This window comes from Sorangium sp. So ce1014 (genome assembly GCF_051521505.1).
Lineage (GTDB): Bacteria > Myxococcota_A > Polyangia > Polyangiales > Polyangiaceae > Sorangium.
The window spans coordinates 9,378,663-9,609,348 of the sequence record NZ_CP150356.1 but is presented as its reverse complement, the minus strand read 5'-3'; the positions used below and the strand labels follow the sequence as shown (position 1 = coordinate 9,609,348).

Genomic DNA, 230,686 nt, shown 5'->3' with positions numbered 1-230,686 from the left:
GTCGCGAGGTGCATCAGCTCGATCTGGGATACCCGGAGTCGTCGCTGGCCATGGAAAAGCCGAAGCGCAGCGGCGGCGTCCTCGCGGGCGACCGAGCGCCGGACGCGCCCGTCCGCGGCGTGGCGGGGATGCCGACACGGCTCTTCAAGCTCTTCCAGGGTCCGCACTGGACCTTGCTGGGTTACGGGCTGGACCGGCTCTCGGCCGTCGAGCCGCGCCCCGGACTTCACATCCACGCCGTCGGGCCGCACGGCGACATTGTCGATGAGGGCGGCCATCTCCGCGCTGCCTATGGCGTGTCGCTCGGCGACTGGGTGCTCGTGCGGCCGGACGGATACATCGGCGCCATCGTGTCGTCCGATCATGCACCGGCTCTGGAAGCCTACCTTGCCAGCGTCGGCCTCCCATCACGGGGATGACAAGGACGAGAGCGCGCTATCGCCACGGTCCCGAGCGACTCGCTCTCGAGGACGTCTCCGAGCCGCGGCCCGGTCCAGGTGAAAGTGCACGTCGAGCCTCAGGGCCGATTCGAACCTCGCCAGGGGGCGTCCCACGCCGAAAGATCAGGCCGCCTCGTCTCCGCGGACGCCGTACGCCGCCATCTTGCGCTTGAGCGTGTTCCTGTCGATGGCGAGCGCGCGCGCCGCGCGGGAGATGTTGCCCCGATGCACCCGGAGCGCGCGCCCGATCGCCGCGCGCTCGGCCGACGCCACCGCCTCCGCGAGCGGCGCGACGTCCTCGCCGCCGGCCTCCGCGCCCCGCGCGTCCGCGCCGCCGGCCGGTCGCCGCGCCGCCGGCTCCGCGATCTCCGGCGCGAGGTCGCCCACGTCGACCGCGTGATCGCAGAACACGCCCCACCTCAGCACCTCGGCGCGCAGCTCGCGCACGTTGCCCGGCCAGGGGTGCTGGTGGAGCCGCCGCAGGGCCTCGCGGGTCACCTCGAGCCCGCGCCCCTTGCGCCGTGCCCGCACCTCGTCGAGGAACACGTCGATGAGGATCTCGATATCTCCTCCTCGCGCCCGGAGCGGCGGAACCTCGATGATCGCGCCGCGGAGCCGGTAATAGAGATCCTCGCGGAACGTCCCTTGCTCGACCATGGCCCCGAGGTCGCGGTGCGTGGCCGCGAGGACGCGCACGTCGAGCTCGATCGTCGCCTCGCCGCCCACCCGGCGCAGCGTCCCGTCCTGGAGCACGCGCAGGAGCGAGGCCTGCACCCGCGGCGACAGCTCGCCGATCTCGTCGAGGAACAGCGTGCCGCCGTGCGCCTGCTCGAAGACGCCGCGCCGGCGCCCCGCGGCCCCGGTGAAGGCGCCCGCCTCGTGGCCGAACAGCTCGCTCGCGAGCACACCCTCGGCGAAGACGCCGCAGTTCTCCGCGATGAACGGGCCCCGCCCGCGCGGGCTGTGCTCGTGGATCGCCCTGGCCGCGAGCTCCTTGCCGGTCCCCGTCTCGCCGACGATCAGCACCGGCACGTCGGTCGCGGCGACCCGCGCGATCCGGGCGCGGAGGAGGCGCATCGGCTCGCTCTCGCCGACGAGGACCACGTCGCGGGTGCGCGCCTCGGCCCGCAGGCGCACGACCTCCTCGCGCAGCGCGCGGATCTCGGGGAAGCCCTCGATGTCCAGCCGCACCTCGCGCACCGGCCGCGGGTGCGGGTGCGGCACGAACGCCGCCGGGATGACCTGGAGCATGCGCGCCGGCAGGATCCCCGCCTGCACAAGGATGACCCAGAGCGTCTGCGCCTGCGGCGTGCCCGCCGAGAGCAGGACGTCGGTGGCCCACGCCGCCTGTGGAAAGGCGCGCTTGAGCTGCGCCGAGAGCTTGCCGAGCGCGCGGAAGAGCTTCGCGTGGTCCGACGGATCGTCGACGTCGACGACGCGGAGCTCGACGCGCGGCGCCCGCGCCCGCGCCCGCTCGACGAGCGCTTGCGACGGCGCCTCGCCCGCCGGGATGGTGAGGACCACGATGGCGTCGTAGCGGCTCTCCTCCTGGTCCAGGAGCCGCAGCACCGGCCCGCGATCGCCCTCCGGCCGGCGGCCCTGGTGCGCCGGCGCCGGCCCGAGCGTGCCCGCGTCCGACCAGGTGAGGAGAAGGCGATTCACTGATGCACCGTACACCAGATGTGATGCACTGTGCACCACTCAATCTGGTGCTCCATGCACCAGGTTGAAGCGTTTTGCCGGCGCCGCAGCGGGTCGCGCGCTGGCATGGGATCCGCAAGTCTCCGCCGCGTTCCCCTCGCCGCCCGCCAAGGGCTGGCCGCCCGCCACGGAGATCTCATGAAAGCGCCCGCCGATAGCGTCGTTCTTCCTGCCCACGCCCGCCTCGTCGCCCGCGACGACGTCTGGCTCGAGGGCAACGCCGTCCAGCAGCTCGCGCGCGTCGCCGCGCTGCCTGGCTGCGTCCGCGCCGTCGGCATGCCGGACCTGCACGCGGGGCGGGGCATCCCGATCGGCGCGGCGTTCGCCTTCGCGGACCGCGTCGTCCCGCAGCTCATCGGCGGCGACGCCGGGTGCGGCGTGCGGCTCGTCGCGACGTCGATCGGCCGCATGGCGCCGGACCTCCTCGAGCGGCGCGCCCGGCAGGCGATGGAGGACGACCCGCTCGACGGCTGCGACCCGGCGGCGGTGTTCGAGCAGGTCTGGCGGTACGGCGCGCGCGGCCTCGCCGGGATCGACGGCGTGCCCGAGGCCCTCGCGCGGCTCGCGGCGGCGGAGCCGGAGGACGGCCTGCGCCCGAGCGGCGACGCCTCGCCGTACCGCGCGGGGTACGAGACCGCGCTCGGCTCGGTCGGCGGGGGGAACCACTTCCTCGAGGTCGCCCGCGTCGGCGCGCTTCGGGATCCGGCGGCGGCGGAGGCCCTCGGCCTCTCCGCCGGGGATCTCGTCGTCCTGGCCCACTCCGGCTCGCGCGGGCTCGGCGGCGCGCTCGGGCAGCGCTGGGGGGCCGCGGTGCTCGAGGGCGACGCCGCCGAGCCGTACCTCGGCGAGCTGGCCGGCGCGTGCCGCTTCGCGCAGGCGAACCGGTTCCTGCTCGCCTACCGGATGCTGCGCGCGCTCGGCGCCTCGCGGGCGTCGAAGATCGCGGGCGGGCTCGACCTCATCCACAACGACGTCGCGCGCGAGACCGTGGGCGGCGAGCCGGCGTGGGTGCACCGGAAGGGGGCCGCGCCCGCCCGGGGCAGCGACTTCACCGTGGTGCTCGGGTCGCGCGGCGCGCCGTCGTGGGTGATGCGCTCGAGCGACGCGGAGGCCGGGCTGCGCTCGGTCGCGCACGGCGCCGGCCGCAAGATGGGGCGCAGCGAGGCGCGCGAGAAGATCGCGGCCAGGTACCGGCGTCGCGAGCTCACCCGCACGGAGCTCGGCGGCCGTGTTGTGTGCGACGACCCGGCGCTGCTGCTCGAGGAGCACCCGGACGCGTACAAGCCGATCCAGCCGGTGATCGAGAGCCTTGTGGACGCCGGCCTGGCGACCGCGGTCGCGCCGCTCGTGCCGGTGCTCACGGTGAAGCGATGAGCCGGGCCTGGGTGCAGATCAGCGCGGGGCGGGGGCCGGTCGAGGTGCGGCGGTTCGTGGCGCGGCTCGCCGAGCGGATGGAGGCGCTCTGCGAGGAGCGCGGGCTCGCGGTGGTCGACGTCACGGTGCACGGCGACGAGGACGCGCCGGCCTCGGTCGAGCTCCTTGTGGAGGGCGACGCGCGGGGCTGCCTTGAGGGGGAGGTCGGGACGCACGCGCTGGTCGAGAAGAGCGCGGAGCGGGGGCGGGCGGCGCGCAAGCGGTGGTTCGCGGGGGTGGCGGTCCACCCCGCGGGGGCGGACGCCGGCGCCGGGGCAGGGGCGGGGGGAGGCGCGGGCGTGGACCTCCGCGAGATCGAGATCTCCGCCTGCCGGGCGAGCGGGCCGGGAGGGCAGCACGTGAACAAGACCCTGTCGGCGGTCCGGGTGCACCACCGGCCGAGCGGGATCACCGTGCGGGTCGCCGACGAGCGCTCGCAGCGCGCGAACGTCCGCCGCGCGGTGGAGCGCATCGCCGAGCGGCTCGCCGAGCGCGCCGCCCGGCGCATCGCAGAGGGGGAGGCCGCGCGCTGGAGCGAGCACGACCGGATCGTCCGGGGGGAGCCGGTGAGGACGTACCGGGTGGGGCGGAGGAGTGAGCTCGAGGTGGTGAGGGTGCAGGCGGCGCGGTGAGGGGGGCCGCCTGCCTGCCGCATCGGCTCTCCGGGGCTGCTCGTCCGGCCGCATCGACGAGCGGTTGGCACGGGTCGGGCCTGTGCCGGGGTTCGACCGCCGTCCGCCATCAGCGCTCGGTCAAGACGTCGTCGACCGTGGGCGCGGTGAGGACGCGCTCGGTCCAGCTTTCGATCTGCCGGGCATCGACTGCGCGGACGCGCACCACGATCGGCTCCGGCAGCTCGCCGAAGCGCAGCCGGAGCAGCTTGAGCAACGTGCTTCGCTGCCCTTCGAGGCGGCCTCCCCGCTCGCCCGCCAGCCGGCCCTGCTCGCGAAGGTAGTCTGCGATGGTCACGATCTCCTCCTTGGCCTCCGGTCCCGCCGCGGCGAGCAGCCGCTGCAGCAGCTCCCTGGGCTGCGCCGGGTCGGCGATATTCAAGATATAACGCCACACGCGCGCAAGGCGGGGAGGCGGGGAGGCGGGGAGGCGGGGAGGCGGGGAGGCGGGGAGTAAAATCTCAGAAAAACTCCCCGCCTCCCCGCCTCCCTGTTCAATTTCCCGCTGTATACGGGCACAAAATGAGGGGATTCCCCAGATGTTCCACCCTTCCTGGATCTGGCGCGGTGTCGGCTGGGCCGTCAGCACCAGCGGCCGGTTGAGCGGCAATCGCACGCCGTGGACGGGACCGGCCTGGCGGATCACCGTTCCTCCCCGAGGCGGCCCCGGAGGTACGCGGAGCGCGAGCCGTCCCATCCGCAGCGTGAACAGCGGCCCTCGGCGAACGCGTGAACGCACTCTGGGTACCCATATAGGTGGTGAGCACACTCGGCGCAAAGGCCGGCCATCTGCGACGAATCGGTGAAGTAGGTGCTGCCGCATTCGTCGCAGAGAGCGCAGGCGCGCAGGCGTGGCGGCGTCGCGCTCACTCTTCATCCTCCGTGCAGAGGTAAATCGAGAGTTCGAGCCCGATGCCGGCGCGGCCGGCCGCACGAACGAGCTCGGGAGGAAAGTACTCGGACTGCGCCAGGACATCGCGCTTCTCAATCGGAAAATCGAGCCTCACGTCCTCGACTTCGGGCCAGGAGCTCAGCGTCGCGAGCTCCGCCTCGTGTACATCCAGGAATGCGCACGCGTCATGCGCTTGGTCCCGCAGCGTCCACTCCGCGTCACTCACCGTCACGACGAAGCCGGAGTGCGTGTGCTTGATCCCGTCCGGTCTCGTCATGAGGCGAGGCGTGCCCGCCACGAACACCATCGAAGGTCGGAGCTTCGACGTCCGAAGGTAGCCTTCGGGATCGAACCTCGACCCGCTTACACGGAGAACGCACATCGACGACCCTCTCTCCGCCCAACATCGCAATCCGCTGTGATGCACGACATGTCATGGTGCATGTGGGTGTAAATTATCATGGTCCGCAACTCTCATTGACCGCGGCCCTGTCGGCGTCATCAGCCCCGAGGGCCGCTGAGCACCGCCTCCGCGTGGAGCGCCGTGACCTCCGACCCCACCCCATCGTGCCGCCCCCACGCATCATGGAAAGGCAGCATATCCGACCGCTACCCCGCCCTGTCAAGGAGACCAAGGCAGGAGCGTGCGGGCCTCACGCCGGACGACGGCGCGACCCGACTCTCGAAGCCTGGTCCTCCGAGCCGAGGACGTCGCCTTGCATTGCAACGTCCCGGCCAGTCACCGGCCAAACCCTTCAGATTGTCGCGGCGTGTCGAGCGAGCCATGGATGCGCTCATCCCCCAGGTGATCGGCAATTTTACGCCGCCGAGAACGATTTTCACATGATTCACTCCACCTGCCGGTAAGTGCGTTTTGCTCAATGATAAATTACGGGAACGGCTCGCTATTCGCGGCGCTTTTTGCGGATCATTCAATTCGTCTCCCCGCGTCGCTCGATGGTGGCCCATGCTGCCAGGATGGATAAAGGTCGCACTCCGATGCACAATCGCTCCGACCAGTTCTCCAAGAACTTGCTGCGAGACGGGCTGAGCCTCGTCTCGGCGGCGGAGACCGAGGTAGAGGTCCTGGCCGCGACACAGAAGATCGATGTCTACAGCGTGCCTGATCCAGCACGGCAGGCCGAGCGCGCCGCCATGGGCCTGCTCGGCGAGCTCTCGGCGGAGCCGAGCCTGTTCGAGCCGTTTCATCGCACGCCGAGCCTTCGTCAGATCCGCCACTGTCTGCGCAAGCAGCTCACGTGGCACCACGAGCTCGAGCGCCGCGCCCGCTCTGCGGCCGGCTCCGTCGTGCCGGACGAGGACGCCGCCGCGCCGCCGCAGCCGGCGGTGCACTTCCCTGCGCTTGTCGTCATCGGGCCGGGGCGCCCTGAGACGGTGCTCGACGCTTACCGCTGCGAGCCGGTGCAACCAGGCGTTCACCAGGCGGTGCCGGGTCTGGCGATGCGGGTGGTGGTGCTCGCCGAGCTGCCGCGGACGCGAGCGACGCTGCTCCTGCGGCTGCTCGGCTCAGGCCGCCTCCTGCGCGAGGCGGTGGCAGATCTCGCGGCGCTGTCCGACGATGCCTGGGAGAAGAGCGTCGCCGCGCCGCTGCTGGTACACTTCCGGCTAGGAACCCAGGAGCCGACGATTGACGAGGAGGACGATGTGAGCGCAGAAATCCGTGCGTGGTTTGAAGAGTACAAGCAGCAGCTGCGGGCCGAGGCGCAGAAGGAAGGCCGCGCCGAGGAGGCGGCGCGTGCTGTGCTGACGGCGCTCCGGGTTCGCGGCATCGCCGTGCCGGACGTGGCGCGGGAGCGCATCCTGGCCGAGAAGAATACGGAAATTCTGGAACGGTGGCATGAGCGGGCCGTCGTCGCCGCATCGCTCGCCGAGGTGCTCGACGGCCCGAGCTGAGCGATGCCGGCCAGACAAGCGTCCCTCCGGAGACGCTGCCCGCTCTGGTGTTCCGGCGTTGCGACCGATCCGGCCCCCCCCCGCCAGCGCGACGTCACCCAGGGCGCGGAGGAACGGACTGTCCCCGCCGGGGCCGCCGGCGCGCGCGTCCGCAGGGCGTCCGCCTCTCGCCGCTCACCGCTTCGCGCCGCCCGTCGTCGCCGCCGGCGCCCCGCCCTGTGTCGCGTCCACCGCGCCCGGCCCGAGCAGCGTGCCGCACATCGTCTTGCACAGGATGTCGGTCGGCCTGCACTCGCACTTGCCCTGCTGCTTGAGCTCGAGCTTCCCGCGCATCTGCTCGACCGTGAACTGCGCCATCCGCTCGACCCGATCCATCGACCACCCCTCCTGGACCTGGCGCGGCGTCCGCGGCTCGGTGGCCTTGCCGTCGGGCTCGGCGCAGCAGCGGAAGCTCAGGAAGTAATAATAGAACCCCTCGTCGTGCGTGTAGATCTTCGGGCGGCACTGGTTGCGCACGCCCTTGTACCAGGGGCCGCCCGTGTGGACGCTGTCGAACTTGCCGCGCCAGCCGCCGCTCGTCTCGCTCGCCACGACCTCATCGGTGTTCGCGGGCAGGTCGGCGACTCCATAGTCGCTGATGCACTGCTCCTGCGACCCGCTCCGCACCCCTTTCCAGAGGCGGGCCAGCTCGCCCGGGTCGCGCTTCGCCACCTTCTTCATGTCGGGATCGTCCCAGAGATGGTCGCCGTTGCACTTCGTCGCGTCGCGCGAGTACCCATAAGGGAACGGCTTGATCGTGGGCCCCTCGCAGGCGAGCGTCCACTCCGACTCGGTGCAGAGGCGCTTGCCGGCCGCGGCGCACTTGACCTGCGCCTGGTGGAACCGATTCATCACCTCGGGCCGCTCCCCCTTCTTGTTCGGCCACTCGTACGTGTCGATGCAATAGCGCTTCTTCACCTTCTCGCCGGTGCAGCGGGCGGGGGTCGGCGCGAACTCCTCGCAGACGGTCTTCTTGTTCGACTTGTCGTACCAGCTGCGGAGACAGCTGTGCTCGACCTCGGTGCAGTACTCGCCTTCGACGAGCTTCATGTCCGCCGGGCACGCCTGCTCGTCCTCGGCGGCGGCGCTCGGCTCGCCGCCTGTCCCGGCCTCGGCGGCCGGCGCGCCCGCCTCGGCGGCCGGGGGCGCCGCGCCCGCGGTCCCGGCAGGGGACGGCGCGGCCGCGGGCGGGCGGTCCTCGTGCGCGCGCGGGGTCGCCGCCGTCTGAGCGGGCTCCGGAGGAGCGCCGGAGCAGGCGGCGGCCAGCGTCAGGGCGGGGAAGGGGAGCAGGAGGTGTCGCATGCGGGGCGTCGGTCGCATGCGGGGCGTCATAATCGAAATGGCGGCGAGGGGAACCCGGGCGTTACGACCTCGGCCCGCGCCCGCGTCCCGCGCGCCCGTCCCGCCGCGTCCCGCGCCCCGTTCGCCGGCGCGCCCTCGCTCAGCCTTGCTTCGGCGCCCTCATCCGCGCCGGATCCACCGTCCCGTCCCGCGCCACCTTGCCGAACGCGATGACGCTCCGGTCGCCGTTCTTCTCCTCGATGACCACCCGCCGCACCGACCACAGCTCCGGCCCCGACGTCATCTCCAGGCTCCGCACGTGCTTCGCGACCTCCTCGGCCCGCGGCCGCGCGACAAGCGTGATCCCGTCCGCGCGGCTCGGGATCGACAGATCGTAGCGCGCCCGCAGCCTCGCCAGATCGCCGCCGAGGAGCACGAGCAGATCCGAGAGCACCGAGCCGAAGCGCCCCGCCGCGCCCCGTCCCGCGCCCGACGCGCCCTTCGGGGTCGCGAAGCCGAACCCCTCGGGCGTGATCCAGTAGGTGATCGCGTCCGGCGGCTTGAGCTCCCAGCGGAGCCGGTCCGGCAGGACCAGCGTCATCTCCCCGTCGCTCTTCACCGCCGTCGCGAGCAGGCCGATGCTCCGCTCCTGCGTGAACGGCGCGACGAGCGTCTTCACCGACGCGCGCGCCCTCGTGATCTCGGCGAGCGCGTCGCCCACCTCGTCCGCGCGCGCGCGGCCGGCGAGCGAGAGCGCGCCGCCGGTCGCCGCGAGGCCCATCAGGAAAGATCGTCGCTGCATCCTCGTCCTCTTGCCTCAGACGGGCGGGCCGCGCTCAATCTGCAATGGGCTTCGGCGTGTTGGGCCCGCTCTCCGGCAGCTCCGGCTTCGCGATGTACTCCTTCGGGAGCTCGCCCGTCAGGGACTTGAGCCACACCACGATCTGATCGACCTGGGCATGGCTCAGGTCCTTGCCGAGCTGGTGCTTCCCCATGAGGCGCACGGCCTCCTGCAGCGAGGAGACCGACCCGTCATGGAAGTACGGCGCCGTCGCGGCCACGTTGCGGAGCGTCGGGACCCGGAAGACCATGAAATCAGCCTGCTTCTTCGTGATCTCGAAGACCCCGCGGTCCATCGTGTCGGGCCACGATCGCACGAGGCCGAGCTTCTGGAACATCGTCGCCCCGACGTGCGGGCCGAAGTGGCACGTCACGCAGCCGACCTCGACGAACGTGTTGAACCCCTCCTTCTCGGCGTTGGTCAGCGCGTCGGGCTCCCCGTCCAGGAACTGATCCCACCGCCCGCGCGTGAACAGCTTGCGCTCGAACGCGCCGATCGCCTTCGCGGCGTTGTTGACGGTCACCGGCCACGGGTCGTTCGGGAACGCCCTGCCGAACGCCTTCACGTAGTCCGGGATGGAGCGCAGCGTCGCCTCGAGCCGCACCGGCGTCATCGCCATCTCGCTCGGGTTCATCATCGGCCCGTTGGCCTGGTCCTCCACGCTGTCGAAGCGCCCGTCCCACATGAGCGAGAAGAACCCCGCCGAGTTGTAGACGCTCGGCGTGTTGCGGCGGCCGCTCTGGTGGGCGTGACCGACCGACACCTTCGTGCCGTCGGCGCCGTGGCGGTCGAGCGGGTGGCACGAGTTGCACGAGAGATCGTGGTTCTTCGAGAGCCGGTTGTCGTAGAAGAGCATCCGGCCGAGCTGGATCTTCTCGTCCGTGAGCGGGTTGTTCGAGGACGTGACGAGCGCCGGCAGCGGGTTGAAGCTCCCGAGCCGCTCCGGATCGATCTCCACGGCCGGCTCGGCCGGGGCCGCGGCGGGCGCGGCAGCGGCCGCGGCCGCGGGCGCAGCCGGCGCCGCGCCGGACGCCGTGGAGGGCGCGGCCGCCGTCGTCTTCTGCACGAGCCAGGCGCCCACGCCGGCGCCCGTCGCGGCGACGAGCGCCGCCGCCGCCATGAGCGGGGCCGTCCTGCTGCGGGGGCGCTCGGCGGTGGGCTGCTGCTCGCCCGCCACGATGATCGTCTTCTGGAAGGGCACCGAGGTGCCGTCGGCGGTCCTCGACGAGGGCGGCCCGTCCGGACGCCCGCGGATCAGGTGGCCGCTCTGGCTGTGCTGGCCGCTCTGGCTGTGGTGGCCGCTCTGGCCCAGGTGGCCAGGGCCGCTCTGCGAGAGCGCCGTGACGTGCTCGGGCCAGCTGCGGGACGTGTGCGCGGGCGTCGGCGGGCGGCGCGTCGGGTGATCGCCGTTGTCCTGCCAGCTGCGGGGCGTGTGCACGGGCGTCGGCGGGCGGCGCGACGGATCGCCGCCGTCCTGCCAGCTGCGGGGCGTGTGCGCGGGCGTCGGCGGGCGGCGCGTCGGCGCCTCGGGGTTCGCGCGCGAGGGCGGCGGCATGTCGGCCCCCAGCGACTCGGGGAGCGGCTGCAGCATGTCCTCGCGGATCGAGAAGCCGTGCGGCAGGAGGATCCGGCACTCGTTCAGCAGCTCCTCCGCGGACTGGAAGCGCAGGTTCCTGTCGATCTGGAGCGCGCGGTGGACGATCTCGGCGACCTCGTAGGTCACCCAGTGCGCCAGGCTCTGGATGGGCGGCGCCGGCACCGAGCAGATCGCGACGATGAGCTCGCCGAGCCCGCGCGAGTTCCGGTAGGGGGTGCGCCCGGCGAGCATCTTGAAGAGGACGATGCCGAGCGACCAGAGGTCGGTCCGGCCGTCGACGTCCTTCATGTTGCGCGCCTGCTCGGGCGACATGTAGATGGGCGAGCCGATCAGGTTGCTCGTGGCGGTGAGCTCCTGGTGGTGCTCGAAGCTGTCGTCGGCCTGCATCTTGGCGACGCCGAAGTCGAGGAGCTTGACCGAGAACTCCCCCCCGTCGCGCCGGGCCAGGAACAGGTTGGCGGGTTTGATGTCGCGGTGGAGCACGCGCGCGTCGTGCGCCTTGATGAGGCCCATGCACGCCTGGGCCACGATGCAGAGCGCGAGCTCGGGCGGCAGCGGGCCGAGCCGCCGGAGCAGCTGGTCGACGTCCTCGCCCGCGAGCAGCTCCATCACGAGGAAGGGCAGGCCCGTCGCCCGGTCCCTCCCGCTATCGAGCACGCTCGCGATGTGCTCGCTCTCGATCGCGCCGGCCGCCCTGGCCTCGCGCTCGAAGCGAGCCATCACCGCGTCGTCCTGCGCGAGCTTGCTCGTGATCACCTTGACGGCGACGCGGCGGCCGGTGCCCAGGTGCCGTGCCTCGTAGACTGCCCCCATCCCGCCCTCACCGAGCAGCCCGAGGATGAGGTAGCGTTGATCGAGGGTGGTGTTGATCAGGTTGATGTCCGTCATGGTCCGGTCGACCCGGTCGCCGCTCCGCTGCGGCGACGTTGCGCCCCGAATCGCATTGTCGGACGGAAGCTCGCGCTAGGCAATCTCGCGGTACGGGAGCGCCGGACGAGAGGTGCCCTGGCCCCGGTGTACGGGCGTGAACGACGCGGCCCTGTGTGAAACGAGGGCGAAACAGTTGCGCACCGGCCTCGGCTGTGAAGCGCGTCACGGCCGCGCCGCGGAGATTATTGAAGCGCGTCACGGCCGCGCCGCGGAGATTATTGAAGCGCGTCACGGCCGCGCCGCGGAGATTATCGAAGCGCGTCACGGCCGCGCCGCGGAGATTATCGAAGGACCCTCGCGGCCGCCGCGCCGCGGAGATTATTGAAGGACCCTCGCGGCCACCACCTCGGCGAGCGACGCGGTCGTGCTCTCAGGGAGCGTCGCGCCCGCGCTCGCCGTCCCCGGCGGAGGGGCCGGACGCGTTGCTGCCGAGCTCGCCCGCGTGAGGCGAGCCGGCGCGCTCCCAGGCGGCGTAGTCGCCGCTCGTGAGCAGCGGATCCTCGGGCAGCGCCTCCGGCTCGGCGGGGTCGAGCGCGGGGTCGAAGGTCGGGGCGAGCAGCCGCGCCAGGTCGAAGCGCAGGAAGCGGCCGGCGAGGTGGGGGCCCTCGCTGACCCAGAGGACGCGCGCCGTCGCATCCATGACGACCGCGTGCGTCGCGATGAGCGCGTCGATCGCGCGCCGGTCGCCGAGCGGCAGCGGCGCGCCGCCGGGCCCGCGCCTGTCGCGCAGGACGTCGACCGCCGCCTCGACGGTCGCGCCGTCGGGCAGGGCGGCGAGCCGCTCGTCGAGGCGGCGGCGCCGCGCGTGGGTCGAGGTCTCGGCCTCGACGCGCCGGTTGCGCGGGTCGCCGGCGAGCGGCCCCTCGAAGTGGTTTGTGAGCGGGACCTTGCCGCGGCCGCGGCGCGCGTGGAGCGGCGCGCCGGGCGCCCGCTCGGCGATCGCCACCTCGCCCGCCGCGTCGACGAGCATCACGAGGTGGGAGACCATGGGCGCGCGCGCCTCGAGGATCGCGAGCGCCTCGTCGACGCCCCGCGCGCGGCCGAGCACGTCGCGCATCGTGTGCACGACCGGCTCGCCCGCCGCGCGCGGCTCGCCGGCGCGCCCGCCGTGGACGACGAGCGCGAGGCCGGCGGCGTTCATCGCGGTCACCGCGCCGATGAGGCCGGGCCAGGACACCGAGGCGTACGGGATCTTCCCCTGCTCGTGCACGAGGAACACCGCCTTGCCCTCGTCGAAGAGGGGCCCGGCCTCGAAGTCGAAGTTGCGGGCCAGCACCGCGTGCCCGCCCGCCGACGCGGCCCCGGTGAGGGCGAAGCTCGTGCAGCCGATGAGCGGGGAGTGCTCGAACGAGAGCGCGATGTCGTAGAGCGACTGGAGGAAGATGAAGCGGTGGTACGTGGGGAGGACCCCGTCGAACGGGTCGGGCGAGAAGGCGCGGGCCTGCGCGGCGATCTCGCGCCGCACGCCGTCGCTCATGCCCTCGTCGACGCCGCGGAACTGGAGGCGCGAGAGGTCCATGAGGAGCCACCGGAGCGGGGCGACGGGCACGTAACGGCGGAACTGCTCGTGGAGGGTGCCTTCGTTCTGGACCATCTCCGGGTAGAAGAGCCGGCCGTGCTGGTGGCCGATCTCCTCCGGCGATCCGGCGAGGCGCGCCTCGAGGATCCGGCCGCGGCGGCGCGCGTAGGCGGGGCCGAGCACGCGCAGCCCCGCCGGCCCTGCCGCGGGCTCACCGGCGACGGCGCGGATCGGCGGCGGCTCGATCCGCGTCGCGGCGCCGATGCCGAGGTGCGCGAGGACCGGCGCGGCGAGCAGCGCCGCGGCCACGACGAGTTTGCGCCGGTGGCGGGCGAGGCGCGAGGGCCGCCGGAGCGCGCCTGCGGGGGGGACGGGCGCGGGGGGGACGGACGCGGGGCTGCCCGACGCCGCGCCCGCGCTGGATCCGGCCCTGGCCGTCACGCGTTCCAGAGCCTGCGCCCCGGATCAGGGGGGCGCCGCTGTCGGCTGCGACGGGTGGGGGTCGATCTCGGCGGCGAGCGCGCTCGCCACGGCGGAGCGGCGCGCGTCGGGGGACGGCACCGGCGCGGCGGGCACGTGGCGGAGCCCGCGCGTGAGCGCGAGCGTCGCCAGCACCCGGCCCACGATCCGCGCCGGATCGCGCACGCTGTCGAAGTGCGTGAGCCGCTCTTCCTCGGTCGGATAGATGACCCGGGTCGGCACCTCGACGATGCGGATCTCGGCGGCCACCGCGCGCAGGAGGATCTCCGCCTCGAAGGCGTAGCCGTCGTCGCGCGCGCCGAGCGAGAGCGTCGTCCGGAGCGGGTAGCGGCGCAGGCCGCACTGCGTGTCGGCGAAGGGCCGGCCCGCGAAGAGCGACAGGAAGAAGTTCGAGATCCGGTTCGAGATCTGGTTCGCGCGCGGCGCGCCCGCCGACACGAGATCCCGGATGCCGAGCACGAGCGCCTCGGGGTCGGCGTCGGCCTCGATGAGGCGCCGCGCCTCCTCCGGCGGGTGCTGGCCGTCCGCGTCGATCGTGACCGCGACGTCGAAGCCCGCGGCGAGGGCGAGCTCCATCCCGGTGCGCAGGGCGGCGCCCTTGCCCCGGTTCTCCGGGTGGATCAGCACCGTGGCGCCCGCCGCGCGCGCGCGCTCGGCCGTCCGGTCGCTCGACCCGTCGTCCACAACGAAGACCGCGCCGCCCAGGCCGTTGACCCGGAGCGCCTCTCGTGTGACGTCCTCCACGTTGCGCTCGGCCTGGTAGGCAGGAATGATGGCGCAGATCCGCATGAAGCAGAGCGCGATTACCACGGTGTGCCCTGGATGAACAGCGGCAGACACGATCTGTCCGGTACGTCCACGCCGCCTGCGGAGCGATCTGCGGAGCGACGTCCGGCCGGGCTCGGCGCGGGCGGGTACGCGGCGCATGGCGGGCGATCGCGGCCGTCCCGGGTCGGATAGCGCTCGCGCGACAAGGAGCCTCCACGTGCGTGTCCCTTTGACGCCGGCCGGCGCCCTTCGCCCGGAGCCCCGACCGAGCCTGCTCCGCCGCCGCCCCCATTTTCGTCGTGTCTGGCTGAGCGAGATCGTCTCGTTGCTGGGCGACTGGATGGGCTTCGTCGCCGTGAGCCTGCTCGCGCTGGGCGGCGAGGGGGGCGGGGTCGTGGCGCTCGCGCTTGTCATCGTCGGGCATCACCTCCCGAACGCGCTGTTCGCGCCGGTGGCGGGGGTGCTCGCGGACCGGCTCGATCGGCGGAGGCTGCTCATCGCGGCGAGCGTCGTGCAGGGCGCGCTCACGGTCGCGATGCTCGGCGCCGCGGTCCTGGGCAGCGTGGCGGCGGTGCAGGTGCTCGTCTTCGCCCGCGGGTCGGTGGGGGCGCTGCGCCTGCCGGCGCAGAGCGCGGTGCTGCGCCACGTCGTCGAGGCGGACGAGCTCCTCGAGGCGAACGCGATCGTATCGGCGACGTGGAGCGTCATGTTCGCGGTCGGGATGGCGGTCGGCGGCCTGATCGCGGCGCTCGGTCCTGCGACGGCGCTCGCCCTGGACGCGGCGTCGTTCGGCCTGTCGGCGCTGTTCCTCTGGGGGCTCCCGTCGATGGTGGCCGAGGGGCGTCCGGCGGAGGGCGGCCTGCTCGGGGCGCTCGCGTCGGTGCGGCGGGACATCGCGCTCGCCTGGACGCACGCGTGGGAGCGGCCGCCGCTGCTCGACGCGGTGCTCGCGAAGACGCCGGTCCACCTGGCGAACGGCGGGGCGCTGCTGTTGCTCAACGTGCTCGCGACGCAGCTCGCCTTCGCGGGCACGGGCGCGCTCACGCTGGGGGTGCTCCAGTGCGTGCGCGGCGCGGGCACGGGGATCGGCCCGCTGCTCGGCGTCGCGCTGGTCCGCCGCGGCCTGCGGGGCGAGCTCGCGGCGACGGGGGCTGCCTGGGTGACGTTCGCGGCGATCGCGGCGTTCGCGGTGACCCGGCATGCGGCGGCGCTGATCGCGGTCGCGCTCGTGTGGGGGCTCGGCAGCGGGGCGAACTGGGTGCTGTCGAGCGCGGAGATCCAGCGGCTGTCGCCGGACCGCTTCGTCGGGCGGCTCTCGGCCATCGACAACCTGGTCCTCACGGTCGGCCTGTGCGCCACGTCGCTCGGCGGGGCCGTGCTTGTCGAGCGGATCGGCGTCCCCGGGTCGGCCGCCTGGCTGGGCCTGGGCGCCGGCGTGCTCGCCTGGTTCGGGTCGCGGTGGATGCAGCGCCGGCGGGCGGCGGCGCTGCGCCGGGGGGCCGCGGCGGTGCCGGAGGCGGCTTCCTTGCCGCCGGAGACTGGGCGCGGGTAGCCTCCGGCCCCGATGATCCCGGACGTATGGGCGCCTCTGCGCGGCCTCGCCGTGCGCCGCTGCGACGACGAGGGCCTCATCAATGGAACGTGGGTGGCCGGCGGGGCTGGCGGGGCTGGTGAAGTCGGCGGGGCTGGCGGGGCTGGTGAGCCGCCGCGGTTCGTGGTGCAGCGGGTGAGCCCGATCTTCGCGCCGGAGGTCCACGACGACATCGAGGCGGTGACCGCCCACCTGGCCCGCCGCGGGCTCGGGACGCCGCGGCTGCTGCGCACCGGCGACGGCGCCCTCTGGGCGCGGGATGGCGCGGGCGCGGTGTGGCGGGTGATGGACTTCGTCCCTGGCCGCACGCACCACCGGGTCGGCTCGCCTGCGCTCGCGCGCGCGGCGGGGGCGCTTGTCGCGCGGTTCCACCGGGCGGTGGACGACCTCGAGCATGCGTACCGCCACGTCCGCGCCGGCGCGCACGACACGGCGCTCCACATGGAGCGGCTGGACGGCGCGGCCACGGGAGGGGAGGGGAGGCGGCTGGCGGATGCGATCCTCGACGCGTGGCGCACGTGGCAGGGGCGGCTCGATCTGCCGCTGCGGCACTGCCACGGCGATCTCAAGATCTCGAACCTGCGCTTCTCCGACGCGGGGGAGGGGATCTGCCTGCTCGATCTCGACACGCTGGCGCTGCAGTCGATCGACGTGGAGCTAGGCGACGCGTGGCGGTCGTGGTGCAACCCGGTCGGGGAGGACGCGACCGAGGCGCGCTTCGATCGGGAGGTCTTCGCCGCCGCGGTGGCGGGCTACCGCGAGGTGCGGCCGTTCGGCGCGGAGGAGCGGGAGGCGCTCGCGGACGCCGTGGAGCGGATCGCGCTGGAGCTCGCGGCGCGGTTCTGCCGGGACGCCTTCGAGGACCGGTATTTCGGCTGGGACGCGGCGCGGTTCCCGACGCGGGTCGCGCACAACCTGCAGCGGGCGGCGGGGCAGCTGTCGCTGGCGCGCTCGGCGCGGCGGCAGCGTGGGGAGATCGCGCGGCTGCTCGCGGGGGGGTGAGCGGATCGGCGCGGGGGCCTGGCCGAGCAGGCGGCGGGCATGTCGCGACATGGGCGGGTGCCTGGCCGGGCAGGCGGCGGGGATATCGGGATATAGGCGGGGGCCTGGTCGAGCAGGCGGCGGGGATGTCGCGACATGGTCGGGTGCCTGGCCGGGCAGGCGGCGGGGATGTCGCGACATGGTCGGGTGCCTGGCCGAGCAGGGGGCGGGCATGTCGGAACATGCCCAGGGGCCTGCCCCGCACGCCCCCGGGCATGTCGCCGCGCGTGACGCCGGCTACAGGCCGGGGTCGGTGAGCACCACCGACTCGGCCGGTTCCGGCGCCGTGGGCACAGCCGGCGGGCCGGGGGCCGCGGGGGCGCCCTGCTCCGGCGCCGCGCGCCCGCGCGCACCCCGCTCGCGATCGGCGTTCAGCTTGTCGATGTAGGCGAAGAGCCGCGCCTCGTGGTCCGCCGGCAGCGCGCTGCCCTCTTCCTGGATCTCGTCCCGGAGCGCATCCCGGAAGCGCCCGAGCAGCCCGACCGCGGCGCCCCGGAGCGGGCCGGTGGCCGCGGCGTTCTCGCCGGTGGCGAGGAGCGTGGCGCGCCTGCGCAGGAGCTTGTCGATGTCGTCGCCGGCGGCGACGAACGCCTTGACCCAGTCGTGCAGGCTGCCCCCGCCCGGGGTGGCGGCGGACTTCAGCTCTGCCTTGAGCCGCGCCAGCTCGGGCCGGTTGTCGAGCGCCGCCGACGCTTCGTCGGCGTAGGGGGCGCGGAGCACCTCGAGCTTCGGGACGAACGTCTGCTGCGCGGTCGCCGCCGCGTCCTTGAGCGCCGCCGGCAAGGCGGGGTGCGCCTCGATGGCCTTGCAGAGGAAGAAGACGGCCGCCCCGAGCCCGTCGTGCCGGACGTCGGCCTCGGAGAGCTCCCTGGCGAGCGGCGCCTGCGTGCCCGCGGCGTCGGGGATGGCGTCTATCTCCTTCTGCTTTGCCCTGAGTCGCCGCTCGTACAGCTTGCCTGTCGCCGACAGGCGCAGCTCGTCGGCCCTCTCGTCGAGCAGGTCGCGCAAGGCGAGCTTCAGATCTCCTATCGTGAGATTACGCAAGGTTACCTCCGTCATGACGTGGTTGGCCCGCCCCCGCGATGCACCGGCAGTCCAGACAGGCGAGCTCAGGGTGTTGCCGGAGCGTGGAACGCTAGCCGAGCTTCCGGCGGCTGAGTAGACCGAATTCGATGGCCCGAGGGAGGGACCATGGACGGAGGCGCCGGAATCGTGCTTTGGATCGAGGGACTGCGGCGCTTTTCATGGGCCTTTTCACGGGGAGGCCCCCCGGCTGTCTTCGTTTGTAATTGCTATTTCTTTCCGCAATTGCTCCCCTCGCCGCGGCGGAGGCAAGCAATGACATCCGGGTGGGTGAAATGGGTGGGGCGGTGGTGTGCGAGCTGCGTTCTCTTGCTCATGGTGATGAGCGCGCCGCTCCAGGCGTGGGCTCAAGCGTTGACGTTGCGTCGGATGGGCGAGCCCCTTCGCGCGCGGCTCACCTCAGCTCGCGGCGGCGCTGATCTCGCGGCGGCGCTCGCCGGAGACGCGGCTGCGCTCGTGAGCGCCGGCGGCGCTGCGGGCGCCCCGGAGGGGCTCGCCGTTGTGCCGCTCGCCGCCCTGCCGGCGGACGTCCGCGTGAGCGGCGCGGGCCGGGGTGCGGACGCATGGCGCCTGTTCGACGGTCGCGCCGACACGGGGCTTCACAGCGACACGGGCGAGGTGGTCCGGGTCCGGGTCACGTTGGCTCATCCCACGGCGCTCGAGGCGATGGCGCTGTACGGGCGCAGCGAGGGCACGCTCACCGTGCATGTGGAGGACGGCGCCGGGCTCCATGCGGTACCCGGGCTCGTCGACGTGCCTTTGCGCGACACGGGCGAGCGCTGGACACGCTTTCCCCTGGCCGTCACCGCGCAGCACGTCGTGCTCGAGTGGCACCCTTCGGGCGAGCGCGGGCCGCAGGAGATCGTGCTCTGGACCGCCGCCGCCCCCACGCGCGGCCTGGCGGAGGTGGAGCTCGCCGACCGCGTGCTCGCGGGGAAGCTCGCCGGCGCCTACCAGTTCCCGGCGATGTCCGAGCGGGCGGCGGTGACGCGCACGGGAGGCGAGCGGTCGCTGTCATTTCACGTGGACACCGATCCACGGGCGCTCGCACGCGCGTTCCTTGTCTATGAGCTCGAGGGGCGCGGGCACTGGTCGAGCGTGAGCCGGCAGCTGAACGGCGCAGCGCCGCGCGGCGGTTTCCGGGCGGAAGCGCCCTCCGACGGCGGATTGCAGGTCGAGGAGATCGCGCCCGCGTGGCTGAAGCGCGGCGACAACGTCGTGCGATTCCGCCCTCCGGCGGATCACGAGCGCGGGTACGCCGTGCGCGCGCTCCGGATGGTCGGGATCCCGCACGCCGGCGTGTTCGAGGCGCGCGCCGCGGCGCGATCGGCCGGCGGCGAGCGCGCGCGGCGCGATGGACCGCTGAGCATCGATTTCGGCGCGCGGGTGGCGCCGCACGCGCTCCTTTTCCAGCTGGCCGGCGCGGGCGCCGGCGAGATCGAGATAGCGCCCGGCGTGGGGGCAGGGGCGAAGGGGTTGCGCTTCGACCTGACAGACCTCTCGCCGGGCTGGCACCGCCTCGACCTGCCGGTTCAAGCGACCTGGCCCGAGACCGCCTCGGTGCAGGTCCGGCCGGCGAAGGGGAGCCGCGCCGAGGTGTCGGACGTCGCCGTGGCGGTGAGCCCCATCCCGTCCCGCTCGCGGCGGATCGCGCTGAGCGCGCCGCTGCACGGCGAGTGCGTCGATGGGAGAGCGTACGTGCGCGGGTTCCTCGATCTCCCCGGCGAGGGCGCGTCGCGAGCGCGGCTCTTCGCCGATGCAATGCCCGTGGAGCTGGGCGACGACGGCAGCTTCGAGCTCACCCTGTCGGAGCCTGAAGCCGCCCGTCTTCGGACGTGGAGGGCGCGCCTCGAGGCGCGGCTCGAGGACGGCACGCGGCTCGGTCGAGAGGTGGAGCTCGGCCCGTGCGTGGAAGGTGCCGCGGCGAGCGCGGCGCCGGGCGGGCTCGTCGTGGACGAGGGCGCCCCGTATGGTGTGGTGGTGAGCCCTGATGAGGGCGCTGTGCTCTCGTTCGCGGGCGCCACGCTCGAGATCCCGGCGGGAGCGCTGGCGCAGGCGACGCGCGTCACGATCCGGCCGCTGACGCCCGTCCAGCTGCAGCCGATGGGGCGCGCGATGCGCAACGTGACGCCGGAGGGGCGCGCGTTCCGCCTCGGTCCGCACGGCCTCAGGTTCAGGAAGCCGGTGAAGCTGACGCTCCCCATCGACGGCGAGCGCCTCCCGGACGGCGCCGGCGCAAACGAGGTCTTTGGCTTCTATTTCGACGAGTCGGCGAAGCAATGGATGAAGCTCGGGCGCGCCGGCGAAGGCCGCACCCGCGAGCTCACGAGCCTGACGGACCACTTCACCGACTTCGTCAACGCGACGGTCGCCATGCCGGACCAGCCGGGGGCGCAGTCGTTCGATCCCAACGCCATGAAGGGGATCGAGCTCGCGAGCCCCTCGGCCGGCGTGTCGTTCATCGAGCCGCCGGAGGCGAACAGCAGGGGCACCGCGCAGATCGCGTACCCGATCGAGGTGCCGCCGGGCCGGAACGGCATGGAGCCGGGGCTCGCCGTCACGTACGAGAGCGAGCTGGTGAGCGGCTGGCTCGGCGTGGGGTGGGATCTGCGCCTCTCCGCGATCGAGATCGATACGCGCTTCGGCGTCCCGCGCTACACGGGCGACGAGCTCTATGCGCTCGATGGGCAGATGCTCCGGGCCCTCCCCGATCAGCCGGGCCGCTATGAGCGGCGCGTCGAGGGGGCGTTCGATCGCATCGAGCGCCTCGGGGCCGACCCCTGGAGCTATCACTGGGTGGTCACGGACAAGAACGGCACCCGGTACACCTATGGTGAGAGCGCGGGCGCGCGCCTCTCGGACCCGTCGGGCGACGCCGGCGTCTTCCGCTGGAACCTCGAGCGGGTGGAGGACACCTTCGGCAACCGGATGCTCGTCTCGTACTTCGAGGACGCGCCCGAGGGCGCGGGCTGGGTGCAGCTCTATCCGCAGCGGATCGACTACACGGAGCACGAGAGCGGCTTCCCTGGAGCGCACTACCATGTGCACTTCCTCCTGGACGACGGCGCGCAGCGGAGAGACATCCTCAGCTCGGCGCGCGCGGGCTTCGAGGTGCGAACGACGCGGAGGCTCGAGCGCATCGACGTGACCCTGGGCGAGGCGCCCGGAGCCGAGGAGATCATCCGGAGCTACGACTTCGCCTACGACGAGCCCGACGCGCGGCACTACGCCAAGTCGCTCCTCAGGAGCATCGCTCTCCAAGGGAACGGCGACGCCGGGCAGCTCTACGAGCACACGTTCGAGTACTTCGGCCTGGAGCAGCAAGACGGCAGGCTTCAGGTCTTCGCGTCGCCGACCGAGTGGAGCCGTCCGGCGGAGGGGCGCGACGGCCTCGGGGCGACGAGCTCGATCGATGGGGGGCTCAGCGTGTTCGTCGGCGCGGGGCCGCCGATCTGCGATCCGCATGGCGGGCTGGGCGTCGGCGTCTCGTTCGGCGCGGACGAGGAGCAGGTCGCCTTCACCGACATCAACGGCGACGGGCTCCCGGATTTCGTGGGAAGCAACGGAGTCTGGCTGAACGCGCTGCCGGATCGGTCGAGCCCGAACGCGTTCTCGCCGGAGAGCGTCGGCAGCACGCACCAGATCACGGCCAGCCTTCAGGGGGCGATCCACTTTTTCCAGGAGCTCGGGGGCGCCGGGATCAACCGGGCCTGGAGCACGGCCACCGCGCAGAGTTTGCTGCTCGACATCAACGGAGATGGCTTTCCGGAGCTGCTCGATGGGAGCGGGGCGACGCTGAACCCGAACAACGCGCGGCTCGGGTCGGGCGCAAGGGGCGCCGGCTTCACGGTCGACGAGGATTTCAGCGACGGCGAGCAGGTCGCGGAGCTCGGCAAGGCGTTCTACCGGACCAGCGCGCTGGTGAAATGGTCGCCGCCGATCGACGGCATCGTCGTCATCGAGGGCGGCGTGTCGCTGGCCGGGGGCGGCGCGGGAGACGGGGTGACGGCGTCGATCACGAAGGCTGTCGCGAGTCCGCGACCGGGAGACCTGGGGAACAGCGACCCACTGCTGCTCTGGCAACGGGACATCGGGCCGAGCGGTGCTCCGTGTGTTCCCGAGGGCGAGGAAGGATGCGGGAGCGGTATCCGCGTCCGCGTCCGCCGGCTGGATGCGCTCTATTTCCGGGTGGATCCGAGGGAGGACATCGAGGGGGACAGCACGCGCTGGAGCCCGCGCATCCGCTACGTGGAGACCTGCGCGTCGGGGACCTGCGAGCCGATACACCCGCGCGAGATGGGGCGCGTCGACGCGCTCGGGCGTCCGCTGTACATCTACGACTTCGCGGACGACTTCTCGGTGCTCGACCGGAGCGTGCCGGGCTGGGCCGCGGGAGCGGACGGACAGGTCACGGTGCAGGCGAGCTTCGTCCGGACCGACACCGACGATGCGTTCGATGTGCGGCTCGTGCGCCAGGACGTCGATTCGGGGGAGCGGGCCGAGCTGCACCGGACGACGGTCTCGGGAGCGCAGCTCAGCACCGAGATCTCCTGGCCCGTCGCGGTGCTCCAGGGAGATATCCTGTTCCTGTACGCCGAGCTCAGCGAGAACAGGGTCGACCCGCTGCGCGTCCAGTACCAGGGGTTCGCCCGGTATACCGAGGTGTGCGGCCATGACGCGGAGCCGGGGAGGTGCCGAGAGGTCGAGGCGTGCGCGGAGAGGCCCGGCGCGCCCTCCGGCAGGCGGGTTTGCGGGCTCGAGGCGTTGCCGGGAGATGGTGGGCCGATCTCGGTGCCCGAGGCGTCGATCGTCATGCCCGTACAGCTCAGCGACAGTGGGCTCGGCGGCGCGCCGCTGGACCTGGCGCGGCTGAGCATGCCCGAGAGCGGGACGGTGCGCCTGATCGGCTCCGCGGCGAAGCTGGAGACGCAAGGGCCGGTGAGCCTGCGGGTGGATCGGGGGAGCGAGCGGCTGTTCCGGGAGCTGCTCGGAGGGGAGGCGATCTCGCCGGCGCGGAGCGTGCCTGGTCCGAGCGCTCCGGTGGTGTTCCCGGTGATGGAGGGCGAGGAGCTCGCCTTCACGAAGTTCTTCGAGCTCGAAGCGGACCTGGGCGCTGCGCCGCCGGAGCCCGGAGCGTCGGTGTCGTGGTGGCCGCGGCTCGTGTTCAACGAGACGGGGACGGTGCTCGACGTGCCTGTCGTGAACGCCCGAGCGATCCCGGACGGGCAGCTCGGGGCCCGCATGGTCGGCGGGTTCCGCGGCTTCAGCTACGGGGAGTGGACAACGGAGTACCCGTTCAACGCGAACCAGCTCAACAAGCGGCCCGAGGAGAACAAGCCGCCTTACTTCACGCGCGTCGAGCCGCACTGGGAGGGCTACCACGCGGGCTGGTCGCCGGAGGACGCCGGCTTCCCGCTGGTGGGCAGCATCAGCGGCCCTGTGTTCCGCGGCTCGGGCGCGGACATGTACATCACGGCCGGGGAGCTGAAGCCGTCGCGCGTCGGCGGGGTCAGGCCGGAGGATGTGGCCAACGTCCCGGGGCTGCGGAAGAGCCACAACGGCTCGGCGTCGGCGGATGTCGCGCTGATCGGGTCGTTCCAGGTGACGACCGGGACGACCGAGTCGAAGCTGGAGCTGATCGACGTCAACGGCGACGGGCGTCCGGATGTTGTCACGCGGGGCGGCGTGCGCCTCCAGACGTGCGATGGCGGCCGTTGCGACGGGCAGCAGCCGGGCGAGTATGGCGACCTGGCGCTCGATGGGCCGGGGGATTTCCGGGTCATCGAGAGCATGAGCGCGCGCTTCGGGTTCGGCTTCGGGTCGGCGGCGTCGGCGGTGGCGGAGAAGCTCGAGGCGAGCGGCACGACGGCGGCGGTGCTCAGCGTGCTGCCGTCGCTCGGCAAGAGCTGGGGCACGTCGCAGACGACGCGCGATCTGCTCGACGTCAACGGCGACGGGCTCCCGGACAAGGTGAGGAGCGCGGGCGGCGTGCTCCATGTACGGCTGAACCTGGGCTATCGCTTCGGGGACGAGCGCGCCTGGGCGGCGCTCGATCCGAGCGACGATCCGTTCGAGCCGCTGCCGGAGGTCGACGGGGACCCGCTGACGGCGATGAGCCGGCTCTGGTCGGCGGAGCAGCTCTCGTCGATGCGGGTGCAGGACAACACGACGAACAGCCTTCAGGTGGGGTATGCGGGGATCGGCGGCGGCATCGCGCACACGGTGAGCCGGACGCTGGCCGACTTCGTGGATCTGAACGGCGACGGGCTGCCCGACCGGGTGAGCAAGCAGCCCGGACAGGACTATTACCGGGTGCGGCTGAACCTCGGGGACGGCTTCGGACCGGAGGAGAAGTGGAGCGCGCCGGCGGTGAGCGGCGGGCTGCCGTGGGGCGTTCGGCTGGAGAAGGACTTCACGAAGGAGATCAACGGCAGCAACGATGCGCTGTCGTTCTCGGAGACGACGGCGTTCAACGCGGGTTACGGCGTGCCGATCAAGATCACGACGCCGTACGTGTGCATCGTCCTGGAGATCGCGGCGCAGCTCGGGTTGAACGACGGTCGGAGCGAGCTGGGGTGGAACGACCTGGACGGCGACGGGACGGTCGATCACGTGCTGAAGCTGAGCGACGGGATGCTGCGCGAGAGCGATGGAGCGCTGCGGGCGCGGCTGAACCTGACGGGCAAGACGAACCGGCTCCGGCGCGTGGTCCGGCCGCTTGGCGGCAGCTTCGAGCTGGACTATGCCCGCGAGGGCAACAGGGTGGCGTATGCGAGCAGCCCGGACGAGCTGAGCGTGGACATGCCCGGCAGCAAGTGGGTGCTGTCGCAGGTCGAGGTGGACGACGGCATGGGCACGCCGGCGTATGTCCACACGTTTGATTACCACCAGAGCGGGTTCTACGACCGGGCGGAGCGCGAGGACTACGGCTTCGCGCAGGTGACGGCGACGCGGGAGGACGGCTCGCAGCTGGTCACGCGGTACCACAACCAGGACTACTACCGTCGTGGGCTCGTGGCGGAGGTGATCGAGCAGGACGCGGAAGGGCGGCTGTTCAGCCGGCAGCAGGTGGCGTATCGCGCGCCCGGGGCGGAGCCGGCGCTGACGGGCTCGTTCTTCCCCGAGGAAGAGCTGCGGACGACGTCGTGGTACGAGGGGAAGACCACGGACCCGAGCGCGCCTGGCAAGCAGACGAGCGAGGAGCGCGACTGGGATGATCGCGGGAATTTGATCCGGCTGACCGAGCACGGTGAGCCGGGCACGCTCGACGATGACGTCACGACCACGATCCACCATGTGACGTATGACGGGCCGCACATCGTGCGGGCGGACAGCGTCGAGGCGCGCGACAGCGCGGGCACGCTGCTGCGCAGGCGCACGGCGGAGTACGACGAGCTGACCGGGGCGGTCGCGTGGATCACGAGCACGGTGATCGGCGGCAAGGAGCCGGCGACGGGGGCGCCGTACACGGGCGACGCATCGACGAACCCGAGCTGGCATTTTCTGCACGACGCGTACGGGAACCTGGAGCATGCGATCGACCCGCGGGGCGTCCTGCTCATCTACAGGTACGACGACGTCACGGAGACGCACCTGTCCGCGGTGGAGGATGCGTTCGGGCACATCTCGGAGACGTCGACGGATTACCGTTATGGCGCGGTGAGCGCGGTCCGGGACGTCAATGGCCACGAGGTGTACTATGGCTTTGACGGATTCGGCCGGCTGACCGAGGTGTTCGGACCGAACGACGCGCCCATGGCGGCGGCGGCGACGATCGCGTTCGAGTACGCGCTCCAGCCGGGGGCGAGCCCCGCTGTGCCGGCGTGGGCGCGCACGCGGCACAAGGACGTGCAGCACCCGGGGGATCCGATCGACACGGTGACGTTCATCGACGGGCTCGACCGGGTGATCCAGACGAAGAAGGACCTGGAGAAGGATCAGGGGCCGGGGGCGGAGCCGCTCGTGGGGATGACGGTGAGCGGTCGTGTGGTGCTCGACGAGCGGGGGCGCGTGGCCCTGCAGGGGCAGCCGGTGTTCGATACGGGCGAGGCGACGGTGTTCGTGGACGTGCCGCTGAAGCACCCGACGGTGTTCGAGCACGACGTGCTCTCGCGCGTCGTCGAGCAGCGGGAGCCGGACGACGGGGCCGAGGCCGGCGAGGCGGTGACGACGACGAGCTACGATATCGAGGAGCTCGATGGGGTGGCGAGGTTCGTGGCGACGGAGGTTGACCCGAGCGCGAAGGTGCGGAAGGCGTACCAGGACGTGGACAACGCGATCGTGGCGGTCGAGGAGCGCAATCGGCTGCACGGGTCGGAGACGTGGACGACGCTGGCGACGCGGTACCGGTACAACGCCGCGGGCGAGCTCGTGCGGGTGACCGACGCGCTGGGAAACGTGACGACGGCGGAGTACGACACGGTGGGGCGGATGGTGGCGCTGGCCAGCCCGGACATGGGTCGTACGGAGTGGCGCTACGATGCGTCGGGCAATGTCCGGACGCGGCAGACGGCGAAGCTGGCGGCGGAAGGCGCGAGCAAGCTGATACGGTACGAGTACGAGGACAACCGGCTCAGCGGGGTGGACTACCCCGATTCGACGGACGTGACGTATGAGTACGGCGCGCCGAGCGAGGCGGGGGACGAGCACGGCAACCGGGCCGGGCGGCTGAAGGAGGAGCGGAGCGAGGCGGGGAAGAGGACGTTCGCGTACGACCGGCTCGGGAACGTGGCGCAGCTGACGACCGAGTTCCCCCGGCTCCGCGAGCCGCACCGGGGGCCGTACGAGGCGACAATGGAGTATGCGTTCGACTCGTTCGGGCGCCTGTTGTCGATGAAATTCCCCGGCTCCGGCGCGGAGGTGGTGACGTACGGGTATGATCGAGGCGGCCTGGTCCGGTCGGCGGTCGGGATGAACACGCAGATCAATCCGCAGCACCCGGATGAGCCGGTGACGACGCAGTACCTGCTGCATATCGGGTACGACGAGTTCGAGCAACGGGTGAGGGTGGTGCACGGCAACGGGATCGCGACGGCGTACAGGTATTACGAGAAGTCGCGGCGGCTGGAGCAGGTCAACGCCGACCACCGCGACCGGTACCTCGTGGAGCGGGGCCGTCCGGCGAGGCCGTTCCAGCGGATGCGGTATGTGTACGACGCGGCGGGCAACCTGGAGCAGGTGCGGAACGAGGCGCCGTACGAGCAGGAGATGCCGGGGTCGGTGCGGGTCGGGCCGACGACGCAGGAGTACGGGTACGACGATCTGTACCAGCTTGTGTCGGCGAAAGGGACGTACCAGGACGCGAGAGACTGGCAGTACCGGTACGGGCTGTCGCTGGACTACGACGAGATTGGCAACATCCTGACGAAGGACCAGGCGAATTATCGCTACGTGCCGGATGGCGTGGCGGGTACGAGCGCCGACCTGTGCGAAGGGGACTGGTGCGAGAACAACCCGATCCGGGAGCAGACGTACCGGTCAGAGTACCGGTACACGGGCCCGCAGCCGCACGCGCCCAGGCTCATCGACGAGCACCTCGTGGCGGAGTCGGATCCATGGCCGCGGATGATCAGCTACGATGCGAGCGGCAACCAGACCGGGTGGGTGTACCGGAGCGGGGCGACGCGCACGACGGAGTGGAACGAGGAGAACCGCGTCAGCCGGGTGAGCCAGAACGGGCAGGAGCTGTCGCGCATGCTCTACGATGGAGACGGCGCGCGGCGGGTGCACCTGCACCGCGTGAGCGGCGAGGAGGAGACGGCCTACCACGACCAGCACCTGACGCTGCGGGACGGGCGGTTCGTGACGAAGCACATCTATGCGGGGCAGACGCGGATCGCGAGCAAGATGGATCCGGACTGGTTCCGGGACCCGCCGACGCTCTACTACCATCCGGATCACCTAGGGAGTACGAGCTTCGCGTCGAACAACGAGCAGACGCTGACGCAGCGGGACGAGTACTTCCCGACCGGGGAGCTGTGGATCGACGCGTCGGACTCGCGGTACGAGCTGCGGCGGGCGTACGTGTTCACCGGGAAGGAGCTCGACCAGGCGACGGGGCTGTACTACTTCGGGGCGCGGTACTACGACGCGCGGATCAATGTATGGCTGAGCCCGGATCCGATCCTGGACGAGTACATGGCGGGAGGGCCCGGTGCGGGCGTGTTCAACCCGGGGAATCTGGGGCTGTACAGCTATGCGCTGAACAATCCGGTCAATCTCGTCGACCCGGATGGGCGGCAGACGCAGGGCGGGCATCGGAACTTTCCGCCTGGCGGGGCGGGGATGGGGGGCTGCCGGACCCCGAGCTGCTGGACGGGGCCGGAGGGGGCGCGCTTCCATCGGCTGATCCAGACGCAGCGCATGGCGGAGCAGCAGGCGCAGGGCAAGGCGCCCGTCAGCCCGGCGGCGGCGCCGCCTCGGACGGTGCGCATGGGCGGCGTGAACCAGGAGCCGGTGCTGCCACCGCGGCCTGCTGGGCAGCCGCAAGCGGCGCCGCCGAAGCCCGCGGCAACCCCGGCGCAGGCGGGGCAGCCGGCGAAGCCGCCGCAGCCGGCGAAGCCTGCGCAGGCAGCACCGTCAGCGAAGCCGGCGCAGGGGGCGGCGAAGCAGCCGGCATCATCTACAGGAGCCGCAAGGGGGGCACCGAAGCTGCACATGGGCCAGCAGGGTAAGCACATTCCGGGACACAATAACTACACCCCCGGTCGCAGCCCCTTCACCCATCGAGATCCTCAGGGATTGCTAAATAGGTTCGCCGGGAAGGGCGATCCGGTTGGCAAGGTGCCGCGAGGTCAACCCGGTTTCAAGGAGCGTGTTGATTTTGGAGAAGTGATTGGTCAAGTAAATGGACAGGCTACTACCAAAGGAATCATCCACTACTCGAAGGATGGGGTCCACATAGTCCCAGCGAATCCATGAAAGAGAGCAACGATAGACGCTGCGCGGTTCTTGTCGCGGTGCAGCAGGCGCTTCTGGGGGAGGTGACGGCGAATCTCCGTGCTGTTGCAGTCACCTATGATAACAAAAGCATCCGGCTTGAGGCATACTTCGATGGAGAAATCAGCGATGAGGACGAGGAAGCGATGTCTCTCGTCGAAACGGAGCTCATCGCAGCGTTCCCCGAGGATCACGCCACCGATGTCAGCCTCATCAGAAGGCCAGCGCCAGAACCTATTCCCAAAAACCGTATTTGGGCCTTCCATCGAAAGGAGCCACTGTTGGATTAAACGCTCTCGGACCACTCCCGCTAGCCCGCTCCCGCTCCCACGACGCTGAAGTCGTTCCGGCGAGGTCGTCGTGCCCATTGTGGAACGTACTGAGCTCCGAGTCGGCCGCTGCCTCCGTATCTCCCGGCTCGACCAGAATCCATGCCTTCAGATGGACGAGGCCCACGCCTCCGTCGAGCGCCCGGGCTAGACCCTCGTGGACACGGGGTCTACGGCTCCGGGGAGACGAAGCTGCCCCAGCCAGCGCAGGCGGGGCAGGCGGTCGCGAAGCAGCCGACATCATCTTCAGAGGCTGCCAAGGGGGGACCGAGTGGGCCCCTGCCCGAGCTAGCAATGGCGACCTGAAATTGCACGACTTTCGGACCCCCGTCGCCGTCGCCGTCGCCGTCGCCGTCGGCTCAGGCGGCGGCGGCTACCAGACACAGGTCCTTGTGTCGATGGATGCAAAAGGACAGATCCATGGGCTATCCTGGGGTCGGGTGCACGAGGGGCCCTTGCCACAGTGAAGCCATGACAGAGCCAAGTCAGCTATTCCAAGTCATTGTAGACAAGTATAAATCCCTGGAGAGTCCGGATTTTCACTGGGTGATCAAGGAGCACGAGCGAAAGCCATATCGAGGGCTCGAACAGTGCCTGATGAGTCGCTTCTCGGTGGAGGATATTACGGACCTCAACAACGATGTTAGCTGCGTGCTCGCGATATCTCCTGAGGGATCTGGGGTTCAGTGGACTCTGAAGATCTCTCTTGTCGGACCCTATGCCGTCCTCCTCCGTGAAACCGGCGCAAGAGGCTGGGATGTTTACGTTCAAGCCGAATCGGATGCCAGGTCGGAGGACGAATACTGGATCCTGGAAGCATGCAGGCAGCATGCGATCGAAGTGCTTCGTCTCGATGTGTTGAAGACACCGATCGGGCTGCGTCTCTTCGACACAGATCCTGAGAGAGTGAGACTTTATCAGGCGCTCTTCTCAGATAATGACTATTTGCCGGGAGAGTACGACGCTGAGCATGGCGCTTGAACGGCTGGCACGGGGAGGCTGTGGATCGACGCGTCGGACTCGCGGTACGAGCTGCGGCGGGCGTACGTGTTCACCGGCAAGGAGCTCGACCAGGCGACGGGGCTGTACCACTTCGGGGCGCGGTACTGCGACCCGCCTATCTATCGCGGCCACGTGGCCGCACGCCGCGCCTCCGGCCAGGGGAGCGCCGCGGGCGCGGCGCCACGTTCACGCTCCGCCTGGCGAAGAGCCCGGCCCCTACGCCGCCTTCAGCGCCGACGTGCAGTGCCCGCAGCGCACGGCCTTGAGGGGGATGCTCATCGCGCACTCGGGGCAGTCCTTTGTCGTCACCGCCTCCTCTTGCTTCCTGTGGAGCTTCCCGATGAGCTGGATCAGCAGGAACACGCAGAAGGCGACGATGAAGAAGCTCACAAGGTTGTTGATGACCTGGCCATACCGGAGGAGGACCGCGCCGGCCTTCACCATCTCCTCGGCGCTCGCGTACGTACCAGGCGCGCCCGGCGCCTTCAGGACGATGTAGTGCTGGCTGAAGTCGATGCCGCCCGTCAGCAGGCCTATCGGCGGCATGATCAGGTTGTCGACGAGCGACTTGATGATGTTGCCGAACGCGGCGCCGATCACGACGCCGACCGCCATGTCGATGACATTGCCACGAATCGCAAACTTCTTGAAATCTTCCCAGAACATCGCTCTCTCCCGCCGCCGAGGGCCCCTGCTCGGGCAGCCACCCTGGCTCGCTCATCGCCTTATCGTCACCTTGGCGCTTCAAACATCCGCCCTGCCCACGCTGTCTACGCGGGCGAGGCCGTCAACACAAGCGGTGCCACCAGGCTCGTCCGTAAACTCACCTGGGCTCGCCGGTCGCCACCGCCCCCTGCCGCCCTCTGCCGCCCCGCTCGCCCCCCCCGAGCCGGCCTCAGCCTCAGCCCCCTCGGGAACCTCGGCCGCGCCCCACCCCCTGCAAAACCGCCACACCCGTGACCGCACGCGCCGCCGCGCGCCGATTTCTCACACGACGGTTCCCCGATCCCGGGCGGCCTCTCTAGGATGCGCGCCGGAGGAACCCCCGAGCATGGATCCCGATGCCGAGATCGCCCTGCGCTACCGCGCGAAAGCCGAGCTGCGGAAGCGCGCCCGGGCCGTCCGCAACTCCATCCCCCGCGACGCCCTCCTCGAGCGGTCGCGCCGCATCCAGCGCGCCCTCGCGGAGCTGCCGGCCGTCGCCGCGGCCCGGCGCGTCGCGCTCTTCTACCCGATCGAGGACCGCAACGAGGTCGACCTCCGCGAGCTCGACCCGCTCCTGCGCGCCCGCGGCGTCCAGGTGGCGTACCCCGCCATCGACCCCGAGTCGCGCGTCATGACCTTCCGCTTCGTCGCCGATCCCGAGGCCATGCAGGAGCGCGGCCTCGGCTTCCGCGAGCCCGACCCCGCCGACGAGGAGGCCGCGGCGCTCGACGTCATCGTCGTCCCCGCCCTCCAGATCGACCCGCGCGGGCACCGGATCGGCTACGGCGCCGGCTACTACGACAGCACGCTCCCGCGCTTCTGCCCCCCGGGGCACGCCGTCGGCGTCGCGTTCGACTTCCAGCTCGTCGCCGAGGTGCCCGCGACCGAGGGCGACGTCGCGCTCGGGACCCTCGTCACCGACGCCCGCGTGCTCACCGCCGAACCCGCCTAGGATGCCGCAGGAACAGGTGGAAGCGGCGAGCGGAAGCGGCAGGGCCGTCCTCATCGCCGCCATCGCGTCCGGCACGATGATCGCCCAGCAGGTCGCCGGCCGGGCCACCCGCGACGCCCTCTTCCTCGCCACCTTCGGCGCCGCCGACGTCCCCAAGGTCATGGCCGCCGGCGCGGTGCTCTCGTTCGCCGCCGTCCTCGTGCTCTCGCGCGCCCTCCTCCAGCTCTCCCCGGCGCGCGTCGTGCCCGCCACCTGCGCCGCGAGCTCCGTCCTCCTCGTCCTGGAGTGGGCCCTCGCCCTGCGCGCGCCCGGCGCGGCCGCCCTCGTCTTCTACCTGCACATCGCCGTCTTCGGCGCGACCCTCATCTCCGCCTTCTGGTCGCTCGTCAACGAGCGCTTCGACCCCCACACAGCGCGCCACTCCATGGGGCGCATCGCGGGCGGCGGGACGCTCGGCGGCGTGATCGGCGGCCTGTTCGCCTGGCGCGCCAGCCACGTCATGGACGCCCCGACCATGCTCCTCGCCCTCGCCGGTGTGAGCACGCTCACCGCCTGGGCGACCTACCTCCTCGGCGCGAGCCTGCCGGGCGGGGGCGCGGCCGGCGCCGCGGGCGAGGAGCCGCGCGCCGACGCCTCGGGGCTCCGCGCGCTGCGCGAGAGCAGCCACCTGCGCGACCTCGCCCTGCTCGTCGCGCTCGGCGCCGTGAGCGGCGCGCTGTTCGACGTGGCCCTCAGCGCCGAGGCCGCCGCCGCGATGCGCGACCGCAACGAGCTGCTCTCGTTCTTCGCGCTCTTCCACCTCTCGGTGAGCGTGCTCTCGTTCGTGGCGCAGTCGCTCGCCGCCACCTTCTCGCTCGACCGGCTCGGGCTCGCCGCCACCATCGGCATCCTCCCGGCCGCCGTCCTCACGAGCTCCCTCTCCGTCGTCGTCGCGCCGCGGCTCTGGTCGGCCGCCATCGTCCGCGGCACCGAGGCGGTGCTCCGGAACTCGCTGTTCCGGTCGGGCTACGAGCTGCTCTACACGCCCCTGCCGCCGGACCAGAAGCGGTCGATCAAGACGCTCATCGACGTCGGCTTCGACCGCATCGGGACCGCGGCGGGCAGCGGCGTCGCGATGGTCCTGCTCGTCGTCGCGCCGGGGGGTGGGTCGCTGCCGCTCCTCATCGGCCTCGGCACGGCGGCCCTGGGCGTCACGCTGCTCTTCACGCCGCGGCTGCACCGGGGCTACGTGGCCGCGCTCGAGAGCAGCCTGCGCTCCGGCGCCGTCTCGCTCGACCCGGCCAGCGTCGTCGACGCGACAACCCGCCGCACCCTGAGCGGCACCGTCGACGCGCTCAGCCGCGACAGGGTGCTCGCCGAGCTCGCCGCGCTCCGGAAGGGGGCGGCGGCGCGGTCCGACGGCGGGCGCGCGCCCGGGGACGGCGAGCGCACGTCGTACGCCGGCGCGCCGCTCTCCGGCCGCGCGCCGCTCTCCGGCCGCGCGCCCGACGACGGCCAGGGGCCTCCGGCGGGCGATCGCAAGGTCGCCGAAGGGCCGCTCTCGGCGCGCGCCGCGTCGGCCGCGATCGCGTCCGACCCGGTGCTCGCGGTGATCGCCGACCTCCGCTCGGGCGACCCCGAGCGCATCCGCCGGGGGCTCGTCCGGGAGCCGGACCCTGCGCTCGTCCCGCACCTCCTCCCGCTCCTCGAGCGCGAGGGGCTCATCTCGGAGGCGGTCCGCGCGCTCCGCGCCGTCGCCCCCCGCGCGACCGGCCAGCTCCTCGACGCGCTGCTCGATCCGGCCGGGAGCATCGCCGTCCGGCGCCGTATCCCGCGGGTGCTCCAGGCCTGCCCCACCCAGCGCGCCGCCGACGGGCTGAGGCTCGGCCTCGCCGACGAGCGCTTCGAGGTGCGCTACAACTGCGGCGTGGCGCTCGCGCGCCTGCTCCAGCATCGCGCGCCGATCCACCTGCCCCGCGAGGACGTGATCGCCGCGGCGACGCGGGAGATCGAGATCGACCGCCGGGTGTGGGACGCCCAGCCCGCGAACGCGTCCGCGCCGGCCGAGGCGCCCCTCGCCGAGCGCCTGCTCATCGAGCGGACGAGCCGCAGCCTGGAGCATGTCTTCCGGGTGCTCTCGCTCTGCCTGGAGCGCGAGCCCCTGGAGATCGCCTACCGGGCGCTCCACGCCGACGACGCGCGCCTCCGCGGCACCGCGCTCGAGTACCTGGAGAACGTGCTGCCGCCTCCCATCCGCGAGAGCCTCTGGCCGTACCTGGGCGCCCGCCCGACCGCCCCTGCCGAGCCGCCCGCCGGCGAGCCCCGCGTGCTGCGCCTGCCCGAGCAGGCCCTCGACGAGCTTCGGCGCTCTGCCGCCAGCATCCCGCGGGCGTCGATCGCCGCCGCGCGCCGGCGCAGGGAGCCGCGCACCTAGCGCGCGGCTCCCCCGCTCCGGGGAGGCTGTCCCGGCGCCGCGCGGGGGCCGCTATCGAGCGCCGGGCGGCGCGAACGGCCCGTCGAGCCGGCGAGCCGGCGAGCGACAAAAAGAAAAAGCGTCGCCGGGGCCCGGGGGGGGATAGGCCGCACCAGCAACGCTGCCCTCGGACTTAGCAGGTCACGTGCCACCGCGAGAAGATCAAGATTCCCTGCAAGTTCGCATAGATGTCCCGGGCGAATCCCCCGGGGGTTGCACTCCTGCGATTTCACCCTTGCAGGCGCGCATTGCGTCGAGGGCGGCCTCTCTAGTGGAGTGGCTCGCGGCGCCGGGCTCTGTCGTCGAGGTGCTCGGCGATCGTGAGCCGGTCGGCGTCGCTCATGACCACGAAGCGGACGGCGAGCAGGTTGTCGCGGTCCCAGACCGGGCGGGCGCGCAGCCGGATGGGGCGCCCGGCCCCGATGTCGAGCTCGAACGGGGTGAGGGCCGGCAGCGCCCGGCCCGCGAGCGCGGGCGCGCGCTCGACGATCATGCCCGTGGGGGAGAGATCGATCGCGCGGCACCGGTGCCTGTGGCCGTCGACGAGCGCCGAGACGGGGAAGTCGACCTGCGCACGCGCGCCCTGCCTACGATCCATGGGGTTCCTCCTTGGGGTCCTCGTGGGGGCGCCAAGCCTAGGCCGCGCGGCTCGACCGGGCCAAACATCGGGCGGGCGGGCCCCGCAGGCCGCTCGCAGCGCGGGTGCGCGATCCCGGCGCGGGTGCGATATGCTGGCGCGGCGAAAGGAAGGCCGGCGATGCCCACGTGCCGCGAGTGCAACAGCGAGGTCGACGAGCTCAAGACCATCAAGGTCGGAACCAAGAAGAAGAAGGTCTGTGAGGACTGCGCCGATCGCGCGGCCCAGGAGGGCGCGATCGCCGAGGAGAGCGAGGCGGTGGTGCAGCAGATGATGGGCTTCAAGGGCAGGCGCTGAGCGCGCCGCCCGGCGCCGCTCGGCGCGCCGGATCCCGTGGAACCCGGAGGAAGCCGGGAGTCCACGAAAGAAGGAGAAGCCTCTTCCCGGGTCGATTCGTCCTTCCCCGTATTCCCTTCCTGAGCGGCTCCTCGTCCCCCGGGGCCGCGACACCGCCGCAACAAGCTGCCGAATCGGACACGGGAGCGGCTCAGTCGCACGAGCGGCGGCGAGCGCGTGGGCGAGCGCTCGTCGCCGCGGAAGAGCGCCTCGCGCCCGTGGTACCGCGGCGCGCGCTCGGCGTTCCGCGGCAGCGGCTCGAAGCGTGAATGGTGCTGCTCCCCGCGCACACGCGGCGAGATCGCCGAGGCCGACCCGCTCCGCACAGCGCGGTTTCTTGTCCCTGAACACCGCGTCTCTCCGGGAAGAAACTCGCCTCGACGGGGCGTGGACGCCGCCTCGGAGCCCGAGAGCGCGGGGGCAAGGTAGGTGAAGGTCAGTGAATGGCGTGGAGATCCAGGTTGTATTGGGCGTTGCCCCACATTTCAGCGGGATTTCGCCCTTGATGAAGCGGGCGGGCGACCACTTCTTTATACATTCCTCACATCAGCGGACGAACTGCGCATTGCAGTTTTGAATCGAATTTTGCAACCTTGATGTCAAAAACGGCTCAGGTGTGCGACCTAATTGCTCGTTGGTTTTGTTTTCGGCAGGTTTTCGTCTTGACCCTCCGCGGCAATCCGGGAATAAGTGATCTTACGAGAGCGCCGGTATCCGCCCCTCTGGTGCTGAATGGTCTGCACCGATGGTTCGCGGCGCGAAGGTCGACAGTGGGAGGCTAGCTTACTGCCCCCTGTGGCCTTCGCCCGTTACGGTCCTGTTCACCACAGGGGTTCGACGACGCCGGGGGAGAAAAAGCCATGCATACGATTTCTCAGGGCTTTGGGTCGCGGTCGTTTGCTGCCGGTAAGTTCATCGCCTCGCTGTTGGCGATGTCGATCGTCGGCTTCGGCTGTGCGCCGCTCGACGAGGACGTGACCGCGGAGGAGCTGGACGCGGAGGAGCAGGCCGCCGGCACGACGTATCAAGTCGGTCCGACGCGGACCTACAAGACCCTCGCCGACGTCGCGGGCCGGCTGAAGCCGGGCGACGTGGTGGAGGTCGACGGCAACGCGACGTACTCGGGCAACATCAGGCTCACGAAGTGGGGCACGCCCACCGCGAAGATCACCCTCCGCGGCAAGCGCGTCTCCGGGAAGCGCCCCGTCCTCAAGGGCGGCACAAACACCATCGAGATCAATGCGAACCACATCGTGCTCGAGGGGTTCGACGTGACCGGTGGCACATCGAGGTGCATTTTTCACCATGGTCACGATATCACCATTCGTGACACCGTGGTCCACGATTGCCCCGCGCACGGCATCCTCGGCGCCGACAGCGACTCGGGCTCGCTGACCCTGGAGTACGTGGAGGTCTACAAGTGCGGGCAGGGGACGCAGAAGCACCCGATCTACATGGCCACGGACGAGACGGCTTATCCGGGCGCCGTGTTCCGGATGCAGCATAGCTATGTCCACGACGCAAACGGCGGCAATGCGGTGAAGTCCCGCGCGGAGCGGAACGAGATCTACCATAACTGGATCGAGGGCGGGCTCTACAAGGACCTCGAGCTCATCGGCCCTGACGGGCAGGATCCGGGGCTCGCGCGGGAGGACTCCGATGTTGTCGGCAACGTCTTCCGCAAGACGCACACGCAGTACGTGGTGCGCGTCGGCGGCGACGGCACGGGCGACACGAACGGGCGGTACCGGTTCGTGAACAACACCTTCCTGCTGATGGCGGGGTCGAGCGCGGCGATCCACCTGTTCGATGGCATCGAGAGCATCGAGCTGCACAACAATATCTTCCACCGCGTCGGAGGCGGGAGCGTCCAGGTCTTCCGCGACGACGCGAGCTGGAAGACCGGCAGCCCGCTCATCAAGGGCGTCAACAACGCCGTGTCCACGGGCACGACCGTGCCTTCCGGCTTCACGGGGACGCGGATCGTGAGCGATCCGGGCTTCACGAGCGTCGCCAACCGCGACGTGTCGCTGCTGGCGTCGAGCCCGCTCCGCAACGCCGGCGTGAGCCAGACGTCGGGGATCTCGGGGCGCGCGTTCCCGTCGCCGCTGGCGCTGCCGCTCTTCCACCCGCCGAAGGGGGCCATCGCGGCCTTCGGCGGCGCGCTGCGGCGGACCTCGGTGGGCGCGATCGACATCGGCGCCTTCGAGCACGGCTCGGGGACGACGACCCAGCCGACGCAGCCGACGCAGCCGACGGAGCCGACGCCGACGCCGACGCAGCCGACGACACCAGCGCCGGCGCCGTCGTGCCCGAGCGTGGACGCCGGAGAGTGGGTGAATACGCCGCTGACGACGCAGTGGGGCACCTTCACGGCGACCTGGGACGTGACGCCGAGCGCGTCGAACATCGACGGCGTGGTCGGGCTGTCGAGCGGCGCGGCGGACGCGTGGACCGAGCTCGCGGCGAGCGTGATCTTCGACGAGCAGGGCAACGTCCGGGTGCGGAACGGCTCGCGCTACCAGGCGACGAGGGTGTTCCCGTACGCGGCCGGGACGACGTACACGGTCCGGATGGTGGTCGAGACGGGGTCGAGGCGGTACTCGGTGTTCATCCGGCCGCGGAACGGCACCGAGGTGCAGCTCGCGAGCGGGTACGCGTTCAGGACCGAGCAGGCGCAGATCCGGTCGCTCAACAACTGGGCGATGACCCAGACCGTGGGGGCGGCGTCGCTGTCGGCTTGCAACTTCTCGATGAGGTGATTGCTTGGCGGGGGGGGCGGCCGGTGAATGAGCGGCTCCTCCGCTGAGAGGCAGTCCAGGAGCGCCCGGCCCGAGGAGACCGTGTTCTTCGCGCCGCGCGGGGGGCTGGGCGGGCCCGGGGGGGCCGCCCAGAGGCGGCTCAGGCGAGGCCGCTGCGCTGGAGCAGGGCGTCGAGGGTGGGCTCGCGGCCGCGGAAGCTCCTGTAGAGATCCATCGGGTCCTGCGTGTCGCCGAGCGCGAGGATCTGGCTGCGGAACGCGTCGCCCACCTTCCGGCTGAACAGGCCCTCCTCCTGGAAGCGGGAGAAGGCGTCGGCGTCCAGCACCTCGGCCCACTTGTAGGAGTAGTAGCCGGCGGCGTAGCCCACCGGGCTCGAGAAGAGGTGCGAGAAGCCGGCGATCATGGCGTAGCCCTCGGGCAGCGGGACGGGCGAGTAGCGCGCGAGGACCTCGCGCGCGAACTCGACGACGTCGCCGCGCTCGGGCGCCCAGTCCATGTGGAGCGCGAGGTCGATCTCGGCGAAGCCGAGCTGCCGCATCGTCGTGGCGCCGGCGCGGAACGTGCGGGCGGCGCGCATCCGCTGGAGCAGGTCGTCCGGGACCGGCGCGCCCGTCTCGTGGTGGCGCGCGAAGAGGTCGAGCGCCTCGCGCTCCCAGCACCAGTTCTCCATGATCTGCGAGGGGAGCTCGACGAAATCCCAGGCGACGTTGGTGCCGGCGAGGCTCCGGATCGGCACCCGGCTCGAGGCGTGGTGCATCATGTGCCCGAACTCGTGGAACAGCGTCTCGACCTCGCGGTGGTTGAGCAGCGCGGGGCGGCCGCCGACCGGCGGGGTGAAGCTGCCCGCCAGGACCTCGAGGTGCCGCGCGTCCTCGCCGGCCGCGCCCCCGCTCTCGCTCGGCGCGCCCGTGACGAGCCCGTGCATCCAGGCGCCGTCGCGCTTCTGCTCGCGCGGGGCGAAGTCGAGGTAGAAGGCGGCGCTCTGGGCGCCGTCCGCCTCGAGGAGCCTGTAGGCGCGGACGCTCGGGTGCCACGTGGGGGCGTCCTGCCAGGGCGTGATGCGCACGCCGTAGAGGCGGTGGGCGACCTCGAACAGGCCGGAGACGACGCGATCGAGCGGGAAATACGGGCGGAGCGCCTCGTCGTCGAAGTCGTAGCGGGCGCGGCGCAGCTTCTCGGCGTAGTAGGCGACGTCCCACGGCGAGAGCGGCGGCGCGCCAGGGCCCTCGATCTCGCGGCGGAAGGCGGCGATCTCCTCCTTCTCGCGGGCGAAGACCGGCTCGGTGCGCTCCCGCAGCGTCGCGACGAAGCGGCGCGCCTCGGCGCCCGTCTTGGCCATGCGATCCTCGAGCACGAGATCGGCGAAGGTCGCGTAGCCGAGCAGCGCCGCCTTCTCGCGGCGGAGCTCGAGGATGCGGCGGAGGAGCGGGCGGTTGTCGTGGTCGCCCTCGGTCGCCCGCGTGTTGAAGGCGCGGTAGAAGCGCTCGCGGATCGAGGCGTCGTCGAGGTGCGTGAGGACCGGGATGTAGCTCGGCGCCTGCAGCGTGAAGCGGTAGCCCTTGACGCCCTTGTCCAGGGCGCTCTGGCGGGCGGCCTCGACCGCGCTCGGCGGCAGGCCGGCGAGGCGGGCAGGGTCCTCGACAACGAACTCGAAGGCGTTCGTCGCGTCGAGCACGTTCTGCGAGAAGCGCAGGGTGAGCGTCGCGAGCTCGACGTCGATCTCGGACAGGCGCTTCTTGCCGAGGGGGTCGAGCTCGGCGCCGCTCCGGCGGAAATCGTCGAGGGTCTTCTTGAAGAAGCGGCGCCGCGGGCCGGTCAGCGCCTCGGCCTCGGGCGTGGCCGCGAACGCCTTGAGCGCGCCGTAGACGCCCTCGTTCAAGGCAATGCCGCTCAGGAACTCGCTGACCTCCGGCTGGACGGCGTTGTAGGCGGCGCGCAGCTCGGGCGTGGTGGACGTCGATTCGAGGTGCGAGACGACGTTCATGGCGCGATCGAGCCGATCGGTGACGGCCTCGAGCGCGGCGAGGGTGCTGTCGTAGGTGCGGGGGCCGGGCGTCGCGATGAGGGCCTCGAGCCGGACGCGGGCGTCCGCGAGCAGCGCGCGCACCGCGGGCTCGACGTGCTCGCTCCGGATGCGATCGAACGGGATCTCGAAGCCGAGAGAGAGCAGGGGATTGTCGGTCGCTTCGGTCATGATCGTTCCTGGTTGGGCGTGAGGGGCCGACGGACGGGGCGGGGCGCCGGCTACCCTCGGCCGGGCCGCGCAGCCCTCCCTTGGTAAAGGCGTCCTGGGGGGTTGGCTAGTGCCGGGCGCGCGAAGCCGCCGGAACGCGGCGCAGGGACCCGGCAGCTGGCGCCAAAATCCAGCGGGCGGCGCTAGGCGCCGAGCCACCGCGCGACGATCGTGGCGAGCACGTCGGACGTCCCCGAATGGATGCTGCCGCCCAGCGCGTCGTCCACGGCGGAGGGGAGGCCGCTCTCCTCGAGGTAGCCGGCGCCGCCGCGGAGCTGGAGATCGTCCAGCGCGAACTGCACGGCCGAGTCCGCCGTGTGCCACTTGGCCAGCGCGGCCTCGGCCTGGCCGCGGTGGCCCTGGTCGAGCTCCCAGGCGGCGCGGTAGACGAGCAGCCGCGAGGTCTCCAGCCGCAGCTTCATCTGCGCGAGGCGGTGCGCGACGGCCTGGTGGCGCGCGATCGCCTGGCCGCCGATCGCGCGCTCCCGGGCAAAGCGGACGGCCGCGCCGAGGGCGCGCTCCATGGCGCCGAGGCGGAAGGCGAGGATCAGCGCGCGCTCGTAGGTCATCGCGATCTGGAAGACGGCGAGGCCGGCGCCGGCGCGGCCGAGGAGCGCGTCGGGGCCGACCTCGCAGCCGGAGAACGAGACGGGCGCGAGCCGCGCGCCGCGGAGGCCCGCGGTCGCGAGCGGGGCGCCCGGGCGGATGCGCGCCGCGTCGGCCCCCTCCGCGCCGGCGCGAGCGCCCGCAGCGTCCGCCCCGCCCGCGCCGGCGCGAGCGCCCTCCGCGTCCGCCCCGCCCGCGCCGGCGCGGGGGACGAGCAGCGCCGTGAGGCCGCGCGCCGGCGCCCCCCCGGCGCGGCCCTCGCCGCCGTCGCGCGCGATCGCGAAGTACACGTCGGCCCGGTCGGCCCAGGTCACGTACCGCTTCTCGCCGGTGAGCCGGTAGCCGGAGGCGGCGCGGTCGGCCGTGGCCTGCACCGACGCGACGTCCGAGCCGGCGCCGGCCTCGGTGGCCGCGACCGTCGCCATGCAGTCGCCGGTCGCCATCCGCGGCAGCCAGGCGCGCTGCTGCGCGGGCGTGCCCACCCGGGCGAGCAGGAGCGCCACGCCGAAGAGGTGCGCCCCCGCGGCGAGCAGGACGCCGCCGTCGCGCAGCGCCGCGCCGAGGCCCTCGTAGGCGAGCGCCGTCGTGACGAGGTCGAGGCCCTCGCCGCCGAGATCGCGGGCGATCGGCAGGCCGAGGGCGCCCCCCCGGGCGAGGACGCGCATGCGGTCGTCCGGGGCCGCGGCGTCGGCCTCGGCGCCGAGGGCGCGCATGCGGTCGTGGACGGCGCGCTGAGCAGGGGTCCATCCGAAGTCCATCGCTGCTGCGATACCAGAGCGGGCGAGGGGCGGGGAGGACGCGAGGTGAGACGCGAGGACGGCGCGCGGCGCCCGCGCTCGGCTCAGTAGGGGGCCTGTTGGTTGAAATTCCCGGGAGGATCGTAGTTGCACACCCAGATCTGCCAGGACCCGCCGCCGAACGGCGAGCCGTCCGTGCAATCGGCGACCCCGCAGCCGAGCCGCAGGGAGTCGGCCCAGACCACCTGGGTATAATGGCCGCAGGTGGAGCTGCAGGCGTTGCTCGCAAGGTCGTAGTTGGCCGCCTCGTCGACCCACGCGGCGACGACGTCCTCCGGCGTGGTCGAGGAGCCGCTCGTGGCGTAGAGGTTCTCTCCGTAGTCGGTCTTGCTGTGGCCGAACACGCACCCATCGGCGTAGGCCTGGGCCGCCGCGGCGATCTCGGGCGACCACGTGAGCAGGGGGATCGGCGGGTCGGCGGGCGGGTCGACCGCGTCGCGCGCCCTGTTGTGGGCCGCCGTCATCCCGGCCACCGCGAACGGCTCGCCGCCGGCCTGGTTCGCCGTGCCCTCGTCGTCGGACGAGCCGCTGCAAGCGGCCGTCAGGGCGAGCACGAGAGAGAGCCGCGAGAGCCGAGGGAGCAGTGGGCCGAGCGTCATCACGGGGCCATTGTCCTACGGCACGGCCGAGCTCTGCAACCGCTATCCGATGATGGCTAGTTGAAACCACGACGTGCCGTGTCATGCCGCGTCGAGAGCCTCCCTGGACGGCCGCATCCGGGCATTACCCCCGCGCCGAGACGCACATCAACAGATCTCGTCATGCATTGCTGGCTTGCCGACGGGCTTCGCCCTAGGGGTACGTCGAGAGCGGCGACAATTCCGCAGGATGGACCTTGTCAGCCGGGTCGGTCTATGAACTATTGTCGCCCTGCTTCGGAGGCGGCTGCCGCCCGAGCACGAAGGTGGGCGGCCGCCCACCTGGGGTGGTTGCCGCTCTCGCGGCGATCGGGCACCGGACGCGTTCCCGATAAAGAACCAAGGAGTTTCCTGATGGATATCCGTGTGACGTGGCGAATCGCGACATTCCCTCTGGTGCTGGCGGGGCTCTCGCTCGTTCCGCTCATGGGGTGTGACAAGGCCGCGGAGCTGCAGAATGACCTCTGCTGTCGCGATTTCACGCCGGGCGCCGATCTCACCGCGGTGGAGTGGGGGCTCGATGCACAATTCGAGCTCGATTATGGTGCCTTCATGCAGTCCGTGTCCGACTTCACCGGGGCCGCGGGCGCCATCGTGACCGACGTCACCAGCGCCTGTCAGGCGATCGCGCTGGATCTCGGCGAGGACGCGGCGACGATCACGGCGACGAAGCCGAGCGAGCGGGCCACGCAGTGGTGTGAGCTCGCCATCGACGCGCTCGGGGACGCGACGGCCGATCTGTCGATCTCCTTCCAGCCGCCGAGCTGCACGGTCGACGCGAGCGTGCAGGCGAACTGCGAGGCGAAGTGCAGCGCCAACGTCGAGTGCCAGCTGACGCCGGCGGAGATCGTCGCGCGCTGCACTCCTACCGAGCTCTCGGGCCGGTGCGAGGGCTCGTGCACGGGCTCGTGCGAGGGCTCGGCCAACCTGGCCGTCAACTGCGAGGGCACGTGCGAGGGCACGTGCGAGGGCACGTGCGAGGGCGACTGCGCCGCGACGACCGCCGGCGGCGACTGCCGCGGGGAGTGCAAGGGCACCTGCACGGGCCAGTGCCGCGGCTCGTGCTCATTCGACGCCGGCGTGAACGTGCAGTGCAACGCCGATTGCTCGGGCACGTGCGACGTCGAGTTCAAGGCGCCGAAGTGCAAGGCCGAGCTCGATCCACCGGAGGCCGAGTGCAAGGGGAGCGCGAGCTGCGACGGCTCCTGCAAGGCGAGCGCGAGCGCGAAGGCGAGCTGCAAGGAGCCCGCGGTCAACATCGAGGGCGGGACCGACGCCGAGGCGGTGATCGCCACGCTCAAGACGAACCTGCCGCGGCTCCTGGTCGCCGCCCAGGCGCGTGGCCAGCTGCTCCTCGACAGCGCCGAGGCGGTGGTCACGCTCGCGCCCAACCTCGAGGGCGCGGCGACCGGCAGCGTGAAGGCGGGGGCGTGCATCATCCCGGCCACCAACGCGATCACGCAGGCGGTCGAGAACATCGAGGCGAGCCTGACGGCGAGCGCCAACGTGATGGGCAAGCTGGAGATCGCCCCCGCGAGCCCGTGAGCGCGCGCCCGGCGGCGGCGCGGGCCGCGGACGGGCGAGCATGACCTCCGGAAGCCGGCCGAGGCCGGGCGCCGCGCGCGCTCGCCTCGGCCGTCGCCGTTCGTGCGCCTCCGCGCGCAGGCCCTCGCGCCAGGCGGCTCGCGACGGCGCTCGGCTTGCTCCTCGGCACCTGTCACCGCGGCCCAGCGGCCCTGGCGCGGGCGCGGAACGCCTCCGGCGTCACGCCGGTCCAGCGCCGGAACGCCCGGTGGAACGCGCTCGGCTCCGAGTAGCCGAGCAGGTAGGCCACCTCGCCGATCGCCATGTCGGTCTCCAGGAGCGCCGCCGCGCGGCCGCGCCGGACCTCGTCGAGCAGGGCGTGGGTCGACGTGCCCTCGTCGCCGAGGCGGCGCTGGAGCGTGCGCGGGCTCATCCGCAGGCGCGCCGCGAGCGCGCCCAGGTCGGCCCCCTCGCGCAGCCGCTCGCCGAGGAGCGCCCGCACGCGGTCGGACAGCGCGGGCGGCGCCGCGCCGGGCAGGCTCGCCGCGATGACGCGCACCTGGCGCTCCAGGAAGGCGGCGAGCGCCTCGTTCGCGTGCGGCAGCGGCCGGTCCAGCGCCTCGACCGGCATGACCAGCTCGGTCTGCAGCGCCCCGAACAGCACCGGCGAGCCGAGCCGCCGCGCCTTCTCCTCCGGATCGCCGTCGGGCGCGTGGCGAAAGCGCACCGCGACCGCCTGGATCGGGTCGCCGCACATGCGCCCGGCGTTCACGAGCACGTCGAACGCGAACATCTCCGCCACCTGGCCGTGGGCCGGCCGATCGGGCCCGAACGGCGCGAAGGTGAGGTGCGCGCAGCGACCGCGGAGCTCCAGGGTGTAGCGCTCGCCCTCGTTCCAGAGCTGCTGGTAGCGGAGCATCCGGTGCAGCGCCTCGCCGAGGGTGGGGCTGCTCATGGCGAGGAAGCCGAGGGCGTCGAAGTGCTCCGGCTGGAAGCGCCCCGCGAAGTCGAGGCCGAGGTGCGGATCGGCGGCGGCCGCCACCGCCGCCTCGACGAGCGCGTAGAACGCCGCGAGCGGCACGCGGGCGTCGGGATCGGCGAGCGCGGCGGCCGGGAGCCCCGCGGCCTCGAGCAGCGCGGCGCGATCCACCCCGCGCTGCGCCGCGTGGTCCGCGAGCTGCGCGGCGGTGCGGGCCCAGATCGTCGGCGCGCGCGCCGGCCCCCGGGCGGCCTGGCGCCGCAGGTCAGCCCTTGTGGCGCGCGCGGTCACTGCCCCCTCGCCGAGGGAGCCTCAGGCTTCCGGGCAATCGGAGGAGCACTATGCGAAGGCACGGCATCGAGGAAGGGCGCGGCGGGTTCGTCGAGGGCGCCTGGTACATCATCGCGGACGCGGCCCGGGTGGGCAAGCGGCCGGTCACCGTCGAGCGGTTCGGGACGCGCCTCGTGCTGTTCCGGGACGAGCGCGGCGCCCTGGTCGCGGCGCGGGCGCGCTGCCCGCACCGCGGCGCGGACCTCGGCCTGGGGCGGGTCGTGGACGGGACGATCGAGTGCCCGTACCACGGCTTCCGGTTCGCCTCGGACGGGCGCTGCGTGGCGATCCCGTGCGAGGGGCGCGGGGCGATCGCGCGCGGCGCGGCCGACGCGCTCGCGCTGACCCGCTACGAGGTGCGCGAGCACCGGGGCTTCGTGTGGCTCTTCTGGGGCGAGCGGCCGGCAGAGCTGCCGCCGGTGCCCTGGTTCGAGGGCCTGCCAGCCGACGAGCGGCACGCCCACACGGCGTCGATGGAGTGGGATGTGCCGTTCGCGCGCGCGATGGAGGGGATGCTCGACATTCACCACCTGCCGTTCGCGCACCGGCCCTGGGTGCTTGGCGTCGGCGCGCTGCTCGATCCCTATGACGTCCGCGTGGAGGGCGACGTCATCCACGCCGTGGGGGTGCTCCGCCACGATGACGGGGAGCCGTGGGACGGCCGCCGGGGGTTGAAGTTCGAGCTGGAGGTGCGCTTCCCGGGCCTGCTGCGCCTGTCGTTCGGGAAGGTGGTGGGGGGCCTGGCGGGGTGCGCGCCGATCGACGCGGGGCGGACGGCGATCGTGGGGCGGTACTATCTGCCGATCCCGGTGATCGGGCGGCTCCTGGCGAGGCTCGGGATGCTGATGGAGTTCCGGCTGATCCAGCCGGGCGACGAGCGGATGCTCGCGTCGTCGGAGCCGCGCGACGCGGACCTGGACGCGTGCCGCTTCGTGCGTGCGGATGCGGGGATCCTCGCGTGGCACAAGATGCGTCGGGCGCGGCTGAAGGCGCCGCGCGAGGGGGAGCCGCGCCGGCTTCCGGTGGAGCCGGGGTGAGGCGTCGCGGCGCCGGTGGGGGGGCGACGGGAGCGCGAGGCGGCGCGCGCGGCCGCGCGGCGCGTCAGCCGCGGATCGAGGCGAGGGTGTGGACGACGATCCGCAGATCGTCGATGTCGAGCGGCTTGTCGAGCACCGCGTCGGCGCCCAGGCGGTAGGCCTCGGCGTGGGTCTCCGGGTCGCCGAACGCGGTGATGAGGACGACGGGCGTCGCCCAGTCGTCGCGGCGCAGCCCGGCGAGCAGCTCGAGGCCGCTCCTGCCCGGCATCCGGATGTCGCTCACCACGACGTCGACCGGGGTGCCGTTGCCGGAGACCAGCGCGGCGCCCATCAGCTCGAGGAGGTGGTTGGCGTCGCGCGCCTCCAGGACCTCGTAACCGTCGCGGCGGAGGGCGGTGGCGAGCAGCAGCCGCAGCTCCCTGTCGTCCTCCGCCAGGAGCACGCGGACGGGCGCGGCGACGAGGCGGACGCTCGGCTGGGGTTCGGGGGTCGCACTCGGGGACCAGGCATGTTCGCGGAGCTGCTGGGGGATCATCGGGTTCTCCTTATGACCGCTCCTCATTGCAGGCAGCGTGCCGCCGGCGGCCGCCCGAACCGACCCGGGTTGCCCGAACCGACCCGGGTTGAGGTGGCCTCGCCGGTCGCCTCTGGGGCGGGGCATCCCTCCCCGCCGGGGTATTCCTCCGCGCCTCAGCCGCCCTTCGCCGGCACGGCGGGCGGCTCCCACCGATCGAGCTTGCGGTGCAGCGTCTTCCGGTCGAGCCCGAGGATCCGCGCCGCCAGCGTCTTGTTCCCGCCCGCCGCCTCGAGCACCCGCAGGATGTACCGGCGCTCCACCTCCTCCAGCGGCACGAGCTCCGACGGATCGTCCCCCGCCACGAGGACGTGCGACGGCCGGTGCTCCCGGATCTTCGCCGGCAGATCGTCCACCGTGATCTCCTGGTATCGCGTGAGCGCCACCGCCCGCTCGATGCAGTTCTGGATCTCCCGCACGTTGCCCGGCCACGAGTACGCGAGCAGCCGCTCGGCCGCAGCCGGCGACAGGCCCACCACCTCCTTGCCCGCGCGCGCGGCGAAGTCCTCCAGGAAGCGCTGCGCGAGCAGCAGCACGTCGCTGCCCCGCGCCCGCACCGGCGGCAGCTCCACGTGGAGCACGTTGACCCGGTAGTACAGGTCCTCCCGGAACCGGCGCTCCTCGACGGCCGCGTCCAGATCGCGGTTCGTCGCCGCCACGATGCGCGCGTCGAAGGGCACCTCGGCGTTCCCGCCCACCGGCCGCACCCGGCGCTCCTGCAGGGCGCGGAGCAGCTTCGGCTGCACCGAGAGCGGCAGCTCCCCGATCTCGTCGAGGAGCAGCGTCCCGCCGTTCGCCTCCACGAACAGCCCCGGGCGCGACGCGCGCGCGTCGGTGAACGCGCCCCGCACGTGCCCGAAGAGCTCGCTCTCGATCAGCGACTCCGGCACCGCCGTGCAGTTGATCGCCACGAACGGCCCCCCCTTGCGGCGGCTCCGCTCGTGCAGCGCCCGCGCGACGACCTCCTTGCCCGTCCCGCTCTCGCCCGTGATGAGCACCGTCGCCTCCGCGTCGGCGATGCGCTCGATCAGGTCCTGCACCCCCCGCATCGCGGCGCTCCGGCCGACGAGGTCCGGCGACGCCCCGGGCGCGGCCACGGCGCGGCGCAGCCGCCGCACCTCGGCCTTGAGGGCGTGGTGCGCGATCGCCCGCTCCAGCGCCAGCGCCAGCGCCTCGATGTCGACCGGCTTGGTCACGTAGTCGTACGCGCCCGCGCGGATCGCCTCCACCGCGGTCTCGATGCTGCCGAAGGCGGTGATCACCACCACCGGCAGGTCCGGCCGGATCTCGGCCGCCCGGCGGCAGACAGCGATCCCGTCCATGCCGCGCATGTTCAGGTCGGTCAGGAGGACGTCGAAGCGCTCATCCTCCTCGATCAGCGAGAGCGCCTCCGCCGGTGAGGTCCGCGTGGTCGCCTCGACGCCCCGCGAGCGGAGGTCCGCCGCGAGCCACGCGCACATCGCCTCGTCGTCGTCGATGATCAGCGCTCGCCTTCCCATGTCGCCTCGATGAATCGCGTAGTACAGCGCCGCGCCTGCGGCCAGTCGCGGCTAGGCCGCCGCCCCGGCCAGCCCGCCCCGCCCCGGCGAGGGCGCGCCGTCGTCCCCGGCCGCCGGGCCCGCGCCTCCCCGGCCGCTCGGGGGGAGGTGCACCGTGAAGGTCGAGCCCTCGCCGAGCTCGCTCTCCACGTCGATCCAGCCCCCGTGCTCGCGCACGATGCCGTAGGAGACGCTCAGCCCGAGGCCGGTGCCCTCGCCGACGTCCTTCGTGGTGAAGAACGGCTCGAAGATGCGGGCGATGTGCTCGGGCGCGATCCCGTCGCCGCGGTCGATCACCCGGATGGCGATGTGCTCGCCCTCGGCGCCGCCGTGATCGGCCGGGGGGCGCGCGAGCGCGCGCTCGACGCGGACGGTGAGCTCGCCGCCCCGCTTCATCGATTGCATGCCGTTCATGACGAGGTTCGTGAGCACCTGCTGCATCTGCCCGGCGTCCACCTCGGCCTCGGCGCGCGCTGGGGCGAGATCCGCCTCGTCGAGGCGGAGCGTCACGCTCCGCTTGCGGGCGAGGGGCTCCAGGAGGGCCAGCGTCTGGCGCGCGATCTGCGCGAGATCGGCCGGCGCCTTGTGCGCCACCCGGCGGCGCGCGAAATCGAGCAGGTGCCGGATGATCTTCGTCATCCGGTCCGCCTGCTCGGCGATGATGCGGGCGCTGTCCGCCGCTTCCTCCGGCGGCAGGCCGCGGACGATCATCTTGGCGCGGCCTCCCACCACGTTGAGCGGCGTGCCGAGCTCGTGCGCGATGCCCGAGGCGAGCTTCCCCACGGTGGTGAGCCGATCGGCGTGCCGGAGCTGCTCCAGCGCGGCGATGCGCGCGGTCGTCTCCCGGGCGGCGCGCTCGCGCGCCTCGGCCAGGTGTTCGCACATCGCGTTGATCTCGCGGGCGATCTGCCCGAGCTCGTCGCGCTGCGGCAGGAGCAGCGGACCGCCGAGGTCGCCTTCCCCGATGCGCCGGGTCTTGTCGACGAGCCGTCGCGTCGGGCGCCCGACGAGGATCTGCCCGAAGGTCATCGCCAGGAGCCCGCTCAGCGCCGCGAGGGCGATGATGGTGGTCACCGTGTTGACCACGCTCGCCTGGACGTACGTCTCCTCCTCCTCGAGCGACTCCGAGATCTCGATGGCCCCGACGCGTGTCGGGTCCACGGCGACCGGCGCGTACGTGTAGATGCGCCCGGTCCTGTCGCCCTCGCGCTGCATCCGGAACACCTCGGCGCCCCCGGAGAGCTCGGCGATCTCCTCGGCGGGCAGCGCCGGCGCGAAGCGATCGCCGGCCGGCGCGTCGAGCCACACCCAGCGGAAGCGCACGCCATCCTCGCGCTCGCTCGCCTCGCGAAGCACACGGAGCGCCTCGTCGAGCCCGTCCCGGCGCCACGTCTCGGTCACCGCCGCGCGGAGCGCGATGCCGATGAGGTGCTCGTCGCGCCGCACGTCGGCCTCGAACAGCGCCCGTTCGCGCCGCACCGAGAGGTAGCCGTAGAGGCTCAGCACGGCGCACATGACGAGGACGAGGGCCAAGGTGAGCTTGCTGGCGAGCCGCATGATTGCTGGAGCAGAATGCAGGACGCGTGCGCATTCTCAAGGCCGCGCGTCGCTGCGCGGGCTGGCCTCGGGTCGCCCCGGATCTCCCCGGCGGGGCAAAACTCCCCTGAGCTGGCCCGCCGCCGCGCGGCGTCATGCGCGCTCCACGCCCTCCCACGAGCCGGTCGCCGCGAGCTGCGGCGCCGCCACCGGCGCCGACCAGCGCAGCGGCACCGCGTCCTCCCGAAAGACGCCCTCGGCCACGCGGAACCGCAGGAGCCGCTGGGCTCCGGCGAAGGCCGAGAGCTCCGGGCCGTCCCAGAGCACCTCGGCCTCTCCGGTCAGCGACAGCACCCCGCCCGACGCGAAATCCACGAAGAGCACCCCGGCGCGCGGGTTCAGCGCCAGGTTGCCGAACGTGTTGAACGCGAAATTGCCGGTGAAATCCGGCGAGGTCAGCACCGTGCGGCCGTCCTCCTCGGTCACGCGCACGAAGCCGGGCTTGCCGCCCCGGTGGGACACATCGGCCCCCTCGACCGCGCTGCCCCCGCCCGCGGCCGGCGCGGCGGTCGCGATGAAGAACGTGTCCGCGCGCCGGATCAGCGCCGCCGCGCCGGCGGACAGCGCCGGTCCTTCGGCCTGCGCCGCAGGAGGCGCCGCGGCCGCGTCCGGCGCTCTCACGAACATCGGCTCTCGCGCCTGGATGTACTGCGCGCAGTTGCCGAAGCTCTGCCCGACCTCGACGACGAAGCCCCCGTCGCCGGCCTCGGTGATCGTGCCGTTCATCCGGTTGCGACGGCGGGTCTCGAGCTGGATGCCGAGGAGGCCCACGGGCGCGCCCGCCACGAGGTGTGCGGCGAGCGGATCGCCGGACGGAGGACGCGCGTTCACCGCGAGCGTCAGGGGATCCGGAGATGCGATGAACCCCGGCCGCCCCACCAGGATGGAGGCCCATGGCCGTCTCTGCGCGTCGAGGCTCCCGACGAGCAGGAACGGCAGCTTCGTGAACAGCTCGCGGTGCTGGTCGGGCATGAAGTCCCGGATGATCCTGCGTCCGGCCCTCTCGGCCCGCTCGCGCGCGCCGGCCCGCGCCTGCATGGCCATCTCGCCCGGGTGATAGGGTGATCCCTCACCGGGCCAGCCGGACGGGGCGGTCACGGGAGCGTCCTTTGCATTGGCACGAAGCCGGGCAGCTCCTCCACGCGGGCGAGCCACGCGCGGATGTGGCCAACCGGGTCGAGCGGCACGCCGCCCTCCGGCGCGTGCGCTGTATACGTGTACATCGCGACGTCGGCGAGGGTCGGCGCATCGCCCGAGAGGAAGCGCCGCGCCGCGAGGTGCTGGTCGACCACCGTGAAGAGCTGGGCGGCGATCGTCCTGGCCCGCTCGTGATCCAGCCTGAAGCCGAACACGCTCACGAGGCGCGCCGCCGCGGGCCCGGCCGCGAGCTGCCCCGCGGCCACGGAGAGCCATTGCTGCACGCGCGCCGCCGCCACCGGATCGCGCGGGAGCCAGCGCCCCGACGGGTCGTACCGCGCGGCCAGATAAACGAGGATCGCGTTGCTGTCGGCCATCGTCACGTCGCCGTCCTCGATCACCGGCACCTGACCGAAGGGGCTCTTGCTCAGGAACTCGGGCGTCTTGTGGGCGCCGTTCTTCAGATCGACGTCGATGCGCTCGAACGGAAGCCCGAGCAGCGACAGGAACAGCTCCACACGGTGCGCGTGCCCCGAGAGCGGATGGCGATAAAGACGGAGTGGGCTGGCAGGGATCGTCATCGAGGTGTCCTTTCGACTGGATGGCAGCCGGAGGCGGCACAGCCCGCGTGTGCCTCTCTCCCGCTCGCCGACCGAGGATGCCCATTCCTGACGCCGGGGGTAATACCCGTCCTTGACAAGAGACCGTTCCAGGAAATGGAATAATCCGATGGATCGCCTGGACACCCTGCGCGTGTTCGTCGCCGTCGCCGAGGAGGAGGGCTTCGCGCCCGCGGCGCGGCGGCTGTCGATGTCGCCGCCGGCGGTGACGCGGGCCATTTCCGCGCTCGAGGAGCGGATCGGCACGCGGCTCTTGCACCGCACCACGCGCATCGTCCGCCTGACCGAGGCGGGCGCCCGGTTCCTCGCGGACTGCAAGCGGATCCTGGGCGAGCTCGAGGAGGCCGAGGCGTCGGCGGCCGGGTCCCACGCCGCGCTGCGCGGGCAGGTCGGGGTGACGGCGCCGGTCCTGTTCGGCCGGATGTTCGTCGCGCCGGTCGTCTTCGACTTCCTGGCGCGCCATCCGCGCGTGTCGGCGCGGACGCTGCTCGTCGATCGCATCGTCGACATGCTCGACGAGGGGCTCGACGTCGCCGTCCGGATAGCCCATCTGCCCGACTCGTCGCTGACCGCGATCCGCGTCGGCTCGGTGCGGCGGGTGGTCTGCGCGTCGCCGGGCTACCTGGCCGCGCGCGGCGCGCCCGCGGCGCCGGCCGACCTGGCGCAGCGCGACACCGTCTCTTTTTCGCAGACGGGCTCTCCCGAGGAGTGGTCGTTCGCGTCGGGCGCGCGGGTCGAGAAGGTCCTCCCGCCGTCGCAGCTCCTCGTCAACACCGCCGACGTCGCCATCGCGGCGGCCGTGGCCGGGCGGGGGCTCGCGCGGGTGCTCTCCTATCAGATCGGCCCGGAGCTGCGCGACGGCCGCCTTTCCATCGTGCTCCCGGCGTTCGAGCCCCCGCCGGTCCCGATCCACGTCGTCCACGCCGAGGGCCGGCGCGCGGCGGCGAGGGTGCGGGCGTTCGTCGATTTCCTTGTCGAGCGGCTCCGGGCCGAGACGTGGCTCAGGTGATCGCCGCCCGCGCCGGCCGCTCGCGCCGATGGATGCGCCTGCCCGCCGCCCGTCACCGCCCGCGCGCCGAGAGCGGCTCCCGCGCGCTCGGCGCGTCGTCCGCGTCCTCGCGCGCTGCCCTCCGTCTCCGCCGCCTCCGGACGGACACCCCGCTCGATTGCATGGCGAAGAGGAGCGCCTCCCTCAGGTTCGAGAGCGTCTTGATGTTCGACAGATCCAGCCCCAGCGACACCACCGTCTGCGCCACCTCGGGCCGGATGCCGACCACGATGCCCTGCGCGCCGAGCAGCGCGACGGCGTCGATCAGCCTCAGCACATGATCGGCCGTGCCCGCGTCCAGGGCGCTCACCCCGGTCAGATCGATGATCGCGTGACGGCACCGGGTCCGCGCCACGGCGTCGAGCAGCACCTCCATCATCTGCTGCGAGCGCTGCTCGTCCAGCACGCCGAGCACAGGCATCGTCAGGACACCCTTCCAGACCTCGATGATCGGCGTCGACAGCGCCCGGATCGCCTCCTGCTGCTGCTCGATGATCTCGAGCCGCTCCTTCAGCATGGCCTGATGGCGCTTCTGCTCGGTGACGTCCGTCGCGCCGCCCGCCATCTGGAACGGCACGCCGCGCTCGTCCCACTCGGCCATGCCGCGGATGAACATGTCGCGGTACTCCCCGTCCTCGTGCCGCATCCGGTACTCGATCTCGAACGGCCGCCGCTCCTCCAGGTGCGCCTTGAGCGCGGCCTGGACGGCGCTCCGGTCGTCGGGGTGCACGCGCTCGAAGAAGCTCATGAACGTCCCGCCCCACGCCTCGCGGCTGACGCCCATCAGCTCCAGCATGCGATCGCTCCACTCCGTCGTGTCCTCGCGGATGTTCCAGGACCAGATGCCCTCGTTCGACGCCTCCGCGAAGAGCCGGTAACGCGCCTCGCTCGTCCGCAGGGCGGCCACGGCCCGGCGCACGTCGGCCACGTCGGTGGTGCCGCCGATCCACAGGACGATGTTCCCCGCCGCGTCGCGCTGCGGCTGCGCGCTCACCACGTGCTCGCGGTAGGTCTGGTCTCTCGTCCGCCACAGGCGGAACTCCGTCTCGTACGGCTCCCCCGTCTGCAGGCTCCGGGTCCACCTCGCGACCGTCTTCTGGACGTCATCCGGGTGCACGACCCCGAGCCAGCCCTCGCCGAGCACCTGCTCTTCCGTGCGGTCGAAGTAGTCGAGGACGGCCCGGTTCACGAAGTTCAGGTGGCCGTCCGGGCGCGATGTCCACACCTGGATGGGCATGGCGTTCCCGATGATCCGGAGCTGCGCGACAAGCTCGTCGGTCGGAGCGTCCTGCTGGGCCGCGGCGGCTTCCTGGGGCGCGGCGCCGGCCCCGCGCAGCCGGCTCGGCGGCGGCGCCTCGCGGCCGCCCGGCTCAGCCCCGGCGAGCCCGAGCGCGCGCGCGAGCGGCTCCTCCAGATCGACGGTGCGCTCGGCGCCGGTCTCCGCGATCCGGGCGTTGACGAGGCGGAGGAGCTCCTTCCGCACCTCCTCCTCGATCCGGGCGTGCAGGTAGTCCCTCGAGCCGGCCTGCGACTCGGCGAACTGCACCGACTCCGCCCCCGGCTCCGCGATGTCGAGGTAGATCCCGAGCGGCGCGCACGGCCTCGGCGTGATGCGCAGCACGATCGTCGCGCCGAGCCGGTGCTCCGCGGCCTCGGCCTCCCCGGCCGTGTCGACCCGGACCGTCAGGGTCTGCGGGATCGAGACATCGAATGCGCCGCTCACGCCGCGCATCACCGTCGCGTCGCCGGCCTGGAAATCGACCGTGAGACGCGACATTTTCCCGAGGACCTTGAGCTCCCTCTCCTCGCGGCGCGCGAGCGAAAGGAGGGCTATCGCCCGCCGTCGAATCACGTCCTCGGTCATCGTGAGCTCGACGAGGCTCCGGCCAAACTCCTCGAGCGTCAGCCCTCCGTTCTTCACCATGTCTCCTTCCCGATGCCGCCGGCCCTCCTCACGCCCAGGGAGGCCAGCCCGTCAGCCTAGTGCCCCGCGCAGCGCGCCGGAAGCCCTCGCGACGCTCAGCTCGACGCCGATGTATACCGTCCTATCGCCCGTTTCCACACCGCGCGCGCCACGGCGCCGAAGGCGAGCGCACCGAGCGCTGCGGCGGCGGCCGTGCGCGGGGCGATGGTGCCGAGCATCGCCTCCGCCGGGTAGGTGGTCATCAGGGCGAGCGGGACGATGACCGTGAACGCGATGCGCCAGAATCCGTTGAAGATCGTGACCGGCCAGCGCGCGAAATCGAAGAGGGAGTTGAAGAGGTAAGCCAGGTTGTCGAGGCGCACGACCCAGAACGCGGCGGAGATGACCAGGATGCAGATGGAGTAGAGCACCAGGGTCGCCGTCACGAGCAGGCCGAGCGAGAGCGCCAGGTGGGCGGGCGCGGGGGCGCGGCCCATCTTCGTGAACGCATAGACGAAGATCGCCGCCGCGGCCGCGGCGTCCACGACCTTGCGGACCTCGAACCGGGCCGTGGAGACGAGGAACTGCGCGTCCGCCGGCTTGAGCAGCGTGAAGTCGAGCGTGCCTTTCCGGATCTGGTCGACCACGCTGATGAGCGACGGGTTCACGGCGCCCTCGAGGACGCCCTTGAGCAGCGTGAACCACCCGACCACCACGAGCGCGCGCTCGTAGGTCCAGCCATGGATCGGCGGTCGGCCGACGAGCGCGATGTGGAGCGGGACGAGCCCGACCAGCGTCCAGACCACGGTCATCACCGCGCCGAGGAGGAAATCCCACCGGTACTGCATGCCGAGCGCGAGCGACACCCGGAGCTGCGTCGCGAGCAACCGCAGATAACGCACGCCGCTCACCCGCCGAACGCCGAGAACCGCTGGACGCCCGCGCGCCACGCGACGAGCGCCGCGGCGGCGGTGCCGGCCGCGAAGGCCCACTGCACGGCGAGCTCGGTCAGCGCGCGGCCCGGGTCGAGCAGGCCGGTGATGAGCTCGACAGGGAACGCGAGGCTGTACCGGAACGGCAGGACCCGCGCGACGTCGCCGAGCCACGAGGGGAACAGCTCGAGCGGGACGAGGTAGCCCGCGAAGACCATGAAGGCCGCAAGGTAGATGTCGAACACCGCGGTCGAGCTCTCGATCACGAACGCGAGCGAGCCGATCAGCGCCATCGTGAAGAAGTTGATCATCCAGGCGCCGACGAGCGACGCCGCCCAGATCCCGAGATCGAGGGGCGTCGGGTGGAACCGCTCGCCCGAGGTCACGGCGAGGGCGATGACCGCGATGGGCAGGCAGAGCGCCGCCCGCAGCGGCAGCGCGGCGAGGTTGTCGGCGGCGTAGGCGACGAGCGGGTGGATCGGCCGGAGCAGGCGCTGCGAGAGGGCGCCGCTCTTGATCTCCATGTTCATCTCCCAGACGAGCCACGAGCCGGTCATCTGCCGGACGATGAGGATCGCCAGGAAATACGCGGTGAAGTCGCTCGCCCCGAAGCGGCCGACCGGGGCGCTCGCGGCCACCGCCGACCAGAGCGCGAGGCTCACGAGCGGCATCGTCGTCGTGAGCATCCAGATCAGCATCTCGGCCCGGTACGCCATCGCGGCCGCGAGCCCGACGCGGAGCAGCGTCGGGAACGCCCGCGCCGCCCTGGAGAGCGCGCTCACGCTCACGAGGCGGCCTCGCCCGCGGCGCCCGCCCGCTCGCCCGGCGGCTCCGCGCCTGCGAAGAGCTCGCGCATCACCTCCTCCAGGGGAGGATCCTCCACCGTGAGATCCGCGATGTCGGTCTGGCTGAGCAGCCAGGACATGGCCGGCCGCAGCTCCTCCTGCGACACCTGAAGCACCGCGCGGCCCGGCTCGAGCGAGAGGACGGCGCCGACCCGCTCGAGGAGCGCCCGGTCGACCGGACCGCCGAAGCGCAGCGCGATCCGCTTGTGAGGCCGCACGCTGCGGACGAGCGCCGCGAGGTCGCCGTCGTAACGCAGCCTCCCCTTGTCGATGACGATGACCCGAGGGCAGAGCGCCGCCACGTCGTCCATGTAATGGGACGTGAGCACGACCGTGGCCCGCCGCTGCTCGTTGTAGCGGCGGATGAACTCCCGGACGCCGAGCTGCATCGCGACGTCGAGCCCGATCGTCGGCTCGTCGAGGAACAGGATCTCCGGCCGGTGCAGCAGGGCGGCCGCGAGCTCGCATTTCATGCGCTCGCCGAGCGAGAGCTGCCGTGTCGGCTTCGTGGCGATCGCGGCGATCCCGAGCAGGTCTTCCAGCTCACCCAGGGTCTGTTTGAAATCCGCATCCCTGATCCCGTAGATGGCGCGGTTCAGGGCGAAGGTCTCGACGGGCGGGAGATCCCAGAGCAGCTGCTGCTTCTGGCCCATCACGAGGGTGATGCGCTTGAGAAAGCCGGCCTCGCGGTGCTGCGGGACGAAGCCCGCGACCCGGACCCGGCCGCCCGACGGGTGGAGCAGCCCGGCGAGGACCTTCAGCGTGGTTGTCTTACCGGCGCCATTCGGGCCCAGGAAGCCGACGCGCTCGCCCGGAGCGATCGAGAACGAGAGGTCGTCGACCGCGTGGACCAACCGGGTGCGGCGCCGGAAAACCGAGCGCACCATGGCGGAGAAGCCGGGGGCGCGCTCGTGGACCCGGTACGTCTTCGAGAGCGATTCCACCGCGATGGCGCTCGACGCCTCTACCATGGTCGGCGGACACTAGCACCTCCGCGCTCGATCTCTCGCGACGACCGGTGTCGACCCGCCCATCCTGGGCTAACCTCGGTGCGTGGGGGGCGACGGTCGCCCGGATTCCCCTATGCCGCAGAGCTTCAAGGACGACACGATCCACGACACCCCGCTCCCGGCGAGCGGCGCCCGGCAGGGGGCCGAGTCGGCGAGCGGCGCCCGGCAGGGGGCCGAGTCCGCGAGCGCCGCCGCGGCGACCGGCCCGCGGCAGGTCCTCGCCGGGCGGTACGAGCTCCTCGGGCTGGTCGGCATCGGCGGGATGGGGAGCGTGTACCGCGCCCGCGACCTGGAGCTCGCGGAGGTCGTCGCGGTCAAGGTGCTGCGCCGTGAGCTCAGCGGCGCGCCCGACGTGCTCGAACGGTTCCGCCGCGAGGTGCGGCTCTCGCGCAAGGTGACGCACCCGAACGTCGCGCGCGTCTTCGACATCGGCGAGCACGAGGGCGACCGGTTCCTGACGATGGAGTTCATCGACGGCGAGCCGCTCGCCGCGCTCGTCGCGCGCGAGCGGCGGCTCGCCGTGACCCGCGCCATGGACATCGTGGAGGGCGTGTGCGCGGGGCTCAAGGCCGCGCACCGGGCCGGCGTCATCCACCGCGATCTCAAGCCGGACAACGTGCTGCTCGGGCGCGACGGGCGCGTCGTCCTGACCGACTTCGGGATCGCGCGCGCGATCGTGCCGGACGGCGAGGCGGGCAAGACGCTGGGCGCGGTCCTGGGGACGCCGGCGTACATGGCGCCCGAGCAGGTGCAGGGCGCCACGGACATCGACGAGCGAGCCGACCTCTACGCGCTCGGCGCGATGCTCTACGAGATGCTCACGGGCGAGCGCGCGTGGCAGGGCGACGCGCCGCTCGCCGTCGCCGCGGCGCGCCTCATCGCCGACCCGCCCGACCCGCGGCACCGGCGCGCCGACCTGCCCGACGCGCTCTCGCGCGTGGTGCTCCGCTGCATGGCGCGCTCTCGTGACGACCGGTACGCGTCGGTCGAGAGCGTCGCGCAGGAGCTCGCGTCGCTCACGCGTCCGGCCACGGTCGCCTCGCCGGCGTTCACGCCGCCGCACGAGCGGACGGCGATCTCGGGGTCGGTCTCCGGGACGGGCGATCCGGGCGGCAAGAGCGTCGCGGTCCTGCCGTTCACGAACCAGGGCTCGGCGTCGGACGCGTACCTGGCCGAGGAGCTGACCGATGATCTCATCGACACGCTCTCGATGACCCCGGGCCTGCGGGTGAGGCCGCGCGGGGCGGCCTCGCGGCATCCGGGCGGCGAGGTCGATCCGCGCGAGCTCGGGCGCGAGCTCGGCGTGCAGATGGTCGTCGGCGGCTCGGTGCGGCGGCGCGACGGGACGGTGCGGATCAGCGCGCGGCTCGTCTCCGTCGCCGACGGCTTCCAGCTGTGGGCGAAGCGCTTCGACCGCCCCGAGACCGAGGTGCTGCGGATCAACGACGAGGTGGCCGAGGCGGTCGCGGCGGCGCTCACCCTCGACGGGGCCGCCCCGAGCCGCACGTCACCGAGCGATCCGGTCGCGCTCGACCTGTTCCTGCGCGGGCGCCACGAGTACCGCAGGTTCTGGCCGGAGCACCAGGCGCGCGCGATCGCGCTCTTCGAGCAGGCGCTCGAGCGCACGCCCGAGGATCCGATGATCCTGTCGGCCTACGCGCTCGCGCGCTCGCGCTTCTGGTTCTTCACGGATCAGGGCGGCGACCTGGCCACGCACGCGGCGACGCGCGCCGTCGCCGCGGCGCCCGAGCTGCCGGACGCGCGGCTCGCGATGGCGTCGGTGCGGTTCCAGCGCCTCGACGTGGTCGGGGCGATGCGGGAGCTCAAGGCGGCGCTCGCGTCCCGCTCCGGGAACGCCGAGGCGGAGGGCCTCATCGCCAGCATCCTGCTCGAGTGCGGCGCGTTCGAGGACGGCGCGCGGCGGGCGCGGTCCGCGCTGGCGCGCGATCCGGACGTGGTGCTCGCGGCCTACGCGCTGGCGCGCGCGCACGCGCTCCTGGACCAGTGGGCGGAGGGTGAAGCCGTGATCGCCGCGCTGCCGTCCGGGGCCAGCACCTCGGGCCACGCCATCCTGTGGATGCGCCGCGCGATGTGGCAGCGCGCCCCGGAGGTCGTCGAGGCGCTCTCGCAGAAGCGCGTGCGTGACGCCTTCCCGTACGCCCCCGATCCGTTCCTGTCGCTGATCGACGACGTCCTGGAGGACCGGCTGTCGGACGTCCGTTCGGCGCCTGCGCAGGGCGCGGGCCCGGGCGTCACGGCGCTGCGGCGCACGTCGTTCCTGCGGCAGCTCCAGGCGGAGATCGCGGCCTTCGTCGGCAAGTCGGAGCTCGCGCTGACCGCGCTCGATCTCTCGCTGGCCGACGGCCTGTTCGACCTGATCTGGATCGAGCGCTGCCCCGTCTTCGCGTCCCTGCGCGCGGAGCCGCGCTACGCGACCCTTCATGCCGAGGTGAAGCGGCGAGCGGCCGCCGTGGTCGCGGTGTACCGCGAGCGCTGACGCGCGCGGCGTCCGGGGAGCCGGCGTCCGGGGAGCCGGCGCTCAGCTCGGCGCGCGGAAGAGCGCGAGCACGCCGGTGTAGAGGGCGAGCCTCGCCTGGCCCGGCGCCCAGGGGGTGATCTCGAAGCTCGAGTGCATGCCGGCGATCGGGAGATCCGCGAAGCGCTGGCGCAGGATGCGCGCCTCCACGTCCGGCGCCCCGTACAGGCCCTGGCCGCGCCCGGCGCAGCTCAGGTAGAGCGCGAAGCGGGGGGCCGACCCGAGCGCGCTCCGGGACACCTGCCGGGCGATCCCCTCGAGCCCGGCGCGGGCGGCGGCGGCGTCGCGCACGGCGAAGGCGAGGCGCACGCCGGGCCTCGCGTCGTCGCCGAGCAGGAGCCCGCGCCGCGCCGGATCGACCCCGCGGATCGGCCGCAGCACGTAACGCTCGGAGCGGAGCGCCGCCGCGGGCTCCGCGGCCTCGCCGCGCGGCTCCGCGGTGCCGCCGCGCGGATCGAGCGGGTCGGCGAGCGCGGCGAGGACGAGCTGCTGGGGGCTGGGCGGCTCGCCGAGCGAGGCGGTCGCGGCGGACAGCAGGTCGAGCGCCGCCCGCCCGCCGGCGCGCAGCACGACCCCGCCGCTCACGTCCTCGATGGGGTGGAAGCCTTCGAGCAGCCTGGCGGCGGGCGAGGCGTCGACGATCGGCGGGGCGAACCCGGTGATGGCGAGGCCGATCGCCGCGCCTTCGAGCAGCTCGCCCTCGGACGTCACGCCGATGGCGGAGCCGGACGCGGTCCCGGCGCCGAACAGGCACGCGCCGGGCGCGCAGGAGGCGAACGCCTCGAGCATCTCGGGGGCGAACGCCCCGGGCCGGGCGAAGACGATGGCGGTCGCGGAGCGGTGGCCGATGGTGCGGGCGAGGGGCTCGCGCAGGCGGCGGCCCGGCTCCTCGGCGCGCTCGGGCAGCGCGAACGGGGTGACCCGACCGCCGGACCAGAGCACGCCGCTCGCGCCGGTGTCCCCCTCGATCTCGCCGCGCTCGCTGAGCACGCCCGCGGCCGGCACCACGCAGGCGGGGGTGCCGCGCCAGGTGCTACGGACGAGCTCGGCCACGCCCGAGGCGCGCTGGGCGAGCTGCCCGGACACGAAGACGACCCCGCCCGAGGCCGAAGGGACGGCGTTGCGCAGGTCGGCCAGGTGGTGGCGAAGGCCATCCGGCCCACAGGTCGCGGAGAAGCTTCGTGCCATGGCTGGCCCATCCATCCTAACCGAGCCCTCGCCCACTCGACAGGCCCCGCTGAAGAAGTTTATCGTGCGACAGTCGCGCCGACGCCTCGGGGCTTTCCCCACCGGGCGGCGCTCGAAGGACCGGGCAAGCTCGATGAGGATCGAATCATTTGGCCGCACCGACGTCGGGCGCCATCGACGCGCCAACGAGGATGCGTTCTTCCGGGACGACGAGCTCCGTCTCTACATCGTCGCGGACGGCATGGGCGGGCACGCGGCCGGCGAGGTCGCGAGCGCCGAGGCGGTCGAGACGATCTACGGCATGGTCAAGCGAGGCCTGCCGGCCATCGGCGACCCTGACGAGCCGCTGACGCAGCCCAAGGCGCGCGCCGTGCTGCGGATCCTCGAGGGCGCGATCCAGGCGGCGACGTACATGGTCTTCGCCATCGCCGAGCTCGACCGCGACAAGAGCGGCATGGGCACGACGATCAGCGCGGCGCTCATCGTCGGCGGCGCGCTCGTGACCGGCCAGGTGGGCGACAGCCGCATCTACCAGGTCCGCAACGGGACCGCGGTGCAGATGACCGAGGATCACACGCTGATCGCGTGGCAGATCAAGAACGGGCTCATCTCGGCGGACGAGGCGAAGAGCTCGCCTCACCGCAACGTGATCACGCGCGCGGTGGGCAACAGGGACTATGTCGAGGTCGACACCTCGATCGTGGCCGTGGAGCCGGGCGATCGATACCTCCTCTGCTCCGACGGGCTGCACGGCTATCTCCACGCCGAGGAGGAGATCGCGAGCATCGCCTCGAAGGGCGGCGACACGGCGGTCGACCTCTTCATCGAGCTCGCGAATCGGCGCGGGGGGCGGGACAACATCACCGCGGTGCTCGTCGAGGTGGGCTGACGCGCGGGCTGACGCGCCCGCTCGAAAGTCGGCTAGGCTGCGCGCATGGCGCTGAAGGACAAGCTGGTCTCCGAGGGGTTGAAGCTCGCCGCGAACCCGAACGTGGCGAAGCTGATGCAGGACGAGCGGTTCATGCGGCTGTTCATGACCGCGATGAGCGTGCCCGGCCGGGTCTCCTCGTTCACGGCGGAGCAGAGGGAGACGTTCGCCAAGGCGATGGGCCTGGCGACCGTCGAGGAGGTCCGCGACCTCAAGCGGACGGTGGCCTCCCTGGAGCGCGAGATCGCGAAGCTCAGGCGGGACGGCTGACCGCGGCGCGGCGCGGGCGAGGCGCCGCGCCCGGTCAGCCTCTACGCGCGCCGCCGGGTCACTTCGTGTCGCCGCGCGCGTAGATGCTGGCCACGTAGTCGAGCACGTCGCGTGCCGAGACCTCGTTGTACCCGAAGTACTTGATCATCCGGGTCTTGATGATGTCGATCTTCTCCTGCGTCTCCTTGTCGATGACGCTCGACACGAGGGTCTGGAGCTTGATCGCGTCCTTCTGGTCCTCGAACAGCTTGAGCTCGAGGGCGCGGCGCAGCCGGTCGTTCGTGTGCCACTCGAACTTCTTGCCGTCGACCGCGAGCGCGCCGATGTAGTTCATGATCTCGCGGCGGAAGTCGTCCTTGCGGTTCTCGGGGATGTCGATCTTCTCCTCGATCGAGCGCATGAGCCGCTCGTCCGGCTCGACGTCCTCGCGGGTGAAGCGGTCCTTCACCTTCTCCTTCAGGGTGTAGGACTTGATCGAGTCGATGTAGTTCGCGGCGAGCTTCTGGATCGCGTCCTCGTCGGCGCTGATCGCCCGCTGCACCTCGTTCTTGACGAGCTCCTCGTACTCGCGCTTCACCATCCCGATGCACTCGGTGAAGCGCTTGCGCTGCTCGTCGTTCGTGATGAGCGAGTGGTGGCGCAGGCCCTTCTCGAGCTCGCTCATGACCATGAAGGGGTTGATCGTCCCCTCGCCGAGGTCGTTCACGAGCGCGTTCGAGATCTTGTCCTGCACGTAGCGGGGGCTGATCCCTTCCATGCCCTCGCGCGACGCCTCCTTGCGGAGCTCCTTCACGGTGTCCTGCGTGTAGCCGGGCAGGACCTTGCCGTCGTAGAGCTTCATCTTCTGGACGAGCGACAGGTTGTGCTTCTTCGGGTCCTCGAGCCGGGTGAGCGCGGCCCACATCGCGGCGACCTCGAGCGTGTGAGGGGCGATGTGCTTGCCGCGGATCTTGTTCTTGTTGAAGTCCTTCTCGTAGATCCGGATCTCCTCCGACACCTTCGTGATGTAGGGGATATCGATCTTGATCGTGCGGTCGCGGAGCGCCTCCATGAACTCGTTGTTCAGGAGCTTCTTGTACTCGGCCTCGTTCGTGTGGCCGATGATGACCTCGTCGACGTCCGTCTGGGCGAACTTCTTCGGCTTGATCTTGTGCTCCTGCGACGCGCCGAGCAGGTCGTAGAGGAACGCGACGTCGAGCTTCAGCACCTCGATGAACTCGACGATGCCGCGGTTCGCGATGTTGAACTCGCCGTCGAAGTTGAAGGCGCGCGGGTCCGAGTCCGAGCCGTACTCGGCGATCTTGCGGTAGTTGATGTCGCCGGTGAGCTCGGTCGAGTCCTGGTTCTTCTCGTCCTTCGGCTGGAAGGTGCCGATGCCGATGCGGTCCTTCTCGCTGAGCACGAGGCGGCGCACGCGCACGTGCTGCATCACCTTCGACCAGTCGCCGCCGTACTTGTCCATCAGGCGGTTGAAGATGAAGCGGCACGCCGGGTCGAGGTCGCCCTCGGAGCGGACCTGGAACTGCGGGCTCGAGAGGCCGAGCTCGTGGAACGCGCGGTCGCGCCAGGACGGCGGGACGAGGCGCAGCGGCTCCTCGTGCATCGGGCACTTGAAGCGGGCGCTCTCCGTCCCCGCCATGCCGACGTCGTCGAGGTTCACCCAGTCGAACGTGTAGAGCGCGCCGTCGGGGGTCGTCGAGTAGTGCTCGATCCCCTTCTTGAGCAGCCGGGCGATCGTCGACTTGGACGAGCCGACCGGGCCGTGCAGCAGGATGACGCGCTTCTCCGGGCCGTACCCCTCGGAGGCGGCCCGGAGCACGTGGACGAGCCGCATCAGCGGGATGTCGAGCCCGTACACGGCGTCGGCGCCGCCGTGCATCTCATCCTTGAAGAAGTTGTACCGGATGAGCTTCTTCTTGTTGTCCGTGTACTCCTCGATGCCGTAGCGGATGATCATGTCGTACGCCCGCTGGAACGCGTTGCGCGTCACCTGCGGGTTCTGGCGCACGATCTGGAGGTACTCTTCGAACGAGCCCTCCCACGCGAGATCGCGGTAGAGCGCGAAGTCCTGCAGCGCCGCGATCTTCTCAACCATCCCTGTCCGCAACTCGCCCATTTCGCACCTTTTTCTCCGGGGCGACCGCGGGGCGGCCTTGGCCGCCGGAGGTGCGGGAGCGAAGCCCGGCTCTCCGAGCTCCGCCCTCGATCGTGCGCCGCGCGCCCAGGGGGAACCCAAGCTTAACACCGATCCCGGGGAGGCAAGCTCGCCGCGCCCTGGAGCTTTCTCCATCCGGAACGGGAATGGACTGCGGCGCTGCCCGATAGCGCAGGTGAAGCCCGGAGGAGGTGCGAGGGCGCCCGCGGGCAGGCGACGTCAGCGAGGCGCCGGCGCGCCGGAGCGCGCGCCCTGTGCTCCCCGGGAGAGCCCTCCGCTCTCGACGACGCCGGGCCAGGAATCGACGTACTCCGACGGCTGGCCGGGCCCGGAGGCGTCGATCCAGAAGAGGCGGCCGGTGCCGGGGCGGCGCACGTCGACGTGGACGAACTTGCTGTTCGGGTAGAACCCGCAGCCGACGTCGTCGAGCGTGCGACAGAACTGGAACAGCGCCGCGTTCGGGACGCCCATGACGAGGATGTCCATGGCGCGCCCCTCGGCGTGCTGGCTGTGGTGACCGCCGGAGGCCTTCCCCCGCGCCGGCCCGTCGCTGGCGGGGCGCGGCCGGTAGCCGCTGAAGATGTGGACCCCGCGGCGCGGGAAGGCGTCGGCGATCTGCTGGAGCGCCCAGAGCAGGCGCGGGTGGACGAGGCGGACCTGGGGCACCCACTCGAGCGCCCGTTGCCACGTGCCTTCGTCGGGCTCGTCGGGCAGCAGCTCGCCCGGGTCCGGCGCCTCGGGGGGGCGCGCCATGATCGACAGGCGATCGAGCGCGCCGGGCGCGACGGAGCCGTCGCAGCGCACGAGCTCGAAGGCGTCGTGCTGTCCGCCGTACCGGGCGAACTGGACCGGGCCCCGGCGGCAGCGCCAGTCAGGGGGCTGCTTCTTCGGCGGGTCCCAGAGCAGATCGAAGCCGTTCGACGAGAGGCTCGGCCCCGTGGTCGCGAGGAACGGCGGGCCGAGGATCGGATCGAGCTGGCGGAGCCACGCCGGCGCGGCCGGATCGAGGTGAAGGGATCCGGGCGGCTCGAACGGGGAGAGGGGCGAGTACGCGCTCGCGAACGCCGGGGCGCCGGGGGCGGCGGCGGCGAGGCTGCGCTCGCCGAGGTCGGCGGCGTCCGGGCGCGCGTTGCCCCAGGCGAGCTGCCACCACGGCTGCTGCTGCCATTTCCCGTACGCGCTGCTCATGTAGAGCCGGAGCGGGCCGGGGCGTTCGACGGCGGCGTTGCGGAAGGCGCGGAGGAGCGGCAGCTCCGGCGCGACCGTCTCGTTCAGGTTGAAGCTCGCGCGCTTCGGCGGCTCGTCGAGCAGGCTGGCGCCGGCGTCCGGCGGGGCGGCGACGAGCGCGGCGGCGAGGCCGACGGCGGCGAGGCTGGGGACGGCGGCGCGGGACGTTGCCGGCATGGGGTCGACGAGGAAGGGCGAGACGGGCGAGACGGGCGAGGGAAGGTAGCTCACCCGGCGGGTGGGCGACCCTGATTTGCCACAAACCGCCAGCGCGGGGGATGAAAACCCACCTGGGCGCGGCGGAGGCCCTCTTCCAGCGTTGTTCGCCCAGCGTTGTTCGCCGCTCGCGCGGCCGGCTCAGGGGGCTGCGGAGGCGCGCGTCAGCCTGTCCCGCACGGCGTCCCACGCCGGGTCCTCGGGGACGGCGGCGATGACGATCACGTCGCAGCCGGCGTCCTCGAGCCGGTGCAGCGCGGCGTAGAGCGCCGCCGCATAGCCGGCTGGATCCGCGGGGAGGAGCTCGGCGTGCGGCCCGGTCGCGGTGCGGCGGCCGTGCTCGATGGCGCCGGCGCGCGCGCCGGCCCGCGCGGCGCGCTCGATCTCGCCGCGGACGGCCTCCGCGGGGACGAGCGCCACCTGCGCGTGCGGGGCGTAGTGGCGCGCGTGCGTCCCCGGGGACGGGGCGCGCTCGGCCGGGGCGGTGATCAGCCCGGCGGTCGTCTGGAGCGGCACGAGGGCGGCGATCGTCTCGGCGGCCACGTGCCCTGGGCGAAGCAGCCGCGCCGGTGAGGTCGTGACGTCGACGATGGTGGACTCGATGCCGACGGCGGTCGGTCCGCCGTCGAGGATGGCGTCGATGCGCCCGCCGAGGCTCTTCTCGACGTGCTCGGCGGTGGTCGGCGAGATCTCGGTGGAGCGGTTGGCGCTCGGCGCGGCGATCGGCAGCGCGACGGCGTCGAGCAGGGCGCGCGCGACAGGGTGCACGGGCACGCGGATCGCCACGGTCGGCCCGCCGGCGGCCACGTCGTCGGCGACGCGGTCGGGCCGGCGCGCGACGACGAGGGTGAGGGGACCCGGCCACATCGCCTGCGCGAGGCGCTCGGCGTCCGCCGGCCAGGCGTCGGCGAGCGCGCGGGCGGCCGCGACATCCAAGACGTGGACGATCAGCGGGTTGCCGGGCGGCCGGCCCTTCGCCTCGAAGATGCCGCGCGCCGCGCGCGCGTCGTCGGCGCGCGCGCCGAGCCCGTAGACCGTCTCGGTGGGGAAGGCGACGAGCCCTCCGCGTCGGAGGATCTCGGCGGCCCGTGCGATGGATGCCGCGTCCGCGGCGAGCCGCTCGGTTCGCATGCGCCGCGGTCCATGTTGCCCGTGCGCGCGGGAGGCAAACGAAAACCGACGGGGGCGGTCCCGGGTCGGCCGCGCGGGCGGAGGAGCGGCTGTCGCGGTCGGCGTCGATCCAGGGGGGCGCGGTCGTGGCAAGGCGGACGCGCTGCTCGCGCGATCGGCCGGGGCGACGCCGCCGCGGGGTCTCGACCCCCCGGGCGCTCGCTCCGAACGGGCGCACCATCCCCAACGCGTCACCGACGGCGGAGGCGGACGGCGCCGTGATCGACTTGCGCTCGCGTTCGATCAGCACTTGCTTTCAGCCTCCTGGCGAGCTGAACGCCCCGCTCACGATGCACGGCGACCGTACATCGCGCCCGAGCAGACAGCGCGGCTGCGGCGTCGAGGTCCGCGAGCACGAGCTCGGGCGGTCGATGGTGACGTCATCCACCTGGCCGAACTCGCGAGCCGTGCGGGCGACGAGGAGCATGGGCGCGAGCTCGGCATGGCCCCCTCCGCCGCTGCAGCCGCAGCGGTCGCGGAGCACGCCGGCGCGCACGGTGTCGTCGCCGTGGCCAAGCGAAATCGTCGCGGTGCAGCGGATTTCTGGACGAGGACTGTTCGCCAACCACATGGTTGATGAACACCCGGACCACTGAACGGTCCCGCCAAACTGTGCCCCATACTGAACAACAGACGGACGCTCCAGCAGCTGATGGGTGTATGTCCTTCATGAACTGCACAGCGTAGCGCGGGAGCGAGCGGCTCAGGGGCGAACTCGGCGCCGTCCCGCCGCATGCTACTTACGACGTCGCGTTGGACAGCTGTAGGTTGATGATCGAAAGGTCCGCTTCGGAAAGAAACAGCTTTTCTGCAATCTTCGATAGCGGCAGATCTTGTTGAACCTCCTGAAGGGCGTTCGCAATCATGGTGGGTACTTCCGGTGGGGGCTCAAACATTTCTCGAAGCCGTTCGTTTCTAGCATTCAACTGCACGAAAGCGCGGCGATACGTTGCCTCCGAGATGCGTCCGAGGTCGTACGCGCGTCGCACTAGAGCCTGAACAGATACTCGCCAACGTTGCTTAAGCTCGTAGAAGTGGTCCCAGTTCAGCCAGCCAGGGCACTCTGGTAAAAAGGACTCGCGCGGAAGCAGGAACGCCGCTGCAAACCGATTCGCTTGACGCTCCAATTCAGGGCTTCCTGGGGTTACGTCTACATGCATTACGAGATGTCCGAGTTCGTGTGCTGCGTCATAGCGCACCCGACTGGGTTCAGTGTGATCGACTAAGAATATGATTGGCCGTCTCGTGTGCCAGGCAGAAAATGCGTCGATTTCTCTACAGGTTTTTGGGACTACCGTTACGATGATGCCTTTGCTCTCCAGTAGCTTGACAATGTTCGGGATCGGTCCGAGGCCAAGCCCCCAGTGTCGACGAACTGCCGCGGCACATTGTTCGATGTCCTCGGCCGTTGTTGCTGTGCAGGCCGCGGAGCTGACCTGTTCATGCGGAAATTCGATCTCTTCTTCTAGCTCAGTGACCAGGTCGCAAAGAAGCACTCCGGCAGCTAGAACACGACGCCTCTCCCGCTGGCTCGCCGCTCGAAGGCTGCGAAAGTGACATTCTTCTGCCGTCATCAGCGGTGTTGCACCTGGTCGATAAGCGAAGAATCCAACCGGAACTCCGAGGGCCAGAGCCATGGCGGCGACCGTCTTTGCCTCAGGCTTCGCTCGGCCTGCCTCGAACTGGCCGACCGCAGCGGGGGTCTTCTGGATTCGGCTAGCTAATTCGGCCTTGGTTAGTCCACGTAGTTCACGGGCAAGCGTGAGTCGCGTTGGCGAAAATAAATGAGTCGCTAGATGTAGGTTGGAGCTGCCAACCGGAAAAAGCGGTTCATTCGTTCCCTTGCGATCCATCGCCCTTGTCTTTCTTTTCTCGGCGCTTGGGCTTGAGATCCTCTATCTTCTCATCCGGGGCACGATGGCCGTTCTGCTGGGTGACGGCGACTGGAAGGGGATGCTGATCCTTGACCCAAATGGGATGGGCATAGGCCCAGCTCGTGATCCTTTTCCCCTTTGTCGTGCCTGGGAAGCAGAGGTAGGCTGCCTCGAAGCCGTCTTCATTGTTGCCCAAGTGCCCGAGCACCAGCTTCCGCGCCTTGTCCAGCCCAAGATCGAGGCCACGAAGCCAAAGCTGAATCTCGTGCATCTTGCTGACAGCTCCCTCGTTCTTGGGGAGGCATTTCATGATGTCTTCTGTTGCGTGGTGCCCAACTCTGTGGCAGGCGATCTCGTACTCATTCACCTTCAGGCGAAAAGTTGGATTCCGACTAGCCAGCTTGATAGAGCTTCCGGAATCCTTCGCCTCCTTGATTAACTCGTGGACTGCGAAACCGTAAAGGTTGAATCCGAACATCTGTTCGTTGCTTCCCCGGTCCGCAACATGGTGCTCACAGGTGGTGTCGTACGCACGCTTCAGGGCAGCGACGAACCTATCCCTCACCGTCGTCTCATTGAAGGTCGAGAAGAACGTCGGGCCAGGTGACATCGAGACTCCTTATTGCTTGCCCGGCATCAAGCCGGACGGTGCCCGGCATCGAGCCAGCCGGGCGGAGATATGTGTAGCGTGATGCTCGATTCTGGTCAAGAAATGAAGTGACCTCGTGCGCCCTTGTTTGTTAGATAAAAAACATGTATGCAAGCGTAGGTGACATGCGGCGCCGCATGTGGAAGCTCTGGAACGCCGAGCGCGTCGAGCACGACGGGCATCGAGCACAGGAGGCGCCGCCGCCCAGGTGGCCGAACGCGTGAAGTGCGGCCGGCGTGGACTCGGGCCGTGGGCAGCCGAGCCCGTATTTCGCGGCGCTTCTACCTGGAGGAGAGGAGCCGGCGGTGCCGTCCACCCGGTACGACCGATCGTTCGGCTGTCCCCCGCGTGGTCTCGACCAGGCGCGGAGGCTCGTGGGGAGCCGGTGGACCGGTCGGGACCTGTTCATTTGTATGAAAAAATTCAATTTCTTCGGTTGGGACCTTCGTTCAGGCCTGAAAAGATCCTCCGCGATGGGTCGTGACCTTTCGGCGGCCTCGTAACGAGCGCCAGCGCTGGTCGTGACCTCCGTGACACCTCCTTTTCAGGCGGCCGGGTTGGTCTCGATCCGTCGGAAACCGGCGGTCCGCTTGACGGGCTCGCCGCCTCGTCATCTCCTGACCGGACACGCTGTACCCCAAACGAGGAGGTCTTTGCGATGTTGAAGCACCTGATGATCGAAGAGATGGTTGCGCTGTTGTCCCCGTGGGTCGAGAGCGCGCAACGGAAGCGGCTGTTCCTCTCGATCCCCGAGATCGCCGGCCTGCACCCGAAGGTGATCACAGCCCACGAGGCCGTGCTCGCGGTGCGCCCGAGCAAGGCCGGGCCATCGGCCAGGATGAGCGCCTTGAACGAGGAGGTCGCGCGGGTCGACGAGCGCCACGATCACCTCGCCAGGGCCGTGTGCTGGGGTATCGACGCGCACCGCGAGCATTGCCTCGGAGCGGACCCTCCGGAGCGAGAGCGCGCCGCGACCTGCGACCAGGTGCAACCGAGGCTGTTTCCGAACGGGCTCACCATCATCAAGGCCTCGCCGACCGCGGAGGCGGGCAACACAGCGCGGATCGCCCGGCTCCTCGACGAGGAGCCGTCGATCGGCGAGCTCCTGAAGGGGATCCCGGCGGCCGGGAAGACAACGCTGCTCCACACGACGCAGCGGTGGATCAAGACGGGCAAGGAGCTCGAGGCGATCGAGCACCAGCGGGACGAGCTCGCCGCGAAGGAAAAGACGGCGCCGGTGACCCGGGCGACGATCGCGGCGGCGCGCAGCCAGTGGTTCCGGGTCGTCTCCGCGGTGCTCTCCAACCTGGAGCTCTCCGATGCGCCGGCCGAGGCGGTCGAGACGATCCGCGGGCCCGTGCTGAAGGCCTCGGAGCGGGCCGGCAAGCGGTATGGCGGGGTGACCGCGGGCGAGGGGTCGAGCGTGGAGGAGCCGGGGCGGCCGGCGGTGGGTGAAGGCGAAGAGGAAGAAGAGAAGGCCGGCGCGGGAGACGGCGAGCTCGTGAGCTGAGGCGGCCCCTGCGGGCGTCGCCAGGTTAGCCGCCGGCCGGCTTGCAGCAGCACGTCCGGCCCCGAGCCCTGCTCCCCGGACGCGAGCGAGCAAGGCGAGACCTGTCTCACACGACGGCGGGAGTCTCACACGACGGCGGTACGCGCGACCACGCTGCCCGGAAGCCCAATTCAGCGCCAACCGATCGAGACGTTCTCCGTACGCGCAGCGCAGATCCTGTGGAGCAGCCAGAATTCAACGCAAAGGCGCAAAGGCGCAAAGGCGCAAAACGACGGAGAGAGAATGGCCGAGAAGGAGATGGCCAAGCTCGTCGTCGATGCGGCGATCGAGGTGCATTCCTTGGAGGCCCGGGGCTGCTCCAAACAGTCTACGAAGAGGCGCTTGCCTTCGCGCTTGGTGAGCGTGAGGCAGGGTATCCACCGCGTGGCCGACGTAGTGCAGGAATGACTCCTTTCCCCCTCCCTTGCCTTTTGCGTCTTTGCGCCTTTGCGCCTTTGCGTTAAATTCCGGCTTCCCGCTGCGATTGTCAGGCTCCGCCACCGCTCCAGCGACCAAGGTCCGGGAGGAGACGGCCCAACCAGCAGCTGCCCCCGACGCTCCGCCCGGCCGTCTAGCGGGGCCGGGCGGCTGGGCACCCTGCGGCCGATCCGCAACTCGCTATGCCCTTGCTCGAACCATGCACCCGTACGTCTACAGAGGAGGGGAGCCACGGAGCTCACGGCTCCACCGCGCGGCCGAGGGAGCGGCCGTCGCCGTCGGCGTCGATCCAGAGCGGCGCCGTCATCGCGAACGGCAGGATCTCGCCCGGATCCCCGGTGAGCACCGGCTCGAGCGGCCGCCGCCCCCGGACGATCGCGACCACGAAGGTGTCTTCGGCAATGGAGATCGCGCCGCGCGCGCTCTGCCCAGGCCGCTGGTCGCCGGGCGCACCGCCGGCCGAGGCGCCCCGCCGCGGCGGCCGTAGCCCGCCGCCGGCTCCGAGGACGACGGGGATCGCGATCTCGTCGAGGAGCGCGCCCGCGGGCGTCGTGCGCGCGCCTTCCAGGGGGATCGGCGCGCCGCTCGCGACGCCGCCGACGAGCACGTGGAGCTCGCGCGCGTCGACCCAGGGGGCCCGCTCGACGCGGATCGAGAGCGACAGCGGCACGCCGCGGGACCCGCGCCGCATCGAGGCGACGCCGCCCTGACGCGTGTCGCCGAGGCGCATCGTCACGAACGGACCGTTCGTGATCACGACGTCGCGCCGGCGCCGCAGGCCCGCGACGAGGTCGGCCACGTCGAGCCGGCCCGGATCCTCGTCGGCCACGGCGATGTACGTGCGCGGATAGCCCGCCTCCGCGCCGTGCAGCCCGTGGGTGTCGCTGGTCGCCGTCGGCGTGACCGGGCGGGACGCGCGGAGCAGCGCCCAGAGCTCCTCGAGCGCGCGGTCCCGCGCGGCAACCTCGCGCCCGGTCCAGACCTCGACGGCATCGGCGCCGGCGCCGTCCCCGACGATCTGCGCGAGCCGGCTCGGACCCTCGTCCGGCGCGCCCTGCGGCGCCCCGGGCGCGTGCAGCGGTGAGCCGCCGCCGTGCAGCGGTGAGCCGCCGCCGTGGCGCCGGCTCACCTGGACGACGCGCTCGCCGGGCAGCGCGCGCACCTCGCGGAGGATCTCCCCCGCGGTCTCGTCGACCCACCGCAGCGCACCCTCGCGGGGCGCGGCCGCCTCCGCGCCGAGCGGGAACACGCTGAGGCTCCCGAGCCCGGCGCCGCTCCGGCCGCTCGTGAGCTCCACGCCCGGGAGCATGCGCAGCTGCGACTCGAGCCCGAGGAGGGCGATGTCCCGCCGGAGATCGGAGGCGGGGGCGAGGTTGTGCTCGCTCGCCACCGCGCATTCCACGCCCTCCGCCAGGTTCGACACGATCCGCGCGGTCGTGTCGACGCCCGCGTCGGCGCTCTGCGCGGTGTGCTGCCGGAGATCGCAGGCGATGTAGCCCGACGTGTCGACCACCCGCGCCAGCGTGAGATCGAGCCGCGACCTGCCGCCGTCAGCGATGTCGACCGTCGCCTCGGCCAGCGCGTACTCGGTCCCGCGCGAGGCGACGACCCGGAACCGCCCCGGGGGCAGGGAGATCTGGAGCTCGCCCGTGAGCGAAAGGTGGGGCGGCGATACGGCCTCGCCTGTCGTGGCGTCGAAGAGGCTGACCTTCGCCGGCGTGAACGGACCGAGGAGCTCCGGGTCCACGGCGGGCTCCGGGGCGCCGCGCTCTTGCAGCTGAAGGTCGAGTCGGCCGGCGCCGGAGAGCGCGAGCCGCGCGGGGGCGATCTCGCCGGCGCGGATCCGGATCCGAGCGCTCCCGAGCGCGCGGCGGCCGCTCCCTTCGAAGCCGACGAGGTAGAGGCCGGGCGGGGCCTCGGCGGCGAGCGGCGCGTCCTCGCCGGTCCGCAACCACAGCTCGAGCGCGCCGGCGGCCGGCGCGGCGCCGCCCTCGGCGATCGGGGTCAGCGTCGCCCTGCCGGCGAGCGGCGGGAGCGGCGCGCCGCGGGCGTCCACGAGCGCGAGCGCCACCCCGCCGGGCGCGCCGCCGCGGAGGAAGAAGACCTCCGTCGCGACGGCGAGCGAGTCGCCGCGGGGCGCGATCGCGAGGACCCGCCGGTAGGCAGCGCGCCCGCCGGGCGGCAGCGCGGCCTGCCAGGCGAACGTCGCGTCGCTGAAGCCGGCGCCGCTCCGCGCGCGGATCGTCGCGCCGTCCGCCGGGACGAGCGCGTACGCGACGCCGGCCCCGACGCCGGCCAGGTACGGCGCCTCGTGCTCGCCGCGGTGCCCCGGCGCCACGCCGGGCGCGACGTGCTCCGTCGACCCCCAGTGGACGACGTCGCCGAGGTCGAGCGCCTCGACCGGGCGGTCGCCGTCGTTCCGGAGCGACGTCGCGATCACGACCGCCCGGCCCTGCGCCCCGAGCGTGTAGCGGGTGGTGACGGAGAGCGCGCCGCCGGCGAGCTCGCGCCCGCGCACCTCGCCGCGCGCCTCGATCCAGGCGGCGCCGTCCTCGCCGGCGCCCGTCGCGATGTCGCGGTAGAGCACCTGCCGCGGCGGCGCGCCGATCCGCGGGACGAGCTGCCCGAGCTCGTCGCGCCGCGCCCGCGCGTCCGCCGCGTCGATGAGGTGGCCGCCGCTCTCGGCGAGGCCGGTCCCCGGGCCCAGCTGATCGACGACCACGGCGATCTCGTCGTTCTCGAGCACGTAGTCGCCGCGCCGCCCCGCCGCGAGCGGCCCCGAGAGCGCGTCCGCGGGCCCCGTGATCCGCCGGACGCGCGCCGGCCGCGCCGCGCCTTCGGCCCTCGGGCAGAGCTCGCCCTGCTCCCCGCCGCCGTGCCCCCACCGGCAGAGCATGCCGAGGCGCCCGGCCGCGCCGGAGGACACGACGACGCTGCCGCCCTGCACGGGCGGCGCGCAGGTCGCGCTGGCGAGCGCGAGGGCGGCCAGGCCCGCAGGGCTCAGCGAGCGGCGCGCCGCGCGCCAGGCGCGCGCGGGGAAAGCGGGGGGGCGGAGGGAGCTCTCGGGCGAGCGGATCATCGGTGCTGTTCCGATGCGCGGCCGCGGCGCGGCTTGGGTCAGGACCGATCGGTGGCGGTCACGCCGCCGGCGGCTCGGCTACTCGTCGTCCGCCATCTCCGGGTAGTCGCCGGGCGCGAGGTTGTCGAACCGGGTGCACGACGCGGTGAACCGCGTCATCACCTTGCCCGTCGGCCCGTTGCGCTGCTTCGCGACGATGAGCTCCGCGATGCCTTTGTGGTTGGTCGTCTCCGCGTTGTAGTACTCGTCGCGGTAGATGAAGATGATGTTGTCGGCGTCCTGCTCGATCGCGCCGGACTCGCGGAGGTCCGACAGCTGAGGGCGCTTGTCCTTGGTGGTCCGGGTCTCGACCGCGCGGTTCAGCTGGGAGAGCGCGATGACCGCCACCTTGAGCTCCTTCGCGAGCTGCTTGAGCCCACGGGAGATCTCGCTGATCTCCTGCTCGCGGCTGTTCACGCCGTCCCGCCCCTTCATGAGCTGCAGGTAGTCGATGACGACGAGCCCGATGCGCCGCCCCGAGTTGCCGTCGCTGGGCGCCCGGTCGTACTCGGCCTGGATGCGCCGCACCTTGGCGCGCAGCTCGAGGAGGGTGATCGCCGGCGTGTCGTCGACCCAGACGGGCAGGGTCGAGAGGAACGACGCGGCCTCGGTCAGGCGGCGCCAGTCGTCGGGCTGCAGGAAGCCCTGGCGGAGCTTGCCGAGGTCGACGCGGCCCTCGCAGCAGACCATACGTGTCGCGAGCTGCTCGCGCGGCATCTCGAGCGAGAAGACGGCGGCGCCGAAGCCGGGCTCGTGCCGCTCGATGCCGTGCCCCGCCTGGTCGGGGCCGGGGGAGCTCACCGTGCGCGGCGACGCCACGTTCACGGCGAGGTTGAGGACGAACGACGTCTTGCCCATGCCGGGGCGCGCGGCGATGATCGTGAGGTCGCCGTCGTGCAGGCCGGCCGTCTTGGCGTCGAGCTTCTCGTACCCGGTCGAGATGCCCGTGATGCGGTCGCCGCGCTCCGCGGCCGCGGTGATCTGCTCGAACGCGGCCTTGAGCACCTGCGCGAGCGGCTGCGTCGCCGTCCCCTGGGGCGTGCGCGCGAGCTGGTAGACCGACTGCTCCGCGCCGTCGATGAACTCCTGCACCACGCCGACGTCGCCGTACCCCTCGGCCGCGACGCGCTGGCACGTGGCGATGAGCTGGCGCACGCGCCACTTCTCGTAGACGACGCGCGCGTGCGCGCCGACGTGCGCGACCGCCGGCGTCGCGTCCGCGAGCTGGGCGAGGTACGCCGCGCCGCCCACCTGGGCAAGGCGCTCCCGGTCGCGCAGCCACGAGGCCACCGAGACGATGTCGAGGGGCGTGCCGGCGGACGCGAGCTCCTGCGCGGCCTCGTACACGCGGCTGTTCGCCTCGCTGTAGAAATGCTCCGCCTTCAGGATCTCGAGCACCCGATCGAGCGCGTCGCGGTGCAGCAGGATGGCCGAAAGCACCGCCGCCTCGGCGTCGAGGTCGTGCGGCGGCACACGTCCGGCGACGATGGGAGGCTCGACCCTCTGAGGCCGCTGGCCCCGGCGATCCATCATTCTCATCATCCGTGCATCTCCTCCCCACCGATTACCCCCATCCCGCCCCGAGCTTTTCCACAGGCTCCGAAATGGGCGACGCCCCGAAGGCGCAACGGTCCTTCGGGGCGTCGGGTGCAGGGTCGATTTCCGTCTATCAGAACATGGGCTGCCCTGAGAAGGGTTTCTGTTTGCATTGCAGTGAGCGTTCGTGCGGTGGGCATCCCAATGCAGGTTCCACGTTCGAGGGGCGCCGCTCCGATCGCGGGGCAGCGGCGCGCCGAGGCGCTGCCGAGGGCCGCAAGGTACGGAAATTGAGCAACCCCGGTCTCATCGCCATTTCCTTTCCCGCTTGACTCAGCTGCGATGACGCTTCGCGCCCGGGCATGCGCCGTCGCGGGGAGCCGCCATTGTGGATCACAAAACGCGTCAAACAAGGATTGAACCCACCGAAGTGGTCTGCGTGGGCGAAGCGCTGTGGGACCTCCACGCGCCGGAGGGCATTCCGCTAGAGCGGGCAAAATTGCTGCGCCGCGTGCCGGGGGGCGGCGCGGTGAACACCGCGACGGCGCTTGCCCGGCTCGGCGTGCCTTCGGGGCTGTGCGCTGCGCTGGGCGACGATGCCCTGGGGCGGGGGCTGAAGGATGAGGTCGCCGCGGCCGGCGTCGATGTGGGCCGGCTCGCGCTGGGCGCGGCGCGCACCGGGCTGATGTTCGTGGCGATCGCGCGCGGCGAGGCGCGCTTCGTCGGCTACCGGCAGGGGGAGCTCGAGGCGCGCGCGCTCGCCGCGGCGCTGCCGGCGCGCTGGCAGACCCGGGTCGTGCACTTCACCGGGATCGCGCCGGTGCGCGGGGCGATCGGCGCGCTCGCGCGGGCAGCCGCGGGCGCCCGCCGCGAAGGGTGCGCCGTCTCGGTCGACGTCAACGCGCGCCCGCGGATGTGGCCGCGCGCCGGGCGCGTCGCGCCGCATGCGGGGGCGGACGTCGGCGTGCGCGGCTGCTTCCGGCTGTTCGCGCAGGCGGACCTCGTGAAGTGCAGCACCGGCGACCTCGACGTGCTGGGGATGACGGCGCGCGCGCTCCGCGAGCGGCTCCGGCCCGAGGCGACGCTGGTCGTCACCGACGGCGCGCGGGCGACGCTCGTGCTCGGCCCCGAGGGCGAGCGCGCGGTCGCGCCGCGCCCGGTCCGGCCGCTCGATCCGACGGGGGCGGGGGATGCGTTCTGCGCCGGGATGCTGGCGAGCCTCGTGTGGGAGGAGCAACCGCGGTGGGCAGACCCGGCGCTCCTGCTGCGCGCGGTGGCGCGGGGGCACGACGTCGCGCGGGCGTGGGTGAGGCGGAAGCGCGGGTGAGGCGGCCGTGGGCGGCGGGAGCGCGGGCGAGCCGCGCTTTGCGGGCGAGGTGGAAACGCGGGCGAGCCGCGCTTTGCGGGCGAGGTGGAAGCGCGGGCGAGCCGCGCTTTGCGGGCGAGGTGGAAGCGCGGGCGAGCCGCGCTTCCGGGCGCTACTTGGCGGCGACCGTGACCTCGACCGACGCCGTGATGGACGGGGCGAGGCGGATCACGACGGCGTGGGCCCCGAGCGTCTTGATCGTGTCGGTCTCGATGCGGCGCCGGTCGACGCTGAAGCCCTGCGCGGCGAGCGCCTCTTCGATGTCGCGCGCCGTGACCGAGCCGTACAGCTTGTTGCCCTCGCCGACCGGGCGGCTGATGGTGAGCTTCACCTGGTTGAGCTTGCCCGCGAGCTGCTCCCCCTCGGCGCGCGTCTTGGCGGCCCGCGACTCGGCGACCCGCTTCTCGTGCTCGATCCGGGACACGTTCTCGGCGGTGGCGCCGATCGCGAGGCCGCGCGGGATGAGGTAGTTGCGCGCAAAACCGGGGCGAACCTTCACGAGCTCGCCGCTCTTGCCGACGTTGTGGAGGTCCTCCGTGAGGACCACATGGATGTGGGTTGCCATGATCGACCTCCTACGCCGTCACGGTGAACGGCAAGAGCGCGATGTTGCGCGCGCGCTTGATCGAGAGGGTCACCTTGCGCTGGTGGCGCGCGCAATTGCCGCTGATGCGGCGCGGGACGACCTTGCCGCGCTCGGAGATGAAGTACTTGAGCGCCTGCGGGTCCTTGTAGTCGATGATCAACGCCTTGTCCGCGCAGTAGCGGCAGACGCGCTTCCGGCCCGTACGGCGGCGCCCCGGGGCGTCCGCGTTCAGGTCGGGCGTGCGACCGAAGTCGCGATCGTCGTAGTCCCCGCCGCCGTTGCGGCCCATGTCACTGTTGCGGCCGTTCATTGCTCAGCTCTCCTCCTCGTCGGCGGCGCCTTCCGTCTCGGTCTCTTCAGCCTCGTCGACGTCCGGCGGGGCCGCCTCGGAGCTCCGATCCATGCGGCGCTCCGGCTCGATCAGGCCGAGCTGACGCTCGCGCGAATCGTCGCGGTCGTCCTCGAGCGGCGTGAGCTCGAGGCGCTCGAACTTCACGTCCTCGTCGGCGATCGTGACGTCCTGGGCCTCGACGTCGTTGCGCACGAGCACCGTCTGGTACTTCAGCACGCCGTCGAAGAGGCGCAGGTTGCGCTCGATCTCGGAGACGACCTTCCCGCCCCCGAGGTACTTCAGGTACACGTACACACCGCGGCGGTGCTTGGCGATGTCGTACGCGAGGCGGCGGCGCCCCCACGTCTCGACCTTGGTCAGCCGGCCGGACTCGCGTCCGACGACCTCGGCGAGGCGCGACCCGATCTTCTCGGCGCCGTCGGCGTCGATGTCGGGTCGCAGGATGTAGATGGTCTCGTACTCTCTGGCGCGCCCGGGCGCCGTTACCTGTCGGCTCATTCTTCGGTCTTCCCTCTCGGCCTGTGGCCCCGGGGCGACGCCCCGGAGCGAGGAAAGGAGCAGCCTGTCGAGCGACGCACCGGCGAGCTCGACAATCTGTCTCCATCGAGGATCAGGGCTTCTGCGTCGGGGGGAGGGGATCCCTCTCGCCCTTCGCGGCAGGGGCTGGATCTCCCGACCCGTCCCCTTCGCCCTTCTGCCTCTTGCCCGGCTTGGGCCGGGTATTTCGAACGTTCATCGCGGCCTCGAAGCCGCGGGCGGCGACTTCTAGCACACTTTGGACAGCTTGCTTCAAGCAGTCGGGTAGGCCCGCGCGCTCGACGGCGTCGAACCCCGACAGCACGTAGTCCGCGACCTCGCCCCGGTAGCCCGCCGGCGGCCGCCCGATGCCGAGGCGGACGCGCCCGAAGTCGCCGGTGCCGCAGTGCGAGATGAGCGAGCGCAGCCCGTTGTGTCCCGCGTGCCCGCCGCCGACCTTCAGGCGAACCGTGCCGAAGGGCAGATCGAGCTCGTCGTGGAGCACGATCAGCGAGGACGGTGCGACCTTGAAGAAGGCCATCGCCGGCTGCACGCTGCGCCCCGACTCGTTCATGTAGGTCATCGGCTTGAGCAGGATCGCCGGCTGCCCGGCGATCTCCGCCTTCGCGTACACGCCCGAGAATTTCTCGCGGAACGGATCGGCCCGGACCTCGTCGGCCAGCGCGTCGATGGCCATGAAGCCGACGTTGTGCCGGTGAGCGACGTATTCCTTGCCCGGATTTCCCAGGCCGACCACGAGCAGCATGACGAGCGGGTTCTGCTGAGTCCCTGGAATCGAAGCAGGCCGAGCAGGCCGAGCCGGCGACGACGCGCGGGGACGGAGCGCAGGGCAGGGCGGGCCGCGCGCGCCTCGTTGTGTCGAGGCGAGGGGCGGCCCGCTCCCGCGCCGGGGCTACTTCTTGTCCTTCTTGTCGCCGCCCTTCGCGGGAGCGGCCGCGCCGCCCTTCGCGGGAGCAGCCGCGGCGCCGGCCGGAGCAGCGGCCGCCGCCGGCGCGCCGGCAGCAGGCTTCGCCTCTTCCTCGGCGCCGGCCTTCTCGGGCGCGTTGACGACCGCGATCGTCTGTTCGTCGGCGAGCAGGGCCTTCACGCCCTCGGGCAGCGTCAGACCGCTGGCCTTGTACGACTCGCCCATGTCGAGCTCGGTCACGTCGATCTCGATGAACGACGGGATCTTCTCGGGCAGGCACCGCACCGGGATGGTGCGGAAGATCTGCTGGAGGACGCCGCCGGTGACGACGCCCTTCGGCTTGCCCACGCAGCGGAAGGGGATCTGCACGTCGACGGGCTGATCGAGCTTCACCTGGATGAAGTCGGCGTGGACGAGCTCCCGTGAGATCGGGTGGTAGTCGTAGTCGCGCACCATGACGGTGAGCGTCTCGCCGTTCTCGATGGCGAGCTCGACCACGGAGTTCTTGCCGTGGTCGGAGCCGAGCACCTGAAGGAGCGCCTTCGGCGAGACGGCGACCGACTGCGGCGCGAGCTCGCGCCCGTAGGCGATGGCGGGAATCTGTCCGGCGCGGCGCAGGCGGCTCGACGCGCTCTTGCCGCTATCCTCGCGCCTCGTGGCGTTGAGCTTGATGATCTCCATGACGACGGCTCCAGAAGTGTTCCGGAGGCCCGCGGTGCGGTCCACTCCGGCGTAGGGTGCGGCGCTATAGCAAAACGATGAAGAGAAAGTCGAGCCTTCGTCGCCGGGCGACGCATTTTGTTGCGTGAGCGCGGGAATGCGGGGTGACCGGAGCGACAGAGGCGCCCGCGCGCCCCGCCGCCGGCCGCGCGCCGCCGGTCAGACGAAGAGCGAGCTCACCGAGTCCGAGTGGTGGATGCGGCGGATCGCCTCGGCGAGCAGGCGTGCCACCGAGACGACCTTGAATTTACCGGAGGCCCTCGCCTCGTCCGAGAGCGGGATCGAGTTTGTCACCACGACCTCGGTGAGGGGGGAGTCCTTGATGCGCTCGACCGCCGGGCCGGACAGGACCGGGTGCGTCGCGCAGGCGGCGACGCTCCTGGCGCCCTGCTTGATCAGGGCGTTGGCGGCGTTCACCAGGGTGCCGGCGGTGTCGATGAGATCGTCGAGGATGAGGCAGTGCTTGCCGGACACCTCGCCGATGATGTTCATGACCTCGCTCTCGTTCGCTCGCTCGCGGCGCTTGTCGATGATGGCGAGCGTGCCCTGGAGGCGCTTCGAGTAGGCGCGGGCCCGCTCCACGCCGCCGGCGTCCGGCGAGACGATGACCACGTCCTTGCCGTAGTGCTCGCGGAGGTGATGCTCGAGCAGCGCCGGCATCGCGTACAGGTGGTCGAACGGGATGTTGAAGAAGCCCTGGATCTGCCCGGCGTGCAGGTCGAGCGCGACGATCCGGTTCACCCCGGCGGCGACGATGAGGTCGGCGACAAGCTTCGACGTGATCGGCGTCCTCGGCGCGACCTTCCGGTCCTGCCGGGCATAGCCATAGTACGGGATGACCGCCGTGATCGAGCCGGCCGAGGCGCGGCGGAGCGCGTCGACCATGATCAGGAGCTCCATCACGCTGTCGTTCACCGGCGAGCAGGTGGGCTGGACGACGTAGGTGTCGACGCCTCGGACGTTCTCCTGGATGACGCAGAACGTCTCCCCGTCGGAGAAGCGCGACACACGCGACTTCCCCATCGGTTGCTCCAGAACCTGACAAATTTCCTGGGTGAGCGCGAAATTGGCGTTGCCGGAGAAGATACTGACTCTCTTAAACACGGCGCGCCTCCAGCCCATTTATGGGAGCGCGGCTCTATCAGTCGGGCATGGACACGTCAAGCAACTCTGTACATTGGACGCTTGGCTGTACAGGCGTATCGTGCCGGGCGACTCCGCTGTCCGCCGGCTTTTCGTTCGGCGCTCCTCCGGGTTAGGTAGCGGCTGTGGAGTATTTTGCTGCCGCCGCAGGCGGGCAGGAGGGGCGCGCCGCGGTCGGGCCGCGGGGCAGCCTCGTCATCATCGGCAACTTCGACGGCGTCCACCGGGGGCACCAGGCGCTGCTCGCCGACGCGGCGCTGGACGCGGAGCGCCGGGGGCTCGATCCGGTGGCGCTCACGTTCGCGCCGCATCCGGCGAGCGTCCTTGGCCGCACCCCGCCGCCGACGCTGACGGCGCTGCCGCGCAAGATCGAGCTCATCCGCCGCGTGCAGCCGGCGATCCGGGTGGACGTGGTGACGTTCGACCGCGCGTTCGCGGCCCAGACGCCGGAGGAGTTCGTGCGGCGCGTGCTGCTCGATCGGCTCGCCGCGCGCGTCGTCCTTGTCGGCGCGAACTTCCGGTTCGGCCACGGGCGCGCCGGGGACTTCACGACGCTCGGGCGCCTCGGCGAGGATCTCGGCTTCGAGACGCGGTCGCACCCGCTCGTCGGCGACGCCGAGGGGGCGTGGTCGAGCACCCGCGTCCGCGCGGCCCTCGCGCGCGGGGATCTCGAGTCGGCCGAGCGGATGCTGTCGCGCCCGCACATGCTGTCCGGCGTCGTCGCGCAGGGGGCCCGGCGGGGCCGGACGATCGGCTTCCCCACCTGCAACCTCGACGAGATCGAGGAGGCGCTCCCGCCGTTCGGCGTCTACGCGACGCTCGTCGATCGGGTGACGCCGTCGGGCCGGGCGATCGCGCTCGCCCGCGGCGTGGCGAACCTCGGCGTCCGGCCGACGGTCGAGCCGTCGAGGCAGGCGCGGCCGAACCTCGAGGTGCACCTCTTCGACCTCGACGAGGATCTCTACGGCGCGGCGCTGCGGGTGCACCTGATCGCCCGGCTGCGCGAGGAGCGGCGGTTCTCGGGCCTGCCGGAGCTCAAGGCGCAGATCGCGCGCGACGCCGAGGCGGCGCGCGCGCGGCTCGCGCCGCTCGTCGAGGATCCGGCGGCGGAGGGCGCCTTTCGCTGAGCGGCCGCGCGACGTGGGCGAGCGTAGGATGTGGTAGCGTCCCCGGCGATGGAGCGCCGGGAGCTCGACGGGCTGACGCGGGAGGAGCTGATAGCGCGCGCCGAGGGGCTCGGGGTGCCGCGGCCGCGCGTGCTCACGAAGGCCGAGCTCGTCGACGAGATCCTGGCGCGCACCGCGCAGGGCGAGCCGGAGCGGGCCCGCCTGCGCGGCTTCCTCGGGCGGGCGCGCGATCTGCTCTCGCGCGTCGTCGAGCGCGGCCTGCACATGCCGGAGACCGCGCGCGCGCTGCGCGGCGAGGCCCCGCCGGAGCCGGAGCCGTGGCCGCCGCCCCCGCCGCGGCCGCGGGCCACCACGACGCTTGCCGAGATCTACGCGTCCCAGGGGCATACGGACCGCGCCATCGCCGTGCTCGACGAGCTCCTCGCGCGCGAGCCGGAGCACGAGGAGGCGCGGCGGCTCCGGGAGCGGCTGATCGAGAAGGCGCAGCGCGCGCAGGGAGAGGGCGCGGAAGCGCGAGGCGCGGGCGCGGGCGCGGAGGACGTGGAGGAGGAGGAGTACGCGGAGGAGGAGGACGCCGGCGCAGACACGGAGGACGCCGGCGCAGACACGGAGGACGCCGGCGCAGACACGGCGAACGCCGGCGCAGACACGGAGGCCGCCGAGGCGGAAGCGGACGCCGGCGCAGACACGGAGGCCGCGAAGGACGCTGGCGTCGAAGCCGCGGGCGCTCCTGCCCCGGGGGACGCCGGCTCGAGCGAGCCGATCGAGCCCCCCATCGCGGGCGAGCAGGACCGGCAGCCCGAGCCCGTCTCCGTCGCTTCCGAACCCGCCCCGGCGCACCCGCCGCGCGATCCCTCGCCAGCGGAGGCTCCAGCGCCGGCGGCCATCGCGGAAGGCGTCGCCGCGGGCGCGGCCCTCGGCCTGGCTGCGGCCTTGCAGGACGAGCGCGCGGAGCTGCCCGCGCGGTACGACGTCGACGAGATCGTCGGCCTCGCGGTCGATCCGGAGACGCTCTACGTCTACTGGGAAGTGCGTCCCCGGACGCTCGCGCGGGCGCGCGCTCGCCGCGCGGAAGGCCAGCTCGTGATCCGCGTGGTCGCGGTGCTCCCGAGCTGGGAGCGGCCGGTGGTCGCGCAGCGGGATCTCGCCATCGACGCGCTCTTCGGCGACATGTTCGTGCGCGACATCCCGGCCGGCGCGCACCTCCGGATGTGCACGGGCTGGCTCGACGGCGACGTGTTCGAGCCCTTTGCGGTGGGCCTCGAGGTCGCTGCGCCACGCCCGTTGCCGGTCGCGCCGAGGCCGCCCCCGCCGGAGCCTGAAGCTTCCGCACAGGCGGCGCTGCAGGACGAGATCCCGGCGGACGGCCCCACCGCACCGACGAGCGACGCGCCGCCGCGCCTCGAGGGCGCCGCCGGCGATGCGCCGTCCCCGGCGTCCGGTACGCTCGACGTGGCTGGAGCGTCGCTGCCAGCTTCAGGTGCGAGCGGTCAGGCTGGGGGACCCGCCGCCGCGACGCAGGCTGCGAGCGCGGATCCCCTGACCGCACCTCCACCGGCGCCGAGCGCGCCGGTCGCGCGCAGCCGCGCGAACACCGGGGCGGCCGCGGCGGCGCCCGCCGGCGGCAGCGATGTCGCCACGCAGGCTGCCGCGCCGGCCGCGGGTCATGAGACCGCTGCGGAAGCTGCCGTACCGGCCGCGAGCGGCGACGTAGCCACGGCGGCCCCCGCGCCCGTGTCGAGCAGCGAGACCGCTCCCGACGTTGCCGCACCGGCCCCGCTCGACGGCCCCGCTCCCGGCGCGGTCACGCCCGGCCCCAGCGCAGCGATCCCTGCAGCGCCGGCGCTCGTCTCGACGAGCGAAGGGCCTGCCCGCTTCCCGGCGGGAACGGCGCCGACCTCGGAGGCGCTCGCGGAGGCCGTCGCGGCGACCCGCGGTCCGTCGAGCGAAGGGCCGCCCCGCTTCCCCTCGGGGAGGGTGCCGACCCCGGAGGCGCTCGCGCAGGCGGTTGCGGCGACCCGCGGCGGGTCGAGCGACCTTGTCCGGGGGGGCGACCGGGGCGCCTGGCCGGGGCCCAGCGGTCAGCCCCACGCCAGCGAGGCGCTCCGGCGCGCCGGGCGAGAGTCCAGCGGTCAGCCCCACGCCAGCGAGGCGCTCCGGCGCGCCGGCGCCGGGCAAGCCCGCTCCCCGGGCGGCGGAAGCGAGCTGCGCACCGGCGCCGAGCGGGCTCGGTCCCTCGGCGGCGGAACCCAGCTCTGGCGAAGCTTCGCCCCCCGGGCGCGCCCGCCTTCGGGGAACCGCTGAGCGAGCCGGACGATCCGCTCACGCAACTGGCGGCGCGCGGTGGTCGACCCAGCTCGGGTGCAAACGAATCACCGATCCATCGCCCGCTCCGTTCTCTTCCTCCTCGGCGCGCTCGCCTGCGCCCTGTCCGCGCCAGAGGCGCGCGCCGAGCTCCCCTTCGACGAGGAGCCCACGGCGCTCGACCCGCGCGTGGACCGCCTCGACGCCGCGCCCCACGAGCTCTGGGCGCCGTCCCCGGGACGCGCGCAACCGCTCTGGGTCTCGCTCCAGCTCGGCCTGGCTCGGCTCGAAGGCGGCGAGCGCTCCGTCAGCGGCATGCTGCTCGCGAGCATCCCCCTCGAGCGGCTGTCCGAGCGCCCCGGCGCGCTCCCGCCCTCCGCCATCGCCGAACCCGAGGCGCCTCGGCTGAAACCTGCCCCTCCGAGCCCGCCCCGCGCGGCGCCGGCGCCCGCGCTCCCGGAGGCACCTCCCGCGGCGCCGCCTGCCGAGGTCGAGCCGCCGCTCCCGCTGCCGGTCCGGGTCACGCCGGCCATGGCCCGCGCCATCGTCGAGGCGGCGCTGCGGCGGTCGCGCCTCCTCGATCCCGAGGCGCGCATCGACGCCATCGCGTCGCGCGCCCGGACGTCGTCGCTGCTCCCGGAGCTCCGGCTCCGCGTCTCGCGCCTCGTCGACGAGGCGGAGAACCTGGCCCCCACCGAGTACGATCCGGCGCGGAGGACCGCCTCCGGCGGCATGAGCCTCTGGCTCGAAGCGCGCGCGACCTGGCGGCTCGATCGCCTGCTCTTCGCCGACGAGGAGATCGCCCTGGAGCGCCTCCGCCGCGAGCGCGCCGAGCTGCAGGCGAAGCTCACGGCGCGCGTTCTCGATCTGCTCTTCGCCTGGCAGCGCGCCGCCGCGCTCTCGGCCGACCCGGGCCGGAGCCCCGAGGAGCACCGCACCGCCACGCTCGCGGCGATCGAGGCCGAGGCGTCCCTCGACCTGCTCACCGGCGGCTCGATGACCCGCTGGCGCGCCGCGCGCGAGTGAGGCCGCGCGCTACAGGAGCGTCTGCGAGAGCGTCACCTTGCGCCTGCCGGTCCCGGTGTCCCCGTCGGCATCGGTGACGGTCACCTCGACGTCCACGACCTTCCCGAGCAGCTCGTCGATCGTCCGCTCCCCGTCCAGCCGGAACCGCAGCCCGGCGAGCTTGCAGAAGCCCCCCTCGTCCTGATCCAGGGTGAAGATGATCTTGAGCGGCTCGATCGCGTACCCGAGCTCGGGCACGAGGCCGCTCACCACCGTGATCGAGCCGGACCGCCGGAGGTTCTTGAGCCGGATGGCGACGAAGATGTGGAACCCGCCCTGCGGTCCCGCCTCCACCTGGACCTCGTCGAGATCCTCGAGCGGGAAGTAGTCGGCCTGCCCCTCGCCGACGGCGACGACCGGCGCTCCCCCGCCGGACGGCTTGCAGGCGTCCGGCTCGGCGTCCGCGTTCCACGAGGCGCTGTACGGCGCGAGCCGCCGGGGATCCACGTCGGGGGCGCTGCAGCCGCCGGCCACGCAGGTCTGCGGCGCCGGGCACGTGGGATCCCCGGGCGCGACGGCGCACTCCCGCTCGAGGCGCACGGGGAGCAGCAGCGTGCGGCCGCCGATCACCCGGGTCGACGCGGTGCGGGCGAGCAGCGGCCGCTCCGCGTCCTCCGCCCCGAACGCCTCCAGAAAGATCTCCACCGCCGTCCCGTCCTCGAGATCGCTGAAGAAGAACTCCCTCGGGAAGAACAGCTGCCCGCTCTTCTGCGGCAGCACGTCCTCGCGGAGCAGCTCGCCGCCGGCGCGCAGGACCACGCGCATCCGAGCGAGCTCGACACCGGCGCGCAGCTCGCTCGTCACCCCGATCACCACGGTCCCGGTGGTCGGTCCCGGAGGAGCGCCGCAGCCGGCGATGACCAAGAAGCAGAGCGCGAGGGCGGCGAGGAGGGCGGGGCGCACGGCAGGAGGCGGCGTTACTGGATGCCCTCGAGCGCCGCCAGGAAGGCGTCCGGGCCGACGAAGTCGTTGAAGCGCTTCCGCTCGGCCCCGGTGGAGTCGTAGATCACCACCGTGGGCAGGCCCACGACCTTGTACTTGCCCTTCACCGCGTCGATCTGCGGATCCTCGTCGTCCGTCGCGTCGACCTTCACCGCGACGAAGTGCGCCGCCTTGGCCATGACGCGCGGATCCGAGAAGGTCTCCTTGTCGATCTGCTTGCAGGCGCCGCACCACTCCGCGGTGAAGTCCACGAGCAGCGGGCGCTTCTCCGCCCGCGCCTTCGAGACGGCCACCGGCTCCTCGTGCAGCCACGTGAGCTGCCGCGGCGCGGCCTCGCCGGCCACCGCCGACGGGACGGGCGAGGCGAGCCTCGGCAGATCCAGGCTCGCGACGAGCAGGAAGCCGCACGCCACCGTGAGCGCGATCCCGAGCCCCTTGCGCGCCTTCACCCCGGGGCCGCCGTCGTCCCAGGAGAGGTGCACCGCGCCGAGCGCGAGGCCGACCACGACGAGGCCCGCCATGACGGCCATGAACACCGGCGTGGGCTGCGCGAGCGACGACAGCGCCGGGAACGTCGTCTTCAGGAAATAGAGCGCGACGATCAGCATCACGATCCCGAAGAACGACTTCACCCCGAGCATCCACTTGCCCCCCTTCGGCAGCGCGACAGCGAACACGCCGACGAGCCAGAACGGCAGGCCGAGCCCGATGGAGAAGGCGGCGCCGACCAGCGCGCCGAGGCCGATGCTCTGGGTCTGCCCGATCCAGAGGATGATGCCGGTGAGGACAGGCCCGGTGCACGGCGCCGCGACAAGGCCGCTCACCAGCCCGAGCAGGAACGCGCCGCCGTAGCCGATGCCGCCGACCTGCGAGAGCCGCTGCATCAGGGTGTCGGGCAGCGTCATGTCGAACGCGCCGAACATCGAGAGCGAGAGCGCGATGAACACCCCCGCGATGCCCACGATGACCCACCGGTTCGCGAGCACGCTCCCGAACAGGCTGCCCGTGAGCGCCGCGACCACGAGCATCGTCGTGAAGAGCACGACGATCCCGAGCACGAAGCTCGTCGAGAGCAGCATCGCCTCGCGGCGGGACTTCGCCTCCCGCGCCCCGAAGATGCTCACGGTGATCGCGATCATCGGGTACACGCAGGGCGTGAGGCACGTGAGCAGGCCGCCCGCGAGCGCGGCGAGCCCCGCGAAGAGCGGCCCCGCCTGGAGACCGCGGGTGAACAGATCCGGCTGATCCCCGGCCGCGGCGAGCGCCGGGAACGCGAGCACCGCGAGCGCGGCCAGCGCCCCGAGCGCGCCGGCCCCGCCGCGCGCGCCACGCTCACGATCCGCCGGGACGGCGCCGGCGTTCCCCTTGAAACGAGTCGAAGCGGTCTTCACAGAGGTTCTATAGCAAAGCGATCGCGGTCGTGCGGCGCGCCGCCGTCCGTTCAGGCCAGCCTCAGCGCTCCGGGAGGGACGCCAGCGTCCGGCGCGCGGCCTCGATCTCCCCGTCGAGCGCGATCGCGACCGCGACCCTCCCCGAGGTGCTCCGCTGTACGAAAGCTTCCAGGTATTTCTTGGCCTCGCCCCAGCGACGGTCGAAGTAAGCCATCTGCCCGAGCACGAACCGGCCGTACCCCTGGCCTGCCGGCACCTCCGAGAGCCGGTCGATCAGCGCGCCGAGCCCCTCGACCGTCTCGCCGCTCTCGCACTGCACGACGGCGAGGTGCCCCTGGTAGAGCGGCTTGTCCCGCGTGCCCCAGCGCGCCGCGCGCGTGAGCGCGCCGATCGCCTCGTCGTACCGGCGCGCCAGGTGGTACACGCTGCCCAGCGTCCACAAGTGGAACGCCCTCCGGCTCGCCGGCCCCGTGCGCGCCGCCAGCCGCAGGTGCCCCACCGCCCCCTCGATGTCGCCGAGCGCCTGCCTCGCCCGCGCCGCGTCCTGGTGGGCGACGTCGCGCAGCACGCCGAGCGAGAGGACCTGATCCGCCACCTCGGCCGCCCTCTCGAAGCGGCGCGTCTCGAAATAGGCGAGGTAGAGCTGCCGCAGCAGCATCGCCTGCGTCGTCCGGTCGAGCGGCCCCCGGAGCGACAGGCCCCGCCGCGCCCAGAGCGCCCGGGAGCGCGGCGTCTCCGCGCCCAGCGCGCGCCGCAGCATCTCCTCCGGGGTCAGCGCCGCCGCCGGCGGCGCGCGCCGGCGCGGCGCATTGCCGGCCCGCTTCTCTCGTGGAGCGTCCCCCCCGCCGCCCGCAACGGTCGTCGCCGTCGACTTCGTGCGGCGCCCCCTGGAACCCGTACGGACGGATCGAGCGCCGTCCACGCTGTCACCGTGCTCGCTCGCCTTGCGCACAGAAAGCAATCCTAACAGACCTGCACACGCGTTCCAGCAATACGCGAGCTTTCCATCTTGACTCGGGCTGGACCGGCGACAGGGCCCGGTTTCAGGCCACCCCCCCGCCAGCTGCCGGTTTCAGGCCGGTTTCAGGCCAGTCGCTGGACCGGGTTGCGCCCCACCGGACGTGGGGCCATCGTCGCGGCCATGCGTCGCCGCCCTGGCTCAACTTCCCTTCAGCGGAGGCGGCATTCCGTCTCCACGGTCGCCGGCTGTCCGGGTCGGGACCGGGTCCTCTGGCTCGCGTCGTGTCTTGCCTTGCTCGGCGGCGCGTCGTTCGCGGCCGGGTGCGGGCACCCGGCGAGCCGCGACGAGTGCGAGGCCATCTTCAAGCGGAGCGCCGAGATCGAGCTCCGGGCCCAGAATGTCGTCGATCCGAAGGTCGTCGAGGAGCGCACGGCGGCGGTGCGGGACGCCCGCGGCAAGGAGCTCATCGACAGGTGCGTCGGGCGGAGCATCACCGACGCCGCCATGGCGTGCGTCCGGCAGGCGACGACCCCGGAGCAGGTCGATCGATGCCTGGAATGACGCGCCTCGCGAGGCGCGCCGACGTGCTCGCGACGCTGGCGATCGTGCTGCTCGTGGTCGGGGTCGTCGCCGGGCGCGCCGCGCTCCGCCGCCTCTCACCGCGCCCGTCCCCCGAGGCGTGCGCCGCGCTCCTCGACCGCTACGTCGAGCTCGTGCTGCGCGCGGCCGCGCCTGAGCCCGCCGCGTCCGACGTGGCCGAGCGGCAGGAGATGGCGCGGGAGGCGGCAGGCGAGCGCGGCTTCGTCCGCTGCGAGGCCGACCTCACACAGGCGGAGGTCTCATGCGCCCTGAAGGCGGACAGCGCGGACGACCTGGAGCGCTGCCTGCCCTGACGCGACCGGCGCGCGACGCCAGGCGCTCGGCGCCAGGCAGGCAGGCGGACGGCCGGCTCCGACATGCGCCCCCGGGGTTGAAGGAACGGGCGAAGGAGCGCGAAGGAGCGCGAAGGAGCGCGAAGGAACGCCGGCGCGCTGCGAATCGTTCCTGGCGCGCCGTGCTGTGATAGTCTCGGCCGTGGCGAGCGCTCCGCTCTGGCGCGATCTCCTCACCTCCCCACCCTCGGATTGCCTGTCGTGAAAGCCCCGTCGCCCTTGCTCGGCTTCAACAACAACGTCCGGCACAAGGGGCGGTTGTTCCACATACAGACCGAGGACTCGGGCATTCGCCATCCTCACATCATCACGCACCTCTTCGCCGACGGCGGGCGCATCCTCAAGACCACGAAGACGTCGTACGCGGAGCACGTCGGCCTGGCCTCGCTCGCGGACACGGTGCGCGGCATGATGAAGGAGCAGCACAAGGCGATGTTCATCGCCCTGCGCGACGGCCACTTCGACTACCTCTTCGACGACACCGTCGCGCCGCCCGTATCGGCCCCCCCAGCCGCGGCGCGCGTCGCCCCCGAGCCGAGCCCGGCCGCGCGGCCGCCGGCCCCGTCGTCGCCCGAGGTCCCCAGCGCGCCGAAGCCGTCTCCGCCGTCCCGTCCCCTCGCGTCGCCCATCGCGCCGCCCCTCGCGTCCGAGGCGGCGCCGCGCCCGAGCCCGAGGCCGGCCCCCGCGCCGACGCCTCCGCCGAGGCCCGCCGTGCCGCCCCCGAGGCCGGCGGCCGCGCCGCCGGCGCGCTCCGTGGCGTCCGAGCCGGCGCCCGCGTCGGCCAGCGCGCGCCCGCGGCTCGAGCTCGATCCGGTCGCGCTCCAGGGGCTCGGCGGCGGGCGCGCGGCCAGCCCGCTCGCCGGCAGGGCCGTGCGCTCGACGGCGCCCCCCGAGATCAAGAAATCCGAGCCGTCCATCGATCTCGATCTCGACGCCCTCGAGCGCGCCGCGGCCGAGGCGCAGACGCCGTTCTTCCAGCAGATCCAGGACCTCCCGCCGCCGCCCGCGTCGGTGATCGGGCGGCGGGCGGAGTCCGCGGCCTCGGGCGCCGGCGTCTACAGCAACGTCCACCCGGAGCACCCCTCGCCGCCGCCCGCGGCCCCGGTCGCGGTCGAGCACTTCGCCGGCGGCCCCGGCTCCGGCCGCTACGCGGCCTCGCGCCCGGCCAGCATCTTCGCCACCAACCGGCCGGCGGAGGGCGCGTCGATCTTCGGTGAGGATCTCATCAGCGAGAAGTCGCTGGACGAGGTGATCCTCAGCTACCTCGCGGAAGATCTCGACAGCCCCCCGGAGAAGAAATAGCCGGGCTGCCGCCTGGCGTGGCGAACGCGTGGGGCAGGCGCGTGGGCAGGCGCGTGGATAGAGCGGCGATCACCTCATGACACAGGATCGGACCGCAGAGGACGCTGAGGGGAGGCGCCGCGGCGGCGCGGCCTTGGCCCGCATCTGGCTGCGGCCGATGTCGTCTCTCCTCGGCGTCAGCATGGCGACCCTGTCGGTCGTCTACCTGCTCGACATCGCGCGCGACGGGAACGAGCGCCTCCCGCTCTGGGAGGTGTTCGTGCGCATGTCGCCGAGCGACGCCGAGCACATCATGGGCGGCATCGGCGAGGTCATCGCCGCCATCCTCGGCATCGTCATCACGGTCGCCTCCATCATCGTGCAGCTCGCCGCGAACCGGTACACGCCGCGGATCACCGAGATGTTCTTCCGCGACCGGACGAACATGCTCGTGATGGGCTTCTTCGTCGTCAGCGCGGTGTTCTCGCTGTGGGTCAACTTCTCGATCCGCGTCGGCGGGGGCGGCTCGACCGAGCACGCCTTCGTCCCGTCGTACGGCGTCCTCGTCACCATGGGGCTGCTCACCGCGAGCCTGCTCATGATGGCGCCCTACTTCGGGTACGTGTTCGACTTCGTCGAGCCCGACAACGTGGTCGGGCGGATCAAGAAGAGCGGCGTCGAGCAGGCGCTGCGCCCCGCGGGCAGCGAGAGCGACGGCGAGGTCGACGAGCGGCGGGTGACGGCGCTCTCGTCGCTGGAGCAGCTCGCCGACGTGGCGCTCAACGCGATCGACCAGAAGGACAAGGGGATCGCGTCGAAGACGGTCGACTCGCTGTCGGAGCTCGTCGTCGCGTACCTGCCGCACAAGGCGACGCTCGATCCGCGCTGGTTCCAGATCCGCGACCGCCTCGCCAGGGACACCGACTTCGTGAGCATGAACGCCGAGGCGCTCGGCAAGCTCTCGGCCACGCGGACCTGGCTCGAGTACAAGGCGCTCCGCCAGTTCCTGATGGTCTACCGCGAGGCGCTCACGGCGATGCCGGACCTCATCACGCGCATCGCGATCGACACGCGCTACATCGGGCAGACCGCCATCGCCGCGGGGGACCGGGCGGCCGTCGCCGTCGTCGTGAAGTTCTTCAACACCTACATGCGCCGGTCGCTCAACGCGAAGGACATCGCCGCGGCCTACAACAACCTGAACCAGTACCGCTACCTCGCCGAGGAGCTGCTCAAGGCGGGCTGGGGGGATCAGGTCCTCGATATCGCGCGGTATTTCAAGTACTACGCGCAGACGGCGCACGCGATGGGGCTCGCGTTCCTCACCGAGACCGTCGCGTTCGACCTCTGCGTGGTCAACGAGCGCGCGTACGACCTCCACGCACCTGCCCGCGACGAGCTGCTCCGGATCTTCCTCGAGGTGGACAAGGAGGCCGAGCTCGACCAGCAGGAGCCGTCGCTCCGCGGCGTCCGCAAGGCGCAGGTCAAGCTCGCCACGTACTACCTGCAGAAGGGCGAGGAGGCGCTCGCGCGCAAGATCTACCGCGACATGCGCGACGAGCGGCCCGACCGGCTGCGCTCGATCCGCGCCGAGCTCCTGGCCGTGACGAGCAACGAGTTCTGGGAGATCAACGACCGGGGCGCCGTGTTCGAGTACATCGAGCCCGAGCGGCGCCAGCTCATCCACCGCTTCTTCGAGTGGTTCCCGGCGACGACCATGCGCGAGCCGATCCGCGAGGAGCCCACGCTGGAGTGATGGAGCGACCGGCGCGCTCGCAGGGGGTGGGCCGGGGCGCCGTCCACGCGGGCTGGATTCGCGCCGGGCATCGACGCGATGATTCCTGCGGCGCGCGGGCGGCGATAGGATCGGGCATGCCCTCCATGCACCCTCTCCACCTGCAGCAGGAGGGCTAGCCTCGACGAGCGTCGAGGCCCTGCGCTGCCCACCCGAGATGCCCGCCTCACGCCCGCGTCGCAAGCACGCCGAGTCCGATCCGCCGCCGGAGCTGTTCGCCGGCAAGTACCGGCTCATCCGGATGCTGGGCAAGGGCGCCATGGGGGAGGTGTGGCTCGCCGAGGAGGAGATGACGCCGGGCTTCCTGCGCCGCGTCGCGCTGAAGCGGCTGGCCGCGCGGTCCGAGCTAGGCGACTCGGCGCGCGAGTCGTTCTTCGCCGAGGCGCAGGTGATCGCGCGGCTCGATCACCCGAACGTGGTCCGGCTGATCGAGCTCGGGGACTTCGAGGGCTCCGTGTACCTCGCGCTCGACTACATCGACGGCCCCGCCATCGATCGCGTGCTGAGGAAGGTGGGCGCCTTCTCGCCGCGCGCCGTGGCCTACATCGGCCGGGAAATGGCGAGGGCGCTCGATGCGGTGCACAGCCTGTGCGAGGACGACGGGCGGCGCTACGCCGTCGTCCACCGCGACGTCTCGCCGTCGAACATCCTGATCGCGCGGGACGGCCGCGTTTGCCTGACCGACTTCGGCGTCGCGCGGATCCCCGGGCTCGCGGGCGAGGAGGCCGACAGCGCCGTGTTCAAGGGGAAGCTCCCCTACATGCCCCCGGAGCAGGCGCGCGGCGAGCCGTTCGACGGGCGCGCGGACGTGTTCTCCCTGGGGCTCACGCTCCTCGAGGCGCTGCTCGGCAGCCGCGTGCGCAAGGCCGAGACGCAGGCGCAGCTGATCATGCGCGTCGCGTCGGTGCCGAGCCCCCGCGCGCGCGAGCTCCTGCCCGACCTGTGCGCGCCGCTCGCGGACGCGCTCGACGCGGCGACCGAGTTCCGCGTCGACAGGCGCACCGCCAGCGCGGGCAAGCTGGCCGAGGAGCTGGAGCAGGTCCTCCGCGGGATGGGCGAAGGCGCGGAGCACGAGGCCCGGAACGAGCTGAAGGAGCACGTCGAGGCGTTCATCGCGAGGGCGGGCTCGCTGAGCGGCGCCGGCTACCACGCCGCGCCGTCGCTCCCGCCGGCGAGCGGGCCGGGGCAGAGCTCGCCGGACCTCCTGGGAAGGGCGCTGTCCGGCGCCGCGTCCGCGGACCGGCCGTCGGGCCGCCCGTCGTCGCCGGATGGCCGGCGGAGCGCGCCCTCGGCGCGCAAGAGCGGCGCCCCGCGTCCGCTCGGCGCCGCCATGGGCTCGCTCTCGGTGCAGTACCTCGATTTCGACGGCCAGGACGACACGCCACGCCCGCGCGCGCTCGCGGCGTCGACCACGCCGGAGGGCGAGCTCCAGCGAAGCCGCGCCGCGGTGGAGGCCGCAGGCGGCGCGGCGCAGCAGACCGGCAAGGCGAGCGCCGCGAGCACGCCGATGCAGGCGAGCAGGCTGGCCGCGGTGCCCGCGGTGCGCGGCGGCGGGGAGATCACGCCGGAGGAGGCGCCTGAAAGCGCCGGGCTCACCGCCGAGCAGCTGCGGCGCAAGCGGAGGATCTTCTTCACGGGCCTGTTCGTGCTGGGGGCGATCGCGACGATCCGCCTGCTGTCCATCTCCAGCTGCTAGCTGAGCCGCGGGATAGCTTGCGCGCTGCGAGCGCGGTGGGGCAGCCGGCTCGCCGGGGGCACCGGCGTGAGGGAGCTCGTCGCGAGCTGCCTTGGACGCGGGGTTACTCCTCCGGCTCGTCGTCTCCGAAGAGCACGCCGACATGGAACGCGACGGCGTCGAACGGCTCCGCGCGGACGATCTCTCCCCGCTGCGCCGCCAGGATCTCGATGTAGCCATCCGGCCCCCAGCGATGGACGGCCAGCGTCTCCTCCGCCGGGTCGATGATCCAATAGTGCGGCACCTGGCATCGATGGTAGGTGCGCTTCTTCTTGACGAGGTCGTTGCGCCGGTTCGTCGAGAGGATCTCGCAGATCCAGTCGGGAAGAAGAGTGACGGGGACGCCGGTGGGGCGCTGCGGCGCGCGCTCGCGGCGCCAACCGACGACATCGGGGCGGTACACCTGGCCCGGGGTGAAGGAGATCTCGACCTCGGTGGCGAACCACCAGCCGCCCGGCCAGCGTCCCCCAGGGCGACGGCCGAAGCGGCGGTTGAGGGTGGTCACGAGGTCCGCCTGGGCGCCGCCATGCTCGCCGGTGGCCGCTCCCTTCTCGACGAGCTCCCCGTCGATGATCTCGTGACGGCGGTCCTCCTCAGGGAGGGCGAGGAGGTCCTCCAGCGTGGCGGGCTTGCTGGCGCGTTGCTTCGCGACGCCGCTCATGCCGGCAGCATAGCTCGTCAGCCGATCTGGAGCGCGCGAAGCACGGCCGCCTCGTTCAGCGCGTGACGGCCGCCCTGGACCGAGGCGAAGCCCGCGCGGGCGAGCGCGGCGAGGGCGCGCGCGGCGCGGCGGATCTCGACCTGGCTGCGCGAGCCGCCGCGCGCCGCGAGCTCCTCCGCGGTCAGCGCCGCGCCGCCGGCGAGCAGCTTCGCGGCCAGGGCGACGTGCGCCGCCGAGCGGGGGGATCGCCGCTGCGCGTGGCTCCTCGCGGCGCTCACCATCCGCTTGACGCCGCGCGCCTCGAGCAACGTCCCGGCCGGCATCGCGAGATCCCGGAGCGACGGCGAGGCCGGCCTCGCGGCGACCTTCACGACCACGCTGCCCGGCGCCGGCGCGGGCGGGGCCGCGAGCGACGCCGGGACGCGGTCCCTCGGCGGGCCGGGAGCGGGCGCCGTCTGTGCGCCGGGAGCGGGCGCCGTCTGTGCGCGCGCGCCGTCGCTCTGGCCGGCGCGCGCCACGATCTCGTTCTGGATCACCACCTTGACGACGCCGGCGACCTGCAGCGCGGTGCGCAGCCGCTCGGACTCGGCCTCGGCGGCCCTGCGCGCCTCGTCGGCCTGCTCGAGCTGCTGCTTGAGGCGGCGGATCTCGGCCCGCAGCGCGGCGCTCGGATCCGGCGCGCGCGAGCGCGCGATCTCGTCCGCGAGGGCCTCGCGGAGCTCGCCGATGAGCGTGCTCAGCGTGGAGTCCGCGATCCGCGGCGCGCCGCCGGGCTCGCCGGTCCAGCTCGGCGCGTCGCCGCCGTGGGCGGTGTGGCGGGCGCGCCAGCGCTCGAAGCGCCCGGCGGCGGGCAGGAAGAACTCGCCGGCCGGGAGCGCGCGGAACTCCTCGAACGTGTGGCCGTCGACGAGCGCCTTCACCGCGTCGTAGTCGCGCTCGATCTCGAAGCCGCCGATCGCCGGGAAGTTGAGCTGGCTCATGAGCTCCTTCGAGACGGCCTGCGTGCGCTGGCTCGCGACGACGAGGAGGACGCCGCGCTTGCGGCCCTGCTTGGCGAAGCGGTGCAGGATGTCCGAGGTGAGCGACGCGCCCGACTGAGGCGCGAAGATGTGCACCTCCTCGACAACGACGGCCGCCGGCGCGCGGCGCTCGGACAGGAGCGCCCAGAGCCGCTCGAGGAACGGGAGCGCGGCCTCCTGCTGGGCGCGGTTCGTCGGCTGGTCGGACAGATCGACGACGAGGCCGAGGCCTTCGTCGAGCACCCGCGCGAGCGCGAGCTCCGCCGCGCGCTCGCTGGACGGAAGCGGCAGGTCGGCGTGCGCGCCGCCGAGGACGAGCAGGCGGAACCGCTCCCGCAGCGTGTAGAGCTCCCCCTCGGGATCGATCGCGACGACCGGGACGCCGGCCGCGAGCAGCTCCTCGCAGAGGACCCCGACGCCGAAGCTCTTGCCGCGCCCGGACGAGGCCCAGATGCCGACGCGCAGGCCGGTGCGCGCGTAGTCGGACAGATCGAGTCGATAGCCTTCGCAGAGAGAGAGGATGGGGCTCAAAGGGTCGCCTCCCGTGGGGGCACGTGGCCGGTCGCGCTCGCCTGCGGACTGTAGGCGAGCGCGGCGGCGCGTGCGAGTCGAGCGGGCGGGATCGAAAGGAGGTCAGGGGCGAAGGAGCGAAGGACGCCGGGAGGGGGAGGGTCGAACCCCCCGGCGATCGGGCGCAAGGCCAGGCCAGATGGCGGCTGACCCCCGCGGGATCGGGTGCAGGGCCAGGCCAGAGGGGGGCCGAGCCCCCCCGCGACCCGGCAGGAGGCCAGGGGAGAGGGGGGCCGAATCCCTGCGCGACCCGGCAGGAGGCCATGGGGAGACGGGGGCTGAGCCCCTGCGCGACCCGGCAGGAGGCCAGGTGAGAGGGGGGCCGAGCCCCGCGCGACCCGGCAGGAGGCCAGGCGAGAGGGGGGCGAATCCCCGCGAGGAGGCGGGATCGAGGGCCTGCGGCGTCTCGCATTGCGGCGACCTCGCAACAAGCGTCTTCCGGGCGGGTCGTCGCATTGCAGAGGGAGCCTGCGCGTGCCAGTCGGCGACGGCGCGGGGCGCTGCTGCGATGGATCCAGTGCGTCGAATCCGTGCTATTCGCATGCCAGCCCTCGAGTTCTCCTTGCCGGCAGTGGACTCCATCGTTGTAAGTTCTCCCCTTCGCTCGAAGGGAGGATTTCATGGATGCTACGCTCGAATCGATCTTCAACCTGTATGTCTTCACCACCGGCCGCCGGCTCTTCGCCCTCCGGCAGGTGCGCGCCATCGCCAAGGAGCAGCGCTTCACGGAGCTCGTGAAGCACTGCGACGCCGCGGTCGAGCACGATCTCGCCACGCGCGCGCTGGAGCGCCGCTGGGCCGGCGAGCCCGCGGCGACAGGGGGCAACCCGGCCGCCCAGCGCATCGACGTGCTCGTCGACCGCACGCTCGGCGCGATCCGCGATCACGTCGTCGCGCAGACCCAGGGCGCCGCGCCCGACGATCCCATCCACAAGGAGGTCGCGGCGTTCCTGAAACCGATCTTCCCGGTGAGCGTGCAGGCGATCACCTCGCTGCCTTATGTCGATGAGCTCGCGGCAGTCGACGATATCGTCGCCCTGCTCAAGGGGCAGCTCGCGCCGGCCGCGAAGGAGTTCGGCCTCGGCCGCCTGGTCACCCGCCTCGCGGATCTCGCGGTCCAGTACCGCGACGCGCTCGAGGCTCCGCCCCCGTCGCTCATCGACTGGGGCCGGGTGCGCGCCGCGCGTGCCGAAGGCCAGGGGCTTCTCCTGGAGGCGGTCGCCATCCTCTTGGGCAAGCACCACGAGCGCACACGCGAGGGGACCGCGGCCCGGTTCGCGCTGCTGGCGCCGATCCTCCAGCAGAACGAGGCGATCGGGCAGTACCTGCGCTCGCGGCGCGCGATTGCGGACGTGAACCCGGAGACGGGCGAGGACGAGCCCGCCGCGCCGGCCACGCCCGCCCCGGCCACGCCCGCCCCGGCCACGCCCGCCGCGGCGCCGGCGCCGAGCGAGCCTGAGCTGCCGCCGATCGCGTGACGGTTGGACCCGCCGGCGCGCCAAGCCGCGGTCCCGCACTCGGGGCGCGCCGGCCACCTCCTCGACGCCCGCGTTCCAGATCCATGACGCGGAGGGGCCCCCACAACGGGACGCGATACTGTGCACAAGATCAGGGGTCGATGCGTCCGCGCTGACACGTGGTGAGCATGGGCGCTGAACCTTCGCTTTTTGTGAGAAACAACGGCGCAACAACGGAATGACAGTCGCCGAAGCCTTTGCTTCCTGGCCCGCTATTCCTGACTGCACGGATCGTGTAGACAAGCAACGCCCTGCTGGACGGGTCAGCACGGCGTAGGGTCCCCTCGTTCGGGCCGAGGTGAACCGTGAGCGGTTCTACACGAGTCGTCTTCGCATCGCGCGCAGCAGCTTTACTGAGCCTCGTCCTCGCCTCCCAGGTCCACGCGGCGGACCCCCCGCCGCGGTCGCCAGAGCTGCGGGAGCTCTTCAGGCAGGCCGACGAAGCGGTCAAGCGGATGGACCTGGTCCGCGCTCGCGAGATATGGGCTCGGATCAACTATCTTGAACCGACGACAGCGGCTCTCTGCCAGCTTGGGCAGCTGGATCTCCGTATCGGTCGCTGGGATGCCGCCGCAAACGAGCTATCCCTTTGTGTCGAGCAGATGCCCGCTCCGAAGAACGCCACGGAGCGTCGCCGCTTCGAGGTGAGGCACGCCGACTTTGCGGCCGCGCGGCGTCAGGCAGGCGAAATTCGTATCCTGCCGCCGCCGCGCTCGACACGAACCCTGGTGGACGGCAAGGAGGTGGACGCGACCAGGAGCGTCTATGTCGCTCCTGGCCAGCATGAGATCACCGCCACGGGTCCACAGGGAGAGATCGCGCGCGCGCTCGTGAAGGTCGCAGCGGGGGATTCTCTCAGCGTGCCCCTCACGTTCGACGCTGGACGAACCGCGGCGGTGTCCAAGCCGCCTGCCGCTCCAGCGCGGATCCCGCCAGAGCTCAGGCAATCCAACCACGGCCCGAAGCCGTGGATCGTATGGACGGGAGCCTCCGCCGCGGTGGCAGGGCTCGCCGTCGGAATCGGGCTCCACGTGTCCGCGGAGTCCGCGGACGATGAGGCAGAGTCGATAAAGCGAAGCGCGGTGGATGGACGCATCGACCCGGCGGATCCCAGGTATAGACCGATCTACGAAGATGCGATGAGCACGCACGAGCGGGCCAACACGCTGCACGCCATCAGCGCAGCCGCATTTGTCGCCGGGGCAGCGCTCGGTGCCGCCACGATCGTGTATGTCGCTCTGCCTCACCAGGCCGAGATTGATATTCGGACACGAGGCAGCTACGCGGAAGTGAGGTTTGCATGGTAGCGGTCGGGGAGAACTGGGAGGGGCACGAGCTTATAAGCGAGCTTGAACGGGGCATGGTGCGGACGTTCCTTGCGCGACCCATCGGAGACCCCAAAAGCCCGGTTTGGCTCCACATGCGAGAGGGTGCACGTATTGACCGCAAGGTGTTCGCGTCCGAGATCGACCGCTTGCAACGCCTGTCGGAGAAGGTCCCCGAGATCGCACGGGTGCATTACGGCGGCCTCAAGCAGGATGCAGCTTGGGCTGTATCCACCTTTCACAAGGATGCGATTCGACTCAAGGATGCGATCCGCGGCGCAGAACTTGGCATGACCGCGATCGACGAGGTGGGTGAGATCGGCATATTCCTTCAGAGGGCGAATGATCTTGGGTTCGCTCACGGCGCCTTGAGCCCCGAGCGCGTGCTGATCACCGCGGACAAGCACTATGCCATCACCCACTTCGGATTCCCTCGGCTCTTTCAGATCAGTGGAGAGGAGGCCACCCGGGAGCCGCGCTATGCGGCACCTGAGATGGTCTTTGAAGGAGACATCGGTCTTCGTACCGACGTGTATGGAATCGGCACGATTTTGTATGAGCTCCTGTGCGGCCGTGAGCTTTATTCTGATTCAGAGCCGGATAGGGTTCAGGGTCTGTCAGGGAAGCTATGGGAGCCACCGATTCCTCTCTGGGTCCCCCAGGCGCTCGTTCATGTGATAAAGAAGGCTCTCGCGAAGGAGCCAAAGGATCGGTACTCCAGCGTCAGATCGATGCTCGTGGAGCTCACGGTGCGAGAGCGCGAGTTTAGCGATTTCTTCGCGCGCTTGCATTCAAACTGTGAGAAGGAGACAGACGTCGCTGTACCGTTGGTCGCGCACTGTCGCAGGCCGCGCGCGGAAATGGCGGATATGGCTGATGACCTCTGGGAGCCGTTCGTACGTCCAGAGAACGATAGCAGCGATGGGCTCGAGGCGTCAGAGGCGTCAGAGGAGGAGGATGAAGACGGAGGCATGGAGCGACCCTCATCGCCGATCGCTCCGACGTCTCCGGAGGCACATGCTCGTGAGACTGTACCGACGAAGAGCGCGACAATGACCGAGGATAGCGTCACCGCGCCGCCGTCGGATCGAGGATTCGACGTGCCAGAGCTCGAGCCGCTGCCATCCTCGCCGCAAGTCCCGCCGAGCCCCGTGCGTGGAACCGAGCGGACGGCCCCCCGGAGCCTCGCCCGCTTCCTGGCCTTGGCGTTCGCGCTGGGAAGCGTGCTCGGGACCCTCATCGCGTTTCGCTGGTCCGAGCATCCCGTCAAGCTCGTGGCGCGCCTTCCGCCCATCGCAAAGATCCCGGTTGCTTCGGCCAGTGCCGTGCCTGTGGGCGGCCCCTCCGAGGTCGACCGGCAGCCATCAAGCGTGGCGCTGGTCAGTGCGCAGCAGCAACCCGCGAGGATGCCCGACGCAGCGTCGAGGCGTCAACCTGCGGAGAGCTCGACATCGACGGGCGCGACGGAAAGCGCTGACGGCATCTATATCTATAACGGGGACACATCGTTCTGACGCGACGCGAGGGGTGATGATGCGAACGTCTGTCTTGTCGTTGGTAGCAGCGCTCACGCTCGTCGCGTGTGGGGATGACTTCCACATGGACCCTCCCCGAGCGGAAGCGGATGCGGCTCCGGTATGGCTTTGGACTGGCACCGAACAAGCCAACGCTCCTCCATGTCCGGGGGGCATTAGCCCGCGCTGGGAGGGATGGGCAAACGAGTTCTTTTCGGCAGAGTGCGGTTCATGCGAATGTAAGCCGGCGTCTTGCCTTCTCGCGTCAACCGCAATTGCACAAGCACCAATCTGCGCCGATGGCTCGGGGACTCCGATCCTCGTCGATGCTGGCGATGGCTGGAACGGCACGTGTGCCGCCCCTGCTCCAGCCATCCCCGCAAGCGCGTTTGGTTCGGTAGTCTACGAGCCACCGACGCTGGCCCCGTGCATCCCATCTCCTACCCCCGATCCACCGCCGATCACCGCGCTATTCGCGAAGGCCTGCCCAGTCGATTACCGCTCGGTGCAGCCCGTTGACACTGCCTTATGCATAACACCAGAGCCCGATGGGTCATGCGGAGAAGGTTTTCCAGTGCGGAGAGAGTTCGCGACGCAGCTTGATGATCACCGAAGGTGTACGCCTTGTGAATGTGGCGCTCCGAGCGGAGGAAAGTGTGTTGCCCGCGTCACGCTCTATGCGGATGCCACATGCGGATCCGAGTTCGACAGTTCGACGCTATCGAACGCCGATGAACCACTTTGCCAGGACGTAACGTTGGATGCGCCGCTTGCGGCGATGCAGGCCGAGCTCACGGAATGGATACCAGCGACATGCTCACCAAAGCACGCCAATTCGGTCGTCGTCGGCACAGTGGAGCGCCCATCCGTGGCGGTGGTCTGTTGTGTCAATTGAACTCTTCGCTCGGGTATGCTGGAAAGGAATTGAGATCCAATGAGCAAACCATTTAGCCATGGGCCCATGTTCGATCTACTCGGCAGCTTGATGCGTGGGGCAAGGCTTGCTCCGATATGGGCCTGCGCGATCTTGCAGATCGGATGCGGCGAGTCGACCGAGATCAGTGGTAGAGCAGTTGTTACCATGTTGTCGATCCTGTCAGGTATGCCTGAGGACAACAAGGTATTCCTCATGGATACGGGAACCACTGGCTCTAACGCGGTTGAAACAGGTGATGAATGGGACATCACTTGCGGCGCCGGCGGTGACAGGCCGCCGTTTGTTAATCTGACAAACGTGCGACTTTCCACGACGGACCCGTTGCCTCTTGAATTCATCACAATTTTTCTCAGGGAATCCGATGGAATAGTTCGGGATCCACCGCAGGAGGAAAACGTCGCTGTCGCACTAGGCGTGTACTACTACAGCGGAATCTGCGAGGTCACATTTACCAAGACGAATGATAGCCCCTACGAAGCAGACATCCGTTCGTCGGTATGCCGAGATCTGAAGGCCCCGGACGGCATACCTGCGCGCCTCGACTCCGCAGAGTTTCACATCAAGTGCTGCGAGGATGATTGCTGATCCGCGAGGCGCGGGACACGGCGAGCGGTCGCGGTCCGCCGGCGCCTGCGCTTCCAGCGGCCGCGCCGCGAGGATCGCGCTCGTCAGCCATCCACGTCCTGCGTGGCGCGCTCTCGGAGGCGCTGGAGGCGCTGTCCCGGAGTGCCCAGTCGTCGCACCGCGACCGAGCGTGCGCTTCGAGATCCGGGGAGCAGGGGCCCACGAGCCAATTGTCGGAGACGAAGCGCACGGACTCGCGAAGCCCGCGGCGAACCGCCGTTCCAAGTTCCATGGATGTGGCGATGTGAATGGTCATGAGGTCCTCAGCGCTTGCAGGCGCGGCACTGCGATGGCGGGGATTCGCCGGCCCTTCACAACCGGGCGAGCCGTCCATCTTCGAGCAGCACCCAAGGGGCGGAATCCGAGTACACCTCGCTGCCAGCGATGGGCAGACTCGGCGCATCTGTGAGCTGATCAAGTCCATGATCTCGGAGTCGCTTCCCCCGTTCGGTGAGGCGATACACCTTCGAGAGCATCGGGTAGTCAGGGGGCTTCGGGCCAGGTGCGCGCTCCACCGCGGCGCTCGAGTCGTGCTTCGCCCATTGGGCGAGACGATCTCCCAGGAACAGGTCCCCTGTGCAGGAGACGAGATCCCGCAAATCCAATCCAAGATGCGACTTGTTGCACATCACTCCTACGGGGGTCTGCCACTCCTCCACCGAGAGGATGCTCAAGATGAGATCGTCATATCGGCTGAGACGTAGGGTGCCTTCCGTGGTCCTTCTTGGAAAGAAGCACGAGAGAAGCCCCCACAAGGGGGCAAGCTCCGGAAATCCTTCGACGCCACGCGCGCAGCTTTCCACGAACGGCAAGAGGTTCTCATCGGCGTAGCTGTCCCAGAGACGAACTGCACGATCGTAGCGTTCGACTGGCCACGGACGCGCCTTGTCGAGACGATCCAGAAGAACCTCGTCGGGGTGGTGGGCTACCGACTCGGAGCAGTTGAACGGCGGTATCCTCGGCGGCTCGGAAAACCTTTTCATCGTGCCGCGCACAAGCTCGAGCTCGACGATGAGAACGTCACTGTATGGGATCCCCAGGTGCTGCAACCAGCTACAGGTCCTCCAGAGGTTCACCCGTTCATTTAGGCTCACTGACACCCACACGATAATGGGCGCCTTCCAGTGGACATTGGATGAGTAGAGCCGATCCCATGCTTCGCCCGAATCGTCTCTATCCGAACACTCTTCACATGAAGAAGACCACGCCTCACGCGTCCGGATATGCTCCAGCGGATCCCTGCGGTTCGGTCCGATGATGAAGCATTCGGACGCACGCACGACATTGGTCGCGCCGAGTTGCATCAGACGCTCTGTCGCTCGCATGTCGAAGGTGACGTGCGTCGCATCCAGAAGGATCGGGCGGTTCGTCATGATCGTTAAAACCCGCACTTGTAGCAGATCTCATAGGTGTAGGGTTTCTCTGCCTGACACTCGTCACGACAGATCTCGCAATAAGTAATGCCCCGGGCGTTCCTGCGCGTACAACGCCACCAATATCTTGGCATTTTTCGTAGCTCTCGGTGCAGGAGTGGACCGGCGTGCACCCTGCCATCAGCGCGAACGATTCGCTCCCCACTTCTTCCCTTTCGTCTTCGTCTCCCTCTCTGAGGTAATCCCCCGCTCCTGCTGACGCCGTCGGGTATCCAGCACCCGCCCCACCCGGCTCCACCGTATCGCAAGTGTATTGCAGCTCGCATGCCGACGCGAGCAATGTCACGAGCGCGGCACACGGCACGAGAGCGCCCGCCTTCATCAGTAACCCGTGTTCCATCGGTTCCCCCAAATCGTTCGGATGCGCGTTTCCGCTGCCCCAACAGCAAGGCGGTGTCAACCGGTGCGGAGGCCCAGATCGGCGCATGCGTCGCTGGCGCCGGGCGGTGGCCAGTTCGCAGGCGAGCGCGACCCGGGCACGAGCGCCGGGCGCTCTCGTTCGCCAGGCTCCGCGGCCGACCGCGTATTGCTACCATGCCCCGCATGCGCGCCCCCCTCTCCGTACCCACCGGCCCCCTCGTCGATGTCCCCTGGCTCGCTGCGCACGCCGGCCACCCGCGCGTTCGCGTTGTCGACTGCCGCTGGTACCTCACCGGTCGCCGCGGCGCCGACGAGTACGCCCGCGGACACATCCCGGGCGCCGTGCACCTCGATGTCGACGCCGATCTCTCCGGGCCGGCGCAGGCCGGCCCCGGGCGCCACCCCCTGCCCGACGCGGCGGCGTTCGCGCGCGTGCTCGCCAGGATCGGCGTTGCGGCCGATTCGCTGGTCGTCGGCTACGACGACGCGGGCGGCGCCATCGCGGCCCGGCTCTGGTGGCTGCTGCGCTACTTCGGCCATCCGGGCGGGCGCGTGCTCGACGGCGGCCTGGAGGCGTGGTCCTCGGCAGGACACCCGCTCTCGACCGACGTGCCCGTCATCGCGCCGGCGCGGCCGATGGATCTCGCCGCCGGAGGCGCCACGGTCGTGGACAAGGCGGTCGTCGACAGGCTGCGCGGCGATCCCTCGACGGTGATCCTCGATGCGCGCGCCCGCGAGCGCTACGAAGGGCAGAGCGAGCCCGTCGACGCGCGCCCGGGCCACATCCCCGGGGCGCGCTCGGCCCCGTTCGCGGAGAACCTCCGCGCGCCGGCCGGGCCCTTCCGCGAGCGCGCCGAGCTCGAGCGGCGCTACCGCGACCTCGGCGCGATCGAGGCGAGCACCGTCATCTGCTACTGCGGCTCCGGCGTCACCGCCTGCCACGACCTGCTCGCGCTGGCGATGCTCGGCCGCGCGGATGCGATCCTCTACGAGGGGTCGTGGAGCGACTGGGCCCGCGACGCCGCCCTGCCCGCGGCCAAGGGCGCCGAGCCCTGAGCGGCGTCTGACGAGCGCGCGTGCACCTGGCGAGCGCGCGGCGTCACGCGAACGGGCGGCCGACGACAGCCTCGATCGTCTCGCGCAGGTAGCGCACCGCGAGCGCCAGCGTGCGGGCCGAGCTCTCCGGCGTCGGCTGGAGCGCCGGCGCGACCTCCATGATATCGCCGCCGAGCAGGCCGACCTCGCGCCCGAGCCGGCGGATGAGCGCGACAACGAAATCGGGCGAGAGGCCGTCCGGCTCCGGGGTCCCGGTGGCGTCGGCAAAGGCGGCGTCGGTGCCGTCGATGTCGTTCGAGAAATACACGCCCTCGACCCCGGTGCTCTTCACGTGCGCGACGATGGCGTCGAGCGCCGCCGCAGGATCGGCGCGGCACTCGGCCGCCCAGAACTGCCGCACGCCGTAGCGGCCCTCCCAGTGCTCGCGCGGCTTCTGGGAAGCGCGGACCCCGACCTGGGTCAGCCGGCCGCCCCGACCGACAAGCTCGTTCGCGTGGTACGACCAGGTGGCGAAGCAGTACGCCACCCCGAGCCGCTCCTCGAGGAGATCGGTGTGCGCGTCGGGCTGGACGATGCCCCACGGCCGCTTCAGCGCGCCCTGCACGCGCGAGAGAGCGCGCGCGACCGGCAAGGCCGTGGAGTGGTCGCCGCCGAGCACGATGGGGGCGACGTCGGGGTTGATCGAGAAGACGAGATCGAGGGCGCGCTCGGCGATGGAGAGCGGCGAGACAGGCAGCCGGGACGAGAGCGCTTCGGGCACGCCGGGGTACAGGGCGCGGCGCGATGCGGCCTTCTGGGCCTCCGAGAGCATGTCGTCGTGCAGGAGCTGCGGCACGACGAACACGTCCCCGATGTCGACAAGGCCGATGTCGCGCGCCCGCTCGGGGAAGTCCGGATGGACGTCGAGCAGCGCGGTCCGGATCGCCTGCGGGCCCATGTTGGACCCGCGGAGGAACCCGGCGCCGACGTCGGAGGGGATGCCGAGCAAGACGGCGCGCGCGCCGGCGATGCGGTCGAACGACGCGCGAAACCGGGCGAGGACCTCCTCCTGGGTTGTGGCGCCGTAGAGCCGTCGCTGGACCTCGAGCTGCTGCGCGCGCCCGGTCGAGACGAGGTAGAGGCCTCCAGCCGCCGGACGCAGCAGGAGCGCGAGCTCTTCTTGCGGGGTCATGCCCGACGAGGGTACGCGCCCCTCAGGGGGCCGCCAGCGAAAGGGCGGGCGCAAGGAGCGGGGAGCGCTCGGCCGCGCGGGGCTGGGCCACGATGCCGAAGGTGACGTCGTCGGCGCTCACGCGATTCGCGCTCACGGCGTCAAGCATTGACCCGTGCTTCGCGCGCGGTGGCCACGATGAAGTCAATCAGCGCCCGGGTGGCGCGCGAGGGGACGACTCCTCTGGGGTAGAGCAGCGAGAAGGGGCGGCTGCGGCCGCGGAAGGAGGCGAGGACCTCGACGAGAGCGCCGCGCGCGATGTCTTCCTCCACCAGGAAGTCGTAGATCTGTACGAGGCCAATGCCGGCGCGCGCGAGGGTGATGACGGCGAGGACGTCGTCGGAGCACTGGTAGGGGGCGTCGGGGATGAAGCTCTTGGGGCCGGGGGTGAAGGTCCATGGCAGGGGGCGGCCGGAGCGGGGCATGACGAAGGCCACGCAGGTGTGCTGGGGGAGATCTTCGGGGGTGCGCGGGGGGCGGTGGCGGGCGAGGTAGGGGCGGCTGGCGTAGACGCCGAGCGCGAAGTCGCCGAGCTTGCGGGCGACGAGGGTCTTGTCGTCGATGGTGCCCATGCGGATGGCGAGGTCGTAGCCATCGCGGACGAAATCGATGTTCTGGTTGGAGACGTTGACGTCGACGCGGATGCCGGGGTGGCGCTCGCGGAAGGCGCCGAGAGAAGGGAGCAGGCGGTGGTGGCCGTAGGTGGTGGGGACGCTGATGCGGACGCGGCCCTCGACCGCTGTGTGGCCGCTGGAGAGCTCGCGCTCGCCGGTGGAGAGGAGGGCGAGGGCCTGGGTGCAGAGGTCGTAATAGCGGCGCGCGGCCTCGGTCGGGGCGAGGCTGCGGGTGGTGCGGCGGAAGAGGGTGACGCCGAGGGCGCGCTCGAGGCGCGCGACGCTGCGGCTCGTGGCCTGGGGGGTGACGGAGAGGGCGCGGGCGGCGCCGGTGAAGCTCCCCGTCTCGTACGTGCGGCAGAAGGCTTCGAGGTTGGGGAGGGTGCCTGCGAGGCTCGGTGCCGCCATGGTTCAACACGATAGTACAAATGCTTCGCCGCGGAGTCGTCTACCGGGGGTGAGCGGGGGGCCTTATCTGGAGGGGCATGTCGATCCCCGAACCCGGGCGGCCGGTTGCCGGTCGCGCCCTTCCCGTATGGCTGCTGGCCGTGGGGCTCGTCGCGGCGTGCAGGGCGCCTGCGGCGCCTTCCGAGGACGCGGCCGGCGCCACCATCGATCCATCCAGACGCGAGGAGAGCACCATGACGAAGACTGTTTTGCTGGCCATGACCAGCCACGACCGCAAGGGCGATACCGGCGCGAGCACGGGGGCCTATCTGCCGGAGATCGCGCATCCATATGCGGTGTTCACGAAGGCGGGGTTTGCCGTCGAGTTCGCCTCGGTGCGCGGCGGGCGGGTTCCGCTCGACGGTGTCGAGGATGCCGATCCGGTCAGCGCGGCCTTCCTCGACGACGCCGAGCTGACGCGCCGGCTGCACGCGAGCGCGGCGGCGAGCGCGGTCGTGCCCTCGCGTTATGCAGCCATCTTCTTCGCCGGCGGGCACGGGGCAATGTGGGATCTGCCGGACGATGCCGCCTTCGCGCAGGCCACGGCGCAGATCTACGAGGCCGGTGGCGTCGTGGGCGCGGTGTGCCACGGGCCGGCCGCGCTGGTGAACGTGCGGCTCTCGGACGGCGCTTACCTCGTCGCCGGCAAGCAGGTGAATGGCTTCACGAACGAGGAGGAGCGCGCAGTTACGCTCGATCGCGTGGTGCCGTTCCTGCTCGAAGACCGCCTGGTCGAGCGCGGCGGGCGCTTCGTCGGCGCGCCGAAATGGCAGAAGCAGGTGGTCGTGAGCGATCGGCTCGTGACGGGGCAGAACCCGGCGTCCGCTGCCGGCGTCGCGGAGGCGATGGTCACGCTCCTCCGGTGAGAGAAAAGACGCCCGCGGCGAGCCGGTGGGCCCTTGCTCGCGGGCGAGGACGGCGCCGGGGGCGAAGCAAGGCCAAGCGTTTCGGAGACGTCATGCCAGCGAAACGGCGGACGCCGGGAGAGGGAAGCGCTCGGCCGTGAGGTGAAGCGCAGGCGCGCTCATCGCCTCGATCCAGGACGCGCCGCAGGCGACGACGCGGAGCGCCCGCAGCACGCCCGCATGCGCGACAAGGAGGTGCGGGGACGCCCCGCACGCCGGAGAGAGCGCGCACCAGAACGACCGCACCCGGGCCTCGACCTCGAGCGCCGACTCGCCCCCCGGCGGCCCGGCGCGCTCCCAGCCGTCGAGCCACGCGGCATACGCGACCGGGTCGTCGCGCTCGATGTCCGACCAGGTGCGCCCCTCCCAGGCGCCGTAGGCGATCTCGACGAGGCGCTCGTCGACCGCGTGCGGCGCCCCGAGGCGCGCCGCGAGCTCGGCCGCGGGGAGCGCGCAGCGGGAGAGCGGCGACGACCAGACCACGCCGGGGCGGAGGCCGAGGTCGCCGAGCGCGCGCGCGATCGCGGTCGCGGCGCCGTCGGGGGAGAGCTCCGCGGCGACGTCGAGGCGGCCGTAGCAGACGCCGGAGAGCGGGACGGGGGCGTGGCGGAACGCGATGAGGCCGAAGGGGAGGGGATCCATGCCGGCGCGCCCGCGGCTCAGCCGCCCCGCGCGAGCGCGAGGGCGAGCAGCGCGGCGCACTCGGCGATCTGCTGCGTCGCGCCCAGGAAGTCGCCGGTGAGGCCGCCGACGCGGGCGCGGAAGCGGAGGCCGCAGACCGCGGCGGCGGCGGCGGCCGCGCCGAGCATGGCCGCCGCCTCGGCCCCCGAGACGACGCCGGCGGCGTGCGCGGCGGCGAGCGCGAGCGCCGGCCAGAGCGAGCCGAGGAGCGCCTGCGGGAGCGCCGCCCGCGCGACCGGACGGCTGCGCGAGCCGCCCTGGGTCACGTAGGGCAGCGCGAGCATCAACCAGATCGGCGGGGTGCGCGAGAGGCACTGCGTCAACACGAGCGCGACCGGCGCCGCCGCGTCGAGCCGCGCGAGCAGGGCGATGCGCAGCACGAGGACCACGATCAGCGCCGCGGCGCCGAACGAGCCGATGCGGCTGTCCTTGAGGATCTCGAACACGCGCGCGCGATCGAAGCCGCCGCCGAGCGCGTCGGCCGTGTCCGCGAGGCCGTCCTCGTGGAAGGCGCCGGTGAGGAGCAGGCCCAGCGCCACGACGACGCTGGCCGCGACGAGCGCGCCGCCCCCGTCGACGAGCAGCCACACCACGGCCTGGACGGCGCCGAGGACGGCGCCCACGAACGGAAACCAGGCCGAGGCCCAGCGCCAGTCCGCCTCGGCATAGGGGAAGCCGCCGACCGGAACGCGCGTGAGGAAGGTCGTCGCCGCCCGGGCGCCGCGCAGGACCGGCGGCATCGTCATGGAGTCCCGGGCGGCGCGCGGTCGGGCACGCTCGCGCTCGCGAACGTCGCCATGCCGGCGTGGAGGGCGCACGCGGCGTCGAGGAGGGGCAGCGCGGCCAGGGCGGCGCTCGCCTCGCCCAGCCGCATGCCGAGATCCAGCAAGGGGCGGGCGTCGAGCGCCGCGAGGACGTGGGCGTGGCCGCGCTCGGCCGAGCGGTGCGCGAAGAGCATGCCCGCCCGCGCCTGGGGTTCCATCCGGACGAGCGCGAGCGCCGCCGCCGAGACGATGAAGCCGTCGACGAGCACCGCCATCCGCCGCTCGATCGCCCGCGCCATGGCGCCCACGAGCGCGGCGATCTCCTTGCCGCCGACCGCCCGCACGATGCGGTGCGGATCGGAGCGCTCGGCGCCCGGGGCGCCCTGAACCCGCCGCGTCGCGTCGCGCACGACCTCGATCTTGCGCGCCAGCGCGTCGCCCCCGACGCCCGTCCCCGCCCCGACGAGGTCCTCCGGGGCGAGCCCGAGGAGCAGCGCCGCCATGGCGGAGGCCGCCGTGGTGTTGCCGATGCCCATCTCGCCGAGCAGGACGACGCGCGTGTCGCCCCCGAGCGCGTCGATCTCGGCGGCGCCGGCGCGGAGCGCGCGCTCGTAGACGGCCTCCGAGAGCGCGTCCTCGACCCGCAGATCGCCGATGGGATCGTCGGCGACCGGGTCGCGCCGCAGCCGCGCGCCGGCGCCGCCGACATCCACGCCGACGCGCTCGTACGGATGGGCGACGCCGACGTCCACCACCCGCAGCTCGACCCCGAGGTGCCGGCAGAGCACGCTGGCGGCGGCGCCGCCGCGCACGAAATTCGCCACCATCGCCGCGGTGACCTCGGCCGGGTACGCCGACACGCCGTGCCGGGTGACGGGGTGATCGGCGGCGAACAGCACCGCCGCCGCAGGCCGGCTCGCGGGCATCCCGCCCTGGATGCCGGCGAGCGCGACGGCGAGATCCTCGAGCGCTCCGAGGCTGCCGCGCGGCTTGGTCAGCGTGTCCTGCCGCGCGCGCGCCGCGGCGAGCGCGCTCGCGTCGAGCTCCGGGAACACCCAGGGAGGCGAGAGATCCATGTTTCGGGTTTTCTACTCTCCCGCGGGAGGCCGGGGAAGCGCGTTGACCGTCCCGGCAGCCCGTGATAGCGGCCCATCCGGCCGAAGAAGGTCCCGCGCGGGAAGCGGGGAGAGGGAGACCCTCCCCGGAACGGGACAAGCCGGTCGCCGCCGGCGCGGAGACGCCGCGGCGCGAGCTCGCTCGAACAGGTTCAGGATGTCGCTGCGCGCCCTCTTCGTCTGCCTCTGCTCCTCCGCCGGCCTCCTGTCCGGGTGCGGCGGCGTCGACGCGCCCCCGGACGACGGCTCCGGCGAGCCCGCCGCCGCTGCGGGCGGGGGCGGCTCCTGCCTCTCCGGCGGCCACGGCGGCGCTCCCGGAGCGGGCGCGGCGTCGTGCGACGGTCCGGGCGCGCGGTTCGCGACGAGCGTTGTGTCGGCCTGCCTCGGGGCAGCGCAGGCGTTCGGCCAGGACCGGCTTCCGGAGATCGTCCTCGGTCCGCCGAAGGGCGGCGGCTGCTGCGGCGGCTCGCTGGATGTGCTCTCGCTCGGAGACGGCGGGTCGATCGTGCTGGCGTTCGAGGGCAACGCGATCGTCGACGGGCCCGGGGTCGATTTCCTTGTGTTCGAGAACGCCTTCGAGCGCGGCGGCGGCGACGCCGCGAGCGTGTTCGCCGAGCTCGCCACGGTCGAGGTGAGCGAGGACGGCGCCGCATGGTCGGCGTTCCCCTGCGCCGCGGATCGCTATCCCCACGACGGCTGCGCCGGGTGGCACCCCGTGCACGCCAACCCCGACGAGAACGACGTCGATCCGCTCGACCCGTCGTCGGCGGGCGGCGACCCGTTCGATCTGGCCGAGATCGGGGTCCCGCTCGCCCGCTTCGTGCGGATCACCGATCGCGCCGGCACGCCCGACGTCTTCGACCTCGACGCGGTGGGCATCGTCCACGCGCTGTGTCCGTGAGGCGTCCCGGGGCGCTCGCCTGCGCGGCGCTCCTGGCCGTCGCCAGCCTCACCCCGCGCGCGCGGGGTGAGGAGGCGGGCGCGGGCGACACGGAGGGCACGGGAGGCGGCGGCGCGCGCGGAGCAGGAGACGAGGGCGGAGCCGCCGCGGCTGCGCCGGCCCGGCCGCGCGGCCGGGCGCTCGAGGTGCGCGTCGAGGGGCAGCGCGCGTCGACCTCGGCCGCGCGGGATCCGACCGCGGCCTCCCACGTGATCCGCGGCGACGAGCTGCGCGCGCCGGGCGCCGCGGCGTCCGCGGTGCTGAGCCGCGTCCCCGGCCTGCAGGTCTCCCGGACAGGCGCCGCGTCGGACCTCGCGACCGCGTCCATCCGGGGCGCGAGCAGCGCCGAGACGCCGGTGTACCTCGCGGGCGTCCGGCTCAACGACGACGTGACCGGCACCGCCGATCTCTCGAGGATCCCGCTCTGGATGATCCAGCGCGTCGAGGTCTACCGGGGCAACGCGCCCGAGCACGCCGATCGCCTCGGGATCGGCGGCGCCATCTTCTTCGAGCCGTCGCTGCCGCGCGCGCCCCGGGCCTCCGTGGGGCTCGGCGCGGGCAGCTTCGGCGAGCGCGCGGCGTGGGCGTCGGTGGGCCTCGGCGACGAGCGCGCGGGCGCCGTGGTCGCGGTCGGCCGGCGCGCCGCCGACAACGACTACCTCGTCACCGACAGCCGGCTGGGGCGGGCGCTGCCCAGGCCGAACGCCGACGCCGACGCCTACGACCTCTGGAGCATCGGCCGCTACAAGCTGCCCGGGGGCGGCAGCGTCACGGCGATCGGCAACGGCTTCGCGCGCGACCAGGGCGCGACCGGCCTCTCGGAGACGCCGGCGCGGGCGGCGCGGACCCACGTGCAGCGATGGCTCGGCGCGGTCACCGCGGTCGCCCCGTGCGCCCCCTCGCCGGAGGGCGGCCTCGACCGGTGCCGCCTCGAGCTCACGAGCTCGGCGATCGTCTCGAGCCAGGTCGTCCGCGATCCGCGGGGCGAGCTCGGCCTGCTGTCGCCGCTCGTCGCCAGCGCCGGCGCGCGCGGCGCCGGGCAGGCCGCCTTCCGATACCGCCCGGCCGACGACCTCTCCCTCTCGGCCTCGGCGGCCCACGAGCGCGAGCTCCTCGCGCTCGATCGCGCGGGCGGGGCGCCGCTCCGCGCGTCGCGCGCGACGTCCCGCGCCTCGGTGAGCCTGCGCTACGCGAAGGGCCCGGCGCTCGAGGGCTACGCGCTCGGCGCCGTGGAGCTCCACCGGACGAGCCTCGGCGGCGCCGGCGGTCCACGCCTCGCGTTCGAGCCGAGCGGCCGCCTCGGCGCCCGGCTCCGCCTCGCGGGCGGCGGCGTCTCGCTCTTCGGGAACCTCGGCCGCTACGTGCGCGTCCCCGTGCTCGGCGAGCTCTACGGCAGCTCCCCGATCGTCGTCGGCAACCCGGAGCTCGCGCCCGAGCGCGGCGTCTCGGCCGAGCTCGGGGTGCGCCTCGCCGCGGCGGCGCCGCGCGCGCGCGCCGCGATCTCCTGCGAGCTCCTCGGCTTCTCGCGCTTCGCCTCGGGGCTCGTCGCGCACCGCCCCGCGTTCGCCGGCGTGCTGCGGCCGTACAACGTCGCGAGCGCGCGCGTCCTCGGCCTGGAGCTCACGGCTTCGGCCTCGGCGCTCGATCACCTCCGCGCCGGCCTCGCGCTCACCGCGCTCGACCCGAGGGACACCTCGCCGGGCCGCGCGATCGCGAACGACCTCATCCCGCTCCAGTCGCGCCTCGTGGCGGCGCCGTCGCTGGAGGTGTACGCGGAGCCCGCGCGGCTCGGCGTCGACCGCGCCTCGCTCTCGGCGCGGCTCTTCTACCGCGCCTCGCGCGTCGGCGATCCCGCGGGGCTCCGGCCGCTGCCGGAGCAGGCGACGGCCGACGTGGAGCTCGCGATCCTCGCGCTCCGGCGGCGGCTCTCGGCGCGCTTCGCGATCACGAACGTCCTCGCCGCGAGGACCTTCGATCTGCTCAACCACGAGCTCCCCGGGCGGAGCTTTCACGCGGCGACGGAGGTGTGGTGGTGATGGTGTCTCGCTTCGACCTGGGGCGGGGGGCGGCCCTCGGGGCTCCCTCCCTGAAGATCCTCGCCGCGGGGGCGGCGTGCGCGCTGCTCGGCTGCAACGCGCCGGAGCCGCCGCCGAGCACCGGCGGCACGGACGTCGTCGCGGGGCCGTGCGGGCGCGGCGCCGTCGTGGTCAGCAGCGACTACCTGTCGACGAACGTCAGCCTGGTGAGCTGGGACGGCGCGGTGCTCTCCGCGTCGATCGTCTCCTCGGGCTCGAGCTCGCCCGGCCTCGCCTCGCCGCTCTCGGGGGATGTCCTCGTCCCGACGGCGCCGGTCCGCGGGGATCGGCTTGTGCTCCTCGACCGCGCCGCGTCCGTGCTCACGTGGGTCGACGTCCGGAGCGGCGAGGTGCCGGGGCAGCTCGCGGTCGCCACCGCGTTCCGCGCGAACCCGCAGGACTACGTCGAGGTCTCGCCCGGGAAGGCGTACGTCACGCGCCACGAGCCGAACCTCGACCCGGGCGCCGCGCCGATCGACGGCGGCAGCGACGTGCTCGTCGTCGACCCCGGCGCCCGCGCGATCGTCGGCCGGATCGACCTCGCGCCCGCCCTGGCCGGGGAGGATCCGGCGTTCTACCCCCGGCCGGGCCGCGCGGTGCTTGTCGATGACAGCCTCTACGTGCTCCTCGTGGCGACCTCGCTCGACTTCAGCGCGTCGGCCGAGTCGCGCCTCGTCGAGATCGACACGCGCAGCGACGCGATCCGGGAGGTCACGGTGCTCGACGGGCTCCACGGGTGCGGGGGGCTTTCGGTGTCCGCGGGCGGCTCGCGGCTCGCGGTCGTGTGCACCGGGACGTTCGGCGGCGGCGCCACGTCGAACGCCGGCGAGGCGGGCCTCGTGGTCCTCGCGCGCCGCGAGGGGGCCCTCGTCGAGGAGGCCCGCTGGACGGCCGCCGAGCTCGGCGCGGGGACGCCCGGCTTCTCGGTCGCGTTCGCCTCCGAGGACCGCCTCCTGCTCGCGACGCTCGGCCGCGACGCGCTCAGCGCGGGGGGTCCGGTCGACGACACCCTCACGGCGGTCGAGCTCGCCGGCTCCGGACCGGCGCGCGGCGAGCCCGAGGTCCTGCTGCGCTCGAAGGAGCTCCCGTCCTCCCTCGGCGAGGTGCGCTGCGCCGAGGCCTGCGGGCGGTGCCTCGCCGCCGACGCCGAGACCGAAGGGGGCGTCGTCCACCGCTTCGACGTCGGCGAGGGCAGCGGCGCGCTCGTGCACGCGGCCAGCCTGCACGTCGACCCGCGGGTCGGCTTGCCGCCGCGCTACCTCGGCGCGTTCTGAGCGAGCACGCCGGCAGGCAGGCGCGGCGTGCCGGACTCCCGCGGGAGTCCTTCGGTCCTATCGGTGGAGCTGAGGGGGATCGAACCCCTGACCTCATGACTGCCAGTCATGCGCTCTCCCAGCTGAGCTACAGCCCCGGTCGTTGGGAGCGGCAGATGTACAGCCTCTCGCTCGGCTTGTCTCTACTTTTTTTCGACCGGCGCGTTTTTTACGTCCGTGAGCGTTCGTTTGCGCTGTTTGCGCCGTTCGCGCGGTGGAGGCGCCCGCCGGCGGCCCTCAGAAGTTCATCAGCTTCGCCAGGTAGTACTTCATCGTCTCGGTCGTCCCGCCGCCGATGCGCAGGAGCCGCTGATCGCGCCAGGCGCGCGCGATCGGGAAGTCCTCGATGTAGCCCCAGCCGCCGTGGAACTGCAGGCAGGTGTCCACGACGTCGTTCGCCACGTCGCCGGCCAGGATCTTCGCCATCGAGATGAGCTTCACCGTGTCGAAGCTGATCGGCACCTTCCGCACGTACCGCTCGTCGTTGTAGTGGTCGACGCACTTGTAGGCGAACGCGCGCCCCGCCTCGCAGCGCGTGTACAGGTCCACGAACTTGTGCTGCCACGACTCGCGCTTGATGATCGGCTTGCCGAACGCCACCCGCTCGCGCCCGTACTCGACCGTGTTGTCGAGCGTCATGAACGAGCTCGCGATCGCGCCCACCGCAGCGACGAGCCGCTCGGTCTGGAAGTTCTGCATCAGGTACGCGAAGCCCTGGTCCGGCTCGCCGAGCAGGTAGCGCCGCGGCACCCGCACGTCCTCCAGGAAGAGCTCCGCCGTGTCCGAGGACTTGTTGCCGATCTTCTTCAGCTTCTTCGCGACGCTGAAGCCGGGCAGCGCCGTCGGCACGAGGAAGAACGAGCAGCCGTGGGCCCCCTTGTCCGGCGACGTCTTGGCGAGCAGCGTCACGAAGTCGGCGCGCGTCCCGTTCGTGATGAACGTCTTCTGCCCGTTCAGCACGTAGTCGTCGCCGTCCTTGCGCGCGGTCGTCCGGATCCCGGCCACGTCGCTGCCGGCCGCCGGCTCCGAGACGCCGAGCGCGGCGATCTTGTCGCCCGCGAGCGCCGGCCTGAGGAACTCGTCGATCTGCTCCTTCGTGCCGATGTCGCTGATCACCGGCGTCGCCATGTCGCTCTGCACGAGCAGCCCCATCGAGACCCCCGCCATCGTGCAGCGCACGAGCTCCTCGGCCTTCGCCGCCGAGAACCAGTAGTCGAGCCCGGCGCCGCCGTGCTCCTCCGGGAAGTGCGCGCCGAGGATCCCGAGCTCGCCGGCGCGCTTGAACACCCAGCCGGGGAAGCACTCCGACGCCTCCCACTCCTCCACATGGGGAGCGAGCTCCTTCTCTGCGAAGGCCCGCACCGTCTTCCTGAACTGCTGATGTTCCTCCGTGAACGGCTGCCACATCGCGAACCCCTCCTCGCCGGCGGACTGAAATAATTCGTACACGAAACATTTTTCAGCGCAAGCGCCGCCCACCGCCCGCGCTTCCGCCCGCGTCCGGTCCGCCGCATCGAAATCGAACGGAGCTGCAAGGGGCCGCATGGAAGCCGCATGGAAAATGAGGGCCGATGGCGCGGTGCGCGACGCGGGGCAGGCAGCGCGGGCGGTGGGGGCGTCCGAAGAACCGCGCCGAACGCGCTGAACGCGCTGAACGAGCCGAACGACGAAGAGCGAAAAATGAATCGTCTCGCGCACCCATCCACGCAGTCTGCGGGCTCTGCTAGCCTCCGGGCCACATGCGATTCCTCGTCCTGTCGCGCAACGCGTCCCTCTATTCGACGAGCCGGATCGTGCTCGCGGGGCGCGCGCGCGGTCACGACGTCAGCGTCATCGATCCGCTCGATTTCCAGATCGTGGTGTCGAGCGGTCGCCCGTCGCTGCTCGTCGGTGGCTCGGCGGTGCCCCGCTTCGACATCGTGATCCCGCGCATCGGCGCGAGCATCACGAACTACGGCCTCGCCGTCGTCCGGCAGTTCGATCTCATGGGCGTCCCGGTCCTGAACGGCGCCGTCTCGATCGCGAGGAGCCGGGACAAGCTGCGCGCGCTCCAGCTGCTCACGCGCCGCAAGCTCAACGTGCCGACCACCGTCTGCGCCAGGAACCCGGCCGGCGTCGAGGCGGCGCTCTCGCTCGTCGGCGGCTGCCCCGCGATCGTGAAGCTCCAGCAGGGGACCCAGGGCATCGGCACCATGCTCGCCGAGACGCCCCACGCGGTGCACGCGCTGCTCGAGACGTTCTGGGCCATGGGCCAGGACATCGTGCTCCAGGAGTACGTGCGCGAGTCGAAGGGGCGCGACATCCGCGTCATCGTCGTCGGCGGCCGCGTCGTCGCGTCGATGCGGCGGGTCGCCAAGCCGGGCGAGTTCCGCTCGAACCTCCACCGCGGCGGCAAGGGCGACCGGGTGAAGCTGCCGCGCTCCTACCGGAGCGTCGCGATCCGCGCCGCCAAGGCGATGGGCCTCGAGGTCGCCGGCGTCGACATGCTCGAGGCGCGCTCCGGGCCCAAGATCCTCGAGATCAACAGCTCGCCCGGGCTGGAGGGGGTCGAGCGCGCGAGCGGCGTCGACGTCGCGGGCGCGATCATCAGCTACGCCGAGCGGTACGCCGAGGAGCAGCGCGGCCTCAGCCGCCGCACGCTCGAGGCGCGGATCGCCGACGTGATCCACGACGAGCGCATGCCGGTGCCGCGGCGGTTCAGCCGCGCGGTGGAGAACGGAACGGGCGCGAGCCGCAGGAAGCCCCCGGTGCTCACGAACGGGAGGGGCGCGCGGAGGGCCGTCTCGTGACCCTCGGGGTCGAGGCGGCCGGCGATGCGGTCGTCCTCACCATCGATCGCCCCGAGCGCAGGAACGCCATCGACAGCGCCTTCGCGAGGCGCCTCGGCGAGGCGGTCCGCGTCGCCGGCTCGGACCCGCGCGTGCGCGGCATCGTGATCGCCGCGACGAGCAGCGACGTCTTCGTGGCGGGCGGCGACATCCGCGAGCTCTCCGCGCTCGCCGCGGGCGGCGCGGAGGGCGGCGAGATCCTCGCGATGTTCGAGGGCCTCGCGGCGTTCGAGGAGAGCGAGGTGCCGATCATCGCCGCGGTGCAGGGCGACGTGCTGGGCGGCGGCTGCGAGCTGCTCCTGCTCTGCGACTTCGTCCTCGTCGAGGAGCACGCCGCGCTCTCGTTCCGCCACGTCACGATGGGCCTGTCGCCGGCCTGGGGCGGGTTGACGCGGCTCTGCGAGCGGGTGGGGCCGCTGGAGGCGTCGCGGCTGCTCCTGACGGCGGAGAAGATCAGCGCCGCCGAGGCGCTCCGGATCGGCCTCGTGAGCGACGTCGTCGCGACCGGCACGGCGCGCAGCCGCGCGATCGCGCAGGTGAACCGCATCGCCAGGAGCCCGCGCGCCTCGGTCGCGGCGATGAAGCGGGCGCTGCGCAAGGTGCGCGAGGCGCTGCGCGCCTCCGCCGTCGAGGTCGAGCGGCGGGCGTTCGCCGAGCAGTGGAACGGCCCGGAGCACCGCCAGGCGATGGATGCGTTCCTGAGCAAGAAGTGACCGTGGCGCAGGGCGGGGGGTGCGGAGCGGAGGACCCGGGCGGCGCCGAGCCGACGCCGAGCGCCGAGCCTGCGCCGAGCGGGGCCGAGCCGGCGCCGGGGGGCACCGAGCCCGCGCCGGGCGGCGCCGAGCCCGCGCCGGGCGGCGCCGAGCCCGCGCCGGGCGGCGCCGAGCCCGCTCCGGAGAGCGCGCTGCACCCGCTCGTGCCGCCGACGATCGAGCACTTCATCGGCCGCCGCCCGCACCTGCGCGCCCTGCAGCGCGCCGCCGCGTCGCTCTTCATGGAGCGGCCCATCTCCGTGCTCGTTCGGGGCGGCGCGGGCATGGGCAAGAGCGCGCTCATCCACCACTTCCTGATGGGGCTCCGCCGCGACAAGGGGCCGGTCGTCCTGCGGGGGCGCTGCGCCCTCGGGGCGACCGAGTCCTACAAGGCGTTCGGGGGCGTCATGGAGTCGCTGAGCCGGTTCCTCCGGCGCGTCTCCGCCGAGGAGGTGGAGCGCCTCCTGCCGCGCGACGTCCGCGCGCTCGTCCGGGTGTTCCCGGCGCTCTCGCGCGTGCCCGCCGTCGCGTCCGCGCCGCGCGTGAGCGAGTCGCCCGACGCGCAGGAGCTGCGGCAGCGCACCTTCGCGGCGCTCCGGCAGCTGCTCTGGCGCATCGCCGAGCGCAGCCCGCTCGTCGTGGCGATCGAGGACCTCCAGTTTTGCGACGCCGACAGCGTGGCGCTCCTGCTCGAGCTCACGCGGCCGCCCGACGCGCCCGCGATGATGTTCCTCGGCAGCTACCGGACCGACGACGTGGCCACGAGCGCGCCGCTCCGCGCGCTGCTCGACGGGATGGGGCTCGCGCGCCCGGCCGCCGGGGAGGTCGAGGCCGCCCCCGGCGGCCGGGAGCGGCTCGAGCCGCTGCGCCGGGACGGCGAGCTGCGCGAGATCGAGGTCGGCCCGCTCTTGCCGCTCGAGGCCGAGGAGCTCGCGCTCGCGCTCCTCTTCGCGCGCGACGAGGGCACCCGCGCGCGGGCGGACGCCGTCGCGCGCGCGTCCGGCGGCAACCCGCGGCTGCTCGGCGAGCTCGCCCGCGACGCGCAGGCGCCGGCGGGCGAGGCCGGCGCGCAGGGCGACGCCGCGCTGGACCGGGCGCTCAAGGCGCGGCTCCACCGCCTGCCGGAGCAGGCGCTCCGGCTGATCGAGGTGATCGCCGTCGCCGGCGAGCCGATCGACGCGGCGGTCGCGGCGCGCGCGGCGAAGCTTGACGACGAGGAGCGCGCGCCGGCGATGACGCTGCTGCTCACCGAGGACCTCATCGTCGCGCGGCGCGCCGGCGAGGGGGAGCTCGTCGAGGCGTCGCACGACCTCGTGCGCGCGTCCGTGGTCGGCCGGCTCGGTCCGGAGCAGCTCGCGGCGCGGCACCGGCGGCTCGGGCGGGCGCTCGAGGCGCTCGGGACGGCGGACGCCGAGACGCTGTCGCGGCACTGGCTCGGCGCGGGCGACGCGGCGCGGGCGGGGCGGCTCGCGGCGCTCGCGGCCGAGCAGGCGGCCGAGGCGCTCGCGTTCGAGCGCGCGGCGCGGCTCTACGAGCTCGCGCTCGGCCTGCTCTCGCGCGAGGCGGAGCTCCCGGAGGCGGAGGCGCGCGCGCTCGGGGTGCGGTGCGCCGACGCGCTGGTCAACGCGGGCCAGGGGGCCGAGGCGGCGAGGCGCTACGCGGCCGCGGCGGAGGGGGCGGACAGCGCGCGGTCGCTCGAGCTCCGCCGCCGCGCCGCGGAGCAGTACCTGCGGAGCGGGCACATCGACGAGGGGCTCGATCTCGTCCGCGCCGTGCTGAGGGCGGTCGGCCTGTCGTTCCCGGAGACGCCGCGGCGCGCGCTCGTGGCGTTGCTCCTGCACCGGGCGGAGCTGCGCCTGCGGGGCCTCCGGTTCCGCGAGCGGTCCGAGGCGGAGGTGCGTCCGGAGGAGCTCGCGCGCATCGACGCCTGCTGGACGGTGACGGTGGGTCTGTCGGCCGTCGACCTGGTGCGCTCCGCCGAGTTCTCGGCGCGCGCCCTCCTGCTCGCGCTGCGCGCCGGCGAGCCCTACCGCGTCGGCCGCGCGCTCGCGTTCGAGGCCTCGTCGGCGTGCATGATGGGGGCGCCGGGCCGGGCGCGCGCGGAGGAGCTCGTCGCCGCGGTGCGCGCGCTCGCGGAGCGGCTCGACAGCCCGCACCTGCTCGGCCTGTCGATGATGGTGTCGGGCATGCTCGAGGCGTTCACGGCGGGCCGCTGGAAGGCGGCGTTCACGTGGTACGAGCGGGCCGACGAGCTGCTGCGCGACCGCTGCACCGGCGCCGCCTGGGAGCTCGTGACGACGCAGGTGATGACGTCGTGGATGCGGTACTACCGCGGGCAGATCGACGCGCTCGCGCGGACGCTGCCGGCCGTGCTCCGGGGCGCCGAGCAGCGGGGCGATCGCTATGCGGCGGCGATCTTCAGCGTGCAGGCGGTGTGGGTGGCGCTCGCGTCGGACGACGTGGCGGGCGCGCGCGGCGCGGTCCTGGGGGCGCTGTCGAGGTGGACGACGTCGGGGTTCCACCTCGAGCATTTCGTGGGGCTGCTCGGCGAGACCTACGTCGACCGGTACGCCGGCCGCGCCGGCGCCGCGATGAAGCGGCTCGCGGAGGCGTGGCCGGCGATCGAGGGCTCGATGCTGCTGATGATGCAGAACAGCCGGGTGATGGCCCACGTGGAGCGCGCGAGCACGGCGCTGGCTGCCGCCGAGGGGGCGACCGATCCCGAGCCGCTGATCCAGGCGGCGCTGCGGGACGCCGCCGCGCTTGCCCGGGAGCGGATGGCGTGGTCCGACCCGTTCGTACCGCTCCTCCGCGCGGGCGCGGCGGAGCTGCGCGGCGAGCGGGAGGAGGCGATCCTGCAGCTGGAGGTGGCGGCGGCCGGGTTCGACGCGGCGGACATGCCGCTCTACGCGGCGGCGGCGCGGCGTCAGTCGGGCGAGCTCTTCGGCGGCGAGAAGGGGCTGCAGCGGCTCCTCGAGGCGGACGCGGTGATGGCGCGGGAGCGGATCAAGAGCCCGGCGCGGTGGACGGCGATGCTGGTGCCGGGGTTCGGGCGGAGGTAGAGGAGCGGCGCGCTCCGGGGCGCCGAGGAGGATCGACCCTCATGACCACGCATGTGAGCCTGCCGGACCCTCCGTCGATGTTCCTGATCACGGGGCTCATGGCTGCCGGAAAGTCGACCGTGGCCCAGCGGCTGGCCGAGCGGCTGCCGAGGAGCGTGCATCTCCGGGGCGACGTGTTTCGCCGCATGATCGTCAGTGGACGCGCCGAGATGGGCTTCGAGCTCTCCGGGGAGGCCGAGCGGCAGCTGCGGCTCCGGTACCGTATCGCGGCGGCGGCGGCCGATCTGTATCTCCAGGCCGGGTTCACCGTCGTCCACCAGGACATCATCCTCGGATCTGGGCTCGCGGAGGTGGTGCGGTGCTACGCGCACCGTCCTCTGCACGTCGTCGTCCTCTGTCCGCGTCCCGCCGTGGTCGCGGCGCGCGAGGCGGGTCGAGCGAAGCGCGGGTATCAAGACGCCTCGGCGATCCTCGATTTCGACCGCGTATTGCGCGAGGAGACACCGCGGCTGGGTCTCTGGCTGGACACCTCGGACCTCACGGTCGAGGAGACCGTGGACGAGATCCTCGCGCGCCTGAGCGACGCGCGCGTGAACGGCGCGGACAACACATAGCGCGACGGACGGGCTGGACCGCCAAGGCGCCAGGGGGAGCAGGGGTCGGTCGATGCGGAAACCTTGCAAGGCTTGAGGGGGTCCACATGAGATCTCCCCGATTCGCCTGATCGGAGCAGGAGGGGCTCTCGGGACCTCCTCAGTCCTCTCCGCGCACCGCCAGCACGACCTCGTGCGCCTCGGTCTTCGCCGGTATCTCCCACCGCTCGATCATCCGGCGGATCGCCGCCTCCGGCACCGCCGCCTCCCGCGCGCGGTTCTGCGCGAACAGCGCCGCCGCCGGCACCTCCACGTAGACCACACGGACCCTCGCCCCGTAGTCCGCCGCCATCTGCAGCACGGGCCCGCGCCGCTGCCGCGACAGGTTCGTCGCGTTCCACACGAACCGCTCGCCGCGCCGGAGGTGCTCTTTCGCCCGCTCGCGCGCCGCCTGGACCACCTGTCCTTGCGGTTCGGTCGGATCGATCTCGAGCTCGCTCCGCAGCGCATCCATGGAGACCACCGGCCAGTCGGCGAGGTGGTTGCGGACATAGGTGTCCTTCCCGGCGCCCGGGAGCCCGCTCATCACCACGACCTCGGCGCGCGTGTCGTCGTAGACCTCCACGTCCGGGTGGCGCCCGCCGGTGAGGTCGGAGCGGAAGTACACGACGCGCGTGTGATCCGACGCGAAGGAGCGCGGCGCCCGGTAACACCCCTCGTCGCGGCAGAGCTCGCGGAAGAGCTCGATGCTGTCGACCACGCGGGCCATGTCCGCGCAGACGCGCCCGCGGATGTCGGCCTCGGCCACGAGCGCGAGCAGGTCGCAGCGCGCGTGGAGGCTGATCTCGGCGGCGACGCGCTGCGCGTCATCCCGCTCGATGAGATAGAAGGGGATCTGGTGGTAGCGCACGAGCGCGCACACCTGCTCGCGCAGCGCGAACGGCGCGTCGAGCTCCCAGAGCAGGCGGCGCGCGAGCAGCTCGCCCGCGCGCGAGTGGCCCTTGGCCGTGATCCTCCCGTCCTGCTCCCGGGTGGTCGCCGGCTTCGCCACGTCGTGGAGCAGGCAGGCGAGGTACACGACGCGCTGCTCCTCCGCCGGCAGCGCCCGCCACTCGGGCAGCCCGAGCAGCGTCTCCAGCACCATGCGGGTGTGGATCCAGACGTTGCCCTCGGCGTGGTGAATCGGGTCCTGCGGGCAGCCCTCGAGCGCGCGGACCCAGTCGAAGACCTGGAGCTCGTCCCAGGGGACACGCTCCGGATCGGGCGTGAGGAGGTCGAGGAGCGAGGACGCGGACGACATGACGGAGCACCCTGGGGCGAGCGCGCGCCGGACACAGGCGCGCAGCGCGCGAGGATCGTAGCATGTCCGCGCCCGGAGGTCGGTGCTACCCTGGCGCCGCCATGTCCGCCAAATACCCGCGCTCGTTCCACCTGCCATGGTCGCCCGGCGGCACGTCCGACGACAAGAGGATGGCCGACGTGTCGGGGCTGCTCGGCGTCGAGATCGTCATCACCGAGAAGTGCGACGGGAGCAACCTCACGTACACGCGGAAGAGCGTCTTCTCTCGCTCGCACTCGGGCCCTCCGTCCCACCCGAGCTTCGACCTCGCGAAGGCCACGCACGCGAGCATCGCTCACCTGCTCTCGGACGGCATGTCGCTCTTCTGCGAGTATTGCTATGCGGTTCACTCCATCGAATACGACGCGCTGCCGGGGTATTCGCTGGTCTTCGGCGTGCGCGACGACGCGCTGGGGCTCTTCTGGGAGTGGGATATGGTCGTGGCCCAGGCGAAGGATCTGGGGCTCCCCACGGTGCCTGTCCTGTTCCGGGGCATCGTCGAGAGCGAGCACGATCTCGAGGCGCTGACGAGCGCGCTCGCGCGCGAGCCCTCCGCGTTCGGCGGCCAGCGCGAGGGGGTGGTGGTGCGGGTCGCGGGCGAGTTCCCGGACGCGATGTTCCAGCGCAGCCTCGCCAAGTGGGTGCGGCGCGGGCACGTGCAGACGGACGAGCACTGGATGCACCAGGAGCTCCGGCCGCAGAAGCTCGCGGCGGATCCGGCGGGAGGGCCGCCGCGCTGAGGACGGCGCCGGGGCCGGCGGTGCGGCTACCGTCGTGAGGCCAGCGCCGCGAGCCGCTCGCAGAGCCTCTCGCGGAGCGGGCCGTAGGTCTTGCGGTAGTCCTCCCAGTCGAGGCGCTCGTCCGCGACGAGCTCGCGCCAGTACGGGTTCGCGGCGCCGTAGTCGTGGAGGGCGCCGGTCTCGGCGATCTGCACGGCGAAGAGCGGCACCCGGAGCGCGTGGAAGAGCTTCTTCTTCGAGGCCCCGGGGTCCTCGTCGAAGCGGGCGCCGGCCTTCTTGAAGTCGGACGCGGAGCGGCCCGCGGCCGACGCGGCGAGCTTCTTCCTGTCGAGCTTGAACGCGAAGGGCGGTCTCGTCTCCTTGAGCCGGTGCTCGGGCGGGAGGAACAGGCACTCCAGCGCGAAGACGCTGTGCTCGGCGATGGCGTTGCGGAAGGTGTCGAGCCCGTGCAGGACGACGTTGATGCCGGGCGAGAACGCGAGGTCCTGCCTCGCGTCGCGGCGCGCGAGGACGGCGACGAAATCCTCGTCGGACGTGGCGGTCGCGGTGCCGTACACGCGCGAACCGGTGCGGAATAGGCTGTGGACCTCGCCGTCGGTGTGGCCGAGGACGCGGAGCACGGTCGAAAGGCTCATGGCAGGAGTCCTCGCTCGAGGGGCCCCGGAGAATTGCCTCGTCCCCGCCCCGGCAACAAGGGCTCCCATGTCTTCGAGGTCTCGACGCCCCCCGCGTGCGGCACGACAATCCCCCGGTGCGCCTCCTCGCCGTCTGCTGGCTCTTCCTCCTCCCCCTCCTCGCCGGCTGCCATCACCGCGACGGAGCGCGCCACGACGACGGGTTCCGGTCCCGGCTGGCGCACGGCTGCAGGAGCGAGCCCGACTGCCTCGTGCTGGAGCTCGAGGCGCAGGCCCGCGTCGACCGGTGTCCTTCGTTCTGCGAGCAGGCCGAGGCCGATCTGCGTGCGTCGAGCGCCCTCGTCGCGCGCTACCGGCGGCACCGCGAGGCGCGTCAGGCGCAGATCGAGGCGCAGCGGCAGGCCGGCGAGGCCGCGGAGGCCGAGCGCCGCCGCGCCGAGCTCGAGGCCGCCGGCGAGGCGCGCGCCCCGGGGCCCGGCGAGGCGCGCGCCCCGGGGCCCGCCGAGGCGCGCGCCCCGGGGCCCGCCGAGGCGCCCGCTCCCGCGCGGCCCTCGGGTGCCGGCCGCTCCGGCCGGCCGCGGCCGGCGCCCGACGAGGGCCGCGTCTGCTGCTGCGATGGCACGCTCTCGCCGACCTGCACCTACGTGAAGCGCGGGTGCTGCTCGCACCACGGCGGCGTCTGCGCCTGCCCTTGAATGCACCTGCCGCAGCCGTCTTCGACCGCTGGAACGCCCGCGGCTCGCACGCAGCGGACGCGCGAGCTCTGCTGTCCGTGCCGACCGACGCGGCGCCAACACGGGTGATCTCCCTCTCACCCTCTGGGCCGATGAACGCCAACCACCGATGACCGTCACTCTCCTGTGAACCTGGCGTTTCCTTGACCTTGTACGTACCGTGCTCGCGCCGCCTCCGTGGGCGGCGTCTCTGTGCTTCCAGGAGGGTCCATGGCCGTCGCCGACTCGCTATCCGCTCATCCCCAGAAGACCGATCATCCGCCCGAGGCCGTCGAGCGGCGGGTGGCGGACGCCCTCGGCGCGCTGTCGCTCGAGCAGAAGGTCCGCCTGCTGACGGGCGCCGATTTCTGGAGCACCTACCCTGAGCCCGCCATCGGCCTGCGCCGCATGGTCGTCTCGGACGGCCCGGTCGGCGTGCGCGGCGAGCACTGGGACGAGCGCGATCCCTCGGTGAGCCTCCCCTCCGCCACCGCCCTCGCCGCCACATGGGATGAGGCCCTCCTGGAGCGCCTCGGCGCCTTGCTGGCGTCCGAGGCGCGGCGCAAGGGCGTCGATGTCGTCCTCGGGCCGACGGTCAACCTGCACCGCAGCCCGCTCGGCGGCAGGCACTTCGAGTGCTTCTCCGAGGACCCGCTGCTCACCGGTCGGATCGGCGCGGCCTACGTCCGGGGGCTGCAGGCCCACGGCGTCGGCGCCACCCCCAAGCATTACGTGGCCAACGACTCCGAGACCGAGCGGTTCACCGTCGATGTCCGCGTCGATCAGCGCACGCTGCGCGAGCTCTACCTCGCGCCCTTCGAGCGGATGGTCGTCGGCGCGCGCGCGTGGCTCGTGATGGCCTCGTACAACGCCGTCAATGGCGCGACCATGACCGAGAACGCCCTGCTCGACGTGCCGCTCAAGGACGAGTGGGGTTTCGACGGGGTCGTGATCTCGGACTGGACCGCGACCCGGTCCACCGAGGCCGCAGCCCGCGCGGCGCTGGACCTCGTCATGCCTGGCCCGGAAGGGCCGTGGGGCCGGGCGCTCGTCGCCGCGGTCCAGAGCGGCGCGGTGCCCGAGAAGGCCATCGACGACAAGGTCCGCCGCCTCCTGCGCCTCGCCGCCCGGGTCGGCGCGCTCGAGGGCGTCGCGCCGGCCGCCCCCGCCCCCGCCCAGCTCCCCGCCGCCGAGGCCGCCCGGCTTGTCCGCGAGGCCGCCGCGGCCGGCATGGTGCTCGTGCGCAACCAGGGCGACGCGCTCCCCCTCGACGCGGCCAGCCTGCGGCGCGTCGCCGTGATCGGCCCCGGCGCCGCGCAGGGGCGGATCCAGGGCGGCGGCAGCGCCAGCGTGCACCCGCACTACGCCGTCTCGCCGCTCGACGGGCTGCGCGCCGCGCTCGGCCAGCGCGCCGAGGTGCTCCACGCGCTCGGCACCCGCATCCACGAGGGCCTCGTGCCGGTGGCCGGAGACCAGGTGGTCGACCCCGTGACCGGCACAGCCGGCGTGCACGTGCGGCTCCTCGACGCCAGGGGCCACGTCGTGCACGAGGAGCATCGCGACGTGGGGCGCCTCACGTTCATCGGGGACGAGCGCGCGACGCGGGCCGCGACCATCGAGGTGACGGCGCGGTTCCGCGCCGCCGAGGCGGGCCGCTACCGGATCGGCGTGGCCGGCGTGGGCGCCTACCGCCTCGCCGGCGGCGGGCAGGTCCTCTTCGACGGGATGATCGCGCCGGACAAGGACGACCTCGCCGCGGCCCTGCTCGCCCCGCCGCAGCGGGCGGCCGAGCTGTCCCTCGCCGCCGGCCAGGAGATCGACCTCGCCCTCGCGCACTCGGTCTTTCCGGGCACGATCGCGGTGGCGTTCTCCCTCGGCGCCGAGGTCCCCGCGCTGCCCGACGACGAGGAGCTCGCGCGCGCCGTGGAGCTCGCGCGCTCCTCCGACGTGGCGATCGTTGTCGTCGGCACCACCGAGGCGATCGAGAGCGAGGGCTTCGACCGGAGCACGCTTGCGCTCCCCGGCCGCCAGGACGAGCTGGTCCGCGCCGTCGCGGCCGTGAACCCCCGGACGATCGTGCTTGTGAACTCCGGCGGGCCGGTGACCCTGCCCTGGCGCGACGAGGTGGCCGCGGTGCTCCTCACGTGGTTCCCGGGCCAGGAGCTCGGCAACGCCGCCGCCGACGTGCTGCTCGGCGCCGTGGAGCCCGGCGGCCGTCTGCCCACGACGTGGCCGTCGCGCGACGAGGACGTGCCCGTGCTCTCGACGAAGCCCGAGAACGGCAAGCTGGTCTATGTCGAGGGGCTGCACGTCGGGTACCGGGCCTGGGCCCGCGCCGGCGTCACCCCGGCCTACCCGTTCGGGCACGGCCTGGGCTACACGCGCTGGGAGATCGTCGACATGGCCGCGCCGGCGAGCGTCGCCGCCGGCGCGGCGGTCGAGGTGCGGGTGCAGGTCCGCAATGTCGGGACCCGCCGCGGCCGTCACATGATCCAGCTCTACCTGTCGCGGCCGGGCTCTGCGGTCGAGCGCCCCCTGCTCTGGCTGGCCGGCTTCGCCTCCGTCGAGGCCGAGCCCGACCAGACGGCCGAGGTCGTCGCCACCGTCGAGCCGCGGGCCTTTGCGCACTGGGCGGCAGGTCGCTGGCAGGTCGAGCCCGGCGTGTTCACGCTGCACGCGGGGCACTCGGCCACCGTCCTGACGAGACAGACCGCGGTGAACGTGGGCGCCTGAGGGCCTGAGGGCGCGCCGGCGTGGGCCTGCGAGGCTCCCGGTGATGGGGACTCACGGCCAGCGCGACGCAGGGTGGTGGCCGGATCGGAGCATGAAGGCGGGGAGGCGGGAAGAAAAGATCAAGGATCTTCCCGCCTTCATGTGCATCACTCCGGGCAAATAGGGCCACCCCCCGACGCAGGGGGCTCTCGCAGGGCTCGATTCGATCAACCTGGGATCGAAGCGCTGGAGATGGCCAGGGAGGGGGCCTCGCTCCCTCTTGAAATGCTCCGGTGCAAATTGCCTCAGCGTGACCGATGCGCGCGACGGATCCCCCGCTGAGCATGAGGATTCTTGCTCTTCTGGCCGCGAGATTTGCGCGAGAGGGAGCGCCCGAGCGCCGAGCTCGCCTCGGGGGGCGCGGGCGAGGGGGTGCTGGCCGGGTGTTTCGTCGCTTTGGCGCCGGCGAAGGCCGGGGATCGGCCGATGGTTCGCCATTTGCTTACGATGAACGATGAGTGAAAGGCGACTCATGAAGGAAAAGCACCCTGTCCCCGGCCAGAGCGGATCGTTCGCCAGAAGAGGCGATGCGAGCACGGGGGGGGTCTCGTCCTGCGTTCGCGGGTTGCCGCAGCGGGAGCGCGCCGTGGGCGAGGTCCTCGCGGGCAAGTACCAGATCGTGGGGCAGCTGGGCGCCGGGGGCATGGGCAGCGTGTGGCGGGCGCGCAGCTTGTGGCTCGACGTCGACGTGGCGATCAAGGTGCTCCACGAGGAGCAGTTCGACGCGCACGCCGCCGAGCGCCTGCTCCGGGAGGCGCGCGCGACGGCGAGGCTAGGTCATCCGGCGATCGTGCGCGTGTTCGATTTCGGCGAGACCGACTCGGGTGAGCCGTTCCTGGTGATGGAGCTCCTCGAGGGCACGTCGCTCTCGAGCTGGCTGGAGACGAGGGGCCGCATACCGGCGGAGCAGGCGGTCCAGATGCTCTTGCCGGTGGCGTGCGCCCTCGCGGCTGCGCACGCGCAGAGCATCGTCCATCGCGATATCAAGCCTGCCAATATCCTCGTCGTGTCCGACGGGGCGGGCGGCTATGTCCCGAAGGTCGTCGACTTCGGCATTGCCAAGCTGGCCAACGCGGCGAGCCCCGCGATCACGCAACGAGGGATGATCGTCGGCAGCCCGGAGTACATGTCGCCGGAGCAGGCCGACGGCCAGCTGGAGGTCGGGGAGCAGACCGACGTCTGGGCGTTCAGCGTGGTTCTTTACGAGCTCATCACCGGACGTCGGCCGTTCAGCGGGGAGAACCTGGGCGCGGTGATCGCGGCGATCTTCAGCAAGGAGCCGGTGCCGACGACCCAGCTCGGCGCCGGCGACGAGGAGCTCTGGTCGATCCTCCGGCGAGGCCTGGCCAAGTCGCCGGCCGAGCGGTGGCCGAGCATGCGGTCGCTCGGCCGCGCCCTGGCGTCCTGGGCCGTCGAGCGCGGGGTCACGGCGGACGTGGCCGGCACGTCGCTCGCGCACCAGTGGCTCGCGCGGGGGGTCGACGCGCCGCTCACCGCGGAGCGGGCCGCGCCGGTCTTCGCGGCGACCGGCGCCGTCTCCGCGCCGGCGGCGCCGCGCCTGGCCGGTGCAGGGAAGACGCTGCTCGCGTCGCCCGCGGCCACGCCGGCCGGGCGTCGGGGAGGCACGATCAAGATGCCCGCGGCCCTGCGCGGCGCGCCGAGCGGGATCGCGCCCTCGCCGCGGCTTCAGAAGGCGCTCCTCGTCGGGGTGCTGGCTGCCTTCGTCGCGCCCGTGGTCGTGGTCATGGGGTTGAGCCTGCGGGGTGGAGGCGCTGGCGCCGCGCAGCCGGCGGTCGCGGCCGCCGCCGCTGCGCCTGCCGGCGAGCCGGTCGTGGCGCTGGCCCTGCAGGCGGCGCCCCCGGCGGCGCCCTCCGCCGTCGACATCGTGCCCGCTGACGGTGGGGCGCCGCGCGTGAACGCTCGTGAGATGGCCGTGCGGGGCGCACCGGCAAGCGAGCCGCCGACGCACCCGGCCGAGCCGGCTGAGCCGTGGGACGAGGCGGTCGATCCATGGGACGAGATCGAGCTGTCCGCGTCATCGGCCGAGTCGCCCGCCCAGCAGCTCGACCCGAGCGCGCAGCGGGCCGAGCCCAGCGTGCAGCGGGCCGAGCCCAGCGTGCAGCGGGTGGAGCGGCGCGCTCCGCGGGTCGAGCCGCCGCGTCCGGTGCCTGCGTCCACGTCCATGCCGCTGCCGGCGGCGCCCGACTTCTGAGGTGATCATGCGCAATCCTGGGGTGAAGCTCCGCTCCGTTCGCGGCACCGGCGACCTGCTGGTCCTCCTGATCGCGCTCGTCGCGGCCCCGCTCGGGCCTGGCGGCTGCTCCGCGCTGATCGGCGCGGAGCTGTCCGACAAGGACGACGAGACCGAGGACCCCGGGGGGCCGGAGGCTCAGGCCGGCGACGGGAGCGGCGGCGGCGATCTCAGCAGGAGCAGCGGCGCGAGCACGAGCAGCACCGGGAACGCCGGTAGCGGCGAGAGCGCCGGCGGCGGCGAGAGCGCCGGCGGCGGCGAGAGCGCCGGCGGCGGCGAGAGCGCCGGCGGCGGCGAGAGCGCGAGCAGCGGGGGCGGCGCGAGCGGGGGCGGCGAGGGCGCCGCGAGCAGCGCGGGGAGCGGCGGTGGCGAGAGCGCGAGCGGCGCTGGTGCGAGCGGCGGGAGCGCAACCGGCAGCGCGAGCAGCGGCAGCGCGAGCAGCGGCACTGGCGGTGCGAGCAGCGAAACCGGCGCCGGCGGTGCGAGCAGCGAAACCGGCGCCGGCGGTGCGAGCAGCGAAACCGGCGCCGGCGGTGCGAGCAGCGAAACCGGCGCCGGCGGTGCGACCAGCGGGAGCGGCGGGGGCGCAAGCAGCAGCGGCTCGGGCAGCGCAGCGACCTGCAATGGCCACTTCGCCGATTGCGACGGGGACGCGGCGCACCATTGCGAAACCAACCTGTGGAACAACGACGAGCACTGCGGCGCTTGCGACAACCGATGTCCAGACGGCACCGACTGCCGGCAGGGAGAGTGTCAGTGAGGCCGCGTTCTCCTGCTCGCGCCGGACGGACATTCGTCGCCCTCGTCGCGGCGCTGCTCCTGGCTGCAGCAGCCCCGTGCCCTGCGGCGGCGCAGGGCACGGGCGATGTGACTGCGGCGCGCGTGCTGTTCGTCCAGGGCGCGAAGCTCGCCCGGGAGGGGCGCTGGGAGGAGGCGCGGGCGCTGTATTCCCGGTCGCTGGCGATCAAGGCGATGCCCCTCACGCGGTACAGCCTCGGCGTCGCGCAGAAGGAGACCGGGCACCTCGCCGACGCGCTCGCCAGCTTCCGCGCATTCCTGGCGGAGCCGGCGACGCCGACGACGGAGCCCTATGTCGGGCCGGCGCGGGGGGCCGTCGTGGCGCTCGAAGGGCGCGTCGGCCGGGTGACGCTCGCCGTCCGGCCCGGCAAGATCGAAAGGCTCGCGCTGGCCCTGGATGGCAAGCCGCTGCGGGCGGCCCCGGGTCAGGTCCTCGAGCTGGACCCGGGCGCGTACGAGGTCGCGGCGAGCGCTCCGGGGTTCCGCGCTGCGGTTGCCCGGTTCAGCGTCGGCGCTGGCGGCTCGGTCGAGGTCCCGCTCGCGCTCGCGCCCGCGCCCGCGCCCGCCGCGACCGTACAGGCTTCGGCTGCCCGGGAGGGGCTGCCTCCGCTGGCCGACCCCTCCGAGGGATCCTCGAGTCGGACGCTCCCGTTCGTCGTCATGGGCGTGGGCGGCGCGCTCTTCGCCGGCGGAGCCGTCCTCGGCCTCGCCGGCTGGAAGCAGGCGGGCGATGCGCGCTCGAGCACGGGCTCGGACGCGAGCTCCGCGCGGGCCAAGGGGATCGTCGGCGACGTCCTCGGCGGCGTCGGCGTCGCGACCGTGGGCATCGGGCTCTACCTGCTTCTGAACGAGCCAGCGCCGAGCACCCCCAAGGCGGGCTCCGTGACCCCGTGGCTGAGCGCGTCGGGCGCGGGCGTCGAAATGCGGCTCTGACCCGCATGACCCGCGCCACGGGCGTAGCCTGTCCTCGGCGAGATCCAATCAGCGGTCACGGAGAGAATGTTTCGATCGGTGCACCATCGCGCTGACTCGCCGCTGGAGGCAGGGGTATGAAGAATTTCTCGGCGCAGGGCGTGGACCGTTCCGTCCGTGGGGAGCGCCCGGGCGGGGTTCCTGGCGCAGCTCGCACGCGCAAACCGCCGCGGCACCTCGCCGTCGTCTTGGCGGCGATGACGGTCGTTCTGTTTGCGGCAGAAGCCGGGGCTTCCGGCACGTGGACCCAGCGGGTCACATCCGGTCCGGCGCCGACCGAGCGCTCGACCCCCGCGGTCGCCGCGCTCGGCGACGCCGTCTACCTGTTCGGCGGCATGAAGGACGACTTCTCGACCTTCGAGAACACGTTCTATAACGACCTCTATCGATTCGACACCTCGCTCGATTCCTGGGAGCTGCTCGATCCCGCGGGGGACCTGCCGCCGCCGCGCGTGTTCGCCGGCGCGGCCGGCGACGACTGCAACAACCTGATGCTGGTGTTCGGCGGGGCGACGTACAGCCCCGATTTCTCCGATTTCGTGGCCCACGACGATCTCTGGGCTTACGACGCCGACGCGGACGCCTGGATCGAGCTCCACCCCGCGAATGCCGGGCCGGTCGGCCGGTCCCGCCCGAATGTCTGGCTCACCGGCGGGAAGCTGTACGTCTTCGGCGGGGTGACCAGCACCTTCGATTTCATGAATGATCTCTGGGTGTACGACCTGGCGTCGAACCGGTGGAAGGAGCTCGTGCCCGCCGGCGCTCCCGGCGCGCCGCGCGGCCGGCACGAAGCGATGGCCGGGGCGGCGCCGATCCGGGGCAAGCTGACGCTGTACGGCGGCGAGACGCTGGGCGCGGCAGGCTTCGAGATGCTGGACGACACCTGGGAGTTCGATCTGCGCACCCGCCGGTGGACCGATGTGACGCCGCGCGCGCGGCGCGACATCACGCCGCCGCGCAACTACGGCGCCGCGGCCGTGATCGGCTCGAACCTGTACCTGCAAGGAGGTGACGTGTCGGGCGGGTCGTCGGGCTGCGGCGCGCCGTTCGAGCAGAACCCGATCGCGGAGCTCTGGCGGTACAACGCGAACAACCGGAAGTGGACCCAGCTGTCGCCGGGCGGCGATCCGCTGGTCAAGCTCAAGCGACATGTCGCCGCCGAAGTGAACGGCAGCATGTACGTGTTCTCGGGGTGGGGCTTCGAGTGCGACGGCGACGTCGGCCCCGGTCAGCTCTGGAACCGCGACGTCTATTCGTTCGATCCCTGAGCGGGGGCAGGAGAACGCCGCGCCACGGCGAGCGCGCCGCGCTACCCGGCGGCAGCGCGGAAATGGTACTGCGCGCTCATGCGCTCGCTCGCGATGGTGCTGTCCCTGGCCGCGCTCCTGGCCGCGGGCGCGCCCGCTTCGGCCAGGGGCGACGATGCCGGCCAGCCTCCGGCAGGCGCGCCCGCGCCGCCGCAGGCTGCTCCCCCTGCGGGCGCGCCCGCGCCCCCGCGGGCCGCGCCCCCCCAGGCGGTGCTTCCTGCGGGCGCGCCCGCGCCCCCGCGGGCCGCGCCCCCGCCGGCGGTGCTTCCTGCGGAGGCGCCCGCGCCCCCGCAGGCCTCGGCGGCGGCGCGGTGGTGCGCGCCGGAGCTCGCCTCGCTGCCCGGTGAGGCGTGCGCCTTCCTGCCGGCCAGAGCGGCGCCTGGCCCGCGCGTGCTCGTGATCTTCCTGCACGGCGTCGTTCAGCCCGATTCAGGGTGGCAGTGGGCCCAACAGCGGGGCGCGGCGCGGGCCGGCGCCCGGCACGGCGTCGCCGTGATGATGCCGCGCGGCCGGCGAGGGATCGGGCCGAAGACGATGGAAGACTGGTGGTGCTGGCCCACCGCCGCCGCCGCGCAGGCGGCCCACGAGGACGCGTTGCTCGCCGGGTGGGACGCGGCGCGCGTGGAGCTCGAGCGGCGCGCGGGCGGGCGCTTCGAGCAAGTGCTCGTGTTCGGCTTCTCGAACGGCGCGTACTACGCGACGTCGCTGGCGATGCGCGGGCGGCTGCCGGTCGACGGGTACGCGGCGTTCGCGGGCGGCTCGGGCGCGCGTTACCTGGAGCGGGCGGGCGCGCGGACCAGGCTGCGCGTCCCGGTCTTCGTCGGCTGGGGCGGCAAGGACCCGGCGCACCGCGACCAGGTGGCGCTCGCAAAGATGCTCCGCCGGCTGAAGTGGCCTTCGAGGTCGCTCGGCAAGAAGCGCGCGGGGCACGCGATGACCGACGATCAGGTCGACCAGGCGTTCGCGTTCCTGCGCGGCAAGCGAGGCGGGGTCGAGGAGCCCGGCAGCGGGCGCGGAGCTCGTCCGCGATGAGGGACGCACAGCCAGCCGCCTCGGATGGACCGCCCGCCCGCGCGCGCCCGCGGCGGACGCGAGAGCCCGCTCAGCCGCCGCCGACAGGCCCGCCCTGCGCCGCTGCGCCGGCCGGCGTGGGCGCCGGGGCGTCGCCGGCCGGCATCTGGAGCATCGCGTAGTCGATCGTCGTCTCGTTGCGCAGCACGGTGAGCACCACCATGTCCCCGGGCGCGCAGGCGCGCAGGTAGCTCTCCAGCCCTGTCATCGAGTGGACGGGTCGCCCGTCGACCGCGAGGATCACGTCGCCCGGCTCCAGCAAGGGGGACGTGAAGCTGCGGATATCGATGCTCGCGATCCTCACGCCATCGCCTGCGGTCGGCTGGATCGTGAGGTGCCACGGCGCCGGGACCACGGTCGCTGTCGGCGCGGGGCGCGACGGCTTCTCTCGTTGCGCGGTCTCCGCCGCGCTCGCCGGCGCGGCTGCTCGCGGCTGCGCGGCGTCCGCGCGCGGCTGCGTGGCCTCGACGCGCGGGCAGTCACCGCGGCAAGCGGCGACCGCCAGCGGGACCAGCGGGGTGAGCACGCGGGATAACCGCCGAGCCCACCCGTACGTGCCGCGCGCACCGGGGGGTCGATCTCGCTGCTGACTTGTGTGCATGGCCTCTCGGCGCCCCCGGCCTCCCAGCCTCCCGAAGTGCAAGATCCCAACCAGCGATCCTCCGCCGCTGTCCGGGCCGTTGGAGGACAGCAGGGCGGAGATCCGTCCCGCAGCGCGCCGCGATCACGTGCGGGCGAGCCGTGGCGCTGGACGGAAGTGCGCGGGGAACACCCGCTCGAGGAACTCGTTGCGCAGGAGCCCGTCGGGATCGACGAGCTCCTTCAGCCGGACGAACTCCGGGAGCGCGTGCGCGTACATCGCCTGGAGATGCTCCGCTGTCGCGTGGACGTTCTTCACCAGATAGACCCGCCCGCCGAGCTCGAGGGTGTGCGCGCTGAGCTCGGTGAGCCGCAGGCGGATACGGCACACGCTGTCTTCATCGCTGCCCGCGAACGCGACCGTGACCGCGAACCCGTCGGCCCCGTAATTCGCCGACAGGAGGAACCGGTCGCCCTGGATGTGGAGCACATCGAGCAGCAGCGGCGGCGTTCCGTCTCGGGTCGCTATCTCATGGATCCTGTTGATGAAATCGACGAGTCGCCGCAGGCTGTCCTCCGGGGCGCCCGGGTCGTAGGGGATCATGAAGGTCTGCTGCACCGTGATCATCGGCGCCCCGAGGGCCTGTCCGATGCGGTTCGCGAGGACGTTGCCGTCCATGAAGAACAGAAAGCCCATGAGCTCGTCGACGTTCGGGCGCGAGACATCGAAGACGAAGCGGTCGATGATCGTCCAGACTCCCTGGCTCACCACGGACGTGCGCATCAGCCACTCGATCGGGACGCGGAGCGGGTACCCGCGGCGGTGGTTCAGCAGCGGGCGGAGCTCGTGCGACGTCCCCGCGACGTACCGCGACCGCAGGACCATGCTCTTGCTCCCGGCGAGGGTGTGGAAGGCGATGGAGTAGAGCGCCTCGGGGACCCATCCGTCCTCGACCGCGCTCCCTCCCTCGGAGGGCAGGAGCTGCTCGGCGCGCGGGACGAGCATCGCGGCGAGCTCGTCGAGCGACCCGCAGCGCGTCGCCTGGGTCACGACCCGGATCGGGGTCCCTGCAGGCGCGACGCGCGCGATGCGGTACGTGACGTCGAGCACCGCGCCGAGGTAGCCGAGCCCGCCGATCACCGCGTGAAACAGCGCGCTCGTCGGCTCGTCGCGGCTCAGGGAGAGCAGCTGCCCGTCCAGGGTGAGGAGCGTCAGCCGCTCGACGTAATGCCCTTCCTTGCCGCCGATCCCCGAGAAGCGAGAGAGGCAGTCTCCGGAGACCGTGCCTCCCGCGGTGGCGTGGCTCGTCGACACAACCGTGTACGGCACGAACCCGCGGGCGGCGAGCTCACGGGCGATGGCTCCCCACGGGGTGCCGGCGCCCACGGTCATCTGCGCGCCCTCCTCGTCGATCTCGATGGAGGTGAAGCCCGTCATCGAGATCACGAGGTCGTCGTTCAGCGCCTGCCCGTCGAACGACTGGGCCCCGGCGCGGAACGTGATCCTGCGCCCTGTCCGCCTCGCCATGCCGAACAGCACCCTGAGCTCCTCGACCGACGCCGGGGTGTACAGGTCTCCACACGAGTGGTGCTGCCCGCCATAGCCCTGGAGCATGCAGAGCGGCTTTCGAGGGATCTCGTCGAGCCGCGGCGGCAGCGGTGCGCCCCCGACGTACGCGGCCCCCCCGCCCTCGCCCCCTCGCGCGGATCGCCGGTGCGCCCCGCTGACGAATCGAGCGACCACGATCAACCCGAGGCGGGCAGGAGGGAAACCTTGTCTATCGTATCGACCGGTTCGAGGGCAGGGCGCATCCCGCCAGCGTCGCTCTAAAGGCCGCGGATTTCTACGTGGATATTTCGCCGCGGCGCGGACTGCTGGAAGCGGCGGATGAGCTCCGCGACGTCGTGGTCGATGTAGGACGCGTTCTGGGCGTCGACGACCACGTGGGTGTCGCTCGGCAGCCGCTCGAACAGCGCGACGAGCTTGCCCTGGGTGAAGAAGTAGGCCGCCTTGTTGAACCGGATCGTCACGCGCGCCCCCTCGTGGATCACGTCGAAGACGCGGGACATCTGGGTCCTCAGCACGAAGAGGACGCCGATCGCGAGGCCGATGGCGATGCCCTTCAGGAGGTCGGTCAGCACGATGGCCACGATCGTCACCACGAACGGGATGAAGTGGTTCCAGCCGAGCTTGTGCATCTCGGCGAAGATCTTGGGCTTGGCCAGCTTGTAGCCGGTGACGAGCAGGATGGTCGCGAGGCACGCGAGCGGGATGTGCGAGAGCAGCCCTGCGGCGAAGACCACCGCGAGCAGGAGCAGCGCGCCGTGCGTGAAGGCGGAGACCCGCGTGCGCGCGCCGGCGTTCGTGTTGGCGCTGCTGCGGACGATGACCGACGTGACCGGCAGACCTCCGGCGAACCCGGAGAGCATGTTGGCGAGCCCCTGCGCGACGAGCTCCCGGTTCGGCGGCGACTTGCGGTGCCACGGATCGATCCGGTCCACGGCCTCCAGGTTGAGCAGCGTCTCGAGGCTGGCCACGATCGCGAGGGTCACGCCCAGCACCCAGACATCGGGCCGCAGGATCGCGGACCAGTCCGGCAGCTGGAGGACGCTGAGCAGGCTCTGCGCGCCGTCGCCCATCGGCAGCGACACGAGGTGCTTCTGCTCGAGGGCGAGCGACGGGACCGCCGCCTTGAACAGCTCGTTGCCGAGCGTGGCGGCGACCACGGCGATGAGCGGCGCGGGCAGCCAGGAGATCTTCGCGAAGCGCGTCTTCTCCCACCCGATCAGGATGCCCAGGCAGACGGCGCTGATGAGGAACGCGCCCCACTCGATCGCCTGCGGCGCCTGGGCCAGCATCGTGAAGGTGTTGCCGCCCTCGGCCTGGAACGACTCGGAGGCGAAGTTGTCCTGGTCGTAGCCGATGGCGTGGGGGAGCTGCTTCAGGATGAGCAGGACGCCGATGGCCGCGAGCATCCCCTTGATGACCGAGGAGGGGAAGAAGTGGCTGATCGCGCCGGCCTTCAGCAAGCCGAGCGCGAGCTGCAGGACGCCGCCGATGACCACGGCCATCGCGAAGGCCTGGAAGCTCTGCAGGGTGGCGATGCCCGCGACCACGATGGCCGCGAGCCCCGCCGCCGGGCCGCTCACGCTGAGCGCGGAGCGGCTCACGAGCGGGATGACGAGCCCTCCCACGACCCCGGCCACGATGCCGGACAGGAGAGGGGCCCCGGACGCAAGCGCGATGCCCAGGCAGAGCGGCAGGGCGACGAGGAAGACGACGAGCCCTGCGGGGACGTCGTACTTGAGGTTTGCTCTCAGGCGCGGGTCGAGCGGCGGCGCGTTGTCCGCAGGGGGCGCCACCTGGATGGGGATTGCTGTTGCGCTGTCAGGGACGCCAGCAATATCGGTACGTAAATCTGCGCGCTCCGCTCCGGCGCTCGCTTGGATGGCATTCGGGAACTGCATTGAACGGGTCCTCTTTCCAGTGATCCTTGGTTCAGTGCCTGTGAGGTGCTCAGCCGGCGCGCCGGTAGACCGTGGTCTCCGGCAACGCCGACGGGGGCGCCGCCTCGCAGATGGGCCCGAATTGCCCGGTCGAATGCTCGAACTGATAGACCTGCCCTGTCTCGATCTTGAAGACCCACGCGTAGACCGAGAGCTCGCCGCGCGCGAGCCGCGCACGCACCGTCGGGTGCGTCCTGAGATTCTCGATCTGGGCGAGCACGTTCTCCTCCACCGTGATCGTCAGCCGATCCTCCCCCTCGATGTGCGGGTAGTTCTCCTGCACCAGGCGGCGGGTCAGCTCCGCGTGCTGGAGCCACCCCTTGACCGCCGGCAGCTCGTCGAGACCCGCGGGATGGAGCAGCCCGCGCATCGCCCCGCACAGCGTGTGGCCGCAGACGATGATGTGCTTGATCCCCAGGTGCGCGACCGCGAACTCGATCGCCGCGGCCTCGCTGCCGTTGCTCGCGCCGTACGGCGGCACGATGTTGCCGACGTTGCGCACGATGAAGATGTCGCCCGGCTGGGTCTGCGTGATGAGGTTCGGGTTGATCCGGCTATCCGAGCACGTGATGAACATGGCCTCGGGCCGCTGACCCGTCGCCAGGTGGCGGAAGAGATCCTGATGTGTGCGGCAAACCTCGGCGTGGAACTTGTGCAACCCGTCAGCGAGCTTCTGCATGGAACAAACCCTCTCGTTGACCGCGCCGATTCAGCGCGGCAGTCGTCGTGAACACCTCCGGTTTCCAGATCCTCCGCGCCCGGCCGCGAGCGGCCTCAGCCACGGAGCTAGGCGATCAATTCAGGAAACGTGGTGGAGGACGACGAAAAGGAGGGCGAGGGACGGGCGACGCGAGGCGGGGGGGCCGGAGATCCGCCACGAGGGCGACCCGCGCCCGCCCCCCACCGTCGCTCGGCACCGCGTGGAGCGCGCGGCGGTGATGGGACGACCCGCGGAACGGCAGGTGTAGCCCCGCGAGATCACCCTGCTCGATCTCGATGGATCCGCCTCGAAACGCTCCCGAAACATCCGAGTTGCTCGCTTCGATGATGCTGAGATTCCCCCGTACCAGCGTAATTGGGGCGAGGATCAGCGCGAAGAGCAGCGCGAGCCGAGGGAAAAATGACCGGAAACTCAGCATCGTTCAGGGATGGATAGAGCGTCGGCCGTTGGAACCAGGGTAGAACGCAGTCTATTCCCTAACCTGGCAGCGGACTTGGTGCGTAGCAAGATGCCACGACGCACAACCGTGTGTGGCAGAATGCCGCGGTCAGGGACGGACGCCTCTCGCCTGAGCCAGGCCGGCACCACGTCCAGATAACCGTTACTGCGACGGATTTCAACCTTCAGACAACGACGTCACGATGGCGTCACGAAGACCGTGCATCTCGCGCTCACCCGCATATTTGTAACGAGGCCAGAAGAAGCCCTTGAGACCGTCCTTCTGACGGCGCGGGACCACATGGACGTGCAAGTGCGGGACGCTCTGACTGACGCGGTTGTTGATCGCGACGAAGAAGCCGTCCGCTGAGCACGCCGACTCCACGGCGCGCGCGAGCCGCTGGGCGGTCATGAAGAGGGGTCCAACGAGCTCCGACGGAAGGTCCGTGAGCACCTCGTGATGAACGCGCGGGATGAGCAGGCAGTGACCCGGGAAGAGCGGGCGGGCGTCCAGGAACGCCATCACCTCCGGCTCGTCGAGCACGACATAGGCCGGCGTTTCGCCCCGGGCGATGCTGCAGAAGACGCAAGGTCGAGCGGGCATGGCGGCCTCGATCGGCGATGCGGCGCCGCCTGCCCAGCGTCAACCCTGGTTCGGGTGCGTCATACGGTCGCAGCGCGATCAGTGGCTCGCGAGGATCTCGTCGATCGACCCATGGGCGGCGGGCTCGCGCGTCCAGTAGTCGAGCAGCCGCCCGCCCGCCGTCATCCAGGCCCGGTCGAAGCGGCCGTCCTGCGACGTGATCCGCGCGATGTGGTCGCCGCCGTGGAACGCCCAGTGGCGGCCCGTGTTGTCGAAGTGGTCGATGAGCGCACCCTGCCGCGTCTTCACGTGGAGGGCGTCGGCCGGATCGTCCCAGGAGGTGTCGACGATGAGCTCGTAGACCTGCCAGAGATTGCCGGACGGGAGAACACCCCAGTCCACATTGAGCCCGGAGTCGTTCGGGAGCCCGAAGACGAAGCAATGGGGCATGCGCCTCGCGGCGTGCCAGAGGTCGCCGTTGCGGCTCGGCTCGTGGTGGAGCGTCACGAGCGTGTTGCGCGCGAGGCCGAGCCCGTCGCAGTCCTCCGGGCTGTCCCACACCCGGCGGAAGAGGTGCTGGCAGAGCTGGTCGGCTCCGGCGGAGAACCCGACCGTGAGCAGGCCCCGCTGCCGGCGCTCGTGCAGGACGCGCCCGAACTTGCCGGGCTCGCCCTCGAACAGGGCGCCGAGCTGCTTGTAGCGCCAGAGCCCCGTCGTGCTGTAGCCGCCGCCGAGGATCACCACCTCGGACGAGCCGAGGAGGTGCCAGAGCACGTCGACGTCCTCCCGCCGCAGGTCGCGGGTCCAGTAGAACGGCACGGGCTCGAGGCCGAACCGCTCGTAGAACCGGAAGAACCAGCGGAAGTTGCCGTACGCGAACTCCTGCCGCTCGAGCTCGTTGCCGTCGCGGGGCGCCTCGGACATCGGCAGGAACAGGACGCGCTTGTTGTCCCGCCCTGCCAGGGCGCGCTGCGCGATGTAGTCGTTGTGGATGACGTTGCAGCGGCTGTGCGAGCTGTAGATCAGCGCGGTCCCTCTCATCAGGTCGCGCATGTGAGCCGCTCCGCGCGCCCCGCGTCAAGGGGCCGCGCGCGGCGGACCGGCGTGGCGGCGGGCGCGGTCCGTGCGGTCGACCCCGGCCGGCCGCCGCTCAGCCGCGCCTCACCTGCTGCATCTTGCGAGGGACGGCGCCGGATCGCATCAGCATGTCGAACGCCTCCTTCTCGAGCATCGGGTGCACGCCGCGCGGCGGCACGCCCATGGGGCTCTTCTTCTTCGTGACGAAGCCGCTCAGGTACTGCGGGTTGAGCGCGCTCAGGCTCCGCAGGGTGGTCTTCATCTGCTTCGTGTTGTTCGCCCACGCGTAGGCGAACGCCCGCGAGCGGAGCAGCTGCGGCTTGAGCTCGGCGAACGCCTCGTCGTTCGGATCGTACGTCTCGAGCAGCTCGACCGCCTTCGTCGCCTGGCCGGTGCGGGCCCACGCCTCGCCGACGATGGCGGCCATCATGGCGCGGATCTTCGGCTCCTTGTGGCGGCTCATGTCGATCTTGTCGACGAGCATCCGCGCCTCGTCCGTCTCGCTCAGGATGAGGTGGATCATGCCGCGCTGGGCGCGCGCTTCGTCGGCCATGGGGGCCATCACCTTGTCGAGGTTGATGGTCTCCAGCGTCCGGAGCGCGGCGCGCGGGTCCTCCTGCATCTGGAGCTGCGCCTTCGCGAACGTCGCGGCCGCGTCGTCCTTCTTGAACTCCGTGTCGAGCTTGGCGATCGCGTCCTTGCGCGCCTCGGCGGTGCCGGCGGTCTGCACGATCTGCGCGACGGCGCGCGTCCTTGTCGCGAAGCGCAGCGCCCACAGGATGACGCCCGCGACGATGACCGTCAGGACGCCGGCGATCGCCTTCGGCCAGATCCCCGGGATGGCCAGGGCGATGGCCCAGACGATGAGCGCCGGGATGCCGACGCGGAGGGCGAGCGAGCGCGGGTTCAGCTGGGCGAGCGGATCGGCCGGCGGCTTTCCGCTGCGGAGCGCCGAGATGGCCTGCTCGCGCTGCTGCTTGGGGCTCTGCTTCTTCGGGGTCGGGGTCAGGGTGGGTTTGCCGGGGTTCTTCATCGAGGTCGTGGATCCGACGTTCCCGCTCCGCGGGGCGCGGGCTCTCATAGCCGGCTTGCGCGGGAGCGGCCAGCACGAGCGGGCAGGCGAGCCGTCCGGCCCCCTCCCCGGGGGGCCTGCGGGATCGTGGTGTGGGGGACGGTCAGGTGGCGGGGTCGCTCGCGCGGGGGGCGGGGTCCGGATCGGCGCCGGAGGAGGGGAGGGGGGTCATGGCAGGGCCGACCGTCTCGAAGCCGCGCAGCGGGGGGAGCGGCTCGATCGAGGGGGTGACGAACTGCGCGCCGCGCTGCGGGGGGATCGTGGCCGTCGGGTCGGCGAGGCCGAGCGTGGACTCGCGGAAGTGGAGGAAGATCGTCTGCGCGATCGACAGGCACGGGACCGCGAAGAGCGCGCCGGTGATCTGGAAGAAGTGCTCGCCGATGAGCAGCGCGAGCACCACGAGGACAGGGTGGATCTTCGCCGAGTCGCCGATGATCTTCGGGTTCAGGAAGTTCGCCTCGAGCTGGTGGATGCCCACGATCCACGCGAGCACGCCGGCCGCCGTGCCGAACGACTGCGTGAGGCCGATGGCGACCGCCGGGATCGAGCTCAGGATCGAGCCGAAGATCGGGATCAGCGACATCACCGCCGCGAGGACCGAGAGGATCGGCCAGTACTTGAGGTCGAAGAGCCAGAAGCCGATCGCGGAGAGGACGCCGTTCACGAGGCAGATGAGGAGCTGACCGCGGACGACGCCGGAGAGGCCCCGGTCGAGCCGGCGCAGGAAACGATCGAACGAGTCGCGCGAGATCGGGTGCCAGAGCTCGCGGAAGAAGCGGAAGATCTTCTCGTGCGTGAGGATGATGTACCCGGCGAGCATCAACGTCATGAAGAGGTTGAAGATGCCGCGCGAGATGGCGGTCGCGATGGCCTGGCCGATCCGCAGGACCGTGAGCGAGTTCTCCTTGAGGTAGTCGGCCGCCTTCTCGTACCCCTCCTGGAGCATGTTCGCGCTGGAGAGCGGGTGCTTCGGGCGCGTCTGCGCGATCTGCCAGATGCCGTCGCCCGTCTCGCGGATCTCGACGTCGTCGGCGATGCGCACGTCGAAGGAGCCGTCCGGGCCGGGCGTGATGCGGACCGGCGGGCGCTCGGCGCCCTCCTCTGCGGGCGCGGCGATCGAGCCGGGCGGCGCGGCGGGCTCGTCGAGCGCCCGCTCCGGCGCGGCCTCGGGCTGCGCCAGAGGCTCGCGGCCCGACCAGCGGCGGAGCCGCACGTCGAGCGCGGGCAGGTACTCCTCGCGGAGCCGCGCGGCGAGCCGCGGCGCCTCGACGGTGAGCGCCTTCCCCTCGGCGACGAGGCGCGGGACGCTGAGGGCGAAGAAGCCGCCGACGCCGGAGAGCACGAGGGCGTAGACGACGAGGATGGCGGCCCACCGCGGGACGCGCGCGCGCTCGAGCCGGAGGACCGCCGGCGTGAGCACGTAGGCCACGACGAGCGCGAGCACGAAGGGGAGCAGCACCGCGTGGGCGACGATGAGCAACGCCACCGTGAGGACGGCGCTGATCGTCAGGAACACGGTGCGCCGCGAGAGGCCCTCGCTCACAGCGCCCCGCCGCGCGACGCCGGGCCCGGGACGCCGTCGTCAACGAGCGACGCGGGCAGGTCGGCGAAGAAGCCGAGCAGGTGATCGCGCGTCGCCTCGAGCGCCTGCGGCACGACGCGCGCGTCGGCGATCACCGGCATGAAGTTCGTGTCGCCGGGCCAGCGCGGGACGATGTGCACATGCAGGTGCTCGGCGATGCCGGCGCCCGCGGCGGTGCCAAGGTTGATCCCGACGTTCATGCCCTCGCACCTGAGCGCGGCGCGCAGGCGGGTCGTCGACTCGCGCACGAGGCGAAAGAGCGCCTCGTGGTCGGCCGGATCGAGCGCGTCGAGCGAGGCGACGTGCGCGTGCGGGACGATGAGGAGGTGGCCCGACGCGAACGGGTAGCGGTTGAGCATGACGAACGCGCGGCGGGTCGTGGCCACGACCAGCCGGTCGCGCTGTTCTTGCTCGAATGCGCGGGGAATGCCGCAGAAGATGCAGTCGGCGTGGCCCTTCGGCGCAAGGATGTACTCGATGCGCCAGGGCGCCCACAGGGGGTTACCCATGTCGCGGAGACGCTAGCACGACGGCCACGCGCGCGGGACCACCGCCCGTTCTTCGCGCCGGCCGCGGCGCGGACCTCAGAACGAGATCGGCGTGGCCGCGAGGTCGAACCAGACCGAGAGGGCAAGCCCGGCGGAGGTGCCGAGCGCGTCCCAGGCGAGATCGCGGAAGGAGGGGGTGCCGTGCCCGGCGGCGTCGAAGGCCTCCTTCGCCAGGCCGGCGCCGAGCGCGACCGCGGCCCCCAGCGCGATCCGTGCGTGGGTGTCGTCGGTCGCGAGCGCGCCGAGCGCATACCCGCCGCCCGCGAGGGCGATTGACGCGCAGAAATGGCGCGCCTTGTCATCGCCGAACCACGGGTCGGGGTCGCGCCGCAAGGCCAGGGCGCCCACGAGCGGCCGCCCCGGAAACGCCACCGGGGGCAGGCGGCCTGCGGCGCTGGCAAGGGAGCCGCCGCCCGTCGGGCGGGCCAGCGGGTCGCCGCCCGCTGGGTGGGCGAGGGGGCCGTCGGCCCGGGCGGGGGGCGCGCCGAGCGCCAGGGCGGCAAGGACCGGCGCCGCGAGGACAGAGCGCATGAGGGGGCCTCTCATCGAGGCGAGGATCGTCCGCGGTGTTCTGGAAAAGCAAGAGGCGAGGCCCCTGGAAGGGCCTCGCCTCTTGTCGACATCGGGTCCACACGGCGAGCCGAGCGGCACCGGGGCGCCCGCGGCCCGCCGTACCTGGCGTGCGGCGGAGTGAGCGCCTGGCGCGCGGCCCGATCAGAGCGGCCGCGCGCCGGGCAGCGTCACTTCAGGTCGAGCTTCCCGCCGAACTTCTCCTTGATGAGATCGCCGATCGTCCCGGCCACCGGCTTGTCGTCCCCGCCGCCGTCCTCCTTGCGCTTCTGCTGCTGGCGCTGGACGGGCGCGGGGCGCTCCATGCCGATGTTCTTCATCGTCAGGAAGAGCCGGCGATCGACCGTGTCGAGCGAGGAGATCTCGGCCTTCACCTTGTCGCCGACCTTGAGCTTGCCCTCCTCGGGCTCCTGCACGTCGCTCTGCGAGATGAGGCCCTCGACGCCCTCGCGCAGCCGCACGAACACGCCGTAGTCGACGATGCTCACCACCTGGGACTCGTCGATGACGCGGCCGGGCGGGTACTCCGTCAGCATGGTCGGCCACGGATCGTCCCAGAGCTGCTTGATGCCGAGGGAGACCTTCTTCTCGTCGTGGTTGATCGAGAGGATGATCGCCTCGACGTCGTCGCCCTTGTGGTACAGGTCGCTCGGGTTGTTGACGCGCACCGACCACGAGAGATCGCTCTTGTGGACCATGCCGTCGACGCCCTCCTCGATCCCGACGAAGACGCCGTAATCGGTGAGCGAACGGACCTTGCCCGCGATCTTGTCGCCGGGGTGGTACTTGTCCGTGAAGAGCATCCAGGGATCGGGCTCCAGCTGCTTGAGTCCGAGGCTGATGCGCTTCGCGCGCGCGTCCACCTCGAGCACCTGGCACTCGAGCTCCTGGCCCACCTCGAGCAGCTTCGACGGGTGCTTGACCTTCTTGGTCCAGCTCATCTCGCTGACGTGGATGAGGCCCTCGACGCCCGGCTCCAGCTCGACGAACGCGCCGTAGTCGGTGATCGACATGACCTTGCCGCGGACCTTCTTGCCCGCAGGGTAGGCCTCCTCGGCGTGGTTCCAGGGGTCCTCCTGGGTCTGCTTGAGGCCCAGGGAGACGCGCTCGGTGTCGGCGTTGTACTTGAGGACCTTCACGAGGACCTCGTCGCCGACCTGGAACACCTCGCTCGGGTGGTTCACGCGGCCCCACGACATGTCCGTGATGTGCAGGAGGCCATCGATGCCGCCGAGGTCGACGAAGGCGCCGTACTCGGTGATGTTCTTGATGGTCCCCTTGACGGTCATCCCCTCGGTCAACGTCTCGAGCGTCTTGGCCTTCATCTCGTCGCGCTCGCGCTCGAGGAGCACTCGCCGCGAGAGCACGATGTTGCCGCGCTTCTTGTTGAACTTGATGACCTTGAACTTGTAGGTCTGGCCGATCAGCTTGTCCAAGTTGCGGATCGGGCGAAGATCGACCTGAGAGCCCGGGAGGAAGGCCTTCACGCCCCCGCGGATGGTGACCGAGAGGCCGCCCTTCACGCGCTGGCTGATGGTGCCCTCGATGAGCTCGTCCGCCTCGCAGGCGTTCGAGATCTCATCCCAGACCTTCATCTTGTCGGCCTTCTCCTTCGACAAGGTGACGAGGCCGTCGTCGTTCTCGCGGCTCTCGATGTAGACGTCGACCTTGTCGCCGGCCTTGACGGCGCTCGCGCCGCCGGCATCCGCGAACTCGCGGAGCGCGATGACGCCCTCGCTCTTGCCGCCGATGTCGACCACGACGGAGTCGCGGTTCACTGCGACCACGGTGCCGGAGATGATCTCTCCTTCACGCGCGAAATCGCCCCCTTCCACGCTCTGTTCGAAGAGCGCGGCAAAGCTCTCCATGCTCGCCCCGGACGAGCCAGCCTCCATATGGATGTTACTAGTCATGTTGTTCGTTCTTGTTTCCTTTCCTTCCCTGGGATTCGTCGCAGCGGGCGCAGGCGTGGACCCTTGGTGCCACGCACGAGCGACGGAGGGGCGGGCACACGCGTACCGATGTACCCGGCCCCTCGGGAGAGGCGAGCCTGTAGTCTGAGGAGGGGCCTCTGTCAATGCAACGACCGAGCCATGAGAAGTTTTTGTCGTTTCCCTGAGAAACGATGCGCCCGCCGGCTCAAAGCAGCGCGCCCCTCAGGGCGCGGCGCGCGGAGCGCCGCCGGCGTCGCGCGCGGCGTCTCGCGCGGCGCGGGCCCGCTGTGCGAGCTCTGCGCAGGCGCGATCGAGGCCCTCGTGGGGCCATTTCGCCCGGAGCTCGACGCGATCGCCCTGCGCTACGGCCTGGGCGCCCTCGATCGCGGTCCCGGCGCCGGCGACGTCGGGGAGCAGCGCGAGGGCGAGCTTGAGGCTGCCGAGGAACGCCTGCGTGTCCGCGGCGAGCGCCGCGGCGGCGTCGCCCGAGACGGGCGCGAGGCGCATCGCGAGCGCGGGCTCCGCGCCGAGGGTGAACGTGCCCGAGGCGTGATCGATGCGGCGGAACAGCGCTCCGGCGCGCGGAAGCACGGCGGAGACCACGCCGGCGGCGCCCGACCACGCGGCGCTGGTGAGCGCGAAGGTGACGGGGCCCTGCTCGGGCAGATCGAGGCGCTGCCACTCGTCCGACGCGGGCAGCGCGGCTTTCACGATCTCGACGTCCGTGCCGAGGACGAGCGTGCCGTCGTCGGCCTGGCCGATCACGGCCCGCGGCCCGAGGAGGAGGAGATCGCCCTCGCGGCGGAGGCCGGCCCAGCCCTCGTCGCGGGCGACCTTCTCCATGCCGGCGACGAACCGGCCCTTCGGGATGCGCCCGCCCGCGAGCGCGACCCAGCTCGCGGCGTCGGTCGAGGCGATCACGATCTCGCGCAGATCCGAGAGGACATCGAGGCCGGTGGCCGCCTCGATGCGCGCCCGCTGCGACGTGCCCGAGGGCGCCTCGTCGAGCAGCGGGAAGAAGTGCCGGCGCACGGGGCCGAAGAGCGCGAGATCGGCGGTCTCGAGGCGGAGCACGATGTTCGCGTCGCCCGGGATGTGGCGCCGGGCCGTCGGCTCGTAGCGCCAGAAGAGGAAGTAGACGCCGAGCGCGACGCCGGCGAGCAGCGCGACGAGCGCGAGCGCGGCGAGGAGGCACGCGGCCCCTCGCGGCCGGGCAGGGCGCGGCGGGGCGCCGCCGTCGCCGGGCTTCGCGGGCTGCGCCTCGGCGGGGTCGGCCACGGGCGCAGGCGCGGGCGCCACGGTGTCGTCGATCACGGTCGGTCGGATCGGTTCTTCGATCAGGGTGTCGGACATCGGTTTCAGCCGGGGGAGCGCCGGGACAGCCAGAGAACGTAAACGAAACCGACGCGCGTCGGGGATCGGTTCAGCCGGGAGAGCTCCGGGACAGCAGGGCGAGCACGAGGGGCGCAGGGAAGAGCCAGCGGAGCCGCACGGTGCGCTCCACCTGCTCGATCGAGAGCGCCTTCATGAGATCCACGTAACGTGCATCCTCGACGTTGTCGCGGAGCACCTCGAGGAGCCGGCGGGCGCGCGCGGCGCCGGCCGGGTCGACGCCGACGATCTCTACATCGAGGCGCACCCCTTCGTCGGTGAGGGACGCCACGGCGCGGACGCGCTCGACGCCGGAGATGACCGCGCCGATCGACGGGAAGCGCCGCGTGAGCGAGGGAGGGAGGCGGCGCGCGCGCAGGTCGAGGCTCACGAGCCCCTCGGCGGCCGGATCGCCGCGGCGCTCGTCGGGGCCGTCGCGGAGGACGCGCGCCACGCTGCTCACCTCGACCGCGGACACGAGCGCGACGGCGCGATCGCCGAGCGCGACGATCCGCGCCGTGTCGGCGCGCGCGCCGGCGGCGCCGTCGCGGCGGTCGAAGACGGCGACGCCGCCCTGCACGCCCTTCGCACCCGGCGCCGCCTCCCAGCGATCGGGATCGGGCGTGAGCCCGGCCATCCGGCCCTCCAGGACGACCACGCGGTCGCCCTCCTCGAGATCGGCGAGCCGCAGGCCGAGCCAGACGACGTCCGCGCGGTGGAGGGCGCTCTCGAGCGCCTCGTCGGGCACCTCGTCGAGCGCGCGCCGCGCGAGCTCGTCCGCGGCCGCCTGGCCCAGGTCGCCGCGCATGCGGGCGACGTCGACGCGCACCACGAGATCGAGATCGGCCGGGAGGAGATCGGCCGGCTCGATGCGCCGGACGATCCGCGGGCCGGCCGGGCTCCGCGCGCTCTGCGTCTCGGGTCGCGGCGCCGCGTCCCCGCAGGCCGGGAGCGCGAGCGCAATCACGGTGACGGCGGCGGCGGCGGCGGCGCGGACGTCACGCGCCGCGCGCACGGATCTCCACGAGGGTCGCCATCTCGTCGATGATCTCCTGCGGGCTCCGGTGCCCGGAGTCGACGAGGATCGCGTCGTCGGCCTTGCGGAGCGGCGCGACGGCGCGCTCGCTGTCGGCCTTGTCGCGGCGGAGCACGTCGGAGAGCGTCGCCTCGAAGCTGACGGTGATGCCGCGCGCGACGAGCTCGTCGTACCGGCGCTTCGCGCGGATCTCGGCCGGCGCGGTGAGATAGAACTTCACCTCGGCGTCGGGGAACACCACGGTGCCGATGTCGCGCCCCTCGAGCACGACCCCGCCGCCCGCGCCGGCCTGCCGCTGCATCGCGAGCAGCGCCTTGCGCACCGCGGGGATGGCCGAGACCCGGCTCGCGCCGAGGCTGATCTCGGGCGCGCGGATCGCGCTGGAGATGTCCTCGCCGTCGAGCAGCACCCGCATGCCGCTGCCCCCCACGCTCGAGTGGGCCGGGCCGTCGGCCGAGCCGGCGTCCGCTGCGCCGGCGTCCGCGGCGGTGTGCGCCGCGCGGGCGTCGTGCGCCGCGCGGGCGTCCGTGGAGTCGGGCGGCGCGCCGGGCCCGCCGCGCTCCAGGGCGATGCGGCCGCCGCTCGCGAGATCCTCGGCGAGGGTGCCGATCGCGCCGCTGTCGTCCCACGCGAGGCCCACGCGGTGGACCGCGAGCGCGACGGCGCGGTAGATCGCGCCGGTGTCGACGAGGAGGTAGCCGAGCCGCTCGGCGAGCCCCCGCGCGACCGTGCCCTTGCCGGCGCCGGCCGGTCCGTCGATGGCGACGCGCAGCCGCCGGAGCTCGCCCTGGCCCGGGAGGTGGCGTGCGTCGTCCTGTCTCTGCCGTTCCGTCACCTGCGCTCCTCCTCGCTCACCCGCTCGCCCGCTCATGCTGCGCGGGCGCCCTCGACCTCGATGCGCGCCCCCAGGGCGCGGAGCGTCCCGACGAAGAGGGGAAAGCTCGTCGCGATGCAGCCCGCGTCGCGCACGCGCGTGGGCCCGCTCGCGACGAGCCCGAGCACGGCGGCCGTCATCGCGATGCGGTGATCGCCGCGGCTGTCGATGTCCGCCGCGTCGAGCGGCCGGTCGGGCCTGCCCTCGACGAGGAGCCCGTCGGTGCGCTCCTCGCAGCGCACGCCGAAGGCGCCGAGCACCGACGCCATCGCCGCGATCCGGTCGGTCTCCTGCACGCGCAGCTCCCGCGCGTCGAACACCTCGGTGAGGCCGCGCGCCCGCGCCGCGAGGCCGAGCAGGATGGGCAGCTCGTCGAGGGCGCGCGACGCGAGCTCGCCGCCCGCGCGGCCGCCGCGCAGGCCGTCGCCGGAGGTGATGTGGAGATCGCCTGTGGGCTCGCCGAGGGCCTCCCCCTTGATCTCGACGGCGATGCTGCTGTCCATGTCGCGCAGCACCTCGAGCAGGCCGGTGCGCGTCGGGTTGAGCCCCACGCGCCGCGCGGTCACGCGGCTGCCCGGCACGATCTGCGCGGCGGCGATGAGGAACGCGGCGGCGGAGAGGTCGCCGGGCACGTCGACCTCGAACGCCGGCAGCGCGCCGGAGAAGCGGGCGGCGTCGAGGCAGACCATCGCGCCGACCGAGTCGACCGGGACGCCGAGCGCGGTGAGCATGCGCTCGGTGTGATCGCGCGAGACGATCGGCTCGCGCACGAACGTGGGCCCGTCGGCGAAGAGGCCGGAGAAGAGGAGGGCGCTCTTCACCTGGTCGCACGGGAAGGGGAGGTCGTACTCGATGGACGAGAGCACGTGCGGCACGGGGAGCGGCCCGACGTCGAGCGGCGCCGTGATCTCGCCGATCTTGCGCGGGTCGAGCTGCCCCTCGATGTGGCCGCCGCGGAGGCGGAGCGGCTTCGCGACGCGCTCCATGGGGCGGCGCGAGAGCGACGCGTCGCCGACGAGCTGCGCGGCGAAGCGCTGGGCGACGAGGATGCCCGAGAGGAGCCGCATCGTGGTCCCGGAGTTGCCGCAGTCGATGGGCCCCGCCGGGGCGCGGAGGCCGGAGAGCCCGGCGCCGTCGACGACGAGGTCGCCCGGCGCCGGCTCCTCGACGCGGACGCCCAGGGTGCGCAGCGCGTTCACGGTCGAGAGGACGTCGCCGCCGAGCGTTCCGCCCCGGATGCGGCTCTGCCCGATGGCGAGCCCAGCCAGGAGGAGCGCCCGGTGGGCGATGCTCTTGTCCGCGGGAACCGGCACGCTCCCGAGGAGCGGTCGCTCTGCCGGGTGGACGATCAGGTCGGGCACGCGTTGCCGTTTAGCAGAACGGCGGGCGCAGGCACAGCGGGCGGGGCGGCGGGACGAGCCGAGCTGCTAGCATCGGCGTCAGGGTCCCCGGGGGCGCCGCTCTGGCGGGCGCGGGGACAGGGACACGTCGAGCGAGGAGGGGGAGCCATGGAGTCGATCAAGCTGGAGCACGGTCCGTCGGAGGAGCAGCTGGCGAAGCTCGGGGCGCGCAGCTGGCCCATCTGGGCGAAGGAGGCGTCGAGGTTCTCGTGGCACTACGACGAGCCGGAGACCTGCTACCTGCTCGAGGGCGACGTGATCGTGACGCCGGCGCAGGGCGGAGGCGCGCCGGTGCGGATCCAGGCGGGAGATCTCGTGACGTTCCCCGCCGGCCTGAGCTGTACGTGGGAGGTCCGCTCCCCGGTGCGCAAGCACTACCGCTTCGGCTGACCGGGGGACCAAGGCCGGGGGGGACCCAGGCCCGGGGGGGACCCAGGCCCGGGGGGACCCAGGCGCCGAGGGACCCGGGGGACGCGGCACCAGTTCGTATTTCTTGGAAGAAGGGCTTGCGCCGATGCTTCGAGAATAGTAGAAGTAGGGCGTGTCGTCGAAGCTCGATCGTCACGCCGAGCAGCTCGCCGTGCTGGGTCACCCCGTGCGGCTGGCTGTCCTGCGCTTCGTGGTGCAGGCCGGCGCGGAGGGCGCCTCCGCCGGCGACATCCAGGCGCACGTCGGACTGGCCGCATCGACGCTGAGCCATCACCTGAAGCGGTTCGTCGACGCGGGCATCCTGAGGACACGCGGGGAAGGGACGTTTCATTACTACAGCGCCGACTACGAGGCGCTCCGTGCCCTGACCGCGTACCTGTGGGAGGACTGTTGCAAGCGCGGCAAGGCGTGCTGCTGATTTTTTTTGCTCTCTATTTCGAATTTTTTGGAAGGAAGGTGCGCGATGAATGTTCTCAAGCCTCATGTCTCGCTCAACGTCTCCAACATTGACGCCTCGGTCGCGTTTTACGAGAAGGCCTTTGGCGTGAGCGCCACAAAGCGTCGTCCCGGTTATGCGAAGTTCGACCTCGCGTCGCCTTCGTTGAACCTCACGATGCAGGAGGCGCCGCGTACGGGCGTCAACGCGAGCCACTTCGGCGTCCAGGTGGCGAGCACGGAGGACGTGATCGAGGCCAAGAGCCGCTTCGAGGCCGCGGAGCTCAGGACCTTCACCGAGGAAGACACGGCCTGTTGCTATGCGGTGCAGGACAAGGTCTGGATCGAGGACCCCGACGGCAATTCGTGGGAGGTGTTCGTGGTGAAGGGCGAGGCGGCCGTGATGGGGAGTCAGCCCGCGGTGCCCTCGAAGAGCGATGCCGCGAAGAGCGATGCCGCGTGCTGCGCGCCGGCGTGCTGCGCGCCGTCCAAGCTCGACGATGCCGCTGCGCGCTGATGTCGCCCGCAGGGCCGTCGCCGAGGCGCTCGGGACGGCCCTGCTGCTCGCGACCGTCGTCGGGCCCTCTTCTCGGCGTCGCAGCACGAGCGCTCGGGGCTTGCTCAGATGGCGAGCGAGTTCGTCGCGACGTTCGGGTTGCTCGCCGTCATCTGGGGCGGCGTCTGGAGGCGGGCCGACTCGGTTCCTTTCGCGGTCGGCGCGTACCTCGCGGCCGCGTACTGGTTCACCTCGTCCACGTCGTTCGCCAACCCGGCCGTGACGCTCGCCAGGGCGGCGAGCGACACGTTCGCCGGCATCCGTCCGGCCGACGCGCCGGGGTTCATCGTCGCACAGCTCGCGGGGGCGGCGGCGGCGACGCTTGTGTTTCGCTGGCTCGTCCCCGCCCTGCCCCAGGTCGCCGATCGCGTCGTCGATCGCGCGTTTCTGGAGGATGCTCCATGAAGACCGTGCTCTTTGCCTGCGTTCACAACGCGGGTCGTTCCCAGATGGCCGCGGCGTGGTTCAATGCCATGGCCGATCCAGCCCGGGCGCGCGCCGTCTCGGCCGGTACCGAGCCTGGCCCGCGCGTCCATCTCGATACGGCCGAGGGGGGCCGCGGGTGATCCTCGAGCCGGTGGCGCAAGCGCCGCCCTTGCGCGCGCGCCGGTCGGCCCGGGTGGACTCGCAGCGGAGCCGTCGCACCGGCCTCGGCCGCCTCGCGCGGACACTCGACGTGGTTGGGTACTGCCTTGAGGCATTCGGGCCCCATATAAAACCGGACTCGATGATGCGCTGTACTTAGGGATCCCTTGTGTACTCTGAAACGACCGGGCACCGATGATGTCTCCGAAGTCATCGCGCGAAAAGCGGGCGGCGTTCGCGGACAGACCTTCGGCCGCCGGCCCGTCGAGGCCGTCGGGCAGGCGATCTGGAGCAGGCCGGTTTGCTCGCGACGAGCCGATTCATTCGCGTAATCTACCCATCGGCACGTGTTGGGGATCGATGAACGCGTCATGTCGCGCATAGTGCAGAACTGCTGCGAGCCGCTCTTCCGCCGACGCCTCGCGTCGAAGCTGGGTCTCGAGCCCGACGATGGCGTCCCTGACTTGCTCGAAACTCAAGATGTATTCGATGCCTTCGAACCTCCGAGGACGATGCCGATCGAACGGAAAAATGGTGATGGCAGTTTCCAAGGTGACGCTTGTGCCGGATGGAACATAGATGTCGTCATCGGGCTCGTATTTTTGCCAGTTCTGAAGAACTTCTTTTAGTAGAGGTGTCCCCATTCACTCATCCCTCCCTGTTCGTTTGGATGAAGTAGATGCTGCCAGGACGAACCTGACGCGTGTTGCTCGATTGGAACTAGCTGAAGTACGCCAGGTCTACCGGGAACATGATGCCATGTCCACCCCGTGGGTGATCTTCCAAGAACGCGGCCTGTTGGACTCAGGATCGTGCTCTCGAACTGTTGCCCTAGGGTCTGACGAAGCATTGGTGCGAGCAGTGGATCAGTCATCTCTCGAAGCAAATTCTCATTCGCTGCCGCGAAGTGCGCAGGGTATCTGCCGATCCCGGCCTTTGGGATGGTGGTCTCGAAGGCCACCGAGTACGCTTTCCGTGTTGCCGTTGCGGCCCCCACCGCAGCCGCCGACTCCTCCGCGAGCGCTCGCAGCCCTCTTCCCGCACCGAACACCGTTGCCGCGCCGAGGAGGGTCGCCTTCACCCCCGCCGCCCCCGCGGCTCGGTAGTCGCCCCGGTCAATGGCGAGCGCCGTGTCCGCCTCGTTGCGCCCAATCTCGTAGAGCGGGTTGACGGCGTTGACCGCGCCGAGGAAGCCGCCTTCCTGGTAGCCGTCCCACATCGCGCGGCCGAGCGCGTAGGTGCCGTAACCGCCGAGCGTCATCGTATTCAGGACCAGCGATTGCGCGAGGCCGACCGCCAGCTCGCCCGTCCCCTCGGCAGCGCCGAGCAAGGTGTCGCCGACCAGGCTGGCGGGGCTCGTGGCCTCCGCCGACGACAGCGCCGGCTCGGGCACGAAGCCCGAGCTGGTCCCGACCACGCTGACGTCGCTCGGCGGCATGGCGCCGCCCGTCTTGGCAGCCGTGGTGTTGGGATCGGAGCCGGCGCCCGCCTCGTGCTCCGAGGACGGGACGACGATCAGCTCGAGTCCGATCGGCGACAGGTCGAGCACTTCCAAACTGAACTCCGCGCCGGCCGGCAGCGGTGAGCGAGCCCCGTCCTCCGGGAGCGCTTGCTGAAAGCCGCTCGGGTCGACGTATGCGAGCGGGTTGTTCAGCACGTAGCTGTACGGATTCCAGCTCTGCCCGAAGGACGGAATCGACACGATGGGGTCCGTCGTCAAGAACCGCCCGATCCTGGGATCCAAGATCCTGCCCTTCATGTTCACGAGCCCGAGTTCGTCATCGCTCTCGTGCCCCGTGAACCCCTGCGTCGTCTCGCTGGAGAACGACGCCGGCGCACGCTCTCCCCACACGGGGTTTCTCCGCTGCCCGAACGGATCGTAGCTCCGCCGCTCGATCACGTCGCCGTCCTCGTCGGTGAGCGCGTCGACGGAGCCGAGGTGATCGACATGCACGTACCGCGTGCCGTCGTCCGAGCCTCCCCGGGTCACGATCGCCACCACGCGCTCCGGCGAGTGGATGTGGTACCGATGCTCTACCGTGCCCGACGCCGCCCCGGTGACCCGCTCGTACAGATCGTCGAAGTAGAGCGTCTCCTTGTCCGGCGTGGTCTTGCGGATCCGCTGCTGGTCGCCGTCGTAGGCGAACGTGATGGTGCTCGTGCCCTGCGTGATTCGCTCCGGGAGGTCGAACGGCGTATAGCGCACCGTCGTGCCGCCGGGGCGCGCGATCTGATTGCCGAGGGCGTCATAACTGAAGCTGTCCGTTCCCGCGCTTGTGACCGCGTGCGGGTGCACCGGGTCGTCGTAGAGAAGCGTTCCGACGTCCGACTTGAAGGTGAGGTTGCCGTTCGGCGCGTAGTCGTAGCGGAGCGCGCAAGGCGCCGAGGCGCTCTCCACCTCGCTGAAGTATGCGCAGGTCAGCCGGTGGAGCGCGTCGTGCCGGAAGCGCTCCGTCGTGTTCTGGGGCTGGAGCGCGTCGGTGCGGTGGGTGAGATTCAGGCGATCGTCGTAACCATAGTCCAGGTCTTGCACCTCGCCCGCGCCGCTCTGCGTCACCATGTGTCCGAGGCGCTGCTCAAGAGTTCGCTCGGTGATACTACGGAGCATTCGCTGATTCAACGAGTGCGTTCTCTATGATGAAACACTGGAGCATTCGGAGCGCTTCTTCGGAAACGACCAGGTAGGACTCCGCAGAGAGCGAAAAATCGGCAGCTGAGTCTCCTATCACCTGGAGCCAGCAAAATTTCGGCAGACCCCGGTTCGGATAAAGCTCCTCGAACTCCACGCTTTCCGTCGCTTCGACCGGTGCGAGGCGCCAACCAGTCAGATTAGATTGTTGTATGGCTCGGGCGAGTCTCTCGGAAACTAGAAAACACGGGAACACTTCGAGTAAATCATCTCCAAGCCATCCGTCGAAGTGGCAATGGAGTCGGCTAACTTTTGGCGGATGAGTAGAGCTGTCTATTATCGCATTTTCTCCTAGGGCACCAGCGACCTCAGGCCTCACTTGCCAACGCTTGTTGCTCATAATGCTCACCTTGGTGGATGGAATCTAGCCCCGAAGCGGGCATCCAACTCTGTGGCGAAGTCGAATACATGCTGGCGTGTCGGGCTGGGATTTGTTCTGTAGAATTCATTCCAGGATCTGCGAATCTGGCTCAGATGCACGTCTGGGTTAGCGCTCTTCGGTATCCCGCGGAGGTTCTCGAGGGAGTGAATTTCGGCCTCGGTGAATAGACCGGGATACCTCTTGAGCACTTGCTGCTCCACAGCATGATGGACGACAACCTGCCCACGCAGCTCGGGGTGTGTACCGAAGAAGACATCTCTGTAATTGGCTACCCGCGCTACTGCTCCCGCCGCAGCCGCCGACCCCTCCGCGAGCGCCCCGAGCCCCCTCCCCGCACCGAACACCGTCGCCGCGCCGAGGACGATCGTCTTCACGCCCGCCGCGCCCGCTGCCCGATAGTCGCCCCCGTCGATGGCGAGGGCCGTATCGGCCCCGTTCCGCGCGACCTGGTAGAGCGGGTTGACGGCATTGAGCGCGCCGAGGACACCGGCTTCGTGGTAGCCGTCCCACATCGCGTGGCCGAGCTCGTAGGTGCCGTAACCGCCGAGCGTCATCGCATTCAGGACCAGCGATTGCGCGAGGCCGAGCGCCAGCTCGCCCGTCCCCTCGGCGGCGCCGAGCAAGGTGTCGCCGACCAGGCTGGCGGGGCTCGTGGCCTCCGCCGACGACAGCGCCGGCTCGGGCACGAAGCCCGAGCTGGTCCCGACCACGCTGACGTCGATCGGCGCCACGGCGCCGCCCGCCTCGGCAGCCATGGTGTTTGTATCGGCGTCGGCGCGCGCCTCGTGCTCCGAGGACGGGACGACGATCAGCTCGAGTCCGATCGGCGACAGGTCGAGCACTTCCAAACTGAACTCCGCGCCGGCCGGCAGCGGTGAGTGAGATCCGTCCTCCGGGAGCGCTCCCTGAAAGCCGCTCGGGTCGACGTACGCGAGCGGGTTGTTCAGCACGTAGCTGTACGGATTCCAGCTTTGCCCGAAGGACGGAATCGACACGATGGGGTCCGTGGTCAAGAACCGCCCGATCCTGGGATCGTAGATCCTGCCCTTCATGTTCACGAGCCCGAGCTCGTCGTCGCTCTCATGCCCGGTGAACCCCTGCGTCGTCTCGCTGGCGAACGACGCCGGCGGGCGCTCTCCCCACACGGGGTTTCTCCGCTGCCCGAACGGGTCGTAGCTCCGCCGCTCGATCACGTCGCCGTCCTCGTCGGTGAGCGCATCAACCGAGCCGAGGTGGTCGACATGCACGTACCGCGTGCCGTCGTCCGGGCCTCCCCGGGTCACGATCGCCACCACGCGCTCCGGCGAGTGGACGTGGTACCGATGCTCTACCGTGCCCGACGCCGCCTCGGTGACCCGCTCGTACAGGTCGCCGAAGTAGAGCGTCTCCTTGTCCGGCGTGGTCTTGCGGATCCGCTGCTGGTCGCCGTCGTAGGCGAACGTGACGTTGCTCGTGCCCTGCGTGATGCGCTCCGGGAGGTCGAACGGCGTATAGCGCACGGTCGCTCCACCGGGGCGCGCGCTCTGGTTGCCGACCGCGTCATAAGAGAAGCTGTCCGTTCCCGCGCTTGTGACCGCGTGCGGGTGCACCGGGTCGTCGTAGAGAAGCGTTCCGACGTCCGACTTGAAGGTGAGATTGCCGTTCGGCGCGTAGTCGTAGCGGAGCGCGCAGGGCGCCGACGCGCTCTCCACCTCGCCGAAGTACGCGCAGGTCAACCGGTGGATCGGGTCGTAGCGGAAGCGCTCCGTCGTGTTCTGGGGCTGGAGCGCGTCGGTGCGGCGGGTGAGATTCAGGCGATCGTCGTAAGCATAGTCCAGGTCTTGCACCTCGCCCGCGCTGCTCTGCGTCACCATGTGTCTCAGGCGCTGCTTGTCGGCGAGGTAGCTCCGCTCCGTGACCGCGCCATTGCCGAACACCTCCTCCCGGACGCGCCCCGCGCTGTCCACGTCCGTCAAGCGCCAGTACGCGGCGTTCGTCTGGCTGTCGCGCACGGCGAGCACATGGCCATGCGGGTCGTGGTCGTGGGCCACGACGAACGACGCCGCGCCGGAAGGCGCAGGATACGTCACCGTATCGATCCGGCCGAGATCGTCGTAGCCCAGCTTGGCTTCCAGGGGAGCGCCCTCTCCATCGATGCGGAGCGTGATCGTCTCGGTCTGGCTGAAGCGGGTGTATCCGTACGTCTTGTCGCCATCGGGGCTCGCGAGCCTGTGGAGCTTGCCGAGCCCGTGCGCCGCGGTGTCCCAGGTCCACTTCGTCGTCAGAAGCTCGGCGCCGAGCTGATCCACGCGCGTGTCGGGTCGGCCGAGCGCGTCGTACGTCCACGTGATCTCGCGTCCGAGCGCATCGGCCTGTGACATCGGCTCGCCGAAGCCGTCATGAATCGAAAGCGTCGTGCCCCGATCGGGGTCGTCGAGCTGCCGGACGCGGCCGAACGCGTCGCGCGTCGTGCGCGTCACCGCGCCGCCTGGATCGGTGACCGTGTGCAGCATGCCGAACGGGCCGTAACCATAGCGGGTGATCCCGCCGGCCGCATCGGTGATGGCCTCGGTTCGCCCCAGCGGATCCTGCTCGGTCACGGTCACGTGATCGAGCGGGTCGGTGACGCGCGCGAGCAGGCCGTCGTACTCGGCCGTCGTGACCGCGTTCCACGGCGTCGTATGGCGCACTTCGCGGCCCACGGCGTCGTGCTCGTAGCGGTCGTACAGCCGCTCGCTCTCGGGCGTATCCTCGCTGACCGGCACCGAGCGCCGCGCGATGTGCTCGCCCAGCGCATCGTAGCCGATCTCTTGCAGGATGCGCTTCGCCTCGCCCCAGCCCTGCGACGGTTCCGGCTCGGGCCCGTACCACCACGACCGGATCGGGCGGCCGAGGCTGTCGTACTCCACCGTGTCGTCGGCGCCGCCGGTCGTCGTGCTCTGCTGCATCACGCGCCAGGCATCCTGGCTCGGGCCGCCGTCCTTTGTGCGCGAGAGCGTGACCGTCGTCGTGGTGCCGTCCGGGCGCGTCTCGATGCCGAGGCGCCCGAAGCCGTCGTACTTCCACTCCGTGACGAGCTGATTCGGATCGACCCGCTTGAGGAGCACGCCGAGCGCGTCGTCGTACTCCACGATCGTCGTGTGCTCGGCCGCGTTCACGTACTTCTCGGGGAACAGGCCCTCCTCGTCGAGCTCCGTGGTGGATGTACGCTTGTGGCCGAAGGCGTCCTCCGCCGTGACGCCGGTGATGTTCCCGAAGTCATCGCGCGTGTACGTGAGCGACAGCTTCGTGTCGGGCAGGCCGTCGTCGCTCTCGGTCGACTCGGTGTCGACCTCGCCGTGGATCGTCGTGGTTCGCGTGAGGATCCGGCACTGCGACAGCCCCGCCGCCGCGCTGCACTCCTTCTGCGTCTCGAGCTGGCCGAGGACCCAGCGCTCGGTGTCGTTCTTGAAGGTCCGCGTGACGTTGAGCGTGAGGTCGACGCCGCTCGTCGAGACCTCCTCAACGCGCACGTTGCCGAACTCGTCGAACTCCGTCACCTTCGACACCGAATCGCGCAGCAGCGTCGCGCCGCCGCCTCCGCCCTCGACCTGACGCACGTACGTCTCGACTAAGGGCATCGCGCCGCTCGGGGGCGGATAGACCCCTTGCGCGCGCCTCACCCGGCGTTCGGTCGGCAGCGTGAAGTACGTCGCGCCGTCGTTCGTCGGAACGACCGTCCGCTTCACGTCGAGGAACGAGAGCTCGATCTGGTCCGGCCTGGGCTGGCTGGGCAACCCCGGCGCCCAGCGCCACGTCCGCTGGACGTGCCCCGCGAAAGGAAAGACCTGCAGCTCGTCGTCGTACGTGACGTGGTCGTAGACGTCGATCCTCGCGGCGGCCGTATCCAGATCGGTGACGATCCGCTCCCCGAACCCGAGAAATCCCCGGCCCAGCCGGTGATAGCGCCCGTCCCGGTAGCTGACCTCGAAGCGCCGCGGTCGCTCCGCGCCGCTATTGAGGGCGTACGCGCTGACCACCCGCCGAGGCCCCACGATGCAGCGGCGCGGATAGCCGCAGTCGTCCGCCGCGCTGGAACGCGCGAGATAGAGCGCGCTCCTCCGGTCCGGATCCTCCTCCGCTGCGCCTCCGATCGAGACCGACGCATCGGTCAGGTGGCCGTACGAGATGCTCACGTTGGGCACGAAGTCCGGCTCGGTCGGGTCGTGCGCGTTCATCCCGTCGGAGACCGCGACGAGGAGATCCTGATCGGCCGAGAGGTTCTGGAAGATGTTGAACACGCCGCCGAGCGGCAGGATCACGTCCTGGGCGCCGTCCCCATTGACGTCTCCGGTGCGCGCCCCGTGCGGATCGGCCAGCGTGACGGCATCGCCGAGGCTGGCCGCGAACGGCACGCCTGCATCGACGAGCTTGAACGGCGGCCCCGCGCGGTCGCCGGTCGCCAGCAGGACACCCCAGGACGGGAGCGCGTCGGAGCCGCCCAGCAGCATGCCTGGTGGAACGGGCATGAGGAGATCCTGCCGCCCATCGCCATTGAAGTCGAGCGGCACGGCGAACCGGAAGAACGCGTCTTGATCCGACAAACCCAGCAAATCGCCGAAGCTGAACGCGCTCACGGTCCGGAACGACGAGGCCACGAACGTCGGCCCGGTGTTGAGGTAGGTGATGAGCTCGTGGTGGTTGAAGCCGGATTCGACGGCATCGGGTAGGCCATCGCCATTCACGTCGAGGAAAACGACGCGGCCCCCGCCCCACACGACAGGGAGCTCGGTGTCGATCACCTCCCAGCGTCCCTCGCCTCGGCGCATGATCGCGTCGTAGCTCTCTCCGAGGAGGGCCGTCCCATCACCGAACCGCCGCAGGGACGGCACGATGAGATCGATCTTGCTGTCGGCGTCGACGTCGAGCGTATGAAGCTCCGTATCGCAGGGATACCCGGTGAGCAGCTCGATCAATTCGCTCGCCGGGTCGAAGCCCGCAGGCGTCGCGCCGCGCACGGGCCGCCAGAGGTGGACGGTCCACACGGAAGAGGCCGGAATCGGCGATTGTCCCAGGCGGTCGTGGTCCTCGCACTGGAGGAGATCCGGCATGCCATCGCCGTCCAGGTCGGCGAGGTGCATCGAGCCGCCGGGGCTGCTCAGGCTCGGCGGTGCGGGCGTGACCCCGAGCGGGAACGGCCGGCGGATCCCCGTGTCATGAAGCGCGAAGGTCCGGTCCGGCCGGGACAGGACCACATGCCACGTGGTCTTGGCATCGTAGGCATCGTGAAGCAAGACGTCCCTCCGCCCATCGTCGTCGAAGTCCAGGACCGTCCCGAGCTCGGGCTGAAGAAGGGCCGGATCGGAGGGCCCAGCCGGATCGGCGACGAACAGCCAATCCTGGAGGAAGGCGAGCTCCGCCGGTGCGAGGTAGGTCGGTGAGCGGCGCGGCCCGAGGTTTCGCGCCACCCGCCACGCGGTGATCGGATTCGACGGCGTGCTGAGCCCCGCGACCATGTCCGGAATCACGAGGTCGTCGAGCCCGTCGGCGTCGATGTCGAACACCATCGGGCTCGCCAGCTCCGAGACTGGCTTGTCGATCTCCGTCGTCAGCCGCTTGAACCCCGGCTTCCCGTGACTGTACTGAAAACGTGTGGGAGGCTTGCAGACCCGATCGCTCGCGCATTCCTCGACCTCAGTCAACAGCGTCCGGCTCGTCGTCGGGCTGAGCTCGTAGCGGAATCCGTAGCTCCGGACCAGCGCGTCGCCCGGACCGAGCATCTGGATCTCCTCCAGGCGAAGCGAGCGCTGGAGCGCCATGCCGCCCGAGTAGCCCGTACGAATAGCGGCCGGGTCCTTGGTGCCATACAGGAAGCGCACCGCCCGGGAAGGCGCGAGCGACGGCGTGCCCTCGAAGCTCGTGTAGCGGATCTCGTCCACCGCGTACTCGGCGGCATGGCCGTCCTCGGCCTCGGCGAGGCAATACGTGGTCGTCATGGCGTTGCCCCGGCCGTCGCGGGCCTTGTTCGCGAGCCACGCGCGCGGGACGCCGCCCAGCGCGAGCGGCTTGCTGCCCTCGGTGCGCCCGTACTCGACGACGCGGCCATTCGGCAGGTAGGCCTCGAAGAAGTGCGCCTCGGCGGGCGCACCGCCCTCCGGAGGGTAGTGCCCGACCACCTTGACGAAGGTCTCCGGGAACGTCCGGTACTCGATGGTTCCCGGTCCCTCTCCCACGGGGACGAGGCGCTGGCCATCGAGGCAGAGCTCGTCATCGCGGTCGTACCGCACGCCGCGGATCTCGCCGTCCTGCGCGAGGCTCTTCGGACATCGCGTGATCGCGGAGAGCCCTGCGATGGAGAAGCCGGCGCCGAGCACGCCGTCGCCGCCATCGCTGCGATAGACGAGCTGGAGTCGAGGTCCCATGCCAGCGCGGGAGGGCACGGTAGCCAACTCCATGGTGTACACGGCCTCCCCGGTGCTCGTGATGGAGAACGTCCCCGGCAGGGTGCCGGCGGCGACGGTCTCGACCTCTGGCGTGGGGCGGGACGTGGCAGGGCCATGCGCGCGCTGGGTCCGGCAGGCAATGAGGCCAGGAGACGGATCCATCGGCGGGTCGCCGCGCACACACTGGCATCCCCCCTGCGCGAGCACGCAAGCGAGAAACATCAAGAGAGGGATCATCGCCCGGAGCAGACAACGCGGAACTGGCGACATCGCAGCCTCCCCGGCGAACAGCAGTGCCACGGTGCTGCATCGCGAGTCAAGCACTGCGCGCATGCTGAACCACACCATCCATGCCGAGATCGAGGCATGCGTGAATGCATCTGTGCCTGTTCGGCGTGCACGCGGCGGGCGCCGCAGCTTCGCTCGTCGAGAGGCGATTGGTCGTCAATGATGAAGTCGCGGCGAGGAGAGCCCGAGCCGAGCGTGAGAGCGCTCGGCTCGGGCGGCGCGGTGCACGGATGGAACGCCGAACAGGTTGAGCTATTCGAGCCGGGTAACACGGTCGAATTTGATCCTGAGGAGTGCGGTGCGCGTGGCCCCTCCGAGCCAAATGCATCCAAGCCGCCTCGGGGCGAAGGCGGGGGGCGGCTTGGCGCAAGCGAACTGCCGGCGATCGCCGGCGGGGGGCGGCTTGGCGCAAGCGGACTGCCGGCGATCGCCGGCGGGGGGGGCGGCTTGGCGCAAGCGGACTGCCGGCGATCGCCGGCGGGCGGCGCATGAAAGTAAGAGGTCTTACGCCGAATCGCCGCCCGGCGGCGCTCGGCGCAAGTCAACTGTCGGCGATCGCCGCTCGGCGGCACTTCGACGTAAGATGTCTTACTCGGGATCGCCGCTCGGCGGCACTTCGACGTAAGATGTCTTACTCAGGATCGCCGCTCGGCGGCAGTTTAGCGTAATGCATTTCACATAAATCGCTGCCCGCCACCCGTTCCGCGCAAGTGGACAGCCGCGCACCCGGCGGCAGGCGGCGAAAAAAGGAAGATGGCTTACTTCCGTGGGGTGGAGGGAGGCAGATCGAGCAACGCGTCTTCCCTCGCGCGCCCCGCGCGGGGGCTTGAGCGCGCGGGGGCTTGAGGGGGAGCGGAGGCCAGGAGCGCCAGGATCAGGCGCCGTCGAAGGAATCGTCGTCGTCGCCGGCAGCGGGCGGCGCGGCGTCGTCGGCCGGCGCGGGCTCGGCCTCGCCCTCGGCGCCGCCCTTGCGCCCGCGCCGGTCGGCCCGGGCGGACTCGCGGCGGAGCCGGCCGAGGAGGCGGTCAGCGATCTCGCCGGTCGCCGCCTTCTCGAGGGCGAGGTTCGTCTCGACCGCGCGGGCCATGCGGATCCAGCCGTTGCGGGCGTTCAGCACCTCGCGCGGCGTCGCCCCGTCCGTGTTCGACGGGGCGCTCAGCGCGAGCTGCTCGCGTTGCGCCTCCACCTTCTCGATCTCGAGCGCGGCCGCGACCCAGGCGTCCACCACCTGCGCGAGCGGCCCCTCGGGCGTCTTCAGCTTCTTGAGCAGCTTCTCCGAGGCCTCGTCGAGCCGTGACCGGAGCAGCTTGGCGTCGCCCGCCTGGTCGCCGTAGCTCCGCGAGATCGCCTTGAGCCCCGCCGGCGCGAGCCGATCCCGCAAATCGAGGAGCGCCGCCACGAACGCGGGATCGTCGGTCATCTCGGCGAGCGCGCCGAGGTAGTTGTACGCCCCGCGGAGCTTGCGGTCGTGCGTCGCGTCGAGCGCGAGCGCCCTCTCCATGAGCGCCTTCGCCTGCTGCTGCAGACTGGAGCCGAGCCGCTGCGTGGTCAGGATCCGCCCGTGCGCCTCCTCGACCGCGGGCAGGAGCGGCGCGAGCAGCGGCAGCGACGTGAAGACCTTCCGATCCTGCGCCGGATCGAGCCAGGGCGCGGAGATGTTGACCATCGCCTGGGGACTGAGATTGCGATAACCCATGAGATACCCTCCTTCTGGTCAGGGGCACCCCGAGTCTCGATCCTGGGCTGGCTGAAGGCAAGCTGCTGGGCGCCCGGACTGGCGTCGCGATCTTGCTCCGCGGCCGGAGGAGGGCCGGTCGCGCTCGGCCCGCGTCGCGGTGCCTGGACGGACGGCCAGCCCATGTCTCATCTCCTCGTCGCGGCTGTCTTCCTTCCTTCTTCCCGAGGCGCGCTCCGCGCCGGCGCACCTCCGCCGCCAGGAGAGCGAATCGATGAGAATTTGTGCCAGCGATTCGCAATGCGCCCGCGGGCGAAATTCGGCCAGTCAGGGATTCACAGCGCAGAGAGACCCGTGGTAGTTCTCGTCGGCGCGAGGGATGGACACCGCCCAGGCCGAGGCTGCGCGGAAAGGGGGGTGACGCGCCGGATTGGGCCAGCGCGGCATCCGGTTCCCTTCGTTGGGCCGAGGTGAGCCTTGCTGCGTTCTGCGCTGGTCGTCTGTTGGTCGCACGCGGCGGCCGTCGCGATGTTCCTCCTCGCGCTCCCGCCGGCGTTCGCCGCGCCGCCGCCGCCACGGTCGCCGCGCGTGGTCGCCTTGATCAGGGAGGCGGAGGCCGCCCTGGAGCGGCTCGACACCGCGCGCGCTCGCGACCTGTGGGCGCAGATCTACGATATCGAGAGATCCACGGTCGGGATCTGCCAGCTCGGGCAGCTCGACCGCCGGCTCGGGCGCTGGGTGGACGCCGTCGTGGAGCTCACGCGCTGCGTGCAGGAGATGCGCCCGCCGGCCACGCCCGAGGAGCAGAAGCTCTACGAGACGCGGCACGCGGACCTGGCCGCGGCGCGGCGACAGGTGGCGGAGCTCCGTGTCTTCGCGCCCGCCGGGGCGGCGCCCGTGCTCGTCGACGGGCGGCTCGTGGACGAGAGCGGTCGAATCTACGTCGCACCCGGGCAGCACGAGGTCGCGGCGAGGTCGCCGGACGGCCGGACGGCACGCTCCACCGTGCATGTCACCGCGGGAGAATCGCTGGCCGTCCTCCTGAGCCCCGAGCCGGCGAGCGTGCGCTCGGTCGCTCCGCCGAAGGCGACGCCGGCGGGCGCGCCGGCTCAGCCCGCACCCGGTCCGGCGCCCTGGCTTCTCTATGCGGGCTCAGCCACGTCGGGCGTATTCCTGGTCTCTGGAATCGTGCTGCACATCGTGGCATCGCTCGAGGACGGCGCCTTGAGAGCCGAGATGTGTAAGCCCCGCTTGGCGGAGAACCCGAAGTTGGTCGAGGATTTGCACGCGGTCGAGGCACGACAGCACATCAGCACGGCAGCCCTCGTTGCAGGTACCGCGCTGGGAGCCGCAACCCTCGCGATTGCGGTGCTACCGAGCGGCCCCCAGGTCCGCGCAAGCGCGGGCGGCGCGGAGGTGCGGTTCACGTGGTAGAGCCTGGTACCGTCTGGGAAGGTCATCGGATCCTCAGCGAGGTTCACGACGGCATGGTCCGCACGTTCCTCGCCCAACAGGTAGGCGATGAGGGCGCGACCGTCTGGCTGCACCTGCGCGAGGGCCAACCGATGGACCGGACGGCCTTCGCGTCCGAGCTCCAGCGCTTGCAGGACATCGCGCGAGCGGTCCCGCAGGTGGAGCCTGTGCTCTACGGCGACGCGGGCGGCCTCTCTGCCTGGGTCGCGTGCGGGCGAAGCCACGGGATCAGCATCAGGGACGCGACGCACGGGGCCGATCTCGGGGTCACCGCGCTGCACATGGTGATCGAGATCGCCCGCGCGATCCAGCGGTGCCACGCGCTGGGCGGGTGCCATGGGGCGCTCGGGCCGGATCGCGTGTTCATCACGTCGAAGCGGGATTACAGCATCAGCCAGCTCGGCCTGGTCCGGCTGTTCCGGATCGAGCCGCACGAGGCCGCGCGGGAGCCGCTCGTGGTGTCTCCTGAGCTGCTGCGCGGCGACCGGGTGGGGCCACGGGCCGACGTCTATGGCCTCGGGACCCTGCTGTACGAGCTCGTCTGCCGGCGCTCGCTCGACGTCGGCCAGCCAGGTACGTTGGGGGCGCAGCGGGATAGGCCCGCGATCCCCGTCGACACACCGCCCGCCGTGGCTGCCGCCATCGAGATGGCCCTGGAAGAGGATCCGCGCCGCAGGTACAGGAACGTGGGCCACTTCCTCACGGTGCTCGAGGGCCTCGCGGACGCATGGCCCACGCTGGACCGGGCACCGAGCAGCCGCGAGGAGCAGTCCTCGATCGCCGGTGCGGTGCCGTCGACCTTGCGCAGCTCCCATCTGGAGAGTCCGCGTTCGCCGGCGCCGGTGACGGAAGATCCGGACATCCGGTCGTCCGAGGTCGCGCCGGTGGCTGAGCCGTCGAGCGAGGATGAGCCTCCGCCGCCGCAGGTCCCCTCTCTTGACGTGCCATTGCCGACTGCTCCCGCGCCGAAGGAGCCGGTCTTGCCACCGCCGCCCTCCCTCGTCCGAGAACCAGGGCGAGAGCCCATGATGGCCCGGAGCAACCCTTCCGGCACGCCGCCCCGGAAGCTCGCGAGCCGCGTCGCCGTTTCGCTCGTCGCAGCGGCCGCGTTGTGCGCCGGCGCTCTCTGCCTCACGCGCCCGGCTGCGATCGCGCCCCGCGCGGAGAAGCTTGGGACGGTGCTGGTGGAGCGGGTGTCGCCGCGGCGCGAGCAGCAGCGTTTGCCGTCGCCGGTGGGTTCGGCGAGGACCGCCTCGAAGGAAGCGGACAGCCGCCCGCGTGCTGCGCGCTCGCAGCGGACGGGCGCGACGGCGAAGGCCGAGGTGCGCCGGCCGTACTGCGAGGCCGGCGATTTCAGCTGTGGTCCTGCGTTGTACTAGGAGGGCTTCTGTCGATGCGATGCGTTCTTCTGCTCATGGGCGCAAGCGCCGGGCTAGGTTGTGTCCCCGATCGCGGCTGCCCCGCCCCAGGCCCCCACGAGGGGGACCCCGCCGTGTGGCTCTGGGAGGGCACGCAGGACGAGGCGCACGGCTGCGCGGAAGACACGGATGTTCTCTGGGACGGGTGGAGGAAAGGGTCCTCCACCGCCCCGGAGTCGCCGACGTTCGCTCGTGCTTGCGCCGGCGTTGTTCGAGACGACATCCCGGACGGATATATGCTTTGCGTGATCCCGACCGAGGTGGAGGAGATTTGCTGGGAGGGGTACGAGGATCATGTCATCTACGTGGAAGAAGATGGCGAAGAGCACGTGATGTGCTGCACGCCCGCGGGTAACCCGCCGACGGTGATCCCGCAAAGCTACGGCGAATGCACGACATGAGCGAGCCGATGGCAAATGCCCTCGCACGTGCGCTCTCATCCGTGATCTGGACTGCCGTGTGCGTCTCGTCCGGCGGATGCCTCGCCCATCCTGAGATCTCGGGCAAGGTGATCGTCACGCGGGATGACGAAGAGCTGGTGATCGACACCGGCGGCAACGGAACCAGGGTCGTGGATGCAGGCGGCGAGGTCGCAGGGGGGTGCATCGTACCCAAACAGGGGGAGCTCGTCGTAGCGGTGCAGAAGGAGGGCGCTGCCTTCTCGTTCTTCGATATGATGGACGAGGCCGGCTCGCCTCATGCATCCGTAACGATCGACGGAGAGCGGTACCAGGGCGCATGCGAGATCGTCGTCCAGGAGCAGCAAGGCGACCCGTACGAGGCCGACGTGGCGGCGGGGCCGTGCGACCTCGTCCGGCTCTTCGACGGTGGAAAGGCGCGCCTCGAGAAGGCGGTCTTTCACGTCTCGGACTGCAGCGGGGCCGACTAGCCGGGGGGGCTGCTGGGGCTATCGCGCCTTGTCCGGCGGTGCATCGCCGGCCAGCGCCCGGGCGCGAGCTGCGCGGACCGCCGCGAGCCAGTGCGCCTGGTCCGGGTCGCTGTCCCACGACGGGAACTTTCCGTAGAGCGTCTCCCAGTATTCGCGCGCTGCCGCCTCGGCCGTCGCGATCTCGCTCTCGCCGTCGGGCGCGTCCTCGACGCGGTCGGCGAAAGCTCGCCAGGGCTCCGAGGTGGTGTGGCTCAGATTCGGCCACGGTCGGCCGGGCTCCCCGTCGAAGAGCCCACCGCTGCTCTGGAGATAGATTTCATAGGCGCTCCGCGCGATGGCGTCCCGCCGGCGGCGGTTGACATGCCCTGTGCAGCAATCGCGGTACACCTGGGCCCATTCGCGGTCCGCCTCCGGCACGTCGTCTCGCCAGGCGCTCGCATACAGATCGCGCAGCTCCCGGTTGCGTGACAGCCACTCGGCCCGATGGACGGATACCGGCAAGGCCCGGAGGGCTCGCTCGCGCGTGGCCATCGGCCCAGGATACTCTGGCAGACCTGCCCCCCAGTACCACGGCGGCTCCAGCATCGGGGGGACAGGGCTCCGGATGGAGCTCGACGTGCCGCGCCCGAGCTCAAACCCCCTCTGGAAGGCGCGGAGCGCCTCGGGCCGGTGCTGCTCGGACGCAGCGTTGGACGACAGGGTTCGCCAGAGGTAGGTCCGGTGGAGACGCGATGTCGCGTCGGCCGCCGCACGTTCGCGCTCGCCGGCAGGTGCCACCTCGAAGACCCTGACGGACGCGAAGAACGCGCTCTCGACGGCGCCGAGCAGCATCGGCCACGATGGGGCGAACTCCCCGGAGACGCGGACCTGGCCGCTCTGGAGGGCGCTCGCGCCGGACCTCGGGTCAGCGCCATTCGGCCCCGGAGCGTCGACCCACTCCCTGAATCTCTCGCGGTGCGCCGCTGCCCATGCGCGGTCCTCCTCCGGCAGGTCGTCGAGCCATGCTTCCGCGCACAGCGTGCCCAGGACCTCGAAGTGCGCCTTCCAGCCGTCGGGATCCCTGGTCGCAAACAGCCGGTGCCCGAGGGCCGCCTCGCAGAGGCCGCGGCGTACGAGGGGCTTCGGCTTCCCCATCGAAGACTTCATCCATCTGCTCCGGATTGAGCGTCCGGGCCGGTAGGCTCTCCGCCCGTCGGGCGGTCAACCCTACCAGAAGATCCGACCCGCCGCAGCCGGCTCCACGCTGACGCCGGACCACGCGAGCGTCCTGATGAAGCGGACGCCGCACGTGGCCACGACCGCCACATGCTGGGTCGACAGGTAGGCTGCGCCGGCCTCCACGGCCGGGAAGAGTCCGAGGTACCGCAGGCACAACCCCCATGCGTTGCACACGGGGATGCGCCCGAAGTCGAGCCGGGTCGAGAGCTCGAAAGACAAGGGCGCGCGGAACGGCATGACCCGGACGGCCGCCGCCGGGCCTCCCAGGACGCCGAGCCAGCGTGCGTCGCCGCCCAGACCGAAGAGCCCCACGTCGGCGCCGATGCCAACGTCCACGGCGTCACGGACGGGCCATCGGCGCAAGCCGGTGACCGACGGCATGATGCCTCCCGTCGCATGCGCGGCGCGGGCCCCCAGCACGACGTAGGCCGCCTTGACGTCGATCTCCCATCGAGGCGGCGCGCGCTCCTCCGCCCGGGCGCCCGTGGACACGAGCGACAGGGCGACCATCCCGGCGCACGGCACCGTCGGCGCGCTACTTGCCCATTTCCGGCGAACCATCGTCGGCATGCGCCTTTCTTCGAGCAGCGCGGACCGCCGCGAGCCAGTGCGCCTGGGCCGGGTCGCTGTCCCACGGCGGAGCCACCCGGTAGAGCGTGTCCCAGTATTCCCACGCTGCCGCCTCGGCCGTCGCCGGCTCGCTCTCACCTTCGGGCGCGTCCTCGACGCGGTCCACGAAAGAGCACCATGGCTCCCCGGCGCGAACGCTCAGCTCCCGCCACGGTCGAGCGGGTTCGCCGTCAAAGAGTCCGTCGCTGCTCTGGAGATAGCCCTCGTAGGCGCCCTGCGCGATGGCGCTCCGCCGGCGGCCGTTGACCGACAGCGTGCAGATATCGCGGTACGCCGCTGCCCATACGCGGTCCTCCTCCGGCACGTCCTCGCGCCATGCGCTCGCGTACAGCGCGTGCAGCTCTTCCTCGCGTGCCGCCAGCTCCTCCCGATTGGCTGGAGGCGGCAGCTCCTTGATTGCTCGCTCGCGCGCGGCGCTCGGTCCGGGGTACTCAGGGAAACCGACTCCGCCCCAGTGATAGGGCGGCTTCAGTACCGGGAGGATGGGCCTCGTCAGCGTCCTCGGTCTTCCGCGGCGCCCGTTCCGAACGCCCCTCCGAAAGGCGCGGAGCGCCTCGGCCCGGTGCTCCTCGGCCGTGTCGTCGGATGTCAGCGTCCGCCAGAGATAACTTCTGTGGAGGCGCGATGTCGGATCGGCCGCCGCACGCTCGGTCGCGCCGGTGTTCTCTTTCGTGAAGCCCTCGATCATGGCAAAACACGCGCTTTTGACGGCCTCCAGCAGCATGGGCCAGGGGGGAGCCGGCTCATCGTCGAAGCGTCCATCGTGGCTTTCGAGAGCTCCCGCGTTCGCCTTGTGGCCGATGGCAGGGTGCCCGAAATCGTCAATCCACCTGCTGAATTTCTCGCGGTACCGCTCTGCCCATGCGCGATCCTCCGCGGGCTGGTCGTTGTCCCATGCCTCGGTGCACAGCTCGCCCAGCTCCTCGATGTGCCACTTCCATATATCTGGATCTTTGGTCGTAAACAGGCTGTATCCGCAGGCGGCCTCACGCACGTTGAGCATTCCTGGGGGGAACTTCGCCCACGACTTCATGGCCGATCTCCCGGCTCTCCGCCGGTCGGGTCCGTGGGCTCTCCGCCCGTCGGATCGGTGGGCCCAGGCGGGCAGCCCCAGCCCGGCCCAGCGCCGAGCGGGCAGAGGAGCGGGATGAGCTGAGGGAACATCCATCCCGGAGGCGGTGCGGGCAGTCCGATCATGGCATCGATCATGTCGTCGGGCGTGACGGCGTCGGGATCTGTCAACTTGATCGGCACTTTCTCGGGCTCGTAGCGAAAATCCCACACAAACCGGCACTCGGCGCTTGCACCGCCAGGCACCGGCAGACTGTTCAGGAGGTCGGTTTTCCTGATTTGGCTCTCCCTAGCCTCCCATTCCTCCTTGCACAAGATGTAGGTCACCGCGAAATGTCGTGCTAAGAGGCATTCCAGCATCTCGAGGACAATGTACGTCGGCTCCTGGTCGGCCCAGTTGGACCATTGACCGCCGGCCTGGTAACGGCACTGAAGTTTGCCCATCTGATCTCCAGGTGGTCTGCGGCGAAGCCAGTCGACCGCCTTGGCGTTCATGGTCCATCGCTTCGCAAACGGTATGTCGTCCGGTGACATCATCGCGATCCGGTCTCGCAGCTCATCGCGGTCGCCGGGGTCCACGATCGAGCAGCCGCAGGTGAACAGAACGAGCAGGACGCCGAGCCGATGTTTCATCGGTTTTCCCCTCCCCAATTGGTGGTCCATGTACGCGCCGACGGTGGCCGACCTTACCAGCGTCGGCCTGCGCCGGTCAAGCCGCGGAGGGCCACATGATGCCTCCTGTCGCGCGCGCGGCACGGGCGCCAAGCACGACATAGGCGGCTTTGACATCGATCTGCCATCGCGGCGATGCGCGCTCTTCCGCTCGGGCGCCTGTAGAGAAGAGCGACAGCGCGACGATCCCGGCGCACGGCCCCTCCAGCGCGCTACTGGCCCATCTGCGGCGGATCATCATCGGCCTGCGCCTTTCTTCGACCGGCGCGGACCGCCGCGAGCCAGTGCGCCTGATCCGTGTAGAGCGACAGTAATAATGACCCCCTGGCGACAGTAAAACTGACCCCCCCTCCCTCGCGCCAGAGCGGAGGAAACGGTATGGAAAGCAGGGACTTGGACGTGGCACCTCTCCGTTCGGAGGTGCTGAAGATGATCGAGCCGGACATTATCCGGCAGATTCGCGAGTTAGCGGGTCGCGGGTGGGGCTCCAAACGAATCGCCGCGGAGCTCGGCGTTGCGCGCAACACAGTTCGCCGCTATTTACGCGGTGGAGCCGCTGCCGAGGCGCAGATACGCCCTGCTCGGCGCTGCTTGGACGAGGACGGCCGCGCGGAAGCCAAGCAACTCTTCACCGGCTTGGCGGAGGGCAACGCCGTGGTCATCGCAGGCGAGCTTGCCAATCGCGGCATCTCTGTGAGCCCGAGGACCGTGCAGCGCATCGTTGCCGATCTTCGCCGCGAGGAGAGGGCTGCCGATGTGGCCAGCGTACGGTTCGAAACTGCCCCTGGCTACCAGATGCAGATCGATTTTGGTCAGAAGCAGGTCCGCATCGCCGGCACATTCGTCCGGGTGCACCTGTTGGTCGCCGTATTGAGCCACTCACGGAGGCTCTTCGTCAAGGCACTTCTGAGCGAGCGACAGGACGACTGGCGCGAAGGAATCGCGGAAGCGTTCCGCCACTTCGGCGGCGTCAGTCGCACCCTGCTCGGGGACAACGCGCGCTCGCTGGTGCTCGGCCGTGAGCGCGAGACAGGCACCGTGACATTCCACCCGGCTTACCTCGCCTTCTGCCGCGACTGGGACGTCACCCCGCGCGCCTGCGGGCCCTACCGTGCGCGCACCAAGGGCAAGACGGAGTCCGGCGTGAAGTACGTCAAGCGCAACGGGCTGGCGGGGCGTGAGTTCGAGTCCTTTGCCGCGCTGGAAGGCCATCTGGTCCGGTGGATGGCCGAGGCCGACCAGCGCATCCACGGCACGACCCACGAGGCGCCGCTTGTGCGCTTCGAGCGCGATGAGCGGCACGCGCTCCGTCCGTTGCCGTCACGGCCCCTGCCGGTGCGAGAGCAGCGGCTTCGCCGACGCGTGGCCAACGACGCCCTCGTCGACGTGAACACGGTCCGCTACAGCGTCCCGCACCGGCTTGTGCGCGACACCGTGGACGTCGTCGTCGGTGAGCGCGAGGTCCGCATCTACCGGGGAACGGAGCTGGTGGCGCGTCACGAGCGCTCCTTCGAGCCTCATGCTCGCGTCAGCGACCCCAGCCACTTCGACGGGCTGTGGCGCAGGCCTGCCGCGCCCACGCAGCCGGAGGCGCCCCTGAGCGCCCTGGAGGCCATGGGACGCAGCCTGTCGGACTACGCGGCCGTCATCGGGGAGGTGGCCTCGTGAGCCGCGAGCTGGTGCATGCGCGCGTTGTTGAGGGCCTCAGCCGCCTCAGAATGCGCTCCATCGCCGAGCGACTCGACGCCCTGCTCTCCGAGGCGGCCAGGACCGAGCCGACCTACCTCGATTTCCTGGACAAGCTGCTGTCCGAGGAGATCGGGTCCAAGCAGCGCAAGCGGGTGGCGATGGGGATCCAGATCGCCCACTTTCCGACGATCAAGACGCTCGAGGACTTCGACTTCAAGTTTCAGCCCTCGATCGACCAGAAGCTCGTCCGCGAGCTCGCCACCGGACGCTTCATCGCCCAGGCCGAGAACGTGCTGGTCTTCGGCCCTCCCGGCGTGGGCAAGACGCACCTGGCCATCGCGCTGGGGCGGGCCGCCGTCGAGGCGGGGCACTCGGTGCTCTTCACGAGCGCGACCGCGCTGCTGGCGACGCTCTCGAAGGCCGAAACCGAAGGGCAGCTCGCGGAGAAGCTCCTCTTCTACACGAAGCCGAAGTTGCTGGTGGTCGATGAGCTGGGCTACCTGCCCTTCGAGAGGCAGAGCGCCCATCTCTTCTTCCAGCTCGTTGCCAGGAGGTACGAGAAGAGCAGCACCCTGATCACGACAAATCAGGTGGTGACGCAGTGGGGAACGGTCTTCGGGGACGAAGTCCTCGCTGCCGCCATCCTCGATCGTCTGCTCCACCACAGCCACACCCTGATGATCTCGGGAGACAGTTACAGGCTGAAGCAGAAAAAGAAGGCGGGGCTGCTCGGCGGGAACGCCGCGCCGGCCAGGTGATCCAGGAGCGCGGGAGGGGGGTCAGTTTTACTGTCGTAAGGGGGTCAGAAGTTACTGTCGCTTGACACGGCGCTTGGACCGGGAAGCGCAGGTGCCCCGATCTCCCAGATAGCGGGTGGCGCCAGCATCGGGGGGATGGGCCTTGTCAGCGTCTTCGGTTTTCCGCGGCGCCCGATCCGAAAGCCCCTCCGGAAAGCGCGGAGCGCCTCGACCCGGTGCTCCTCGGCCGTCTCGTCGGATGTCAGCGTCCGCCAGAGATAGCTCCTGTGGAGGCGCGATGGCGGATCGGCCGCCTCACGCTCGGTCGCGCCGGTGCGCTCTTTCGTTAAGCCCTCGATCATGGCAAAGCATGCGCTCTTGACGGCCTCCAGTAGCATCGGCCAGGGTGGCGTGGGCTCTCCGTCGAAGCGCCCATGGCGGCTCTGGAGATCCCTCGCATTCGCCTTGTGGCCGATACCAAGGCATCCGGAATCGTCAATCCACCGGCTGAATCTCTTGCGATACGACTCTGCCCATGCGCGATCTTCCTCGGCCAGGTCATCGTCCCATGCTTCAGCGCACAGTTGGCCGAGATTCTCGAGGTGCCATTTCCAGAGAGCGGGATCTTTGGTCGTGAACAGGCCGTATCCGTAGCCTGCCTCATGCACTTCGATCCTTCCAGGCGGGAGTTTCGCCAGCCACCTCATGGCCGATCTCCCGGCTGTCCGGCCTCTGGCCTGCCCTTGAGCCAATCGATCGCCGCAGAGTTCATCCCCAACGTCTTGAGCCTTGATCTCTCCTCGAGTGGCATCATCGCGATCCGGTCTTGCAGCTCGTCGTGGTCGCCGGGGTCCACGATCGAGCAGCCGCAGGTGAACAGAACGAGCAGGACGCCGCGCCGGTGTTTCATCGCTCTCCCTCCCAGAACGACGGAACCACGTACGTGCAAACGGTGGCCGACCTTACAATCGCCGGCCTGCGCCGGTCAACGTCCGAAGAGCCACATGCAGGACGGTGACCGGCTCGGCGTCCAAGCGCCGCCGCTGGACGGGGCTCCGCGCGACCAGGTGGTCGGCGATGGGAGGGCTTGGGCGGCTTCCGCCTCGCGCACCTGCCGCGCTGAGACGGATGGCTCGCTCCGAACGTCATCCGTCCCCCCCCGTCTCCTCCTCTCCAGCCCCCGACTCCCTCCGGTCGGCCGCCTCGTGCGCGAGCGCGCCCGCATGGATGGCCCGCACCTCGTCGATCGTGCTGGCGTCCACCGCCTCCTTGTCGGGCCGGTACCGCTTCACGCGCGCGAACCGGAGCGCGACGCCACCGGGGTACTGCGGGCTCGCCTGCACGCCGTCAAAGGCGATCTCGACGACGACCTCTGGCCGCACATAGACCGTGTACGCGTCGCGGGTGATCTCGAGCTCGAGCAGCCGCTGCGTCTGCCAGGCGAGCACCTCGTCGGTCATGCCCTTGAACGTCTTGCCGAGCATGACGAACCCGCCGGAGCCGGGGTCGCGGGCGCCGAGGTGCAGGTTGCTGAGCAGCCCGCGGCGCCGGCCGCTGCCCCACTCGACCGCGAGCACGACAAGGTCGAGGGTGTGCGCCCGCTTCACCTTGAGCCACGAGCTGCCGCGGCGCCCGGCCTCGTAGGGCGCGCCGAGCGACTTGGCCATCACCCCCTCGTGGCCGCGGGCGAGCGCGTCGGCGAAGAACACCTCGGCCTCGGCCTCCGTCGGCAGCTCGATGCGCGGGACGCGCAGCGACCTCTCGAGCACCTGCCGGAGCGCGGCGGCGCGCTCGCCGCCGGACCGGTCGAGCAGGTCCTCGCCGTCGAGGTGCAGCACGTCGAAGAAGATGGCGCGGAGCGGCAGCTCGGCCCGCAGCGCGGCCACGTCGAGCGAGCGCCCGAAGCGGCGCATCGTGACCTGGAACGGGAGGGGCGCGCCGTCCGCACGAAAGGCGATCGCCTCGCCGTCGAGCACGACCGAGCGGACAGGGAGCGCCCGCACCGCCTCGACGATCTCCGGGACCGCGTTCGTGACCGAGCTGAGGCTGCGGCTGAAGACGCGCACCTCGTCGCCGGCCTTGTGCACCTGCACGCGCGCGCCGTCGAGCTTCCACTCCAGCGCCGCCGCGCGCAGCTCGCCAAGCGCCGAGGCGACGTCGTCGGCGGCCTGCGCCAGCATCGGCTGCACCGGGCGGAAGAGCTGCAGCGAGAAGCGCTGGAGCCCGAACGCCCCCTCGAGCAGCGCGGCCCTGGCGACCTCGGCCGCGTCGCCGGCCAGCATGACCGCGCGCCGCAGCGAGGCCGGCGGCAGCCCCGCGGCGCGCGCCACCGCCTCGATCATGACCGCCTCGAGCGCGCCCTGGCGGAGCTCGCCGACGAGGAGCCGCGCGAAGAAGTCGCGCTCGAGCTCGGTGGCCCGAGCAAGGAGCCCGCCGAGCGCCGCGCGGCGCTGCTCCGCCGACCCAGGGCCCGAGGTGCGCGCGATCTCGCTGAAGACCGCGTCGGCCTCCCCCAGGGTGAGCGTGGGCTCGAGGGCGGACAGGCCGGCGCGGCGGGCCTCGGTGACCATCGCAGGCCCGAGCCCGATGCGGCCCTGGCGCAGCCGCCCGGCGAGCCAGTCGACGCCGATCTGCACCTCCTCCGGCGAGAGGCGGCGCAGGAGGCCGGCAAGCGCACCGATCTTTTCGAGACGACTGGAGGTCGCGGCAACACGATCAGACGTGGCAACGAGGTCGGAAACGAGCACGCAGATATCCTACCTGGCCCTCGAGAGCGCACGCTCGAGGGGCCGTGTGATGAGGCCGCCGCGGTGTGTCCTCTACAACCGAGCCGAGGAACTCCGCAGGATCGGACCGGGCCCACAGGCGCCAAGAGCTCTCCGCATGGGCTGAGAGAGAGCCTACCAAAGGGTGTAAGGCCGCGGGGCAGAAAAGCGCTTTTTCGTGCCGAATTGCGACGATTGTTCCTTGCGACCACTTACGGTTAGCCGCTGGGAATTATCAGATGAATTCACCGGCGAACGCTGGCTCGCGCTCTTTCGTGCCTCGCATGCTCCGCGTGCCTCGCGTGTCTCGCGTGTCTCGCGCCGCAGACTTGGGGCCTTCGTGCGGCGCTCGATCGATGCGCCGCAAGGGGCGACAGGGAGCCTCGCTTTACTTCTTCGTTGGGTGGACCATTTCGGTTTCCGATGCGTGCCTGCGTTTCTCCGGTGCCCGCGCCGTGAGCCGGCGAAAGCGCCGCCCGCCCTTCCAAGATCCCGTGTGCCGCTCGTGGCGAGTCGCGGGGCGCGAAGCGGCCGACGCGCCTGCGCCGCCCCGGGACGGAGGGGCGCGCGGAGCGAGCCTCCTCGTCCCTCGACTCCCGAGCACGCCACCCCCCGAGGGGCCCCGTCGCGCCCGCCCCCCCGACGGCACGATCGCTCCGTTTAGTTGACCTCCGCCGCTGGCCTTGATACCGGGTTGGCTGTCAGCGCGCCGTGGGCAGGTGAACACGGCGGGCGGGCGCCGTTTTCCTCAACCACAGCTCAGGAATAGCGCCCCCCGCTGCAAAGGCCGTCCGTTTTGGCCTTGGGAGCAGCTGGCTTGGTTTTTGCGCGGCACCTCTCCGGCAGCTTGGCTGTAACGGGAGGCGCTGGCGTGGTGTTGGTGTCCTCACGAGAAGGCGACGGAGGTTCTTCGATGGTGGAGCGGCAAGTCCGGAAGCGGGTCGGCGTCGTGATGGGCGGCTCGTCGGGCGAGCGCGATGTGTCCCTGCGCTCGGGCGCGGCCGTCGCCGAGGTGCTCGAGGCGCGCGGACACGATGTCGTCCGGATCACGCTCGGGGACCGGTTCGGCGCGGAGCTCTGCGCCACGCTGCAGCGCGCGCGGCTCGACGCGGCGTTCCTGGCCCTGCACGGGCGGCTCGGTGAGGACGGGTGCGTGCAAGGCCTCCTGGAGCTCGCCCAGGTCCCGTACACCGGGTCGAGCGTGCTCGCGAGCGCCCTCGCGATGGACAAGCTCAAGGCCAAGGAGATGTTCCGGCTGCACAACGTGCCGACGCCTCCCTACTACACTGTGGGTGCGCACCAGGACCTCGAAGAGCTCGACGCGGTCCATGGCTCGTTCGGGTTCCCGGTCATCGTGAAGCCGCGCGGCGAGGGGTCGAGCCTCGGGGTGACCAAGGTCGGGTCGCTCGAGGAGCTCCAGGCGGCGCTCGCGCTGGCGTTCGAGTTCGACGACGCCGCCATCGTGGAGCGGTTCGTGGCGGGGACCGAGGTCAACGTGGGCATCCTGGACGGGAAGGTCCTTGGCGCGATCGAGATCGTCCCGGCGAAGGGCCTTTATGACTACGAGGCCAAGTACACGCCGGGGATGACCGAGTACCACATGCCGGCGCGCCTGCCGCCGACCCGCTATCGCGGGGTCCTGAACCTGGCGGAGCGGGCGGCCCAGGCGCTCGGGTGCACCGGCGCGGTGCGCGTGGATCTGCTCGTGACCGGCGGAGAGAACGAGTACGTGCTCGAGGTGAATACCCTGCCGGGCATGACCCAGACGAGCCTCCTGCCGAAGATCGCGGCGGCCGCAGGCTACGACTTCGGCGACCTGTGCGAGGCCATGCTGGCGAGCGCCCGGCTGCACCAGCCGGTGCGGCGCCGCGCGCCCGCCGCCTCGGAGCTCCGCCTCAACGAGCGCGGACAGGCCGAGAAGCGGCTGCGCCTCGTGAAGTCGGCGATCTGACCGAGATCGCGTGATCGCGGCGGGCGGCGCGCTCAGGAGGCCCTGGGCGCGCGGCTCACACGAGCGATGTGCAGATGCCGATCCGGGGATGATAGACGCCGATCCGGCGCTTTCCCCCGCTCGTCTCGGGCGTCACCAGCACCACCATGCTCTTGACGAGCGGGGCGTCGGCGCGGATCCGCACGTGCTGGCCGGCGACGACGACGTGCCATATCTGCACCGTCCCGAACCTCGTCACGACGACACCCTCGTAGATCTGCGCGGCCGACGGCGCGCCGCGCAGCGCCAGGCGGCAGGCGGTGTAGCTGCCCAGCACCTTGTACAGGAGCACGAACGGCATGACCACGAACGAGAAGGCGAGCAGCATCGCGACGAAATCGATGCTCCTCAACAACGTGCCGACCCCGAGGAGCCCCGCCCAGACGACGAGCGCGTACCCCACGCCGGCCAGCTGATGCCGGGCGTGCCGCAGGGCCGCCCAGGGACGCGGGGGCGGCTCGCGCAGCTCCTCGGGCAACTCGATCGCGTTGAGTGACTCCATCGTTCAACTTCGACATACTCTCGACGGCGGCGGAGCTCAATCGGACAGCGCGGCCGAGGCCGCATTCCTGCTGTCCTCCGCCGCCCGCCGCCGCCGCGAGGCAGCCCGCCGCCCGCGGGCGTCGCTCGCTGGCAGCCTGAATCTCGCCGAGTTCCGCTGGAAATCGCGCCCGGCTCGAGCAGGATTGCCGGACCATGAGCACCCTGCGAAGCCGCAAGATCGTCCTCGCCGCCCGGCCGGTCGGTGAGCCCAAGACGTCTGATTTCAAGCTGATCGAGGAGGAGCTCGCCGAGCCCGGCGAGGGCCGCGCGCTGCTGCGCACGCTCTACCTGTCGCTGGATCCGTACATGCGCGGCCGCATGAGCGCCGGCCCGTCGTACGCGCCGCCGGTCGAGGTCGGCGACGTGATGGTCGGGGGCACCGTGAGCGAGGTGCTGCGGTCGAGCGTCGCCGGCCTGTCGCCGGGCGACCTCGTCGAGGGGCGGACCGGCTGGCAGACGCACGCGATCACCGATGGAAGCGACCTGCGCAAGGTGGATCCCGCGCTCGGCCCTGTCTCGACGGCGCTCGGGGTGCTGGGCATGCCGGGCATGACGGCCTACACGGGGCTGCTCAACCTGGGTCAGCCGAAGCCGGGCGAGACCGTGGTGGTCGCGGCGGCCTCGGGGGCGGTGGGCTCGGTGGTGGGGCAGCTCGCGAAGATCAAGGGCTGCCGCGCTGTCGGCGTCGCGGGCGGGCAGCGCAAGTGCGACTACGTGGTGCGCGAGCTCGGCTTCGACGCCTGCCTCGACCACCGCAGCCCCGAGCTGGCAGCGCGCCTGAAGGAGGCCTGCCCTGACGGGATCGACGTGTATTTCGAGAACGTCGGCGGCGCCGTGTTCGAGGCGGTGCTGCCGTTCCTGAACCCCTTCGCCCGCGTGCCGGTGTGCGGCCTCATCGCCCACTACAACGACACAGCGCCGCCGCCCGGGCCGGACCGCCTGCCGGGCCTGATGAGACAGGTGCTCTCGAAGCGCCTGGCGCTGCGCGGCTTCATCGTCAGCGACTTCGCCGAGCAGCGCCCCGAGTTCCTCCGGGAGGTGAGCCGCTGGATCGGCGAGGGCCGCATCAAATACCGCGAGGATGTCGTCGAGGGGCTGGAGAAGGCGCCCGAGGCGTTGATAGGGCTGCTCAAGGGCGAGAACTTCGGCAAGCTGCTTGTGCGCGTCGCGTCGTGAGCGGCGCCGGGCCGAGGGTCACGGCGCGAGGATCACCGCCCCGCCCGGCGGGATGCTCATCGAGAGCATGCCGGTCGCGGAGACCACCTCGGCCCCGCCGCCGAGCGCGTCCGTGAGCTCGGTGCCGGCCGGCAGGCCCAGCGCCTGCGCGACCTCGACCGAGAGGCTCTGCGCCGTCCCCGCGCGCGTCAGCGCCACGATCGCGGACCTCCCCTCGGCGAGCCGGCGGCCGAAGACCAGCGTGTCCTCCGTGGCGGTGAGGTTCACGTAAACGCCGCGGCGGAGCGCGGGGATGTCCCGGCGCGCGGCGCCGAGCTGGCGCACGAATTCGAGCGTCTCCAGCTCGTCGGGCGCGAGATCCTCCTCCGGACGCCACAGGCTGCGGTTGTTCGGGTCGGCGCCGCCCCACTCGCCGTACTCGTCGCCATAATAGAGCAGCGGCGCGCCGGGGAGGCCCAGCAGCCACGCCATCGCCAGGCGCACGCGGGCATACGCCTCGGGCGACTCCGGGCCCTCCGCGGTGTCCGACCACTGGTGGTTCGGGACATCCCGATCGTGCGCCGCGTCCTGACCCCGGTAGTCGGCGAGGGTCGCGAACCGGGCCGTGTCGTGGCTGCCGAGGTACGGCGTCATGATCGCGCCCTCCGGCCACCGCTTCTGCCCGTCCTCGACCCAGTACGCGGCGTGCAGCATGCCCGCGTCGCCCCAGGCGAACGTGCGGTAGGAGACCCCGTGGTAGAGGACGAAATCGAACTGGCCATCCAGCCCCTGAGGACCGATGTACTTCGCGATCGTCCCGTAATTCTCGTCGTTGCACGACGCGCCCTGCCCGCAGTCGCTCCAGCCCATCGCCGTCTCGCCCATCAGGAAGTAACGGGTGCCGGCCGGCTCGAACGCCTCGCGGACCTCCGCGGCGAGGTTGCGCGTCGCGATCTCCTCCACGTGCTTCACGGCGTCCACCCGGAGCCCGTCGAGATCGAACGCGTCGAGCCAGTGGACCGCATCCTCCACGAACGCGGCGTTGGCCTCCGGCACCGTGTGGTTCACGTCGGGGAGATACCCCGCAAACATGCAGTCGAGCGCGTGCGATGTCCAGTCGCAGCCGTCCGTGCCGCAGACACACCCCGTCCGGAACCAGTCCGGATGCGACGCGACGTACTCGTGATCTTCATGGACGTGGTTCACAACGAAGTCCTGGAGCACGCGGATCCCGTGGCGGTGCGCCTCGGCCACCACCGCGCGCAGCGCCTCGGCGCCGCCGAGCCGCGGATCCACCTCGCGCGCCTTGATGGGCCAGTAGCCGTGATATCCGGTCACCTGGTGGACTCCATCGCTCGCCGGGTACGCGCCGGCGGGGTTCTCCTGGAACGGCGTGAGCCAGATGGCCCGCACCCCGAGCGCGTCGAGGGTGCCTTCTTCGATCGCCTGCCGCAGCCCCTCGAGATCCCCGCCGGCCCAGTCGCCCCGCGGATCGGCGCCCGGCGTGGCGGGCGCGTTCAGGTCCGGATCGCCGTCGCGGTAACGATCGGTGACGACCATGTAGATGAGCGCGTCCTCCCAGGAAAACGGCTCGGCCTCGACCCAGAAGACGAGCCGGAGCGGCTCGCCGACACGGCCGCTCCGGGTCGCCCCGCGCAGGGTGATCCGGTGCTTGCCGTCGGCGAGGCCCCGCACGTCGATGCGCACGTCGCCGCGCTCGTCGACGGAGAGCTCCTGCTCGGTGAGGGGGCGCGCGTCCCCGTCCTGGTCCTGCAGCGTCGCCTCGAACGCGGTCGCGTCCGGGCCCGCGCCCTCGATACCGTCCCGGTACGCGAGCCGCGCCTCGAAGGCGCCCTCTCCGGCGGCGGCCCGGGTCACCTGGCTCGAGGCGACCGAGAACGCCGGAAGGCGGCAGTCGGGGACCTTGACGGCCGAGTTCTCGATTCCGTCGACGTACTTGCGGCGCCCCTCCGCCGGGTCGAGCACCCATGAGACGTCGCTGCCCAGCCGATACGCGATCTTGTAGGCGTGCAGCCCCGGAGGCAGGTCGACCGTGGCCACGCGCTGGCCCTGCGCGCCGCCCTCGAGGAGCTGGGGGGCGGAGCCGAGATCGAAGCCGTTCCACTCGCCGGGGACGCGGATATCGGTGGCCCCCGGGGGCGCGGTGAACGTGAACGACGTCGGACAGAGCACGTCGCCCTGCCAATCGCCGCCACCGCCGCCGGCCACCCCGGCGCCGCTGGTCGCCCCGGAGCCGCCGGCCGCCCCGGAGCCGCTGGCCGCCCCGGAGCCGCCGGCCGCCCCGGCGCCGCTGGCCGCCCCGGCGCCGCCGGTGCCCTTTCCGTGACCGGCGTCGAGCTCGTGATCGTTCCCACACGCGAGCGGGACGGCGAGGAGCGTGGCAGCGGAGACAGCGGCCAATACGAGGGCAATGCGGCGGCGCAACATGGCCTCGACGAATATCCGATCGCAGGAGACGTGTCTGCGCAGGCGTCGCGGAAAGTCGACCCGAGCGGCGCGGAGAAGAGCGACGCTCCGCCCATGCTGTCGCGCGGCCCACAGGCGCGGCGCTGGTTCCGTCGGGGCTCCACCCCGCTCCCCGGCCTCCTCGCCTGTGCTCCCAGCAAAGGCATTGATCGGCATGACCGGCACAGATACCGGCCCGGCAAGCGATTGCCGGGTTTGGCGTTTACGGACTACATGTCCTGGACGACCGCGGCCGTCTGCTTCAGCGCGCGGGTATCGCGCAGCGGCGCGTCGCCGAACATGCGCGAGTACTCGCGGCTGAACTGCGAGGCGCTCGTGTAGCCGACGCGGAACGCCGAGGCCTCGGCGCCCAGGCCTTCTTCGACCATCAGGCGGCGCGCCTCGAGCAGGCGCAGGCGTTTCTGGTACTGCAGCGGACTCATCGCGGTGGCCTCCTTGAACCGCTTGAAGAACGCCGCCCGGCTCATCCCTGCGGTGCGCGCGAGCGCGGCGATGTCGGCGTCCTTGTCGAGCGACGCCTGCAGGCGATGGATCGCCTCGGAGATCCGGTGCGCCTGGCTGCCCGCGCGCACGAACTGGCGGATCGCCGGGCCGTCGGGGCCTCTCAGCAGGTGAAAGATCAGCTCCTTCATCACGAGCGGCGCGAGCACGGTCGCGTCGTCGGGCGTCACGAACAGCGCGCCCAGCCGGAGCGCGGCGTCGAGCATGCGATCGCTCGCCTTGCCGATGAAGATCGCGCGCCCCGGGGGCTCCAGATCCTCCGGCCGCGCGCGGTCGAGCTGCGCCGCAACCTCGCGCAGCGCGACCGCATCGAAGTCCATCTTCAGGGACAGGAACGGGTGCGCCGACGACACGCCCGCGACCCGGCTCGTCACCGGCAGGTCGATCGGGCTAACGATGTAGTGCGGCTCGCGCTCGCGATAGACCTGCCCCTCGAGCAGGATCTCCTTCGTGCCCTGCACGATGATGCAGAACGACGCGCGCCAGTGCCGCTTCGCGCGCCGATCCTGGCGCGAGACTTTGATGCAAGAAATTCCGGGCACCGGCGAGGCGTGCACGCCGTCGCTGGGGCACCACCGCGCGATGAGGCTCTTCAACTGGTCACGCCCGGCGAACACGGTGGCAGCCTAGCCGCGCGTAGACGATCGGGCAAGAACTGGAGACGACCGTGTATTTCGCGAGCGCCGCGGCGGTGCCATGGTGATGGCGAAACAAGGAGAGGTGTCCCATGCGTGTCTTCCTCACTGGAGCCAGCGGCTTCGTCGGCTCCGCCATCGTCCCCGAGCTCTTCCGCGCCGGCCACCGGGTGCTCGGTCTCGCGCGGTCGGACGCGTCCGCCGCCAAGCTCGCCGCCGCCGGCGTCGACGTGCACCGCGGCGAGCTCATGGATCTCGAGAGCCTGCGCCGCGGCGCCGCCGCCTGCGACGGGGTGATCCACTGCGCGTTCTCCCATGACGATTTCACCGACCGCGCCGGCAACTGCGAGAAGGACCGCAATGCGATCGAGGCGCTCGGCAGCGTGCTCGTCGGTTCCGATCGCCCGCTCGTCATCACCTCCGGCATCGCGCGCCTCACGCCGGGCCGCGCCGTCACCGAGGACGAGATGCTGGACGTGTCAACCGGTGGCGCGCGGGCCGCCTCCGAGCAGCTCGCCTTCTCGTTCGCGAGCCGCGGCGTGCGCGTGTCCTCGCTGCGGCTGCCGCCGTCGGTCCACGGTGAGGACGACCACGGGTTCGTCCCGATGCTGATCGAGATCGCGCGCAAGAGCGGGCGTTCCGGGTACATCGGTGATGGCGAAAGCCGGTGGCCCGCGGTGCACCGGCTCGACGCCGCGCGGCTGTTCGCGCTCGCCCTCGAGAAGGCGCCGGCCGGCGCGCGACTCCACGCGGTCGGCGACGAGGGGATTCCGACCCGCGAGATCGCCGGCGTGATCGGCCGCAAGCTCGGCCTGCCGGTCGAGTCGGTCCCCAAGGAGCACTTTGGCTGGCTCGGCGCGTTCTTCGCGCTCGACACCCCCGCGTCGAGCGCGCTCACGCAGGCGCGGTTCAGCTGGAAGCCCGAGCAGCCCGGCCTGCTCGCCGACCTCGAGCACGGCACGTACTTCGCGCGCACGTAGCTCCATAGAGCTCGTCGTTCCTCTCGAGGATGAACCTCGACGGAGGCGCCTGGATTCATCGCCTTGTTGAGCGAGACCGCGCAAGCGCGGTAGCTCAGAGGCGCGCGCCAGGCGCCAGGAAGGAGAACCGCTGACCCGTAGCGGGCACGTTGCGGCTCCTATTCGGTGCGCAAGGTCTGGAGGAGCGTCTCGGCCGCCTCAAACGTTTGGTCGGGCGACCACACGGGGTAGGACTGGCCCGCCCGGAGCGCGGGCAGCTCCTCCGCCTCCGCCAGCTCCTGTGCGAGGAACTGGATCAGCTTGAGCTTATCAGCACGCGGCAAAGACTGGATATCCGGGAGCAGTTCTACGAGGGACATGACGCGTTACCTCGGTTAGTGATCTTACCAAGGGTCGCTCATCGCCGCAAGCGTTGCCGCCTCGGCGAGCAGCCCGTCGGGCCCGGCTCATGTCCACGATCCATCGGCTCGATCGACACCTCTACGCCGCCCACGATGCTCGAATGCCCAGTTGTTCGGTGCTACGCGCCGAAGACATGCACTGTTCGGAAGCCATGTTCCGCCGCGCGAAGGAACGTATGCACGTTCAAGTGAGCGCGCTGACCATGACGTAGTAACCGTCCGGATCGCAGAGAGCGAACTCTCGGGTCCCGGTGGCCGGATTCGTCTGGGGCTCCTCCGCGAGTTGACTGACAAGTGCTCTGGCGCGTGACAGCGCCTCGTCGAAATCATCCACCCGGAAGAACAGCAATAGCCCATTACCAGGCTCCGCTCGATCAGGGCTGATCAGCGTTGGGTGCTCATGGCCTCCCCACTTGTGAAGACAGAGCAGAACCGTCCCGTCCGTGTCGAGGACTTGCCCGAAATAGTCATGAGCAGGTGCCGATTCTGGCTGACCGAAGAGCGATTGATACCAGTTGAAGCTGCGAGCCACATCAGCGACCCCAATGATTGTCCACGTGCGTTTCATCGACTTCTCCTGCGGCCCAACGTTTGAGAAGGCGCCCGCGGAGGGCGCACCCCGGAGCGGGCCGGCTTGACCGAAGGGTTAGGCCGCAGATTCGTGCTGAGGCCGATCGCCCTGGTCATTGGCCGGCAGGCGGTTGCCAAAGTTCTACCTTGTTTCCTTCTGGATCGATGACCCAGGCAAATTTCACGTGCTCGGAATCGTCAATTTTCTCGAGAGCGTTGCAGCCTTCTTCGCGCAAGACTTTAACGAGGGCGTGGAGGTACTCAACCCGGTAATTGACCATGAAAGTTGCAGTGCTGGGCGCAAAGTGGTCACCTTGCGCCGAACCAATGGACCAGGCGGTCGTTCCGGCGACCGGCTTACCTTCACCGTCGGTCCAGGTAAAAGCCGTACCACCCCATTCTTGGACATCGATTCCGAGGTGCCGTCTGTACCAAGCCTGTAGTGCCGGAGCGTCTTTGGATTTGAAGAAGATGCCGCCAATGCCAGTGACTCGCTTCATAGAACCTCCGAGGACGGGTGGTGGTGAGGGAGAGCGTGTTTTCTGCGGCCTAACGGACCGGGAATGAGCTGCGCGACGCATGGGCTCACGCAACCCGCTCCAGATGAGCTGAAAGTAGACCATCGCGTGCGCCTGGTCGAGCCGGCCGAGGGCAACGAGCGCCGCCTGGACCACGGTGAGCCCGTTCGGCCCGTTGCCGTGCGCTACCGCCGAGAGCACGGCGAGCTCAGTCTCCGTCTCCGCGTCGGCTGGGTCGGTGATCTCGGGCAGGACGGCCGGACCGAGCACCAGCGGCTCGACGTGGCCGAGGCCCAGGCCGAGATCGATGTTCTCCGCCGCCCAGGCCGCCACGCCGGCGTCTGGTACGACCACGAGGACGACCGTGCGGCAGCGCTTCTTGGCGCGCACGACCGCGACGTACGTCGGCCACGAGAACCTCTTGTCCGGGTCCACGTCGCGCTGGACCTCGATGGCGATCGCCAGCACGAGCGCGCCGCTCGCGTTTCGAAGATCGAGCACCAGGTCAGCGCGGAACTCCACCGGGAGGAGCTGGTCGAGTGATGACTCGACCACCGCGACCGAGGCGTGCGGCGGCACCTCGACGTGGAAGAGCGTCGCGAGCAAGCGGGGCGCGAGCGCCGGGTGCTCACGGAGCATCTCGACGAGGGCGTCGTGCTCGAGCGTCGGCATGACGCTCGGCCTTGAGCACACCCCATGCCGGCACGAAACGACGGGAGAACGCGAGGAGAGATACAGCTCACGGGTGGCGGCGCCACGGCGGAGGGGGCGGCCGCCACTCCCCACTCCATGGCACGCCGGCCCAACGCCCAGCCGATGAGCCGCGGGCGCGAAGCGCCCGTCGCGCTCCATCGGCCCGTTGGGCCGCGCCGCCTCCACACTGTGCCTGTGCTGCAGCACACGGCTGACCATCATCAACTTTCCTCATTCAGGCGAGACGAAGCGAGTCCAATGTACTCCTGAGGGTCACTGATAATACGGGTGAGCATCGACGTGACGCGAAACGTCCCAAAGAACCTATGGACGATCGTGATCGACGATCCCCAGTCGGGGATGCCAATGATCTTTGCCGAGTACACGGTAGTGTTCAGCGCCTTGACGTGACCAAAATCCAAGATCGTCATCGGCTCGCCCGAATAGAAATCCAGAAGGTGCTTCTTGAACGCTGCCTCCTCTTCTGACTCCACCTCATCGTGAAAGTCGTGATACACATGGCCGATGGTGTAGTTGGGCGGCAGCCTCGCCTTGCAGGAGTTATATATGATTCCGCAGGACAACGCGGAGAAGAACCTATCGAACCTGGTGACGTCAACCTTATAGGCGACAGCACCGTCAGACAGAGGAACGGCGCCGGCGGCAAGCAATTTTCGGAGGGCCTCGCCATTGTGCTTCAGCTGCGGCGCGACCCGTTGAAGAAAGATGTCGCGAGCACCGTTTGACGGCGAGGCGCTCATGCAGATATGTGCCAGGACGTAGATATCGTCGGAAGATTTGGCGTTATTGTGTTCCTCGCACGACTTGACAGTCAGGAGTTGGTTCCGCTGGTTGGCAGGGAAGAACGAACGCGGCGGGATATGCTCCTTCGTGCGACCCTTGTTCTGACATTCATGATAGTAGCAGGACATGGCTAGGGTAAGCGCCCGGCCAAGGGCATCGTGACCGTCCGCGTGGCGTCGGTTACCTGTTCCCATCGCGACGAAGGAGGAAGCGATGGCGACGAGAGTAGAGTGGGCCGAGCGGGTGGGTCGATGGGAGCGGAGCGGGCTGAGTGCCGAGAAGTTCGCGCGCCGCGAGGGCTACAAGCCCAAGCAGCTGTACTGGTGGCGCTGGAAGCTGCGGGCTGATGGGCCCGCGCAGCCGGCGCCGTCGTCGCTGGCGGAAACGCCGCGCTTCCTGCCGGTACACGTGGTGACCGACGCATCGCCGGTCGCGTCGGAGCCGATCGAGATCGCGCTGCCCAACGGGCGGGTGGTCCGCGTTCGGCCGGGCTTCGACCCGGCCACGCTCGAGCGCGTGCTGGCGCTCGCTGCCGAGGAGGTGCCGTGCTGACGCTGCCGCCGTCGGTGCGCGTGTACGTCGCGGCCGAGCCTACCGACCTGCGCAAGAGCTTTGATGGCCTGTCGGTACTGGTCGCTCAGTGCTTCGGAGCCGATCCGCTCTGCGGCCATCTGTTCGTGTTCAGGAATCGGCGAGGCGACCAGGTGCGAGTCTTATTCTGGGACCGCACTGGCTACGTGATTGTGGCGAAGAAACTCGCCCGCGGCCGATTCCACCTTGCCCGCGACCTGCCCAAGGGAGCGACCCACATTGAGGTCGAGGCGGCCGAGCTGTCGCTGATGCTCGAAGGCATCGACCTGTCGCAGGCCGTACGGCGCAAGCGCTGGAGGCCCGGCGTGAGAAATTTCGACGCGTCGAAGCAACGCTTGATGGATGCGCGCGGGATAGATATCCAACGCGCCACGTGAGCAGTCCCCCTCCGTCCCAAGCACAGCTCCCCGCCGATCTGGCCGATGTGCGACGCAAGCTCGAGCAGCTCGCGGCCGACGGGCAGGTCGCGGCGCTCATCGAGCTGGTACTCGGGCTTCTGGTCCAGCTGCGCGACAAGAACACCGCGCTGTCGGCGAGGCTCGCGAGCGCGCTGCGTGAGCTGTACGGCCGCAAGAGCCAGAAGGTCTCTACCGAGCAGCTGATGCTGCTGTTCGCCGAGCTCGGCGCCCAGACGCCGCAGGGGGGCGGTGACTGCGCGCCCTCGTCAGACCCTGGCGCGGAGGCTCCTGAGCAGCCGGGGCAGGGGCTGGTGCCGCAACCTCCTGAGCCGCCGAAGCCGCCGCGAGGACGGCGTGGGCGCGCGCCGCTTCCCGCACACCTGCCGCGCGAGACGCGCGTTGTGCCCGTCGCCGAAGCCGAGCGGAAGTGCCCGCAGTGCGGCGCGGACAAAAAGTGCATCGGTCACCGTACGAGCGAAGTTCTCGAGTTCGTCCCTGCACAGTTCCGGGTCATCGAGGAGCAGAGGGAGAAGCTCGCCTGTCCGCGCTGTCCCGAGCAGGGGGTGACGACGGCGGACAGCGAGAAGGTGATGGATCGGGGTCGCCCGGGGCCGGGGCTGCTCGCGAGCATCATCGTCGAGAAGTTCGAGGACGCGATGCCGCTGTATCGGCAAGCGCAGCAGTATGCCCGCTTCGGCGTGTCGCTGTCGCCGTCGACGCTGGGTGAGTGGTCGGCGTTCGCACTCGATGTGCTCGCCTCGGTGGCCAAGAGGATCCAGGAGCGCGTGCTGGGCGCATGCTACCTGCGCGCCGATGACACCGGGATGCGCGTGCTGGATCAGGATCATCCAGCGGGGGTGAAGCGAGGGCACATCTGGGCCTTTGTCGGGGCTGGGCTCGTCGCCTTCCTGTACGCACCGGACTGGAGGGCGAAGCATCCGGCTGCCCAGCTGCAGGGCTTCACCGGCTACCTGCAGGGCGATGGTTATGCAGGGTACGGCGCGATGTTGCGCGGAGACGACGGTGGCGAGGTGATCGTGCCCGAGGAGCGCCGGCTCGGCTGTGGAATGCACATCCGCGCGAAGTTCGAGAAGGCGGCGAAGGGCGGCGACGAGCGAGCCGCTGTGGCGCTTGCGTACTTCAAGGCCATCTACCGCATCGAAGCTGCCTGCAAAGCTGAGGCGCTGTCCGCGGAGGCACGCCTGACGCGCCGGCAGGCGCTGTCGCTCCCCGTGCTCGAGGAGCTCTATAAGTGGATTCACGATCTGCACCTGCGGCTCGTGCCAAGTACGCCGCTATACGTCGCGACGCTGTACGCCATCAACCAGGAGGCAGCGTGGCGGCGCTGCTTCACGGATGGGCGCTTCGAGATCGACAACGGTGAAGTCGAACGGCGAATAAGATGTGTGGCGCTCGGAAGGAAGAACTACTTATTCGCGGGCTCGGACAAGGGAGCTGAACGCCTCGCCGTCGGCTACACCGTATTTGGCTCGTGCCGGATGCACGGAGTCAACCCGCTCGCCTGGGCGACGGAGGTGATCGGCAAGCTGCAGGCGGGCTGGCCGCGCGAACGGCTGGACGAGCTGCTGCCCGACGCGTGGGCGCGAGCGTCGCTCGCGGCTCCGGCCGCTGACGACACCGACACGTCCTGAACGACGCGAACCTCAATCTTTGCCGCTGGGGGTCCGGGGGGAGAGCACCTCGCCGGCCCTCTCGTGTCCGCCCGCGTCTGCCCGGACCAACGGCAGGCGCCGCCCCGCGCCCAGCATCGTCGACCCCGGTGAGAGCCGCAAGGGGCCGCGCCCATGGCGATGGCTGGGCGCTTACTGGCTAGGTTCTCCGTCGGTATGCAGGGACGAGGCTCGATGCAGGCCAGCGATGGCGGCGCAATCTATACCAGATCACGATAGAATTGGCCGTCGTCAGCTCGTCGAAACGCAGCCGCCTCGGCGTTGTTCCTTGGATGGTTGTCGAGCCACGCGCAGTTACCGGAGATTGCCTTCGCGCCGTTGTAATACTCGGCCCACCGGATGTTCGCGAACAGCACGGGCAAATCTTTTGGTTACTCATCAACCTCCTCGTCGTCGTCTTGGATCTCGGCGCCCTGATCATCACCGATCGCATCGACGTGCCACCGCTCGACTGCCCACGAAGCCATCGTCGCCTTGCGCTCCAGTAGATCTTTAACCGTCCAGTCGTTCAGGCCCGCGAGCGCCCGCTCCATGAAGAAACCAGCGTTTGCGTAACACGGATCTTTCGCGCCTGGAGTTCCCTTCTTTTTGGGAAACGACTTCCTGCCATAGTTGCTGTTGTGGAGCGTGAGACAGAGGTTGCCGAAGTCGTGCGTATACAACTTCCGGTCGGCGGTCTTGAAGCGCGCTGTCCAGTAGGGATCGTCGGGAGTCTGCGGCAGGATGTGCTCGATGGAATCCTCTAGGGGCATCTCCTGCACTGTCTTCCATAGCACTTGCACGGGAGTCTTCGCGACAGAAGCGAGATATTCCTCGTATTCGTACAAAAAATACTTGATCCCGGCCCAATCGTACCAGTCTTCACCATCTGCGGCCGTGAACGACTGAGCGAACACATCGTCCGGACAGTAGTACAGAATGTGCCAACGGATCGACGCCGAAACCTCTTCGACCGAAGCCTGCTCCCCATACAGCTTGTGTCCGAGCGACCAGAACATGCTCTGACCGGTGTTCGAGCGCTTTTTGAGAAAGCGATAAACGCGGAAGCCGAAGACTTCGCAGAGCCGTGCGAGATCGAGATAGGCAGCCGCGTCCTCCGCAAAACGCAGGCGCGCTGCCATGAGCAGCGGCAAAAAAGGCGCGATTACTCGCAGACGGCGCAGTTTCTCGCTGACGTTGACAATCTCGGCGCGCGTTCCGGGATTCTGCTTGAACCCCCGGAACGCTTCGGTGCGATCCGGGCTTTGGATATCGCAGAACGCCACGGAGGCGGATCTCAGGGTCCGTGTGTATTGGGTGAGTTCCTCGAGGAGGAGTTTGTGCTTGCCTTGATGCCTTCGCAGGTTGAATCGAGCTTTGATGGACTTGCTGCCATCCCAGTCTTTTGATCGCGGGTTGTAGGCCATAACCCAGTGCATGCGCAGGAGTCTATCCTCCTCGTGTGCGAGTCCGGCGGCCATGAGGTTCTTGAAGACTTCAGCCCACGTGTCGTTGATCGCTGCCCGGATGCTGTCGCTCGCCACATCCATCTTCGTTGCCAAGTAGAGAAGGTAGTTTTTGGCCTTCTCGAGTTCAGTGAGTTGCTTGCCACGATTGTTCATCGTCTCGAAAACGACGCCCACTTCGGACTCGTCGCCGACGATATACACAACCAGCTTGAGCTGTTGCGTCACCTTATTTCTGAGTTCGATAAGCCATTGCCTGAAGGAATCGCCGAGTTCCTCTCGTCGTTGGATCAGTAGTTCTTTGAAATACGCCTTCGCGGCTGCGAGTCGGTGCTGCGAGAAGATGGCTGGCCCCTCCGGACCAGGCGAATCAGCTAGCGCGTTTTCAATGAAAAATCGGTGGCAGTCGGAGTTGAGCGTCAACTTGTACAGTGGCTGCCCATTTAGGGCGGGAACGCCGACGTAGGTCTTCTTGATTCCATCCGCGAGCTTCGTGAGCCCGTCTGCCAGCATCTCCCGCCGGATACTGTCCAGTAATAGGACTATAGTCGTCAGGCGTTGCTGGCCATCAACCAAATTGAACACGGAATAGCTCTTGCCCTCCTCGTCGAGGAGTCCCGCGCCGCCGGCGGCGTGCAGAACCACGGTGCCTGTGTAATGATGTTTGCCTGACGGCAGGAGCTCGAGATCTTCCAAGAGTTCGTCAAGGTGAGGCTTTTCCCAGGCGTATCCGCGTTGATAGTCGGGAACTCGTAGGACACGCTCCGAAAAGAGCTGCTCGATGGAGAGGACATTATTCATAGGTGCTCCTCGAACGAGTATCGGCGATCTTTCGGCCGCTGTCTCACCCAATCCGCAGCAATAGTGAGCCTCAGCGCTCGCGAGCATGGTGATGGCGATGGACGGGGGAGGCGTCCGCATCCGCGACGGAGGCAGCCTTCCCCTCCCCCGGAGCGCGGTCCGGTCATCGGCCCAACGTCGCAATCAGCTGTGACGCGCGGCCTATCTCCGTCGTCCAGCATGTAGGTCGCGAGCCGCCGCGGCCCATCTTCGTATTTTCGCGGATGAGCCGCATCTCTGCGCGGTCTATTTCTATATTTCCGGAGATAGGCCGCGACCTCCGCGACCTATCAGCACATATCCGGAAGTAGACCGCCGGTGCATAACCACGTATTCCCGTCGCTAGGTCGCTGACGCCCCGGCTGATCGCACCACGAGATCGGTACAGATCGTACCGCGCGCCGTGCGACCGGGATCCGGTCAAAATACCCTCGATTCGCCGCAACTTGCGCACTCCCACGCCGATGGTTGGTTTCGGAAAATCCGCCTCGTTCGTCCCAGCGCGCCTGGTCGGGTGATCGACTTGGCTAGGGGACGGCGACCCTGGACCCCGCGGCTCGCCATCGCCGGGCGCCCGCACGCCCAGCATCGCCGGCCTCATGAAGGGCGATCGAGCTCGATCCGGCGCGCGCGCTCGGCCGTCCCATCGATCCACAGCAGGCGCGCGCTTGAGGATGCGGTCAAGGCCTCACTCGATCGCGGCCAGCTCGGCGCGATCTCCTCCGGGCCCGCGAACCGCCGCTCCTGGGTCGACCGCCGGACCATCCGATCCCACCCCTCGTGCCCCTCTTGCGCATCGTGAGGGGGTAGCGTAGCCGACGGCCAACCCGACATGTCAAACCGTGGGTGCGGGGCGATCAGGCGACCCGCGCGACGCAAGGTTGCGACGTGTTGGTGGACGCGGCCACCCCGCCGGAGGTCGGGCCGTCAGCGGCCGGCCGACGCGCCCTTCGGCAACGGGGCAGTGTCGCCTCGCCGGCGCTTGTGGAGAACCCCAAGCCATCACCGTCCGACGGGCGCCCTCCTGCGCCGGCGATGCGTATGCCGACGCGACCCGAGCAGCCCGCAGATCTAGCGACTGCTCAACGGCTCCTTGTCGCGCGCGCCCGTGGCGAGGTACTGGCGCAGGTGCCGGCGAAGCGAGACCCGCGTGATCCCGAGCGCGCTCGCCGTGCGGGTCACGTTGCCGCCCTGGGCGGCGTAGACCGCGAGGATGTGCCGGCGCACGGCCTCCCCGAGCGACGCGCTGCCCCGCGCCGGAGGCGACGGCCGCAGCGCACCCGGCGGGCCCGACCGCGGCGGCGCGGCCCGCCGCGGCGGCGGCGCGCCGATCTCGGGCGGCAGGTGCTCGAGATCGAGCGGCGCGCCGTGCGCCAGGAGGAACGCGCGCTCGACGACGCTCCGGAGCTCGCCGACGTTCCCCGGCCAGGGGTACGCCTCGAGCTGCGCGAGCGCGCGCGGGGAGATCCCGCCGTTCGGGAGCCCCGCCGCGACGCTCTGGCGCTCCAGGAAGTGCTCGGCCAGCCGGCGCACGTCGCCGTCGCGCTCGCGCAGCGGCGGGAGCGCGAGCCCGAGCGCGCTGACGCGCCCATGGAGACCCTCGTCGAACGAGCGGTCCAGCACGCGCGCGGCGAGATCGCGGCTCGTGGCGGCGATGATACGCACGTCCGCGACAAGCGCCTCCCCGCCGCCGCTCCGGCAGAGCGGCTCGCCGTCGAGCACGCCGAGGAGCCGCGGCTGGAGCTCGAGCGGGAGCGCGCCGATCTCGTCGAGGAACAGCGTGCCCCCCTGGGCCAGCTCGACCAGCCCCGGGCGCGCCGCATGCCGCCCGTCGGCCCCGGCCCCCAGCCCGGCCCCCACCGCCAGCCCCGCCCCCACCGCCAGCCCCGCCCCCACGCCGAAGAGCTCCTCCCGCAGGCGCTCGGCCGGGAGGCGCGCCGCGCTCACCGCCACGAACGGCCCGCCCGCCCGCGGGCTCGCCGCGTGCAGCAGGCGCGCGCAGAGCTCCTTGCCCGTGCCCGGCTCGCCCGCGATGAGCAGCGGCGCGCGCTCGTGCCCCGAGAGCTCGCGCAGCCGCTCCATCGCGCGCACCCAGCGCTCCGAGGCGCCGACGACGCGCACCTCGCTGTCATCCTCGAGCCAGAGGACCCGCGTCATCCCGCCGCCGAGCCAGCGGAGGTGTTCCGTGCGCCGGGAAGGGGCTGCGCATTCTTCCACATCGCATCTCCTCGATTCGTGGATAATTCGAGGGCAGACGGCGGGCGCCGCATCTGCCGTTATCTACATTACCGTGCTGTCCTCAGCGCAGGCGGTGACCAGCGATGAGCCACCAGGAACGACGATGGACGATGGCGGACGAGCGGCGACGAGGACCACCGAGAGACGATGACTGACACATGCCGGATGATCTCACCCGGTCAGCGACATCCACTCTACAGCGAACCACGCTCTGGTGGAAGGGAGATCCCGACGGGGCGTCACCGGGCGTCGCCGAGCGCCGCCAGGGTGTCGTCACCGGGCGCCATCAGGGCGTCGCCGGGCGTCATCAGGGCGTCGCCCGGCGTCGATTGCCCGACGAGGAACTACGTGCTCAAAATTTGTGCGTGAGCGCGGACCTGGGTTAGTCGACCCGTGTACCCGAAAGGAGAGACGACGAGATGAGCTCGAAGCGCAAGACCCCGGCCCGCACGAAGACCACCAAGGTCCCGAGCCCGCTCGCTGCCCCGGCCACGTCGGCCCAGCCGCCGAGCGCGGTCTCCGCCCCCGCCGCCGTCGAGAGGCCCTCTCCGGCCGCGGCGCGCGCGGCCGACCGCGCGCGCGTCGAGGCCCCGAAGGCCGCGCCTCCGCCCTCGCGCCCGTCGCGCGAGGAGCGGCACCGCGTGATCGCCAAGGTGGCCTACGGATATGCCGAGAGGGCCGGCTTCCGGAACAACCCCGTTGAAGACTGGCTGAACGCCGAGCGAGAGGTCGACGCGCGGATCGAGCGCCTCGCCAGCTGAGGCCCCCGACGCGGCGGCGCAGGCGGCGCGCCGCGCCGTCGCGCCCGGGCCCACTCGGACCCACGCGAGACCGACAGGCGCGCTGGCGCGAGATCCAGCAAGGGTGTCCACGGACGGGGAGGGCGAGAGCTGCGTGACGCCGCTCTGGACCGCGAAGGTCAGCACCCCGATACTTGCGCCATGCATTCAGGTCACGTCCTCGCCAACCGCTTCCAGCTGGAACGCCTCGCGGGCTCCGGCGGGATGGGCGCGGTGTGGCGGGCGGTCGACCGGCAGAGCGGCCAGGCCGTGGCGCTCAAGGTGATCTTCAACCAGGGCAGGGAGCACGTCGTGCGCTTCCAGCGGGAAGCGCGCCTGCTCGCGGAGCTCGAGCACCCCGCCGTCGCTCGCTACATCGACCACGGCGTCACGGCCGACGGGCTCTACTACCTCGCCATGGAATGGCTCGAGGGCGAGGACCTCGGCGCGCGGCTGTCGCGCGGGCCGCTCGGGATCGAGCCGAGCCTGATGCTCGTCGGCCGCGTCGCCGAGGCGCTCGCCGCCGTCCACGCGCGCGGCATCGTGCACCGCGACCTCAAGCCGACCAACGTGTTCCTGCCCCGCGGCGACATCGGGAGCGCGAAGCTCATCGACTTCGGCATCGCACGCCAGGCCGACGCGACCTACGAGCTTACCCTCACCGGCGCGGCGATCGGGACGCCCGCTTACATGGCGCCGGAGCGGGTCCGCGGCGACCTCGACGTCGACGCGCGCGCCGACCTCTACTCGATCGGGTGCCTCCTGTTCGAGTGCCTCACCGGGCGCTCGCCGTTCGTCGCCCAGCACCCGCTGTCCGTCCTCGCCAAGGTGCTCTTCGAGGCCGCGCCGCGCCCGAGCACCTTCTGCCCGAACATCCCGCCGCCGCTCGATCTGCTCGTGACCCGGCTGCTCGCGAAGAACCCCGCGGAGCGGCCCGGAGACGCGGGCGAGGTCGCCGCCGAGCTCCGGATGCTGAGCGTCGTCGAGGGCAACATGTCGACAGGCAACGGCCTGCCGACCCCCGCGCTGACGAAGAGCGAGCGGCGGCTCGTCAGCGTCGTCCTCGCGGCCGAGATGAGCGCCGGCAAGCGCGGCCCGCCGTCGGGCCGCCCGCAGGGGCTCTTCAGCCCGCCGCCGCGGATCAACGACACGATGCTGTCGGGCCACCACGCCACCGTCGTGTCCGGCAGCAAGGAGGCGCTGCCCGCCGACCTGCTCGCGCCGATGCCGCTGGTGAAGCCCCGGCCGGCGCCGCCGCCGACCACGCCGTTCCACGAGGTCCGGCAGGCCGCGCAGTCGCACGGCGCGGTCCTGGAGGTGCTCGCCGACGGCTCGGTCGCCGCGGTCGTCGCCGGCGCGGGCTCGCCGACCGACCTCGCCGGCAACGCCGCCCGCTGCGCCCTCTCGATCCACGCGCTCCTGCCCGGGGCGTGGGTGGCGCTGGCGACCGGCTGGGACGTCATCGCCGGGACGCAGGCGGTGGGGCAGGTCATCGACCGCGCCGGCGCGCTGCTCGACGCGCGCGTCCGCCACGCCACGGACGATCCGTCGTCGGGCCGGCCGGTGCTCATCGACCGGATGACGGCCGCGCTCCTCGGCGACCGCTTCGAGATCGCCGCGGGCAGCCAGGGCCCCACGCTGCTCGGCGCGCGCGAGCCCGAGGACGGCGGGCGCAAGGTGCTCGGGAAGGCGACGCCGTGCGTGGGGCGCGAGCGCGAGCTCCGGGCGCTCGAGGACCTGCTCGACGAGTGCGCCACCGAGGGGGTCGCGCGCGTCGTGCTGGTCACGGCCGGCGCCGGCGTCGGCAAGTCGCGCCTCGGCAACGAGCTGATCCGGCGGGTCGGGGCGCGCAGCGAGCCGGTCGCCGTGTGGCGCGCGCACGGCGATCCGATGCGCGGCGGGGCGGCGCTCGGGCTGCTCGCGCAGCTCGTGCGGCGCGAGGCGGGCCTGCTCGGCGACGAGCTGATCGAGGCGCGGCGGGAGAAGCTCGCGGCGCGGGTCGCGCGGCACGTCGGCGCCGCCGCGCGGGAGCGGATCACCGAGCTGCTCGGCGAGCTCTGCGAGGCGCCGTTCCCGGAGAGCTCGGCGCTGCGGGCGGCCCGGCAGGACCGCGCGGTCCTGGAGGAGCAGACGCGGCGGGCGTTCCTCGACCTCCTGCGGGCCGAGAGCGACGCGCAGCCGGTGCTGATCGTGCTGGACGACGTGCACTGGAGCGACCGCGGCACGGTGGACACCATCGACGCGGCGCTCCGGCACCTGCGGCACCAGCCGCTGATGGTGCTGGCGCTGGCGCGCCCCGGGGTGCGCGAGGCGTTCCCGGACCTGTGGGAGGAGCGCGAGGCGACCGAGATGCGGCTCGGGGAGCTGTCGCGCCGCGCGTGCGAGCGGATCGTGCGGGAGGTGCTCGGCGACGACCTCCCGGCGGCCGAGCTCGCGGCGCTGATCGACAGGTCGGCGGGCAACGCGTTCTTCCTCGAGGAGCTCGTGCGCGCGACGGTGGAGCGGCGGGCGGGGGAGGTGCCGGAGACGGTGCTCGCGATGATGCAGTCGCGGATCGCGGCGCTCGAGCCCGAGGCGCGGCGGGTGCTGCGCGCCGGGGCGGTGATGGGCGAGGTGTTCTGGCGAGGGGGGCTCGAGGCGCTGCTCGGCGGGGGCGGGCAGGTGCCGCAGCTGGAGTCGTGGCTGCTCACGCTGGAGAAGCGCGAGCTGCTCGAGCCGCGGCCCGAGTCGATGTTGCGGGGGGAGGTGGAGCTCGCGTTCCGCCACGCGCTCGTGCGGGACGCGGCGTACGAGATGCTGACGGACGCGGATCGGGCGCTCGGCCACTGGCTCGCGGCCGAGTGGCTGGAGCGCGTGGGCGGGGACGATCCGGCGGCGCTCGCGCTCGTCGACCGGCACCTCGGCCGCGCGGCGGACGAGGCGCTCGCGCTCGGGAACGCCGACGGCGCGGCGGGGCACCTCGCGCGCGCGGCGGGGGTGCGCGCGCGCGTGGGCCAGTTCGACGGGGCGATCGCCGCGATGACGCGGGCGTTCGAGCTGGCGGACGTCGCGCGGCGCGACCCGGGTGAGCTCGGCGGGTGGGTGGCGATCCTCTCGAGGGCGGTCGGCCACGGGCGGCGCGCGCCGTCGCTCGCGGCGGTGTCGGACCGGATCCTGACGCGCGTGGACGCGGGCGCGTCGCTCGAGCTCCGGGTGAAGGCGCGCATCGAGCTCGCGCGCGCGCTCGGGGCGACGAACCTGTTCCGGCTGTCGCACGACCTGCTCGACGACGTTGTCGAGATGGCGGTCGGGCGCCGCGAGCTCCTGCGCGAGGCGCTGATGGTGGACGTGGAGGTCTCGTGCCTGCAGGGGCAGTTCGCGCGCGCGCGGCGCGCGGCGCTCGACCTCGACGCGCTCGGGCCGATCGAGGATCTGCGGGGGCTGCTGTCGGTGGCCCTGGCGCGGGCCACGTCGGGCGATCGGGCCGGCGCGATGGAGGCGCTGTCGCGCTCGGAGGCCGCCTCGGCGTCGGGGGACCTGGGCGTGGAGGCCGTGCGGGCGAAGCTGCTCGCGATGGTCGAGCTCTACGCGGGGGATTTCCGGGCCGCGGTGCGGGCGAGCGAGCGCGCGCTCGAGCTGGATCGGGCGCTCGGGCTCCGCTTCGACGGGGTCGTGAACCTGCACAACCTGGGCTATGCGTGCGTCCGGCAGGGCGATCACGCGCGGGCGCGGGCGCTGTTCGCGGAGTCGCTGCAGCGGGCGGACGAGGCGGGGTACGACCGGGTGGCGGCCTCGAACCGGATGTTCCTCGCGTACCTCGACGGGGTGGAGGGGGCGGGGGACGCGCGCGAGCGGCTGAAGGAGCTCGTCGCGCGGGCGGAGGAGCAGGGCTACTGGCGCGACGTGCTGCAGGGCCGCTGGGCGGCGGCGATGCTGCTGAAGAACGCGCGCAACGACGCGCTGGCGCGGCGCGAGTACGAGGACCTGCTGGAGCTGTCGGTGCGGCTCGGGGATCCGCTGCTGGAGAAGGACGCGCGCGCGTGGCTCGACCGCGGCGAGCGGTGAGGGGCGGCCCGGGCATCCGGCCGAGTGACACTACGTGTGAACGACCGTTTACAGGAAGGCCTCCGAAGTGACACTACGTGTGCCCGGACGTTTACAGGAGAGCCTCCGAAATGACACTACGTGACCCCATGCGTTTACAGGGGAGCATCCGAAATGACACTATGTGACCCCAGGCGCTTGCAGCGTGGGGTGCTGGAGGTCCGATGAGGCCGGTGTGCAGCAGGCGGGTCGGGTACTGGGCGTCGATTGCGGCGGCCGGGCTCGTCGCAGCAGGAGTCCCATTGGCTTGCGGCAGGACGCTTCCTGACGATCCAGGCGTCGCGGACGACGGTTCCGGGGAGGCCGGGGACGCGGCGACGGGAGGAGGTGTTGGAGGAAGTGGCGCGGGCGGAACCATGGGCACGGGCTCCGGCACGGGTGGCATGTTCGGCTCGGCTGGGTCGGGCAACGGCGGCGCGGCAGCGAGCTCGGGCGGCACGAGCGGCGGGGGCGGGAGCGCGGGGGCGCCCGCGGAGCTGGACTGCGCCACGGCGCGGCCCAACTCGGGCTCGCTCGATTTGATGCACCAGGTCGATGTCGACGACTTGCCGCTCATCTCGGAGGTCCAGGGGGACCTGATGCTCAGCGAAGAGGTGACTCGGCTGCAACGCCTTGGCTGTCTACGGCACGTCACGGGCACGGTCACCATCCGGTACACGCGCAACCTCTCCACGCTCGAGGGGCTCGAGCGGCTCGAATCCATCGCGGCGAGCTTGACGATCATGAACAACGGTGCGCTCGCGAGCGTGACGGGGCTTCAAGGCCTGAAGACCGTGGATGGCGCGCTCATCATCCATTCGAACCACCGCCTCGCTGACCTGGACGGACTCGAGAATCTGACGACGGTGCGCGCCGGCGGCATCCGGATCGAGGACAACTCCGCCCTGGTGAGCCTCGGCGGGCTGCGCAACCTGACCGCCACGGGCGAAGTGGCGCTCCGGTCCAACCCGATGCTCGAGAGCTTGCAGGGCCTCGAAGGCCTGAGTCAGCTCGCCAACCTCTTCGTCATCGACAATGCGAAGCTCGAGAGCCTCGAGGGGCTCTCGGCGCTCGAGACGATCTACCAAGATCTCACCATCTCGAACAACGCCGCGCTCACCTCCATCGACGGACTTTCTGCGCTCCAGGTGATCGACGAAGATCTCATCATCTCGAACAACCCGGAGCTCACCCGCATCGATGGACTTTCCTCGCTCGAGCGGATCCACTTCTATCTCGCGATCACAACGAACCCGAAGCTCCCCACCTGTGAAGCGAGAGCGCTCCGTGAGCGGACCGGCGTTCCACGAGCGGACCTGATAGACAACGACGACTCGGCGACGTGCCCCTGACCCCGCTCGCTGCTGGGCCCAGCCCCCCTGGCCCGGTATCCAGCCCGATCGCGTGTTGAAGCGTCGCTCGGCGCGGGCGCCGTCGCCGCCCGCGCCGATGGACTCGGTACGGCGTCAGCGGTTCACGCTGCTGTCCGGTCCGGCGCCCTTCGGGGGCTCGTAGGGCTCGGGGCTCTTGCCGACGGTCCTGAGGTTCACGAGCTTGTTGAGCAGGTCGAACCAGAACGGCGCGCCGAGGGAGGCGGCGGCCGCGGTGATGAGGATGCCGGGGCTCAGGAGCCGGTCGAGCACCCCGCGGATCCAGGCGACAAGGCCCTGGCCGAGGATCGCCGAGAGCGCTTTCCAGAGCCCCGGGGTGCTCGTCTGCTCGGGGGCCTGCACGCCCCAGGTGATCTTGAGATCGAGCCCGGTGAGCTGGGAGTGCGCGCCTCCACCCTGGGCGAGCGCGGCCATGACGTCCTCGTCCTTGTCCATGCCACCGGTGTGCGGGGCGGCGCGGGGCGCCGATTTCGCCATCTCCTGCGCCGCCGTGATCATGGCGGCGCGGACCACGGCGTCGCGCGAGAGGGCGCTCGCGAGCTGGATGCTGTCGGCGTTGAACCCGATGCACAGGACGAGCGCCGTCGCGCTGATGAGGAGCTGCGTGCGGCGCTTGTACCGCCCGGCGGCCCGGTCCATGGCGTCGTTGAACCAGCGCTCCAGCCGGATGTTGGCCTCGCGCAGGTCCCGGACCGTGCCGTCGACGATCGTGGCGAGGGCGCGCCGGAGATCGCTCTCCCTGGGCATCCGCTCGATGAGGCCCTTCAGCTCGCCGAGGGGCTCCTCGTCGCGGCTCGGCAGCACGGCCTCGCCGCCCGGCGGAGGCGCCGCGGCGCCGGCGGGCGGGGGGGAAGGCTCAGCGGCGCTCGCCGGCGACAGGGACGCCGCGTCGCCCGCAGGCGGAGGTGCGGATGCGGCGTCGCCCGCCGGCGCAGGCGCGGCGGGCGCGGGGAGGGCAACCGCGGCGCTCGCCAGCAGGGGCGACGGCGCGGCGGCGCCGGCCTGCGGGAGCGACGGCGCGGCGGCGCCGGCCTGCGGGCGCGATGGCGCGTCGCCGTTGTGCCACTCGATGTGCCGCAGGGTGTCGAGGAGCGCGGCCACGAAGGCGTGCGAGGGGATGTAGGACGGTCCCACCCAGCCGTACTTGAGGTCCTTGATCAGCGGGTGCTGCCGGAACGCCGCCGCGAGCGGGCTCGGGGGCGGTCCCGGCATCAGCCGGACGCGCACGAGCTCGGCCGCGCGGCGGATCACGCGCGTCGTGACAGGCTCGCGCGGGGCGGCGGCCGCGTGCGCGGCGGCATCGCGGGCCGCGAGGGACCGGAGCACGTGCGGGTCGAGGGCGCGATCGGCCAGCATGATCTCGATGCTCTGCGCGAGGTTGAGGGCGCGCAGCCGGAAGACGCCGGCGAGCGCCTCGTAGATGGCCGAGCAGAGGACGCTGAGCAGGAAGAAGACGCTGATGAGGCCGATCGCGATGTCGAGGGTCGTTCCCATGGGCATCCAGAAGGGCAAGGGCGCGAGGCGCAGACCGGCGCGCCTCGCCGCGCTCCCCCGGCCGGCAGGACAAGGAGGACGAGGTGGCCCTGCGAGCGCCCGTTCCCCTCCGCGGCCCGATCAGCATACGCCACGCGGCGCCGCGGAGCGAGCGCCAGTGCGCCCTCGCTGCCGGGAGATCTTGGTCTACCATCCCGCCCCCGTGACGAGCACCACGCTACCCCCTGACTCGCGGCGCAGCAGCGAGCCGCCCATGCGCACCTCGTGGACCCAGGAGCGGACCGACCTCGACCGGACGCAGCGGCCCAGGCGCGATCGGCTCGGGCACGAGCCGCCGCCGGCGTCGCCGCCCGGGACGCTCGTCATCGAGGACACGCGGCGGCCGAAGATCTTCGTCATCGACTACGACGCCGAGGTGGTCTCCGAGAAGGAGATCCAGACCCTCGACGAGTGCATCCCGTACCTCACGGACGACCGGCCCTCCATCACGTGGGTCGATGTCCGAGGGCTCGGACACAAGGCCACCTTCGAGCGGCTGGGCGAGATCTTCAAGATCCACCCGCTCGCGCTGGAGGACATGGTCAACGTGCCCCAGCGGCCCAAGGCGGATGTCTACGGGGGCGAGCACGTCCTCATCATCTCGCGGATGGCGCAGGTCACCGAGCGCTGCGAGCTGCGCACCGAGCAGCTCGCGATCCTCGTCGGCAAGACCTTCGTCCTGACCGTCCAGGAAGAGGCCGACTGGGACGTGATGGAGGCCGTGCGGGAGCGCATCCGCGTCGGCCGCAGCGCGGTGCGGCAGCGGGGCGCCGACTACCTGGCGTACGCGCTGCTCGACGCGGTGGTCGACGGCTTCTTCCCGGTGCTCGAGCGGCTCGGCGAGCGCATCGAGGACCTGGAGGTCGAGGTCCTGGACCCGAAGCGCTCGATGTCGAAGCCGATCCACGACCTGAAGCGGGATCTGCTCACGCTGCGGCGCGCCATCTGGCCGCAGCGCGACCTCGTGAACGCGCTGATCCGCGAGGACAACCCGATGATCACGAAGGACACGCGGCTCTACCTGCGCGACACGTACGATCACGCGGTGCAGCTGATGGACATGATCGAGACCTACCGCGAGCTGAGCTCGGGCCTCATGGATCTCCACCTCTCCGGGATGTCGAACCGGATGAACGAGATCATGAAGGTGCTCACGATCATCTCGACGATCTTCCTCCCGGTCACCGCCATCGCGGGCATCTACGGGATGAATTTCCACCACGAGAGCTCGCCGTTCAACATGCCGGAGCTCGACTGGTATTACGGCTATCCGCTCGTCTGGTGCCTGATGCTGACGAGCGTCATCGGGCTGCTCACGTACTACCGCCGCAAGGGCTGGCTCGGGAAGAACGACGACGGCCGCTGAGCGGCCGCCATGGTGAGCGGCGCGCGGCGGCCAGGGGCGCGGCGCGCAGGACGTAGGCAGCCGGGTGTGAGGGCGCCGCGACGTTCGGTGGGGGAGCGGCGGGCGGGGAAGGGGCGCGCCGGAGAGCCGAGGAGTCGAGGCGCCGCATTGAATTGGTGGTGGCAGATGCATTCTGTATACTGTTGTCCTGGTCATCCCTATGAGGACGCGCGGACGCTCGAGAGCTCTCCTTTTCATCGGCGCAGCGGCGATCTTCGCGTTCGCCTGCTGGAAGGTGCGCGCCTCGTCCGCTTCCGATTCCGACTCGGCCGCCCTCCCGGACGGGCCGACGGGCCGCCTGCGGTTCGAGAAGGCGCTCGACGTGCAGGTGTTCCAGCGCGGGAACCTCCACACGCACACATCGCTGAGCGACGGGGACAGCGAGCCGCGCGAGGTCGTCCGCTGGTACCGCGACAACGGGTATGCGTTCGTGGCCCTCACAGACCATAACCGGCGCGTCGATCCTGCGATGTTCGAGGAGCTCCAGGCGCGGTCGAATTTTGCTGTCATCCCCGGTGAAGAGATCTCGATGTGGGCGGAGGGGCGGCCGGTGCACGTGAACGCGCTCTGCACGGGCCGGACGATCGGCGGCGGCGATTTCCCGACCAAGGGCGAGGCGCTGAGCTGGGCGATCCGGCGGGTGCGGGCGGAGGGCGGCGTCGCGCTCATCAACCATCCGAATTTCGACTGGGCGCTCTCGGCCGGCGACATCCTTGGGGCGCCCGCGGCGGAGCTCCTGGAGATCCACAGCGGGCACCCGTACGTGTACACGGCGGGCGACGCGACGCGGCCGTCGCACGAGGCGCTGTGGGACACGTTGCTGACGGCGCGCGGCTTCGCCGGAGGGGGGATCGTCGGCGTCGCGGTGGACGACCTGCACCAGCTCGTGGCCGATTCGAACGCCCCGCCTGCGGGGCCCGGCCGGGGGTTCGTCGAGGTGTTCTCGCGCGAGGTGTCGCGCGCCGCGATCTGCAGCGCGCTCGCCCGGGGACGGCTCTACGCGTCGTCGGGCGCGCGGCTGCGGAGGCTCACGGTCGCCGACGACGCGTTCTCGGTGTGGCCGGTGGCCACGGGCGCGGTGGTCGAGTTCGTCGGGCGGGGTGGGCGCGTGCTGGAGCGGCAGCAGCCGCTGGCGGGGCGGGCGACGTACCGGCTGCGCGGAGGGGAGCGCTACGTGCGGGCGCGGATCACGCGACCGGACGGGAAGCGGGCGTGGACGGCGGCCTACGCGACCCTGGAGCCGTGAGAGCTCCTCACGCCCCCCCGCGCTTGCCGTCGAGCCGCCCCAGCACCGCCCGCGGCGACATCGTCGCCCGGTACACATAGATCTCCCCCGCCTCGTCCTCCCCCAGCACGTCTTCGCTCACGCGGAGCTGCTTGCCGACCGCGAGCAGGATCCTCGCTGGAAACCCCCTCCGGATCAGCTCGACGCGCCGCCACACCGCGTCTCGGCTCCAGAACCCGAACGCCTCCAGGTACACCTCCTCCCCGGTCTCCGCGTTCTGAAACACAAGGTCCGGGGCGCACACCACCTCTCCGGGCAGCGCGAACAGCCGCTCGTTCGGTGACACGGTCCAGGGCGATCCGAGCTTCCTGAACCCCTCGCAGAACGCCTCCAGCTCGGGCGTCGTCTCGGCGAGCTCGCGCCCGTGGAACAGGAGGCCGTCCGCCGGGCCGATCTCCACCGCGAGCGGCTCCTTGTCGCGCCCCCAGCGCAGCTCGGCCCGCAGCCGGAACGAGGCGCACGCGAGCACCGACGGCAGGAACATCGCGAGCCGCAAGCCGTACCGCTGGACCGCGTCGAACAGGCTGAACGGGCCGTCGAGCACGATCGTGTAGCCGGTGACCGGATCGCCCTGGACCACGTGGATCAGCCCGTGAAACCGGGCCGCGCGGAAGAGCCGCCGGTACCGCGGGGCGCTCTCCCCCTCGACGCGGATCGTCACCTGCGTCGCCCGCAGGAGGATCGACTGCGCGAGCGCCAGGTTGTACCGATCCAGCAGGATCTCCGGCGCCTCCGTGGCCGCGCGCCGGAGGATCTCGGCCCCGCGCAGGTCGGCGTAGAGCCCCGCCTCGATCGCCGCCGGCGTCGCGCCGAGCCGGGCGGCCACCTCGTCGAGCACCGCGGCGCGGTCGAAGCGGGCGCGGACGTCGAGCGCGCGGTGCGCCGCCGCCGCGGCCAGGAACAGCTCGCGCCGGAGCGCCTCGGGATCGACGCCCTCCTGCACCTCGTAGTCGCAGCCGTCCTCGAGCACCTTCCTCAGGCCGAGCGCGGCGACGCGATCCCGCGCGGGCACCTCGATGGCGTCGAGCGCGGCCTCGATCTCGTCGCGGCTCTCGCCGACGCGCTGGGACAGGATGTCGATGTACGCGCGCGCGACAGGGAGCAGGCGCTCGGCGGCCGCGCCGCGCAGGTACTGCGGCATCACCAGCCCGCCCCGCCGGCGGACGCGGACGAGGTCACTGGTAAGCAACGTGCTCCCGGCGCTTGTCGCTCACCCGCTGCTCGCTCGTGCCGAGGGCCACGAGCTCGTAGAGGATCGCCGTCTTGTTCTCGCTCCGCCGCAGGATGCGGCCGAGCCGCTGGACGTGCTCGCGCACCGAGCCGCTGCCCGACAGGACGATCGCGACGTTCGCCTCGGGCACGTTGACCCCCTCGTTCAGCACCTTCGACGTGACCACCGCCGACAGCGTCCCGCGGTTGAACGCCTCGAGGATGGCGCTGCGCTCCTTCACCTTGGTCTGGTGGGTGATCGCCGGCAGCAGGAACTGCCGCGAGATCTGGTAGACCGTGGCGTTGTCCTCGGTGAAGACCAGGGTGCGATCCGCGCGGTGGGCGTGGAGCAGCCGCGCGAGGACGTCGATCTTGCCGGGCGCGCAGAGGGCGAGGCTCCGCTGGCGGCGGTACGCCTCGAAGGCGCGGCGGCCGGCGTCGGACTGCGAGCTCAGCATGATGAACTGCCCCCACCCCTCGGGCATGCGGATGCCGTTCGCGCGCAGGAAGCCGATGTACACGGCGCGCGCCGCCTCGTACGCGGCGCGCTCGTCCTCCGAGAGCGCGACGTCGAGCCGGACGACGTCGTAGGCCGCGAGGTACTGCCCGGAGAGCTCGGTGATCTCGCGGCGAAAGACGATCGGGCCGATGAGATCGTCGTAGCCCCGGCCGTCGGCGCGCTCGGGGGTCGCGGTGAGGCCGAGGCGGAAGGGCGCGAGGCACATCTTCGCGGCGAGCGCATACGAGGGGCTCGGCAGGTGGTGGCACTCGTCGAAGATCACGAGGCCGAAGCGGGCGCCGAGCCGGTCCATGTGCGCGTGCGCCGAGTCGTAGGTGGTCACCGTCAGGTCGAGGACGTCGTGGTAGCCGCCGCCGAGCAGGCCGATCGGGACGCCGAACGCGGCGGAGAGCCCGTCGTACCACTGGTTCAGGAGGTCGAGCGTCGGGACGACCACGAGCGCGCTGCGCTGCCGCGCGGCGATCGCCAGCGTCGCGACGAACGTCTTGCCCGCGCCCGTCGGGAGCACGACGACACCGCGGCTGCGCCGCCCGGCCCACGCGTCGAGCGCCTCGCGCTGGTACGGGAAGGGATCGTGCTTGGCGAGCGGCGCGAGCGGGAGCGCCTCGTACCGGCGGGCCGCGTCGGTGAAGGGGACGCCGCGGGCGCGGAGCCTGAGGACGAGCTCGGCGTAGTCGATGGCCGGCACCCGGTAGACGCGCTCACGCGCATCCCAGCGGCACGACGCGGGGAGGCACGCGGGGTCGAGCGGCGCGCCCTCCGCGGACGAGCCCGGCGGTCCACCGCGCTCGTTGGCGGAGGGCGCATCCGCGGCGAGCGCGCTGCTGTCGAGCTCGCCGGCCGGCGCCAGCGCGGGGCGCGGCGCGACGCCCTCGATGCGGAGGGTGCCGCCCTGGAAGCTCAGGACGATCGGCGCTGTGCGGACCGGCTCGGTCATCGGCGCGCTCTTGTGCCGCGGCCAGGGCCCCGTGCCAAGCCCGGAGAGCGGCGATCAGGCCAGCTCGGTCGGCATCATCGATGCGCCGCGGATCGGCGCGCGGTAGCGTACCCACACGAGGGGGGACTCATGCAGCGTGATCGTCAGGGTGGTGCCGGCGCTCAGCGGGAGCCGGCGGCCGAGCTCGCGGTGGATGTAGCGCGCGATGAGCTCCGGCGTCGAGCGCTTGCCCTCGAAGGCCGGGTGATCGTCGAGGTTGCGGTAGTCGATCTCGGCGAGCACGCCGCGCAGGTTGTCGCGCAGCACGCTCGTCTCGACCACCTGACCGAGCGGAGAGAGCTCCTCGCGGTCCACCTCCACGCTGACGGTGTAGGTCGCGCCGTGCAGGCGCTGTGCAGGGCCGAACTGCTCGCCCTTGAGGCTGTGGGCCACCATGATGTGATCGCGGACGCCGACCGTGTACATGGCCGCACTATACCCCTCGTCCCGGCCCGGGAGGGAGATCCCAATCGCCTGCCGCGGCGCGCGGGGGTAAGGTGCGGACGGCTCCCCGTCCGGCCCCGCCACGTGGGCAGGCAGGTTCGTGCGGGACGAAGTGGCCGGTTGGCCGTTGCGAGGGAGGATCACCGATGAACCGCGAAGCGAGCGTGCTGGCCCCTGGGTTCCTCATCGCGTCGCCGCCCCTGGGCGATCCGAACTTCGACAAGACGGTCGTGCTCCTGGCGGTCCACAGCGAGGGCGGGGCGCTGGGGTTCGTCGTGAACCGGCCGGCGCCGATGTCGCTCGGGGAGCTCCTGTCGTTCGCCGGCTACGGCAACGACCTGAAGGACCCGGCGCCGGTTTACCTCGGCGGGCCGGTCCAGCCGAGCTCGGGGTGGATCCTGTGCCTCGATCCGGCGCTCGGGGCCGAGGAGACGGGCGTGATCCCGGTGGGCTCGCGGGTGCGGGTCACGTCGTCCCGGAGCGCGTTCGACGCGCTCGCGGCCGACTCCGTGCGCGGCGCGGCCGCGACGGACACGCGGCGGAGGACGGTGCTCCTCGGCTACAGCGGGTGGGGGCCAGGGCAGCTCGAGAGGGAGATCGCCTCGGGCGCGTGGCTGCCGGTGCCCCTCGACGAGCGGATCCTGTTCGACGTGGCGGCGGAGCAGCGCTGGGAGAGGTCGTATGGCCTGCTCGGGCTGCGCCCGATTGAAATGCTGTCAATGCGCAGCATCGGCGAGGCCTGAGGGGCCTCCGCTGCTTCTGGGAAAGAGCGGGGGGGCTGATTGACGCGGGGGACGCGAGGAGGAAGATTGGCGGGCCGCCAGGAGCGCGGGGGGGAGACGCCGCAGGGAGGGCTTTCCCGGCGCCGTTTGCGGCCCATCGAGCCAAGAGTGCACGACACGAGAGGAGCCATGATGGAGATCAATATCGGAATCGACGCCAAGGACCGCGAGCAGATCGGCGCGGGGCTGGGCCGTGTTCTCGCCGACACGTACACGCTCTATCTGAAGACACACAACTTTCACTGGAACGTCACAGGGCCCATGTTCCAGACGCTGCACCTCATGTTCGAGCAGCAGTACAACGAGCTGGCGCTCGCCGTGGACCTCGTCGCCGAGCGCATCCGCGCCCTCGGCCTCCCCGCGCCGGGGACGTACAAGCAGTTCGTGGCGCTCGCCTCCATCAAGGAGGAGGACGGCATCCCCAAGGCCACCGACATGATCAAGCGCCTCGTCGAGGGCCACGAGACCGTCGCGCGCACCGCGCGCGAGATCTTCCCGGTCGCCGAGAAGGCCAACGATCAGCCCACCTGCGACCTGCTCACCCAGCGCCTGCAGCTCCACGAGAAGACCGCGTGGATGCTGCGCAGCCTGCTCGAGTGATTCCCGGGACGCCCGGGGCCGCTGAGCGCGGCCCGCGCCGGCGCGGCGCCCTGTCCGGCGGTGAGCTCAGGCAGGCGCGGTGAGCGCCGCCCCGCGGCTGCGCGGCAGGCGGAACCAGAAGCGACTGCCGCGCCCAGGGCAGCTCTCCACGCCGGCCACGCCGCCGTGCGCCTCGACGATCTCCCTGACGATCATGAGCCCCAGGCCGGTGCCGCCGACGCTGTGCTCGGCCCTCTGGTAACGCTGGAACAGCGTGGCCGCGACCTCCGGCGCGACGCCGCGGCCCGTGTCCTCGAGCGAGACCTCGACGCAGCGCGGCTTCACCTCGACCCGCGCCGCGATCGACCCGCCCGGAGGCGTGAACTTGATGGCGTTGCCGATCAGGTTGGAGAGCACCTGACCGAGCCGCCTGGGGTCGCCGAGCACCGCGGCGTCGTCCCGGCGGGCCGGGCCGGCGAACGTCTGGCCTCTCTCCTCGAGCAGCGGCCGGAAGTCCTCGATGGTGGCCCAGATCAAGCGCGTGAGATCGACCTCCTCACGGCCCATGCGGCGCCTCGCCCCCTCCAGGCTCGCGAGCTCGAGGAAGTCGTTGATCATGACGACCAGCGATTGCAGGCGCTGATCGAGCTTCTGCATGTCCCCGAGCAGGGACGGCTGCTGCGCGAGCTCCTCGCTGGCGAGCATGTTCGCGACCCGCAGCGTCATCGCGTTCAGCGGCGTGCGCAGGTCGTGCGCGACCATCGAGTAGAAATCGAGCCGCCGCTCGTCGTGCAGGCGCCGCTCGGTGACGTCGCGGAGCGAGACGATCGTGCTCTCCGCGCCGTCCAGGGGAAGCACCCTCAGCGTCGGCGAGAAGAGCCGGCCGCGGAGCTCCACATCCCCGGTCGGCAGCGCGGACTCGCCGGGCGAGGGCGGGGGACCGCCCGCGCGGAGATCGGGGATCAGCTCCGTGAGCGCCCTCCCGATCAGCGCGTCCAGCCCGACGCCGAGCGCGGCCACCGCCTGTTCGTTCGCGAAGCTGAAGCGCCCTTCGGCGTCGAGCACGAGCAGCGGATCGGGGGCTGTCTCCAGCAGCCTCCGATTGGCCATCTCGGCCTGCTCCGCGCGCTCGAGCAGCGCCCGCCAGCGGACCAGGGACGCGACGCGCGCGCGGAGCTCCTCGTCCCCGTAGGGCTTCGCGAGATAGTCATTGGCGCCCGCGGACAGCCCCTCGACGATCTGATCGGTGTGGCGGTGCGCCGTGAGCAGCAAGATGCCGAGCTTCTGGGCGCCCGCGGCCTCGGAGCGCAGGAATCGACACACCTCGACGCCGCTCACGGCCGGCATCATCCAGTCGAGGACCATCACGTCGGGCGGCGCGCAGGAGGAGAAGCGCTCCAGCGCCGCAGATCCGTCGCGGAGCACCTCCACGTCGTACTCGCGCGCAAGCACGCAGCGCGCCCGCTCGGCGTCGACAGGGCTGTCGTCAACAACCCAGATCAGGCGCCGCGCGGAGCCAACGACCATTCCGCGGGGATCCTAGTAGGGCAAGGTGGGCCCTGTCAATGCGCCGGGACCGCGCCGCGCGGGCGGTGGTGGGCGGGCGAGCTCAGCCGGGCGGCGTTTCTGGCGCGGTCCCGCGCGGGCCGGGCAGGGCGCCCGGATCAGCGCCGGGATTGCACGAGGAAGCCCTCGGGGTCGACCGTCACGGCGCGCTGCTTCAGGAGGCGGCCCACGGCGCGCTTGAACGCCTTCTTGCTCAGGCCGAAGATCGCCCGGATCTCGTCCGGGCTCGAGCGGTCGCCGACCCGCGGGGCGCCCGGGCGAGAGAGCCCCGCGAGGATCTTCTGCGCGTCGCTCTCGAGCTCCTCGTGCGCGTGGCCGCGCAGCGACAGCTCGACGTTCCCGTCGGGCAGCACGCTCGTCACGCGGAACCGCGCCGCCTCGCCGCGGGCGAGCGCGTGCGGCTCGTCCGCAGGGACCAGGCCGACGAACTGGCGCTCGAGGATGACGAAGAGCCCGAGCTCCGGCTCGTTGCGCCACGCCTCACCCTCGACCCACTCGTCCAGATCGAACTCGCCCTTGTCGCGCAGCATCTCGCTCACGCGCATCGTCCCCGCGAGGCGCCCGGTCCTGTCCACGACGAGCCCCACGGGGTGCCGCTGTCCGACCCGCAGATCGCGGGTCTGCTCCGCGTGCGGTATGAGCAGCTCCTTCGGCAGGCCCCAGTCGACGAACGCGCCGAAGGGCGCCACGTCGGTCACCGCCAGGAAGGCGACCTCGCCGAGCGCGACCTTCGGCCGGCGCGCGGTCGCGATCGGGCGATCTTCCGAGTCGAGGTGCACGAAGACCTCGAGCTCGTCTCCCTCCTTCGCCCCCTCGGGCACCTCGCCGCCCGGCAGGAGGAGCACCGGCGCGTTCGGGCGCAGGTCGCCCGGATCGGGCGAGAGGAACGCGCCCGGCGGGCCGAACCGCCGTATCGGCAGGGTCACGATGCGGCCGAGGAGGTCGTCGTAGGGCATCGGCGCGCAGTCTTGCACAGGCCGGGCGGCGCGTCGTCGGCCATAGGGCGCGTCGTCGGCCACGAGGAATACGAGACTACCGGGTTCCCGATCTGCGCTTGCGCCCGAGGGCGGGCGCCGGCGCTACGGCGCGCCCCGCTTGGCATCGCCTCCCGCCCGCCCCACGCAGCGGGAGCAGCCCGGGAGACCGAGCACCACGCCGGTGCGCGGGCCGGGCTGCGAGCACCCCTTCGTGCGGCTCGGGCGAGCTCATGAGAGCCGGCCGGCCTGCGAGCCCATCCCGGCGGACGCCTCCATGACCGACAGCTCCGGATACCGCATGTACGTGTTTCGCAGTGGCCGCCGCGACGTCCCAGGGCAGCGGCTCGTCGCCGAGCTCGCGGACGACCTCGGGGCGCTCGCCGCGCCCGCCGGCGCCGATCGCCGTCGCGGGGTCGTGCTCCGCGCCTTGATCCGCGCCGGCGAGGTCGAATCCATCCTCGCTGACGCCGGCGCGGGGAGCGCCTCCCTGCTGGCGGGGCTCACCGACGACCTCGCCGCCATGCTCGTCGGCGGTGACGACGCGGGCGCGCTCGCGATCTCGGACGGTCCGACGTCCGACCACGAACGGTCCGACGTCTGGCCACGGACGGCCAGACGTCTGACCACGCCCGCGGCGCTCGCGTCGATCGATATCCCGGCGACGGTCCCGAGCTCGCCGCCCGAAGGGTTCTCCTTCTATGCGCTCCACCCGCTCGATTTCGCCCGGCTCGCCGAGCGGCTCGCGTTCCCCCCGGCGCCGGTCCGGGTCGTCGGGATCCGCAGCATCGGCACCACCCTGAGCGCGGTGACGGCCGCAGCGCTCCGCCGGCAGGGGATCCGGGCGGGTCGCATCACCGTGCGCCCGTCCGGACACCCCTACGATCGCCGGGTCGAGCTCGGCGCCCGGGAGCTCCGGTGGGTCCAGGACGGCATCGCCGAGGGCGCGCAGTTCTGGGTCGCCGACGAGGGGCCGGGCTTCAGCGGCTCGTCGTTCCTCTCCACCGGCGACGCCCTGGCCGGCGCCGGCGTCCCGCGCGGGAACATCGTCTTCCTCGGCTCCCGCGCGGCGGACCCCGACGCGCTCGTCGCGCCCGACGGCGCCCGCCGCTGGCGGTCCTTCCGCGCGGAGCGCGTCGAGTGCGGGACGCAGCTCCCTGGCGATGCAGGCGAGTTCATCGGCGCCGGGGCGTGGCGCCGCCGCTGCTATGATGACGAGTCGGGCTGGCCGCCGTCCTGGACGTCCATGGAGCGCCTCAAGTGCCTTTCCCGTGACGGCAGCCGGATTCTCAAGTTCGAAGGGATGGGCCGCTATGGGTCCGAGTGTCTGGAGCGGGCTCGCGGCGTCGCTCAGGCCGGCTTCGGTCCGGAGCCGCGTGACGAAGGGCAGGGCTTCCTCTCGTATCCGTGGCTCCCCGGCCGGCCGCTCCAGGCAGGCGATCTGTCCGCCGCCGTGCTGGAGCGCCTCGCCGACTACTGCGCCTTCCGCGCCTCGGCCTTCCCCGTCCCGAGCCCCGTGACCGACGAGCTCATTGCGATGGCGCGCACCAATTTCTCAACAGAAATGCGAATTGAGCTCCCGTGGGAGCTCCACCTGGAGGTGGCGCGCCCCGTGCTCGTGGACGGCAAGATGGATCCTCACGAGTGGCTCGGATCCCCCTCCGGCGAGCTCTTCAAGGTGGACGCGTCCGGGCATGGCGACGATCACTTCCTCCCTGGCCCCACGGACATCGCCTGGGATCTCGCCGGGGCGATCCTCGAGTGGCGGATGGCGCCCGACGCCCGGCGCGCCTTCCTCGAGCGCTATCGCCGCCGCTCCGGCGATGACGCGGAGCGGCGCCTGCCTGCGTATCTGATGGCCTATGCGCTCCTGCGCCTCGGGGTTGCCGCGATGGCCGCGGCGTTGCTCCCGGACGAGGGCGAAGCGCGGCGCCTCATCGCGGCGCGACATCGCTATCGCGCCTTCCTGATCGATGGACTCGGCCCCGCGGCCCCTCCGGGCGCTCTCGGGTAGCGCCGCTGGTGCGGCTACGGCGCTCACGTCTCATGCTCATTTCTTTCCTGACGCTGCTGTACGGAATTTCCGCGATGGTGCGGAGAGCGTTGCGGCGATAGGTTCACGGCGTAGTATCCCTGATTCTCCCGCGGCAGTCCCCTCGCGGAAGCTGTTTCGAGCGCCACGCCCGTAGCTGACCGAAGAACGCAAGCCATGCTCAAGCGCCTGATCCTCATTGCCAGCTCCTCTTCGAGCAGCGATGAACCCTGGGCCCGTGGGACACCGCTGCTCTCCACCTCCGACAAGGCGGCGCTCGCCCGGGAGTTCCCCGGCGTGGAAATCGACGCCCCCTGTCCGCCGGGGGACGAGCCCCACGCGGCCGTCGACGCCCGCGCCTGGCGCGCCTCGGCGCTCGATCTGTGGGCGCTCGATACCCACCTGCACGCGCTCGACGCCCGCGGCCCCTTCGACTTCTGGCTCGAGGGGCTCGATCGCGCGAGCGCCGCGCGCGCGGCCTACGAGGTCCTCACCCGCTGTCAGCGCTTCATCCGCAGGAGGAACCTCGCCTCGGCGACCGCGCTCTTCGCCCGGGTCCTCGGGCGGCACCGGGAGCTTCACGATCTCGACAGGCCGCTTGTCCGGGCCGACTACGATCATGCGATCGACGTCTGGCAATGGATGCTCCGCCTCGATCCGCGCGCCGGCGTGGCCGCGCAGGCGGCGGCGCTCTTCCATGACGTGGAGCGGCTCGTCTCCGAGGCGAACGTCCGGATCGAGCACCGGGCCGTGGACTACCAGGCCTTCAAGGACGAGCACGCGCGGCGCGGGGCGGCCCTCGCGTGCGCCGCGCTCGCCGGGGTCGGGCTCCCGCCCGAGGTCCTCGAGCGGATCGGCGCCCTGGTCGGGTCGCACGAGCGGCCGGGGGACGACGCCGAGCTCGCCCTGCTCAACGACGCCGACGCGCTCTCGTTCTTCTCGCTGAACAGCGCCGGGTTCGTCGATTACTACGGTCCCGAGCACACCCGCGCCAAGGTGGCGTACACGCTCCGCCGCCTCCGGCCGGAGGCGAGGGCGCACTTGCCGCGCATCCGCTGCCGCCCCGAGGTGGAGGCGATGATCCTGGGCGAGCCGAGGCGGACATCGGCGCCTGCCCCGGCGGAGACGCAGGCCTAGAGGAGGGCCGGGTTCGCCATGAGGCTCGTCATCTTCGGTCTGACGATCAGCTCGTCCTGGGGCAACGGCCACGCGACGCTGTGGCGCGGCGTGATCGACGCCCTCGGGCGGGCAGGGCACCGCGTCACCTTCTTCGAGCGCGACGCTCCGTATTACGCCGCGCACCGGGATCTATGCTCGCTCTCGCACGGCAACGAGCTCCGGCTCTACACCTCGTTCGACGACATCCTCCCCGAGGCCCGGCGCGCCGTCCGGGAGGCGGACGCGGCGATGGTGACCTCGTACTGTCCCGACGGCGGCGCGGCGACCGAGGTGGTCCTCGGGTCGCGCGGTCTCAAGGTCTTCTATGACCTCGACACGCCGGTCACCCTGGATCGGCTCGATGCGGGCCAGTCGGTCGGGTACATCGGCCCGCGGGGCCTCGTCGATTTCGACTGCGTGCTCAGCTACACGGGCGGCGCGGCGCTCGATCAGCTCCGGGCGAAGCTCGGCGCCCGGCGGGTGTTCCCGCTCTACGGCAGCGCCGACCCCGAGGTGCACCGCCCTGTAGCGCCGCGGGAGGAGCTCCGCGGGGACCTCTCGTACCTCGGGACGTACGCCGCCGACCGGCAGGAGGCGCTCTCTGCCCTCTTTCTCGAGGCGGCGAGGCGGCTGCCGCAGAAGCGGTTCGTCATCGGCGGTTCGCTCTACCCCGAGAATTTCCCGTGGGCGGAGAACATCTATTACATGCGCCATGTGGCGCCGCCGGATCACCCGGCGTTCTATTGCTCCTCGCCGCTGACGCTCAATGTCACCCGGGGCGCGATGGCGGCGATGGGGTACTGTCCTTCCGGGCGGCTCTTCGAGGCGGCCGCGTGCGGGACGCCGATCCTGAGCGACAGCTGGGAGGGGCTCGACCGGTTCTTCACGCCGGGAGAGGAGATCCTCGTGGCGACGACCACGGACGAGGCCGTCGCGGCGCTCTCGCGGCCGGCGGCCGAGGTCGCGGCCATGGCCCGCGCGGCGCGCGAGCGGGTGCTCGCGGAGCACACCGCGGCGAGGCGCGCGGCGGAGCTCGTGGCGATCCTCGAGTCGGTCTCGGCTCAATGAAGGAACGGGAAGAAAAGGAGAGGACGATGTGGGGAGTGATCCCGGCCGCGGGCCTGGGGAGCAGGATCCAGCCGCTCGCGTTCTCGAAGGAGCTGCTCCCGGTGGGGACGCGCAGGGACGGCGACGTGGAGCGGCCGCGCGCGGTCAGCGAGTACCTCATCGATCGGATGATCCTCGCCGGCGCGACCCGGATCTGCATGGTGATCTCGCCGGGCAAGTCGGATATCGTCGAGTATTACGGCGCGAGCGTCGGCCCGGCGCACATCTGTTATGTTGTGCAGCCGGTCGCCGCCGGGCTCTGTGACGCCATCTTCCGTGCGCTCCCCTGGCTCCAGCCGGAGGAGGAGGTCCTCGTGGGGCTCCCCGATACGGTCTGGTTCCCGGAGCACGGGCTCCGCGCGCTCGACGGCGGGGGCCTCTCGTTCCTGCTCTTTCCGGTCGAGCACCCGGAGCTCTTCGACGCGGTGGTCACCGACGAGCAGGGCAGGGTGCTCGAGATCCAGGTCAAGCAGCGGGACGCGCGCTCGCGGTGGGTCTGGGGCGCCTTCAAGCTCACGGGGGCGGTGATGCGGGAGCTCCACGACCTCTGGTGCGAGCGCGGGCGGACGGATCCGTACATCGGGACGCTGGTGAACGCATACCTCGCCCGCGGCGGCAGCGCGCGGGCGGTGCGGGCCGGCGAGGCGTATGTCGACGTGGGGACGCTGCATGGCTACCGCGAGGCCATCCAGCTCCTCAGCGGCGGGATCGAGTGATCGGAGGAGCCATGGAGAGGAGCGTGCGGAGCGTTGACAGAGCGGCGAAGTGGACACGGGAGCAGATCCAGGAGCGCGTGCGCGGGCTCGGGCGGTGGTTTCACAACATCGATCTCGGCGGGGTGAAGACGGCGCCGGACCATTTTCTTGGCGACTATCCCGCGTTCAAATGGAAGAGCTTCGCCCACGCGATCCCGGCGGATCTCACGGGCAAGACGGTCCTCGACATCGGCTGCAACGCGGGCTTCTACTCGCTCGAGATGAAGCGGCGCGGGGCGGCGCGGGTCCTCGGGATCGACAGCGACGACGACTACCTGGCGCAGGCGCGCTTCGCCGCGGAGGTCTCCGGAGCGGACATCGAGTTCCGGAACGTCTCCGTGTACGACGTCGGGAGCCTCGGAGAGCGCTTCGATCTGGTGCTCTTCATGGGCGTCCTGTACCACCTCCGCCACCCGCTGCTCGCGCTCGATCTGCTGCACGAGCACGTGGTCGGGCAGACGCTCGTCTTCCAGAGCATGCAGCGCGGCAGCGCCGAGGTGACGCCGCTCCAGGAGGACTATCCCTTCTCCGAGAAGCGGATCTTCGATGAGGCGGGCTATCCCCGGCTCCACTTCGTGGAGCACAGCTACTCGCACGACCCGACCAACTGGTGGGTGCCCAACCGCGCTTGCGCGGAGGCGATGCTGCGGAGCGCCGGCTTCGAGATCGTGAATCACCCCGAGCCCGAGGTGTACATCTGCCGCCGCCGCGAGAAGGCGGACGGCGCGCCGGGCGCGGTCTACCCGGGCAGGCGAGCCGGCATGAAGGGAGAGCAGGCATGATCGAAGCGGTGATGCTCTGGAACGAGCCCAACAACAAGTCGCACTGGGATTTCGAGATCGATCCCGAGTGGACGACGTACGGGTCGATGGTGAAGCTCGCCGCGGACGCGATCCGGAGCGAGCGCCCTCCTCTGCCCCGCGTGCTGGGCGGCATCTCGCCGATCGATCCCGGGTTCATCGCCAACATGGGCCGTCAGGGCGTGCTCGATCACGTCGACGTTGTCGCGGTGCACGGCTTCCCGCTCGACTGGAACCACTGGCAGCTCCACGAGTGGCCGAGCAAGCTCGAGGAGATCCGCGCGGTGACCGACAAGCCGCTCTGGATCACCGAGATCGGCGTCTCCACGTTCGGCGCCGAGGAGGTGCAGGAGTTCGGCCTCAGGCGGAGCGCCGAGCTGCTCCGCGGCAAGGTGGATCGGGTCCACTGGTACAGCCTCTACGATCTGCCGCGCGCGTGGCCGGCGACGACCCGGCATCGCGAGGCCGAGGGCTCGTCGTACTACCGGCATTTCTACATGGGCCTGCTCCGCGAGGACGGGACGCCCAAGCGCGCGCTCCGGCTCTTTCCGGAGTGCACCCCCGATTTCGGTCTGTGCCAGTGGTTCCATTTCGAGGATCACCGGCTGGACGACGCGGTGGAGTGGCTGAAGAAGCTCGGGGTGCGTCATCTCCGCACCGGCCTGAGCTGGGCAGACAGCCTCCGTCCCGGCGCCGAGGCCTGGTTCGACCGGCAGATGAAGGCGCTCGAGCCGTTCGACGTGACCCTGACCTACTGTTTCACCCCGGAGCACGCCGGCGTCAGGCCGCACCACACGAGCCCCCCGCAGCGGATCGAGGAGTTCGCCGAGTTCTGTGCCCGCATGACGCGGCGCTATGTAGGTTAGGCGGCGTGTGGGCCGAGAGGCCCGTGTCTCGCGTTGTCGGCGCACGTCCGTGCCGCCTGCGGGCTGTCCTTACAGTTTCGTCCGGGCTCGCCTGTTCGTCTGTCCGCGATTGACGCGCCCATCTGGCGCGCCGCGTAGCCGTTTGGTAGGGTGGAGATCGCCGAGTCCTGCGCCCGGATGACCGGGCGTCACGCACTCCAGGTGGCTCATGTCCCACGTTGCGAGCAGCCCGAAGCGAGAGAGGCCCGAGGAGCACGGCGGCTCCTCGGGGGGAACCGACAGGCGCGCCGGGCCCTGCGGCAGGCTCCTTGTGGCGCGGGAGGCGCTGTCGTGAACCTCGCTGCGCTCCGCAGCCAGGGCCGCACGCCGCCGGAGCTCGCGTGGCCGCCGTTCTCGTGGCTCTCGTCGGGGCGGGCGCCGCGCTGCCTCGTCGTGGTCGCCCATCCGGACGACGAGACCCTCGGGCTCGGCGCGCGGATCGGCCGGCTCCACCCGATCGAGGTCGTCCATATGACCGACGGGGCGCCCCGTGACAGCCGCTTCATGCCGCCGGAGCTCGTCGAGATCGGGCGCGAGCGCTACACCGCCCTCCGGCGCGACGAGGCGGCCCGCGCGCTCGCCCTGGGCAACGTGCCGGCGTCGAGGCTCAGGTGCCTCGGCGCGGTCGATCAGGAGGCCATCGAGGAGGCCCCGAGCCTCGCCCGGAAGCTCCTCGAGCTGTTCGCCCGGACGCGGCCCGAGGTGGTGTTCACCCACCCGTACGAAGGCGGCCATCCCGATCACGACGCGGCGGCGCTCGCCGTGCATTCGGCCGCGGTGCTCGCCCTCTGGAACGGCCTCACCTCGCCGCTGATCTTCGAGGCGGCCTCGTACCACGGCGCGCGGGGTCATCTCGTCACTGGCGAGTTCATTGCGCACCTCGGCGTCCCCGAGATCGCCCTCCGGCTCTCGGACGAGGAGGCGTCGCGCAAGCGGGCCATGCTGGCCTGCTTCACCAGCCAGCGCGAGACGCTCGCCCCGTTCGCCGCCGAGGTCGAGCGTTTCCGGCCGGCGCCCGCCTACGATTTCCGGAGGCCTCCGCACGACGGGGCGCTCCATTACGAGCGCCTCGGCTTTCCGATCGACGGCGCGCGCTGGAGGAAGCTCGCCGTGAAGACGCTCACGCTGCTCGGCCTCGAGCGTGAGCCGTGCCTCTGACGGTCCTGCACGTCGGCTATCCGCTCGCGCCCGTGGGACCGGACGCCGTCGGGGGCGCCGAGCAGGTGCTCTCGATGCTCGACGAGGCGCTCTCGCGCGGAGGCCACCGGTCGATCGTGGTCGCCCCGGAGGGCTCGTCGTGCGCGGGGACGCTTGTCGCCACGCCCGCGCCTCCGCCGGGCGCGGTCCTCGACGAGGCGGCCAGGGAGCACGCCTGGCGCCACCACCGGAGCGCCATGGCCCGGGCGCTGGATCGGTATCCGATCGACCTCGTCCACCTGCACGGCGTCGATTTCGATCGCTACCTGCCCGAGCCCGGCGTGCCCGTGCTCGCGACGCTGCATCTCCCGCCGAGCTTCTATTCGCCGGCGGTGTTCCGGATCGAGCGTCCGAGGACGTTCCTCCATTGCGTCTCTGCGACGCAGCGACGCGCCTGTCCGCCGGGGGCGCGGCTCCTGCCCGAGATCCCGAATGGCGTCCGGCTGGAGCATTACCGGCCGAGGCGGTACCGGCGCGGCTTCGCGCTCGCGCTCGGCCGGATCTGCCCGGAGAAGGGGGTTCATGTGGCGATCGAGGCCGCGGTCCGCGCCGGGTCGCCGCTGCTCATTGCCGGGCAGGCGTTCGGCTACGAGGAGCACACGCGGTATCTCCGGGAGGTCCTGCTGCCGATGCTGGGCGGCGCCGGGCCGGTGCGGCGCTTCCTGGGCCCGGTCGGCCTCGTCCGGAAGCGTCGTCTGCTCGGGGCGGCCCGGTGTCTGCTTGTCGCGAGCCTGGTCCAGGAGACCAGCTCCCTCGTCGCCATGGAGGCGCTCGCCTCGGGCACGCCGGTGATCGCGCTCCGCGGCGCCGGCGCGCTGCCGGAGATCGTGGAGCACGGCCGGACGGGGTACCTTGTGGACGGCGCCGGGGAGATGGCCGAGGCCATGGCGACGGTGGACCGGCTCGACCCGGCCGAGTGCCGCCGCGCGGCCGAGGAGCGCTTCTCGGCCGCGAGGACGGCGGCGGCCTATCTGGAGACGTACCAGCGGATCCTGCGCGAGGGGTGAGCGGGGGGCGCGGCGAGGCGGGCCCTTGCGGGGCCACGGCGATCTCTTCCCGCCGGCGATGGGGACAGTCGTTCTTATAATGTGTACAATGGTACATATGGCGAACCCTGACGACACCCGGTCCATGCGCGAGCGGATGCTTGCCGGCGACCTCTACATCGCCGGCGATCCCGAGATCGCCGAGCAGAGCGCCGCTGCGCTGGACCTGATGGCGGCCTACAACGCGACCTCGGTGCGCCAGCGCCCGTTGCGCCGCCGGCTGCTGGAGCAGCTGCTCGGATCGATCGGCGAGGGCACCGAGATCCGCCCGCCGTTCTACGTGGATTACGGGGCGCAGATCACGATCGGGGCGCGCTGCTTCGCGAACTTCGGGCTTGTGGCGCTCGACGTCGCGCCGATCACGATCGGCGACGACGTCCAGTTCGGGCCGAACGTACAGCTGCTCACGCCGACCCATCCGGTGGAGCCCGAACCGCGGCGGAAGAAGTGGGAGGCCGCGAAGCCGATCACGATCGGCAACAACGTGTGGCTCGGCGGCGGTGCGATCGTGCTGCCCGGGGTGACGATCGGGGACAACACCGTGGTGGGCGCCGGCTCCGTCGTGACGCGCGATCTGCCGGCCAACGTCGTCGCCGTGGGCAACCCCGCCCGCGTGATCCGCACGCTCGACGGCGCTGGGGCCGGGTCCGCGCCGGCGCAGGGCGAGACCCGCGGGTGACGGGGGCGCGATGAGCGCGACAAGGGCGAGGACCGCCGCGCCGGCGCGCCGGGCTCGGCGCCACGACCCGGGGCGCAGGGACCGGCTTGTGGCGACGGCGCTCGACGTGATCGCCGAGCAGGGGGTCGCCGGCGCCTCGCACCGCTCCATTGCCCGGGCCGCCGACGTGCCGCTCGGCTCGACGACGTATCATTTCGCCTCGATCGACGAGCTCCTCGCCGCGGCGTTCACCCGGCATGCGGAGACCGTGGCGTCCTGTTTCGAGGAGCGGATGCGCGCCGCCTGCGACCGCGCGGCCGCGGTCGAGCGCCTGGTCGAGCACCTCACCGCGGACCTGCTCGGCTCGCCGCGCGACCTCGTGCTCAGCGTCGAGCTCTACGTCGCTGCCGCCCGGAGGCCTGCGCTGCGCGCCGTCACCCAGGCCTGGATGCTGCGGAGCCGACGCGCGCTGGAGCTCCACTTCGACCCGGTGACGGCGCGGGCGCTCGACGCGCTGATCGAAGGCCTCGTGCTGCACAGCGCCCTGTCCACGGATCCGATGACGGCCGGGCAGATCCGGCACGCCATCCACCGCTTCACCCGCTGAGCCGCGGTCGGAGCCGTCGAGCACGAGCGCTGGCCGGCGGGCGCGGCGGCCATCGCCCCTGGGCGCGGTCGGTTGCGTCAGGCGACTTCCACGATGACACGACCCTCATCGACGCACTCGATGGAGCCAGTACCCCGGCGCGCGGTGCTGATGAGCGACCGCGAGCAGGTGAACGACGTCCGTGGTGGCCAGGAAGATGAGCGCATACGGGAACCCCGGGACGAGCGCGCGGCGAACCGGCGAGTCGAGCTCTGGCTCCACGAGGACCGGAAAACGAAGCGGAATTCGCGCGACCTCACGAGCGAGAGAGCGCACTTCCGAGAGGAACCGCCGGGCGACATCCGGCGAGCCCTTCTTGTACCAGGCGGCCGCCTCCCGAAGCTCGGCCTCGGCTTCGGGCGCAAGCCGCGCCGTCCTCACAGGCCCAGATCGCGCTCGATGCGGTCGACCACATCGTCAACGTCGGCGCCTGGCGATTGCCCGGACAGAGCCCGACAAGCCCTTTGCTCGATCTCCTCGAGCCAGGCTGCCTCGTCGCGAGCATCGGGCGGCGACAGCGAATCCATGAGCTCCAGCGCAAGCGTCGCTCGCTCTCGTTCATCGAGCTCGAGCGCTTCCTGGAGGAGCTTTCGGGCGGTGCTCATTCCCTGGAAGGTAGCACGCTGGCGGCCAGCGGAGGGAGCGGCAAGGCCGCGGGCGGGCGGGACCCGACCACGAGCCGCAAAGCAGGCCCGGCCGCGGCCCCCAGGGCGGCCGCGGCGTCCGGTACCAGCGCAAGCGCCGGATCAGCCGCCGGTGCGCATCCTCCGGTGCAGCTCGATGAGCCGCTTGCCGTCGAGGACCTTCCCGTAAAAGTCGACCGCCGCCCGTACCGCGGCCAGCAATCTCCCGATGTCGCCGCATTTCGTGATGTAGCCGAACGGCCTGTGCTGGTTGATGATATCGTAAGGATCTTTCGCGTCCTGATAGGCCGAATAGAAGATCACGGGGACGTCGGGGTACTTCCTCCGGATCTCGTCACAGGCCCAGAAGCCATCGTGCTTCCCCATCTTCACGTCCAGGACGACGGCGCAGGTCTCTGCCTCGACGGCATCCCGGCCCTCCTTGGCCGAGGCGCACACGGTGACGTCATACCAGGCATCCAGGATGCCCCGGAGCGACTTCCTTATCGTGGGATCGTCGTCGACCACCAGCACCTTGGGCCGAGCTGCCGTTTTCGGGCTGGGGAGCGCCCCCTCCCGTTCCAGCAATGCATCGAAGTCCTTGAACGACATCCCGCGGCCCCCCAAGCCGCGGGCGCGCCCCCCGGCGCTCGTGCGCGACTTGGCTACTCATATCACCGCGCGCCGATGCTTCGCAAGCTGCCGGCCCATACTCGACGGCCACGCGCGCTCGCAGCTTCGGTGCATGGACCGCAACCACAAGGCATGTGGTTGCGGGTGCGACCGGCGGCGACATGCGATGGGGCTGCCATCGTTGGGTGGAGCTCGCCGCGGAATGGCTCCCCCGCGACCGTGTCTCACGCGCCAGCGCTCGCCGGCGGAGGGGGAGGGGACTCGGCTTCGGCGCGCGTCTTCGGGAGGACGATGCGAAAGGTGGTCCCGTGATCCGGCTGGCTGCTGAGCTCCACGGTGGCCCCGTAGAGCGCCGCGAGCTTCTTCACGACGCCGAGCCCAAGGCCGGTTCCGCTCTCCGGCTTTGTCGAGAAGAAGGGGTCGAAGACCCTGGCGTGAAGCTCGGGAGGGATTCCCACGCCGGTGTCGCTGACCTGAAGCGTCCAGCCATGCGGCTCCTCCAGGAGCGAGACGACGATGCGCTTCTCGCGCTGATCGCCCGCCTCGCAGAGCGCGTCGCGAGCGTTCAGGAGGAGGTTTCTCAGGATGGAGTGGAAATGGATCTCGTTGCCCCGGAGCTCGGCTCCCTCGTCGACAAGGACGTCGACGGCGATCGCGTGCCGCGCGAGATCGTCGCTCGTCTCCTTGAGGATGGATTCGATGAGCGGGCGGACGCGGACCACCTGGCTCCCTGGCTGCTCTCGCCCGACCTTCGCATACTCGAGGATCATGCGGGTGGTCGCGAGCCCCCGGTCGAGCGCCTCCCCGACGTCGCGCAGCGTTGTGTCAAGCAGCTCCTCGTTGGCGTTGAGCCGCCTGAAGGTGGTGGCGGTGGCTGCGTGGGTATCGGCGGGCACATGACGCTTCGTCGCGAGATAGACATCTCTCAGCAGACCGCTGTTCTCCACGCAGACGCTCCGCTGCTGACCGCCTTCGCCCGCGCCGCGGACCCGCGCGAGGAACGTCTTCGCGCCCGTGAGGATGTTCCGCATCTCGTGGGCGAACCCGCCCGCCATCTGCACCTCGGTCGCCTCCTTCTCCAGCGCGATGAGGCGCGCCTGCGCGTCGCGGAGCTGCCGGGTGCGCTCCGCGACCGTCTGCTCGAGCCGCTCGTTGGCCCCCCTGATCTCGGCGTTCGCCGACTCGACGGCGCGGAGCAGGTCCGCGTTCTCCACGGCGATGGCGGCCTGCGAGGAGAGCCACCCGAGCACCTCGACGCGCGCGGGCTGGAAGACATCGGGGGTGGCGCGGTGCTCCAGATAGAGGAGGCCGGTGACGCTGCCGCGGTAGAGGAGCGGCAGGCAGAGGATGGACCTCGGCTGGAGGCGGACGACGGCGGGGTCGCGGCCGAAGCGCGCGTCGCGTGGGGCGTCACGGAGGACCACCGCCTCGCCCGTGCGCGTGACGTAGTTCAGGACGGTCTGCGGGAGATCGGCGCGCTCGTCGGCGGGCCGCCGGAGCTCGACCTCGACGACCTCGGGCTCGACGCTCAGGGTCGCCTCGATGAACAGGTGTTGATCGCGGAGAAGGAGGAGCGCTCCCCGCTGCGCCCCGGCGTTCGCGACGGCGATCCGCAGCAGGCGATCGATGACCTTCGGCAGCACGAGCTCGCTCGCGACCGCCTGCGCGGATCGGATGATGGCGGCCACGTCGAGGAGCTGCGGGTCCAGCGGGTGGCTCGCGCCCGCGCTCGGCCGCCCCGCCGGCGCGAGGCGCTCCTCCGCGAGCCAGGGGTGGCTCGCGACGAGCGCCTGCGTCTTCGCGTCGGCGCCCCAGAGGGCGTAGGCGCGGAAGGCGTTCGTCATGTACTGCCGCGCGATCTCCTCCCGCCCGAGCCCACGATAGAAGCTGGAGGCGAGCTCGTACGAGAGCGCCTCCTCGTGCAGGAAGCCGTGCCGCCTCGCGCCCTCGATCGCACGGTCGTAGAGCGCCATCGCCTCGACGACCTCCCGCTTCACGCGCGAGAGCTCGGCGCTCACGAGATCGTGCTTGTGGCGGCTGTTCTCGGGGGCGAAGCGCGCCCAGGTCTCGAGTCTTTGCTGGTTCGCGCCGACGCTGGCGAGGGCGGCGTCGCGCTCGTCCGCCGGCAGCTGCTCGAGCGCGGCGAGGATCGAGAGCGATTGATAGAAATTGTGCTCGAGGACGGTGACCATTCCTGCGGCCGAATCCCGGTACTCCTCCCCGGCGCTGAGGCAGTCGTAGGCCGCCTTCGGATTGCAGAAATAAACCAACTGCATGCCCTTTGCGAGGTGCAGTGCAAATATGGATGTTCTGTTCTGTCCCAGGGATGGGATCATCGTCGTCTCGTCGAAGCTGTCACCAACGAGCCTCAGCTTCTCCGCCGATGCTCCTCGCAGGCTACGCACGAGCTGCATCCAAATCCTGGAGTTGTAGTGCGAGTACTGGTTGTGCAACTTCAGTGTTAGCTCGGCCGAATGCTTCATCTGTAGCTCAGTCGTCGCCAGCTCTTCTCCGGCGAGGAACAAGTGCAATGAATATATGGTCGAGCTGTATGCCGAAAATTCTATATTTCCTGTCTTCAGGCCTACCTGGACTGCGTGGAGTAGAGGATCGAGTGTCTCTCGAAGATGGCGTTTCCAGTGGTGGATGACGACGTGCACCGTGCCATAGATCTCGGCTTCTAGCTCGACCGCACCGAATTTGTGAGTGAGGTCGAGTGCCAGCCGTCCGAGAGCGAAGGCTTCGTCGATGTTGTTCGCGGAGCATTGGACTATGCCATACGTGACGTAGGCGAGCGCGGCGAACGGCGAGTTGCCGTGCTGCATGCAGATATCCACCATCGTGAATGCGCTGGTCGGAAGCAGGTCTGGCCTCGCGAGATACGTGGCCGGAACGACGGTCGTCATGATGCGAAGCGCTGCCTGCATGCGTTCGTCCGTCATCGGCGGGAGCTGTGCCAGCCGGGCCACCTCGGCGTGCGCCGGTGGGGATTCGGACAGGCGGACGTCGAGCATCGCGAGCACGGCCAGCGCCACGTCGATGGCATCCTGCATCCGGTTCTGTGATACGCAAAAATGAATACGCGTCTCGTAGACCCGGATCTTCTCGAAAACATCCAGGGCTCGTTCCTCGACAGCCCTCGCAGCCCTCTCTGCGTTCTCGAAGTTGATCGTCAGGTACTCGAGCTCGGCGAGGCCCGTGTAGATCGCGAGCGACAGCGCGTGATCCGCCTCCCAGGAGTCTTCCGGCAGAAACTCCGCCGCCGCGCGGAGGCA

Annotated in this window: 180 protein-coding genes, 1 tRNA gene and 4 pseudogenes (2 of these 185 only partly in view); 86 read left to right on the top strand and 99 right to left on the bottom strand. The window is 71.3% G+C overall.

The features are described 5' to 3' along the window. On the top strand, positions 1-419 hold the 3' portion of the coding sequence (locus WME75_RS36470; protein WP_437480779.1) for an FAD-dependent oxidoreductase. It extends 1,087 nt beyond the left edge of the window; only the last 419 of its 1,506 coding nucleotides appear in the window; its start codon lies beyond the left edge, outside the window; the stop codon is at positions 417-419. A 144-nt stretch (positions 420-563) separates the two neighbouring features. Here the strand turns inward: WME75_RS36470 and WME75_RS36465 are convergent, their stop codons facing one another. After that, positions 564-2,102 (bottom strand): sigma-54 interaction domain-containing protein, encoded by a 1,539-nt coding sequence (locus WME75_RS36465; RefSeq protein WP_437480776.1) that lies wholly within the window; start codon positions 2,100-2,102, stop codon positions 564-566. A gap of 177 nt (positions 2,103-2,279) precedes the next feature. Here WME75_RS36465 and WME75_RS36460 point away from each other — a divergent pair, with 177 nt between their 5' ends. After that, positions 2,280-3,515 carry an RtcB family protein gene (locus WME75_RS36460; protein ID WP_437480773.1) on the top strand — a complete coding sequence of 412 codons (1,236 nt, stop codon included), beginning with the start codon at positions 2,280-2,282 and terminating at the stop codon, positions 3,513-3,515. After that, positions 3,512-4,186, top strand: coding sequence for a peptide chain release factor-like protein (locus WME75_RS36455; RefSeq protein WP_437480770.1), 675 nt, complete (start codon positions 3,512-3,514; stop codon positions 4,184-4,186). Before WME75_RS36460 ends, WME75_RS36455 begins: the two co-directional genes overlap by 4 nt. Positions 4,187-4,295: 109 nt before the next feature. On the opposite strand, the gene WME75_RS36450 is transcribed toward WME75_RS36455, so the two are convergent. Both WME75_RS36450 and WME75_RS36445 read right to left on the bottom strand, forming a co-directional pair. Continuing rightward, positions 4,296-4,871, bottom strand: a complete 576-nt coding sequence (locus WME75_RS36450) for a DUF4351 domain-containing protein (RefSeq protein ID WP_437480767.1) — start codon at positions 4,869-4,871, stop codon at positions 4,296-4,298. Positions 4,872-5,091: 220 nt separating this feature from the next. Further along, the gene (locus WME75_RS36445) at positions 5,092-5,394 is read right to left on the bottom strand and encodes a hypothetical protein (RefSeq protein WP_437480764.1); all 303 of its coding nucleotides are present in this window, start codon (positions 5,392-5,394) and stop codon (positions 5,092-5,094) included. 722 nt (positions 5,395-6,116) lie between these two features. Between WME75_RS36445 and WME75_RS36440 the strand changes: the two genes are divergently transcribed. Then, positions 6,117-7,031, top strand: coding sequence for a hypothetical protein (locus WME75_RS36440; protein WP_437480762.1), 915 nt, complete (start codon positions 6,117-6,119; stop codon positions 7,029-7,031). Between the two features lie 174 nt (positions 7,032-7,205). Here the strand turns inward: WME75_RS36440 and WME75_RS36435 are convergent, their stop codons facing one another. The 3 genes from WME75_RS36435 to WME75_RS36425 form a co-directional block, all read right to left on the bottom strand. Continuing rightward, a complete protein-coding gene (locus WME75_RS36435; RefSeq protein WP_437480759.1) occupies positions 7,206-8,390 on the bottom strand; it encodes an SUMF1/EgtB/PvdO family nonheme iron enzyme in 1,185 nt (394 codons plus the stop codon). Positions 8,391-8,511: 121 nt separating this feature from the next. Beyond that, positions 8,512-9,153, bottom strand: a complete 642-nt coding sequence (locus tag WME75_RS36430; protein ID WP_437480756.1) for a LolA family protein — start codon at positions 9,151-9,153, stop codon at positions 8,512-8,514. Positions 9,154-9,187: 34 nt separating this feature from the next. After that, positions 9,188-11,677 carry a cytochrome c peroxidase gene (locus tag WME75_RS36425; protein ID WP_437480753.1) on the bottom strand — a complete coding sequence of 830 codons (2,490 nt, stop codon included), beginning with the start codon at positions 11,675-11,677 and terminating at the stop codon, positions 9,188-9,190. Between the two features lie 136 nt (positions 11,678-11,813). Between WME75_RS36425 and WME75_RS36420 the strand changes: the two genes are divergently transcribed. Then, positions 11,814-12,044 (top strand): hypothetical protein, encoded by a 231-nt coding sequence (locus WME75_RS36420; RefSeq protein ID WP_437480752.1) that lies wholly within the window; start codon positions 11,814-11,816, stop codon positions 12,042-12,044. Between the two features lie 45 nt (positions 12,045-12,089). On the opposite strand, the gene WME75_RS36415 is transcribed toward WME75_RS36420, so the two are convergent. Together WME75_RS36415 and WME75_RS36410 are read right to left on the bottom strand one after the other, a co-directional pair. Then, the gene (locus WME75_RS36415) at positions 12,090-13,679 is read right to left on the bottom strand and encodes a C45 family autoproteolytic acyltransferase/hydolase (protein ID WP_437480749.1); all 1,590 of its coding nucleotides are present in this window, start codon (positions 13,677-13,679) and stop codon (positions 12,090-12,092) included. A 24-nt stretch (positions 13,680-13,703) separates the two neighbouring features. Then, positions 13,704-14,558 (bottom strand): glycosyltransferase family 2 protein, encoded by an 855-nt coding sequence (locus WME75_RS36410; protein WP_437480746.1) that lies wholly within the window; start codon positions 14,556-14,558, stop codon positions 13,704-13,706. Between the two features lie 145 nt (positions 14,559-14,703). Here WME75_RS36410 and WME75_RS36405 point away from each other — a divergent pair, with 145 nt between their 5' ends. Then, positions 14,704-16,038 (top strand): MFS transporter, encoded by a 1,335-nt coding sequence (locus WME75_RS36405; protein WP_437480744.1) that lies wholly within the window; start codon positions 14,704-14,706, stop codon positions 16,036-16,038. A gap of 12 nt (positions 16,039-16,050) precedes the next feature. Beyond that, a complete protein-coding gene (locus WME75_RS36400; protein WP_437480742.1) occupies positions 16,051-17,079 on the top strand; it encodes a phosphotransferase enzyme family protein in 1,029 nt (342 codons plus the stop codon). Positions 17,080-17,355: 276 nt separating this feature from the next. Here WME75_RS36400 and WME75_RS36395 read toward each other — a convergent pair whose 3' ends face one another. Beyond that, complete coding sequence (locus WME75_RS36395) at positions 17,356-18,162, bottom strand: hypothetical protein (protein WP_437480739.1); 807 nt, start codon at positions 18,160-18,162, stop codon at positions 17,356-17,358. A 354-nt stretch (positions 18,163-18,516) separates the two neighbouring features. On the opposite strand from WME75_RS36395, the gene WME75_RS36390 reads away from it, so the two are divergent. The 3 genes from WME75_RS36390 (at position 18,517) to WME75_RS36380 (ending at position 30,449) form a co-directional block, all read left to right on the top strand. Continuing rightward, positions 18,517-29,121, top strand: a complete 10,605-nt coding sequence (locus WME75_RS36390; RefSeq protein WP_437494995.1) for a SpvB/TcaC N-terminal domain-containing protein — start codon at positions 18,517-18,519, stop codon at positions 29,119-29,121. Continuing rightward, on the top strand, positions 29,118-29,429 hold the full coding sequence (locus tag WME75_RS36385) for a hypothetical protein (protein WP_437480736.1): 312 nt from the start codon (positions 29,118-29,120) through the stop codon (positions 29,427-29,429). The genes WME75_RS36390 and WME75_RS36385 overlap by 4 nt, the downstream gene beginning before the upstream one ends. 510 nt (positions 29,430-29,939) lie before the next feature. Beyond that, positions 29,940-30,449 carry a hypothetical protein gene (locus WME75_RS36380; protein ID WP_437480734.1) on the top strand — a complete coding sequence of 170 codons (510 nt, stop codon included), beginning with the start codon at positions 29,940-29,942 and terminating at the stop codon, positions 30,447-30,449. A 237-nt stretch (positions 30,450-30,686) separates the two neighbouring features. On the opposite strand, the gene mscL is transcribed toward WME75_RS36380, so the two are convergent. Next, a complete protein-coding gene (gene mscL, locus WME75_RS36375) occupies positions 30,687-31,136 on the bottom strand; it encodes a large conductance mechanosensitive channel protein MscL (protein WP_437480731.1) in 450 nt (149 codons plus the stop codon). A gap of 385 nt (positions 31,137-31,521) precedes the next feature. Between mscL and WME75_RS36370 the strand changes: the two genes are divergently transcribed. Together WME75_RS36370 and WME75_RS36365 are read left to right on the top strand one after the other, a co-directional pair. After that, positions 31,522-32,127, top strand: coding sequence for a 5-formyltetrahydrofolate cyclo-ligase (locus WME75_RS36370; protein ID WP_437480728.1), 606 nt, complete (start codon positions 31,522-31,524; stop codon positions 32,125-32,127). Position 32,128: 1 nt separating this feature from the next. Further along, positions 32,129-34,540, top strand: coding sequence for a hypothetical protein (locus WME75_RS36365; protein ID WP_437480725.1), 2,412 nt, complete (start codon positions 32,129-32,131; stop codon positions 34,538-34,540). Between the two features lie 307 nt (positions 34,541-34,847). Here the strand turns inward: WME75_RS36365 and WME75_RS36360 are convergent, their stop codons facing one another. Then, positions 34,848-35,177, bottom strand: a complete 330-nt coding sequence (locus tag WME75_RS36360) for a PilZ domain-containing protein (protein WP_437480723.1) — start codon at positions 35,175-35,177, stop codon at positions 34,848-34,850. 159 nt (positions 35,178-35,336) lie between these two features. Here WME75_RS36360 and WME75_RS36355 point away from each other — a divergent pair, with 159 nt between their 5' ends. Beyond that, on the top strand, positions 35,337-35,513 hold the full coding sequence (locus WME75_RS36355) for a hypothetical protein (RefSeq protein WP_437495098.1): 177 nt from the start codon (positions 35,337-35,339) through the stop codon (positions 35,511-35,513). Positions 35,514-35,668: 155 nt separating this feature from the next. Here WME75_RS36355 and WME75_RS36350 read toward each other — a convergent pair. Next, a pseudogene (locus WME75_RS36350) lies at positions 35,669-35,764 on the bottom strand (protein adenylyltransferase SelO family protein); the annotation flags it as partial. A gap of 648 nt (positions 35,765-36,412) precedes the next feature. Here WME75_RS36350 and WME75_RS36345 point away from each other — a divergent pair. Continuing rightward, on the top strand, positions 36,413-38,314 hold the full coding sequence (locus WME75_RS36345; RefSeq protein ID WP_437480720.1) for a hypothetical protein: 1,902 nt from the start codon (positions 36,413-36,415) through the stop codon (positions 38,312-38,314). Between the two features lie 139 nt (positions 38,315-38,453). Here the strand turns inward: WME75_RS36345 and WME75_RS36340 are convergent, their stop codons facing one another. From WME75_RS36340 to WME75_RS36330, 3 genes are all read right to left on the bottom strand, one after another. After that, positions 38,454-40,508 carry a M3 family metallopeptidase gene (locus tag WME75_RS36340; protein WP_437480718.1) on the bottom strand — a complete coding sequence of 685 codons (2,055 nt, stop codon included), beginning with the start codon at positions 40,506-40,508 and terminating at the stop codon, positions 38,454-38,456. A gap of 182 nt (positions 40,509-40,690) precedes the next feature. Then, complete coding sequence (locus tag WME75_RS36335) at positions 40,691-41,911, bottom strand: acyl-CoA dehydrogenase family protein (RefSeq protein ID WP_437480715.1); 1,221 nt, start codon at positions 41,909-41,911, stop codon at positions 40,691-40,693. Positions 41,912-41,994: 83 nt separating this feature from the next. Continuing rightward, complete coding sequence (locus tag WME75_RS36330; protein ID WP_437480712.1) at positions 41,995-42,549, bottom strand: CAP domain-containing protein; 555 nt, start codon at positions 42,547-42,549, stop codon at positions 41,995-41,997. Positions 42,550-42,942: 393 nt separating this feature from the next. Here WME75_RS36330 and WME75_RS36325 point away from each other — a divergent pair, with 393 nt between their 5' ends. After that, positions 42,943-44,133, top strand: coding sequence for a hypothetical protein (locus WME75_RS36325; protein ID WP_437480709.1), 1,191 nt, complete (start codon positions 42,943-42,945; stop codon positions 44,131-44,133). A 172-nt stretch (positions 44,134-44,305) separates the two neighbouring features. Here WME75_RS36325 and WME75_RS36320 read toward each other — a convergent pair whose 3' ends face one another. Then, the gene (locus tag WME75_RS36320) at positions 44,306-45,382 is read right to left on the bottom strand and encodes an AraC family transcriptional regulator ligand-binding domain-containing protein (protein ID WP_437480706.1); all 1,077 of its coding nucleotides are present in this window, start codon (positions 45,380-45,382) and stop codon (positions 44,306-44,308) included. 50 nt (positions 45,383-45,432) lie between these two features. Between WME75_RS36320 and WME75_RS36315 the strand changes: the two genes are divergently transcribed. Beyond that, on the top strand, positions 45,433-46,458 hold the full coding sequence (locus WME75_RS36315) for a Rieske 2Fe-2S domain-containing protein (protein WP_437480703.1): 1,026 nt from the start codon (positions 45,433-45,435) through the stop codon (positions 46,456-46,458). A 64-nt stretch (positions 46,459-46,522) separates the two neighbouring features. Here the strand turns inward: WME75_RS36315 and WME75_RS36310 are convergent, their stop codons facing one another. From WME75_RS36310 to WME75_RS36290, 5 genes are all read right to left on the bottom strand, one after another. Next, on the bottom strand, positions 46,523-46,993 hold the full coding sequence (locus WME75_RS36310; protein ID WP_437480701.1) for a response regulator: 471 nt from the start codon (positions 46,991-46,993) through the stop codon (positions 46,523-46,525). A gap of 155 nt (positions 46,994-47,148) precedes the next feature. Then, positions 47,149-48,531, bottom strand: coding sequence for a sigma-54-dependent transcriptional regulator (locus WME75_RS36305; RefSeq protein ID WP_437480699.1), 1,383 nt, complete (start codon positions 48,529-48,531; stop codon positions 47,149-47,151). Positions 48,532-48,582: 51 nt separating this feature from the next. Further along, positions 48,583-50,127 carry a sensor histidine kinase gene (locus WME75_RS36300; protein ID WP_437480696.1) on the bottom strand — a complete coding sequence of 515 codons (1,545 nt, stop codon included), beginning with the start codon at positions 50,125-50,127 and terminating at the stop codon, positions 48,583-48,585. A gap of 132 nt (positions 50,128-50,259) precedes the next feature. Next, positions 50,260-51,264 carry a pyridoxamine 5'-phosphate oxidase family protein gene (locus WME75_RS36295; RefSeq protein WP_437480694.1) on the bottom strand — a complete coding sequence of 335 codons (1,005 nt, stop codon included), beginning with the start codon at positions 51,262-51,264 and terminating at the stop codon, positions 50,260-50,262. Then, complete coding sequence (locus WME75_RS36290) at positions 51,261-51,884, bottom strand: glutathione S-transferase family protein (protein WP_437480691.1); 624 nt, start codon at positions 51,882-51,884, stop codon at positions 51,261-51,263. The genes WME75_RS36295 and WME75_RS36290 overlap by 4 nt, the downstream gene beginning before the upstream one ends. 148 nt (positions 51,885-52,032) lie before the next feature. Here WME75_RS36290 and WME75_RS36285 point away from each other — a divergent pair, with 148 nt between their 5' ends. Then, positions 52,033-52,932 (top strand): LysR family transcriptional regulator, encoded by a 900-nt coding sequence (locus WME75_RS36285; protein ID WP_437480689.1) that lies wholly within the window; start codon positions 52,033-52,035, stop codon positions 52,930-52,932. 52 nt (positions 52,933-52,984) lie between these two features. On the opposite strand, the gene WME75_RS36280 is transcribed toward WME75_RS36285, so the two are convergent. The 4 genes and pseudogenes from WME75_RS36280 to WME75_RS36265 all read right to left on the bottom strand — a co-directional run. Further along, a complete protein-coding gene (locus tag WME75_RS36280; RefSeq protein WP_437480686.1) occupies positions 52,985-54,895 on the bottom strand; it encodes a PAS domain-containing protein in 1,911 nt (636 codons plus the stop codon). Positions 54,896-54,990: 95 nt separating this feature from the next. Further along, positions 54,991-55,776 (bottom strand): ABC transporter permease, encoded by a 786-nt coding sequence (locus WME75_RS36275; RefSeq protein ID WP_437480684.1) that lies wholly within the window; start codon positions 55,774-55,776, stop codon positions 54,991-54,993. Between the two features lie 5 nt (positions 55,777-55,781). Next, positions 55,782-56,594: an ABC transporter permease gene (locus WME75_RS36270; protein ID WP_437480681.1), complete on the bottom strand. Its 813-nt coding sequence runs from the start codon at positions 56,592-56,594 to the stop codon at positions 55,782-55,784. Further along, a pseudogene (locus WME75_RS36265) lies at positions 56,591-57,499 on the bottom strand (ABC transporter ATP-binding protein); the annotation flags it as partial. The pseudogene WME75_RS36265 and the gene WME75_RS36270, both read right to left, overlap by 4 nt. Positions 57,500-57,734: 235 nt before the next feature. Here WME75_RS36265 and WME75_RS36260 point away from each other — a divergent pair. After that, on the top strand, positions 57,735-60,158 hold the full coding sequence (locus WME75_RS36260) for a protein kinase domain-containing protein (RefSeq protein WP_437480678.1): 2,424 nt from the start codon (positions 57,735-57,737) through the stop codon (positions 60,156-60,158). A 42-nt stretch (positions 60,159-60,200) separates the two neighbouring features. On the opposite strand, the gene WME75_RS36255 is transcribed toward WME75_RS36260, so the two are convergent. Beyond that, positions 60,201-61,385, bottom strand: a complete 1,185-nt coding sequence (locus tag WME75_RS36255; RefSeq protein WP_437480675.1) for an FIST C-terminal domain-containing protein — start codon at positions 61,383-61,385, stop codon at positions 60,201-60,203. Positions 61,386-61,518: 133 nt separating this feature from the next. Here WME75_RS36255 and WME75_RS36250 point away from each other — a divergent pair, with 133 nt between their 5' ends. Both WME75_RS36250 and WME75_RS36245 read left to right on the top strand, forming a co-directional pair. Continuing rightward, positions 61,519-62,274 carry a PP2C family protein-serine/threonine phosphatase gene (locus tag WME75_RS36250; RefSeq protein WP_437480672.1) on the top strand — a complete coding sequence of 252 codons (756 nt, stop codon included), beginning with the start codon at positions 61,519-61,521 and terminating at the stop codon, positions 62,272-62,274. 45 nt (positions 62,275-62,319) lie between these two features. Then, on the top strand, positions 62,320-62,583 hold the full coding sequence (locus WME75_RS36245) for a hypothetical protein (protein WP_437480669.1): 264 nt from the start codon (positions 62,320-62,322) through the stop codon (positions 62,581-62,583). Between the two features lie 58 nt (positions 62,584-62,641). On the opposite strand, the gene WME75_RS36240 is transcribed toward WME75_RS36245, so the two are convergent. From WME75_RS36240 to WME75_RS36220, 5 genes are all read right to left on the bottom strand, one after another. Next, positions 62,642-64,699: a PrkA family serine protein kinase gene (locus WME75_RS36240; RefSeq protein WP_437480667.1), complete on the bottom strand. Its 2,058-nt coding sequence runs from the start codon at positions 64,697-64,699 to the stop codon at positions 62,642-62,644. Between the two features lie 258 nt (positions 64,700-64,957). Further along, entirely contained in the window at positions 64,958-66,196 is a 1,239-nt protein-coding gene (locus tag WME75_RS36235; RefSeq protein WP_437480665.1) for a YcbK family protein, read from the bottom strand. A 126-nt stretch (positions 66,197-66,322) separates the two neighbouring features. After that, positions 66,323-67,312, bottom strand: coding sequence for an L-threonylcarbamoyladenylate synthase (locus WME75_RS36230; protein ID WP_437480663.1), 990 nt, complete (start codon positions 67,310-67,312; stop codon positions 66,323-66,325). Positions 67,313-68,091: 779 nt separating this feature from the next. Beyond that, positions 68,092-69,204: an ImmA/IrrE family metallo-endopeptidase gene (locus WME75_RS36225; RefSeq protein ID WP_437480662.1), complete on the bottom strand. Its 1,113-nt coding sequence runs from the start codon at positions 69,202-69,204 to the stop codon at positions 68,092-68,094. Next, positions 69,182-69,835 (bottom strand): hypothetical protein, encoded by a 654-nt coding sequence (locus WME75_RS36220; protein ID WP_437480660.1) that lies wholly within the window; start codon positions 69,833-69,835, stop codon positions 69,182-69,184. Before WME75_RS36220 ends, WME75_RS36225 begins: the two co-directional genes overlap by 23 nt. 697 nt (positions 69,836-70,532) lie before the next feature. Here WME75_RS36220 and WME75_RS36215 point away from each other — a divergent pair. Then, on the top strand, positions 70,533-71,384 hold the full coding sequence (locus WME75_RS36215) for a hypothetical protein (protein ID WP_437480657.1): 852 nt from the start codon (positions 70,533-70,535) through the stop codon (positions 71,382-71,384). Between the two features lie 282 nt (positions 71,385-71,666). Continuing rightward, positions 71,667-71,831 (top strand): hypothetical protein, encoded by a 165-nt coding sequence (locus WME75_RS36210; protein ID WP_437480654.1) that lies wholly within the window; start codon positions 71,667-71,669, stop codon positions 71,829-71,831. A gap of 268 nt (positions 71,832-72,099) precedes the next feature. On the opposite strand, the gene WME75_RS36205 is transcribed toward WME75_RS36210, so the two are convergent. Together WME75_RS36205 and dnaB are read right to left on the bottom strand one after the other, a co-directional pair. Further along, positions 72,100-74,940 carry a hypothetical protein gene (locus tag WME75_RS36205; RefSeq protein WP_437480651.1) on the bottom strand — a complete coding sequence of 947 codons (2,841 nt, stop codon included), beginning with the start codon at positions 74,938-74,940 and terminating at the stop codon, positions 72,100-72,102. 78 nt (positions 74,941-75,018) lie between these two features. Beyond that, complete coding sequence (dnaB, locus tag WME75_RS36200; protein WP_437480649.1) at positions 75,019-76,521, bottom strand: replicative DNA helicase; 1,503 nt, start codon at positions 76,519-76,521, stop codon at positions 75,019-75,021. Positions 76,522-76,903: 382 nt separating this feature from the next. Between dnaB and WME75_RS36195 the strand changes: the two genes are divergently transcribed. Continuing rightward, the gene (locus tag WME75_RS36195; RefSeq protein WP_437480646.1) at positions 76,904-77,842 is read left to right on the top strand and encodes a PfkB family carbohydrate kinase; all 939 of its coding nucleotides are present in this window, start codon (positions 76,904-76,906) and stop codon (positions 77,840-77,842) included. 151 nt (positions 77,843-77,993) lie between these two features. On the opposite strand, the gene rplI is transcribed toward WME75_RS36195, so the two are convergent. The 6 genes from rplI to WME75_RS36165 all read right to left on the bottom strand — a co-directional run bounded on the left by rplI (position 77,994) and on the right by WME75_RS36165 (position 82,105). After that, positions 77,994-78,446, bottom strand: coding sequence for a 50S ribosomal protein L9 (gene rplI / locus WME75_RS36190; RefSeq protein WP_437480644.1), 453 nt, complete (start codon positions 78,444-78,446; stop codon positions 77,994-77,996). A gap of 10 nt (positions 78,447-78,456) precedes the next feature. Beyond that, positions 78,457-78,777 (bottom strand): 30S ribosomal protein S18, encoded by a 321-nt coding sequence (rpsR, locus tag WME75_RS36185; RefSeq protein ID WP_437480642.1) that lies wholly within the window; start codon positions 78,775-78,777, stop codon positions 78,457-78,459. A gap of 3 nt (positions 78,778-78,780) precedes the next feature. Next, positions 78,781-79,317 (bottom strand): 30S ribosomal protein S6, encoded by a 537-nt coding sequence (gene rpsF, locus WME75_RS36180; protein ID WP_437480639.1) that lies wholly within the window; start codon positions 79,315-79,317, stop codon positions 78,781-78,783. A 112-nt stretch (positions 79,318-79,429) separates the two neighbouring features. Then, entirely contained in the window at positions 79,430-80,101 is a 672-nt protein-coding gene (gene pth / locus WME75_RS36175) for an aminoacyl-tRNA hydrolase (protein ID WP_437480636.1), read from the bottom strand. 147 nt (positions 80,102-80,248) lie between these two features. Next, positions 80,249-80,944 (bottom strand): 50S ribosomal protein L25/general stress protein Ctc, encoded by a 696-nt coding sequence (locus WME75_RS36170; RefSeq protein WP_437480633.1) that lies wholly within the window; start codon positions 80,942-80,944, stop codon positions 80,249-80,251. Between the two features lie 198 nt (positions 80,945-81,142). After that, on the bottom strand, positions 81,143-82,105 hold the full coding sequence (locus tag WME75_RS36165; protein ID WP_437480630.1) for a ribose-phosphate pyrophosphokinase: 963 nt from the start codon (positions 82,103-82,105) through the stop codon (positions 81,143-81,145). A gap of 146 nt (positions 82,106-82,251) precedes the next feature. Between WME75_RS36165 and ribF the strand changes: the two genes are divergently transcribed. From ribF to WME75_RS36150, 3 genes are read left to right on the top strand one after another with little or no spacing between them, the layout of a single operon-like run. Next, positions 82,252-83,253, top strand: coding sequence for a riboflavin biosynthesis protein RibF (gene ribF, locus WME75_RS36160; protein ID WP_437480627.1), 1,002 nt, complete (start codon positions 82,252-82,254; stop codon positions 83,251-83,253). Between the two features lie 30 nt (positions 83,254-83,283). Then, complete coding sequence (locus WME75_RS36155; RefSeq protein WP_437480624.1) at positions 83,284-85,557, top strand: DUF4912 domain-containing protein; 2,274 nt, start codon at positions 83,284-83,286, stop codon at positions 85,555-85,557. Between the two features lie 57 nt (positions 85,558-85,614). Beyond that, a complete protein-coding gene (locus WME75_RS36150; RefSeq protein WP_437480621.1) occupies positions 85,615-86,583 on the top strand; it encodes a hypothetical protein in 969 nt (322 codons plus the stop codon). Positions 86,584-86,592: 9 nt separating this feature from the next. Here the strand turns inward: WME75_RS36150 and WME75_RS36145 are convergent, their stop codons facing one another. From WME75_RS36145 to WME75_RS36135, 3 genes are all read right to left on the bottom strand, one after another. Beyond that, positions 86,593-87,525, bottom strand: a complete 933-nt coding sequence (locus WME75_RS36145) for a hypothetical protein (RefSeq protein WP_437480619.1) — start codon at positions 87,523-87,525, stop codon at positions 86,593-86,595. Positions 87,526-87,539: 14 nt separating this feature from the next. Beyond that, positions 87,540-88,955 carry a protein-disulfide reductase DsbD family protein gene (locus WME75_RS36140; RefSeq protein WP_437480617.1) on the bottom strand — a complete coding sequence of 472 codons (1,416 nt, stop codon included), beginning with the start codon at positions 88,953-88,955 and terminating at the stop codon, positions 87,540-87,542. Between the two features lie 61 nt (positions 88,956-89,016). After that, positions 89,017-89,907: a tetratricopeptide repeat protein gene (locus WME75_RS36135; protein WP_437480614.1), complete on the bottom strand. Its 891-nt coding sequence runs from the start codon at positions 89,905-89,907 to the stop codon at positions 89,017-89,019. 189 nt (positions 89,908-90,096) lie between these two features. On the opposite strand from WME75_RS36135, the gene WME75_RS36130 reads away from it, so the two are divergent. The 5 genes from WME75_RS36130 to WME75_RS36110 all read left to right on the top strand — a co-directional run bounded on the left by WME75_RS36130 (position 90,097) and on the right by WME75_RS36110 (position 95,620). Beyond that, complete coding sequence (locus WME75_RS36130; RefSeq protein WP_437480612.1) at positions 90,097-90,477, top strand: hypothetical protein; 381 nt, start codon at positions 90,097-90,099, stop codon at positions 90,475-90,477. Then, complete coding sequence (locus tag WME75_RS36125) at positions 90,465-90,809, top strand: hypothetical protein (RefSeq protein ID WP_437480609.1); 345 nt, start codon at positions 90,465-90,467, stop codon at positions 90,807-90,809. The genes WME75_RS36130 and WME75_RS36125 overlap by 13 nt, the downstream gene beginning before the upstream one ends. A 240-nt stretch (positions 90,810-91,049) precedes the next feature. Further along, complete coding sequence (locus tag WME75_RS36120; protein ID WP_437480606.1) at positions 91,050-92,150, top strand: hypothetical protein; 1,101 nt, start codon at positions 91,050-91,052, stop codon at positions 92,148-92,150. A 76-nt stretch (positions 92,151-92,226) separates the two neighbouring features. Continuing rightward, the gene (locus WME75_RS36115; protein WP_437480604.1) at positions 92,227-93,885 is read left to right on the top strand and encodes a DUF2254 family protein; all 1,659 of its coding nucleotides are present in this window, start codon (positions 92,227-92,229) and stop codon (positions 93,883-93,885) included. A 196-nt stretch (positions 93,886-94,081) separates the two neighbouring features. Next, positions 94,082-95,620 carry a protein kinase domain-containing protein gene (locus WME75_RS36110; RefSeq protein WP_437480602.1) on the top strand — a complete coding sequence of 513 codons (1,539 nt, stop codon included), beginning with the start codon at positions 94,082-94,084 and terminating at the stop codon, positions 95,618-95,620. Positions 95,621-95,723: 103 nt separating this feature from the next. On the opposite strand, the gene WME75_RS36105 is transcribed toward WME75_RS36110, so the two are convergent. Then, a complete protein-coding gene (locus WME75_RS36105; RefSeq protein WP_437480599.1) occupies positions 95,724-96,320 on the bottom strand; it encodes a Uma2 family endonuclease in 597 nt (198 codons plus the stop codon). Positions 96,321-96,337: 17 nt separating this feature from the next. Continuing rightward, positions 96,338-97,870 (bottom strand): helicase HerA domain-containing protein, encoded by a 1,533-nt coding sequence (locus tag WME75_RS36100; protein ID WP_437480597.1) that lies wholly within the window; start codon positions 97,868-97,870, stop codon positions 96,338-96,340. A 659-nt stretch (positions 97,871-98,529) separates the two neighbouring features. On the opposite strand from WME75_RS36100, the gene WME75_RS36095 reads away from it, so the two are divergent. The 4 genes from WME75_RS36095 to WME75_RS36080 all read left to right on the top strand — a co-directional run bounded on the left by WME75_RS36095 (position 98,530) and on the right by WME75_RS36080 (position 103,787). Next, the gene (locus WME75_RS36095; RefSeq protein WP_437480595.1) at positions 98,530-99,387 is read left to right on the top strand and encodes a hypothetical protein; all 858 of its coding nucleotides are present in this window, start codon (positions 98,530-98,532) and stop codon (positions 99,385-99,387) included. A gap of 344 nt (positions 99,388-99,731) precedes the next feature. Next, positions 99,732-100,733 carry a hypothetical protein gene (locus WME75_RS36090; RefSeq protein ID WP_437480592.1) on the top strand — a complete coding sequence of 334 codons (1,002 nt, stop codon included), beginning with the start codon at positions 99,732-99,734 and terminating at the stop codon, positions 100,731-100,733. Next, positions 100,727-102,265, top strand: coding sequence for a serine/threonine protein kinase (locus tag WME75_RS36085; RefSeq protein WP_437480590.1), 1,539 nt, complete (start codon positions 100,727-100,729; stop codon positions 102,263-102,265). Before WME75_RS36090 ends, WME75_RS36085 begins: the two co-directional genes overlap by 7 nt. Positions 102,266-103,199: 934 nt before the next feature. Further along, positions 103,200-103,787, top strand: a complete 588-nt coding sequence (locus WME75_RS36080) for a hypothetical protein (RefSeq protein ID WP_437480588.1) — start codon at positions 103,200-103,202, stop codon at positions 103,785-103,787. Positions 103,788-104,137: 350 nt separating this feature from the next. Here WME75_RS36080 and WME75_RS36075 read toward each other — a convergent pair whose 3' ends face one another. Beyond that, complete coding sequence (locus WME75_RS36075; protein ID WP_437480586.1) at positions 104,138-105,199, bottom strand: hypothetical protein; 1,062 nt, start codon at positions 105,197-105,199, stop codon at positions 104,138-104,140. Positions 105,200-105,802: 603 nt separating this feature from the next. Here WME75_RS36075 and WME75_RS36070 point away from each other — a divergent pair. Beyond that, positions 105,803-106,675, top strand: a complete 873-nt coding sequence (locus WME75_RS36070; protein WP_437480584.1) for a sulfurtransferase — start codon at positions 105,803-105,805, stop codon at positions 106,673-106,675. 43 nt (positions 106,676-106,718) lie between these two features. On the opposite strand, the gene WME75_RS36065 is transcribed toward WME75_RS36070, so the two are convergent. After that, positions 106,719-107,846, bottom strand: coding sequence for an arginase family protein (locus WME75_RS36065; RefSeq protein ID WP_437480581.1), 1,128 nt, complete (start codon positions 107,844-107,846; stop codon positions 106,719-106,721). A gap of 140 nt (positions 107,847-107,986) precedes the next feature. After that, positions 107,987-108,907, bottom strand: coding sequence for a LysR substrate-binding domain-containing protein (locus tag WME75_RS36060; protein ID WP_437480578.1), 921 nt, complete (start codon positions 108,905-108,907; stop codon positions 107,987-107,989). A 233-nt stretch (positions 108,908-109,140) separates the two neighbouring features. Between WME75_RS36060 and WME75_RS36055 the strand changes: the two genes are divergently transcribed. Continuing rightward, entirely contained in the window at positions 109,141-109,812 is a 672-nt protein-coding gene (locus WME75_RS36055; protein WP_437480576.1) for a type 1 glutamine amidotransferase domain-containing protein, read from the top strand. A gap of 90 nt (positions 109,813-109,902) precedes the next feature. Here WME75_RS36055 and WME75_RS36050 read toward each other — a convergent pair whose 3' ends face one another. Genes WME75_RS36050 through cobT form a run of 3 tightly spaced genes read right to left on the bottom strand, consistent with a single transcriptional unit; the run spans position 109,903 to position 112,372 of the window. Continuing rightward, entirely contained in the window at positions 109,903-110,493 is a 591-nt protein-coding gene (locus WME75_RS36050) for a histidine phosphatase family protein (protein ID WP_437480573.1), read from the bottom strand. 17 nt (positions 110,494-110,510) lie between these two features. Continuing rightward, positions 110,511-111,278: an adenosylcobinamide-GDP ribazoletransferase gene (locus tag WME75_RS36045; protein ID WP_437480571.1), complete on the bottom strand. Its 768-nt coding sequence runs from the start codon at positions 111,276-111,278 to the stop codon at positions 110,511-110,513. Then, entirely contained in the window at positions 111,275-112,372 is a 1,098-nt protein-coding gene (gene cobT, locus WME75_RS36040; protein WP_437480568.1) for a nicotinate-nucleotide--dimethylbenzimidazole phosphoribosyltransferase, read from the bottom strand. The genes WME75_RS36045 and cobT overlap by 4 nt, the downstream gene beginning before the upstream one ends. A gap of 196 nt (positions 112,373-112,568) precedes the next feature. On the opposite strand from cobT, the gene WME75_RS36035 reads away from it, so the two are divergent. From WME75_RS36035 to WME75_RS36025, 3 genes are read left to right on the top strand one after another with little or no spacing between them, the layout of a single operon-like run. Continuing rightward, the gene (locus tag WME75_RS36035) at positions 112,569-113,312 is read left to right on the top strand and encodes a hypothetical protein (RefSeq protein ID WP_437480566.1); all 744 of its coding nucleotides are present in this window, start codon (positions 112,569-112,571) and stop codon (positions 113,310-113,312) included. Continuing rightward, positions 113,309-115,387 (top strand): TonB-dependent receptor plug domain-containing protein, encoded by a 2,079-nt coding sequence (locus WME75_RS36030; protein WP_437480562.1) that lies wholly within the window; start codon positions 113,309-113,311, stop codon positions 115,385-115,387. Before WME75_RS36035 ends, WME75_RS36030 begins: the two co-directional genes overlap by 4 nt. Then, on the top strand, positions 115,387-116,700 hold the full coding sequence (locus tag WME75_RS36025) for a hypothetical protein (protein WP_437480559.1): 1,314 nt from the start codon (positions 115,387-115,389) through the stop codon (positions 116,698-116,700). Before WME75_RS36030 ends, WME75_RS36025 begins: the two co-directional genes overlap by 1 nt. Positions 116,701-116,764: 64 nt before the next feature. Here the strand turns inward: WME75_RS36025 and WME75_RS36020 are convergent. Beyond that, a tRNA-Ala gene (locus tag WME75_RS36020) sits at positions 116,765-116,837 on the bottom strand. Positions 116,838-116,976: 139 nt separating this feature from the next. Next, positions 116,977-118,146, bottom strand: coding sequence for an acyl-CoA dehydrogenase family protein (locus tag WME75_RS36015; protein WP_437494993.1), 1,170 nt, complete (start codon positions 118,144-118,146; stop codon positions 116,977-116,979). 332 nt (positions 118,147-118,478) lie between these two features. Between WME75_RS36015 and WME75_RS36010 the strand changes: the two genes are divergently transcribed. From WME75_RS36010 to WME75_RS35995, 4 genes are read left to right on the top strand one after another with little or no spacing between them, the layout of a single operon-like run. Beyond that, positions 118,479-119,528 (top strand): RimK family alpha-L-glutamate ligase, encoded by a 1,050-nt coding sequence (locus tag WME75_RS36010; RefSeq protein ID WP_437480556.1) that lies wholly within the window; start codon positions 118,479-118,481, stop codon positions 119,526-119,528. Beyond that, a complete protein-coding gene (locus WME75_RS36005) occupies positions 119,525-120,280 on the top strand; it encodes an enoyl-CoA hydratase/isomerase family protein (protein ID WP_437480555.1) in 756 nt (251 codons plus the stop codon). The genes WME75_RS36010 and WME75_RS36005 overlap by 4 nt, the downstream gene beginning before the upstream one ends. A gap of 2 nt (positions 120,281-120,282) precedes the next feature. After that, the gene (locus WME75_RS36000) at positions 120,283-123,381 is read left to right on the top strand and encodes an ATP-binding protein (protein ID WP_437480552.1); all 3,099 of its coding nucleotides are present in this window, start codon (positions 120,283-120,285) and stop codon (positions 123,379-123,381) included. 41 nt (positions 123,382-123,422) lie between these two features. Continuing rightward, positions 123,423-123,995 (top strand): AAA family ATPase, encoded by a 573-nt coding sequence (locus tag WME75_RS35995; protein WP_437480549.1) that lies wholly within the window; start codon positions 123,423-123,425, stop codon positions 123,993-123,995. Between the two features lie 139 nt (positions 123,996-124,134). Here the strand turns inward: WME75_RS35995 and WME75_RS35990 are convergent, their stop codons facing one another. Next, positions 124,135-125,274 carry an AAA family ATPase gene (locus WME75_RS35990; protein WP_437480547.1) on the bottom strand — a complete coding sequence of 380 codons (1,140 nt, stop codon included), beginning with the start codon at positions 125,272-125,274 and terminating at the stop codon, positions 124,135-124,137. Between the two features lie 101 nt (positions 125,275-125,375). On the opposite strand from WME75_RS35990, the gene WME75_RS35985 reads away from it, so the two are divergent. Next, a complete protein-coding gene (locus WME75_RS35985) occupies positions 125,376-126,053 on the top strand; it encodes an RNA ligase family protein (protein WP_437480544.1) in 678 nt (225 codons plus the stop codon). Between the two features lie 26 nt (positions 126,054-126,079). Here the strand turns inward: WME75_RS35985 and WME75_RS35980 are convergent, their stop codons facing one another. After that, a complete protein-coding gene (locus WME75_RS35980; RefSeq protein WP_437480541.1) occupies positions 126,080-126,688 on the bottom strand; it encodes a hypothetical protein in 609 nt (202 codons plus the stop codon). A 116-nt stretch (positions 126,689-126,804) separates the two neighbouring features. Between WME75_RS35980 and WME75_RS35975 the strand changes: the two genes are divergently transcribed. The 7 genes from WME75_RS35975 to WME75_RS35945 all read left to right on the top strand — a co-directional run bounded on the left by WME75_RS35975 (position 126,805) and on the right by WME75_RS35945 (position 136,533). Further along, on the top strand, positions 126,805-127,383 hold the full coding sequence (locus tag WME75_RS35975) for a hypothetical protein (RefSeq protein ID WP_437480539.1): 579 nt from the start codon (positions 126,805-126,807) through the stop codon (positions 127,381-127,383). A gap of 249 nt (positions 127,384-127,632) precedes the next feature. Next, positions 127,633-130,134: a beta-glucosidase gene (locus WME75_RS35970; protein ID WP_437480536.1), complete on the top strand. Its 2,502-nt coding sequence runs from the start codon at positions 127,633-127,635 to the stop codon at positions 130,132-130,134. A gap of 511 nt (positions 130,135-130,645) precedes the next feature. Beyond that, on the top strand, positions 130,646-132,385 hold the full coding sequence (locus WME75_RS35965; protein WP_437480534.1) for a serine/threonine-protein kinase: 1,740 nt from the start codon (positions 130,646-130,648) through the stop codon (positions 132,383-132,385). Between the two features lie 7 nt (positions 132,386-132,392). Next, on the top strand, positions 132,393-133,184 hold the full coding sequence (locus tag WME75_RS35960; protein WP_437480532.1) for a hypothetical protein: 792 nt from the start codon (positions 132,393-132,395) through the stop codon (positions 133,182-133,184). Further along, a complete protein-coding gene (locus WME75_RS35955; protein ID WP_437480529.1) occupies positions 133,181-134,155 on the top strand; it encodes a hypothetical protein in 975 nt (324 codons plus the stop codon). The genes WME75_RS35960 and WME75_RS35955 overlap by 4 nt, the downstream gene beginning before the upstream one ends. 236 nt (positions 134,156-134,391) lie before the next feature. Beyond that, positions 134,392-135,462: a Kelch repeat-containing protein gene (locus WME75_RS35950; protein ID WP_437480526.1), complete on the top strand. Its 1,071-nt coding sequence runs from the start codon at positions 134,392-134,394 to the stop codon at positions 135,460-135,462. Between the two features lie 78 nt (positions 135,463-135,540). Continuing rightward, complete coding sequence (locus WME75_RS35945) at positions 135,541-136,533, top strand: alpha/beta hydrolase (protein ID WP_437480524.1); 993 nt, start codon at positions 135,541-135,543, stop codon at positions 136,531-136,533. A gap of 70 nt (positions 136,534-136,603) precedes the next feature. Here WME75_RS35945 and WME75_RS35940 read toward each other — a convergent pair whose 3' ends face one another. The 15 genes from WME75_RS35940 to aroA all read right to left on the bottom strand — a co-directional run bounded on the left by WME75_RS35940 (position 136,604) and on the right by aroA (position 153,825). Beyond that, on the bottom strand, positions 136,604-137,098 hold the full coding sequence (locus tag WME75_RS35940; protein WP_437480521.1) for a PDZ domain-containing protein: 495 nt from the start codon (positions 137,096-137,098) through the stop codon (positions 136,604-136,606). Positions 137,099-137,296: 198 nt separating this feature from the next. Continuing rightward, the gene (locus tag WME75_RS35935; protein WP_437480518.1) at positions 137,297-138,895 is read right to left on the bottom strand and encodes an FAD-binding oxidoreductase; all 1,599 of its coding nucleotides are present in this window, start codon (positions 138,893-138,895) and stop codon (positions 137,297-137,299) included. 83 nt (positions 138,896-138,978) lie between these two features. Continuing rightward, positions 138,979-140,514: a SulP family inorganic anion transporter gene (locus WME75_RS35930; protein WP_437480515.1), complete on the bottom strand. Its 1,536-nt coding sequence runs from the start codon at positions 140,512-140,514 to the stop codon at positions 138,979-138,981. A 154-nt stretch (positions 140,515-140,668) separates the two neighbouring features. Continuing rightward, positions 140,669-141,337: a carbonic anhydrase gene (locus WME75_RS35925; RefSeq protein WP_437480512.1), complete on the bottom strand. Its 669-nt coding sequence runs from the start codon at positions 141,335-141,337 to the stop codon at positions 140,669-140,671. Between the two features lie 658 nt (positions 141,338-141,995). Further along, complete coding sequence (locus tag WME75_RS35920; RefSeq protein ID WP_437480509.1) at positions 141,996-142,421, bottom strand: HIT family protein; 426 nt, start codon at positions 142,419-142,421, stop codon at positions 141,996-141,998. A 78-nt stretch (positions 142,422-142,499) separates the two neighbouring features. Beyond that, positions 142,500-143,453, bottom strand: a complete 954-nt coding sequence (locus tag WME75_RS35915) for a hypothetical protein (RefSeq protein WP_437480506.1) — start codon at positions 143,451-143,453, stop codon at positions 142,500-142,502. A 97-nt stretch (positions 143,454-143,550) separates the two neighbouring features. After that, complete coding sequence (locus WME75_RS35910; protein ID WP_437480503.1) at positions 143,551-144,510, bottom strand: hypothetical protein; 960 nt, start codon at positions 144,508-144,510, stop codon at positions 143,551-143,553. A gap of 142 nt (positions 144,511-144,652) precedes the next feature. Next, the gene (locus WME75_RS35905; protein ID WP_437480500.1) at positions 144,653-146,092 is read right to left on the bottom strand and encodes an AI-2E family transporter; all 1,440 of its coding nucleotides are present in this window, start codon (positions 146,090-146,092) and stop codon (positions 144,653-144,655) included. After that, positions 146,089-146,640 carry an HIT family protein gene (locus tag WME75_RS35900; protein WP_437480498.1) on the bottom strand — a complete coding sequence of 184 codons (552 nt, stop codon included), beginning with the start codon at positions 146,638-146,640 and terminating at the stop codon, positions 146,089-146,091. The genes WME75_RS35905 and WME75_RS35900 overlap by 4 nt, the downstream gene beginning before the upstream one ends. Positions 146,641-146,715: 75 nt before the next feature. Then, positions 146,716-147,210, bottom strand: a complete 495-nt coding sequence (locus tag WME75_RS35895; RefSeq protein WP_437480496.1) for a hypothetical protein — start codon at positions 147,208-147,210, stop codon at positions 146,716-146,718. A gap of 209 nt (positions 147,211-147,419) precedes the next feature. Next, positions 147,420-149,327, bottom strand: a complete 1,908-nt coding sequence (locus WME75_RS35890; RefSeq protein WP_437480493.1) for a 30S ribosomal protein S1 — start codon at positions 149,325-149,327, stop codon at positions 147,420-147,422. 78 nt (positions 149,328-149,405) lie between these two features. Next, complete coding sequence (locus WME75_RS35885) at positions 149,406-150,536, bottom strand: hypothetical protein (protein ID WP_437480490.1); 1,131 nt, start codon at positions 150,534-150,536, stop codon at positions 149,406-149,408. Between the two features lie 70 nt (positions 150,537-150,606). Then, positions 150,607-151,569 carry a hypothetical protein gene (locus WME75_RS35880; protein WP_437480488.1) on the bottom strand — a complete coding sequence of 321 codons (963 nt, stop codon included), beginning with the start codon at positions 151,567-151,569 and terminating at the stop codon, positions 150,607-150,609. After that, positions 151,553-152,425: a (d)CMP kinase gene (gene cmk / locus WME75_RS35875; protein WP_437480485.1), complete on the bottom strand. Its 873-nt coding sequence runs from the start codon at positions 152,423-152,425 to the stop codon at positions 151,553-151,555. Before cmk ends, WME75_RS35880 begins: the two co-directional genes overlap by 17 nt. A gap of 32 nt (positions 152,426-152,457) precedes the next feature. Further along, positions 152,458-153,825 carry a 3-phosphoshikimate 1-carboxyvinyltransferase gene (gene aroA, locus WME75_RS35870; protein ID WP_437480482.1) on the bottom strand — a complete coding sequence of 456 codons (1,368 nt, stop codon included), beginning with the start codon at positions 153,823-153,825 and terminating at the stop codon, positions 152,458-152,460. A 147-nt stretch (positions 153,826-153,972) separates the two neighbouring features. Between aroA and WME75_RS35865 the strand changes: the two genes are divergently transcribed. From WME75_RS35865 to WME75_RS35845, 5 genes and pseudogenes are all read left to right on the top strand, one after another. Continuing rightward, positions 153,973-154,254, top strand: a complete 282-nt coding sequence (locus tag WME75_RS35865) for a cupin domain-containing protein (protein ID WP_437480479.1) — start codon at positions 153,973-153,975, stop codon at positions 154,252-154,254. Positions 154,255-154,405: 151 nt separating this feature from the next. Beyond that, positions 154,406-154,711, top strand: coding sequence for an ArsR/SmtB family transcription factor (locus tag WME75_RS35860; RefSeq protein ID WP_437480477.1), 306 nt, complete (start codon positions 154,406-154,408; stop codon positions 154,709-154,711). A 45-nt stretch (positions 154,712-154,756) separates the two neighbouring features. After that, positions 154,757-155,245, top strand: a complete 489-nt coding sequence (locus tag WME75_RS35855) for an ArsI/CadI family heavy metal resistance metalloenzyme (RefSeq protein ID WP_437480474.1) — start codon at positions 154,757-154,759, stop codon at positions 155,243-155,245. Between the two features lie 63 nt (positions 155,246-155,308). Beyond that, positions 155,309-155,689: pseudogene (locus tag WME75_RS35850) on the top strand (aquaporin); the annotation flags it as partial. Then, positions 155,686-155,820, top strand: a pseudogene (locus WME75_RS35845) (low molecular weight phosphatase family protein); the annotation flags it as partial. The pseudogenes WME75_RS35850 and WME75_RS35845, both read left to right, overlap by 4 nt. 369 nt (positions 155,821-156,189) lie before the next feature. Here WME75_RS35845 and WME75_RS35840 read toward each other — a convergent pair. The 4 genes from WME75_RS35840 to WME75_RS35825 all read right to left on the bottom strand — a co-directional run bounded on the left by WME75_RS35840 (position 156,190) and on the right by WME75_RS35825 (position 167,325). Continuing rightward, entirely contained in the window at positions 156,190-156,513 is a 324-nt protein-coding gene (locus WME75_RS35840; RefSeq protein ID WP_437480472.1) for a DUF7716 domain-containing protein, read from the bottom strand. Next, positions 156,495-158,429, bottom strand: a complete 1,935-nt coding sequence (locus WME75_RS35835; protein WP_437480469.1) for an RHS repeat-associated core domain-containing protein — start codon at positions 158,427-158,429, stop codon at positions 156,495-156,497. The genes WME75_RS35840 and WME75_RS35835 overlap by 19 nt, the downstream gene beginning before the upstream one ends. A gap of 474 nt (positions 158,430-158,903) precedes the next feature. After that, a complete protein-coding gene (locus tag WME75_RS35830; protein WP_437480466.1) occupies positions 158,904-165,611 on the bottom strand; it encodes an RHS repeat-associated core domain-containing protein in 6,708 nt (2,235 codons plus the stop codon). 892 nt (positions 165,612-166,503) lie between these two features. Continuing rightward, positions 166,504-167,325, bottom strand: coding sequence for a hypothetical protein (locus tag WME75_RS35825; RefSeq protein ID WP_437480464.1), 822 nt, complete (start codon positions 167,323-167,325; stop codon positions 166,504-166,506). Positions 167,326-167,781: 456 nt separating this feature from the next. Here WME75_RS35825 and WME75_RS35820 point away from each other — a divergent pair, with 456 nt between their 5' ends. The 4 genes from WME75_RS35820 (at position 167,782) to WME75_RS35805 (ending at position 171,084) form a co-directional block, all read left to right on the top strand. Continuing rightward, positions 167,782-168,738 carry a hypothetical protein gene (locus tag WME75_RS35820; protein ID WP_437480461.1) on the top strand — a complete coding sequence of 319 codons (957 nt, stop codon included), beginning with the start codon at positions 167,782-167,784 and terminating at the stop codon, positions 168,736-168,738. Next, a complete protein-coding gene (locus WME75_RS35815; RefSeq protein ID WP_437480458.1) occupies positions 168,732-170,156 on the top strand; it encodes a protein kinase domain-containing protein in 1,425 nt (474 codons plus the stop codon). Before WME75_RS35820 ends, WME75_RS35815 begins: the two co-directional genes overlap by 7 nt. Positions 170,157-170,269: 113 nt before the next feature. Continuing rightward, positions 170,270-170,596 (top strand): hypothetical protein, encoded by a 327-nt coding sequence (locus WME75_RS35810; RefSeq protein WP_437480456.1) that lies wholly within the window; start codon positions 170,270-170,272, stop codon positions 170,594-170,596. 41 nt (positions 170,597-170,637) lie between these two features. Beyond that, positions 170,638-171,084, top strand: a complete 447-nt coding sequence (locus tag WME75_RS35805) for a hypothetical protein (RefSeq protein WP_437480454.1) — start codon at positions 170,638-170,640, stop codon at positions 171,082-171,084. Positions 171,085-171,102: 18 nt separating this feature from the next. On the opposite strand, the gene WME75_RS35800 is transcribed toward WME75_RS35805, so the two are convergent. The 4 genes from WME75_RS35800 to WME75_RS35785 are packed head-to-tail and all read right to left on the bottom strand — an operon-like array spanning position 171,103 to position 174,636. Then, a complete protein-coding gene (locus WME75_RS35800) occupies positions 171,103-172,230 on the bottom strand; it encodes a hypothetical protein (RefSeq protein WP_437480452.1) in 1,128 nt (375 codons plus the stop codon). A gap of 60 nt (positions 172,231-172,290) precedes the next feature. Beyond that, positions 172,291-172,827, bottom strand: coding sequence for a hypothetical protein (locus WME75_RS35795; RefSeq protein ID WP_437480450.1), 537 nt, complete (start codon positions 172,825-172,827; stop codon positions 172,291-172,293). Positions 172,828-172,837: 10 nt separating this feature from the next. Beyond that, positions 172,838-173,965, bottom strand: coding sequence for a hypothetical protein (locus WME75_RS35790; RefSeq protein WP_437480447.1), 1,128 nt, complete (start codon positions 173,963-173,965; stop codon positions 172,838-172,840). Further along, a complete protein-coding gene (locus tag WME75_RS35785) occupies positions 173,962-174,636 on the bottom strand; it encodes a hypothetical protein (RefSeq protein ID WP_437480445.1) in 675 nt (224 codons plus the stop codon). The genes WME75_RS35790 and WME75_RS35785 overlap by 4 nt, the downstream gene beginning before the upstream one ends. A 468-nt stretch (positions 174,637-175,104) precedes the next feature. Between WME75_RS35785 and istA the strand changes: the two genes are divergently transcribed. Both istA and istB read left to right on the top strand, forming a co-directional pair. Next, positions 175,105-176,343, top strand: a complete 1,239-nt coding sequence (gene istA / locus WME75_RS35780; protein ID WP_437480444.1) for an IS21 family transposase — start codon at positions 175,105-175,107, stop codon at positions 176,341-176,343. Further along, complete coding sequence (gene istB / locus WME75_RS35775) at positions 176,340-177,122, top strand: IS21-like element helper ATPase IstB (RefSeq protein ID WP_061605319.1); 783 nt, start codon at positions 176,340-176,342, stop codon at positions 177,120-177,122. The genes istA and istB overlap by 4 nt, the downstream gene beginning before the upstream one ends. A 44-nt stretch (positions 177,123-177,166) precedes the next feature. Here the strand turns inward: istB and WME75_RS35770 are convergent, their stop codons facing one another. The 3 genes from WME75_RS35770 to WME75_RS35760 all read right to left on the bottom strand — a co-directional run bounded on the left by WME75_RS35770 (position 177,167) and on the right by WME75_RS35760 (position 179,848). Beyond that, positions 177,167-177,808, bottom strand: coding sequence for a hypothetical protein (locus tag WME75_RS35770; RefSeq protein WP_437480441.1), 642 nt, complete (start codon positions 177,806-177,808; stop codon positions 177,167-177,169). Then, positions 177,805-178,011, bottom strand: coding sequence for a hypothetical protein (locus WME75_RS35765; protein ID WP_437480438.1), 207 nt, complete (start codon positions 178,009-178,011; stop codon positions 177,805-177,807). The genes WME75_RS35770 and WME75_RS35765 overlap by 4 nt, the downstream gene beginning before the upstream one ends. 235 nt (positions 178,012-178,246) lie before the next feature. Further along, positions 178,247-179,848, bottom strand: coding sequence for an ATP-dependent DNA ligase (locus WME75_RS35760; protein ID WP_437480436.1), 1,602 nt, complete (start codon positions 179,846-179,848; stop codon positions 178,247-178,249). Between the two features lie 931 nt (positions 179,849-180,779). Between WME75_RS35760 and WME75_RS35755 the strand changes: the two genes are divergently transcribed. After that, the gene (locus WME75_RS35755) at positions 180,780-181,817 is read left to right on the top strand and encodes a D-alanine--D-alanine ligase (protein ID WP_437480433.1); all 1,038 of its coding nucleotides are present in this window, start codon (positions 180,780-180,782) and stop codon (positions 181,815-181,817) included. Positions 181,818-181,872: 55 nt separating this feature from the next. On the opposite strand, the gene WME75_RS35750 is transcribed toward WME75_RS35755, so the two are convergent. Further along, on the bottom strand, positions 181,873-182,358 hold the full coding sequence (locus WME75_RS35750) for a hypothetical protein (protein ID WP_437480430.1): 486 nt from the start codon (positions 182,356-182,358) through the stop codon (positions 181,873-181,875). Between the two features lie 194 nt (positions 182,359-182,552). On the opposite strand from WME75_RS35750, the gene WME75_RS35745 reads away from it, so the two are divergent. Then, complete coding sequence (locus tag WME75_RS35745) at positions 182,553-183,575, top strand: NADP-dependent oxidoreductase (RefSeq protein ID WP_437480427.1); 1,023 nt, start codon at positions 182,553-182,555, stop codon at positions 183,573-183,575. Positions 183,576-183,593: 18 nt separating this feature from the next. Here WME75_RS35745 and WME75_RS35740 read toward each other — a convergent pair whose 3' ends face one another. Next, positions 183,594-186,002, bottom strand: coding sequence for an alpha-amylase family glycosyl hydrolase (locus WME75_RS35740; RefSeq protein WP_437480424.1), 2,409 nt, complete (start codon positions 186,000-186,002; stop codon positions 183,594-183,596). A 248-nt stretch (positions 186,003-186,250) separates the two neighbouring features. Next, positions 186,251-187,159, bottom strand: coding sequence for an AraC family transcriptional regulator N-terminal domain-containing protein (locus WME75_RS35735; RefSeq protein ID WP_437480422.1), 909 nt, complete (start codon positions 187,157-187,159; stop codon positions 186,251-186,253). A gap of 110 nt (positions 187,160-187,269) precedes the next feature. On the opposite strand from WME75_RS35735, the gene WME75_RS35730 reads away from it, so the two are divergent. After that, on the top strand, positions 187,270-188,157 hold the full coding sequence (locus WME75_RS35730) for an SDR family oxidoreductase (RefSeq protein ID WP_437480419.1): 888 nt from the start codon (positions 187,270-187,272) through the stop codon (positions 188,155-188,157). A 158-nt stretch (positions 188,158-188,315) separates the two neighbouring features. Here the strand turns inward: WME75_RS35730 and WME75_RS35725 are convergent, their stop codons facing one another. The 4 genes from WME75_RS35725 to WME75_RS35710 all read right to left on the bottom strand — a co-directional run bounded on the left by WME75_RS35725 (position 188,316) and on the right by WME75_RS35710 (position 191,271). Then, positions 188,316-188,516: a hypothetical protein gene (locus WME75_RS35725; RefSeq protein ID WP_437480417.1), complete on the bottom strand. Its 201-nt coding sequence runs from the start codon at positions 188,514-188,516 to the stop codon at positions 188,316-188,318. A 226-nt stretch (positions 188,517-188,742) separates the two neighbouring features. Continuing rightward, complete coding sequence (locus WME75_RS35720; protein WP_437480415.1) at positions 188,743-189,126, bottom strand: VOC family protein; 384 nt, start codon at positions 189,124-189,126, stop codon at positions 188,743-188,745. Between the two features lie 115 nt (positions 189,127-189,241). Continuing rightward, positions 189,242-189,628 carry a VOC family protein gene (locus WME75_RS35715; protein ID WP_437494991.1) on the bottom strand — a complete coding sequence of 129 codons (387 nt, stop codon included), beginning with the start codon at positions 189,626-189,628 and terminating at the stop codon, positions 189,242-189,244. A 932-nt stretch (positions 189,629-190,560) separates the two neighbouring features. Continuing rightward, positions 190,561-191,271, bottom strand: coding sequence for a hypothetical protein (locus WME75_RS35710; protein ID WP_437480412.1), 711 nt, complete (start codon positions 191,269-191,271; stop codon positions 190,561-190,563). Between the two features lie 85 nt (positions 191,272-191,356). On the opposite strand from WME75_RS35710, the gene tnpA reads away from it, so the two are divergent. From tnpA to tnpC, 3 genes are read left to right on the top strand one after another with little or no spacing between them, the layout of a single operon-like run. Then, a complete protein-coding gene (gene tnpA / locus WME75_RS35705) occupies positions 191,357-191,695 on the top strand; it encodes an IS66 family insertion sequence element accessory protein TnpA (RefSeq protein ID WP_437480409.1) in 339 nt (112 codons plus the stop codon). Further along, positions 191,689-192,111: an IS66 family insertion sequence element accessory protein TnpB gene (gene tnpB / locus WME75_RS35700; protein ID WP_437476351.1), complete on the top strand. Its 423-nt coding sequence runs from the start codon at positions 191,689-191,691 to the stop codon at positions 192,109-192,111. The genes tnpA and tnpB overlap by 7 nt, the downstream gene beginning before the upstream one ends. Continuing rightward, positions 192,108-193,784, top strand: a complete 1,677-nt coding sequence (gene tnpC / locus WME75_RS35695) for an IS66 family transposase (RefSeq protein WP_437480407.1) — start codon at positions 192,108-192,110, stop codon at positions 193,782-193,784. Before tnpB ends, tnpC begins: the two co-directional genes overlap by 4 nt. A 410-nt stretch (positions 193,785-194,194) precedes the next feature. Here tnpC and WME75_RS35690 read toward each other — a convergent pair whose 3' ends face one another. Then, the gene (locus WME75_RS35690) at positions 194,195-196,069 is read right to left on the bottom strand and encodes a DUF262 domain-containing protein (RefSeq protein ID WP_437480405.1); all 1,875 of its coding nucleotides are present in this window, start codon (positions 196,067-196,069) and stop codon (positions 194,195-194,197) included. Positions 196,070-197,179: 1,110 nt separating this feature from the next. After that, the gene (locus WME75_RS35685; RefSeq protein ID WP_437480402.1) at positions 197,180-198,325 is read right to left on the bottom strand and encodes a sigma 54-interacting transcriptional regulator; all 1,146 of its coding nucleotides are present in this window, start codon (positions 198,323-198,325) and stop codon (positions 197,180-197,182) included. Positions 198,326-198,765: 440 nt separating this feature from the next. Here WME75_RS35685 and WME75_RS35680 point away from each other — a divergent pair, with 440 nt between their 5' ends. The 3 genes from WME75_RS35680 to WME75_RS35670 all read left to right on the top strand — a co-directional run bounded on the left by WME75_RS35680 (position 198,766) and on the right by WME75_RS35670 (position 204,539). Continuing rightward, positions 198,766-199,107 (top strand): DUF2934 domain-containing protein, encoded by a 342-nt coding sequence (locus WME75_RS35680; protein ID WP_437480399.1) that lies wholly within the window; start codon positions 198,766-198,768, stop codon positions 199,105-199,107. 180 nt (positions 199,108-199,287) lie between these two features. Next, a complete protein-coding gene (locus WME75_RS35675; protein WP_437480397.1) occupies positions 199,288-203,169 on the top strand; it encodes a protein kinase domain-containing protein in 3,882 nt (1,293 codons plus the stop codon). 395 nt (positions 203,170-203,564) lie between these two features. Beyond that, complete coding sequence (locus WME75_RS35670; RefSeq protein ID WP_437480394.1) at positions 203,565-204,539, top strand: hypothetical protein; 975 nt, start codon at positions 203,565-203,567, stop codon at positions 204,537-204,539. Between the two features lie 114 nt (positions 204,540-204,653). Here WME75_RS35670 and WME75_RS35665 read toward each other — a convergent pair whose 3' ends face one another. Next, on the bottom strand, positions 204,654-206,072 hold the full coding sequence (locus tag WME75_RS35665; protein WP_437480391.1) for a hypothetical protein: 1,419 nt from the start codon (positions 206,070-206,072) through the stop codon (positions 204,654-204,656). A gap of 202 nt (positions 206,073-206,274) precedes the next feature. Here WME75_RS35665 and corA point away from each other — a divergent pair, with 202 nt between their 5' ends. Together corA and WME75_RS35655 are read left to right on the top strand one after the other, a co-directional pair. Next, the gene (gene corA / locus WME75_RS35660) at positions 206,275-207,477 is read left to right on the top strand and encodes a magnesium/cobalt transporter CorA (protein ID WP_437480389.1); all 1,203 of its coding nucleotides are present in this window, start codon (positions 206,275-206,277) and stop codon (positions 207,475-207,477) included. A gap of 199 nt (positions 207,478-207,676) precedes the next feature. After that, positions 207,677-208,762: a PHP domain-containing protein gene (locus tag WME75_RS35655; protein WP_437480386.1), complete on the top strand. Its 1,086-nt coding sequence runs from the start codon at positions 207,677-207,679 to the stop codon at positions 208,760-208,762. 7 nt (positions 208,763-208,769) lie between these two features. Here the strand turns inward: WME75_RS35655 and WME75_RS35650 are convergent, their stop codons facing one another. From WME75_RS35650 to WME75_RS35640, 3 genes are read right to left on the bottom strand one after another with little or no spacing between them, the layout of a single operon-like run. Next, positions 208,770-209,990 carry a DUF790 family protein gene (locus tag WME75_RS35650; protein ID WP_437480384.1) on the bottom strand — a complete coding sequence of 407 codons (1,221 nt, stop codon included), beginning with the start codon at positions 209,988-209,990 and terminating at the stop codon, positions 208,770-208,772. Further along, positions 209,977-211,467 carry a DEAD/DEAH box helicase gene (locus WME75_RS35645; RefSeq protein ID WP_437480381.1) on the bottom strand — a complete coding sequence of 497 codons (1,491 nt, stop codon included), beginning with the start codon at positions 211,465-211,467 and terminating at the stop codon, positions 209,977-209,979. The genes WME75_RS35650 and WME75_RS35645 overlap by 14 nt, the downstream gene beginning before the upstream one ends. A gap of 54 nt (positions 211,468-211,521) precedes the next feature. After that, complete coding sequence (locus tag WME75_RS35640; protein ID WP_437480378.1) at positions 211,522-211,932, bottom strand: 6-pyruvoyl trahydropterin synthase family protein; 411 nt, start codon at positions 211,930-211,932, stop codon at positions 211,522-211,524. A gap of 164 nt (positions 211,933-212,096) precedes the next feature. Between WME75_RS35640 and WME75_RS35635 the strand changes: the two genes are divergently transcribed. Further along, positions 212,097-212,693 carry a YqgE/AlgH family protein gene (locus WME75_RS35635; RefSeq protein ID WP_437480375.1) on the top strand — a complete coding sequence of 199 codons (597 nt, stop codon included), beginning with the start codon at positions 212,097-212,099 and terminating at the stop codon, positions 212,691-212,693. A gap of 171 nt (positions 212,694-212,864) precedes the next feature. Continuing rightward, on the top strand, positions 212,865-213,332 hold the full coding sequence (locus tag WME75_RS35630; protein ID WP_437494989.1) for a Dps family protein: 468 nt from the start codon (positions 212,865-212,867) through the stop codon (positions 213,330-213,332). 66 nt (positions 213,333-213,398) lie between these two features. Here the strand turns inward: WME75_RS35630 and WME75_RS35625 are convergent, their stop codons facing one another. After that, positions 213,399-214,838, bottom strand: coding sequence for an ATP-binding response regulator (locus WME75_RS35625; RefSeq protein WP_437480372.1), 1,440 nt, complete (start codon positions 214,836-214,838; stop codon positions 213,399-213,401). Positions 214,839-214,975: 137 nt separating this feature from the next. Next, positions 214,976-215,833 (bottom strand): CvfB family protein, encoded by an 858-nt coding sequence (locus WME75_RS35620; protein ID WP_437480369.1) that lies wholly within the window; start codon positions 215,831-215,833, stop codon positions 214,976-214,978. Positions 215,834-216,128: 295 nt separating this feature from the next. Between WME75_RS35620 and WME75_RS35615 the strand changes: the two genes are divergently transcribed. The 10 genes from WME75_RS35615 (at position 216,129) to WME75_RS35570 (ending at position 226,116) form a co-directional block, all read left to right on the top strand. Then, positions 216,129-217,865, top strand: a complete 1,737-nt coding sequence (locus WME75_RS35615) for a hypothetical protein (protein WP_437480367.1) — start codon at positions 216,129-216,131, stop codon at positions 217,863-217,865. Positions 217,866-218,060: 195 nt separating this feature from the next. Then, on the top strand, positions 218,061-219,020 hold the full coding sequence (locus WME75_RS35610) for a DUF4202 family protein (protein WP_437480365.1): 960 nt from the start codon (positions 218,061-218,063) through the stop codon (positions 219,018-219,020). A gap of 18 nt (positions 219,021-219,038) precedes the next feature. Then, a complete protein-coding gene (locus WME75_RS35605; RefSeq protein ID WP_437480362.1) occupies positions 219,039-220,109 on the top strand; it encodes a CgeB family protein in 1,071 nt (356 codons plus the stop codon). 26 nt (positions 220,110-220,135) lie between these two features. Then, entirely contained in the window at positions 220,136-220,864 is a 729-nt protein-coding gene (locus WME75_RS35600; protein WP_437480360.1) for a nucleotidyltransferase family protein, read from the top strand. A gap of 11 nt (positions 220,865-220,875) precedes the next feature. Beyond that, the gene (locus tag WME75_RS35595) at positions 220,876-221,685 is read left to right on the top strand and encodes a TIGR04290 family methyltransferase (protein WP_437480357.1); all 810 of its coding nucleotides are present in this window, start codon (positions 220,876-220,878) and stop codon (positions 221,683-221,685) included. Next, positions 221,682-222,569: a glycosyl hydrolase gene (locus tag WME75_RS35590; protein ID WP_437480355.1), complete on the top strand. Its 888-nt coding sequence runs from the start codon at positions 221,682-221,684 to the stop codon at positions 222,567-222,569. The genes WME75_RS35595 and WME75_RS35590 overlap by 4 nt, the downstream gene beginning before the upstream one ends. A gap of 330 nt (positions 222,570-222,899) precedes the next feature. Continuing rightward, the gene (locus tag WME75_RS35585) at positions 222,900-223,766 is read left to right on the top strand and encodes a PIG-L deacetylase family protein (RefSeq protein WP_437480352.1); all 867 of its coding nucleotides are present in this window, start codon (positions 222,900-222,902) and stop codon (positions 223,764-223,766) included. Then, the gene (locus WME75_RS35580) at positions 223,757-224,812 is read left to right on the top strand and encodes a glycosyltransferase family 4 protein (protein WP_437480349.1); all 1,056 of its coding nucleotides are present in this window, start codon (positions 223,757-223,759) and stop codon (positions 224,810-224,812) included. The genes WME75_RS35585 and WME75_RS35580 overlap by 10 nt, the downstream gene beginning before the upstream one ends. A 97-nt stretch (positions 224,813-224,909) precedes the next feature. After that, the gene (locus WME75_RS35575) at positions 224,910-225,530 is read left to right on the top strand and encodes a sugar O-acetyltransferase (protein ID WP_437480347.1); all 621 of its coding nucleotides are present in this window, start codon (positions 224,910-224,912) and stop codon (positions 225,528-225,530) included. Between the two features lie 10 nt (positions 225,531-225,540). Further along, complete coding sequence (locus WME75_RS35570) at positions 225,541-226,116, top strand: TetR/AcrR family transcriptional regulator (protein WP_437480344.1); 576 nt, start codon at positions 225,541-225,543, stop codon at positions 226,114-226,116. Between the two features lie 105 nt (positions 226,117-226,221). On the opposite strand, the gene WME75_RS35565 is transcribed toward WME75_RS35570, so the two are convergent. The 4 genes from WME75_RS35565 to WME75_RS35550 all read right to left on the bottom strand — a co-directional run. After that, positions 226,222-226,536: a type II toxin-antitoxin system RelE/ParE family toxin gene (locus WME75_RS35565; protein WP_437480341.1), complete on the bottom strand. Its 315-nt coding sequence runs from the start codon at positions 226,534-226,536 to the stop codon at positions 226,222-226,224. Then, positions 226,533-226,760, bottom strand: coding sequence for an addiction module protein (locus WME75_RS35560; RefSeq protein ID WP_437480338.1), 228 nt, complete (start codon positions 226,758-226,760; stop codon positions 226,533-226,535). The genes WME75_RS35565 and WME75_RS35560 overlap by 4 nt, the downstream gene beginning before the upstream one ends. Positions 226,761-226,901: 141 nt before the next feature. After that, positions 226,902-227,390: a response regulator gene (locus WME75_RS35555; protein WP_437480335.1), complete on the bottom strand. Its 489-nt coding sequence runs from the start codon at positions 227,388-227,390 to the stop codon at positions 226,902-226,904. A gap of 245 nt (positions 227,391-227,635) precedes the next feature. Continuing rightward, positions 227,636-230,686 carry the 3' portion of a trifunctional serine/threonine-protein kinase/ATP-binding protein/sensor histidine kinase gene (locus WME75_RS35550; RefSeq protein ID WP_437480332.1) on the bottom strand. 2,334 nt of this gene lie beyond the right edge of the window, so the window shows 3,051 of its 5,385 coding nt (coding positions 2,335-5,385); its start codon lies off the right edge, out of view; it ends in the stop codon at positions 227,636-227,638.

Coding starts and splice junctions, on each gene's coding strand:
- WME75_RS36125 (WP_437480609.1), top strand. CDS start 90,465: ATGCCTGGAATGACGCGCCTCGCGAGGCGCGCCGACGTGCTCGCGACG.
- WME75_RS36365 (WP_437480725.1), top strand. CDS start 32,129: ATGCCGCAGGAACAGGTGGAAGCGGCGAGCGGAAGCGGCAGGGCCGTC.
- WME75_RS35675 (WP_437480397.1), top strand. CDS start 199,288: ATGCATTCAGGTCACGTCCTCGCCAACCGCTTCCAGCTGGAACGCCTC.
- WME75_RS35755 (WP_437480433.1), top strand. CDS start 180,780: ATGGTGGAGCGGCAAGTCCGGAAGCGGGTCGGCGTCGTGATGGGCGGC.
- rpsF (WP_437480639.1), bottom strand. CDS start 79,317: ATGAGCCGACAGGTAACGGCGCCCGGGCGCGCCAGAGAGTACGAGACC.
- WME75_RS36010 (WP_437480556.1), top strand. CDS start 118,479: ATGCGATTCCTCGTCCTGTCGCGCAACGCGTCCCTCTATTCGACGAGC.
- WME75_RS35970 (WP_437480536.1), top strand. CDS start 127,633: ATGGCCGTCGCCGACTCGCTATCCGCTCATCCCCAGAAGACCGATCAT.
- WME75_RS35680 (WP_437480399.1), top strand. CDS start 198,766: ATGAGCTCGAAGCGCAAGACCCCGGCCCGCACGAAGACCACCAAGGTC.
- WME75_RS36250 (WP_437480672.1), top strand. CDS start 61,519: ATGAGGATCGAATCATTTGGCCGCACCGACGTCGGGCGCCATCGACGC.
- WME75_RS35690 (WP_437480405.1), bottom strand. CDS start 196,069: ATGAATAATGTCCTCTCCATCGAGCAGCTCTTTTCGGAGCGTGTCCTA.
- WME75_RS36205 (WP_437480651.1), bottom strand. CDS start 74,940: ATGATCCGCTCGCCCGAGAGCTCCCTCCGCCCCCCCGCTTTCCCCGCG.
- WME75_RS35665 (WP_437480391.1), bottom strand. CDS start 206,072: ATGGGAACGACCCTCGACATCGCGATCGGCCTCATCAGCGTCTTCTTC.
- WME75_RS36165 (WP_437480630.1), bottom strand. CDS start 82,105: ATGGGCTGGAGGCGCGCCGTGTTTAAGAGAGTCAGTATCTTCTCCGGC.
- WME75_RS35590 (WP_437480355.1), top strand. CDS start 221,682: ATGATCGAAGCGGTGATGCTCTGGAACGAGCCCAACAACAAGTCGCAC.
- WME75_RS36080 (WP_437480588.1), top strand. CDS start 103,200: ATGAGCAAACCATTTAGCCATGGGCCCATGTTCGATCTACTCGGCAGC.
- WME75_RS35790 (WP_437480447.1), bottom strand. CDS start 173,965: ATGAAGTCGTGGGCGAAGTTCCCCCCAGGAATGCTCAACGTGCGTGAG.
- WME75_RS35575 (WP_437480347.1), top strand. CDS start 224,910: ATGGCGAACCCTGACGACACCCGGTCCATGCGCGAGCGGATGCTTGCC.
- WME75_RS36435 (WP_437480759.1), bottom strand. CDS start 8,390: ATGCGACCGACGCCCCGCATGCGACACCTCCTGCTCCCCTTCCCCGCC.
- dnaB (WP_437480649.1), bottom strand. CDS start 76,521: ATGATGAGAATGATGGATCGCCGGGGCCAGCGGCCTCAGAGGGTCGAG.
- WME75_RS36280 (WP_437480686.1), bottom strand. CDS start 54,895: ATGGTGAAGAACGGAGGGCTGACGCTCGAGGAGTTTGGCCGGAGCCTC.
- WME75_RS35960 (WP_437480532.1), top strand. CDS start 132,393: ATGCGCAATCCTGGGGTGAAGCTCCGCTCCGTTCGCGGCACCGGCGAC.
- WME75_RS36300 (WP_437480696.1), bottom strand. CDS start 50,127: ATGCGGCTCGCCAGCAAGCTCACCTTGGCCCTCGTCCTCGTCATGTGC.
- WME75_RS35800 (WP_437480452.1), bottom strand. CDS start 172,230: ATGAAGTCTTCGATGGGGAAGCCGAAGCCCCTCGTACGCCGCGGCCTC.
- WME75_RS36400 (WP_437480742.1), top strand. CDS start 16,051: ATGATCCCGGACGTATGGGCGCCTCTGCGCGGCCTCGCCGTGCGCCGC.
- cobT (WP_437480568.1), bottom strand. CDS start 112,372: ATGGATCTCTCGCCTCCCTGGGTGTTCCCGGAGCTCGACGCGAGCGCG.
- WME75_RS36370 (WP_437480728.1), top strand. CDS start 31,522: ATGGATCCCGATGCCGAGATCGCCCTGCGCTACCGCGCGAAAGCCGAG.
- WME75_RS35990 (WP_437480547.1), bottom strand. CDS start 125,274: ATGTCGTCCGCGTCCTCGCTCCTCGACCTCCTCACGCCCGATCCGGAG.
- WME75_RS35900 (WP_437480498.1), bottom strand. CDS start 146,640: ATGGGTAACCCCCTGTGGGCGCCCTGGCGCATCGAGTACATCCTTGCG.
- WME75_RS36075 (WP_437480586.1), bottom strand. CDS start 105,199: ATGACGAACCGCCCGATCCTTCTGGATGCGACGCACGTCACCTTCGAC.
- WME75_RS35645 (WP_437480381.1), bottom strand. CDS start 211,467: ATGACCGAGCCGGTCCGCACAGCGCCGATCGTCCTGAGCTTCCAGGGC.
- WME75_RS35655 (WP_437480386.1), top strand. CDS start 207,677: ATGAGGACGCGCGGACGCTCGAGAGCTCTCCTTTTCATCGGCGCAGCG.
- WME75_RS36210 (WP_437480654.1), top strand. CDS start 71,667: ATGGCCGAGAAGGAGATGGCCAAGCTCGTCGTCGATGCGGCGATCGAG.
- WME75_RS35620 (WP_437480369.1), bottom strand. CDS start 215,833: ATGCCCTACGACGACCTCCTCGGCCGCATCGTGACCCTGCCGATACGG.
- istA (WP_437480444.1), top strand. CDS start 175,105: ATGATCGAGCCGGACATTATCCGGCAGATTCGCGAGTTAGCGGGTCGC.
- WME75_RS36070 (WP_437480584.1), top strand. CDS start 105,803: ATGCGCGCCCCCCTCTCCGTACCCACCGGCCCCCTCGTCGATGTCCCC.
- WME75_RS36430 (WP_437480756.1), bottom strand. CDS start 9,153: ATGCAGCGACGATCTTTCCTGATGGGCCTCGCGGCGACCGGCGGCGCG.
- WME75_RS35965 (WP_437480534.1), top strand. CDS start 130,646: ATGAAGGAAAAGCACCCTGTCCCCGGCCAGAGCGGATCGTTCGCCAGA.
- WME75_RS35885 (WP_437480490.1), bottom strand. CDS start 150,536: ATGTCCGACACCCTGATCGAAGAACCGATCCGACCGACCGTGATCGAC.
- WME75_RS36065 (WP_437480581.1), bottom strand. CDS start 107,846: ATGACCCCGCAAGAAGAGCTCGCGCTCCTGCTGCGTCCGGCGGCTGGA.
- WME75_RS36455 (WP_437480770.1), top strand. CDS start 3,512: ATGAGCCGGGCCTGGGTGCAGATCAGCGCGGGGCGGGGGCCGGTCGAG.
- WME75_RS35910 (WP_437480503.1), bottom strand. CDS start 144,510: ATGAAGAACCCCGGCAAACCCACCCTGACCCCGACCCCGAAGAAGCAG.
- WME75_RS36440 (WP_437480762.1), top strand. CDS start 6,117: ATGCACAATCGCTCCGACCAGTTCTCCAAGAACTTGCTGCGAGACGGG.
- WME75_RS35945 (WP_437480524.1), top strand. CDS start 135,541: ATGCGCTCGCTCGCGATGGTGCTGTCCCTGGCCGCGCTCCTGGCCGCG.
- WME75_RS36380 (WP_437480734.1), top strand. CDS start 29,940: ATGACAGAGCCAAGTCAGCTATTCCAAGTCATTGTAGACAAGTATAAA.
- WME75_RS36305 (WP_437480699.1), bottom strand. CDS start 48,531: ATGGGAAGGCGAGCGCTGATCATCGACGACGACGAGGCGATGTGCGCG.
- WME75_RS35715 (WP_437494991.1), bottom strand. CDS start 189,628: ATGAAGCGAGTCACTGGCATTGGCGGCATCTTCTTCAAATCCAAAGAC.
- rpsR (WP_437480642.1), bottom strand. CDS start 78,777: ATGAACGGCCGCAACAGTGACATGGGCCGCAACGGCGGCGGGGACTAC.
- WME75_RS35605 (WP_437480362.1), top strand. CDS start 219,039: ATGAGGCTCGTCATCTTCGGTCTGACGATCAGCTCGTCCTGGGGCAAC.
- WME75_RS35915 (WP_437480506.1), bottom strand. CDS start 143,453: ATGCGCGACCTGATGAGAGGGACCGCGCTGATCTACAGCTCGCACAGC.
- WME75_RS36345 (WP_437480720.1), top strand. CDS start 36,413: ATGCATACGATTTCTCAGGGCTTTGGGTCGCGGTCGTTTGCTGCCGGT.
- WME75_RS36245 (WP_437480669.1), top strand. CDS start 62,320: ATGGCGCTGAAGGACAAGCTGGTCTCCGAGGGGTTGAAGCTCGCCGCG.
- WME75_RS35570 (WP_437480344.1), top strand. CDS start 225,541: ATGAGCGCGACAAGGGCGAGGACCGCCGCGCCGGCGCGCCGGGCTCGG.
- WME75_RS35950 (WP_437480526.1), top strand. CDS start 134,392: ATGACGGTCGTTCTGTTTGCGGCAGAAGCCGGGGCTTCCGGCACGTGG.
- WME75_RS35730 (WP_437480419.1), top strand. CDS start 187,270: ATGCGTGTCTTCCTCACTGGAGCCAGCGGCTTCGTCGGCTCCGCCATC.
- WME75_RS35825 (WP_437480464.1), bottom strand. CDS start 167,325: ATGGGTTATCGCAATCTCAGTCCCCAGGCGATGGTCAACATCTCCGCG.
- WME75_RS35840 (WP_437480472.1), bottom strand. CDS start 156,513: ATGGGGACACCTCTACTAAAAGAAGTTCTTCAGAACTGGCAAAAATAC.
- WME75_RS36340 (WP_437480718.1), bottom strand. CDS start 40,508: ATGACCGAAGCGACCGACAATCCCCTGCTCTCTCTCGGCTTCGAGATC.
- WME75_RS36290 (WP_437480691.1), bottom strand. CDS start 51,884: ATGACGATCCCTGCCAGCCCACTCCGTCTTTATCGCCATCCGCTCTCG.
- WME75_RS36225 (WP_437480662.1), bottom strand. CDS start 69,204: ATGGATCGCAAGGGAACGAATGAACCGCTTTTTCCGGTTGGCAGCTCC.
- WME75_RS35640 (WP_437480378.1), bottom strand. CDS start 211,932: ATGTACACGGTCGGCGTCCGCGATCACATCATGGTGGCCCACAGCCTC.
- WME75_RS36215 (WP_437480657.1), top strand. CDS start 70,533: ATGTTGAAGCACCTGATGATCGAAGAGATGGTTGCGCTGTTGTCCCCG.
- WME75_RS36335 (WP_437480715.1), bottom strand. CDS start 41,911: ATGGACTTCGGATGGACCCCTGCTCAGCGCGCCGTCCACGACCGCATG.
- WME75_RS36255 (WP_437480675.1), bottom strand. CDS start 61,385: ATGGCACGAAGCTTCTCCGCGACCTGTGGGCCGGATGGCCTTCGCCAC.
- WME75_RS35670 (WP_437480394.1), top strand. CDS start 203,565: ATGGGCACGGGCTCCGGCACGGGTGGCATGTTCGGCTCGGCTGGGTCG.
- WME75_RS36310 (WP_437480701.1), bottom strand. CDS start 46,993: ATGATCCCCCAGCAGCTCCGCGAACATGCCTGGTCCCCGAGTGCGACC.
- WME75_RS36390 (WP_437494995.1), top strand. CDS start 18,517: ATGGTGATGAGCGCGCCGCTCCAGGCGTGGGCTCAAGCGTTGACGTTG.
- WME75_RS35895 (WP_437480496.1), bottom strand. CDS start 147,210: ATGCGCTCTGTCCTCGCGGCGCCGGTCCTTGCCGCCCTGGCGCTCGGC.
- WME75_RS36060 (WP_437480578.1), bottom strand. CDS start 108,907: ATGGCGGCACCGAGCCTCGCAGGCACCCTCCCCAACCTCGAAGCCTTC.
- WME75_RS35610 (WP_437480365.1), top strand. CDS start 218,061: ATGCTCAAGCGCCTGATCCTCATTGCCAGCTCCTCTTCGAGCAGCGAT.
- WME75_RS36460 (WP_437480773.1), top strand. CDS start 2,280: ATGAAAGCGCCCGCCGATAGCGTCGTTCTTCCTGCCCACGCCCGCCTC.
- WME75_RS35740 (WP_437480424.1), bottom strand. CDS start 186,002: ATGTTGCGCCGCCGCATTGCCCTCGTATTGGCCGCTGTCTCCGCTGCC.
- WME75_RS36095 (WP_437480595.1), top strand. CDS start 98,530: ATGGATGCTACGCTCGAATCGATCTTCAACCTGTATGTCTTCACCACC.
- WME75_RS36045 (WP_437480571.1), bottom strand. CDS start 111,278: ATGACGATGCCGCCGGTCCTGCGCGGCGCCCGGGCGGCGACGACCTTC.
- WME75_RS36085 (WP_437480590.1), top strand. CDS start 100,727: ATGGTAGCGGTCGGGGAGAACTGGGAGGGGCACGAGCTTATAAGCGAG.
- WME75_RS36105 (WP_437480599.1), bottom strand. CDS start 96,320: ATGAGCGGCGTCGCGAAGCAACGCGCCAGCAAGCCCGCCACGCTGGAG.
- pth (WP_437480636.1), bottom strand. CDS start 80,101: ATGCTGCTCGTGGTCGGCCTGGGAAATCCGGGCAAGGAATACGTCGCT.
- WME75_RS35785 (WP_437480445.1), bottom strand. CDS start 174,636: ATGAAACATCGGCTCGGCGTCCTGCTCGTTCTGTTCACCTGCGGCTGC.
- WME75_RS36115 (WP_437480604.1), top strand. CDS start 92,227: ATGACACAGGATCGGACCGCAGAGGACGCTGAGGGGAGGCGCCGCGGC.
- WME75_RS36220 (WP_437480660.1), bottom strand. CDS start 69,835: ATGTCACCTGGCCCGACGTTCTTCTCGACCTTCAATGAGACGACGGTG.
- WME75_RS35595 (WP_437480357.1), top strand. CDS start 220,876: ATGGAGAGGAGCGTGCGGAGCGTTGACAGAGCGGCGAAGTGGACACGG.
- WME75_RS35710 (WP_437480412.1), bottom strand. CDS start 191,271: ATGTCCTGCTACTATCATGAATGTCAGAACAAGGGTCGCACGAAGGAG.
- WME75_RS35625 (WP_437480372.1), bottom strand. CDS start 214,838: ATGGTCGTTGGCTCCGCGCGGCGCCTGATCTGGGTTGTTGACGACAGC.
- WME75_RS36050 (WP_437480573.1), bottom strand. CDS start 110,493: ATGGATCCCCTCCCCTTCGGCCTCATCGCGTTCCGCCACGCCCCCGTC.
- WME75_RS35560 (WP_437480338.1), bottom strand. CDS start 226,760: ATGAGCACCGCCCGAAAGCTCCTCCAGGAAGCGCTCGAGCTCGATGAA.
- WME75_RS36230 (WP_437480663.1), bottom strand. CDS start 67,312: ATGCGAACCGAGCGGCTCGCCGCGGACGCGGCATCCATCGCACGGGCC.
- WME75_RS35985 (WP_437480544.1), top strand. CDS start 125,376: ATGTCCGCCAAATACCCGCGCTCGTTCCACCTGCCATGGTCGCCCGGC.
- WME75_RS35635 (WP_437480375.1), top strand. CDS start 212,097: ATGAACCGCGAAGCGAGCGTGCTGGCCCCTGGGTTCCTCATCGCGTCG.
- WME75_RS36035 (WP_437480566.1), top strand. CDS start 112,569: ATGTCGCTGCGCGCCCTCTTCGTCTGCCTCTGCTCCTCCGCCGGCCTC.
- WME75_RS36445 (WP_437480764.1), bottom strand. CDS start 5,394: ATGACGAGACCGGACGGGATCAAGCACACGCACTCCGGCTTCGTCGTG.
- WME75_RS36325 (WP_437480709.1), top strand. CDS start 42,943: ATGGATATCCGTGTGACGTGGCGAATCGCGACATTCCCTCTGGTGCTG.
- mscL (WP_437480731.1), bottom strand. CDS start 31,136: ATGTTCTGGGAAGATTTCAAGAAGTTTGCGATTCGTGGCAATGTCATC.
- WME75_RS36055 (WP_437480576.1), top strand. CDS start 109,141: ATGACGAAGACTGTTTTGCTGGCCATGACCAGCCACGACCGCAAGGGC.
- rplI (WP_437480644.1), bottom strand. CDS start 78,446: ATGGCAACCCACATCCATGTGGTCCTCACGGAGGACCTCCACAACGTC.
- WME75_RS35855 (WP_437480474.1), top strand. CDS start 154,757: ATGAATGTTCTCAAGCCTCATGTCTCGCTCAACGTCTCCAACATTGAC.
- WME75_RS36170 (WP_437480633.1), bottom strand. CDS start 80,944: ATGGAGATCATCAAGCTCAACGCCACGAGGCGCGAGGATAGCGGCAAG.
- WME75_RS35555 (WP_437480335.1), bottom strand. CDS start 227,390: ATGTCGTTCAAGGACTTCGATGCATTGCTGGAACGGGAGGGGGCGCTC.
- WME75_RS36285 (WP_437480689.1), top strand. CDS start 52,033: ATGGATCGCCTGGACACCCTGCGCGTGTTCGTCGCCGTCGCCGAGGAG.
- WME75_RS35830 (WP_437480466.1), bottom strand. CDS start 165,611: ATGTCGCCAGTTCCGCGTTGTCTGCTCCGGGCGATGATCCCTCTCTTG.
- WME75_RS35920 (WP_437480509.1), bottom strand. CDS start 142,421: ATGCCCGCTCGACCTTGCGTCTTCTGCAGCATCGCCCGGGGCGAAACG.
- WME75_RS36385 (WP_437480736.1), top strand. CDS start 29,118: ATGAAAGAGAGCAACGATAGACGCTGCGCGGTTCTTGTCGCGGTGCAG.
- WME75_RS35835 (WP_437480469.1), bottom strand. CDS start 158,429: ATGGTGACGCAGAGCGGCGCGGGCGAGGTGCAAGACCTGGACTATGGT.
- WME75_RS35765 (WP_437480438.1), bottom strand. CDS start 178,011: ATGAAACACCGGCGCGGCGTCCTGCTCGTTCTGTTCACCTGCGGCTGC.
- WME75_RS36260 (WP_437480678.1), top strand. CDS start 57,735: ATGCCGCAGAGCTTCAAGGACGACACGATCCACGACACCCCGCTCCCG.
- WME75_RS36425 (WP_437480753.1), bottom strand. CDS start 11,677: ATGACGGACATCAACCTGATCAACACCACCCTCGATCAACGCTACCTC.
- WME75_RS35600 (WP_437480360.1), top strand. CDS start 220,136: ATGTGGGGAGTGATCCCGGCCGCGGGCCTGGGGAGCAGGATCCAGCCG.
- WME75_RS35995 (WP_437480549.1), top strand. CDS start 123,423: ATGACCACGCATGTGAGCCTGCCGGACCCTCCGTCGATGTTCCTGATC.
- WME75_RS35770 (WP_437480441.1), bottom strand. CDS start 177,808: ATGAGGTGGCTGGCGAAACTCCCGCCTGGAAGGATCGAAGTGCATGAG.
- WME75_RS35925 (WP_437480512.1), bottom strand. CDS start 141,337: ATGCAGAAGCTCGCTGACGGGTTGCACAAGTTCCACGCCGAGGTTTGC.
- WME75_RS35980 (WP_437480541.1), bottom strand. CDS start 126,688: ATGAGCCTTTCGACCGTGCTCCGCGTCCTCGGCCACACCGACGGCGAG.
- WME75_RS35615 (WP_437480367.1), top strand. CDS start 216,129: ATGACCGACAGCTCCGGATACCGCATGTACGTGTTTCGCAGTGGCCGC.
- WME75_RS36130 (WP_437480612.1), top strand. CDS start 90,097: ATGCGTCGCCGCCCTGGCTCAACTTCCCTTCAGCGGAGGCGGCATTCC.
- WME75_RS36355 (WP_437495098.1), top strand. CDS start 35,337: ATGCCCACGTGCCGCGAGTGCAACAGCGAGGTCGACGAGCTCAAGACC.
- WME75_RS35750 (WP_437480430.1), bottom strand. CDS start 182,358: ATGGAGTCACTCAACGCGATCGAGTTGCCCGAGGAGCTGCGCGAGCCG.
- WME75_RS35725 (WP_437480417.1), bottom strand. CDS start 188,516: ATGTCCCTCGTAGAACTGCTCCCGGATATCCAGTCTTTGCCGCGTGCT.
- WME75_RS36240 (WP_437480667.1), bottom strand. CDS start 64,699: ATGGGCGAGTTGCGGACAGGGATGGTTGAGAAGATCGCGGCGCTGCAG.
- WME75_RS36015 (WP_437494993.1), bottom strand. CDS start 118,146: ATGTGGCAGCCGTTCACGGAGGAACATCAGCAGTTCAGGAAGACGGTG.
- WME75_RS36025 (WP_437480559.1), top strand. CDS start 115,387: ATGGTGTCTCGCTTCGACCTGGGGCGGGGGGCGGCCCTCGGGGCTCCC.
- WME75_RS35745 (WP_437480427.1), top strand. CDS start 182,553: ATGAGCACCCTGCGAAGCCGCAAGATCGTCCTCGCCGCCCGGCCGGTC.
- WME75_RS35865 (WP_437480479.1), top strand. CDS start 153,973: ATGGAGTCGATCAAGCTGGAGCACGGTCCGTCGGAGGAGCAGCTGGCG.
- tnpA (WP_437480409.1), top strand. CDS start 191,357: ATGGCGACGAGAGTAGAGTGGGCCGAGCGGGTGGGTCGATGGGAGCGG.
- WME75_RS36315 (WP_437480703.1), top strand. CDS start 45,433: ATGCGAAGGCACGGCATCGAGGAAGGGCGCGGCGGGTTCGTCGAGGGC.
- WME75_RS36330 (WP_437480712.1), bottom strand. CDS start 42,549: ATGACGCTCGGCCCACTGCTCCCTCGGCTCTCGCGGCTCTCTCTCGTG.
- WME75_RS36360 (WP_437480723.1), bottom strand. CDS start 35,177: ATGGATCGTAGGCAGGGCGCGCGTGCGCAGGTCGACTTCCCCGTCTCG.
- WME75_RS35630 (WP_437494989.1), top strand. CDS start 212,865: ATGGAGATCAATATCGGAATCGACGCCAAGGACCGCGAGCAGATCGGC.
- WME75_RS36110 (WP_437480602.1), top strand. CDS start 94,082: ATGCCCGCCTCACGCCCGCGTCGCAAGCACGCCGAGTCCGATCCGCCG.
- WME75_RS35720 (WP_437480415.1), bottom strand. CDS start 189,126: ATGAAACGCACGTGGACAATCATTGGGGTCGCTGATGTGGCTCGCAGC.